The organism is Frischella perrara (genome assembly GCF_000807275.1).
In the GTDB taxonomy this organism is placed as follows: Bacteria; Pseudomonadota; Gammaproteobacteria; order Enterobacterales; family Orbaceae; genus Frischella; species Frischella perrara.
Genome location: NZ_CP009056.1, coordinates 346029 through 576714 on the forward strand (window position 1 = coordinate 346029; position 230686 = coordinate 576714).

Sequence of the window (230686 nt, forward strand, 5' to 3'; positions counted from 1 at the left end):
TAACATAATAAATGATGATTTATCATTAACTTCACTAACAGGTGTTTTAAAAATAATCTGATTTAATTTATAATGATGCTCTATTTTTAGTCCGGCTTTATATAATCTTAAATAAAAAGAGAATTATTATGGAAATCCTGCGTGGCTCACCGGCGTTATCTACCTTCCGTATCAACAAATTACTTACTGTTTGTCATAATAAACATCTTCCTATCGAAAAGATCTATGCTGAGTATATTCATTTTGTTGATTTATCTGCACCATTAACTTGCGATCAACAAGTCACATTAAATCAGTTATTAACTTATGGTCCTCATGCAGAGCAACAGGATCTGACAGAGCAGCTTTATTTAGTTATACCAAGAATTGGTACTATCTCGCCTTGGTCTTCTAAAGCAACGGATATTGCTCATAATTGTGGGTTGGCACAGATTAAGCGTATAGAACGCGGTATTGCTTATTGTTTTGATGGCGAACAATTATCAAAAGAGCAATTAGCCGAGTTTATTTCATTGATACATGATCGCATGATGGAAAGTGTATTAACTAAATTAACTGATGCAGAACAATTATTTACGCCTCAGCAACCAACGCCATATACCACAATCGATATTTTAACGCGTGGTCGTAAAGCTTTAGAAGAAGCTAATGTGCGGTTGGGGCTGGCTTTAGCAACGGACGAAATTGATTACTTATTGGATAGTTTCATACGTTTACAACGCAATCCAAGTGACGTTGAACTTTATATGTTTGCACAAGCTAACTCTGAACATTGTCGTCATAAGATCTTCAATGCTGATTGGATTATTGATGGTCAGCCACAACCAAAATCATTATTTAAAATGATTAAGAATACCTTTGAAAAAACACCAGAGTATGTTTCTTCAGCTTATAAAGATAATGCTGCTGTAATGGATGGTTCAATGGTAGGTCGTTTCTTTGCTGATCATGAAAATAATCAATATTGTTTTCATCAAGAATATGCTGATATTTTAATGAAAGTGGAAACACATAATCATCCTACCGCTATTTCACCTTGGCCGGGTGCTGCAACGGGTAGCGGTGGTGAAATTCGTGATGAAGGTGCGACAGGGCGAGGAGCTAAACCGAAGGCCGGTCTAATGGGTTTTTCCGTCTCTAACTTGCGTATTCCTAATTTTGAACAACCATGGGAAGGCGATTTTGGTAAACCCGACAGAATAGTATCTGCGTTAGAAATCATGATGGATGGTCCATTAGGTGGGGCAGCATTTAACAATGAATTTGGGCGTCCGGCATTGTTGGGTTATTTTCGTACTTATGAAGAAGAAGTGAATAGTCATAATGGTAAAGAGTTACGAGGATATCATAAACCGATAATGTTAGCTGGCGGTATTGGAAATATTCGCAAGGAACATATTCAAAAAGGTGAGTTTCCAGCGGGTTCTAAGTTAGTTGTATTAGGTGGTCCTTCAATGAATATCGGATTAGGAGGCGGTGCAGCATCATCTATGACATCCGGTCAATCTGATGAACACTTAGATTTTGCCTCAGTACAACGAGATAACCCAGAGATGGAAAGGCGATGTCAAGAAGTAATCGATCGCTGTTGGCAATTAGGTAAGGCTAACCCAATACTTTTTATTCATGATGTAGGTGCGGGAGGTTTATCTAATGCTATGCCTGAATTGGTGAGTGATGGCGGTTGTGGCGGTCAATTTGAATTACGAAAAATACTCAATGATGAACCGGGTATGTCACCACTTCAAATTTGGTCTAATGAATCACAAGAACGTTATGTATTAGCTATTGCACCTAAGAGCTTACCATTGTTTGAGGAATTGTGCCTACGTGAACGGGCTCCTTATGCCGTCATCGGTAAGGCAACCGCTAAACAAGCATTAGTTTTACATGATCAATATTTTGATAATGATCCGATCAATTTACCGCTTGATGTATTACTCGGTAAAACACCTAAAATGATAAGGGATGTTAAATCACAAAAAGCCAAGGGTGATGAGTTTGCAGTAAATGAAATAACAATCGCGGATGCGATTAATCGTGTATTACATTTACCGGCAGTAGCAGAAAAGACTTTTTTAATTAGCATCGGTGATCGTACTGTAACAGGCATGGTTTCTCGCGATCAAATGGTGGGCCCTTGGCAGATCCCAGTGGCTGATTGTGCAGTAACTACAGCCAGTTTAGATAGTTATTATGGTGAAGCGATGTCCATGGGTGAACGAGCACCCGTTGCTTTACTGAATTTTGCAGCATCAGCCAGATTAGCAGTAGGGGAAGCCTTAACAAATATTGCAGCTAATTATATTGGTGATATCAAACGTATAAAACTATCAGCAAACTGGATGGCGGCAGCAGGTCATGGCGGTGAAGATGCTGGATTATATGCTGCAGTAAAAGCTATCGGTGAAGAGCTGTGTCCAGCTTTAGGTCTAGCAATTCCGGTTGGAAAAGATTCAATGTCAATGAAAACAACTTGGCTGCAAAATGGTGAACAGCGAGAAATGACAGCGCCATTGTCACTAGTCATTTCTGCTTTTGCACGAGTTGAAGATGTAAGAAAAACGGTAACACCTCAACTAAACACTGAACCTAATCGTTTATTATTCATTGATTTAGGTTGTGGGTATCAAACATTAGGTGCAACTGCGCTATCCCAAGTTTATCGTCATCTAGGAAAAGAGACTGCTGATATACGTGATATTGATGTTCTAGCTAAATTTTATCAAGCGATACAACAGTTAGTCGCAAAAGATTTAATTTCGGCTTACCACGACCGTTCTGATGGTGGGCTCATCATTACATTATTAGAAATGGCATTTGCAGGGCATTGTGGTTTAAATATTGATATCACTCAATTAGGCGATAATCTTTTATCAACTTTATTTACCGAAGAATTAGGCTGTGTTATTCAAGTGGCTGATACAGCAATGACTGAAGTTAATGAGTGTTTAGCCGCATATGGATTATCTGAATATGTTTATGATTTTGGTAGTGCAATAGCCGGGGATGATATTATAATTTCATATAAACAAAATCCTATTTATCAGCAAAGTCGTAATCTATTGAGAACTTATTGGGCTGAAACAACTTGGCAAATGCAACGATTACGTGATAATCCGGAATGTGCTGATGATGAACATTTTGCTAAACAACAAGAGGATGATCCGGGTCTAAATGTCAAATTAACTTTTAATATTCATCAAGATATTGCTGCGCCGTATATAGTCAAAGGTATTAAGCCGAAAATTGCCATTTTACGTGAACAGGGAGTTAATTCTCATGTTGAAATGGCAGCTGCTTTTTATCGTGCTGGGTTTGAAGCATTAGATGTTCATATGAGCGATTTATTATCTAGAAAAATAAAACTGGATAATTTTCAAGCTTTAGTAGCTTGTGGTGGATTTTCATATGGTGATGTTTTAGGTGCAGGCGGAGGATGGGCAAAATCAATTTTATTTAATCCAGCGGTACGTGATGAATTTGAGAATTTCTTTCATCGTCCAGATACATTGTCACTAGGGGTCTGTAATGGCTGTCAAATGATGTCACACCTTAAAAATCTCATACCAGGTGCAGATTTATGGCCACGTTTCGTACGAAATTTATCTGAACGTTTTGAGGCTCGGTTCAGTTTAGTACAGATCCAAACTAGCCCATCACTCTTCTTTACTGATATGGCAGGTTCTCATATGCCAATTGCAGTTGCTCACGGTGAAGGGCGTGTTGAAGTAAAACATGATGATCATTTAACTGCTATTGAACATGCCAATTTGGTTGCGATGAGATTTATAGATAACTTTGCTAAAGTTACTGAAAATTATCCCGCTAATCCAAACGGTTCACCAAATGGTATTACAGCCGTTACTTCACGTGATGGACGTGCAACTATTATGATGCCACATCCTGAACGAGTTTTTAGAACAGTAGCTAATTCATGGCATCCTAATAATTGGGGAGAAGATAGCCCATGGATGAGAATGTTCCGCAATGCTCGAAAACAGTTGGGTTAATTTAGAATAGAGAAACAAATAGAAGGGGGCAAATTGCCCCTAGTTTTAAATTGTCATTAATTTATTTACTAAAAGTAACTTCATGACCATAACTTTGGATTATATTTTGAATACGATCCATTGTTTCACGGGGCGGAGGTTCAACGCCTTCAAGCATATATTTATCACCTAAAGTCGCCCATTTGTATGCCCCCATTTTATGATACGGCAGCATTTCTACTTTCTCGATATTTTTCATACCTTGTATAAATTTACCTAATCGATGGGCTGAATCATCATCATCAGACCATCCTGGTACCACTACATAGCGAATCCAAGTACGTTTATTGATTTTCTGTAAGTATTGAGCAAATTCTAAGACGCGTTTATTTGATACACCGACTAATTTTTGATGAATATCATCATTTAGTTGTTTAAGATCAAGCATGACTAAATCAGTTTGCTCCATAAGAGCATGAGTAGTTTCATCAATATTACGGGCATAGCCATTGGTATCTAAACAAGTACCTATTCCTTGCTCGTGACAAGCTTTAAACCATTCAGTTACAAACTCAGCTTGTAACATCGCTTCGCCACCTGATGCTGTAACACCGCCACCATTTGGAATAATAAAGTGTTTATAGGTGACAATTTCTTTCATAAGTTCGTCAACAGTTACCTCCCGACCTGCTTTTAAATCCCAAGTATCGCGGTTGTGACAATACAAACAACGCATTAAACAACCTTGAAAGAAAACAATAAAACGAATACCAGGACCGTCAACAGTACCAAAGGATTCAAACGAGTGTATACGACCTTTTATGGGTTGTTTGGTTGTCATAATAATATTGTGTTGCTCCATAACGAATCTCTAAAAATTGCTCACATTGCTTTTTATATGTATTTTAACTCACTGAAAATTAGCTTACACCAATTGCATTAATTAAATATGAGTTTCTATTTGTTAATTATAGCGAATTTAGTCAGGCAATATTAGATTATTATGACAAATAAAAAAGAATAACACTTATTGAGTGTTATTCTGTCATCAAATTTGACGATGCAATTATATTGAGTCTTTTTAATTATTATATACAGGCTAGTTTATACAAGAATTGTGACTAGCCATGTAAATAATCATTAATTTAAACAGAAACACCATATTGTGATGCCATTGCTGATAAACCACCAGCAAACCCTTGACCAACAGCTCTGAATTTCCATTCTGAACCATGGCGATAAAGTTCGCCAAAAACCATAGCTGTTTCTGTTGACGCATCTTCAGATAAATCAAAACGAGCAATTTCTACTCCGTTATCATTATCATATACACGTATGAAACTATTAGAAACCATACCAAAATTTTGTTTACGATTTTCAGCATCATAAATGGTAACGCTGAAAATTAACTTTTTAACATTATCAGGGATTTGAGATAAGTTGATTTTAATTTGTTCATCATCGCCATCTCCATCCCCTGTTCTATTATCCCCTTGATGTTCAATAGAACCACATGGGCTTTTAGTATTATTAAAGAAAATGAAATGAGAATCTGATAGTACTTTATCATTTTCGCTTAACATGAATAGAGAAGCATCTAAGTCAAATTCTTTGCCATCAGTAACACGGGCATCCCAGCCCAAACCAACCATTGCTACTGTCATAGTTGGTGCTTCTTTTGTTAACGATACATTGCCACCTTTTACTAGTGATACAGCCATTTTTAATTCCTTCTTATTTTAAGATGCGTTAATACCGTATTGAGCACAAACAGAAGCTAAACCACCGGCATAGCCCTGACCAACCGCACGGAACTTCCACTCACCATTATGTCGATATAGCTCACCAAATAGCATTGCAGTTTCAGTTGAAGCGTCTTCAGTTAAATCATATCGCGCAACCTCGATCTGGGTATCATCATTAACTAATCGAATAAAAGCACCTTCTATTTGACCAAAATTTTGTCTTCTCACTGCTGCATCATGAATAGTAACGACGAAAACGAGCTTAGCGACATTAGCAGGGATTTTATCAAGTTTGATTTTAATTGATTCATCATCACCATCACCTTCCCCTGTTCTATTATCTCCTGTATGTTCAACAGATCCGTCAGCTGAACGTAAATTATTATAAAATATAAAATCTAAATCATTACGAACTTTGCCATTTTCTGCTAAAAGAAAAACTGATGCATCAAGATCATAATCTTGACCATCAGTGGCACGTACGTCCCATCCTAGTCCGATTAGTACATTTTTCATACCCGGATCGGTTTTGCTTAAAGAAACGTTGCCACCTTTAGAAAGAGAAACACCCATATTTAACTCCTTGTTTCATTTATATTAACTTAATTTATTTACTCTTCTGATTTAGAAGGGAATAGCAAACTGGCTATGATGCCGAGTGCTAAAATTGTCAGTACGATAATTAGGCTTGTTGAAGCTGAAATGTTATAACCATGACCCCATAAATGATCAGTTGCATTTAAGAATAATTTTAGCGCAATAAAAAATAAGATCACCATTACTGATTTTTCTAAATGCACTAAATATCGTTTTAAAGCATCTAATACAAAATACATACTACGTAGACCTAAAATTGCGAACATCATTGCACTATATATGATCAATGGTTCACGACTTACGGCAATGACAGCAGGTACAGAGTCAAATGCAAACATCACATCGGAAATTTCAATGACGGCTAAACATAAAAATAAAGGGGTAGCAAAAATGGTTGCTTTTGCACCACTATTAATTACTAAATCTTTATTTTCTGGCTTAGCTAATTCCTCGTTAACTTGTTTTTTATTAATAAAGAAATTATGACCATAGATTTTGGGCCAAACTGGGAAAATTCGTTTAACTAAACGATAAGCTAAATGTTGAGAATAGTCTTCTATTTCTTCATCACTATCATCATTTTTAAGCATCATTACAGCAGTCCAACCAACCACAAAAGCAAAGATTAATTCAACATAAGAACCTAAGCTAAGCAGTCCTGTTCCAATGATAACAAAGATCCCTCTGAATATAATAGCACCAATGATTCCCCAATAAAGAATTCTATGCCAATATTTGCTAGGTATTGAGAACCAAGAGAAAATAGCCATCATTACAAACAGATTATCAATCGATAACACTTTTTCTAATGCATAGCCTGTTATAAATAAACTACCAACTTCTGAACCATAGCTATAGAAAAGATAAACAGCAAATAACAGTGATATGATGACCCAAAATACCGACCATAATATAGCGCTTCTTAAACTAATAACCTTATCTTTTCGATGTGTAAATAGATCGATAAATAAGGCACCTACTAATAAACATACAAATACAATCGTTGTTTGTATTGGAAAACCGAGAAATGTTGTCATTTTCATCCTAATTACATATTTACATTGCTTTTAGCTCTAACACATTGTTTTATTATCATATCTATGTTTAGAACTACCATATTACTAGCATTATTTATACTTTTAATTTTATTATTTTAAAGCAAATTGCAGTGACGCTCTATAAATTATCTTATTTACGCCCCGCTTGCCATCTAAAATTCCAGCGGTAAGCATGAGCTAACTCCCGTTGACCACGAAAATATTTGTTAAGACGTTGTATTTTTATTGCTCCTTTATCGTTTTTTAGCTGCACAATAGCGCATAATCTATTTTTGTTATTACCTTCAGTAAGCTGAGTCTCAATTTCAGGTTGTCCTGGTACTTGAACACTAACGGTAGCATCGATTTGATTCCAATTTGGCACTCCCTCATAAATGAATGTATAAATGAGTACTTCATCAATCTGTTTCCAGTATTTTCCGTTTATATATATCCATTCATCGTTTTTATTAGAACCATTACGATCATCTTCCATTAATTGTACATAGCAAGGAGAATTTAAAGAGCCAAATGTGTTACCTAATGCTTGAATTACATAAATACTTTTATCTTTTAGTCGTACAAATGCAGCTAAATCAAGATCAATTTTTTTATTTATATTTAAAAAACTTGATAAAAATCCCTTTTGTTCTTTATTTGACTTATTCCAATTTAAATTGATACCAATCATTCCATAATTATCTTGTTTGTCTAAACTAACCATAGTTTTATATTTAGACAAAGATATTTTGTTAAGATTGACTTTACTTGAAGGATTGGAATTATTTACTTGATTGGCATTACTTACTTGATTGGTTATAGTCTCTGAGGAATTTTCTTCATCAACAATATTAACGCCAAAATTCTCTGCTAACGGTTTCAACCCACCATTGAATCCTTGAGCAATAAATCTAAATTTCCATTCAGAATTTCGCCGATAAATTTCGCCCATAATTAATGCTTTTTCTGGGCGATCAGTAATATCCACTTCCCCGACGGCTATGACTTGATTATTGGCTATAATTTGAATAGATAAATTAGATAACTGACTAATTGGTTGATACTCATCACAACTAATTGTAAAGGCAACTTTCGTAACATCATTGGCCAGTTTTGATAGGTTTACAATAAATTCATGATTTTTATTGTGGTCTTGTTTCCATGAAATTGAGCCATTTTCATTATTTGGCTGTCCATAAAAAACCATATCAAGATCATCTTTTACCTTATCATTAGCAAATAGTCGAAATGCTGAAGCATCAACCGGTAAACCTGAACTAATTTTTACGATAATATCATTATGGTTAATGATGGTATTTGCACCTAAAGTTAAATTTATCATCTACCAATTACCTTATTAACAATTTGTGCGTACATCTCACGAATTGTTCTACCAATACAAGGAAAACCTTGTGCGGTGAAGTCCCACGAGCCACCATTACGTTTGAGGGTAGCAATAATAATTCCTGTATGTGGACCTTGCTCAGATAATCTATAGTGAGCAAGCTCTTTATTATTTTGATCTAAGACACGGCAAAAAGCATTATCTACATCGTTAAATGTCTGTCCTCTGAAGCTATTAACTGTAAATACTAAATATTCAACTTCGAAAGGTAGCTTTGGTAAGTAAACATAAATAACTTCATCGTCCCCATCTCCTTCACCAGTTATATTATCACCACTGTGAATAACTGACTTACATTTAGATTTAAGATGGCCAAACCAGACCTCATCAATTTTTTTACCGTTTTCATCTAACATGATGCAACTAGCATCTAAATCAATGGAATCATCTTGTGAAGAAAACAAACTACTGAAAAATCCTTTTTTAGTTGAATTATGACGTATAACCGGATCCCAACCGAGACCAAAATGTAATTGATTTAATGCTGAAGATTCTTTTTTAAGCGAAATTGTTTGATTTTTTTTAAGTGATACCATAATTTTACTCCTTTCAAAAATATTATTTATAACAAGTAACTTTTTACGATTAATTTTTATTTAATGAAAATTATTAATTAATCAATACCAAAACATTGAGCTCTTTCAATAATATCGCTTGCCCAGCGATGTTGGGTAGACGGTTCACACATTGAACCATTAATATTAAATACTCCACCTTGCGGAACAGATAAAATCTTTTTGGCTTCTGTATATTCTTGTTCTGTGACCCGATAAATCTGATTAATGATTTCCAATTGCGATGGATGAATGAGTGTTTTTCCAACTAAACCATGCAAAATATCTAAGGCTACTTCCTTTGCTAATAAATCATTATCTGAAAAATGTTCGCATACTGGCGCTGTAAGATAAAATCCATTTTGGGCGAAGATTACAACTAACATTTTAATAAGATAGCCAACAGGTCCATCGTAGAGTGTCATATTTTTATGACGTCGCAATCGTAGTCCATTCATTAAATCATTACCACCAATACGTAATAAAAGGATTCGCTCACGACAAGGGTGAACTGATAATGTATCCGATAGCTGTTGCATTTTAACCATATTATAAACATCTTGTGTTTCTAAAGTTGGCATCATCAATAATTGTGTATTTTGTAAAGTAGACCACCAATCATTTAGGCAAGTTTGATCGAATTTTGGAATAACAAAGCCAGCAACATAGGTTAGGTTTAAATTAGCAATTATCCAATTTGCGATATCGATATTTCTAGGGCGTATAAAAATAAGAGGTACTTGTTCATCTGATGTTTGATTTAGATGATCCGTAATATGTAATATACTTTTTAGCAAATTATCTTTAGCAAAGCCTATATCTTCCAATTTAACAGAATCTTCTAAACAGATAATGACTGATTTTAAGTCTTGATATTTATTATGAATTATAATATCAACAATATTTGGATTATTCGCCGGAATATATAAACTTGAACCAATATTCCAAGGTGATATTTTTTTATTCATCAGAGACCTTCTTTATAATTGTAATTGCACGATAATTCCCTAAATTTTTATTATCTTCTATAATTTTTATGTTCTTGCTTTCGGCCAAATAAATGAGTAGTTTTACATCAGGATCATTACGATCTCGAACTAAAACGTAATCAGGAATCCTTCTTAAAACGGCTCTAGTTGCCTCAGCTATACCAGGCTTAATTCGATTTAAATTAGTAATATTATATTTTTCAGCCAAATGTTGTATAACTTGTTGGCTAATTTGGAATAGCTCATGTTTTTTGTTCGGATTGAAGCTGACATTTGGTAATGTGGTGGCGTCAATTTGGCGTCGATGTTGGTCGACGATATCGGCTAAATATTGACTGCAATCATATTTCTCTAAATGATTGCATTGAATACAACCATGTAAATCGCCATTTAACCAAATTGAACGAGATATCATTCCTGAAACAGGCGCTCCCATAATACCAAATGGAATTAACCAATCATCATCACTTGCAGAAGCCCAAGCACAACCACAAGGATCTGCCAAAACAATCAATTTTGGTTTATCTTGATAACCCGGTCTTAAAGCTAAAGACTGCTGAAGTTGATTGGTAATGGCTCCTTTACCTGTCCAGCCATCCACAAAGACGATGCCTTCTTTACCATGTTTATTTTCAATCCAATCCATCGCAACGGTATCAATACCGCGATCGCGAATAATGCTGACACCATAATGGTAAGTTTGTTTACCAAGATCTTTTAGTGCTCTTTTTAACATTACACCTAATGGTACGCCTGCACGAACTAGGCTTACGAGCACAATTGGTGTTTGAATTTGTTGAGTTAAAAAAATAGCAAGTTGTAATACTTCTTTCGCTAAACGTTGACCTTCTTTCTGTATTGATTTTTCGAATAAATCTAAGTGCCAGCTAGTCGGTTCATCTTCACGACTAATCATTTCCGAGTAGTGTTTCTTTCCTGATTGAATTAATTGTTCTTTTATTTCAACAGGTGTAGTTTCCATTTCAACGCGTTTTAGTAAAAATTGGACATCACTGTAAGTGTATGATCCTGAAAACGGTTCAATATTAATCATTATTATTTTCCAAATATTGTTTGTTTAATTGTATCGCTGAATTGACTTTTTTGTGGAATACAAAACCAAGTACAAAGTTGCATAAAACTAAAGTCTGTTAAGCTGTCACCCATTCCTAGTAATGGAAAAGTACCTCTTTCTGTTTTTAGTTTATTAATCAGCCATGTCGCAGCTTTGCCTTTTTCAATTGGTTTTGGAATCCAAGCGATATTGTTATTGTTGCGGTGAATATAAAATTCACTTGTGTCAAACTTTTGTTGAAGTTCATCATCAAATTGATAAAGCTCGGAAAGCCGATTACTATCACGATGTTTCATGACGAAATAGATAGGTACATCATCATATTCATAATTGATTCTTACCCAAGCATTCAATTTTTGTTTTATCATCATTTGTTCAATATCGTGCTGTAATGAAAGTAACTGGCTTCGAAAAGGATGGATATCATACAAAATTTTTTGTTGCCAAGTAATATCATTTTGCCCTTTAGCATCTAAAATTACTGCACCATGAGTTGTGATTGACCAAGAGTTGAACGGTAATTTAACTCGTTTTATTTCTTGGGTCCCCCGTGCGGTAACGGGGATCACTTCTGCATTTTGTAACATCCAATTGACAAATAAAAACTGCTCATCGCTCATAAAACTACGAGGCGTTAACGAGCGATCGAGCGCAGCTATATGTTTAGGTGAGATGTGTAATTCCTCTTGCATTTTCCGTTTAGTTTGGAATAACGTATCATCTAAATCGGTTAATATAACGGGTTTATTGGATGTCATATCAAGCATAACAAACTACCTCAACGTCAGATGTTATTGCTTTCAATTGTTTTAAGAAACTTTGGTCTATGCTGTGTTCTGCGGTTTCAACACATAATAAGATTTTATCAAACTCTTGATGAGCAATATTATAAATAAAATTAGGTATACCTTGACCATAATTATCAGTAAAAGAAATCGCTGACTTTATAGCAGAACCTATAGCAATAGGGGAACGTGTTGTTGAACCAAATAACACTTTTGCCCCTTGTTTTTCTAAGCGTTCAGCTAATAAAAAAGGTTTCCATAGAAATTCTCCACTACCAATAACTAATATGGATTTATCCGGTTGAACAGCGATTTGCTGCCCCAAATTATCATGACTTTCGTGACTGCCTAATCTTCCCCAATCCTGAGGACCAATTATAACGTTATCACTCTGGTTGGTAATATTGACCTCTGGCATTGTTGGTGGTGAAGCATTTAAATCGGGCTGCCAAGACCAATTACCATTTAACAATGCATAACATTGTACCTCTACGTCAGGATAGCTTATTGGTTCTTGATTCCAATTAACAAGTGTCAAAATAATTATACGTTTTATATTTTTAAAATAATTTGTATTCCACAAGGACTGAATAAGATTTCTAAAAGTGTTTCCTGTTGTCATTTCATCATCAATTAGAATTAGATTTTCAGCCTGATTCAAACTTGTGCGCATTGTTTTATCTTGAGGAAGATAAATTAAATGATCCGTGGCATGGCTATGGTTTTCTTTAAATTCACATAACAATTCAGCATCCATTGCATGACGAGTTGATGTTAATAAAAATGCCTTATCAAACTTACTTTTTGCTTCGTGAAAAACACCAGCGGCTAATCCAACAGCTGTTTCGGCCATACCGATAAAAATTGCTTCGCCATTAATATTATCTGGTAACATTTGACTTAGTTCACGATAACTTTTTCGCATTTTTGCAGGCGATACAGGGATATGTTTACCTAATACTTTACTAACAAATAGAAAAGCTCGTTTTGGATTATTCCTCTCAGCGATATCAAATAATTCATCTGTAGAGAATTTCCCCATTTTATAATTAATAGAAAGGGTTCCTCGTTTTAATGTTTTCTTTTGATTGATCATGACTATATAGTGATTAAGTTGGTTAAATTATTTGGGTATTGAATTACGGAAGATGTTGAAATAACTTCTGCGTATTTAAAATGTTGTTTATATAGAGCTTGAACTTGAGTTTTATTTAACAATTTTAAATGATACATTGCCATTAAACCTGGTAAATTAACACCACTATGCAAAGTATTGCCAATACCACCCGAAGGCCTCATATTAATTTCCAGTAATAATGGTTGACCATCTTTATCATTACGTGTCTGAACATTTACTAAGCCATCAGCTTGCATGGCACTTGCACAACGACAGGCAAGTTCAAAAGCTACACCTTCATTTCTAATTATTTGCTTACTACCATGCTTTTCTCTAGCTATAGCACAAAGTACTTCACCTTTACTTGCGAAAATGTCGACTGAAGATTCGGGGGAGTATAGATATGGCATTAAAACCATTGGTGTAGGTTGTTTTAAGGTGGCATATAATTGTAGAAAAATATCAGGCCTAATACCCCTTTCTTCCGGATTGGACAAGATTCTAAATGGGGATATGTTGTTCTCGAATCGCCAAAATCCCATGCCATAAATACCATAAACAGGTTTAATACATAATTTATCAAAGGGAGGATGAGCAATATTTTTTTGTAATTCTTCAACATTATCAATTAATATTGAAGGAACAACTGGTAATTGCTGCTGTTCCATAAACAGGGCAAAATCCATCTTATTATTTGATAGCTTTAATAAATCTATATTACTTGCACCTGTAATTAATGTTACTCCGGTTGCTTCTATTTCATGACGATGTTGTTCATACCAAAGCGTATTTTTAACAACGTATAACACATCAATTTTATATTGAGTAATAACTTTAGTAATAAAAGATAATCGCTGTGTCTCTTCTGAAGGTTCAATAATAGAAAAATCAGCTGTGGATAAAATTTCTTTTCTATTTTCTCGATGAGAAGCAAAGACTTCGATTTTTACATGATTTTTTTTAGCAAAATCTTTTACTGCTAAAATTATGTCTCGTTGTGATGAGAAGCTCTCCATAAACCAAATTCTATTTATCATTTTATATTTAATTTCCTTATTCATTTCTCTGGTTAAAATTAAGTCAATATTTCAGCAATATTTAATTGAAAGGTAAGTACTTTTGCTCTTTATTTGACCACATAAAACCTGTTTTAACTAACTTCAGCATTGGAATATCACCAATTGTATCGCCATATGCACAACTATCTTCTTTTGAGAGATCGGGATAGTTCTTTAGAATTTGGTGGACTTTTTCTTCGCCATAGCAATTTTTGCCCATCATTGTTGGATAGTTACCGATATAAGGTGTCGATATAAGTTTGACGAAACCATTTTGTTTTACCCATGGTAACAGATACAGATCAATTGATGCGCTTACCAAAATGCACTCGTCACCATTAGCCATGTGCTTCTCTAATAGGGCAATTGCTTGCGGACGCATCATTGTAGGCAAAATTTTCGTAACAAATTGTGAAGCATATTGATCAAGTTCTTGTTTTGAAAATTTCGAAAGATAGACCTGAAGTGCTCTGTTTTTAACTTCATCACGTAATTCTCGATTAAATAAATACCGACATAATAATGGAAGAAGTAAAATAACTTTAAGTAAAGCCATTGGCCAACCAACGGTATAGATAAGAAATGGTATTAATGAATCTTTTGTTGTAAGAGTACCATCAAAATCAAAAAAAACTTTCATAATTTAATAAAAACCCTTTAACATATTTTGTGACGTTTTAGGATAGACTATTCAAATCATAATTAATAGATATGTTAATTCTTTTTAATAATAAATATAATTATTAATTATCCACCAATTGTACAACAACCAATCGACCCCCATCTTCACGGGACAATAAGATTTGGCGATTATCATTAAGTTCGATTTTATCTCCAATCGCTATTTTTGTTTGGTCGGGTAACGAAACTAAATCTTTGATACCTTCATTCACCAACCACCATTGGTTATTATGAAATATAAAATAGCCGACCCGTTTTTTTAAATGGTCACTTAGTCTTTCATTAGGTGCGATCAATCGATTGATATGCCACGGGTAGAGTGATTGCCCACTCCATACCATAAGCCGATGGTCATCAGGTCGATAACTCCCTGCGATACGAGATGAATAAAGATTTAAAATAGGTAATTTACCTTTGTAAGCTGTGCCACAATAGGGGCAAGAAGGCGCTGTTTTACCCGAAAAAACGTACCATTGTTGTTCACACTGTTTATTTTGACATGGTTGAATTAAATCAATCGTTTTAACTAGTGCGGTTTCCCATTCATCAGCAGTAGGGCGTTTTAATGGCTCGTGTAACCCTTCAATAAACGCACGTTCAAATAATTTAGATAAATAAGGACCCATAACGGTATATGGAATTTTAGTTGGATCTGCCCATGGTAATGCAGCAGGTGAGATTTGATTAGTATTGACTCTGTTACTTTTGTCAGAAGGGTGTTCTATAAATAGCGCTTTTTCCCCCATTGTCATTGACTCATCTCGTATCTCATCATTGATATCATGTACTTTTCCACCTCTTAAAGGATGGCGATAAAGTAAGTACATATATATTAATACAGATAATGCGTGCCGATCGGTTGTTATGCTAGGTAATATACGTTTTGGATCATCTTTATTTAGATGCGCTGTTTTTACAACCTCCGGTGCAATAAAATCTGGAGTACCTACCACATCAGGAGGAAATTTGCCCGGTACAACTAATCCATCAATATCTATAATACAAGCATGACCTAATTCAGGATCAATTAATACATTTTTATAGCTTAAATCGCTGTGACATAAACCTGCTGCATGCAATCTTCTTACCGCACGTGATAATTGTAGACAAATTTTTAGATAGGTTAATAATGTTCCTTTTTCACGAGGATCAAGAAATTTATTACGGTTACTAGCACTGGCAAACCATTTACCTTCTTTTTCTCTCCCTTTAATGTTAAGAAAATCATTATTTTTGGAACCATATTTAAAAAAGAAGTGCTTATGATAGGTTGGTATAACTAAACCTAATTGTCCCATATGTTCAACAATATCTGTCGGCCAACAAAATAATTCATGCCAATAGTCTCCACCTTGTTGGTTGAATATATTTTGGTAATAAGATCCCGTAATCATCTCAATGCGTTCACGAGCTTGTTGATTTTGTGGTTTTTGATAAAAAGCTATAACATAGGATTTATCTGATGAAAAATAAACATTTTTCATCGTTCCTGCACCAATTATTTCGTCAACATAATTAACATGTTTACCGCTTTTAGTTACACAATTAATAATTCTAGCCATATTTTTTATTCTAATATCAATTTAATCTGAAAAATTTACCAAATGATAACTAAAGTTCGGTCATCATGATGGCCTGGAGATGGGAATTTCATCCAATCTAATAACGCTTTTGCAGGATTCATTGGTGTTGCTAAGAGCGGATTAAGTTCGTCGATTAATTGTATCCATTTATCTTTATTATTCAGTTGAAAATCAGTTTCAAATTTAGGATCAGAAATTCCATCGGTCATTAATAGGAAATAATTTATTTCTTGCCATTTTCCTATGCGAATTCGGCTATAAAAATCAGCTTCTCGCAAAATAGAATTATCTAAAAAACGTGTTTGTCCTGCAAATTCACCGTTATCTGCGTTTGCTAATAAACGAATATTATCTTTATAACTAAACGCTGCAATAGCGCCATCACCGACGGAAAATGTGGCAGCAAATAAGTCATTATCGATTTTTAAAGTAACGGCAACTAATAACGTCGTTGAATATGATTTGAGAGGGCGATTAGTTTTATCTGCCTCTACTTCTAGTTGTTTAATTGCGAGTAATACAGCATCACGGAACCAAGTTTTAAATTGAGTACCAACAGTTTGGGTCGAAACATGATCCCATTTTTTTACACAACTTAAAAGATCCTGATTAGCACTATCTAATAGTTGATGTTTAAGATATTGTCCAACCGTATTTACCGCTAATTGTGATCCTTTTCTTGAATTTTTAGCACTACCAGCGCCATCAGCAACAATAGTGATATTCCATCCATTAGATAAACTATCAACAAAAAAATCGTCATCTCTAAAGGAACCCACATGAGCATGTGATCGACCACGGCAACTTGCTGCAGCAATTTTCAGTTGATCTGTTTTGATAAACTGATGGGCTAAACTTGGTTTATAATAAATGTCATTTTCATCAGCAGGAATATCTTTCCATAAACTATTAGGATCCGGATTAATGATAATATCTATTTTAGTTGTTTGCGATACATAATCTGCAACTGTCCAGATGATATCAAGACTAAAAGTACCCGATATTTTAGGCGTACCCTCAATAGTATTAGTTTGTTTATTAAAAGTAAGATTTAAATTTTGTTGATTAAATAAAACATTCTCAATAATAATATCAGCATCAGCGTATGGAGAATCAATTTCAATTTTAGCAGAATAATTATTACCTACTTTCATATTTGGTAAATGAAATCGAGGTGAATAGGATATTAGATTTTTTGTATTAGTGATTGGATTTTCAGACGAATCGCTACTCGTATTTTGCCTTTGCAATTCATCTAATTTTGTTAATTGCACATCTATTTCAGGTTTTAACTCCAACCAATGTGTTATAGGGACAATATAAGGTAGAGCGAGTGTAAAATTAGACGGATTATCATTGTTCTGACTACTACTATCCGATTTTAATTGTTGATATGTAGTAGCGATAGTCTTGATTGCCTGATCAATAACAACAGTAATTGAATTGGTTTTAATTAGTTGTTCTACCTGATCTTGTGAAATATCAGAAATAATGGCAGAGATAACTTTTTGATAAATATTATCAGAACTATTCATTATCCTTTCCCTCTTATTACATCAAAATCCTCATTTGGCATATCCATATTAAATTCTAAATATTGATTACACCAAGGGCATGTTACTAAGCCAGTATGGTCAATGCATAAAAGGTTTCCACATGAACACATTGCAAAAGCAGAAGGATTACTGCAATGTGGACACGTAGGTGTTCCAATAAGTTGATTAGTATTAACTAATATGCTTGTTTTTATTTCATCACTCCAATCGAAATATTCGTTGTCAACAGGATAACACCCAGTTAGCTGGTATTTCTGTTGTTGATCTTTACTAAGATTAATCACATTATCAACTAAATTATATTTGATTAAATAAGGGCGAATCGTATTTGAGCATTTGCCGACAAGTACCACACAATTTTCATCATAAGGTTTATAATTCTTGGCATCAGACAAGTTTAATACATTGTTATAATCATTTAATAATGCAATATCTTTATTTATATTTTGACTATGTGAGGAAACGGAAGCGGTAATCCATTTAATGAAATGTGTAAAGCTCTCTTGATGATTATCATTTAATATTATGACTGTTTCTGTTAGTTGATGTAATACGCTTATGTCACTTGAATTACCTAAGCTTACTGCAATAAAATTAACTTTCTGGGCATATTTTTCTCGCCAAATACGTAATTCTTCGCCAACTCTATCAGTAGGATGACCATCTGTTATTAGATAAACGATTGGTTTCCAATCACCTTTACAGTCTGGAGTAGTTTTATGTAATTTGTTATCAATTTGATACCTTAACTCACGTAAAGCTGCCCCTAATGATGTTCCGCCACCAATTGGTAACATTGGCGGGTAAAATGAAATCAAATCAATTAAAGGAACAATTGTTTTAGCTTTACCTGCAAATGCAATAATAGAAATGTAAACTGTTTCAAGCGCATGTGGATCTTTTCTAAGATCCATAACAATATCTTGTAGTCCTTTCTTTAATTTATCCAGATTCCCCCCAATCATTGATTCGGAGCAGTCTAATAGAAAAAAAACGGGTAATCTTCTCATAAAGTTATACTTTTTTATAAAACTAGTTGTATTTCAGGTGGCGGTGGAGGCAGATCATCTGAACTAATATTAATACCTGAACTGGAACTTCCTGATGCAACACTAACCGAAATCCACTTAAAAAAACCGGCAAAAGCATTCGAATCTAAGGTTTCTAGGGCAACAATTTGTGATGAAAGTAATTTTAAATGTTCTGTATCTGCTTTTTTTCCGATCGCACAACAAACTATCGAAGCAATGGCAATATTCTTAATTGCTTTACAGGCCTCCGTGTAAGCAAACATGTCTGATGGTTTTCCATCTGTCATTAAGAAAACCATAGGGCGCCAGTCACCTTTTTGTTCACTATTTGATTTTTTAACATCACGATTTATGCTGTTTATTAGACATTCTAATGATGCACCTGTAAATGTTGCTCCAGAACTCGGTACGGATAAATCTTGAAATTGAAATTGTTCTAAGGCGGTTAATGGGACGATTTCTCGTGCTTCGTTATCAAAGGTAATGATTGATATATAAACACTTTCGAGAGCATAGGGATCTTGTCTAAGTGCGTTGAGCATTGATTGTATCCCAACATTAACTGCATTAATTGATTCGCCACGCATTGAACCAGAAGTGTCAATTACTAGATATACAGGAAGCCTTCTCATTATGAATACCTTTCTATATATGATACAAATGTATCGGATTCACTTGCATTACCAATTGCTTTAAATTGCCAGCCGTTTGCTTCACGATTTAATTCAGCAAAAATCATTGAACGTTTATTAACAAATTCACTACTAGTTGAAAGGTCAAAGCGTACCATTTCAATATTATTGGCATCTACCGCGCGAATAAATGCATTTTGAACATCACCAAAGTGTTGTTTACGTTGAGCTCCATCATATATTTGTACAATAAAGACAATTTTATAATACTGATTGCTTAATGCATTTAGTTTTAAAATAATCTGTTCATCATCACCTTCGCCTTCGCCGGTCCTATTATCACCAGTAAGCCAAACATTTCCTGTTTTATGAATCATATTGTTGAAAAATATAATATCGCCGTTGTCTAACGTCTGTTTACCATTTTCCACCGTTCCTAAGTTGGTAATTTTGCCATTTTTATCACATAAGAATGCGATAACATCTAAATCATAATCTTCGTTATTACCACTAAATAAATTTTTGAAAAATTCAGAAAAAGATAATCGCTTTTCAGCCACATCCCAACCTAAACCAATAGTCACTTGAGAAAGATCAAATTGACTTTTTGATAGACTAACTCCTTGACCTTTTTTTAAACTAACCGACATAATTCCCTCTCAGCTATAAAATTTATATTTTTTTGATTATAAAACGATGTTGACTTCAGGTGGCGGTGGCGGTAAATCATCTAATCCGATAACTTCTTTTCGATTTGATTCCACTTTTTCACTTCCAGTAGAAATACTTGCAGATACCCATTTAAAGAATGATTTAATTGAATTTGAATCGGCAGTTTCTAGTTGCATGACTATTTCTGTGATATTTTTTAATACAGAACTATCAATTGATTGTCCTACAGCACATGCTATAACCATACCTTTCTTCACTTTTTCGAATTTTTTTATCCCTTTTTCCCAATCGTCAGTAGGCATTCCATCTGTCATTATAAAGACAAGAGGTCGCCAATCTCCTTTTGTTTCATAGGTTGTTTTAACAACCTCTTTCTCAATACAATCTGCGGTAAGACTTAATGCTTGACCTAATGATGTTGTACCTGTAGCTACAAGTTCTGGAATTTTGAAGCTTAATAAATCGGTCAATGGTATAATTTGAGTGGCGGAAGTATTAAATGTAATTACTGAAATAAAAGCTGTTTCAAGGGCGTAGGGATCTTGTCTAAGAGTAGTTAATAGAGTTTGTACACCATTTTTAACCGCTTCTATTGCTTCTCCGTGCATGGACCCAGAAGTGTCTAATACAAGATAAACAGGTAGTCTTCTCATCTATTTTTCCTTTAAAAAAGGGGGAATTATTATTATTTATTTAGTACATATTATTATTTTATTAGAACTTTATATTGCTTTTATTTTATCAATATACTACTAAATCAATCATTTATTATTTACCTACTAAAATGAAATAAGATAATTAACATCATTGCTGACCGTTTAAATATAGTGATTTTATCGTAAATTATTTGTTAAGGATTCAAAATCCTAACATATTTTTTTATTCAAAATCTATTAGATTTTTTCATTTATAGCAAAAAAATTAATTATCAAAAGCCTCTAATAACTTTTGTCGTATCTTTCATGAAGTATTTTCGAATAAAATCAGACTAATATTTTGATAAAATTCAATTAAATTAATAATTAAAAGAATACAATATTAAAAATAAAAAAAACGGCGCAACTTAATGTTACGCCGTTTTAAATTGGTCTAAATTATATCAAAGATATTATTTAAACATGTATCTTACATATTTGTAGTGAAAGTACGTGTAATAACGTCTTTTTGTTGCTCTTTAGTTAAAGAGTTAAAGCGTACTGCATATCCAGAAACACGAATAGTTAACTGTGGATATTTTTCTGGATTTTCCATAGCATCTAATAACGTTTCACGATTTAGTACGTTTACATTTAAATGTTGACCGCCTTCAATAGAAGCTTCATGGTGGAAGTAACCATCCATTAAGCCTGCCAAGTTACGTTTACGAACATTATCATCTTTACCTAATGCATTTGGTACAATAGAGAAGGTATAAGAAATACCATCTTTAGCATAAGCAAATGGTAGTTTAGCAACAGATGTTAATGAAGCTACCGCACCTTTTTGGTCACGACCATGCATTGGGTTAGCACCTGGTCCGAATGGCGCACCAGCACGACGTCCATCTGGAGTATTACCAGTTTTCTTACCATATACTACGTTTGAGGTAATAGTTAAGATAGATTGAGTAGGAATTGCATTACGATAAGTTTTAAGTTTCTGGATTTTCTTCATGAAACGTTCAACTAAGTCAACTGCAATATCATCTACACGTGGATCATTATTACCAAATTGTGGGTATTCACCTTCAATTTCAAAGTCAACGGCTAAACCATCTTCATCACGAATAGTTTTCACTTTCGCATATTTAATTGCTGATAATGAGTCTGCAGCAACAGATAGACCCGCAATACCACAAGCCATAGTACGAATAACGTCACGATCATGTAAAGCCATTAATGACGCTTCATAACTGTATTTGTCATGCATATAGTGAATAGCATTTAATGCTGTTACGTATTGTTTTGCTAACCAATTCATGAAATGATCTAAACGAGCAAATACAGTATCAAAGTCTAGATATTCGTCAGTAATTGGCGCTTCTTTTGGACCAACTTGCATTTTTAGTTTTTCATCAACACCGCCATTGATTGCGTATAGAAGTGTTTTAGCAAGGTTAGCACGTGCACCAAAGAATTGCATTTGTTTACCAACGATCATTGGACTTACACAACATGCAATAGCATAATCATCGCTGTTAAAGTCAGGACGCATTAAATCATCATTTTCATATTGTAAAGATGAAGTATCAATAGATACTTTTGATGCGAATTCTTTAAATCCATTCGGTAATTGTTCAGACCAAAGAATAGTCATGTTTGGTTCTGGTGATGGACCCATGGTATATAGAGTGTTTAAGAAACGGAATGAAGTCTTAGTAACTAATGTACGACCGTCAACACCCATACCAGCGATAGATTCAGTTGCCCAAATTGGGTCACCAGAGAATAACTCATCATATTCTGGGGTACGTAAGAAACGAACCATACGTAATTTCATAACGAAATGGTCAACAATTTCTTGTGCTTCTTTTTCAGTAATTAATCCTGCTTCTAAATCACGTTGGAAGTAAATATCAAAGAAAGTCGAAGTACGACCTAATGACATTGCAGCACCATTTTGAGATTTAACAGCAGCAAGGTAACCAAAGTAAGTCCACTGAACCGCTTCTTGTGCAGTTGTTGCTGGACCAGAAATGTCAAAGCCATATTTAGCTGCCATTTCTTTAATTTGACCAAGAGCGCGATGTTGTTCTGCAATTTCTTCACGACGTTGCATAGTCATTGCTAAATCAACACCATTTTCAAAATCTGCTTGTAATGAGTTAAATTGAGCAAATTTATCTTGCATTAAGAAGTCAATACCGTATAGCGCAACACGACGGTAGTCACCGATAATACGACCACGTCCATAAGCATCAGGAAGACCAGTAATTACACCTGATTTACGGCAACGAAGAATATCTGGTGTATAAATGTCGAAAACACCTTGGTTGTGAGTCTTACGATATTCAGTAAAGATTTTTTTGACTAATGGATCAAGTGTTCTATCGTATGCTTTACAAGAATTCTCAACCATTTTAATACCACCAAACGGAATGATAGCTCGTTTTAATGGTTTTTCAGTTTGTAAACCGACGATTTTTTCTAAATCTTTTTCAATATAACCTGCATCGTGAGCAGTAATTGTTGAAATAACACTTGTATCAAAATCAACAGGGGTATGAGTTGAGTTCTCATATTTAATCCCCTCCATTACTTTATCCCACAATTTAGTGGTAGCTTCAGTTGCACCAGCTAAGAAAGACTCGTCACCCTCATAAGGCATATAGTTTTTTTGAATGAAATCACGAACATTGACATTAGTTTGCCAATCTCCATCTTTAAATCCTTTCCAAGCATTTGCTTGTACTTCGTTTAAGTTACTCATATTTTTTCACCTCAGGTTTTCTAAAAACTTATCTACTCTTATATGTGGGTAGATATTATAAAATCAATGGGACTTACGTAGATAGAGTCCCCAGTAAGATAGCGCTACGGCTAATCCGCCTAAAATATTACCTATTGTAACAGGAATTAAGTTGTTAAAGATAAAATGTTCAATAGTTAGACTACTAAAAGCATCTGAAGATAAATTAAGCGATGCCCAAAATTCAGGTGGCGCAAAATTATGAATCACAATTCCCATAGGAATCATAAACATATTGGCGATACTATGTTCAAAACCACTGGCAACGAACATAGCAACAGGTAAGATCATAATTAGCATTTTATCTAATAATGAACGACCAGCATAACTTAGCCATACAGCAAGGCAAACCATTAAATTCGCTAAAAAGCCTAAACAAACTGCTTCGATAAAAGTGTGATGTAATTTATGATCTGCGGTTTGTAATATATTTAGTCCCCAAGCATTACCAACAGCTGTATATTGACCAGAAAACCAAATAACGGTTACAAAGAACATGGCACCAATGAAATTACCAAAATAGACTAACACCCAGTTGCGGAACATTTTGCACCAGCTTATTTTATGGGTCATTTTTGGTAAAATGGTTAATACAGTTGAAGTAAATAAGTCTGCACCACAACAAACAACAAGCATTAAACCTAATGAGAAGCACATTCCACCTACAAACTTAACAAGTCCATATGGTGCATCACCAGCGCCTGTCGTTACGGTAATATAAAATACAAAAGCTAGAGAAATAAACACACCAGCGGTAATAGCTGAAAAGATAGTGGTTAAGGGGTGTTTACTAACTTTATAGTTTCCTATTTCTTCTGCGAGCGCAGTCATCTGTGCGGGAGATAAGGAATCAACAATTTTATTGTCGCTACTCAAACTAACATCCTCAAAAAAACTATGGTTTTATGAGAGGCATAGTATACTCATAATTTGAAGCAGATCACGTTTTTTTTATGTTAAAAAAGCATAAATTGCTAACTATTTATTTTAAAAAGATATTTATGAAATTGTATTCAATGTTTTTATTAACATACTTATCCATATATTATTGAAATATAAACGTAAAATAAGCGTAATAATTCTATTAATTTAGATTTGGTTTTTCTGTGTGAATTGATTTTGCTCATTCTTAGTAAGATTCTAATCTGTACGATCAATTAAAATAGCGTATAATAGTTCTAATTTTTAATTTTATTTTTTAAATAATAAAAATAGGTCATTTATATGTTAGATCCTAATTTACTTCGTAATGAGTTAGATTTGGTTGCTCAAAAATTAGCACGTCGAGGGTTTAAGCTTGATGTTGCTACGATTCGCGATCTTGAAGAAAAACGTAAAGTTTTACAAGTTGAGACTGAAAATTTACAAGCTGAACGTAATGCTCGCTCTAAATCTATTGGTGCAGCTAAAGCTCGAGGTGAAGATATTACAGCCGTTCGTGAAGAAGTGAATAAATTAGGTGATAAGCTAGATTCTGCTAAAAAAGAGTTAGATAGTTTACTTAGTCAAATTAAAGATATTTATTCAACTATACCTAATATCCCAGATGATAATGTACCTGATGGTAAAGATGAGAACGATAATATTGAGATATCTCGTTGGGGAACGCCAAAGCAGTTTGATTTTCCTGTTCAAGATCATGTAGCTCTAGGTGAGAAATTTGGTGGACTTGATTTTGCTGCAGCTGTTAAATTAACGGGTGCTCGTTTTGTTGTGATGAAAGGACAAATAGCTCGATTACATCGTGCTATTGCACAATTTATGCTTGATCTTCATACTCAACAGCATGGTTATAGCGAAATTTATGTTCCTTATCTTGTTAATCATGCAACACTTTATGGTACTGGACAATTACCAAAATTTGGTAAAGATTTATTTCATACTAAACCTTTAGAAGAAGAATCTGAAAGCAGCAACTATGGTCTAATCCCAACAGCTGAAGTACCCGTAACTAACTTAGTACGTGATGAAATTCTGGATGAAGATCTGTTGCCATTAAAAATGACAGCACATACACCATGTTTTCGTTCTGAAGCAGGATCTTACGGTAAAGATACCCGTGGTTTAATTCGTATGCATCAATTTGATAAAGTTGAATTAGTGCAAATTGTAAAACCAGAAGAATCTATGCAAGCTTTAGAAGAATTGACTTCTCATGCTGAAAAAGTATTACAGTTATTAGAACTTCCATATCGTAAAATTGTATTATGTACCGGTGATATGGGCTTCGGTTCACGCAAAACCTATGATTTAGAAGTATGGGTACCTGCACAAAATACTTATCGAGAAATTTCCTCATGTTCTAATATGTGGGATTTCCAAGCGCGTCGTATGCAAGCACGATATCGTTGTAAGGCAGACAATAAAACCTATTTAGTTCATACGCTAAATGGTTCAGGATTGGCAGTAGGTCGTACCTTAGTTGCTATCATGGAAAATTATCAACAGGCAGATGGACGGATTAAAATACCAAGTGTTCTCATTCCTTATATGAATGGATTAGAATATATCGGGTAAATTTTTTACTGTTGGAAGTAATAGCGCTAATTATTAGATTAGCGCTATTTTTTTGTCTACAAATATATAATATTCAATATATTATATTGAAATGTCACAGAAGATATTATTCACGATTGAGAAATTTATGTATAGAGGAATATTATTATCCTTAATTGCTTCTTGTTTATTTGGATTAGTTTATTATTATCCGGTTCTGCTGCGCCCATTATCAGTAGTTGATATCTTTTGTTGGCGATTAATGATGTCATTTCCGGCTATTTTACTTTTAGTCCTAATAGAACGGCAATGGTCTGCTATTACGGAACTATTACAACGAATTCGACAACAACCTCTTTTTTTATTGGCATTGATTTTCTCCGCAATACTAATTGCAATACAAATGTTAATTTTCGTTTGGGCACCATTAGCTGGGAGAGCACTATCCACGTCATTAGGCTATTTCATGTTACCATTAACGATGGTGGTATGTGGGAGAGTTGTTTATAAAGAAAGATTCAGCTTCTTACAAAAGATAGCTGTAGGGTTAGCATTTTCTGGGGTGATTTTAGAAGTTTATTTAACCGGCGCATTTTCTTGGGAAACGATAGTAATATCATTAGGTTATCCAATTTATTTTGTGTTTCGTCGTAAAATGCGAATAGATGGTATCGCGGGTACATTCTCTGATTTCTTTTTTATTGCTCTAGCCTGTTTAATCTATTTTATGATCCAATATCCGACGAGCAAAATCGTCAGTGATATGGCTCATTTCCCAATTTATATTCCGTTGTTAGGAATCATTACGGCTATAGCTTTTGCAGCTTACTTCTCAGCAAGTCGTATGTTGCCATTGGGAATATTTGGTTTGTTAGGTTATGTTGAACCTATTTTGTTAGCTATTGTATCTATTGTATTTTTACATGAAACGATATCACCTAACCATATTATCTCTTATGGGCTTATTTGGTCGGCTGTATGTATGCTAGTAATAGAAGGACTCACTACAACAATACGAAATATCAAGCGTAAAAGGATAAATGCTTAAACTCTACCTTTCTCTTAATTAGAGAAAGGTAGATATAGGTATGAGTGATTTAATATATCAGTTCTTTTGACGTGCGATTAAAGCTGTAGACAAACTGTTTGCCATTTTATGCATGATATTTTCGGTAGTTGGAAAATCAATACAGGCATCCGTTACCGATACACCATATTTCATGTCTTCTTTAGGTAGATCCGAAGATTGATTCCCTTCAAATAAATGGCTCTCAATCATAACACCTATAATTGAATGATTACCATTTTCTATTTGCTCAATAATAGAATCAACGACGATTGGTTGCCGACGATAATCTTTATTAGAGTTACTATGACTACAATCAATCATTAAGTTTGGTTGTAAACCAGATTTCTTCATTTCATCTTCACATTTTGTAACATTTTCCTTATCATAATTTGGTGTTTTACCACCTCTTAGAATAACATGTCCATGTGGGTTACCTTGTGTTTGAAGAACACTGACTTGCCCAAATTGATTGATACCAACAAAGCGATGTGGCATAGACGCAGATTTCATTGCATTAATGGCTACATCTAAGCTACCGTCAGTTCCATTTTTAAATCCAACAGGCATAGATAATCCTGATGCCATTTCACGGTGCGTTTGCGATTCTGTTGTTCGAGCCCCAATTGCTGACCAACTGATTAAATCAGCAATATATTGCGGTGTATTTGGATCAAGTGCTTCAGTTGCAATTGGAAGTCCAATTTCTGTTATATCAAGTAATAATTGGCGAGCTTTTTTTAGACCATGCTCAATATCGAACGAACTATCCATATGAGGGTCATTGATTAATCCTTTCCAGCCAACAGTTGTTCTTGGTTTCTCAAAATAAACACGCATAACAATATAAAGCTGTTGACTTACTTCATCAGATAATTTTTTCAATTTATGTGCATATTCAATAGCTGCTTGAGTATCATGAATTGAACAAGGTCCAACAACGATCAATAATCGAGGATCTTTGCGTTCTAAAATGTTAACAATATGTTGTCTAGATTCAGCTATTTGATTTTCTAACTGTTTGTTAAGTGGCAACAGTTTTTTTATTTCATCAGGCGTAATCAATGGAACCTCATTTTCAATACGAACATTATTTAATGTATCTTTTAACATATAAATGCCTCTAAAATAGATATTTGTTATTATTTTTTTACATCGAGTAAAAAAATATTTACAACATTACAATCAATATATAACCACAAAAGGCATTCTTAGTAAATATTAATTAGTAAAAAAGATAAAACCATTTTAGTGTATAAATATGTTTACAGTTAGTAGTCAAAATCTTACAAAGAATCTTAGTTATCAAATCAAACGAAAGATTAGCAAATAAAAATAAGGTAATAGGCGTTTAGAAATAAACGGAATCTATTATTTTAAGGGTTCCTTAATAACAATTAATTCCCCCTTAAATTGAATATACTATTTATTGAAGATATATTTTAAGTGCAATTAATGCATTTATTGACATAGTTCAATTGATTGTAGGACAATTTCTTGGTTTACATCATCAATTACTTGAACTTGACCAATTTCAAATGGTAAAACTAAACGTAACTTTCCAGATAATACTTTTTTGTCACGTAACATATGAGTAATATAGGACTCGGTTGACATCATTTCTGGTTTAGTGACAGGTAATTTTGCACGTATTAATAATTGTTTAATTCGATTAATATTACTTTCTTTAAAATGTCCAAGTAGTTTTGCCGATTGGGCTGCCATTAGCATACCCACACTAATAGCTTCACCATGAAGCCAATTTCCGTAACCAAGCTCAGCTTCAATAGCATGTCCATAGGTATGACCCAGATTTAAAATAGCACGAAGATCTTGTTCGGTTTCATCTGCTGCAACTATTTTTGCTTTAAGTTCACAGCAGTGGGCGATACAGTAACTCATAGCATTAGGTTCTAGAGCTAATAGATCTTCAATATGCTGTTCAAGCCAATTGAAAAAATCTTGATCCATAATAATGCCATACTTAATTACTTCAGCTAATCCCGCTGATAACTCTCTTTGCGGAAGAGTTTTAAGGCAATTTATATCAATAACAACTGCTTGTGGTTGATAAAAAGCACCAATCATGTTTTTTCCCAACGGATGATTTATTGCCGTTTTACCACCAACCGAAGAATCAACTTGTGACAAAAGTGTCGTTGGGACTTGAATAAAGCGAATACCACGTTGATAACAAGCAGCAGCAAAACCTACTACATCACCAATTACCCCTCCACCAAGAGCAATAAGGACTGAATTTCGAGTGTGATTTTTAGCTAGCAATGATGTTAAAATAGTATTCCATGTTTCAATCGTTTTATATTTTTCACCATCTGGAACAACGACTGTATCAACTTTAACCCCATTTTCCTCCAGCATTTTTTCAACTGCATTTAAATAAAGTGGTGCAATGGTGTCATTGGTTGCGATTAATACTCTTTCACCTGATTTTAAAGGGAATGATTGAAAATTTGTTAGTATATTTTGTCCAATGTATATTGGATAACTACGTTCACTTAAGGCGACTGTTAGCTTTTTTAACATGGTATGTCCTGATATTATTTATTCTGTGATCAATAGTTTAGATTTTGACTATGTTAAACATAAAAAACTAGCAGCGCAACTTAGAATCATTTAAACTTATCGCTTATTTTATTTGTATTACGAGTTAATTATGTCATTGTCTTTTGTGTTAGCTCAGCAAAATTTCTGCGTGGGTGATATTGAAGGAAATACGGCGCGCATTATTAAGTTGATCGAACGCCATCATCAACAAGATTTGTTGATTTTTTCAGAACTTGCTGTATGTGGTTATCCACCTGAAGATTTAATTTTTCGAGATGATTTCCGACAACGCTGCGATCAGGCTTTAGAACAAATCATATCGTCAACAAAAGATTGTGGTGTAATTATTGGTCATCCAAGTTGGCATAAATCAGCAGACAATAGCTTGCTAATTTATAACTCACTATCTTTGATTTACCAGGGACAAATTTTACATACTTATCATAAGCAATGCTTGCCTAATTATGATGTATTTGATGAAAAACGATATTTTACTGCGGGTAATGAAAGCGCAATCGTAACATTTAAAGGTAAAAAATTAGGTTTATTGATATGTGAAGATCTTTGGCAAGATGCCCCAATTGCGCAATTAAATAATAAAGGTGTCGATCTGATTATTAGCATCAATGCTTCACCATACGATTATCAAAAGAATTTAAATAGACAACGTCTCATTCAAAACCATGCAAAACGTTATCATGTACCGATTATTTATGTTAATCAAATTGGTGGTCAAGATGAGTTAATATTTGATGGTAATTCCTTTGTATGTAATGCTCAGGGAGTAATTTGTTATCAGTTAAAATCATTTATTGAACAAGTTGAGGTAATTGATAGTATATCATTACCTTCAAACAATCTAATTAATGAAAGTAATGATTATTTAGCTGATATTTATCAAGCCTTAGTTTTAGCTACACGCGATTATGTTATTAAAAATGGTTTTAATGGCGTATTATTGGGGTTATCCGGTGGGATTGACTCGGCTTTGACTTTAGCCATAGCTGTTGACGCATTAGGCAAAGACAAAGTGCAAGCAGTAATGATGCCATTTCGCTATACAGCGGATATTAGTATTGCTGATGCACAGGAAGAAGCAGATATTTTAGGGGTGGAATTTAATATCATTTCTATTGAACCAATGTTTGATGCTTTTATGACTCAATTATCCCCATTGTTTATTGATACAGTAAGAGATACCACAGAAGAAAATTTACAAGCTCGTTGTCGAGGCGTCATTTTAATGGCTTTATCGAATAAGCGACGTCAGTTAGTATTAACAACAGGCAATAAAAGTGAAATGTCGGTTGGTTATGCAACATTATATGGTGATATGGCAGGTGGTTTTGATGTGTTAAAAGATGTTCCTAAAACACTTGTTTTTGAACTGGCAAAATACCGCAATACACGATCTTATGTTATACCTGAACGAGTAATTACTCGCCCACCATCTGCAGAGCTAGCACCTGATCAAAAAGATGAAGACAGTTTACCGCCATATGAAATTTTAGATGGAATCTTAAAAGGCTATATTGAGCAAGATCTTTCAGTTTCTGAATTAATCGCTAAAGGATATGATGAAGCAGTGATTAGGCGAGTAATAAAACTAGTTGATATTAATGAATATAAACGTCGTCAGGCTGCAGTTGGTCCTAAAATTACTTCACGGAATTTTGGAAAGGGTCGTCGTTACCCAATTACGTCAGGATTTGGCTTTAAAAATTGGTAATGTGAACATTTAATGACTTAAACGGAACAGATTATGAAAAAAATTGAGGCAATTGTTAAACCTTTTAAATTAGATGATATTCGAGAAGCCTTAGCTGATCAAGGCATCACAGGAATGACGGTCACAGAGGTAAAAGGGTTTGGACGTCAAAAAGGACATACTGAACTTTATCGTGGTGCAGAATACATGGTTGATTTCTTGCCTAAGGTTAAAATTGAAATTGTAGTAACAGATGAGATTGTTGAAATGTGTATTGAGACAATTATGAAAACCGCTCAAACAGGCAAAATTGGCGATGGTAAAATCTTTGTTTATGACGTTAAGCAGGTCATTCGTATTCGTACTGGGGAAATGGACGAGGCAGCCATTTAATTAATTTATTGGTTAACTATATCCGGTCGAATAATAGCTAATACTTCTGGTGGAAAATAGCCTTGTAATGAACAAACTAGATAAGTAGCATCAGGTGTCTTCTCCAACAGAAGTAATTTTTCAGCAGTACCTTGTGCTGGCATTGTCTTAATACCGATATTGGTATTTGGATTATTATGCCAAGTTTCAATGCTATCTTCAGAACGATGAATTTTAAGATTAAAGGTATAAAGTGAGTCTTTTTCTATTTCCGTCCAAGATAAAAAATTGAGTTCTGAACGGATTTCTTCTAATGAATTATCAATTACAAATCCCCAAAAATAATAATCACCCCGTTTTCCAAGATTAAGTGAATTATCATAATAACCATTGATTATTAATGAACCATATCGAATAGGTTGAGCAAACTGGACATAATTTGCATTATGCATTTTTCTATTTTTAACCGGAATATAGGCTAGCTGATCAGAAATTTCTTCAATAGGAACATTAGGAATAAGCTCATTTTTATATTTAGAAATATTTGAAAAAAATAAATCATTACATTCAGTCAATGATTTAACTAATGACTGAACGGCTCCTGAATGTTCATTCGGAAAGGCAAAAACCGAATAAATACATAAGCATAGTAAAATAATTGTTTTCATCATTAAATTTATTCTGAGCTTCTCAATAAACGGTATACTAAATGTATAACCTTGAAATATCAATAATAACAATATTGTAATTTTGCGATTTTTTTATTTATAAAGTATAGATTTTATAAAATAGTTATTGATTATTTTTACTATTAACTGTCGCTATTTTGTATTTCATTTGGAATATTGATCGCAAAAAGCATCAATCATTATAACATTTATTTCTATTCATAATTAACTTACGTTAAATTGATTAAACTTGTTACTTAATTAAGTAATTCAAGGAAGTTTATATTTATTTTTTGTAGTTAATAGGATGTAAGATGATAAACAATGATTATAAAAATATAATAATTCGTATTCTAACTGAAATTCTTCAATATGATGAGGAATTGATAACAACTAAAGCGTTGTTTGGTGGTTCAGGAATCTGTTATAAAGATATTATATTTGGGTGGTTTTATAATGATCAATTTTATCTACGTGGCCATCCAGATTATTTAACAATGATGATAGAGTTAAAGATGGAGCCTTTAATTTTAGAAGTAGGTGTTAGAAATAAGTTATTGCAATATTATCAGGTAACCAAAGAATTATGGCAGAATGAAGCTAAATTAATCAAAATTATTCAAATGGTAGTTGAAATTTCTCAACAAGAAAAAATATCAAAACGTCAAATTCGTGAAGCAAGAATTAAAGATCTACCTAATATGACGCTATCACTAGAACGTATTTTATTTAAAGCGGGTGTAATCAATATTGATCTGTTGCGACAATTAGGGCCTTTTAAGGTGTATTATAAATTACAGCAACAAAATAAACATATTTCTAAGAACATATTATTCTCGTTATATTGTGCTTTAGAAGGCGTACATGTGGCAATTCTTACTGAAGAAAAGAGATGCCAATTAATGGAAGAATACAACTCATTTATTAATAAAAAAAACAATGAATAGGTGGTGTACGAGTGATATTTGATTAATAGTAAAACTATATATGGTTTTAAACAGTCTATCATTAGTATGTAACTAAATGATGGACTGTGTTTTACGCTATGTTTAACGATGTGTTGCTTTTAAAAATAAAAACTTCGTAATTATCCAAATAGGAGCAATAATAATTGCTAAAGCCCAACATAATAATATTGAAATAAACTTAATTAATATTAATAATTTTAAACTTACCCAAAATTCAGTTTTATCACGAACAAGATAATCAATAGCTGCTTCATAAGCGTGGCGTGATAATGGGTACAATAGCGTATTAATACTAAAGTTAATGAGTAAAAATGAATTTAATTTGACGCCAGAAAAAGGTAATGAAACGAATATACAAATAACCATAAATATAATAACGCCGAATAAAAAATGTCTTATATATGTATGATTATCCAATCCGAGAATAGTTTTCATTTTGTCTTTCCTTTCGTAATATGAATTTTAATAAATTGGATATAATTTATAGCGTTAGATTTAATATGACAAAATAACCTCCTTATTTATAGAGTAAATTTAAATTTATTTCAATAAATTTAAATACTTCGCCTAAACTTTACCATATATTCAATATATAGCTACTAGCATTTGTTAGTTGGTTATTATATAATGCGCCGTCGATTTCAACCGTCTAATATTCCTGTTCCTTGCTTTCATCGGGCTACGGTTGACCCGGACAGAAAGCTGATTAATCCGTAGGGAGCGATAATGCGTCATTACGAAATTGTTTTTATGGTTCACCCAGATCAAAGTGAACAAGTTCCAGGTATGATTGAACGTTATACTGGTGCGTTGACTGCTGTAGGTGGTACTATTCATCGTTTAGAAGATTGGGGTCGTCGCCAATTGGCTTATCCTATCGAAAAATTGCATAAAGCACACTATGTTCTTATGAATGTAGAAACAACTCAAGAAGCGGTTGATGAGTTAGAAGATAACTTCCGTTTCAACGATGCAGTGATTCGTAGTTTAATTATGCGAACTAAACACGCTGTGACAGAAGCATCTCCAATGCTTAAGGCAAAAGATGATCGTAAAAATTCACAAGAAGAATTTAGCGAAATCAATATGGATGATGTTGATTCAGATGACGTTGAAGGCACTGAAGAATAGTCAATGTCAAATCGTTTGGAGTTGTCCGGTTTTGTGGTAAAGACGCCCATACGAAAATCAAGTCCGAATGGTATTTTCCATTGTCAATTTTATTTAGAACATGTTTCTGAACAAATTGAAGCAGGATTACCTAGAAAATCATGGTGTATAATCCCTGTGATTGTTACAGGACAAGATGAATTAACTCACAGTATTAAAAAAGGTAGTAAAATAATTGTTAGTGGTTTTATTAGCACACATACTAAGTCTAATAATATTAAGCAACTTGTTTTACATGCCAGCGAAATTAAATTAATTGATTAAATTTAGGAGAACCGCCAAATGGCTCGTTATTTCCGTCGTCGTAAATTCTGCCGTTTCACTGCAGAAGACGTTAAAGAGATTGACTATAAAGATATCTCTTTATTAAAAAGTTATATCACTGAAAGTGGTAAAATTGTACCAAGTCGCATTACTGGTACATGTGCAAAATATCAACGTCAACTAGCTCGTGCTATTAAACGCGCTCGTTATTTGGCTTTATTACCTTATACTGACAATCATCAGTAATTAGCAACAGAGGAAAACAGAATGCAAATTATTCTACTCGATAAAGTTGCTAACTTAGGCAGCTTAGGTGATCAAGTAAATGTTAAATCTGGTTACGCTCGTAACTTTTTGATCCCACAAGGCAAAGCAGTTCCTGCTACAAAGAAAAATGTTGAATATTTCGAAGCAAAACGTGCAGAATTTGAAGCGAAACTTTCTGAAGTATTAAAAGCAGCAGAAGAAAGAGCGGCTCAAGTTAATGCATTAGAAAAAGTAACTATCACGACTAAAGCTGGTGATGAAGGTAAGCTATTTGGTTCTATTGGTACTCGTGACATCGCTGATGCGGTTAAAGCACGTGGTGTTAATGTATCGAAAAGTGAAGTTCGTTTGCCAAATGGTGTTTTACGTACTGTGGGTGAATATGAAGTTTCATTCCAATTACACAGCGAAGTATTTGCTAAAATCATTGTTGATATCGTTGCTGAAGCGTAATAAATACTATTTATTGTGATATATTGAAACCCGCATATCGCGGGTTTTTTTATTATTTTGATATAAATCATAGGAGAAAATGATGCAACTTGATTCAATAGAAGCCAAAGCAAGCTATGCCATAGGGTTACAAATTGGTCAACAATTAAAAGATTCAGGTTTAAAAGATTTAGACATTAATGCAATTAAACAGGGTCTTGAAGATGTTTTGACAGAAAAACAACCTATATTACCTTTAAATGAGTTACATGATGCATTACGCCAAATTCATGAACGAGCCATGGCTGAAAAGAAAAAAGAAGCAGAAAAAGCTGCTCAAGCAGGTATTGATTTTCTGAAAGAGAATTTAACAAAAGATGGCGTAAAATCAACTGAATCTGGTTTACAATATAGTATATTGAAAGAAGGGGATGGTAAAATTCCAGCAGCAACGGATACGGTCCGCGTTCATTATACTGGCAAATTGATTGATGGAACTGTATTTGATAGTTCTGTTGAACGAGGTCAACCAGCAGAATTCCCAGTTAATGGTGTAATTCGTGGTTGGGTAGAAGCCCTTCAGTTAATGCCTGTAGGTTCTAAATGGCGATTATATATCCCTCAAGAACTTGCTTATGGTTCTCAAGGTGCTGGTGCATCGATTCCTCCTTTTAGCACTTTAATTTTTGATGTTGAACTACTAGCTATCAACTAATCTGTTAGATTATCGTATGGTTTTATCATACGGTAATCTTGATCTTAAAATTATCAGTTTTATAAATCAAAGCTAATGTGTCCTTGAACAATCACACAATAAAAGGCCTATTGAGTAGATAATTATTAATACTCATAAACTAAGCTCAACTTATTAGTTTCATTTCGTTATAATACTGCTAACTTTCATTGAATAAAAAGAGAACTTATTATGAGTCAAAAGGAAATTCGCATTGCTGTAGCAGGTGCTGGCGGAAGAATGGGTCGTCAGTTAATCCAATCAATTTCACAAATTGATGGTGCTATTTTAGGCGCTGCATTTGAAAGAGAAGGATCATCTTTGTTAGGGACGGATGCAGGTGAGCTAGCCGGAATCAGTCATTTAAATATTAAAGTAACAGATAACCTCATCAATGAAAAAGATAAATTTGATGTTTTTATTGATTTTACCCGTCCTGAAGGGACACTTGAATATCTTGATTTTTGTGTGGCTCATCAGAAAATGATGATAATAGGTACCACAGGTTTTAATGATGTAGGTAAGCAAGCTATTGAAGAAGCAGCAAAACAGATAGCTATCGTATTTGCAGCTAATTTTAGTGTTGGAGTTAATGTTGTACTTAAACTACTCGAAAAAGCAGCCAAAGTTATGGGTGAATATACCGATATCGAAATAGTTGAGGCACATCATCGACATAAAGTTGATGCTCCGTCGGGCACTGCATTGGCAATGGGTAATGCTATTGCTGATACTTTAAATATTGATCTAAATACACATGCTATATATTGCCGTGAAGGTCATACCGGAGAGCGTCCTAAAGGTTCGATAGGATTTGCAACTATTCGAGCCGGTGATATAGTTGGCGAACATACGGCAATGTTTGTTGATATTGGTGAGCGTGTAGAAATTACACATAAAGCTACTAGTCGTATGACATTTGCCAACGGCGCAGTCCGTGCTGCTATTTGGTTATCTAACCAACCAAAAGGTTTATATGATATGCGAGATGTATTAGGTTTGAATGAGTTATAATTGATAAAAGTGTTGTGGTAAATGATGACCGAATTTTCTGATGAATATTGGATGCAGCATGCTCTGCGCTTAGCTAAAAAAGCAGAAGCTCAAGGTGAAGTTCCCGTTGGTGCTGTGATTGTTTTAGATAATAAAATCATTGGCGAAGGTTGGAATCAGCCTATTTTAAACCATAATCCTACTGCTCATGCTGAAATTATTGCCATTGAGCAGGCTGCTCAATATCTGAAAAATTATCGTTTAATTAATACAACACTTTATATCACGTTGGAACCATGCGTTATGTGTGCAGGCGCAATTATCCACAGTCGAATTAAACGGGTGGTTTTTGGTGCCAATGATCTCAAAACTGGAGCTGCAGGTTCGTTTATAGATGTGCTTTGTTGTCCAGGAATGAATCATCGACCAATTGTTGATAGTGGTGTATTAGCGAAAGAATCGGCTCAAATACTTAGCGATTTTTTTAAGCGCCGTCGAGCCGAAATAAAACAGAAAAAGTTATTCCTGAGTAAAATTCATCATGACTGAAGCAAACTTTTCATCGATATGTTTTTGGCGTAGTTCACTTTCTAATAAGTAGCCCACTAAACTCATATAATATTGTTGAATACTATCTACAAAATGGACAGCTTGATAACCACGAGCAAAACCATATTTTAAATTTGTATAATACTCTTCTTCACTTAATAATGGTAAAACCTGTCGTACATCTTGCCAGCTATCGGGATTTTTATTTAATTTGACCGCAAGACTTCGTGCATCCCAGAGATGACCAATTCCCATATTATAAGCTGCTAATGCAAACCAAATTCTTTCTTCAGCAGGAATTGTTGTCGGCATTCGGTCAATAATTTTTTTTACATAAATGCTACCGCCTTTAATACTTTGTTCAGCATCTAAACGGTTTTTAATACCTAATGAATCAGCCGTTGGTTTAGTTAACATCATCATCCCTCTAACACCAGTGGATGATGCAGCCCTAGGATTCCAATGTGATTCTTGATATGACATCGCTGCAATGAGTTTCCAATCCAATTCATTCTCTGCAGCATAAATCTCAAAATACTCTTGGTATTTGGGTAATGTTTTGTTTATTGCTTGAATAAATTTTTGCGTATCAACATAATCGAACTTCTTCATATAGCTAAAATAATGATATTCTAATTTTTGAATAGTACCATTAAGATAAGCTTCTTTAATGAATTCGTTAAACTTATCGCGTAAAGAATGATCTTGTGATTTAGGAAAATACCAATTTTGAGACCAGTTATCATCAACGGTAAATGCAACGGTTAACAATGGATAAATCCGTTGCATAATAGCAACTGTATAATGATTAGCTATGGTGTAATCAATTTTCTTATCAACGACTAATTTTAATAATTCTTCTTGATTTAAAATATCTGATTCATTCCAAACTAAATTATCATATTCTTTAGTTAAATTATTGAGAAGATAACTCTGAGAAGAGTATTTGGGTATGGTTAAATTTCCTTTAATATGATCAAATGAGTAAGGTTTAACAGTTCCTTTTAAATAAACTAATTGCTGGATAATCGGGTGAAAAGGTTCGCTGGCAATAAAATTATCACATTCAGCCGTATAGCCTTTAATTTGAGCCGCAATTAAATCAATTTTTCCTTCATGACTTTTTTCGACGAGCTCTGGCAAAGTATTTGCAAAAATAATTTTTAACTTAAGTCCAAGTTTATCCGAAAATTTTTGTAATAGGGCATAATCAAATCCTCCAACTACATTGGGATTACGATAATCAATATAAAGCGTAGTTAGGTTTCTTAACATCCCAACTCGAAGTTCTTTATTTTCAGTAACTTTTTGTAATATAGTATTTTGCCGTGGTGGATCTTTTGGAATGAATTCTTCTTTAAAAAAAAGAGCAAAAACGATAGCCAAAATAGTTAATGTAATAGTAATAAGACTAATACACCATAAGACAACTCTTCTAATCAAACAGTCATTATCCGGTTAGTTAAAAATCGACATATTATATCATGTTAGTCATTTACCGCCAATTTGCGGCACCTCGATGACTCAAAAAAACAAATTAAAAATTAAATTTATCAATAAATTAAGTGTACTATTTTTTATTAATGAGAAAAATTAAAATATAATCGATAAATTATTAATTATTTATTTTTTATGATGTTAATAATTAAAAGAGTAAGTGTAATTATTATCGTTTATTGGTAGAAATTAAACATTTTGTGCTAAAAAAATGACATAATTATATATTTTATATATTGAACATTTTTAATAAATGTTTTAAATTATGTTTAATATATAAAACGTAGAGAGCAAAAAAAATGAGCTACAATTATCTAAGAACGGCTATTAAGCGCAAGAATTTATCTTTACAAACCGTTGCTAATGCTTGTGATATGACTAAAGGTTATTTAAGTCAATTGATAAATGATAAAGTTAAAATGCCCAGTGCTCAAAAGCTTGAAGCTTTACACCACTTCCTTAAGCTTGAATATCCAATAAAGAACAAAAAAGTTGGTATCATTTTTGGTAAATTCTATCCTTTACATACTGGTCATATTCACCTTATTCAACGAGCAATAAGTCAAGTTGATGAACTATATGTTGTTCTCTGTTCTGATACTAAACGTGATGAAGAATTATTTGAAAATAGTGCGATGTCTCGTCAGCCTACGCTTAATGATCGTTTACGTTGGTTATTACAAACGTTCAAATATCAAAAGAATATTCATATTGAAATTCTAAAAGAAGACGGGATTCCATCTTATCCTAATGGTTGGAGTGAGTGGAGCAATCGAGTTAAGCTCCTTTTTAAGGAAAAAGGTATTAGTCCAGATTGTGTTTTCTCAAGTGAGCCTCAAGATGTACAAATGTATAGAGAATTACTTAATCTTGAAACAATTCTGATCGATCCTGAACGTAATTTTATGAAAGTCAGTGGTACTAAGATCCGTCAAGCTCCTTTACAAAATTGGCAATATATACCTACTGAAGTCAGACCATTTTTTGTCAGGACAGTTGCAATACTTGGTGGGGAATCAAGTGGTAAATCCACTTTAATTAATAAACTCGCAAATGTATTTAATACAACGAGTGCTTGGGAATTTGGTCGTGAATATGTATTTTCTCACCTAGGAGGTGATGAGAGAGCTCTGCAATTTTCCGATTACGACAAAATTGCTTTAGGTCAGGCACAATACATTGATTTTGCGATCAAATATGCAAACAAAGTTGCCTTTATTGATACTGACTTTATAACTACTCAGGCATTTTGTCGTAAATATGAAGGTAAAGAACATCCTTTTGTTCAGGCAATGATAAATAATTATCGATTTGATTTAGTTATTTTACTTGAGAACAATACACCTTGGGTTGCTGATGGTTTGAGAACATTAGGGAGTGCAGCGCAACGTAAGGATTTTCAAAAATTACTGATTAATCTTCTTCAGAAAAATGGGGTAAATTTCGTCACGATAAACTCTGATAATTATGATGAACGTTATTTACAATCCATTGAATTAGTTTCACAACTTATCAATCATTCATAAAAGGAGTAATTATGATTCGGCTAATCTTGTTTATAGGACGTAATAAATTTTATCCTTATATTTGCCTTTTTTTAGTAATGCTAGCTTTTTTATATACTAATCCTTTAGAAACATTTGATAAGCGTTATGCGATTTCGCTTATTGGTGCAATTTGTGGATTATTATGTGTCGTACTACTAGCCAAGCGTAAAAATAGCGGAAACATTGTAGGTATGATGGCTGCATCGGCAGAAAGTACAGCAAACGTGTTAGGTAATAATATTGGTGTAGCATCCCTGTCTGTATTTTATTTTATTTCCCATATATATGGTTTAGTAAATTGGCGCAAGAATCAAAATAACAATAAAGTCGTAAAAGTAAGACAATTGAAAGAAAACCATTTTTTAGCGACATTAGTCTTCTTAATATTAGCTACGTTCTTTAATATTTATCTAACTGAACAACTTAATGTCTCAAATACGAGTTACCAGTTGATAGCAAATTGTTTTATATTTGGTCTTGGCATCATCGCACAACTTTTATTAATGATGCGTTTTTCCTTTAATTGGTATTTATGGATTATTTTGAATGTTTTGACAGTAGCACTGAATATCTATACAAACAATCCAGTTATCGCTACTCAATATCTAATTTATTTGTTTAATGCTATTTATGGCGTATGTGAATGGAAAGTTGATTCGAAACAAACAAAAGATTGACTACTCATTTTTAGAACTTGTCAAAAACAATAGTATGACGTAATAGTAGAGTAAGCTTGGTATACTTAAATTTGTGTATGCAAAGTAATTTATACCGAGCGCCAACCCAATATAATGATCAATGTACCTATTAAAATTGTACAAGCTCCAATCCAATCAAATGCCGATAATTTTACTTGATCAATAAAACGTAACCAAACTAGTGACATAATAATATATATACCACCATATGTGGCATAGATACGGCCACTAGCTTGAGGATGGAGGGTTAGTAGCCATGAGAATATTATTAAACTTACTGCGGCTAAAGCTAAAACCCATGACGGTGCAGTTTTATGATACCAACGATAAACGAAATAACATCCCATTATCTCAGCTAAAGCTGTTATGATGAATAGTATAATGATTTTCAACATGTTTAGATAAAGCTAACTATCTATAATGTATGATATCTTATAAGGATAAAGTCGAAATGTCATGCAATGTTAGTAATAAAAGTAATTCCATTTCCTCAACGATAAAAGAAATGATTGGAAAATAAATAATTAAGTTGTTAGGCTACTGATTCATTCTCATAATAAATTTAAAAACGTTATCAGCAAAAATATTCTTGGTCGACAAGGAGCAACATGAAAATACAACACTTCAGTTTATCTAATATTAACTTCAGTTGTCTACTAATCATCGGAGGTGTTACAAGTATTTTTGAATTACGGGTATTAATATATATCATTATAATGATGTTTTTTTATTCAATTATAATTTCAATTTGGATAGATAATTGGAAAAGACATAATAAAGTAATTATAGAAACGAGTAAAGATCGCTTCATATTTGTTATTAATGGATTGTCGGTAAAGGAGAATATTAGTAGTTTATTTAATTTATTAGCTTATGATGAACGTAGTTTGGAAGTACATTTTAAAAAACTATTTTTCTTAAAATTATTATTTCTTTTATTTTTTACTGGTCTTAGTTTTTATGAATTAAATAATATTCTTATGCAATTTTCTTTCAATGAGCAGAACTATCTTAAATGGTTTAGTTTGATTATTAATTGTATATTTAGTTTATATTTGCTCTATCAATTAATAACTTGTCTAAGAATATTAATTTTTATCAATCAACGACGTTGGGAAATCGTTTATCAAGATCATGGTTTAGAACGTTATTATGGCGCTTATTTTGAGAACACTGAAGGCTCGCAAATAAAGAGTTACACACCTTTTTTAGCTTTAGTTTTTACCTATTAAGTTCTCTATGTATTAATATGATATCGCCGAAATAGGGTGATGAGGACCTCACCCTTTTCTTTGAGAGATATTATTGATTAACATCAACAATAATTCTTCCTCGAATTTGACCTTGCATTAATTGAGTTACGGTCGTGATTACCTCAGTTAACGATATTGTTTTACTCATTAAATCTAACTTTGATTCATCAAGTATTGTGGCTAGACGTTCCCAAGCATCAATGCGATCAGCATAAGGACGCATTACACTATCTATCCCTGCTAATGTGATCCCTCGTAAAATAAAAGGGGCAACACTGCTTGGGAAATCGATACTTTGCGCTAATCCGCAACAAGCAACGGTTCCGCCGTATTGAGTGCTGGCACACACATTTGCAAGGGTATGACCACCAACACAATCAACTGCACCAATCCAACGTTCTTTCATTAATGGTTTACCAGGTTGAGAAAGTTCATTGCGGTCAATTATCTCACTTGCACCTAATTGAGTTAGATATACTGTTTGATCAGTTCTGCCCGTAGAAGCAATAACATGATATCCTAACTGCGCTAAGATTGCGATTGCAAAACTTCCCACCCCGCCATTAGCACCAGTAACAATAATTTTTCCTTTATCCGGGGAAATGCCATGTTTTTCTAAAGCTATAACAGCTAACATAGCTGTATAACCGGCAGTGCCAATTGCCATACATTCTTTGGTCGTTAATTGTTGTGGTAATGGAATAAGCCATTGACTATTTAATCGTGCTAATTGGGCTAATCCACCCCAGTGTTTTTCGCCAACACCCCAACCATTTAATAATACTTTATCGCCAACATGATATTGTGCAGATTGGCTTTCAATCACTGTACCTGCCAAGTCAATGCCTGGAATCATTGGAAAGTGACGAACCACAGGGCTTTTACCTGAAATTGCTAAACCATCCTTATAATTAAGTGATGAATATTCAACTTGGACTGTTACATCACCTTCAGGTAGTTGTGATTGTTCAAGTTGTGTAAGTGCTGAACGATAACCTTTATCATCTTTTTCGATAAGTATTGCATTAAACATAAATCATATCCTTTTAAAAATAGTAGCAATGGCGTGATGTAGATTAATAAGTTGATTTTGGTATTCAAACTGGCTAAATATCATGAAAAACTAGTCTATAGATCGTTATTATTAAACGAATTACCCCATAATCAAATTTGGCAGCTAGTCAAAAAAGTTAGTTTTACAATATAGACTAATCATTTAGATTAATAAAGTGGTGAATATTGTGCTCATTTTAAAGTAAAGGTCTACTTTGAATAAAGTTATTAGCTAGTGTTGATTAATTTGATATCTAAATTAATTTTCTTATTAAATCATAAAGCGATATAACTTCCTTAACGTTATGAGGATGTTATTTTAAGGATTATTTCATTATTGATTGTTTTTATTTAGACCACTAGCTTGATATAAAGCGAATAAACTCACAAAACCTATCACAATTAGGTAATAACTTGGCGCAAGACTACTTTTCGTAAAATCAATTAGAGAAGTACAGATCATAGGTGTAAATCCACCAAAAATAGTAACAGATAAGTTATAGCTTATTGCCATACCCGTGGCTCGGGTTTTTATTGGGAAAATATCTGCCATCATTGATGGAACTGTGGCAAAATATATTGATTTTAATAATGCTAACCAAGCAATTAATGAAATTAAAGAAATTGGGCTTAAAAATTCAATAGTGAGTGAGAATCCAGGATAGATCGTGATGAGTAACAACAGGAGTGAAGTTACCATCATTGGTAAGCGACCAATCTTTTCTGCCCATAATCCTATTAAAGGTGTCACCACTGTTAAAATAATGCCAGCTACTAAAGATGCGGTAAAAGCAGTTGAGCTATCTAATTTTAGTACTTTTGTTGCATAGGTTGGTACGTACTGGAGCATATAGTTGATGGCAGTCGAAATCATCATTAAACCAACAGCAGTAAATAGCAATGATTTTTGTTGAAAAATAATTTCTTTTAATGGTTGTTTAGATTTTTTAGCTTTATTAAAAACGGGTGATTCATCAATATACCGACGAATATAAAGGCCTACCGGTCCAATTAATAAACCAAAAGCAAATGGAATTCGCCAACCCCAATCACTGATTTGTTGTTCGCTTAATGTATGAGTTAATACTAAACCGAATAGCGCTGCTAATAATGTACTGACTCCCTGTGTTGCGAACTGCCAACTTGCGATGAACGCTTTACGTTCAGGAAAATGTTCAATTAGAAAAGCAGTAGAACTGCCAAATTCTCCGCCCGCTGAAAACCCTTGAATGAGCCTTGCTACAATCATTAATATAGGTGCTATTAGACCAATGGTTGCATAGGTTGGCATTATTACAATCATGAAGCAACCAATCATCATTAAAATCATCGACATTAATAGCGATGCTTTGCGTCCATGTTTATCGGCATAATTACCTAAAAATATTGCCCCAAGTGGTCTAATCAAAAATGAAATACCAAAGGAAGCAAATGTCATGATAAGCGATAAAGTTTCGTCGGTATTTGGAAAGAAGGCTTTAGCTATGTTATTAGCGAAGGTAGCATAAACCGCTATATCAAACCACTCAAGAGCATTGCCAATACAAGTAGCAAACAGTGTTTTATAAAGGTTAGGTTTTTGAATCGGCTTTGATTCAATTTGTTTGGACGGCATAAAATAATTCCTTATTTTTCAGCATGATGTTGCTGATGGTATTTATGTTGTTGTAATAGTTTCAGTCCTTGTTCACCTAAACTCCAAAATAAATGAGTCATGATATTTAATCCTTCATATGCAATTGTTTTTAGCATGTGTTCATTTACTGAATGTTGCCCACAAGCTGGATAAGAGTGCGGTATCCAAAGTGTTGGTAATCCTAAAATATCTGCAAATACATCATTTGGTAACGATCCACCTAGATTGGGTAATAAAGTTGGCTTTTTATCAGTCGCTTTTTGAATGTTAGATAAAGCCCAATTTACAAGTGGATCCGTTGGATCAAAGCGAGTAGCAGCAGTGATACCACATATTTCAATTTGTATATTATCAAATCCATGTTGTTTTAAATGTTCTTCAAGATGTTGAATGATATTTTTGATATCCGTTCCCACAACAAAACGTAATTGGCAGATAGTCGATGCATTAGGTGGAATTGCATTAATAGGTTTGGCTGGATTACCCGCTGTAAAGGCTAATACCTCTAAACTATTCCAAGCAAAAAGTCGTTCAGCAGGCGTTAAATCAGGTTCTCCCCAGTTTAAATCGATTTTTGGATCATTTATTTCATTGGTTGGTTCAATATTGCTTAAAATTTCTCGGATAGTTAGGCTAATCGCGGGCGGTTTCAAGCCATTAACCAAAATACTACCTCTCTTATCGACTAAACAGGCAATCGCGTTCGCCAATTGTGTGGCCGGATTAGATAATAATCCACCCCAATTACCGGAATGGTAGCTCTGATCACGGCTGTTAATTGTGAGTTTAAAATTAGCACAGCCACGAGAACCTAGAAATAGAGTCGGTTTGTCAGCACTTAATCGTGGACCATCAGAAGCAATAAATAAATCGGCTTTTAGTTGTTCTTTATATTGTTCCGCAATCATCGCTAAGCCGGGAGACGATATTTCTTCACCCATTTCGAAGAGTACTTTACAGTTAAAGCCTAATTTTTTACCACGAGCTATATAAACTTGTTCTAAAGCCGCAAAATTGATGGTATGTTGACCTTTATTGTCTGCTGTTCCTCGTCCATAATAGCGATCGTTTTCTTCTATAAGTTGCCAAGGTTCTAAGCCTTCACGCCAATTTGCAGTGTCACCAAACACGACATCCCCATGACCATAACAAAGCACGGTTGGTAGTGCAGGGTCTTCACAACGCTCAGCAATTAAAAATGGACAATTTTCAAGAATAGGATTCTCAATCAAAGTAACTTTAAATCCTAGTGATTCAAGTTCTGGTTGGATAATTTGTTTAAGATACAAATCTAAGCTATTAGGTCTTGGTAATTGTTGGCTCTCTGTCTGGTAGTTAATCCTTTGAGCTAATCGTTGTTTAAATTCGCCATTATTAAAAAATAATTGGATATTTTCTAATACGTTATTAAAGTCGATATGTGTTTTTATTTGTATTTTTACTGTTTCAATAAAATGTGATTTGTATATTGATTTTTTATTAACCCAATATAGTACAGTAAGTAGAATAAATACAATATAAAACTACTTGTCAGATATAATTAATATAATTCGTGGTGATTAGATCTTGTATTGAAGATATTCGTATTATCAAATGATAATTTGATGTCTTTTGTAAATAATTTTATCAAAATAATAATTTTCCAATAGGCATAAAATGATTATGATTTAATAAATAATTAGCATAGAATAACAGTAAATCGTCTATTTAAAGTACTGAAAATAACATAAAAATATTAGTATTGAACTATTCTATTTAAATAGAGTGTTATTAAGATTTGTCAAAATTTATAAGTTTAATTATCAAACCTTATTATAAACTTAACGTTTAGATAAGGGATTTTATAAGGATGTTACAATGAAACAGATATATAAAAAATGTCTAATTGTTATTTTTATTGTTATTATTGGCGGAGTTTTAATTTGGTATTTCACCAAAGAAGATGGATATGGTCCTAACTTTACAAGTGGTAATGGACGAATTGAAGGTACTGAAATTAACATTTCTACAAAGTTAGCGGGTCGAATTGAAGAAATTAAAGTTGATGAAGGTGAATTTGTAGAAGCTAACCAACCTCTTGTTATTATGCAAACTGACACCTTAAATGCCCAACTTAATGAAGCAAAAGCACAATTATTGCAAGCAATGGGTAATGAGGTGAATGCAAAAGCACAATTAGGCTTAAATATCAGTGATAAGGCAGCTGCGGAGGCAATTGTTAATCAACGTCAAAGTGATCTTGATTTAGCGATGAAGCATTTAGCACGTACCGAAAAGCTATATAAAACTGGAGCGCTATCTGTACAACAGTTTGATGATGATAGTGCTAAAGTAGATAGTGCGAAAGCGGCATTACAATCTGCTAAAGCTCAAGTAGATGCTGCGCAAGCCTCTGTAGAATCAGCACAAGCTAATATTCAAAGTGCAGCAGCAGCGATCAAAGTTGCAGAAGCTAATATTACTCAAATACAAGCTGATATTAATGATAGTACATTAATTGCCCCGGTTAGTGGACGTATTCAATATAAAATTGCGCAACCCGGTGAAGTATTAAGTGCAGGAGGAAGAGTCCTGAATTTAGTTAATCTTTCAGATGTCTATTTGACTTTCTTTTTACCAGAAACCGTAGCCGGCAAAGTCGGTATTGGTGATGAAGTCAGAATTGTTTTAGACGTATTACCTAATAAATCAATTCCTGCTTATGTTTCTTTTGTTTCAAGTGTAGCGCAATTCACACCAAAAACAGTAGAAACAAAAGATGAACGTCAAAAATTAATGTTCCGTGTTAGAGCACAGATTAGACCTGAATTACTTAAGTGTTTTATTAATAAAGTGAAAACAGGTTTACCAGGTGTAGCTTGGGTAAGATTAGATCCTAATGCTTCATGGCCACTAGAATTATCAGATTTAGCAGCTTGTCCAAACCAATAATGGGGGGACAATTATGTCTGAGCCAAAACAAAATTTAGCTAATTCATCAGCTAAAACAGATAGTGAAGATTTTGTCGTTAGGGTTGAGAATACAACCCTACAGTATAAGAATGTATATGCATTAAATAACATAACCTTAAATTTTCCACCACGTTGTATGATAGGGTTAATTGGTCCAGACGGGGTGGGTAAATCAAGTTTATTATCTCTCATTGCTGGTGCACATGTTATCCAACAAGGTAATGTTTATGTGCTTGACGGTAATATGGCAGATAAAGCGCATCGTAATTCAGTATGTACACGTATTGCTTATATGCCACAAGGGTTAGGTAAAAACCTTTATCCTACTTTATCTGTCGAAGAGAATTTACAATTTTTTGCACGACTATTTGGTCATGATGCTCAAGAACGACGACGTCGTATCGATGAACTAACACAAAGTACCGGACTTTACCCATTCTTATCTCGTCCTGCCGGTCGTTTGTCTGGTGGGATGAAGCAAAAAGTCAGTCTATGTTCTGCTTTGATCCATGATCCAGATCTTCTTATTCTTGATGAACCAACAACCGGTGTTGATCCCCTTTCACGAGCTCAATTTTGGGAACTGATTAACAAAATCCGTAAGCAACGACCGCAAATGAGTGTAATTGTGGCCACTGCTTATATGGATGAAGCACAAAATTTTGATTGGTTAGTGGCAATGTATGCTGGAAAAATTCTTGAAACCGGTTCTCCACAACAATTATTGAGTAAGACCGGTAAAAATAATTTGGATGATGCATTCATTCAATTAATGCCAGAAAATGCTAAGCAAGGGTATCAAACGGTCGAAATTCCCCCTTTAGAAGTGGGTGAAAAGGCCGAAATAGCCATTGAAGCTAAAGGATTAACAAAACAATTTGGTAATTTCGTTGCCGTTGATCACGTCAATTTTTCTATTCAGCAAGGAGAAATTTTCGGCTTTTTAGGTTCAAATGGTTGTGGAAAATCAACAACCATGAAAATGTTAACGGGGTTACTTCCAATATCGTCAGGCGAAGCATGGTTATTTGGTAAACCTGTTGATGCCAATGATATTAATGTAAGACGACATCTAGGCTATATGTCACAGGCATTCTCTTTATATAGTGAATTGACGGTTGACCAGAATTTAGTTTTACATGCACGATTATTTGGTATTAAAGAAGAGCTAATTCCCAAACGAGTAGAAGAACTAGTTAAACGTTTTGGGTTAGAAGAACATCGACAGAGTTTGCCTGATAGTTTACCACTTGGGGTTAAACAGCGATTGTCATTATCAGTAGCGGTGGTTCATAATCCGGAAATCCTAATTTTAGATGAACCTACTTCAGGTGTTGACCCAATAGCACGTGATGATTTTTGGCGTTTAATTATTGAGCTTTCAAGAAAAGATAAAGTTACTGTTTTCATTACCACGCATTTTATGAATGAAGCTGCGCGTTGTGATCGCATATCACTGATGCATGCAGGTAAAGTATTGGCGAGTGATACACCAGACAATATTATTGCTTCTAAACAGGCCTCTACACTTGAACAAGCGTTTATTCGTTATCTAGTTGAGGCTGGCGCAGATGATTCTGCTAAGCAAGTCGAAATTCAAAATGCTAATGATAAGCAAGCTGAACAACCTCAATCAAATGAAGACAATCATGATAAAAAATCAAAGATATCAGGATTTAGTCTAACTCGTATGATCGGTTGTTTATGGCGTGAAGCATTAGAATTATCCCGCGATCCATTACGTGCGGTTTTAGCTTTACTTGGTTCAGCAATTTTAATGCTAGTTATGGGGTATGGGATTACTTTAGATGTTGAAGATTTGCATTTTGCTGTACTTGACCGTGATCAAAGTGGGTTAAGTCAAAATTATGTTTTGAATTTATCCGGTTCCAAGCGCTATTTTAAAGAAGAAAAACCGTTACGCGATTACAATGACATGGATCAACGTATGCGAAGTGGAAAAATTTCTCTTGCGATAGAAATCCCACCTAATTTTGGGCGTGATATTCAACGTGGTGATCCTGTCAACATTGCAGTTTGGATTGATGGTGCGATGCCATTACGAGCTGATACGATTAAAGGTTACGTTCAAGGTATGCATCTGGCATGGCTTAATGAGCAATCGCAAGAAAAATTAGGTCAAAAGATGGCTAGTTTTGCAAGCGTTGAAACTCGTTATCGATATAACCCAGATGTTAAGAGCTTACCATCAATGGTGCCCGCAGTTATTCCGATTTTGTTGTTAATGATTCCAGCAATGTTAGCGGCTTTATCTGTTGTGCGTGAAAAAGAGATGGGGTCAATTATTAATTTATATGTAACACCCGTGACCCGTACTGAGTTCTTAATTGGTAAACAAATACCATATATTATATTATCAATGTCGAGCTTTTTTATTTTATTGTTTATGGCATTAACAATATTTAATGTGCCAATTAAAGGTAGTGTGCTTACACTTTGTATTTCTGCATTAGCCTATTGTGTTATAGCTACCGGTATAGGGTTACTCGCTTCAACCGTCACTAGAAGCCAAATCGCAGTAATATTTCTAACATGTGTGGGTACAATGTTACCAGCGATCCAATTCTCAGGTTTACTAACGCCTGTTTCTTCTTTAGAAGGTGTTGGTCGTTATATTGGTGAAGTATTTCCTACTGCTCATCTATTGGTTATTTCTCGGGGAGTATTTAATAAAGCACTACAATTTGCTGATTTACATACGTCGATATTCTCATTATTGATCACTATCCCAATTATTTTAGGGATGAGTATTCTTCTACTTAAAAAACAGGAAGGGTAACGAGTATGCAGAGCTTTATTAATATTTTTAGATTAGGTGTTAAGGAGTTATGGGGATTATTACGTGATCCAATCATGTTAATTCTTATCGCGTATTGTTTTACTATTGATATTTATTCAGCCGCTACAGCAACTTCTGATTCCCTAAATCGTGCGACAATAGCAGTTGTAGATGAAGATGATTCACAACTTTCCCAGCAAATTATTTCTGCATTTTATCCCCCGATGTTTATAAAACCAGCCAAGGTCTATTCAATGGATGAAGTAGATGCAGGAATGGATACGGGTAACTATACTTTTTCACTTAATATTCCGCCAAATTTTCAAAGAGATGTGCTTAACAACATGCGTCCAGAAATTCAGCTAAATGTTGATGCCACCCGTATGGGACAAGCATTTGTTGGGAATGGCTACATTACGCAAATGATTAATGATGAGGTTAATCAATTTGTTAATCGTTATCGAGCAAATACTTCATTACCAGTTAATATTCAAGTAAGAGCAATGTTTAACCCAAATCTAACTCGTTCTTGGTTTGGTTCAGTAATGGAAATAATAAATATTGTGACGACTTTATCAATTATTTTAACGGGTGCGGCATTAATGCGTGAACGTGAGCATGGTACGATTGATCATTTATTATCAATGCCAGTGACACCATTTGAGATCATGATGTCCAAAATCTGGTCAATGGGATTAGTCGTACTGGTATCAACTTGGGGAGCATTACTATTAGTTGTACAACTGTGGTTGGGCGTACCTATTGCCGGTTCAGTGACGTTATTCCTAATTGGTGCAGCGTTACATTTATTTGTAACTACTTCTTTAGGTATTTTGCTTGCAACAATCGCGCGTTCAACCGCACAGTTTGCGATGTTATTGATTCTCATATTACTGCCTTTACAAATGTTATCCGGTGGATCGACACCGCGTGAAAGTATGCCAGAAATTGTGCAACAAATTATGATGTTCGCACCAACTACCCATTTTGTTGAATTAGGACAAGCGATTTTGTATCGTGGTGCTGGATTGAATGTGGTATGGGTTCCTTATGTTTGGCTTTTGGGAATTGGTGTTGTCTTCTTTACTTTTTCATTAATGAGATTCAGAAAATCAATTGCGAGTATGGGATCATAAGCAATGTTATGAAGCCATGATATATCTTATTATTTGTTACATATAGATAGTAAGATGTTATATTCTTGATTGTATGACTTTATAGGGTTATAGCTATTATGGTTATAACCCTAAATAGTTCTTAAAATAAAATTAATCTAATTAATAATATTAAAACGATTTTGTCGATAACGATTTAATCGTCTTAGTCATCAATTTTGATATTCACAAATATTGCGAAATTAACAGTTAGAATACTAAAAATAATTTCGACTGTATCTAAACAAACTTTACAATCAGTAACCAAATATTAATCACATTAAAATAATTCAATACCAAATTCCTCTTATATGATTTGTTTTACAAATAGCCGATGGAAGCAAATGATTTTTTATTAATAGCTACTATAGTCTAGCGATTCAATTTATCCCTTTGTTTACAGGGAATAATAGAAACTAATTAAAGGATTTTTGATTAAAGAGATGTGGCTTTTTATTGTTAATATACTGTGCGTATAGTAAAGATTACTGACCTGTAACATATTAATACCATCCATACAGATTGTGTGGGATGGTATTAATGGTAGAAATAATTTAACAATGCTATTAATTAACTTCAACAGCTTTTTCTTCGGTTATGACTTCATCTTTTAGTGGCACAATTAATGTATCAACATGAGTATTATTAATTAATTGGCGAGCTGACGACATGAGCTTACTCCAGAAATCTTGATGATGTCCACAAACAACAAGATCTGCACCAAACTCACGAATAGCTTCGATAAGTACTTGACCAAATTCACCACTTCCAGAAAGAGTATGAGTTATTGGATATCCAGCGTTACTCGCGAGTTTATTCAGAATAATATGGGCATCTTCAGTTATGCGATCTTTCATATCATTCATATTGATATCAACAAGACCAGTATATAGATCAGAGTAATTGATACCAACGTGAATTAATGAGATCTGCGCATTGTAAGGTCTTGCCATTGATACTGCTTTTTCCACCAAAATATCACTTTCAGGTGAAAGATCAACTGCCACTAAAATATGCTTATAAGCCATAACTCATTCCTCTTTTTAACTTGCTAAAAATTAAAAATAACTTTATCTATTACTTTTACTACTAAATTAACATTTGAGCAAGCCAAAAAATTACAGCTGACAGTATAATTGATATAGGTAAAGTGAGTATCCATGTAAGTGCAATGCTCTTCATCGTTTTACTTTGAACACCTCCACCATCAACAATCATTGTACCTGCCACAGAAGAAGATAGTACCTGAGTCGTTGATACTGGCATACCTGTGAAACTTGCTATTCCAATTGAGAATGCTGTGGTCACTTGTGCACAAACTCCTTGCGCATAAGTCATGCCTTTTTTACCAATTTTCTCGCCTATGGTAATTGCGACACGACGCCAACCTATCATTGTTCCCACTGCAAGGGCAGACGCTACAGCGATAATAATCCAAATAGGTGCATACTCGACAGTAACCAGTAGATCATTTTTTAATGCAGTCAAGTAAGCTCTATCCTGTTTAGAAATGTCTGTTTGTTTAGCAATATGATTCACAGTATCTGATAAACAAATTAAAATACGTCTGGTTTGCGCACGTTGTTCAACACTTAATGTTTCATAATCGGAAAGATTATTAAATAAAGATTTGGCAATATTGAGCGTAGTGAATGAATTTGAATAGTCACAATGGTATTGGGTTAAATCAGTAACATTGCTATCGCTATTTAAAGTTGTTTGTTTACCAATCACTACATTAAGATCATGTTGGTGAGCGATAAAGTATTCTTCAATATTGTGAATAGCATTACGAGTATTGGCAATATCGTAAGTTGAGGCATTCATATTAACAATAAAACCAGCCGGAGCTATACCTATTAAGACGAGCATTAATAAGCCAATCCCTTTTTGACCATCATTCGCCCCATGAGAGAAACTTACCCCAGCAGCCGAAATGATAAGCATAATACGTATCCAAAATGGTGGTTTTTTCTTACCATATAGCTTTTCGCGTTGTTCAGGCGTCATAAAAATACGTTCTCTTTTTTTGCCACTTTTCTTTTTAACCCACATTTTTCTTAGCGCAAAAATCATTAAACCTGCAAGTAATAATCCTATTATTGGGGAGATAATCAATGAAAGTAAGATAGATATCATTTTAGGAATATTAAGCGCTTCAATAACAGAGGTATTTGTAAGAAATGCATTAGCAAGAGCTACTCCAATAATTGAACCAATCAATGTATGAGAGCTTGAAGCCGGAATTCCTAAATACCAAGTCCCTAAGTTCCAAATAATTGCTGCAAACAAGATGGAAAATACCATTGCTAAGCCATGATAAGAACTGACATTGAGCAGGAGATCAGTGGGTAATAAATGTACGATGGCATAAGCAACACTTAATCCACCGAGTAAAACGCCAAAAAAATTAAAAATACTAGCCATCAATACTGCGAGTCTTTCTTTTAGCGCTTTAGTATAGATAACAGTAGCCACTGCATTGGCGGTGTCATGAAACCCATTAATTGCTTCATAAAATAAAACAAACAATAGGGCAATTGCTAATAGCATAAGTGTCGAAATATCTAAATCAGAAAATAGATGGAACATATCGGCTCTTCATTTAGTAAAATTAAACGGCGTTATTATCCTAAAGAATATTAAATGAGCAAAGCAATTTTTATTAATTTATAAATAAATCATTGAAAAGGTAGTTATATAAGCAAAAAATGTGCATGAAATATCAAATTATGTAAAATTAAAGATTAAACATTAGAATAAAATCCGATAGTTGTTTTATTTTATGTTCCCTATTTTTGCAAGAAGCAATACTAATAATCCAATATAGAAAATCATCATTGCTTTAAAACTTGACACAAAAATTGATTTAAATTATTCAATCTTAATCTCGGCGTTTAGCATAATGAGCAGCAAGTAAAGCACAGACCATTAATTGTATTTGGTGAAAAATCATCAAGGGTAAAACCATTATTCCCGTCACTGAGATAGGAAAAATGATACTGGCCATAGGAATACCACTGGCAAGACTCTTCTTAGAGCCACAAAATACAATGGTAATCTCATCTTGTTTATTAAAACCGAGTAGTCTGGCACTATAGGTTGTAATCAACAATACAATAGTTAGTAGTAATAAGGAAAAGAAAATAATGGTTATAAATGAGATTAAATCAATTTGTTGCCATATTCCATTAATAACAGCACTGCTGAACGCGACATAAACGACCAGTAAAATTGATAGCCGATCAGTTTGATTGATTACTTTACGATATTTGTCGATCCATTTGCCAATTAATGGTCTAGATAAATGACCAATCACAAAAGGTAACATCAGTTTTATCATAATTGAATAAATAGCATCACTAATATCTAATGCTCCATTAGATTGCGTATGCATAAAAATTCCAATTAATATAGGCGTAACAAATACACCTAATAATGTCGAGGCTGATGCGCTACAGATTGCTGCGGCAATGTTACCTCTAGCAATAGAGGTAAAAGCTATTGCTGATTGTACTGTGGCGGGTAAAGTGCATAAATAGATAAAACCCAAATACAGATCATTAGATAACAAAGTTGGGACAAAAATTTGTAATGTGCTCCCAAGTATTGGAAAAACGATAAATGTGGTAACAAATATAACTAAATGAAGTTTCCAATTCTTAATGCCATCTATAATTGCATTAAAAGATAATTTAGCACCATGCATGAAGAAAAGTAGGGCAATTGCGATTGTAGTTAGGGTTTCAAAAAAGCGTTTGGTGTCACCTTCACAAGGCAAAATTGTCGCAGTGATAACAACGATAATAAGTGTGAGTAGAAAAGGGTCGATTTTTAATAATTTAATTATATTCATTGATATTGGTTGGGCAATAATCAGGAAAGTAAAAGGTGTAATTAGTATATACCAGTTGTATTATAAATTGTATATATGCTTGATATTGCATAAATAAACAATATTTAGAGGATAAAAAAAACCGCTACCTAAATGATTAGATAGCGGAATGATATGAGAAGATAAAATTGATAGATATTTATTCGTCTAAGAAGCTACGTAATACATCAGAACGACTAGGATGACGTAATTTACGTAATGCCTTTGCCTCAATCTGACGAATACGTTCTCGAGTTACATCGAATTGTTTACCCACTTCTTCCAGTGTATGGTCAGTATTCATATCAATACCAAAGCGCATTCTTAACACTTTTGCTTCTCGTGGCGTTAAACCTTCTAATATATCACGAGTAGCTGCGCGTAAACTTTCTGATGTAGCTGCATCAAGTGGTTGCTCCATTGCTGTATCTTCAATAAAATCACCAAGATGTGAATCTTCATCATCACCAACTGGCGTTTCCATAGAGATCGGCTCTTTAGCAATTTTTAACACCTTACGAATCTTATCCTCAGGCATTTGCATTTTTTCTGACAACTCTTCCGGTGTTGGTTCACGTCCAATCTCTTGTAAAATTTGACGTGAAATACGATTGAGTTTATTGATTGTTTCAATCATATGTACAGGAATACGAATTGTCCTTGCCTGATCAGCAATTGAACGCGTAATTGCCTGACGAATCCACCAAGTTGCATAAGTCGAGAATTTGTACCCACGACGATATTCAAATTTATCAACAGCCTTCATCAAACCGATGTTACCTTCCTGTATAAGGTCTAGGAATTGTAAACCACGGTTAGTGTATTTTTTTGCAATTGAGATAACGAGACGTAAATTTGCTTCAACCATCTCTTTCTTAGCACGTCTAGCTTTTGCTTCACCAATCGACATTCGACGATTGATATCTTTTATTTGTTCAATAGATAGATCGGTTTCAATTTCGATTTTTTGTAGCTGTTCTGTTTCCTTAGCAATCTGGCTTTCAAACTCTTTGAGTTTTTCACCATATGCATGTTTGGATTTGGTCGCTTTTTCAAACCAACTCATATTATTTTCGTTTCCGATGAAATAACTCATGAATTGTTTTTTAGGCATTTTGCATTGTTCAATGCAAATTTTCATAATCAAATGTTCATGAGATCTCACGCGATCCATCATTTGACGCATATTATTAACCAGAATTTCAAACTGCTTACCGACTAGGCGGAATTGCTTAAAGATTTCTGATAAATTTTCAATCTCCTGACGAGCTTTTTTGTTTGCACGACCATACTTTTTAATCGCTTCTGACGTTATTTCATGTTGCGTCTTAAGTGCTAAGAATTTTTCGCGAGCAACTTCAGGATCGATCGATGAATCATCATCTGTAGATTCTGTTTCTTCGTCGTCATCCACTTCATCATCAAGATCAATATCTGCATCATGACTAACTAAATCTTCTGGTAAATCATCCATACCTTCTTGAGCATTTGGATCGACAAAGCCAGTAATTAAATCTGATAAACGAACTGTTCCTTGCTCAACTAAATTATATTGTTCAAGAAGATAAGTAATTGCTTCAGGATATTCTGAAACAGAAGTTTGCACTTGGTTGATACCATCTTCTATACGTTTAGCAATATCAATTTCGCCTTCACGTGTTAACAGCTCTACCGCCCCCATTTCACGCATATACATGCGCACAGGATCAGTTGTTCGCCCAATTTCTGATTCAACATTAGATAATACTAAAGCTGTGGCTGCTTCAACGGCTTCTTCATCGGGAACATTATCTGATAATAGCATTTCATCAGAATCAGGTGCTTCTTCAAGAACCTGAATCCCCATATCATTGATCATTTGAATAATATCTTCGATCTGATCTGAATCGATAATTTCTTCAGGTAAATGATCATTCAGATCCGCGTAGGTTAAATAGCCAAGCTCTTTACCTCGTATGATCAGATGTTTGAGTTGTGATTGAGAGTTTTGCTCCATATCAAGATATCCACATTTTGTTGTTTAGTGATAGGGTAAAAATTATTACCCAGACTAAGTATTTTCCAGATATCACATATAGCATTGAATTGAGCACTATAAATATAGTGAGGGCAAATCATTCAGGTTGCCTAGAATATAATCAATGTTATTAAAGTGATAATCAACGAAAATATTGCATCAAGTTATTACTTAAAAAAAATCAATAGGCTATAATTAAAAAATCATAATGTTATAGTTTACCCAAAATTCAATTTTGATATTGGGTATCTTTCATCGTATTCAGCAATTAAGCTGCTGTTTTATATATATTTAGTCTTTTTTTGATAAAACAAGTATTAATGTTGCTAATTCTTTTTTTTCTGCTTCGGTTAGTTTAAATACTCTATCTTTTGCGATTAATTCGTCTCTTTTTTGGCACAATATATTATCATACAACTCTTTTAAAGTATGAGAAAAAATCATGTTTAATTCTTCATCTGGGTATTTATGTTCCCAAGTTGATAATATCGTTAATTGTTTATAAACAGGCGTATCTGCATATTTAGCCAAAATTTGCGCTGTATTGATATTTGTATAATGGTGGCAAAGATCCAATAATTCAAGGAACAATTCAATACCTGCTAATTTTACATTTCTTAATGCGTTAACATCGCTGACTAATTTTGCAAGTTCAGGATTTTGAACTAATAATCCGATCAAAATTCGCATGGTTGTTAATTTCATCTGAATAACAGGTGACTTATTCACTGTCATTTCAGCTTTGTTGGTATCAGTATGTTGTTCTAGTAATTTGTCAATTTGACTGACATCAAGAAAGCCAAGATAGTCTCCTAACTGTTGTTTAAGATTGAGACTAAATGATTGTGCTTTGATTTGAGCAATGAGAGGAAGCGCTAGCGAACTCAATTTTGCTCGACCCTCAGATGTTTTAAGATCGACTTGTTTTATTAATTCCTCAAATAGAAACTTTGATAAAGCCATGCCCTGAGTTATGCGAAGTTCGAATCCCGTTTTTCCTTCTTTGCGAATTAACGTATCGGGATCTTCTCCTTCAGGTAGAAAAACAAATTTAATTTGTTTACCATCAAGTAACGTTGGTAATAATACAATTAAAGCTCGCCATGCTGCACGACGCCCAGCCTCATCACCGTCAAAGCAAAAGATGACGTTATCTGTTGCTCTAAATAATAATTTAATATGTTCTTCAGTAGTCGCAGTCCCTAATGCTGCAACTGCATAATTAATACCAAATTGGGCAACGGAAACAACATCCATATATCCTTCCACAACTAAGAGTTGTTGAGGATTACGGTTTATTTGGAGTGCTTCATAAAGGCCGTATAGTTGATAACCTTTATGAAATATTGAGGTTTCTGGGGAATTTATATATTTTGCATTTTCTTTGCTATTAATTGTTCGACCGCCAAATGCGATGATATTACCTTGTCGATCACGAATTGGAAACATGATGCGATTACGAAATCTATCGTATTGTCGACCATTATCATTGGTTACTTGCATGCCAGCTTGATCATATAATTTACGTTCTTGATCATTTTTTAAAATTTCATTCGATGTTTTGTTCCAATCATCAGGAGCGTAACCAATCCTGTAATGCTCAATAACTTGTGCATCTAAGCCACGTTGTTGAAGATAATCTTTAGCTTTTTGTGCAGAAGATTCATTGAGTTGTATTTGATAGAAATTTGCTAAGCGTTCCATCAATTGATAAAGGTCACGTCGGGTATTTTGACCACTTATTTGTGTTTTATTGCTGTGTTGATTGGGTGATTTATCTACGTAGGGAACTGTAATGCCTTGTAAAGTCGCTAATTCTTCAATGGCCTCTGGAAATGAGAGACGATCGTATTGCATAATAAAATCAATGGTATAGCCACCGGCACCACAACCAAAACAATAATAAATTTGTTTTTTTTCGCTTACCGAGAAGGAGGGAGTCTTTTCATTATGAAACGGACAATTTCCCCAATAATCTTTTCCTTTTTTTTTGATTTTAATCCGAGCACTAATTACATCAACGATGTTAGTACGCGCAACAAGATCAACAATAAAGTCCTGAGGAATATGTTTCATAATTTGGGCGACCCACTAAAGACAACAAACCGTACATTATGTACGGTCTGTTATTATTGGATACTATATAAGATAGTAATTCGTTATACAGAAAGACAATTAGTGTAAACGAATACGACGTGCGTTTTCTCTTTCTAGTTTTTTAGCATGACGTTTAACAGCAGCAGCTTTAGCGCGTTTACGGATAGTTGTTGGTTTTTCATAAAACTCACGGTTACGTACTTCAGCTAAAATTCCTGCTTTTTCACAAGAACGTTTAAAACGACGTAATGCTACATCAAAAGGTTCATTCTCACGTACTTTAATTACTGGCATGTGCCTCTCACCTCAAAATTAATTGAATTTACCAGCCATGACCAAATAAATAGGCTAGTGTTAAAAAATTAGTGCTGAATTGTACTGCTAATAAACACTAGTTGTAAAGTCTTTTATAGGATTTAATTTTAACCAAAGCGTATTTTAACTCATTAATAGTCATTGTCTATTTAAAGATTAAAAATTATGGCTAATAAATTTGTAAAAAATACTCCTAATGATTGGTAATTGAATCATAAACTGACATTTTCACATTACAAAAAAACCGAAATTTTATTATGATAAATATTTGATTATCCGTAGTAGGAATAAGATAATGTGATCACTTAAGTTTCAATCTTAATCCATAAAGATATTAATAAAGTGTTAGGAGTGTATGATATGTCACCGCAGATTGCTGGGCATTTTCCAGAGCGCCGTTTGCGTCGATTACGTGCTCATGATTTTAGTCGCCGCTTAGTTGCTGAAAATCATTTAACCGTCAATGATCTCATTTATCCTGTATTTGTTGTTGAGGGTAAAAATATTTCACAACCTGTATCTTCTATGCCTGGTGTGTGTCGTATGAGTATAGATGTACTGCTAAAAGAAGCGGAACAAGTCGCAAAGCTAGGTATTCCGGTGTTATCTCTTTTTCCAGTAATTGAAAATGATAAAAAAACGTTATTAGCCCAAGAAGCCTTTAACCCAGAAGGATTAGTTCCTAGAACGATTAGAGCATTAAAACAAGCGTTTCCTGAATTAGGTATTCTTACTGATGTCGCGTTAGATCCTTATACGATACATGGTCAAGATGGTATTATTGATTCACAAGGGTATGTGCAAAATGATGTTACTGTTGAAGCACTAATAAAACAAGCGATAACTCAAGCAGAAGCGGGAGCGGATATCATTGCTCCAAGCGATATGATGGATGGTCGAATTGGTTCTATTCGTAAAAAATTAGAACAAGAGAATTTTGTAAATACGCAAATAATGGCTTATTCAGCTAAATATGCTTCAAATTTTTACGGTCCTTTCCGTGATGCAGTTGGTTCTGCGAATAACATAAAAAAAGGCAATAAAAAATCATATCAATTAGATCCTGCAAATAGTGATGAGGCTTTACATGAAGTATATCAAGATCTATTAGAAGGGGCGGATATGGTCATGGTTAAACCGGGAATGCCATACTTGGATTTAGTTCGTCGTGTTAAAGATACCTTTGCGGTACCTACCTTTGCTTATCAAGTTTCTGGTGAATATGCTATGTTAAATGCGGCGATACAAAATGGCTGGCTGCAAGAGTCTGTGATTATGGAATCATTACTTTGTTTTAAACGCGCAGGTGCCGATGGTATTTTAACTTACTTCGCTAAGTCGATAGCACAACAATTACGAGCAAGTTAAATAGGAACTTATTGTATCTTTGATCATATATTAAAAATACAATAAGTTAATAAAATTAACTTTGTATATTAAGTTGCTATATCAGCAAAATTAGCGTTGATAATATTTGCTAAATCGTTAGGTGCAATTTCAATCTCCAAACCACGACGACCACCAGATATAAAAATACGATCAAATTGAAGAGCACCTTGATCAATTACTGTAGTTAATAATTTTTTTTGACCTAATGGACTAATCCCACCGACTAAATACCCCGTTACTTTTTGGGCCAATTGTGGATTGGCTAAGTCTACTTTCTTCGCACCTAATATTTTAGCTGCTTTCTTTAAGTCTAAATGATCACTTACAGCAATAACACAAACCGCTAACTCTTTATTACTTCCGTTCAGACTGACTACTAATGTTTTAAATACTTGTTGTGGAACAATATTTAATGTTGGATCAAGTTTGGCTACTGCTTCCTTGCCAAATTGCGTTTCATTTACATCATGTTGATATTGATGTAATTCAAATGCTACTTTCAACTTTTTTAGTAAATTAATGGCTGGAGTCATTAGTTGAAACCTGTTTTGTTAATGAATAAAGTCGATATAGATAACAAAAAAGAGCAAAAACCAATAAATTATTGGCTATAGATTCAATGAATTGAAAAATAAAATTATTTCTAAATAAATTAAAGACCATTGATAAAGCAAGGGTTCCGACTAGCCAAGAAATAAACCCCAATAAAACCATAGGTGTTTGCTGTTTAAGATAATTGAGCGTTGTAATTAATGATTGAGTAAAGGATTCGGGCAAATTAGGTGTAGTAATAATAGCGAGGAAAACAATATAAGTCAGCATAAAAAATACTATACTGACTATTAATATAATCTGCGCTAAAAATGGAATTAAAGAAATTATAATTGAAATAACGATAAAATAAGGTATTGCACAGAGACTAATTAATAGAATTTGTGGAGTTAGACGCAGAGTCCTTGTAAAGAAATTACTCCAAGAAAATTGATTAATGGAAATAATGCCAATTAATGAACAGATACAAGACAAGATGATTAAGCTATTAATAAACATAATGAAAATGCACTTCATAGCATAGCTCGATATTGTTGCTACAAACTGTTTTTTCTCCATTTCGGAAAGTTGCATTAATTTTTGCATAATAATATCAAAAGAAGGATTGTCACCTTGTTGTATATTAATCCGATCCATGAGCGATTTTATTTGGTCATGTATTTCAGTTGATGGATAAAAAAAGCTAGTGAATAATTGTGTCAACACCGATACTCCAACAATAACTAAGATAATAGTCATAAAATGATTTTTTATAAAGTTGTATGTATCAGTCATTAATGAAGTGAATGTCGGCAAAATAAACCTCTCAATATTACCTGTTAGATTGATAATCAGTTAATTATTTAGCATGTTATATAAAACAGCATCACAGAAAAAACTTAAAGTTGGTAAGATTATTAATCTTTGATCTGAATTAGTGAGTTATATACAAAATAGATTAAATCGTAAACTATAACTCAATGAATATGTCAATATTCAAACTTATTAACAAGTGTGTGGTGCTATTTCTAGCACCACTTTCAATTATGCCTGTAATAATGAGATATCGGCAACTTTTAAGAATAAATTTTGTAATTTTGTTAATAATGCTAGACGATTAAGCTTAATTTGCTCATTATCTGTCATTACCATTACTGACGCAAAAAAGTTATCAATTGATTCTTTTAAAGAAGCAAGTTCAACTAATGCCTCTTGGTAACGACCTTGATTAAAATAAGGCTCTAGTTTGTCTGTAAGAATCGTAACCTGTTTAGCTAATTCACCTTCTGCTCCAACTTCTAATAACGCTGTATTTACTTTTTCAGGAATTACCATCTCAGTTTTAGATAAGATGTTTGATACACGTTTATTTGCTTCAGCAAGTGATAATGCTGCCGGTAGAGTTCTAAAATGGCTTACCGCTTTTACTCGCGCGTCAAAATCAGCGGGTTGAGTTGGATTGCGAGCTAAAACAGATTGAATAATATCAATTGCAAAACCTTGCTCTTGATACCAAGCACGGAAACGACCTTGCATAAAATTGACAATATCGTCTACTACATTTTGATTGGTTAATTTGTCGCCATATAATGAGACAGCTTGTTGTGTTAATTCGACTAAATCAAGAGGAAGTGATTTTTCGACAATAATACGTAGTATACCAATTGCAGCGCGACGTAAAGCAAATGGATCTTTATCACCTTTTGGATGTTGACCAATGCCAAATATACCTGCTAATGTATCTAATTTTTCAGCAATTGATACAGCGCTAGCAACTAAAGAACTTGGTAATTCATCACCCGCAAAACGTGGTTTATATTGTTCTTCTATAGCGGTAGCAACTTCACTACTTTCACCATCTTTAATCGCTAAATAACGACCAATTATGCCTTGAGTTTCTGGAAATTCGAAAACAGTGTTTGTGACCAAATCGCACTTGGCTAATTTTCCTGCCCGTTTTGCATATTCAACATTGGCATGAATTTGGTGTGCAATAAAACCAGCTAGTGCTTCAAGACGTATTGCTTTATCTTTAACTGTTCCCAGTTGCTGTTGGAATAATACTGTTTCAAGCCTTGGTAAACGCTGTTCAAGCGTTTGCTTCAAATCAGTCTGATAGAAAAATTCCGCATCAGCTAAACGCGGACGAACAACTTTTTCATTTCCCGATATTACCACTTGTGGATCTTTTGATTCGATGTTAGCAACAAAAATAAAGTTAGGTAATAGTTGGTTCTTCTTATCATAAACAGGAAAATATTTTTGATCGCCTTTCATGGTATATACCAATGCTTCGGCAGGAACATCAAGGAATTTTTCTTCAAATTTCGCAGTTAATACAACCGGCCATTCAACTAATGAAGTAACTTCTTCTAGTAGACTGTCAGTTAAATCGGCTGTTCCGTTAAGTTTTGCAGCAGCTTGTTCTGCTTGTTGTTTAATGATGTTTTTACGTTGATTATAATCAGCTATAACCTTACCGCGTTCTTCTAAGATCTTCGGATATTGATCTGCATTGTCAATAACAATTTCAGATTCTCCCATAAAACGGTGACCACGAATAATACGGTTAGATTGAATATCTAAAATTGAACCCGGTACAAGTTCATCGCCGTACAACATCGTAACCGTATGACTTGGGCGTATAAATTCAACTTGTTTAGCAGCCCAACGCATAGGTTTAGGAATAGGTAATTTAGTTAAAGCCATTTTTACCATATCACATAACAGATTGGTAACAGGTTGACCGGGTTGGTTTTGAGTATATGCTAACCATTCACCTTTTTCTGTTGTAACACGCTCAGCCTGTTCAACACTAATGCCACAACCACGAGCCCAGCCTATAGCTGCTTTGGTTGGGTTACCATCTGAATCGAATGCTGCACTGACGGCGGGTCCACGTTTAAATATCTGACTATCTGGTTGAGTATCATCAAGATTTAAAACTTTCAATGCTAAGCGACGTGGGGAAGCGTACCAAAGGACTTCGCCATGCGATAATTTAGCATTATCTAATTGTTCAATAAAATTTGCCGCAAAACTTTCAGCTAAAGTGCGGAGTGACTTTGGTGGTAACTCTTCAGTTCCAATTTCAACTAAAAATGTCTTTTGCATAATTTGTCTCCTTACTTCGCCTAAGATTGCGCTGATTGATTGTCTTTATTACACATAGGAAATCCTAAAGCTTCGCGCGATGCGTAATAGGCTTCAGCTACCATTTTAGTGAGCGTTCGGATTCTTAAAATATAACGTTGACGTTCTGTTACTGAAATCGCTTTACGGGCATCAAGTAAGTTAAAGCAGTGCGCTGCTTTTAAAATGCGTTCATAAGCAGGTAGAGGTAATGGTTTTTCAAGCTCTAATAAATGACGTGCTTCTTGTTCATGCTGATCAAAGCAATAGAATAAGAAGTCAGTATTAGCATATTCAAAATTATAGGTAGATTGTTCAACTTCATTTTGATGGAATACATCACCGTAAGTGGTTTTGCCAAAGACCCCGTCACTCCAAACTAAATCATAAACACTATCTACACCTTGAATATACATAGCTAAACGTTCAAGTCCATAGGTGATTTCTCCTGTGACAGGTTTACATTCCAAACCGCCGACTTGTTGGAAATAAGTAAATTGAGTCACTTCCATACCATTTAACCAAACTTCCCAACCCAGTCCCCACGCGCCAAGCGTTGGATTTTCCCAGTTGTCTTCAACAAAACGGATATCGTTTATCGTGGGATCAAGGCCAAGTTCTTTTAATGAACCTAAGTACAATTCTTGAATATTTTCCGGAGATGGCTTTAAAATAACCTGAAATTGATAGTAATGTTGTAACCGATTAGGATTTTCACCATATCGACCATCTGTTGGGCGGCGTGATGGTTGAACATAAGCAGCATTGATTGGCTCAGGTCCAAGTGCACGAAGGCAAGTCATTGGATGAGAGGTTCCCGCACCAACTTCCATATCTAATGGTTGAATAATCGTACAACCTTGATTAGCCCAATAATCCTGTAAAGTTAGGATTAATCCTTGAAAGGTTTTGACATTAAACTTTTGCATGATATTGTCTTTTTGAATTATAAACGTTCAGATTAAATAATCTGGTATTTTATACTGTTTATTATTCATTGTGGAAGTGCTAATCTTAATTGATTGTAATTATAATGAAAAAAAGCAAAATGAAAGGGAGTATACATCTTTGAAACAGAATCATAATCGTTGTGCTTGGGTGGGTAATGATCCTTTATACATTAAATATCATGATCAAGAATGGGGTCAACCGCAATATAATAGCTTAAAATTATTTGAGAAAATATGTTTAGAAGGTCAGCAGGCCGGATTATCATGGATTACCGTTCTAAAAAAACGCGATGAATATCGACGTTGTTTCTTTAACTTTGATCCCCAAAAAATTGTTAATTTGACTGATCAAGATGTCGAAAAAATGCTACACAATACAGGCTTAATTCGTCATCGCTTAAAACTAACTGCTATTATCAAGAATGCCCAAGCTTATATAAATATGCAAAAAAAGGGTGAAGATTTTGCTGAATTTATCTGGTCATTTGTCGATGGCAAACCAATAGTTAATTTTTATCACACCTTACAAGAAGTACCAACTAGTACTGATATTTCAAAGCAGATGTCAAAAGCGCTAAGAAAAAGAGGATTTACTTTTGTTGGTGAAACAATTTGCTATGCCTTTATGCAATCAATGGGTTTGGTTAATGATCATCTATTAGATTGTTATTGTCGAACAACTATCAATAGCGAAAAATCATGAAAATTGGAGAATTAGCTAAATTAGCAAAATGTTCCACTGAAACGATTCGATTTTATGAAAAGCGAGGATTATTAACTCGACCTGATCGCAGCGAGAATAATTATCGCCATTATACTAAACAACATCTTAACCGATTGTTATTTATCTGTAACTGTCGTATTCTTGAGATGAGCCATGACGAAATCCAGATTTTAATCGCTATTATGGATAATCCTGATAATCAAGGTGGTCACGATAATGCTCATAACTTATTAGCCAATCACTTACATCATATTGATGAGCGAATTGAAGAACTGACTAAATTAAGAAAACAGTTAATTAAATTACAACAAAATTGTCACTCTGCAGATCAATCGTGTGGAATTTTGCAAGAAATTACGGATATGCCAATCACCAATAAAATCATAAAAAGTCATGTATAGCCATAAATTAGTGTAGTAGCGTTCTGAATAATTTAGTATTTATTAAATACGATAGGGTTAGCTAGCTTGAAGAAATAATAATGATGCATTAATTTATCCTATCGTTTACGAAACAAATAATAGACCTGTTTGGCGATCAACATCCGCATTCCCTGAATCAAAATTGCAAGCCATTATTGCATTCATTGAGTGATGAAATTAACAAATCATAACGGATGTTATATGTTACTAACGGGTATTTGATAACATCCGATATTTTAATTATGATCTAATGACTCAATCTATTTTGTTGTTTCTTGCCAACCTTGTTTAGCTAATGGGATGAATCCCACCATTACGCCAAGAATGGCAACAAATGAAATATAAATACCGGCCCCTAAATATGCATTTTCACCTAGTACATGCGCAGGATTAAGTAAATATAATGTCAAAGTAGGGGTGATTGCACTAAATATCGCATATGCTAAATTATAAGAGAAGGATAATCCTGAATATCGGATTTTTGGCGGAAATGCTCGCGTACCAACAATCGGTAAAGTAGCAATAGCCCCGGTAAATAGCCCAAATATTGCACAATGTATATAAAGCAAATCAATACTGATATCTTTACTTAATGTTGCATAGAAGTAGAGACTTACAATCGCTAATCCACCCCATGCTATAAGCATATTAAATGTTGTTCCTATTTTGTCTTCTAACCAACCAAATAAGATACATCCTAGAGTGAGAGTTAGAGCAACAATACAACCGGCTATTCGGCAATCAATTGAGGGTAATTCGTATAAACCACCAAGAATTCTACCTGGTGTTATAAGCACACCAACCATAATAGTCGTTGAAAGTGACCAAGTTAGTATTGCGACAAGTAGACAAGCAAATTTATGATTTTTGATTACGGTTATAACTGGAATGTTTTTTTCTAACGCTTTGCGTGAAGCTAATTCTCTAAAAATTGGTGTTTCTGATAGAAAACGACGTAAATAAACCGAAATAATGCCAAAAATACCACCAATGATAAATGGTATACGCCAAGCATAATCTAGAATATCTGTTTTAGTAAAGAACTTATCAATAATGATAGTAATCAAGAACCCTAATAAAATTCCACCTGTAATGCCGGAAGTCAAGGTACCGACAGCAAAACCATACCGTTTTTTGGGTGTATGTTCGGCAATAAATACCCATGCACCGGGCATCTCACCACCAATAGCTGCACCTTGTAACATACGCATGACTAATAATAAGATAGGTGCTAGCATGCCAATAGTTTCATAGGTAGGTAGAATACCAATTATAAATGTTGGTAATGCCATTAAAGCGACACTTAATGTGAACATTCGTTTGCGACCGACTTTATCGCCAAAGTGAGCCATAATAATACCACCGACAGGTCTAACGAGATAACCGGCAGCAAAAATTCCCCAAGCAAATAGTTGTCTAGTGAAGTCACTTAATGAATTTGGGAAAAACAAGGGCGCTACTATCTGATCAACATATAATGCATAGATAACAAAATCATAAAATTCAAGGGTACCACCTAGTGATGAAAGTGATAGTGTTTTAATATCATTTTTAGTTAAATGACGTGAGCATGATTGCTCTTCAGTTATGATTTCAGATTTACTCATGAAAAATACCTTGTAAATATTATTAAGCTGATTTATTTGTTCAGTATGTTAATAGCCTATCTGAATGGAATTTAATCAAGTTTTCTACTAAAAAGTCTTTGTTTTATTTGCAAAGATAAGTGAGAAAATATGGAAAATATTCAGTAAATAAATCGATAAGGTATTCAATTATGCCATAAATATCATCTGTTACCAGATAAATTGCGTGTATTTGACCTATAATAAAATTGATATTACTGATTTTTATATAAACTATATTAATGGTATGATCTTATTATTTTATAGATTTTAAGAATTGTTAGTAATGAATTTAGATACAATTGTGGCGCAGGCTACGCCTCCAGGGCGTGGAGGCGTTGGTATTATAAGAATATCAGGAAATCAGGTCAAAGAGGTTGCACAGGCCGTATTAGGTAAATTACCTAAACCTCGTTATGCAGAATATTTACCGTTTTTAGATGAAAATGGTCAGGTTATTGATCAAGGTATCGCTTTATTTTTTCCAAATCCGCATTCTTTTACCGGTGAGGATGTTTTAGAGTTGCAAGGTCATGGTGGCCCCATCATTCTAGATTTATTAATCAAACGCATATTATCGATACCTGCTACTCGGATTGCTAGACCGGGTGAATTTTCTGAACGTGCGTTTTTAAACGATAAAGTTGATCTTGCTCAGGCGGAAGCGATTGCGGATTTAATTGATGCCAGTTCTGAACAAGCTGCTAAATCTGCAATGTCTTCCTTACAAGGAGTATTTTCTAATAAGATTAATGAACTAGTGAATTTACTTATTAATCTGCGAATTTTTGTTGAAGCGGCGATTGATTTTCCCGAAGAAGAAATTGACTTTTTATCAGACGGTAAAATTGAGACACAATTAAAGGATGTGATTAAACAACTTAATGATGTCAGAAGCGAGGCAAAACAAGGCTCTTTATTGCGCGAAGGTATGAAGGTTGTTATTGCCGGACGTCCAAATGCTGGGAAATCGAGTTTACTTAATGCGCTGTCAGGACGTGATTCGGCGATTGTAACAGATATCGCAGGAACAACTCGCGATGTATTACGTGAACATATTCATATAGATGGTATGCCACTACATATTATTGACACCGCCGGACTTCGTGATGCTTATGATGAAGTCGAGCGTATAGGTATTGAAAGGGCTTGGGTGGAAATAGAACAAGCTGATCGTGTTTTATTAATGGTTGATGGTACAACGACCACAGAAATTAACCCAGAAAAATTATGGCCGGAATTCATGCAAAGATTACCAAGCCATATTCCGGTTACGGTCATTCGTAATAAAGCAGATTTAACAGGCGAAACATTAGGTTACAGTGATGTTAGTCAATACTCACTTATTCGGCTTTCGGCTAGAACTGGTAATGGGGTAGATCTTCTTCGGGACCATCTGAAGCAAACCATGGGGTTTTCAGCAACCGCTGAAGGCGGATTTTTAGCTCGACGACGCCATTTACAAGCTTTAGAACAGGCTGCAAAGCATCTTGATAATGGATTAGAACAATTGATTACCTATCATGCTGGTGAACTTTTAGCAGAAGAACTTCGTTTAGCACAAGAGTCTTTGAGTGAAATTACTGGTTCTTTCACATCTGATGATTTATTAGGTAAGATTTTTGGGTCATTTTGTATTGGTAAGTAATGACACATTATAGAAAACTTGCCAAAATAGATCCTTTATCCTATCGGATTGGTATTCAATAGGTTAGGTGTTAATATAAACAATGTACTATTTTGGTTATCTTTATTTGCAGGAAGAGTTATGTCGGCAGAAATAGCGCTTGAGTTAGTTGAGCTCAGAAAGACTTATAAAAACGGTGTTGAAGCATTAAAGGGGATTAATTTACAAGTTAAGGCGGGTGATTTTTATGCTTTACTGGGGCCTAATGGCGCAGGTAAATCAACCACAATAGGAATAATCAGTTCTTTAGTTACTAAGACATCGGGTCAGGTTAAAATTTTTGGATATGATTTAGATAATGATGTTGTAAATGCCAAACGTCAACTCGGTTTAGTGCCTCAAGAATTTAATTTTAATCCTTTTGAAACAGTTCTTCAGATTGTGGCTAATCAGGGGGGTTATTATGGACTACCTCGAAAAGTAGCAATGCAAAGAGCTGAAAAATATCTTAAAGTATTGGATTTATGGGAAAAAAGAAATAGCCGAGCACGGGCATTGTCGGGAGGCATGAAACGAAGATTAATGATCGCAAGGGCTTTAGTTCACGAACCAAAATTATTGATTCTAGATGAACCTACTGCTGGGGTGGACATTGAACTTCGTCGTTCTATGTGGGATTTCTTACGTGAAATTAATCAACAAGGCATTACTATTATTCTAACCACTCATTATTTGGAAGAGGCTGAAATGCTATGCCGTAATATTGGTATTATTCAGCATGGGACATTAATAGCCAATACTTCCATGAAACAGTTACTGGCAAATTCTAAATCAGAAACCCTTATTTTAGATTACTACCCTAGTGATGTTCAGCCGAATTTACCAGATTATCAATTTAAAATTAATGAACCTGGCTCCTTTGAAGTAGTCATAAATAAAGAACAAGGTTTAAATCAGCTTTTCAGTGCTTTATCACAACAAGGTATTAATGTCATTAGTATGCATAATAAAGCTAATCGTTTAGAAGAATTGTTTATTGATTTGGTTAGTCAACCTCAAGGTGGTGCTCATGTTTAATCTGTATTGGATTGCTTTAAAAAGTATCTGGCGTAAGGAAATAACGCGTTTTTTACGTATATGGGTTCAGACATTAATTCCACCTGTAGTAACAATGTCGCTTTATTTTATAATTTTTGGGAATTTAATCGGTTCTCGTGTTGGACAAATGGGTGGCTTTAGTTACATGCAATTCATTGTACCGGGATTGATTATGATGTCAGTCATTACGAATTCCTATACGAATGTCTGTTCATCTTTTTTTAGTGCAAAATTTCAACATAATATTGAAGAATTATTAGTTGCACCTGTACCTACGCATATTATTATTTGGGGTTATGTCGGGGGTGGTGTTGCACGAGGTATTTGTACGGGGGCTTTAGTTACCCTTATTTCAATGTTGTTTGTCAGATTTGATGTTCATTCATGGCTGTTTGTGATTTTAACTTTGCTATTAACATCGATCCTATTTTCATTAGCTGGATTATTAAATGCGGTATTTGCTAAGTCATTTGATGATATAAGTATTATTCCAACTTTTGTATTAACGCCATTAACGTATTTAGGCGGTGTCTTTTATTCATTAACGTTGTTACCTGAATTTTGGCAGTGGGTATCTAAATTAAATCCAATTGTTTATATGATTAATGGTTTCCGATATGGTTTTTTAGGCATATCCGATGTATCTTTGACCGTGACATTTTCCATGTTATTACTATTTGTCATCGTGTTATATGTTTTTACATGGAAAATTATCGAATCAGGAAGAGGTTTACGTAACTAATCTATAAAGCATAAATATTTAATTAATGCGATTAAATAAAACAATTAGACTAAAGGCATGTCTGATAAGCATGCCTAGGCTTTAAAAGCGTGTAAACGATTCATTGCAGCTTCCATTCCTTGATTAACTAGGACTTCTGTACAGCGTACCGATTCATCAATTACTTGATCGATTAGATTTTGTTCTGGTTTGGACGGTTTATTTAGTACAAAGCCGACAACTTTACTTTTATCACCGGGATGACCAATGCCAATTCTCAAGCGATAAAAATTAGGGTTATTTCCTAGTTTATTGATGATATCTTTCAACCCATTATGCCCACCATGACCTCCACCTAATTTAAATTTAGCATTACCTGGATTAAGGTCTAGTTCATCATGAGCAACTAAAATTTCTTCCGGTTTTATTTGATAGAACGTAGCCATAGCCTGTACAGCTTTACCACTAAGATTCATATAGGTTGTTGGAATAAGTAAACGGATATCTTGATTATTCACATTAATTCTTGCGGTATAACCAAAAAATTTAGTTTCATTTTTTAATGATTGATTATAACGTTGTGCTAATTGTTCAATAAACCAAGCGCCGGCATTATGGCGGGTTGAAGCGTATTCACTGCCTGGATTGGCGAGCCCTACAATAAGTTTGATAGTAGACATAATTTAGATAAAGTTGTTTAAAACCAATATAAAACTGGTTTTAAACAAAAAATTAATCATTAATAGTGGAACATCGCAGAGATAGATTCTTCATTGCTGATTCTTCTGATTGCTTCTGCAAGCATTCCTGACAAGGTAAGTTGACGAACATTTTTAAGTGCTTTTACTTCAGGCGTTAATGGAATCGTATCACAAACCACAATTTCATCAATTTTTGAATTTTTAATGTTCTCAACAGCTTTACCAGAAAAAATAGGATGTGTTGCATAAGCAAATACCCGCTTAGCACCGCGTGCTTTAAGTGCTTCCGCTGCTTTACAAAGAGTACCCGCTGTATCAATCATATCATCAACTAAAATGCAGTCACGATCAGAAACATCACCAATGATATTCATCACTTCAGCTTCATTAGCTCGTTGACGACGTTTATCAATAATTGCCATATCGGTATCATTAAGGAGCTTAGCAATCGCGCGAGCGCGCACAACACCACCAATATCTGGAGAAACTACAATTGGACGTTCAAAGCTTTGTTGTAACATGTCTTCAAGAATAACCGGGCTACCAAAAACATTGTCGACAGGAACATCAAAAAATCCTTGAATTTGTTCAGCGTGAAGATCTACAGTTAGAACCCTGTCAACCCCCACTGTTGATAAAAAGTCTGCTACTACTTTTGCCGTAATTGGAACTCGAGCGGATCGAACACGACGATCTTGTCGAGCATAACCAAAATAAGGAATAACCGCAGTAATTCGACCCGCTGATGCGCGTCTCATTGCATCGATCATTACCAGTAGTTCCATTAAATTATCATTGGTTGGAGCACATGTAGATTGAATGATAAAAACATCTTCACCGCGGACATTTTCATTGATTTGAACATTCACCTCACCATCACTAAAACGACCCACTACGATATCGCCAAGCGATGTATAAAGACGATTTGCTATATGTTTTGCTAGTTCAGGAGTTGCATTCCCAGCAAAAAGCTTCATGTCAGGCACGAGTAAACCTCAAGCTTGTATAATGATTACTATTTGTAATCGGTTAAATCGGGAGCTTAATTATATAATTATTTAGGGATAATGCTCAACCACATTGTCGAAGTTTATCATAATGTTATGATTTATTTAAATAAATTTAATAATATCATAAAGATGATTAAATGATATTTTAAATAGATTTATAACCAATCAGCATTTCACGTTTTTTACCATAGCCTTTTATCTTCGTTGTTTGAAAACCAGCGCTAATTAAATTTCTTCTAACTTGACTAGCTGCGGTAAAAGTTGAAAATGTGCCTTCTGCTGCTGTTAATTGATAAAGTTGTGAAAATAAGTCTGCAGTCCACATATCAGGATTTTTATCAGGTGAAAATCCATCAAAAAACCACGCATCTACTTGCGTGTTATGCTGGGTTAAAAAATGGCTGTAGTTAGTGATATCGTTAAATAAAATATTTAATTTAATATCGTCAAATGATGCAGAATTCATAGACCAACTCTGTTGGAGTTGTTTTGCTAGTTTAGCTAAGTTCGCATCTTTAATGATTTGCTGATGGATTTGTTCAACTTCTTGAAGTGATAATGGATATTTCTCAATACTATAAAAATGCAATTCTTTTAGAGGATGGTGTGGATTATTTTGTTTAAAATTTAAAAATTGTTGCCAAAGAACTAATAAATTTAATCCGGAACCAAAGCCGGTTTCTGCAACAACAAATATTGTTTTTTGGCAGTCATAAAAGCGCTGATTTAAATGGTTTCCGTCAATAAATACATATTGGCATTCAGCAATGGCATCATTATTGTTAAAATAAATGTCATCGAAGTGAATGGAAACAGGTGTATTGTTGTTATTCCAAACAATATTTTGATATTTCATAATAAATACTAATTCATTTTGATATGCAAGTTATTTAGCATAATAGGATAATTGAATTTCGTGCATCTTCAAGAGTGATGAGTATATAATATCGGATAAAGATTGAAGAGGTATAATATGATTTTTCTGTTTAGGCTTATCGTTGTTGTTATTTTAGGAATATTAGTTTGTATTGTCGGGACAATATTTTGTTTATTTAACCCAAGAAATCCGAATAATGTTGCACGTTTTGCTCATATTTTTAGTTCAATATTAACACCATTATTTGGTATAAAGGTTATCACTCGAGAATCTGAGACAGTGAAAGATTTGGGTAGTGTGGTTTACATCGCTAATCATCAAAATAATTTTGATATTCTTGTCGGTGGTGATGTGTTTCAGAAGAGAACCGTTACAGTTGGTAAAAAGAGCCTTGCTTGGATTCCTTTTTTTGGACAATTATATTACCTAACAGGTAATATCTTAATTGATCGTGATAATAAATCTAAAGCGCGTAACACGTTATCGCAAGTTATTAATGAAATGGATAAAAAAGGGATTTCCATTTGGATGTTTCCAGAAGGTACGCGTAGCCGTGGTCGAGGCTTATTGCCTTTTAAAACTGGTGCGTTTAGAACTGCGATAGCCGCGGGGGTTCCAATTGTACCCATTTGTATTTCTAATACGAATAATATTAAATTAAATCGTTGGAATAATGGCTTTGTTGTTGTCGAAATGCTAGAGCCTATTGAAACTAAAGACTTAACGAAAGAAGATGTTAAAATTGTGATAGATCAATGTTATCAATTGATGTCACAAAAAATTGCGCAATTAGATGATGAAGCGCAATGTTTAAATCATCAAAAATCATAGAAGAATATGGAAATGACCACCGTTAAAGATCGTAATTTTGATGATATAACTCATAAATTTGCTAAGAATATTTATGGTACGACTAAAGGTAAAATTCGTGAAGCAGTTGTTTGGCAAGACATACAATCTATATTGTCGCGATATCCAGACAAACAAAAATTGACCATTTTAGATGCTGGTGGCGGGCAAGGGCAAATCGCTTGTAAGCTTGCTAAGTTAGGGCATGATGTGACTCTTTGCGATATTTCTGCACAAATGCTGGCAATCGCTAAATCTCATGCTGAATCTGAAAATGTTTCTTTGCATTATATAAATAGAGCAATTCAGGATTTATCCGAAGATTCAGCTCAATGCTATGATATAGTACTTTGTCATGCTGTTCTCGAATGGGTAGAGGATGGTAAAGGATTACTAATTGCATTGAAAAAACTCATTAAACCGAACGGTTATTTATCATTAATGTTTTATAATTTACATGGATTATTATTTAGGACTGTGACGTTAGGTAATTTCGGTTACGTTCAGACAGGTTTAAATAAACGCAAAAAAAAGACACTTTCACCCGACTACCCAAGAAACCCAGATGAGGTTTATCAATGGTTAATGGCGTTAGATTTAGACATTCTTCAAAAAACAGGTGTCAGAGTCTTTCATGATTATATGTTAGATAAAGCAAAACAACAAAACCGTTTTGAGGAGCTTTTGGCATTAGAAAAGCAATTTTGTCGGCAAGAACCCTATTTACAATTAGCTCGATATATTCATATTCTAGCTCAGTAAAGCTAACTAATCTAAAAAGAGTTAAAGTGTCAATGAAATATGCAAATCTTGCATTAATCTATAAAATATTAACAAATTTTTTAAAAAGGTAATCAATTATGATCATAGTAACAGGTGGCGCAGGATTTATCGGTAGTAATATTGTCAAAGGACTCAATGCTATTGGTCGAACCGATATTTTAGTTGTTGATGATTTAACGGATGGGACAAAATTTGCAAATTTAGCCGATTTAGATATTGCTGATTATATGGATAAAGATGAATTTATTAGTTTAATAGTCAGTGATGAAGATCTAGATATTGAAGTAATATTCCACGAAGGCGCCTGTTCATCAACCACTGAATGGGATGGTAAATTTATGATGGAGAATAACTATAGTTATTCAAAAGATTTACTTCATTATTGTTTAGATAGACGTATTCCATTTTTATATGCATCATCTGCAGCAACTTATGGTGGTTGTAGTGAAAACTTTATTGAGGATCGACAATTCGAAAAACCTTTAAACGTTTATGGTTATTCCAAATTTTTATTCGATCAATATGTGAGAACAATATTACCAAAAGCGAAGTCTCAAGTTTGTGGTTTCCGTTATTTCAACGTCTATGGACCACGCGAACAGCACAAAGGCAGTATGGCAAGTGTTGCATTCCATTTAAATAGCCAACTTATTAAGGGGGAAAAACCAAAATTATTTGAAGGAAGCGATAACTTCCAACGTGATTTTATCTATGTTGATGATGTCGTTGCCGTCAATATTTGGTTCTGGGAAAATAACCAATCAGGTATTTTTAACTGTGGTACAGGTCATGCTGAATCTTTCCAAGCGGTTGCAGATGCTGTGTTAGCTTATCATCAAGGCGGAACAATTGAATATATTGCTTTTCCAGAACATCTTAAAGGACGTTATCAAACCTTTACACAAGCTGATTTAACCAAATTCCGAGCTACAGGATGCCCAATTAAATTCAAGAATGTGGCACAAGGTACCGCAGAATATATGGCATGGCTAAATAATCAGTAAAATATCTTTTAATTATAAAATTCTGTTGAGTCGATTGATGAAAACATTAATTATTGGACCTTCGTGGGTAGGTGATATGATGATGTCACAGAGCTTATACCGTACCTTAAAGCTCAATTATCCCAAAATAGAAATAGATGTTATGGCACCAGCATGGTGCCGTTCTTTATTAAATAAAATGCCAGAAGTTAATCAGATTATACCTATGCCAATTGGTCATGGTAAATTGGCATTGAAAGAAAGATATCAGTTAGGTAAATCTTTGCGTAATAGTCATTATGAACATGCAATTGTATTACCAAATTCATTAAAATCAGCATTGATACCTTTTTTTGCGCATATTCCAAAACGAACGGGGTGGAAAGGGGAGATGCGTTATGGCCTACTTAATGATCTTAGAGTGTTAAATAAACAATCTTTTCCTTTAATGGTAGAGCGTTACATTGCTCTAGCATATCCTAAAAATGAAATTAACAGTTCCAATGATCTCCCTAAACCCCTTCTGTATCCTAAATTAATAGTCCAATCGCAAGATAAAGTTACTACTTTGGCGGATTTTAATTTGTCTGATAAAGCACCACTTATTGGTTTTTGTCCTGGTGCCGAATTTGGTCCAGCTAAACGTTGGCCTGATTATCATTATGCTTCATTAGCTGATATGCTAGCTCAACAAGGTGCTAACATTATTATTTTTGGTTCTGAAAAAGATCATCAAGTTGGTGATGCCATCATGAAAAAAATGGCTTATTCATCATCCTGTATTAATTTAGCTGGAAAAACTTCTTTAGAACAAGCCGTCAATTTGATAGCTGCTTGTAAAGCGATTGTAACTAATGATTCTGGTTTAATGCATATTGCGGCAGCGTTAGATAGACCGTTAATTGCCCTATATGGACCAAGTAGTCCTGAATTTACTCCACCTTTATCTGATAAGGCTACAATCATTCGATTAATTACCGGATACCATAAAATTCGCAAAGGTAACGCGGATGAAGGATATCATCAGAGTTTAATCGATATTCAGCCATCACAAGTATTTGAATCTTTGATGCAATTATTAACACGATTTAATGACCAACCTGAGCATCAGGAAAAATAAATGACAAAACGAATATTAATTGTTAAAACATCGTCTATGGGTGATGTTTTACATACTTTACCTGCCTTAACTGACGCGGCTAATCATATACCGAATATTCAATTTGATTGGGTTGTTGAGGAAAATTTTGCTCAAATTCCAAGTTGGCATTTTGCTGTAAATAAAGTGATACCGGTAGCAATTCGTCGTTGGCGTAAATCATGGTTTTCTAAAAATATTAGGCAAGAAAGACATGTTTTCTACCACCAACTGCAACAAAATAATTATGATATTGTTATTGATGCGCAAGGATTAATCAAAAGTGCCTTTTTAGTCACTCGTAAAGCACGAGGTATTAAACACGGTTTAGATAGTAAAAGTGCACGAGAACCCATTGCAAGTTGGTTTTATGATGTAAAACACCGAATACCTAAAGATATGCATGCTGTTGAACGTATAAGACAACTTTTTTCTCAAAGTTTGGGTTACAAATTGAATAATGAAAAAGGTGATTACGCAATAGCAAAGCATTTTCTCTCTCAATTACCAGTAGATAATCAAAAATATCTTGTATTTTTACATTCGACAACTCGTGATGATAAACATTGGACTGAAGATCAATGGCGTAGTTTAATTACCCTAGTTTCTCAAAATGGGTATATAATAAAGTTACCTTGGGGAAATGAGTCTGAATATCAACGTTCAATACGATTGGCAAAAGGATTTCCTAACGTAGAAGTCTTACCCAAATTGACATTAGCTGAAGTCGCCAATGTTCTGGCTGGCGCTAAAGCTGTTATCTCTGTTGATACTGGTTTGAGCCATTTAACTGCTGCATTAGATAGACCAAATATTACTTTATATGGTCCTACCGACCCTAAATTAATTGGTGGTTATGGCATGAATCAGTGTAGTTATATTTCTCCAGAACAGAAGATGAGTACTATTCTAGCTAAAGATGTCTATATTAAACTTAAGCCATTAATTTAATAAACTGGAGTAACTAGATGATATTAGTCATAAAAAATCCCGATAACCTAAAAAGATTATCGGGCAAGAACTACAGTAGGAATACAACTCGGGTATAGATTAGCAAAATCGATTTAGCTAATCAAGTAAAATTGAAAATATTTTTATATTATTTAATAAATTAATTGTAAAATCGATCAAAAAGTGCTCATTCCCTCCAAAATAGTTACCTCACTTAAGTAATTAGTCAGTTATTTAAAAATAGAATAAGAATTGTATGTAAAATGTATTGTAATTTTTGTGGTATAAATATTTTTAATTTGAAAATTAAGAAGATTTATTAAAAACAGATTGTAGATTATTTTTTGAGCTATTATATCGAATGTTTTAACTAAACTAAAATTATAAGTTGTTAATTTTTATTAAACTTTCTTAAATAATTGAATTTTTCTAGAAAAAAATCATGGGTTTCTAGTGCTATTCATTTGCATCAATCATCATTATGAAAAAATAATTTCCAGTATAAAGTCATAAACTTATTGATAAGTAAATACTTTTTTATTATTACTAAATATTGACCAGATCTAATATGTAAGTAAATTTGTGACCGATTAAAAACATATCAATAGAAGGTTATGAATTATCTATTTTTGATTATTTTTTAATGTAATTAAATATAAAACATTGATTTACAAATATATTTTTATTGTGCTCAAAATTAGAATAAACTGATATTAACTATGTAAATAGTTACAATGTATTTAATAAGTTTTTGATTACTTTAGAAAAATAAGCTGAATATTATTAAATACTAGATGAACGGTATTATGGCTGGGGTACAAGGATTCGAACCTTGGAATGGCGGAATCAGAATCCGCTGCCTTACCGCTTGGCTATACCCCATAAGTAGTCTCAATGGTGCGGGTAGTGAGATTTGAACTCGCACACCTTATCGGAACTAGAACCTGAATCTAGCGCGTCTACCAATTTCGCCATACCCGCAACGCATGCTATTATGATACGAAATTTAGCCTTGTGCAACTGACTAATTCACAGAATTTTAATGATAAAAGAAAATGGTTTTTGGTAAGATTTAAGCGTTTTTAGTTGAAAAAATATTAGTAAAAGTAAGTAAAAGAGTTGTGATATTGAAAAAGAATAACTATATGTTAGTAATATGGCTGGGGTACCAGGATTCGAACCTGGGAGTGGCGGGATCAAAACCCGCTGCCTTACCGCTTGGCTATACCCCAATAGGGAAGATAAAAACAATGTTCTTGATAAGGTATACTTCTATAATTTGCGCTATCTGAAACAACTTTAAAATATCCACCAATTCCACTATTCCATATTGCTAATGAAGCCCATTTATTTAATTGGCAATAACAATATTAATCTTCCAACCTTAATTTTATTTAACGCAAGCATAGCTATAACTTACAAATAAAAAGGTATTGGTTTAGAAGATGATAAAATGGCTGGGGTACTAGGATTCGAACCTAGGAGTGGCGAGATCAAAACCCGCTGCCTTACCGCTTGGCTATACCCCAATAGGGAGATTGAGTTTAAATGGTGCGGGTGAAGGGACTTGAACCCCCACGCCTCGCGGCGCCAGAACCTAAATCTGGTGCGTCTACCAATTTCGCCACACCCGCATTTAATTCAATCTTAATGGTGGCTACGACGGGATTCGAACCTGTGACCCCATCATTATGAGTGATGTGCTCTAACCAACTGAGCTACGTAGCCATTTCATTCGCGACGTCGTAAGCAACACGACGAGGCGCATTATGCTTGTCTTAAGCCAAATCGTCAATAGTTTTTTTGCGAATAATTGTAATTTTCAGTTTAATTGTTTGAGTTATGAACAAATAGTGCATTTTTTAGTTGGATAAGGCCTTAATTCTACGCCGATTTAATTCGATTTGAATATCTTTTCCAACAAATCCTTCAGCAATAATTTCCTTTATAGAAACGGATTTAGCAATCTGGTAAGCCTTTTCAAGTATAATTTTGGGCTGATAAAGCTGCCTATCATTATGATTGATTACTTTTGCATCAGCACAACAAACAATAAGTAACTGTTGTAAATGATGAGGATTTCGCCAGACATCAATATTGTTCAATAATGTTACAATCTCTGTCGCAGATAAGTTACCGATATTATGAATAAGTTCACAGTATCGACAAGCAAGATTAGCTATTTTTTGATATTTATTGGGAATCTTACAGCGCTGACATAACTGTTCTAATTGTATTAAATGTGGATGTTCACTTTTAACAGCATTATTTATAGTTTCTACATGACAACACAGCGTAGCAAAACGGATTTCATTTTCATTTGTCATTTCGGATACATATTTAAGTGCTGACAAAGTAAATTGTCCTAAATTTTGCTGATGAATATTCGGAATGGAAAATAATATATCTATTTCAGGATATAAAATTGCCAAGGCTCCAATTTCCCTTAATACCGAGAAGAAAATCTGAGGATCTTTAGTGTTTAAGGCTTTTTCTGTCTCTTTCCATACCCGTTCTGGCGTTAAGGTTTGTATTTCACCATCTATAACCATTTTCTGCATTAAATTTAGGGTTTCCGTAGCAATGGTAAAACCTAAATGGTGGAATCTTGCAGCAAAGCGTGCCACGCGCAAAACACGTAAAGGATCTTCAGTAAATGCAGCAGATACATGGCGTAATATTCGTTGATTAATATCACGGACGCCATGAAAAGGATCAATTAATTGTTGATTCTCATCCATGGCAATAGCATTAATTGTCAGATCGCGTCTTTCTAAATCCTGCTGTAATGTAATATTCTCATTAAAGTCACAAATAAAACCTGTATAACCTAGACCTGATTTTCTTTCAGTACGTGCAAGGGCATACTCTTCTTTAGTTTTGGGATGTAGAAAAACTGGGAAATCTTTACCTACTTGCACATAGCCTTCTTGTAAAAGATCGTGTGGCTTTGCACCAACAACAACCCAATCTCGATCAGTAACAGGCTGTTTGAGTAATATATCTCTAACCGCCCCACCAACAAGATATTTTTTCATTATATCTACCTTTAATTTAACCAACGATCTTTTTTGCGGCGTCGTGGAAAGATAAACGGTAATAACAAACCTAATAAGAGTCCCGCTCCGGCAACCATACCTCCTCTTGTGAACCACTTTAACATAAGGTTTTGACCATTTTCATCTATTTCCTTATTTAATGTTTCTATTTGGAGGTTTTTTTGATTCAGATCTTGTTCTAATTCGTTTTTTGAAGATTCTAATTGACTAATTTTACTTTGAGCGGTCTTAAGTTGTTCATTATAATCATTAATTAGTGTTTGTTTTTCTTGATCTAGATTAATGATTTTTTCGTTTAAGGTGTTGATTTGTTCTTCAAGTAAAGGCAATCTTTCTTTAGCGCTTGGTGTGTTTGTTAATAGTTCGGACTCTATCCAAGCAAGGCGATTTTTCTCATCTCTTATTTTTGTGAAACTACCATCATCACTTTTATCAATTATTGTCACTTTATCGCCCGATTTTAATGAACCAATTAAACCATAATTTGTGCTAGGACCTCTTCTTAAATAGACCGATATATTATCAGTAATATATTTATCGTCAGCAAATACTGGAAAAGAGAAAGGGATAACCGATATTGCTATAACTAAGATTATTTTTCTGCTCATAATTTTTCTATAATTTTATGGTTAGTGATAGTACAAATTATAACATAAATATTTTTTACATGTTCTTTTGCGTAAATATGTATATAAACAAATAGTTATTTAATTTTTGCTTAGAAAAAGAAAGTTGCCTTAACATAAAAAGCAGATTTAATATTTAAAAGTTAGGTTTGGCGGTAAGTTTGATTATGGTGATTTAATCAATATAATTTCTCTTTATGAAAATTATAAAATTGCGATAAGCAACATGGTTATGATTTCGTTCTATTCTCAATAAGATATTAATTTGTTATCTTAGTGCATCAATCTAAAAAATGAAAAATTATGTCTTCTTTAAATAATAAAAATTCACAAACTACATTTAGCCATATTAATTCCATGGGTGAGGCAAATATGGTTGATGTCTCTGAAAAGAAAATCTCTACTCGAGAAGCTGTTGCGCAAGCAATTGTTAAAATGCATGAAAGCACACTGGCAATGATTTTAGAAGGCAAACATCATAAAGGCGATGTATTTGCTACAGCAAGAATTGCCGGTATTCAAGCTGCTAAACGAACTTGGGAGCTTATACCTTTATGCCATCCATTATTACTTAGTAAAATAGAAGTTGATATTCAAGCTGATATTGACCATTCACAAGTGATTATACGTTCATTATGTAAATTAAAAGGGCAAACAGGCGTTGAAATGGAAGCTTTAGTTGCCGCATCCACAGCTGCTTTAACCATTTATGATATGTGTAAAGCGGTACAAAAGGATATGATTATTTCTGAAGTTAGATTGATCTCAAAAACGGGTGGAAAATCGGGAGATTTTAAATGTCATGAAGACTAAAATTTTATTTTTTGGACAGACGCGCGAGTTAATTGGTTTATCCGATATAGAATGGGAACATTTACCCTGCACAGTAGCTGAATTACGTGAGCAACTAAGTCATCAAGGTGATAATTGGCATTATGCTTTAACTGAAAAAAGTTGTCTTTGTGCAGTAAATAAGATATTGGTAAATGATCTTCATATTGTTGAAAATGGAGATGAAGTTGCTTTCTTTCCTCCCGTAACAGGTGGGTAAAGATATGAAACACAATCGAGTAATAGTTAACGCGAATCAGATCAATGTAAATGAGCATTATAATTGGTTATTACAATCACCAGAAGATGGTGCTGTTGTGACTTTCACCGGTAAGGTTAGGTCAGAAGGGCAAGAAGTGATATCACTATTTCTAGAGCACTATCAAGGAATGACGGAAAAGGCAATTAATGAGATAATTTGTGAAGCACGTCAACGATGGTCAATTAGACGTGTAGCCGTTGTTCATCGAGTTGGTAATATTTTGGCTAATGAACAAATCGTATTTATTGGAGTTAGCAGTTCACATAGGCAGGCAGCTTTTAATACTACAGAGTTTATTATGGATAAATTGAAAAATGATGTCCCTTTATGGAAGAAGGAGAGAACCAAGAACCAAGAAGAATGGGTTGAGGCAAAAAAAACTGATTGTGATAGCTTGAAAAAATGGTATTAGGCTATAATGTATATATAATGACGACTATTGATGTGATATTTAATGCACAAATTTTAAGAGAGGGTATGATAATATGAATAATTATTTTGGTAATGGCTCTATTATTGAACAAGCCGGTGCGCGTGTTCAAACGTATATGAGTCACGTTTATGGATGGATGACAGTAGGGCTTGTTTTATCAGGATTAGTTGCTTGGTATGCTTCGATAAGTCCTCAAGTTAGTCAATTATTATTTAACGATACTCCTCAAGGAAAATCAATAAGTGGTTTCTCGTGGTTTTTATTCATTGCTGAAATAGGATTAGTCTTTGTTTTATCTGGAATGATCAATCGTTTATCTGGAAGCATGGCAACGACATTATTTATGATATTTTCTGTAGTTAATGGTTTATCACTAACGCCTATTTTCTTAGCATATACACATTCATCTATCGCCAGTGTTTTCTTTATTACGGCAGGTATGTTTGCTGCATTATCTTTTTATGGCTATAGCACGAAACGAGATCTTACCGCTGTTGGTCGTTTCTTGTTTATGGGATTAATCGGTATTGTTATTGCCAGTATTGTAAATATCTTTATGAAAAGTGAACCTCTAATGTGGGCTATGACTTATATTGGTGTGTTTATCTTTGCTGGCTTGACAGCTTACGATACTCAAAAATTAAAAAATATCGGTATGAATATCTCTTCTGATGATAGTAATGTCTTCAGACGTTTTGTTATTTTGGGTGCTTTAACACTTTATCTTGATTTCATTAACTTATTTATTATGTTATTAAGAATTTTAGGCGATCGCCGATAGTTATTTATAAATAAAAAAGGGTCTAAGAGACCCTTTTTTATTTTAACGTTTATAATAAGATAACAACTCTAAAAATTAGTTGCCCAACGCTTTATCGGCTTGACTATTTTGAATTAATTCAATTTTATACCCATCAGGATCTTCGACAAATGCGATAATGGTTTTTCCACCTTTGACGGGACCTGCTTCGCGAGTTACTTTTCCACCAGCCATTTTTATACGTTGACAGGTTTCCGCGACATCATCCACACCAATCGCAATATGACCAAATGCATTACCATGATCATATTCTTTTGTCCCCCAGTTATAAGTTAATTCAATCACTGAAGCCGTACTTTCATCATCATAGCCAACAAAAGCTAATGAGTACTGATATTCAGGATTTTCACTCGTTCTTAAAAGCTTCATACCCATTATCTTAGTATAAAAATCAATAGATCGTTGTAAATCGCCGACGCGAATCATCGTATGTAAAACACGCATAGCTTAAATATCCTTATATAATTATTTTTAATTAATTCGAGGTGAGGCACTAATTTGTTTACCATTAGTAACGATACGAACTTGTTGACCAACATAGAATTGATTCGCAGTGCCTTTTTGTATAATAACAATTGTTGTGCCATTTTCACGTAAGATTTCCAATTCTACGGCGTTAGCCTGACTAGCCAAATCTTGAACTTCATTACCTAAAAGTGCACCACCAATTGCACCACCAGCAATGGCAAGTTTATTACCTGTTCCACCACCAATCGTATTACCTAAAAATCCACCTAAAATTGCACCGCCTACTGAACCAATTACATTAGTTGTTGAACCATTAGAGGCATTAGTCTGAATTTTCACCGGACGAACCGATAAAACTTTACCATAATCCACTTGTTGTACTTGTTTTGCTTGATCGGCTGTATAAACATCTCCTGAATAGATATCACTATTTTGACAAGCCGTTAAAGCCAAAACTAAACAAGCGATTGTTGTTAATTTCTTCATAAATCTATACCTCATTGATTTAAATTAACTTTATTTTATCATTTTAAAGTTAACTATTTGAAACTATTAATAATATTAACAAAACCTTACAACTAGTATTGTTATTTCTATATCGATTCTTTAGTGTTATTAGTAAAAAATAGATTGATATAAAACCGTGTAGCTTTAGTTCATTATTGCTATTTTAATACAATTCTAACGAAAGGTTGTACAATTAATGTTAAAAAGCTAAATGATTTGGGAAAGAAGTTGTTGTTATGTGCTAAAAATGAAATAGTGATGCAAATATAAGCAAATACAGTAATATTGTCACATAGATAATAATGTAATTTTTATAATCTGTTGATTTGATGTTACAATTAAAACTATTATTAGTTAATTTGGTGATTTGAAAGAGATGAGTCTATTATCAAAATATAGCTTTTTTATTTTTATGATATTCTTGATGTTAGGATGTGAAAAATCAATTAAAGAACAAAACACATCATCTACCAATCATGTTGAAATGGCTAATATTGATGATTGTGATGATGACGATGTTCCGACCAATTTACATAACAATCTTGAACCAATTGCTGTTAAGGGATGCAAAATTTATTAACCCTATTACTTTTTATTAAATTCTTCTTATAGATAGGAACGACAAAAGGAATATTATTATATGAAGACCATTGAAATTGATGATGAACTTTATCAATATATCGCTAGCCAAACCTTGCATATTGGTGAAAGTGCTTCCAGCATATTACGACGTTTGTTAGCTATTAGATCAAAAGATGATACGAATCAGCGATCTAGCACAAATCATCAGAAAAATGATTCATCCTCCTTACTGACATTAGTAAAAAGTGATAATTTTTTAGCTGAAAAGAAACTCGTTAATCGTTTTTTAACAATTCTTTCGACGTTATATTTATGTGACAAAAGTATGTTTTCAGTGGCTGCAGCTTCATTACATGGTAGTAAAAGACGTTATTTAGCTAAAGATGAAGAAACACTGCTTAAATCAGGTAAAAATACTAAACCTAAGTCGATACCTAATACACCATATATGGTAGTAACTAATAGTAATACAGCTCGAAAAATATTTATTATAGAATCACTCATGAAAAATATGGATATTTCGGCTGAAATTATCAATCAAGTAAAAACACAATTTGTATTAAAATAATTTAGGTAAGATTGGTATTAAACCGATTACCTTTAATTTAATCAAAAATCCTTTTTTGGTTTTTACATAATGTATGGTAAATAATAACATGAATCATAACAGAGCAGGACAACAAGCAGAAAAAATTGATTTAATTGATATTGATAATCTCTTAAATCATTATTATCAAATACAACCAGATACTAATGAACCAAGTCAATTAGTTATCTTTGGTACTTCCGGGCACAGAGGCAGTGCAACCAAAGCGACGTTTAATGAATATCATATTTTGGCGATTGCGCAAGCAATTGCAGATTATCGAAAATCTCATCAAATTACCGGTCCTTGTTTTATTGGTAAGGATACACATGCTCTATCTGATCCCGCTTTAAAAACAGTTCTAGAAGTATTTGCAGCTAATCAGATTGAAAGTGTTATAGCGCAGGATTGGGGGTATACGCCAACACCCGTTATTTCTCATGCAATAATTGTTTATAATCAAAATAAAGTTGAACGTTTAGCCGATGGTGTTGTTATTACTCCTTCCCATAATCCACCAGAGGATGGCGGAATCAAATATAATTCGATTAATGGTGGTCCTGCTGATACTGCTGTAACAGCCATTATTGAAGCGAGAGCCAATACTTTATTAAAAAATAATTTAAATGAAGTTAAACGCTTATCATTATCTGATGCTTTAAATTCGGGTTACATCCATTTTAAGCGGTATGAAAATGACTATATCGACGATTTAGCTAATATCATTGATTTTGATATTATTCGCAATGCACAATTAAATATAGGCATCGATCCATTAGGTGGGGCAGGAATAACATACTGGTCGCAAATTGCTGAACAATATGAATTAAATCTTAATATTGTTAATCAAAAAATTGATCCAACATTCGGTTTTATGCATTTAGATTATGATGGTGTTATTCGCATGGATTGTTCCAGCGCTTATGCCATGACAGGTCTATTAAAATTGAAAGATAAATTCGATTTAGCTTTTGGTAATGATACCGATTTTGACCGTCATGGAATTGTTACACCGAATGGGTTAATGAAACCCAATGCTTATTTAGCCGTTTGTGTTAACTATTTATTTAATCATCGTCCTCAATGGGGTAATCAAGTCGTTGTGGGTAAAACGCTTGTTACCAGTTCAATGCTTGATCGTGTTACACGCACTCTGCATAAAAATCTGTCAGAATTTCCAGTAGGTTTTAAATGGTATACCGATGGTTTGTTCAATGGTCAGCTAGGTTTTGCTGGTGAGGAAAGTGCCGGCGCTTCATTTTTGCGTAAAAATGGGAATGTTTGGACTACAGATAAAGATGGTATTATTTTATGTCTTTTAGCAGCAGAAATGACAGCTAAGTTAGGCAAAAACCCACAAAATCAATATGATGAATTAGAACAAAAACTAGGACGCTCTTACTATGGACGAATTCAGGCTCCTGCAAATTATGTAGAAAAAGCAAAATTGTCTAAGCTTGATGCCAGCCAATTAAAAACCGATATATTAGCGGGTGAAAAAATTCTTCAATCTCTAACCACTGCGCCAGCAAATAATGCTTCAATTGGCGGATTAAAAGTTGTAACAGAGAATGGTTGGTTTGCAGCTCGCCCATCAGGAACTGAAGATGCGTATAAAATTTATGCTGAAAGTTTCATCAGTCAACAACATTTAGCTAATATTCAAGATGAAGCACAACAATTAGTCTCTGATGCAATCAAGTAATTATACATAGATAATATTATCAATAAATCAGATTAACCAACTGGTTTATTGATATACTATTAATTCTAATGTTCATTATATCCAAACTGGATACTTATCATTAATTTCTATTAATCCCATTATTTATTGAACATTATTAATAATTTTAACTAGAAATAATGATATGAAATATTTGGCTATTTCTAAATGGCTTCATAATGTTTCTGCTCAGAAAAATAATAACAATTTACTTTTTTCGGAATTATATACATTGACTAGAATATGTCACTTATTAATTATTTTAATGAATCTGATTTTCGGTTTTTCTAATGCAAACTCTTTAACAAACCAGCAAATAAATCTATTGCTAGAAAATGATGATGTGCAGATGTTTACACCACATTCTAAAGTAAAAAAAGTCACTTTATCGATTGAACAAAGTTCTGATCATCAAGGTAAAACAATTGCTGAATATAGTGAAGCAGGATTATTAATAAATTATTATCAAGTAGTGGTAGCAAAGGCAGAAAATTCTAAATTAATTAATCCTAGAGATACGATGATCACAACATTAATTAATGTGGACGAGGGTAAGTGGCAACGAAAACAAACATTGGGTAAACTTGAGATTGATAATAGCATCTATACACTGAAAAATGATCATATTACGATGACTTCATCACCTTCAGATTTGTATCACAAGCAAAGAAAATTAAAACAAAATATTTTTCTATCAAATCAGCAAACAGGAACATTAGTTCATTTTAGTTATTTATCTCCACCAGAAAATGAACAATTAAATATAGATTATCGATTTAATCAAAATCAATTATTAAGTGATTATCGTTTTTTTGTCATTGATGAAAATGGCGATAAAACACAAGTTAAATTGTATTTTCAATATGATAAACAGTTGAGATTAATACATTGCAATGAGGAAGATGATTATCAACCTCATAATCAGGCACCAGAGAAATACTTAAGTTATATTAATTATTATGATTTTGATCCATTAGGTAACTGGCAGACTAAAGTTGAAAACGTACATTCTCAAACAGTCATTTATAGACGGATGATTGAATACTGGTAATGTTATTTTTCATTGCCATCAATTATGCGCTATTTAATGATTAATCTGTATTTAAACGTTATTTGATTTACTTATTGTTTTATTAAATATTTTTTATTGATAACTAGATTCAATACTATTTTTCAACTTTATCTAAAAATCTAAAATTTGTTCTAGCATTCAAAATGTTTCACATTATCTTCTAAATATTTCAAATTAAAAAACATTATTAATCAAATAGTTAAATTTATTAATAGAAGATTCCTTTATGAAAAAGGATTAAACTAAGTATTAATAAATTCTTGAGGAGGAATGTTAATTGAAAAAATCGATCCTAATTATTTGTTCAGCTTTATTTGTTTTTACCTCTTACAATGCTATGGCTAATAAGGAGCATATTATGAAACCAATGATGAATCAAACTCACAGTGCTATGAATGATGAATACATGAAAGCGATGGATAAGATGCATAAACCAATGATGGAAGGTATAACTGCACAAGATCCTGACGTCGCATTTGTTAAAGGAATGATTCCACATCATCAAGGCGCTATTGATATGGCTAAAATTGAACTTAAGTATGGTAAAGATGCAAAAACTAGAGCGTTAGCTGAAGAGATTATTAAATCTCAGGAAAAAGAAGTTGCTTTGTTAAAAAAATGGCTTGAAAATCATAAAGCGAAATAATTTAAAGTATTAATTGTATATTGGGATTTTGAAAATTGATGAATAAATCCCAATTTAGCCCCTCATTTAACCTATCTTGCAAGCTTAATATTAATAAATCATAAATAGAGTGTATTATACCGATTTATTTTTTTGTTAAAGATAATAAACATAATTTAAATTGCTAACTTATTTTATAATTTAAATATTTCATTGTTTTACTACTGAAAAATAGCAATATTACAATGACTAACTTATTAAATAGTGGACAAAAAATAAGTTTGTTAGGTATTATATTTGAACTTTTCGTTTAATATATCTTACAACAATATGGAAAAAGTTCTTTCTGATACAATTTCAACACGTAAATTATTACTTATTGCTGGTACGGGTTGGTTATTTGATGCAATGGATGTAGGTTTGCTATCGTTCATTCTAGCCGCATTAAAGATCGACTGGTCATTATTACCTAGTGAATTAGGATTGATAAGTAGTGTTAACTCCATTGGTATGGCAGTAGGTGCGTTTGTTTTCGGTTTATATGCTGACAAAAAAGGAAGGAAATCAGCTTTTATCATTACCTTACTTTTATTTAGTATTGCTAGTGGATTGAGTGCTTTTGCTTGGGGGCTTGGTAGTTTACTGGTGTTACGTTTTTTTATCGGTATGGGACTAGGTGGTGAATTACCTGTAGCTTCAACATTAGTGAGTGAAAGTGTTGCACCTAATGTACGTGGCAGAATTGTTGTTTTATTAGAAAGTTTTTGGGCTGTAGGTTGGATTTTTGCTGCACTTATCGCTTATTTTTTAATTCCTATTTCATTTATTGGGTGGCGAGGGGCATTAATCATTTGTGCCTTACCTGCGCTCTATACATTATATTTACGTTATTCTATTCCTGATTCAATTAAGTATTCTGAACTAACGGAAGTGGAAAAAAATGAATCAATGTATTCCAAGTTAGCTACGCTATGGCAAAAGCCATATCGTAAAAGCACAATAATGTTGTGGATAGTTTGGTTTTGTGTAGTATTTTCTTATTATGGCATGTTTTTATGGTTACCAAGCGTCATGATGCTAAAGGGATTTGATTTGGTTCAAAGTTTTGGTTATATCCTAATTATGACATTAGCACAATTGCCAGGTTATTTTTCTGTTGCATGGTTAATTGAACGTGTCGGACGGAAATGGGTGTTAGCAATTTATTTATTAGGTACACTTGTCAGTGCATGTTTATTCGGTTTGTCTGAAACAGCAAACAGTCTTTTATTATTTGGTGCATTATTGTCATTCTTTAATTTAGGCGCATGGGGGGCAATGTATGCCTATACTCCTGAACAATACATCAGTAATATTCGGGCTACCGGTGTTGGTTTAGCTGCTGCAATCGGACGTTTAGGGGGGATCTTTGGTCCTTTATTAGTCGGCTATTTAGTTGCTGCAAATATAGATATTGCAGTAATTTTTATGATTTTTGCAATAGCTATCTTTATCGCCATTTTAGCAATCTTGTTCTTGGGTAAAGAGACCAAGCAGCAACCGATAGTTTGATAAACTTATCAGATATTGTGTATTGCTTGAAGAATCATAATAAAGGTCATCGTTTTGATGACCTTAGATCATTAGGAGATTTATTCCATTTTTGTTTAGCTTTATGCCGATATATAATTCAATACATAATAAGCATTTTTTGATAATTATGGAAAAAATTAATAGATGCTTATTAATTCACATAATTAACAGTAATAATCTAAAAATTTACTTAAATAGCAATAATTAATCCTTACGAATTTATTTGTCATATTAGAAAACAAAAATTAAAATAGTGAATCCGAATATAAAAGTTGAATAAATATTTCTCATTGATAAAACTACATTATCAATTGAGCGTAAATATTGTGTCATTGAGGATAGTATGTCAATTGCGACAATTGAAGTTAGTTTATCGGCCTTATTACATAACGTTGCTTATTTTAAGAATATTTGTCCAACTAGCCAAATTATGGCCATTGTTAAGGCTAACGCCTATTCTCATGGTAAAAAGAAAATTGCTACCGTCCTTGATGGATATGTGGATTACTTTGGTGTTGCACGATTGGAAGAGGGGATTGAACTGAGAAATATCGGTATTAAATCGCCAATTTTGCTTCTAGAAGGTTTCTTTTTGCGTGATGATCTCAGTTTATTGCAGCAATATGCTTTAGATACAGTAATCCATTGTCGAGAACAAATTGATGCATTGGCTCAGTTACCTAAATCAACGCAAATATCTTGTTGGTTTAAGCTTGATACGGGTATGCATCGCTTAGGATTTTGTACCGATCAGGCACAAGACTATTTTAAAAAACTGGTTCAATGTCAATCAGTGAAACGACCAATTAATCTTATCAGTCATTTTAGTTGTGCAGATGATTTAAATTCTGATTATACACAAAAGCAGCTAGCACTATTTGATGCGTTTATTCAGTCAATTAATGATGTTAATTTATTGGGAAAACAGACTATTGCGGCTTCAGGTGGTATTTTAGCTTGGCCTGCATCTCATCGCGATATCATTCGTCCCGGTATTGCTCTATATGGGGTATCGCCATTTGATTATACTCAGCAGGGTAAGGCAACGGGTCGTCAACTTGGTTTGAAACCTGTTATGACTTTTAAATCTGAAATTATAACCATTCGTGAGCATAAAAAAAATGAACCAGTGGGTTATGGGTTAATCTGGCAAAGTGAAAAGGATACAAAATTAGGTGTTGTGGCAATGGGCTATGGCGATGGTTATCCGCGAGATATTTTACCGGGAACATCTGTATGGTTAAATGGTCGTTTAGTACCGATAGTTGGTCGAGTTGCGATGGATATGATCTTAATTGATTTAGGTAATGATTATCCTGATCAGCCGGGTGATGAGGTGATCTTTTGGGGTAACGATACTTTACCCGTTGAGAAGATTGCTGCCCATTCAGGGATGAGTGCCTATGAACTACTCACTCGTCTTACTGAACGCGCCACCTTACATTATGTTGATTAATATTATGTTGATTAATTTAGATTAGTATCGAATATGAAATTGAAAACCTTTACACATTGTATAGTTATAACGGTTATTACTTTATTTATAGCTACCATGATGGGAGGATGGTATGTGTACCATTTCTTCCAACAACCGATTCAATTCAATTCGGACAATAATTTATTTACCCTTAAACGGGGGGCGTCCATAACTCAATTAGCCATTCAACTACAAGAACAATCCTTAGTGAAGGATTCCTATTTATTACCTTATATAATTAAGATTCACCCTTCTCTAGGAAATATTAAATCAGGCACCTATCAATTGACTCCTAAAATGACCCTAGAACAGTTCCTTAAGTTACTTAATAGTGGTAAGGAAGTGCAATTTAAAGTGAAATTAGTTGAAGGTAAAACCGCTAAAGACTGGTTAGCAAGTTTACAAAATTCGAAATATGTTGATCATCAATTAATTGGTCTTTCTGATGCTGAAATAGCTAAAAAACTAGATCTTGATATGCCACTAGAAGGATGGTTATATCCAGATACCTATAATTATACTGCGGGTTCATCCGATTTAGCGATAGTGAAACGGGCTTATCAAAAAATGCAAACAGTATTACAGACTACTTGGGAAGAACGAGATGATAATTTACCCTATAAAAACGCTTATGAATTATTAATCATGGCTTCTATTATTGAAAAAGAAACAGGGGTAGATTCGGAGCGTAGTAAGGTTGCGTCGGTATTCATAAATCGATTAAACAATCGTATGATGTTGCAAACTGATCCGACCGTTATTTATGGTATGGGCGATAATTATAATGGTCGAATATTAACCAAAGATCTCCGTGATAAGACCAATCTCTATAATACTTATGTTATAGTAGGTTTACCTCCGACTCCGATTGCTATGCCAAGTAAAGCATCACTTGAAGCTGCGGCACATCCAGCACAAACAGAATATTTTTACTTTGTCGCTGATGGTGATGGTGGTCATACATTTTCAACTACTTATGCTAATCACAAAAAAGCTGTAGATTTGTACTGGAAGAAAATGCGCAACAGCACCAGTACACATTAATTTTATTACTAATACATTTTGATTGACCTTTAAAATAGTTGATCTGTTAATCAGACTAACGTTCTTTTAACATGGATTAAATAGAGATTTGTTTAATTATTAATCAATAAAAATTATTTCCTATTAATTTGACACACTGAATATAAATCTAGAAAAACACAATATATAGTGTATAATTCGACGAATAAATCAATATATAGTTTTTAAGGGTGAATTATGCCAGTTGTAATTAAACGAGACGGATGTCAGACAGCTTTTAATGAAAATCGAATTCGCGATGCCATTCTGAAAGCTGCTGTCGCGGCTAATGTTAATGATCCAGATTATTGTTCATCGGTTGCTAAAGTCATTACTAATCAAATGACCGATAGAGAATTTGTCGACATTAATGACATTCAAGACTTAGTCGAAAATCAATTAATGATTGGTCCATATAAGAAATTAGCCCGAACTTATATTGAATATCGTCATGACCGTGACCGAATTCGCGAAGAGCGAAGCCGTTTGAATCAAGACATCAAAGGATTAATTGAGCAAAGTAACGTTGCTATACTTAATGAAAACGCTAATAAAGATAGTAAAGTCATACCAACTCAACGCGATCTTTTAGCTGGTATCGTTGCACGCCATTATGCTAAACAATATCTATTGCCAAAAGATATCTCTCAAGCGCATGATCGTGGTGAAATTCATTATCATGATCTTGATTATGCTCCATTTTTCCCAATGTTTAACTGTATGTTAATTGACCTTGACGGGATGTTAACTAATGGTTTTAAAATGGGTAATGCTGAGATTGAGCCACCAAGATCCATTGCAACGGCGACAGCGGTAACAGCACAAATTATTGCACAAGTAGCGAGCCATATTTATGGTGGTACCACAATTAACCGTATTGATGAAGTATTAGCTAAATTTGTCACTATTAGTTTTGAAAAACATAAACAAGTTGCACAAGAATGGAATATTCCTGATGCGACAGCTTATGCAGAAAGTCGTACACGTAAAGAGTGTTATGATGCTTTCCAATCATTAGAGTATGAAGTCAACACCTTACATACCGCTAATGGTCAAACACCATTTGTTACATTTGGCTTTGGTTTAGGCACCAGTTGGGAATCACGCTTGATTCAAGAGTCAATATTAAAAGTGAGAATTCGAGGTTTAGGTAAGAACCATAAAACAGCAGTATTTCCTAAATTAGTTTTCGCAATTAAAGATGGTATTAATCATAAACCCGGTGATGAAAATTATGATATTAAACAGCTAGCGTTAGAGTGTGCTTCTAAACGGATGTATCCCGATATTTTAAATTACGATAAAGTCGTTGAGGTGACCGGATCATTTAAAACACCAATGGGTTGTCGGAGTTTCTTAGGGGTTTATGAAGAAGATGGTAAACAAATTCATGATGGACGTAATAATTTAGGTGTTATCAGTTTAAATTTACCACGTATTGCTATCGAAGCTAACCACGATGAAGCACGTTTCTGGAAGCTATTAGATAAACGCTTAGAATTATGTAAAAAAGCTTTACTTACTCGTATTGCGCGCTTAGAAGATGTGAAAGCACGTGTTGCTCCTATTTTATACATGGAAGGTGCTTGTGGTGTCAGATTAAAAGAAGATGATTCTGTTGCTGAAATTTTTAAAAATGGTCGAGCTTCAATTTCACTTGGTTATATTGGTGTACACGAAACTATTCATGCTTTATTTGGCGATACTACTCATCCTTTTGACAGTGAACAGCTACGTGAAAAAGGGATAGAAATTGTAACTAAATTACGTGAGGCAGTTGAAGCATGGAAAAAAGAAACGGGATATGGTTTTAGCTTATACAGTACGCCAAGTGAAAACCTATGTGATAGATTCTGTCGATTAGATGCAGCTGAATTTGGTATGATTCCTGGCGTGACAGACAAAGGCTACTATACAAATAGTTTCCATTTAGATGTTCAGAAAAAGGTTAATCCATATGAAAAAATAGATTTTGAAAAACCTTACCCTGAGCTAGCAAGTGGTGGTTTTATTTGTTATGGTGAATATCCAAACATGATTCATAATATTAAAGCTCTTGAAGACGTATGGGATTATAGCTATAGTCGCGTACCTTATTATGGGACTAATACACCAATTGATGAATGTTATGAATGTGGTTATACGGGTGAATTTTCATGTACCAGTAAAGGCTTTGTATGCCCAAGTTGTGGTAATCATGATTCAGCTAAGGTATCAGTAACTCGCCGTGTATGCGGTTACTTAGGTAGTCCCGATGCTAGACCATTTAATGAAGGTAAACAGGAAGAAGTAAAACGCCGTGTTAAACACCTTAATAATGGTCAAATAGGCTAATATCATTAGGTTTCAGTATTTAAATTATGAATTATCATCGTTACTATTCCGTTGATGTGGTTAATGGTCCTGGAACACGTTGCTCTCTGTTTGTGGCAGGTTGCGTACATCAATGCCGGGGCTGTTATAACAAAAGTACTTGGTCATTGAATTCTGGGATTCCCTTTACCCAAGAAGTTGAAGACCAAATCATCGCGGATTTACAAGATGTTAATATTAAACGGCAAGGATTGTCACTCTCGGGTGGCGATCCACTTCATCCACAAAATGTACCTACTATCCTTAAACTGGTAAAACGTGTAAAAACTGAATGTGCGAATAAGGATATTTGGTTGTGGACAGGATATAAACGCGATCAGTTGACACCACAGCAAAATCAAGTTCTTGACTATATAGATGTATTGGTTGATGGTAAGTTTGTACAGGATTTAGCTGATCCGAATCTCATCTGGCGAGGGAGTAGTAATCAAGTGATACACTACCTTCATCGTAAATCATAGAAAATAATTTTTGTTGTGGTTGTTTATTAGTATTGTTGTCAATTAAGTTGGGTTTTCGTTCATATTCAGTAGACTCGACATCGCTTCACGATAATGGATTTCAAGATTTTCACGACTATTTGAACTAATTTTCAAATCAGTGATACGACCATTCTCAATTTCATATACCCAACCGTGAATACAAACTTTCTGTCCTCGTTGCCAAGCTGATTGGACAATTGTTGAATGACCTAAATTGTATACTTGCTCAATAACATTGAGTTCACATAAAATATCCATTCGTTTTTCAGCTGGGAAATCACCTAGTAAAGAACTGTAACGAAACCAGATATCGCGTATATGCAGTAACCAATTATTAATCAATCCCATATCAGAGTTTTCAACCGCAGCACGAATACCACCACAATCAAGATGCCCACATACGATAATTTCCTCAACTTGTAGAACATCAACGGCATATTGCACAACAGAGAGACAATTAAGATCGGTATGGATAACTAAATTCGCCACATTTCTATGAACAAATAGTTCACCCGGTTCAACTTCAATTAATTTTTCCGCCGGAACACGACTGTCAGAGCATCCGATCCAAAGGAATTTTGGTTTCTGGCTGACTGTTAGTCGTTTAAAAAAATCAGGATCTTCCTCAGCCATTCGTTGTGACCAAAGGTGATTGTGTGCTATCAGGTCATCAGCATCTTTCATAATCATTCTCTTGCTTGTTATAAACGTGTAGTTTACTAATTGAACGGTTAAATATCAAATTGAATGTTTTGATAGTCTTTAAAAGAATAATTTAGAAAGAGAGTAATTAATTATGTGTTGACCTTGTAGTCACTTTAAGGTTTATAGTATAAGGGAAACTAAAATCCATCATAATTTATTGAAAAACAATGAATTTTAATTAAAGGGGTAATCTATGGTTCACCATTCTAAAGATTCGAACAGCCCTCATGATCATGAACACCATACTCAACATCACCATGAGACAAATGAAAAGTGTTGTAATCATGCGATTAATGATTCCTTTATTTCCAATGAGCAAGCAACAATCCCAAATAGTAGTAAAAATCAAGCAGTATATCGTATTCTTAATATGGATTGTCCGACTGAAGAAGCATTAATTCGTAAAAAATTAGCGAATATTTCAGGCATTGAATCGCTTGATTTTGATCTTATTCATCGTATCTTGATTGTCCATCATCAATCAGCATCTTTAGAAGATATTGAAGCTGCTTTAAATTCAATCGATATGTCTCCAGAAGCTATTATACAGCAAGATAATTATGACCTTGATGCATTAGCGCCAAAAATTAATTGGCTAAAATTAGGGGTAGCAGGCGCTTTGGCATTAATTGCTGAAATCGCTGATTTTGCAAGCTACCCAAACTGGTGTATTTTTATTTTAGCCATTATTGCCATTATTTTAGGTGGTTTTACAACTTATAAAAAAGGTTGGATTGCACTTAAAAACTTTAATTTAAATATGAATGCATTAATGTCATTTGCCGTAACGGGTGCCATGCTCATCGGACAGTGGCCAGAAGCAGCTATGGTTATGGTGCTATTTACTTTAGCTGAGGCAATTGAAGCAAAATCGATGGATCGTGCCCGGCAAGCAATTAAGCAATTATTAACATTAACACCCGAGCGCGCAACTGTACAACAAAGTGATGGGGAATGGTTAGATTTAGAGAGTAAATTGGTGCCTATCGATAGCATTGTACGCGTTAAACCGGGTGAGAAAATAGCATTAGATGGCATTATCACCGTTGGACATTCTACGGTTAATCAAGCGTCAATTACCGGTGAAAGTTTACCTGTTGAAAAGAACGTAGGTGATCAAGTTTATGCGGGAACGCTTAATGAAGCGGGATCATTTGAGTTTAGAGTCACCGCAATTGCAACTCAAACAACTTTAGCCAGAATTATTAAAGCAGTTGAGTCAGCCCAAGGCAGTAAAGCACAAACTCAACGCTTTGTTGATAATTTTGCAAAAATCTATACACCAATAGTCTTTATGATAGCTTTAGCAATTGGCGTTATTCCACCTCTTTTCTTTAATGGTATTTGGTTAGATTGGGTTTATAAGGCGTTGGTTTTATTAGTAATCGCATGCCCTTGTGCGCTTGTAATCTCCACGCCTGTTACCATTGTTAGTGGTTTAGCTGCAGCGACTCGCTACGGTATTTTGATTAAAGGTGGAATGTATTTAGAACAAGGTCGTAAATTGGTTATATTAGCACTTGATAAAACCGGGACATTAACTTATGGAAAACCGAAACAAACCGATTTTATTACTTGCAGTACCTTACCTGAACATGAAATTAGACAAATAGCCGTAAGTTTGTCTGCTCGCTCTGATCATCCTGTGTCAAAAGCACTAACTAAGGCTGCAGAACACGCTAAAATAACTTTACTTGACGTGAGTGATTTTAGCGCTGTGCCTGGAAAAGGAATAAAGGGATTAATAAATAATCAACAGTGGTACTTGGGTAATCATCGATTGGTTCAAGATTTAGGTTATGATAATCAGGAACTGAAGAAGAAAATAACAACTTTGGAAGAACAAGCTAAAACAGTCGTATTGCTAATAAACGAGCAAGGTGTACATGGTTTATTTGCTGTTGCTGATACTATAAAAGAAACTAGCATTGAAGCAATTCAAGAGCTTAAAAAAATGTCGATCAAACCGATGATATTAACTGGAGACAACTCTCGCTCATCGAATATCATTGCTAGCCAGCTTGGCATTACCGAGGTGAAAAGTAACTTATTACCCGAAGATAAATTAAATATCATTACGACATTGCTACCATTAGGCGTTATCGGTATGGTTGGGGATGGGATTAATGATGCTCCAGCACTCACCAAAGCTAATATCGGTTTTGCGATGGGAGTAATAGGATCAGCAACAGCAATAGAAACAGCTGATGTAGCACTTATGGATGACGACTTACGCAAAATTCCACAATTTATTCGTTTATCAAAAGCAACCTATGCAATATTGATACAAAATATCGTATTTGCCTTATTGGTAAAAATGGTATTTTTCATTCTCACATTTATGGGGGAAACCAATATGTGGATGGCGGTATTTGCGGATATCGGAACGAGTTTACTGGTTGTAATCAATGGGCTAAGGTTGTTAAAAAAACGAATTTTGTAATGCAAAATAACAACAGCTAATTCAGAATAATGGCATGTTAGCAAATATAACATGAAAGAGTTGGTAAGTTATTTTGTCATAGCTATTTTATTTACTTTAATAAAGGAGACATTTATGAAACTCATCGTTGATAATATGAGCTGTCAACATTGTGTTAAGACGATTACTAATGCAATTAAGAATATTGATTCTAATGCGCAAGTAACCGTTGATTTAGCTAAAAAAGAAGTCACCATTAATGGTGGCACTATTTCTCAAGAAGAGGCGATTAAAGCCATTGATGAAGCAGGTTATCAGTTTGTAAGTATTGGTTATTAATTAATAGATTTATGCTGATTAATACAAATCAGCATAAATCTTAAAACGCTTTTTTTTTTATATAATTTAATAGAACTAATTAGTTAAAAGTCGATATATCTTTTTCACATAATATTTCTTTAATAGTTGTCAGTATATTTTCCTGTTCTATCATAGTTTGCCAATCATCAGATTGAAAGGCGTACACAACTTTTCCTTTACCGAAATTATCTTCGTAAAGGTAGGCTTCATAAGCTAAAAACTCAGGAAGTTTACAGCTAATAACATAAGTATTTATTTGCGAACTGACTAATATATTATCTTCGCCTAATTCAAATGGCTCTAATTCATTAAATAGTATGCTAACTTGTCTTAAGTCGGGATTATTATTATAAAGAGATTCACTGCCTTTGATTATGTAAATATCAGTAGTATTATTTTTGCCAATAAATTCTAGTTTTTCGTAAGTAAGAGGGGGTGTTATTTTAAGTGTTGCATGTGAAGTAGAGCTCAATAAATACAGCATTATAACAACACTTGATATAATTATTTTCATATTACTTTAACCCATTTTATTTTTAATATCTAAGCTAAGTATTGATAATTTACGACGCAATTAGTGTATAGCATGATTAAAGGTCGAGCAAATTATATTGCAATTCGCCCCAAAGCTGTTTTTGAGTTCTAAATAATAACTAAAAAATAAATCTAAAAATTAATTACTCACCTTCCCATTCAATTTCAAAGCGTTTTACGAATTCAATCAAAAAATGATGGCGTTGTTCGGCCAGTCTTTTCCCTTCAGGCGTATTTATTTTATCTTTTAATAATAATAGTTTTTCATAAAAATGATTAATAATAGTATTTGATTGGCGATAGTCAGCTTTGGATTTTAATATTCGCGGTTTAATGTTTGGATCGTACATAGAATCATGTTTGTTACCACCATAATAAAATGCACGTCCGATACCAATAGCGCCCATTGCATCAAGTCGATCAGCGTCTTGGACTATTTGTCCCTCGCGACTAAGGGCACGTTGTTTAGTTAGATTTTTGCTAAATGACATATTATCAATAATCGAAAATATCGCGAGCTGCTCATCTTGAGTAATAGGTTGTTGTGCCATAAAGGCGAGTAAATCATTTCGTGCAGATTGATAATTTTCAATTACTTTATCATCAATTACATCATGTAAATAAGCACTAATAATAACAATAAATAGATTGGTTTGTGGTTCAAAGGATTGTATATGTTTGGCTAGTTTAACGACCCGTTCAATATGGGCTATATCATGTCCAGTCGTGTCGTTGGCAAGTTTTATGCAGACATAATCGTAAATGTTAGTAATAATTTGTTGCTGTTGTTCGGTTAACATAGAAGAAAGATTTATACAGTGATTTTATCGGATAAACATAATAGAATAAAACCAATTTAATTCAATATGATTTAGGAGTAGATAATGAAAGATCGTTTAAAATGGATTGATGATTTTGGATTTATAGGTGAAACTGCAAGTGGACACGCTTTAATCATGGATGGCGGGCTAGAACACGGTGGTCGTAATCGTGGCGCTCGCCCAATGGAGCTTTTATTACATGGCGCTGCGGGTTGTATGTCATATGATATTATTGCTATTTTGAAAAATTCCAAAGAAGATATTCGTGATTTATGGATTGATATTGATAAAACTCAAGCAGAGTCATCTCCTAAAGTCTATACCGCGATTAATTTTCATATTGTGATAACGGGTAAAAGTATCAAAAATGAATCAGTAGAACGTGCCATAAAATTAGCTTCTGAGAAATATTGCAGTGCTTCAATTATGTTAGGTAAAACAGCAAAAATGAGTTATACCTATGAAATCAGAGAACAAAACTAATTCTGTTATGTTAGATTAATTTGTTATATGTAAATGACAAGTCGATCTTAGTCGACTTGTCGATTATTATATAAAATACCGGTTTCCTGTTTTAATCGTTAAGTGAGAATAAACATGCCAAAACTAACGAAGAGTATGAAATTTCGGGATTTAGTGATTCTTGGACTTTTATTTATCGGTCCCACTGCTCCAGTTGGTTTGTTTGGTGTATTAGATGCGCTTAGTGATGGCGCTGTGGCGTTAGTTTATCTTATTTCAACCTTGTTAATGGCATTCACTGCCTTTTCTTATGCCAGAATGGCGAATCAATTACCTCACTCTGGGTCTGTTTATGCCTATTGTTCAGCGGGTATTCATCCAAATGCGGGATTTTTAGTTGGGTGGTTGTTATTACTTGATTACCTTTTTATTCCTGCTGTCGCTTATCTATTTAGTGGTATCTCACTTAATGCCATTATTCCCGATATTCCAGTATGGTTTTGGACTTGTTTAGCTGTGTTCGTTACCACTATATTAAATTTAATTGGTTTTAAAAAATCTGCATTCATTACCTTAATGATACTAATTATTGAGATTATTGTATTATTTGCAGTAATTGTAGGTGGTATTTGGGTTTTGTGTACACAAGGTACTCAGCGAGACTTATTACATCCTTTTATGGGGGGAGATCTATTCAGTTGGAGTAACGTTTTTAGTGCAGTGTCTATAGCTGTATTATCATACCTTGGCTTTGATGCTATTGCTACTTTTGCTGAAGAAAATGGTGGTCATCGTAACTTAGTAGGTAAAGCTATCATTGGTTGCTTAATTTTGGCTGGCATTTTATTTGTCATCCAAACTTATGTCGGTGCACTACTCAGTCCTTATACCCCAGAATATTTGCGAGCTCATCCCGATTTACAAGGGAAGGCTTACTATACTATGGTTAATTCAGAAATTGCTAATTGGTTAGGATGGTCCTTAAGTATGACGAAGGCAGTTGGTGCTGCATTTGCAGCGATGGTTGGGCAAGCAGCTGCAAGTCGATTATTATTTAGTATGGGACGAGACAAACGATTACCTTCTTTTCTAGCTAAAGTAGGGCAACATAATGGCGTACCCACCATTGCAATTTTATTTACCGCGGCATTTAATTTATGCCTTGCCACCTTAGCAGCAAATCATTCTAAAGGTTTAGCCACTTTAGTTTCATTTGTTGATATTGGGGCATTGTGTGCGTTTATTATGTTACATGTTTCTGTGATTGGTTACTTTAGATTTAAGCAGAAAAGGCAAGGAAAATTAGCATTAATTTCTGATGTGCTAATTCCTATGGTTGGTATTTTAGTTCTACTACCGGTATTAATACATATTGATAACGATGCGAAAATAGTTGGGATAATTTGGTTAGCTTTGGGGAGTTTGGTTCTATTTTTTAATCGTGGTCGTGCTGATTTAGCTTGGCTTAAATAGTATAAACATTTATACCATGTAATTATGATTTTCCATTCTTGGCTATTAGGTAATGTAAGATTTTGTATTATTCTTACTTGATAGATTCATTTAAAAGCGAATAGCTTTTCAACTTAGAACCTTGATTAAGGTTTCAAATCTTTTGTTTTTTTCTTTGTTGCAACTCATTTTTTTCAAATCATTATGCAATATTAAATTATGATTCAAAAATTCATACTAATTAATCAATTAGTTAGTGAATATTGGTGACAAAGGTAATGATATTTATTATACTGTTTATATATACAGTTTTTAATTAATATTTATGAAAGATTCTACCTTAAAGAAGCTAGAAATTTTAGCTGAATCCGCTAAATATGATGTGTCTTGTGCATCAAGTGGTACATCACGGAAGAATATGAAAAATGGTATAGGCAGTGCCCATGGATGGGGAATTTGCCACAGTTTTACAGGGGATGGTCGATGTGTTGCATTACTCAAGATCATGCTTACAAATTTCTGTTTATATGATTGCGCTTATTGTATAAATCGTCAGAGTAATGATATCCCACGCGCTGCTTTTTCTCCCAAAGAGTTAGTTGAACTAACGATCGAGTTTTATCGGCGTAATTATATTGAAGGATTATTTTTAAGTTCAGGAATTATTAAAAATCCAGATCATACGATGGAAAAAATGTTACGCGTCATTAAAGATTTGCGTACCATACATCGTTTTAATGGTTATATCCATATGAAAACGATACCGGGAGCTAGTAGTGAGCTAGTTTATCAAGCAGGGTTATATGCTGATCGTTTAAGCGTTAATTTAGAAATCCCGACGGAAGCCAATCTTAAACGATTGGCGCCTGATAAAGATCATCAGAGTATTTATCTACCAATGGGACATATTCAGCAACATCTATTACAAAATAAAGAGGAGCGTAAGAAGTTTCGTCATGCACCAAAATTTGCAGCAGCAGGACAAAGTACTCAAATTATCGTCGGTGCTACAGATGAATCAGATAAACAGATCTTGCAGTTGACCTCTAAACTCTATAAACGACCGAGTATGAAACGAGTTTATTATTCTGGTTTTGTTCCTGTTAATAGTTATGATAAACGTCTACCAGTTGTACATGATGTTCCGCGTCAACGTGAAAATAGACTATATCAGGCAGATTGGTTACTTAGGTTTTATCACTTTGATGTTAATGAAATCGTGAATGATCAATATCAGCAATTGGATTTAAACATGGATCCAAAATTAGCATGGGCAATTCGTAATCCACAGTATTTTCCAGTGGATATTAATCGCGCTAGTTATGAAACAATTCTTAGAGTGCCGGGGATTGGTATCAAATCTGCCAAACTGATTGTATCAGCCCGTCGACACGGACGGCTCAATCTTGAAGCACTTAGACGTATCGGTGTTGTTTTGAAACGTGCCCATTTTTTTATTGTTTGTGCGGGTATGAAGAGCTTTAAAATGCAAGAAGCATCGGCTGACTATATTCGTATATCGTTGCAAGAACCAGCAAAAAGTATTGAATCATTTCAACCACAGCAATTATCAATGCTGTTATAGGTGTAAGATGTTAATTTTTCGATATGATGATACATTTGAGGGGCTATTAACCGCCGTATTTGATGCTTTCTCATTAAAAAAGTGGCCTGATCAGGTTATGAGTATGAAAGATGTCGTACCTTTATTTACTCGAGAAGAATATACTGTTTTTACTGATGATAAAAAGGCGGAACGTGTCAGTATTGCTATGAAAAAACGATTACCGACTATCGCCTTAAATCAATTAACTTATGTTTGGTATTCCGAGCTAGCAGAACGAGGACAATTAATCTTTCGCTATTTAGTTAAAGTTTTTCAAACAAAACATGATATTTCGACCAATTTTGCTGATCCAGATGTGTTATTAGTAAAACAGATAGCTAAAAAAGTATCACGTGAACGTCATTACATGATGATGTTTGTACGTTTTAATACTATTCAAAATCAGGGGGAAAAGGTCTATTTTGCAACGGTAGATCCACGCTATAATGTCTTACCCTTTGTAGTCGATTTTTTTAAAGATCGCTTTGCGGATCAAAAATGGGCTATTTTTGATACTAAACGGCAATTCGGTTATTACTTTGATTTGGAACAGCTTGAGATCATAACATTGGATAGTCAGCAAGATCTTTTAATTGACGATGCGATTAATGAACAATACTTATCCGAGGATGAAAAACAATTTCAAAAATTATGGTTCCGTTATTGTCAAGCATTAACGATTAAAGAACGATTAAATCCGAAATTACAAAGACAATTTATGCCAAAACGATTTTGGAAACACTTACCCGAAACTTGGCATAATAAGTTGAATCATTGATTGCTTGGTGAATAGCTGCTTATTAAATCACAACTATATAAAGCAGTTAAGCATTAATGTATTTAGTGCGTTGTGGCAACCAACTGTCGATTAATTTAATAGCAGCATCAGGATGATGCTGTAAAATAAATTGTGAGACTTGTTGAACATGACTAATTATCATTTGATCACGAATTAGATCAACAACTTTAAAGTCAGCTAAGCCGACTTGACGCGTGCCAAGAATATCACCACCACCACGAATTTCTAAATCTTTTTGGGCAATGACAAAGCCATCATTACTATCACGCATAACTTGTAAACGTTGTTTCGTTACTTGACTTAATGGAGCCTGATACATCAATACACAGTGTGAAGCTGCTTGACCACGTCCGACGCGTCCACGTAGCTGATGAAGTTGAGATAGCCCTAGCCGCTCTGCATTTTCAATTATCATGAGACTGGCATTAGGTACATCAACCCCTACTTCAATAACCGTAGTCGCAACTAATAATTGAATTTCGCCTTGCTTAAAATCCTGCATTATTTGTTGTTTTTGTTGTGGCTTCATCTTACCATGTACTAGACCAACCGCGACATTAGGTAGTAATTCTTGCAATTCCACATAGGTGACTTCGGCAGCTTGAGCGGCTAACACTTCTGATTCTTCAACTAAAGTACATACCCAATAAACTTGTTTACCTGTCAAACATACTTGTTTAATTCGATCTATAATTTCATTACGACGAGTATTTGGCAAAACAATCGTTGTAACCGGTGTTCTTCCTGGCGGTAATTCATCAATTACAGAAACATCTAAATCAGCATAAATTGTCATAGTGAGAGTTCGCGGAATGGGCGTTGCTGTCATAATTAATTGATGTGGATAGTAATTGTCTTTGATCCCTTTTTGCCATAATGTTAGTCGCTGATCTACGCCAAATCGGTGTTGCTCATCAATGATAACCAAACCAAGATCGGCGAATTTAACATGCTCAACAAAAACAGCATGGGTGCCAATTAAAATATGAGTTTTGCCAGCCTCAAGTTCAGCATAACAATTGCGTTTTTGTTTTGCAGTTAATTTACCCGTTAAGAGATCGACGCTTAACCCCAATGCATCAAACCATTGTTTAAAATTTAGGTAATGTTGTTCAGCTAATATTTCTGTGGGAGCCATTAAAACAACCTGCTTATTATTTTCAATTGCATTGAGGGCAGCTAAGGCTGCAACTAAGGTTTTGCCACTACCTACATCACCTTGCACTAAGCGCATCATTGGTTTTGCTTGCGCCATATCATTCCAAATTTCTTTTACTACTCTTGTTTGTGCATTAGTAGGTGAAAAAGGAAGAGCTTGCAAAAAAGGTGTAATATATTGATTTTTTACTACTATTTCTACCGCTTGATGATTTTGATTACGTGATTTTATTAACTGCATGCTCAGTTGGTAGGCTAATAGTTCTTCGAAAATAAGTCGTTGCTTAGCTGGATGATTACTATTTTCTAATTGTGCGATATCTATATTTAATGGCGGTTCATGTAGTGTAATTAATGCTTGTTCAATACTAGGAAAACCATTAAGAAACTTTTCAGGAATAATCTCTGGTGTAGGATTACGTTTTAAAAGTGTTAAACTACTGTGAATGAATTTTCGTATAATATTTTGAGTCAATCCATAAGTTGCCCCATAAATAGGGGTAAACTTTTCTGTCTCAAGGGTATCAAATTCCTGTGGTGTTGCTTTAATTTGAATTTGTGGATGAATAATTTCTAAGCTTAGTTTTCCTTTTTTTATTTCTCCGTAGGCTTTTACCCATTTACCAATAGCAAGATTTTGTTGCATGGTTGGATAGAAATTTATAAAGCGTAAATTAATAGAGCCACTATTGTCTTGAATAGTACATACTAACATTCGTCGCTTACTAAATATGATTTCAGATTTGATAATTTTGCCCTGAACAGTAGTATGTTCTCCAATAGTAAGATTTGAAATCGGACTAAATGACGAGCGATCTTCATAACGAAGTGGCAAATGTAATAATAGGTCTCTTATAGTATAGATCCCTAAATTATTGAACTTTTTTTCTAGCGCTTCACCCAAACCGGGTAAATGGCTTATTGATAAGTGTTGAAGTAACCGTTTACTAATGGTCATATCTAATTAATATTACGAACAACGCTAACAACATCCTGTTGAAGACTGATTTTCCTCATAATTTCATTTAGTTGCGTAAGATTTTTGACTTCAATATGAAGAATAATCGTATATATGCGTGAGTCTTTTTCTTCTGTATTTAGCCATTTCACATTTGAAGATTCTGCTTTAATTGTTGAAATAATATATTCAAGAGCATTAGCAGTATTATCTACAATATCAATTAGAATTTCAGCTACAAATAATTGATTGATCGATGGCGACCATTCTAAGGCAATATACTTATCAGGATGATTTTGATAGCCAGTAATGTTTCGACATGACTCATGATGAACAGTTAACCCTTTTTCTGGATTGACATATCCTATAATTGGATCGACGGGGATTGGGTGGCAGCATTTAGCAAATGTGACTAATAAACCTTCAGCGCCTGTAATGGCCAATTTCTTGGTTGACTTAGTTTCATCAATAATTTCACTATGGTCGATGCCTTTGGCCACTAGCTGACTCATGATATTACCTAAGCCTATTTCCGCTAATAAATCATCAAAGGAATTCAGTTTGGCAAAACTAACAATACGATCGATAACATAAGGTGGTACATTTTCAATGCCACCTTTGTCCGCCAAAGCGTAACCGAGTAAACGTTTACCTAAAGCGATAGCATCATCACGTTTTAGGTTTTTTAACACCTGTTTGATGCGTGAACGTGCTTTTGAGCTGACAACGAAATTTAACCAACCCGCATTTGGTCTACCGCTGCTAGATGTGAGAATTTCTACAGTTTGTCCATTAGATAAAGGTTGTGATAATGGGTAAGGTTTTCGATCGACCAATGCCCCAATGCATTGGTTACCAATATCAGTATGCACGGCATAGGCTAAATCTACTGGTGTTGCACCTTCGGGTAATTCTACGATCCGACCTTTAGGTGTAAATACATAGATTTCTCTTGGAAAGAGATCGGATTTTACATTTTCAATAAATTCAAACGAATTGCCCGCACTTTGTTGTAACTCTAACAATGTTTGCAGCCAACGTTGTGCTTTAATTTGTGCTGTAGTATTTTCTAAATTATTTCGTTTATTATAGACCCAATGGGCAGCGACCCCCATTTCGGCAATTTGATCCATATCAGTCGTGCGGATTTGAATTTCAACCGGCGTTCCGTGTGGACCAATCAATGATGAATGAAGTGATTGGTATCCATTTGCTTTAGGTATGGCAATATAATCTTTAAAACGGTTATGACGAGGTTTATAAAGATTATGGATAATCCCTAGTACACGATAGCAATTATCAATATTATCAACAATAATGCGAAATTTATAGATGTCCATGATTGAGTGAAAACGTTGTTCTCTATGTTGCAATTTTTGATAGATTGCATAGATGTTTTTTTCAATTCCTTCAACACTGGCTTTAATTTTCGCTTTGGCTAATCGGTCCTGAATTTCTAATAAGATGCGCTGAATAAGTTCTTTTCGCGTCTGTCTTGCAGAATCAACCACTTTATTCAGAACATTCGCTCTATTTGGATGCATAGCAGAAAAGCTTAATACTTCCAATTCAGTTTTGATGTGATGGATGCCTAAACGATGGGCAAGAGGGGCATAAATTTCAAGTGTTTCTTTAGCGATACGTCTTCGCTTATCAGGTCTTAAAGAATCCAATGTTTGCATATTATGCGTTCGATCGGCTAATTTGATCAGAATTACACGGACATCTTCCACCATTGCCATAACCATTTTACGAAAATTTTCGGCTTGAGCTTCCTGACGGTTACGAAATTTTAATTTATCAAGTTTAGATACACCTTCAACTAATAAAGCAACATGATCACCGAATTTATTGACGACATCTTGATAGGTGACAGGTGTATCCTCTATGGTATCATGAAGTAATGCAGCAATAATGGTTTCACGGTCAAGACGCATTTTAGCCAAAATACTCGCAACGGCAACCGGATGAATAATATAAGGTTCGCCACTTGCTCTATATTGACCGTCATGGGCACCATAAGCAAAAAGATAAGCCTCCCGGATCTCTTTAATTTGTTTTGCCGGAAGGTATTGTTTTACTAAATGTTCTAATGGTGAAAAATATTGTATATTAGCCGACATTCTTATGATGCCTTCGTATTAGTTATTCGAAAGTTGTATCATCTTCAAAAAGAATTGTATCGTTAAGAATAGAACGAGCTTCAGTGTTTTTTTCCTGACGAACTTGATAATCAGAGGCATCAAGAATATTCTTATTCACTAACCCTTCTTCGATTTCACGTAAAGCGATAACAGTTTCTTTATCGTGTTCTTCAGGAACTAAAGCTGATTTACCTTCGGCTTGTAATTGATGTGCGCGTCTTGCAGCAATTAAAACAAGATCAAAACGATTACCAATTTTATCAACAGCATCCTGAACCGTTACACGTGCCATGTTCACCTCTATATTGTAGAATATGTTAAAGATATTATTAACTTAATCTTTAATTTTACTTAATTTTAGTGCAGATTGCTATGGTTATTTAATTGTTATTCGCATAATATCCAAAAGGTTCGAATATTACACGTAAAATTATAACGCAAGCAATTGATTTATAATATTTTTATTATCACTAATCTGTTTCTTTGTGTTTAAACTCTCGGCAATAATAATTGCTGATAATTGTTGAACGGAAGTATTAAAATCATCATTTATGATGATGTAATCGTATTCATTATAATGTGACATTTCAGAACGTGCTTTTTGCATACGTTTTTCGATCACATCATGAGAATCTTGGCCACGTTTAAATAATCTTTTTTCCAATTCAGTGATTGATGGAGGAAGAATAAAAATGCTTTTAGCATCAGGCATAATCTCTCGAACTTGCCTTGCACCTTGCCAATCAATATCAAGAAAAACATTAATTCCTTGTGTAAGACTTTCATTGATTGTTGTTTTTGATGTACCGTAATAATTTCCAAATACTGTGGCATATTCAACAAAAGCATTTTGCTTGATTAAATCTTCAAACTGATGTTTTTCAACAAAGTGATAATGTTCACCATCGTTTTCTCCTGGTCTAGGTGCTCGCGTCGTATGGGAAACGGATACAATGGCCGGATGTAGGTTAGATTGTGTTAAATAGGCTTTGATTAAACTGGATTTACCTGCTCCACTAGGAGCTGAGATAATAAAAAGTGTTCCTGTATACATTATATTCTTAAGATCAATAATTTTGCTCACTATTATTCATAAAATTTGATAAAAAGAAAATGGAGTAGTGTAAAAAATAATCATTCAATATTCTAATATTATAACTTTTTATAATAATACAAACCTTCTGAAGTTATTTATTTTGCTAAGCTTTATTGTGAGTGAATGATTGGTTTAGTTATTATTTGCGATAATCTACCACCTGCAATGTTATATAACTTTATGATATCATTAAATATATTGTTATCCCATTCAATTTCAGCTATGACCACAATTAAAGATATCGCTAAAATGGCGGGTGTTTCCCATGGTACTGTTTCTAATGTGTTAAACGGTCGTGGGAATGTTAGCGTTAAAAAAATTAAACTGGTTGAAGAGGCCGCACAAAAGTTAGGGTACCAATTGAATGTGCAAGCTAAAATCTTGAAAGAAGGGGTTGCTAATTCAGTTTCTATTATTTTACCCAATATTATAATTGAGCAGTTTAGCCATCTTTATAATAAATTATTTTTTTCCCTAAATGAATTAGGATATGAAACAACGATTTATCTTACTTATGATTCAGCGGAACTTGAATTACAGTTTATTCAGAAAATAGCCACCAAAAGAGATTCCGCTATTATAGTTGTTTCTTGTTTAGAAAATGCTAATGCCTATTACCAGAATTTATCCATAGCACCTGAAAAAATCATTTTTGTCTATAATCGTCCTAAATTTGCTGAGAAATTTGTTTCACTTGATTATAAAAATGCCGGTGAAACTATTGCTAAGACTATTATGGATAAGCATTTTATTAATATTGGTTTATTGCTTGATCATAAGAAATATACCTATACACAAACATTCAAGAAAGGCTTATTAAACACCTTCAAACATGCAGATTACGATATAAATTTAAATATTGAATTTACATCTAACTCTATAGGCTATAGTAAAGCTTATAATTTCTTTAGTAATCATGATGTTAAATATGATGCGATTATAACGACGGGAATTGAAAAAGCTGATTATATTATCAATGCCAGTTATTTCGGCTCACAGCAATCTTGCCCCCCTATATATACATTAGGTAACACCAGTTGTATGTACCGAGATAACATTCACCAATATCAAATGCATTATAGTTTATTAAGTCAATGTATAATTGATTTGATTGAAGGTAAAAAAACGAAGTTGCCAATTAATACTAATTATCGGCAATTATTCGATACACATAGTGACATAAGTGTTGAAAAACAAGCTATTAACGTTTTAATGTTATCTAGTCCAATTACTGAAACTGTAAAAAAATTATTACCGCATTGTTATAAAATGACAGGTATTACTGTCAATTTGATAACTAAGTCCATTGATGAGATCCATGAAATACTACATAATTTAGCAGATCACCCTGAGATTGATGTTAGTTGGGTTGATGTTGCTTGTTTCCCGTGGTTTGCTCGTTCTAGATTTAAACCATTAACGGAACTTAAGCTGAATCTTGACCAAAGCTTATCACAATATTCAACCTATATTATAGAGCGTTTTAGCTACTTCAATAATGTTCCATATGCATTGCCTTTTGACCCTAGTATACAAATGCTGTTTTATCGCAAAGATATTTTTAATGATTCATTGGTCAAAAGATGTTATTTCGAGCGATATCGCCAACCATTAGTGGTTCCAACAGATTTTCGAGAATTTAATCAACTGACTGAATTCTTTAATCAATATTTCAATCCTGATTCGCCAATTAAATTTGGTAGTTGCATTACATTAGGTAAACCTGAACTTTTAGCATCTGAGTTTCTTTTAAGATATTATGCCAACGGTGGTAGGTTAGTACAGGGCACAACTATTGAATTAGATAAAATGATTGCGAGCATAACATTACATGAATTTGAACAATTCCTTTATGTAGCCGAAAACTTAAATTCTGATTGGTGGGGCGAGTCTGTCAAACAATTTGAAGATGGTAATATTGCCATGTTGATTGTTTATATGAATTTATTTAGTTGTGTTCTTAACCCTGAAATATTACATCTTACTGGTTATGCAGCAGTACCTGGTGATAAACCATTGTTAGGGGGAGGGTCTTTATGTATGTCAAAATATAGTGACAAAGATAATGCGGTTTCAGCCTTTTTTGATTGGTTATTTTCCCCGGTAATTAATGAACAAATGGCTTGGCTTAATGGCTCAACAGTGACAGACAGTATCTCTATGGGTCAGCAGCTTATGAATAATTACCCTTGGCTTAAATTGAATAAGGCAAATTATTTTAGCGGTGTAAGAGAAAATGTAATGGATAAAGAATTTTATCTCGATTTACCAAGAATTGAAAAAATTATTGGCCATCATCTTTTATTATGGACAAAACAGCAATACAGCAGTGATCAAACTATAGATAATTTGAATCTTGAATTGTTATTAAAGACGAAACAGTTATTAAATTAGTCACTGAAATAAAATAATCTTAAGAAATATTATTGATAAGTTACTAATTTTGGAAGTATATAAAAAAATTGCTAATAATCAATTAATTATTAGCAATTTAAGTCACATTCCCTGTAATTAAAAGTGTTATTATTGTTTTGATATTATTTTATTATAGTTGTTATTTTATTATTATCGTTGTATTCCCTTTTCTTGTTATTATATTTTTGTTGTTATTTTCTATTATTATTATTCTCTTTTGTTATTAGCACATCTTTATCATTAAAAAAAATCCAAAAGCCAATGGCAACGATTGCAGCAACGACTGCAGGATAAATCCAAAATTCTTGCCATTGAGCTGCAGCTTCCGGCATCGTTTTCTCGGTGACAATTTTGTTATTAATAAAGCCACAAACGGAAGCAGCCATAAATAAACCAATTCCATTAGAGACGATAAATCGTAATCCTTGAGCTTGAGCTTTAATTTCAGGGTTGGCCTTTTTATCAATATAGATGTCACCAGCAGTAAAAAAGAAATCCCAGCACAGACCTTGTAACAATAAAGCACCAACAATAAAAAACATATAACTTTCTGAAATAGCTGCTTGAGATAGTAGCAAACTGCGAATAATCCAACTGATAGCGCCTAATAAAATTACTTTTTTAAACCCTAATTTGCGAAGAATAAATGCTAAGAAGATCATAAATATAACTTCTGTAGCTGTTGCAATTTGCATCATTGATGCAGGGTCAATCTTTAAAACAGGGAAGTAGACAGGGATATAAGCGCTATAAGCTGTTTTAGAAATCATCAATACAAAAGTTGAGAACATAAATATTGAAAAATATTTATCTTTAAATAATGATAAAGCATCTAGGCACAAAATTTCACGCATTGAAATTTTTTTATTTTTCGTGGCAGGTGGTGTATTAGGTAATGTAAAACAATAGATGCCATAAATAATTGAGGCGAAAGCAGCTAGTACAAATGTATCTGTTGTTTGGGCTATACTTAACACTTTATCGCCCATTAGGAAACCAACTGTCATAAAACCAATTGTGCCAAATACACGTACGATAGGAAACCATTTTACGCCGTCAATGTGCCTAAAACTTACACTATTTGCTAATGCTGTAGTTGGGTAAAATAATAATCCCACTATAAAGACGACAATTAAAAAAGCAATTTCATTATGATTATGAATATATAACGGAAGCAGGAATAATACTCCAGCATTTAATAGGTGGAGTGTACCCATTACTTTTTGAGATGAAAAAAATCTATCTGCAACCATGCCTATAAATAAAGGCGAAATAATTGTTGCTATACCTAAGACTGAATAAGTTGTTCCCACAATATCTTTTAAATCATAGGCTGAAAGTACCGCACCAATCACCATATTCCATGCACCTTGCACGAAATATTGGAGAAACATCATGATTAATAAGCGTGGTAATTTAAACATATATGATTATTCCCTTCTAGATTACTTTGGTTAAACCATCAAAGGCAACTTCAATCTTATATGGCTTAAATATTTCAACTAAATCATCATGCATAAAACCACAGCTATGAGAATGGTGAGATGTTAATAATGCTGTATTCTCATGAAATATATCATCTTTAATCATTCTTTTTTGTGCTGACAATACGGTTTCAATACTCATATGGTTATTTGTTTTCTCATTATCTCTATAGCCATAAGTACATTCAAAAATAGCCAAATCAATTTTTTTGCCACTATTTTTTAACCACTGCCATGTTAATTCAGGAAAATAACCGGAATCATGACCATATAACATTGTCTTTCCAGATTTTTCAATTAAATAGATATAGCAAAATTCCCACTTAGCATGATTTGCAAGTAATGGCGTAACTTCGTATCCACTTGATGTTGTAATAGTTTGGAATGGAATAGCAACATTAAATACGAAACGTTCACTGCTATAATCTTGTAAAACATTTAAACAGCCATTAATGGCTCTATCATTACCGTATATATGTAGTGGGTGAGTAATATTAAAACCGAAATTAATCATTCGGCTGTATAAATCACCTACATTAAAATGATCAGGATGAGTATGCGTAAAGAGTATGTCTTTAATTTTAGTCATATCTATATTTTCACGCATAATTTGATAACTAAATTCCGGCGCTATATCAATTTGCATCAAATCGTCGATAATTACCGAACTGCGGGTTCTAATATCCTTTCCTTTTTGGATTCTAACTTTTTCACAAATGTCACATTTACAAAAAGGATTTGGAATACCTTCTGATGCTGCTGTTCCAAGAAATTGGACTCTCATACTTAATCTTAGTGCCTAATTTAATTTGATTAACTATTTGTTATTCTATACTATTTTTTTTTATATTGGAACGTTTCAATTTAAAAAAAGTTAATTTTATTAGCGGTAAAATTATGATGATTTTTTTCGATTTGGATGGTAAGGAAAAAGTTATAGACAAAAATTAATTTGCTAGATCAAAAACACATTTTGAATGATGTAGGCTCATTTTTATAAATTATAAAAATATATAATATTTATAATTTATAATTCAGTAAAAAAATTAAACGAAAATATCTAATCATTATTAGGTAATTAATAAATATTTTCGTTATTTGAATATGATAAGCTTTAAATTGATGACTTAAATTAGACTTCTTTCCATAAGATCATATTTTCTGATGAGATATCACTATTGTTATAGTTGTTATTATAGTTATTAAGTGGCATTGATTCTTTATCAAAGGCAAGATCTCCACCATCTATAATTTCTCCACCTTTTTGAATTCCTTTAAAATCAAACAGGTTGTTATCACAAAGATGAGAAAGCGTGATATTCTGTGTTGCTCTAAACATTGTTTCAATACGTCCAGGGAACTTCTTATCCCACTCATTTAGCATGTCTTTAATCACTTTACGCTGTAAATTAGGCTGCGAGCCACATAAATTACATGGAATGATTGGAAATTGTTTAAATTCAGCATATTTAGCTATATCTTTTTCTTTACAATATGCTAATGGACGGATAACAATGTGTTCACCCGTATCATTCATGAGTTTAGGTGGCATCGCTTTCATTTTTCCACCATAGAACATATTAAGAAATAAAGTCTCTAATATATCATCACGATGATGACCAAGTGCAATTTTTGTTGCGCCTATCTCTGTTGCGGTACGATATAAAATACCACGTCTTAAACGCGAGCAAAGTGAACAGGTTGTTTTACCTTCAGGAATTTTTTCTTTTACAATACCATAAGTGTTTTCAGCCACAATTTTATACTCAATACCTAATGAAGAAAGATATTGTGGTAGAACATGTTCGGGAAAACCGGGTTGTTTTTGGTCAAGATTAACTGCTACAAGGTCAAACTCTATAGGTGCACTGATTTTGAGGTTAATAAGAATATCAAGTAGAGTGTAACTATCTTTCCCACCCGATAAACAAACCATTATACGATCACCGTTTTCAATCATATTAAAATCGGCAATAGCTTCACCTACTTGGCGTCTTAAGCGTTTGTGTAATTTATTTTGATTGTAAATATTCATTCAAGATTTGATCCAGCTACCTCTGATATTAATCTGCACGACTCATAAAACGACGTTCAGCAACGTGTATTTTAATTTTTTCACCGTTATTAATGTATTCAGGTACTTGTACAGTTAAACCGGTAGTCAGTTTTGCAGGTTTAGTTCGAGCACTCGCAGATGCACCTTTAATACCAGGATTAGTTTCTATAATTTCAAGTTCAACAGTTTGTGGTAATTCAAGCGCAATAATTTGTCCATCGACAGTTAGTACCTGAATTCCTGGAATACCACCTTCTGGGATGAAAAGTAGTTCATCTTCAATTTGATCTTGTTTGAAAGAATAGGGAGTGAAATCCTCATCATCCATAAACACGTATTCATCACCATCAACATAAGAAAAGGTAACTGGTCGACGGTTTAATTCTATCGTTTCTAAAATATCATCGCCTTTAAAGCGTTCTTCTACTTTCAGACCTGTTTTAACATCAGAAAAACGCATTTTATATAATGTACTTGCACCTCGTGCACTTGGACTTTGTACTTCAATATCTTTTACTAATAATAATTTACCATTATAGGTAATTGCATCGCCTCGTTTGACTTCATTTGCTTTTGCCATGTTTAATATTCCTGTAATGTTATAACAATAAACATCAAAATAAGCCTGCTATTTTAACGCTAACTTGCTATGATAACCAATCATTTTGTTTAAAAGGATTACAAGTGGACGACCGTCTATTCACATGTCGGGAGAATTGTGGTGCATGTTGTATTGCGCCATCAATTTCTAGCCAAATACCAAATATGCCAAACGGTAAGCCTGCCGGAGTTGCTTGTTGTCATTTAGATAGCCAATATCGTTGTAAATTATTTGGTCAGCCATCACGTCCGTTAGTATGCTGTCGTTTAAAAGCAAATCAAGAAATGTGTGGCAATAATCGTCAAGAAGCTTTAGATTATTTAACACAGTTAGAGCAAATTACTTGTTAATGAGTATTGGTTATGTTTAACAAAAGGTTTTAATTATTAGAAATATTTATCTCCTCCTAACAAATTTTTGTTAAACTCTGCTAAATTTTTTTAATAATTTGATTTTTTATGCAAAATAAACTTAAACGTGATTTAAAAGCACGACATTTAACGATGATTGCCATTGGCGGTTCAATTGGTACCGGGTTATTCGTAGCATCAGGTGCTACAATTGCGCAAGCAGGTCCGGCAGGTTCCTTACTTTCTTATGCCATAATTGGTGTAATGGTCTATTTCTTAATGACAAGTTTAGGTGAGCTGGCTGCATATCTACCTGTTTCAGGTACTTTTGCAACTTATGGTTCGAAATATGTTGATGAGTCATTTGGTTTCGCAATTGGTTGGAATTATTGGTATAACTGGGCTATCACTGTTGCAGTAGATCTTGTTGCTGCTCAATTGGTTATTTCTTATTGGTTTGACTTTGGCGCCTATAGTTGGTTGTGGAGTTTACTGTTTTTAGTGATCATCTTTTTCCTAAATGTGATTTCGGTAAAAGGATTTGGTGAAGCTGAATTTTGGTTTTCATTAATTAAAGTTATAACAGTAGTGGTGTTTATTGCGGTCGGTTTACTGATGATCGTGGGCATTTTACATGGTGGTTCTGATACTGCAATTGGTTGGCACAACTGGAATATTGGCGACGCTCCTTTTGTTGGTGGCTTCTCGTCTATGATTGGTGTTGCGATGATTGTTGGTTTCTCATTTCAAGGAACGGAATTGATAGGTATAGCAGCAGGTGAATCAAAAGATCCTGAAAAGAACATTCCGAAGTCAATGCGGCAGGTTTTTTGGCGTATTTTGTTATTCTATATATTCGCTATTTTTGTTATCAGCTTAATTATTCCTTATACAGATCCGCGTCTATTACGTAATGATGAAGCAGATATTAGTGTGAGTCCATTTACGCTGGTGTTTGAACATGCAGGATTATTATCAGCAGCTGCAATAATGAATGCGGTAGTTTTAACTTCGGTACTATCAGCAGGTAATTCAGGATTATATGCATCTACTCGGATGCTTTATGCGTTAGCTAAAGAAGGCAAAGCACCTAAGATTTTTGGTCGGCTATCTAAAAGTGGAATTCCGACAATGTCGTTAATTGCCACTACAATTGTCGCAATGCTATGCTTTTTAACATCAATGTTTAAAGATCAGCAAGTCTATTTATGGCTACTTAATTTATCGGGCATGACTGGATTTATTGCATGGTTAGGGATTGCTATTAGTCACTATCGCTTTAGAAAGGGGTATATTAAACAGGGTTATGATGTAAATAAATTGCCATATCGTTCTAGTTTCTTTCCTTTTGGTCCGATATTTGCTTTCATACTTTGTTTACTCATTACTTTAGGGCAAAACTATGAAGCATTCTTACAAGATAACATTGACTGGTATGGTGTTTTAGCCACTTATATTGGTTTACCACTGTTTTTCTTTATTATGATTATTTATAAATTTATTAAAAAGACTAAATGGGTTAAATATCAGGATATGGATTTCTCTCGTATTGATGAAAACTAATATAAATATTGTTAATTTTATTTAGCCACCTAAGCCGGAAATTTTCCGGCTTCTTTATTCTTATCAACAAATTCAATCACTAATAGCCTATACCATTTTCCGTTGAATAATAAATGTGAATTAATACTACTCAATAAATCAAGATTATAGATTTTAGGTAAATCAACTAAAAGAAAATGATGACAAGATGGAATTTATCTGAGTTTAATCTAAATGTTAACCGATACCCTTACCAATATAATTAAATAAAATAGGCTTAAATGAAAAATAATGTAAAAAGAGTATCTATTACTAAGTAAACAAAAACCCATATCGCGCATAATGCGCGATACATCAGATAAAAATGATATTATAAAAATTATTATTAGATTAGCGACTACGAAAGATAATGCGTGCTTTTGATAAGTCGTAAGGGGTCATTTCTACAGTAACTTTATCACCTGTTAAAATACGAATGTAGTTTTTACGCATCTTACCAGAAATATGTGCCGTTACTACATGACCATTTTCTAACTCTACACGAAACATAGTATTGGGTAATGTTTCTAGTATAGTACCTTGCATTTCAATGTTATCTTCTTTTGCCATTGGGTCCTCGAAATATTAATTTTTACTAAAAATGCTAAATATTAACAGATAAATAATCGCAATCGTGCATTATCCGGTTAAATGTGCTTTAGCCGGCAAAATGATGCCGAAAAAACTGCCAGAAGTAAAGTAATTTCTATTATTTTTCATTAATTAAGCATTATACAGATGATGATTTTGAATATATTGCCAGACTTTAGGGGGTAAAAATGCCTGACAGTCTTGTCTATGCTGGATACGTTGTTTTATTTCCGTCGCGGAGATGTTTTTAAGTGGTGTATGAGCAACGTAAATAAAACCATTAGGATTTTGGTGAAGATCATCGACGCTTTCGGTTTGATGCGCTTTCAGCCATTGCTTTAATTGTGGATCATTAATCTGTTGAGAATATCCGGGACGTTGGCAAACTAATAAGTGGCAATAATCCAATAATTTTTGCCAATTATACCAGCTAGGTAAATTTAATAATGAATCTTGACCGATAATAAACGCGAGGTTTTTTTCATTACCATGCTCCTGACGCCAAGATTGTAAGGTTTCAATGGTAAAAGAAGGTCGTTCCGATTTTGCTTGTGTAATTTCCCGACAATCAATTGAGAAAAGAGGGTAATCACTAATAGCCAAACGTAGCATATCCAAGCGTTGTTCGGTTGTGGCGACCGGTTGCGGTTTGTGTGGCGGAATATAGTTTGGTAATAAACTGACATGGGTTAAATTAACTTCTTTAGCTAGGGCGATTACCGGCAATAAATGACCATAATGAATTGGATCAAATGTTCCACCGAATAATGCAGTTAACTCAATAGACATTCGGTACACCTAAAACTGCAAACACAATGATGTTAAATTTTCCCAAATCGGTGCTTCGTAATCAGACTTGAGTGCTATTTCTAGCTCGGTTAATGTATTTAAATTTTTATAAAGCTGTTCTAAAGAAGTTTTATTTAAATAAGGCGTAATAATATTTCGTCGATTCTGCCAAACTTTATAGTTATCATAGGCTACTTTTAAATTGGATTTAGCTGCATCTTTTTTTAGATTAATGAGTTGAATTAATTCTCGTTGAATTGTTCTTAACAAGATGAGAGGGACGGTGTCGTTGGTTTTTAATTGTTGCAAAATATGTACAACACGCTTAGCTTTACTCATTAACATCGCATCTATTAAATGAAATGGTGTAAATATGGCACAATCTTCTAGATTACTTTCTAATTGATTATAGCTAATTTTACCGTCGGGATAGAGTAACTTAAGTTGTTCTATCATTTGTGAAAGTGCTAATAAATTTCCTTCATAAAAGTAACACAGTAGCTCAATACCTTGTTTCTCAATGGTAAGATCATGGTTTTGCAATTGTTGATTTATCCAATTTGGTAGTTGATTAATATCGGGGGTATTACAGCTAATAATCAACAAATGATCAGATAATGTTTTAACCCAATGAGCACTTTCTTGGGATTTTGTCATTTGGGGTAGACAAATTAACAAACTAACGTCAGGTGATATTGATTTGCTCAATTCATCCAATTTTTTTGCTGTGCTAGCATTAAGTGAATGATCACTAAATTGAAGAATGATTAATGTTAAGTTTGAAAATAGACTCATTGATCGACTATTTTCGTAAATACTATCCCAATTAGTTTGATTATCAATTATAAAAACAGTCTGTTCACTAAAACCACGCAAGCGAAGTGTTTCAGTTATTTTCGTTTGCGCGATGTCTTGTAAATAGGGATCATTTCCAACAGTCAGAAAATAACGCCATGAATTATCTTGCTCAAGTTTTGTATTGAGCTGGTTAGCATAGATTTTTATCATTACGTATTGTGTTTATTTTCAATGGTGTTAATTGATTTCAATTTACTGATTAACTGTTTTGCAGCTTGAGTATACATTTCTCGCTCAATTAATTTTTGCTCAGTAGTTTTTGCCAAGGCTGTAGCTGGGTTATCAAAGAAAGTACGGAATACTTTTGTCGTAATTGGGTAAATATCTCTGCCGGCCATGATGACTTGTGCATTGACAGTTAAAATTAATTGGTATTCAGCTGATTTACCATTTTGATAAATAGAAATAGTTTCTTTGCCAATATTTGAATTGATGATACGTAATGAAGGATATTGATGAGCACTATCTTCTTGTACTAATAATACTTTATTTTTATTAAGTAAATCTTTAACAGTGCGTGATAATTCACTATAAGGATTTTCACTATAAAACGTCATAGTTTCAAATTGCTTTGGAATTTCAGTTTCATGTTGTAAATGAAACCCACATCCGGTGAGCAAAATCATTGTCAAAGTGACTAAACTGAACAATTTCTTCATTTAGGTTTATCCAATTGTAAGGGGTAATAATCATTACCCCAATTTATTAAAAACTTATTAGTCAGTTTTTAGCCGACAACAAGATTAAGAAGTTTGCCTGGAACATAGATAACTTTTCGTATCGTCATATTATCTAAATGTTTTTGAACATTTGCTTCAGACTTAGCAACATTTGTTACAAATTCTTCAGTAGCATCAGCAGGAACAGTTAGTTTTGCACGAACTTTTCCATTTATTTGAACAACAATCAGCTTCTCATCTTCAATCATTGCCGATTCATCAGCAACTGGCCAACTTGCATAATCAATGTTACTGTCATGACCCAAGGCCTTCCACATAACAAAACAAGCATGAGGCATCATTGGGTAAAGTAAACGTACAATTGCATTCAATGCTTCGTCCATCAAAGCTCGATCTTGTTCGGTTTCTTGTGGTGCTTTTTGTAAGCGATTCATGAACTCCATGACGGCAGCAATAGCGGTATTAAAGGTTTGACGACGACCAATATCATCCGTAACTTTAGCAATCGTTTTATGTAATTCACGACGAAAAGTCTTCTGATCATTAGTTAATTGTTCGACGATTAATGGCTTAACAGCCCCTTTTTCTGTATGTTCATAGACTTGTCGCCATACGCGTTTTATAAAGCGATTTGCACCTTCAACGCCAGATTCTTGCCATTCAAGCGTCATTTCCGCAGGAGATGCAAACATCATAAAGAGGCGAACAGTATCAGCACCATATTTATCAACCATTTCTTGTGGATCGATGCCATTATTTTTTGACTTAGACATCTTGGTCATACCAGCATGAACTAATTCACGACCGTCTTTGTCATAAGCTTTAGCAATACGGCCTTTTTCATCACGTTCAACCGTGACTTCTGTCGGAGAAATCCAGATACGTTCTCCACTTTCTGCGGTGTAATAGAAAGCATCAGCTAATACCATACCTTGACAAAGTAATCTTTTTGCCGGTTCATCAGAACTAACCAAACCAAAATCACGCATTAATTTATGGAAGAAACGGAAATAAAGTAAATGCATAATGGCATGTTCAATTCCACCAACATACTGATCAACTGGCAACCAATAATTTGCTGCGTTTTCATCTAGCATACCTTCGTTGTAATGTGGGCAAGTATAACGAGCATAATACCAAGATGATTCCATAAATGTATCAAAGGTATCTGTTTCACGTAATGCAGGTTGGCCATTAATCGTTGTTTTTGCCCATTGTGGATCAGCCTTAATAGGGCTAGTAATACCATTCATTTCCACATTTTCAGGTAAGATTACAGGTAGTTGATCTTCTGGTGTTGGAATAGTTGTTCCATCTTCTAAAGTCACCATTGGGATTGGTGCACCCCAATAACGTTGACGAGACACGCCCCAATCACGTAAGCGATAATTTACTTTACGTTCACCTAAACCTTGACCGATCAGTTTATCGGCAATCGCATTGAAGGCTTGTTCAAAATTCAATCCATCAAATTCATTAGAATTAAATAATTGACCATATTCCGTATAGGCTTGTTGACTTACATCTGGTGCTTCACCCACTTCATTTAATATGACAGCTTTAATTGGTAGCTGATATTTAGAAGCAAACTCATAATCGCGTTGGTCATGTGCCGGTACTGCCATAACGGCACCTGTACCGTATTCCATTAATACAAAGTTAGCAATCCAAACAGGCACTTTTTCATTGGTTAATGGATGAATCGCATAAAAACCTGTAGCGATACCTTTTTTCTCCATAGTCGCCATGTCTGCTTCAGCTGTTTTGGTATTCTTACATTCAGCAATAAAGGCAGCAATATCGGCATTATTTTGTCCTGCCAATTGGGCTAATGGATGTTCAGCTGCAACAGAAATGAAACTGACTCCCATTAAGGTGTCTGGTCGAGTTGTATAGATGCGTAATTTATCTTGATAGTTTTCAACCGCAAATTCTATTTCTAAACCTTGCGAGCGACCAATCCAGTTTTTCTGCATTGTTTTTACTTGCTCAGGCCAACTTTCTAAACTATCCAAGTCTTTTAGCAGTTCGTCAGCATAGGCAGTAATTTTAATAAACCATTGTGGAATTTCTTTTCGTTCAACAGGAGTATTACAACGCCAACAGCAACCTTCAACAACTTGCTCATTAGCTAAAACAGTTTGATCCGTTGGACACCAGTTAACGGCTGAGGTTTTTTTATAAACTAATCCTTTTTGATAGAGTTTTGTAAAAAACCATTGCTCCCATTTATAATATTCTGGTTTACACGTTGTTACTTCTCTATCCCAATCATAACCGAAACCAAGTAGTTTCAATTGTTTTTTCATATAAGCGATATTTTCATATGTCCATTTCGCTGGCGCAGTATTATTTTTTACAGCAGCCCCTTCTGCGGGTAATCCAAAAGCATCCCAACCAATTGGTTGCAGTACATTTTTACCTTGCATACGTTGATAACGTGAAATGGTATCACCAATAGTATAATTACGAACGTGACCTAAATGTAAGCGACCAGACGGATAAGGTAACATGGATAAGCAATAATATTTTTCTTTGCTTGGATCTTCAGTGACATGAAAAGTGTTATTTTCTTGCCAATATTGTTGTACTTGCGCTTCGATTTTTTCTGGGCAATATTGTTCGGATAAATGGATTTCTTTCATATTATTTGACATAGTCTGCTTAAGTCCTATTAACGATTTTTATTTTGTATTTCTCATACAATCGTCTAAAAAAATGATCTACTAATTGTATTGGTTATTGGCATAAATTGAAATATCTTATCGTGATTTTGTCTTAATTTTATTATGAAAACTGCTAATTTTATTTGAATGCCAAATCACTTTTTGTGTGCTTGTAATCTTATAACTTATATTGTGTTATTTTTAAACGTAACATTAAGATTATTTTCAATATAATTATTTTCTATTTTAACGCCAATTGCATAATTATACTAATTCTAACTGCTCTTTTAATCGTTTGAGATATCGTCGGCTAACAGGAACAGATACATCGTTATTGAGTATAATTTCTGTATAATTTGCTTGAACGAAGCGAATCTCTTTAAGTTTTTGAATGTTGATAAGATATTGTCGATGGCAATAAACAAGTCGTGTTCGTTCTTCTAATGTTTTTAATGTTAATTCAGTTAAATATTCAATGTTGTCTTGATTGATAACATATACGCCACTAGCACGGCAATTAACATAATAGACATCGTTTGGATCGATTAAATAAATTCGATTATGTCCAACACATGGAATATATTTTAAATAATGCTGATTTTTTATTTGAATTTGATCCTTTCTATTTGTTTCGGTTAATAATCGTTGAATGGTTTTATTTAATCGATTTGGTTCAATGGGTTTAAGCAGATAATCATAAGCTTGTTCTTCAAATGCTTGAATAGCATATTCTTCATAAGCAGTTAAAAACACAATGTGGGGCATTTGATGTGGTGAAATCATACTAAGCATTTCAATACCGCTTATTTTTGGCATTTGAATATCTAAAAACACAACATCAGGGGATAGACTATGAATCGTTTTGATCGCATCAAAGGCATTACTACACTCAGCAATGATATTAATACACTCAAAGTCGTTGAGTAAACACCGTAAATTATCGCGAGCTAAAGGTTCATCATCCACGATTAAAACATTTATCATGTATTATTTTCCTTATTTAAAGGTAGGCATAATGTTACTCTGGTATAAATCTCAGATTTGCACTCAATGGTTAACCCATATTGCTTTCCATAGCGTATTTTAATTCTTTCATCTACAAGCCTTATTCCTAAGCCATTATTATCTTTATGGTTTTCTTGATAATTACCTGCATTATCTTCTACTTCAAGAATTAAAATATCTAATTGTTGATAGGCTCGAATTGTAATTGTACCATCGCCTATTATTTGTGCTATACCATGTTTTATGCCATTTTCAACAATGGGTTGCAAAGAAAAAGCTGGTAAAAAGGCATGTTCTAAGCTTTTTGGTATCAGAATTTGAATGGATAACTTGTCAATATACCGCATTTTTTCTATAGCAAGGTAAGCGGTAACATGATCAAGTTCATCTTTTAATGTGACGATCTCTTCTGGGCGTTTTAAATTTTTTCTAAAAAAAGTTGATAGATTTTGGACTAGCCGTAAAGCTTGTTCTTTATCGCGTCGAATAATAGCCTGTAATGTATTAAGTGAATTAAATAAAAAATGTGGGTTGACTTGAGCATGAAGTAATTTTATTCGAGTTTGGGAAAGTAATTGTTGGTATTGCTCATTTTGCCCTGTTAAAATTTGGGCTGATAATAAATTGGCAATTCCTTCTCCTAACGTCCGATTAATTGAGCTAAACAAGGTATTTTTGGCTTCATAAATTTTTATGGTTCCAACAACTTTTTTATTTTCTCCCCGAAGTGGTATTACAAGGGTTGAGCCTAAACGGCAATGCCGATTAATTGAACATTGATAGGCTTTATGAGTACCATCCAGATATTTCACTTCGTTATCTTCGATTGATTGTAATGTCGCCGTTGAAACAATAGGGGTTCCTGGAACATGATGGTCACTACCCAAACCGATGAATGCAAGAATCTTCTCACGGTCGGTTATTGAAACTGCTCCGACACCTAATTCTTGATAGATTATATGTGCCACTTTGGTGCTATTTTCTTGATTAAATTTATCACGTAATAGACCTTCAGTCCGTGCAGCAATTCTCAATGCCTTTGCTGAAAATGTGGAAGTATATTTATCAAATATTATTTTACGATCCAATAATATCTGCATAAACATGGCTGCACCAATACTATTGGCAACTATCATTGGTGCTGCAATGTGTTGTACAGTTTGTACAACAATATCCAATGGTTTAGAAAAAAGTAAAATTAATGCCATTTCAAGGGATTCGGTCACAATAGCTAATATGGCAATGACAAATGGATTATAAATTAAATCAACGCGTCCCTTTTTCATAACTACATAATGGAGCATACCACTAATTAATCCGGTTATAATCGTTGACACCATACAGATTTCAGCAGTAATCCCCCCTAATGTATAACGATGAACCCCTCCTGTTATACCAACTAGCAGTCCTACAGAAGGACCACCTAATACGCCACTTAAAATAGCCCCAATAGCTCGTGTATTGGCTAATGTATCTTCAATACGAAAACTGAAATAAGTTCCCATGATACAAAAAAATGAAAAAATGACGTAACAAATCAATTTATGCGGTAGATTAACCGTAACTTGTGTGACGGGTATTAAAATGGGAGTTTTACTTAGCATATAAGCTATCACTAAATAAACGCACATTTGTTGTAAAAGTTGCAAAATCAAATTAAATTCAATCATTTTTCTCTTTTATTGTAAGAATTATCAATTGGCAGTTATAGTCAACTTACGTTAAACTATTCAATTAAATTAAATCAATTGTAGTTTAAAATAGTAACATGAATCAAAAATTCGTAAATAATGATCAGCCTAATATTATGACGTCTCAAATTATGGAGGATGGTAGACCAAAACGACAAATACGTAGTTTTGTATTAAGGCAAGGTAGATTAACAAAAGGGCAAGAACAAGCATTAGCAAAATTATGGCCTACGTGTGGTATTGATTACAATAATCAACAGCAATTAGATTTTCATCAGCTTTTTAATAATGATAACGCTACTGTACTAGAAATTGGTTTCGGGATGGGGGCTTCATTTGTTGAGATGGCGAGTAAGCAACCAAATGAAAATTATTTAGGGATTGAAGTACATCGCCCTGGTGTTGGGGCGTGTTTAATGGCAATTGATCAGCAACATTTAAAAAATGTTAGAGTCATGTGTCATGATGCAGTAGAAGTACTTGAAAATATGATACCTCATGCATCTCTTAGTAAAGTACAAATCTTTTTTCCTGATCCATGGCATAAAGCAAAACATAATAAACGCAGAATTATTCAACCTGAATTTATACAATTATTAGGTAGCAAGTTAAAAATGGGCGGAATGATACATTTAGCGACAGATTGGCAAAATTATGCCGAACATATGTTGGAAGTTTTAACTCATGCACCTGGCTTTCAAAACCTTTCTTTAGATAATGGATATGTAGCAAGACCAGAATATCGACCTATGACAAAATTTGAAAAAAGAGGTTTAAATTTAGGTCATGGCGTGTGGGATTTACAATTTTGTCGGGTAGAATGACCAGAAATATTTCGCCAAAATTGCTATAACTGTGTTAGATTAAGCAACATTTCATAAAAAATATATTTTTAATCAAAATACCAACAAAATTAAAAAATAATATCAACATGATGTCGATTACTAAATCGCATCATGTTAATTATAAGTAGGAGATGAAATGGCTTTTCTTAAACGCAATCTTTTTATATTTTTTGTAGCTCTTATGCTATCAGCATGTACAGCACCTAAAAACTATAAAGTTATATCAGGGGCTGTTCATAATACTGGTTCTGACTCCATGTTCCCGGTAACCGCCACTATTTTATATACTGAAGATCAAGCTATGCTAATTGATACTCAGTTTACAAATAAAGAAGCACAACAAATCGTTGAGGAAATTAAAAAAAGCGGTAAACCGTTAACTTTAATTTATATTAGTCATGGCGATCCTGATTTCTATTTTGGTTTAGATACTGTTTTAAATGCTTATCCTAATGCTCATGTTATCGCAACAAGTGCAACGGTTGAAAAGATCAGACGCGAAGGTATTGGGAAATTAAAATATTGGCGTAAATACATCGGTGATCAAGCGCCAAAACGCATTGTTATTCCAACTGCACTGACAAGCAATACGTTTGATTTTGGTCAAGATTCATTTATTGTAAAAGGCGACGATCCAAATCGAACTTATTTATGGATGCCAAAACAAAGAATGATTATTGGCGGTTCTTTATTGTCAAATAACATGTTCATCTGGACGGCAGATGCTCGAACATCTGAGCAACGAATGCTTTGGGATAAAACAGTTTTAGAAATGCGTAATCTATCACCAAGAATTACTATACCTGGACATTACTTAGGTAATGATCCTGTAGCAAATGAATCTATTGAATTTACACATCAATATATTAATACCTATGATGAGGTATTAAAAAGCAACCATTCAATTTATGATATTGTTCGTAAGATGAAAGAACATTATCCCCAACTTGGCGGTGATCTTAATCTAGAAGTTAGTACAACAATAATTTTAAATAACGCTAATTTCTAATAAAAATAGCTACTGATGAATCTGACATGAAAAAGATGAATTTATTTCATCTTTTTCATGCTGTGCTTTATTTTGAAAAAGGATAGTTAACATAATAAATATCACATAAAATAAAGGTTCACAGGGATTATTTTGCATACAGTAGGTAGATACATTATGAATGAGTATCAATTAGAGCAAATACTTGTCATTAGTCGACATGGTATTAGAACAGCATTACCCGAAACTTTACGTTTATTAGAGACTGTCACTCCTAAAGCATGGCCACAATGGGATAGCGCTCCAGGTTACTTGACCAATCGGGGAGGTATTTTGGAGAATTATTTTGGTGCTTATTTTAAAAAATGGATGCAGCAACAAAATTTTGAAGTCTCTCCTGATGAAGTTTTTGTCTATGCTAATAGCATTCAGCGAACGGTTGCAACAGCTCAATATTTTACATTAGGTGCATTTCCCGGATTAGATGTTCCAATTAATCATAAATATCCTATTCAACGAATGGATCCTATTTTTGACCCTGTTGTACGTGATGATTCCGAAATCTTTAAGCAGAGCGTGATTAAAGATATTCAACATTACACCCACTCCCAGTTTTTAATTGAACAGTTAAATCTACAACTTAAACCAGCTTACGAATTATTGTCAGATATCCTCGATTATCGACAGTCACAATATTATCAAAAAGTACAATGTGAATTGGCAGACTTACCTAGTTCATTTAATTTAATTGTAAATGAAGAACCAATTATTAGAGGTTCATTAGCTGTCGGAACTGCAATAGCTGATGCATTACTATTGCAGTATTATTCTGGTTTTACAAAGCAAGATAATGCTTGGGGACTGATAGCTACCGAAGAGCAACGGGCAATGATTGCGAATATTAAAAACCAATATATAAATTTGTTATTTAAATCACCACTATTAGCAAAACATATTGCCAAGCCATTAGTTGAATTCGTTAATCAAATGTTTCAGCAACAACATAAATTAGTCATACTTGTTGGGCATGATTGCAATATTGCTGCTATTACAGGTGCTTTAGGTTTTAAAGATTATCAATTACCGCATCAAATTGAGGAAACGCCAATTGGTGGTAAGTTAGTTATTCAACGCTGGCGTAATAAGCACGATCAACAACATTATTTTAAAGTTGAATATATGTATCAAACTATAGAACAATTACATTTGGCCAGTGAGTTGACACTTAATAATCCTCCAATGCACCATCCACTTGAGATCGATGGTTTAAATAAAAATGAACAAGGTTTCTATTTTTGGAGTGATTTAAAAAAACGGATATCGAATATTTGACAGAATTGACAATTAATTTATAGTAATTACATAAAATTTACATTTTAATTAAATTTATTTTAATCATTTCTTCAGGACAACTGAGGAAAATGATTTTTATAGCCTACAAAACAACTATTTTTTTACAATTAGAAAGAGAAGAAATTAACATGTCTATATTTTTCATTGCAGTCTTAATTTTGGTTATATTAGCGTTAATTACTGTTTATAAAGCAATTACAATTGTTCCTCAAGGTTATGAGTATACAATCGAACGTTTTGGCAAATATACGCATACTTTAGAACCAGGTTTAAATATTATTATTCCTTTCATGGATATGGTGGGGCATAAAATAAATATGATGGAACAAGTTTTAGATATTCCATCCCAAGAAGTAATCTCTAAAGATAACGCAAATGTTCAAATTGATGCTGTTTGTTTTATACAAGTGCAAGATGCAGCAAGAGCCGCCTATCAAGTCAATCAGCTAGAAAGAGCCGTTATAAATTTAATGATGACGAATATTCGTACTGTATTAGGTTCAATGGAATTGGATGAAATGCTATCTCAACGTGATCATATTAATAGCCGTTTATTAAGTATAGTAGATGAAGCTACCAATCCTTGGGGAGTGAAAGTTACCCGTATTGAAATTCGTGATGTGCGCCCACCAACAGAATTAATTGCCGCAATGAATGCACAAATGAAAGCAGAACGTAATAAACGTGCTGAAGTATTGGAAGCTGAAGGGGTAAGGCAGGCAGCTATTTTACGTTCAGAAGGGGAAAAACAGTCTGAAATTCTTAAAGCGGAAGGTGAAAGACAAGCGGCATTCTTACAAGCTGAAGCCCGTGAACGTGCAGCGGAAGCGGAAGCAAAAGCAACCAAAATGGTATCTGAAGCGATTGCATCAGGTAATATTAATGCCCTTAATTACTTTGTAGCACAAAAATATACTGAGGCATTACAACAAATTGGTTCAGCTAAAAATAGTAAAGTTGTGATGATGCCATTAGACGCAAGTAATTTAATGGGAAGTATAGGTGGTATCGCTGAATTATTAAATAACGCAAAGAAATAATCATTTAAAAACTGAGAATAAAAATGACCTATAACGTTGTATCAACTATATATAATAGTCCGCATTGGTTTTTCTTAATCTTAAGTGGGATATTGCTCATTGTCGAATTATTAGGAACTAGTGGTTATTCATTATGGAGTGGAGTTTCAGCTTTTTTTGTCGCCATTATCGCTTGGATAATACCATTATCATGGACTTTCCTCTGGATTATATTTGCAATATTAACAATGGTAACGGCTTATGTATGGTTTTTGTGGTTAAAACATAAAAATATGAATCAATCGAAAAAAAGGGCTTTAAATCAACCTAAAAGTGATTTGATTGGTATTAAAACCGTGGTTGTCGAAGCTATTACTAATGGTAATGGTAGAGTAAAAATCAACGATGGCACATGGATGGCAACAAGCGATCAGAATTTAGCTGTCGGTGAAAGAGTGGTAGTAGTTGATGTTGACGGACTTATTCTAAAGGTCAACAAAATACAATGATGAAATGTCATATTTGTTATATGCCAAAAAATTCTATTTAGTTGGGTTTTGGTTGTTTATTTTGAATGATTAAAAATTTATAGAGGAAATAAAATGAGCAATTTAAGGAAATTTAAGCGGAAATTAATATTAGGAGCAGGTTTACTTGCCATGCTGGCAAGCAGCAATATTTATGCCGCCGGTACACTTGTTTATTGTGCAGAAGCTTCGCCTGAAAATTTCAATCCCCAATTGGTGACGAGTGGAATTTCATTAGATGCTAGTGCTGTACCCGTCTTCAATCGTTTAGTTGATTTTAAACTCGGTACTACAGAAATCATACCATCTATTGCTAAATCTTGGGAAATTGATGATTCTAAAACTGCTTATACGTTCCATTTACGTGATGATGTTAAATGGCAAAGTAATAAAAACTTCAAACCTACACGTAATTTAAATGCTGATGATGTCATTTTTAGTTTTATGCGTCAAAAGGATGCTAATCATCCTTATCACAATGTATCTGGTGGTCAATATGAATATTTCACCAGTATGGGCATGGATTCTTTAATCACAAGTATTGAAAAGGTAGATGATCATACGGTTGTTTTCCATCTTGCCCATCAAGAAGCGCCATTTTTAGCAGATATGGCAATGTCATTTGCTTCTATTTTGTCTGCGGAATATGCTGATGCTATGATGAAAGCGGGTACACCAGAAAAATTCGATTCAAATCCAATAGGTACAGGTCCATTCACGTTAGTACAATATCAGAAAGATTCACGTATATTATTTAAAGCAAATCCAGATTATTTTGGTGAAAAAGCGAAGCTCGATCGCTTAGTATTTACCATTACGCCAGATGCTGCTGTGCGTTATGCAAAATTACAAAAAGGCGAATGTCATGTAATGCCTTATCCTAATATTGCTGATGTCCCTCAAATGAAACAAGATAAAAATATCGTTGTAGATGAAATGGCTGGTTTAAATATTGGTTTCCTTGCTTATAATATGGATAAACCGCCTTTAAATGATATAAAAGTCCGTAAAGCGCTTACTTTAGCTATTAATAAACAAGCCATTATTGATGCAATATATCAGGGTGCGGCGGAACCTGCTAAGAATTTCATTCCACCAACTATGTGGGGTTATAATAATGACGTGCAAGATTATCCTTATGATCCAGAACAAGCAAAGCAACTTTTAAAAGAAGCCGGTCAAGAAAATGGTTTTACTATTAATCTTTGGGCAATGCCAGTACAACGACCTTACAATCCTAATGCACGCCGAATGGCAGAGATGGTTCAAGCTGATTGGGCAAAAATTGGCGTAACTGCTAAAATCGTTAGCTATGAATGGGGTGAGTATTTAACCCGTGTACGTAATGGTGAACATGATGCATTATTTATGGGGTGGAATGGCGATAATGGCGATCCTGATAATTTCTTCTCAGTTCAATTGAGTTGTGATGCAGTTAAGGGTGGCTCAAATTACGCACACTGGTGTTATAAACCGTTTGATGATCTAATACAACAAGGTCGAGTTGAATCTGATAAGGAAAAACGTACAGAACTGTATAAACAAGCTCAAGTGATTATGCATGAGCAAGTTCCATTATTTTTAATTGCGCATTCAATGGTTTATATACCAGTACGTAAAGAAGTAAAGGGATACATAATGGATCCATTATCCCTACATAATTTCAATCAAGTAAGTATTGAAAAATAATGTTGTTTGGTTATCAACTTTTTTATAAGTCCTGTTCCACTAACAGGACTTTTTATATTGTGTCTTTTTTAATGTTAAGTTATTTACCAAAATAATAAAAATTATATTTTTTTGTTGAAAATATTAATCAACAAAATCGAAAATTAGAAATATTAAAATAATTATTTTCTTACTTTTATATGATTGTAACTGAATTTATTCGAATTATGTTGAATAGATGATATATGATTGTGAGTATAGACAAATAATCAGAATTAACTATACTTTAGTGCCTAATTTTTATAAGAGTAATTAAATGGTTGAAGCAGTTATTTTCGAATCTAAATATTAATAACGCTCTCAAGGAAGTGAAATTAAAACACCGCACATTATTTAATTGAATAATTAAATAAAGCACTCTTAATATTTTCGTGAATATATTGCCTAACTATATAACATAACAAATCATAATATAATAAGCAAAGAGCAAAATCATGTTCCAATTCATTCTAAAACGACTTGGTATGATAATACCGACTTTCTTAGGTATTACTATTTTAACCTTCGTTTTCGTGCACCTCATCCCCGGTGATCCAGTATTAATATTTGCTGGAGAACGAGGCGTATCTCCTGAAAGGCATGCTGAATTAATGGCACAGCTTGGTCTGAATAAACCCCTTTATCAACAATATTTTGATTATCTCATTGGTATCTTCAAAGGCGATTTAGGCGTTTCATTTAAAAGCCACGTACCGGTTTGGGACGAGTTTGTTCCACGCTTCAAAGCTACTTTTGAGCTTGGAATGTCGGCGATGTTATTTGCTGTTGTTTTTGGCGTGCCTATTGGCGTACTTGCAGCAGTGAAAAGGGGGTCAATATTTGACCATACAGCAATTAGTTTATCGTTAACTGGTTATTCCATGCCAATCTTTTGGTGGGGAATGATGCTAATCATGTTGGTATCTGTACATTTCAATTTAACACCAGTTTCAGGAAGAGTCAGTGATATGCTATTTTTAGATGATAGTAATCCTCTGACTGGCTTTATGCTAATTGATACGTTGATTTGGGGAGAAGAAGGCGATTTTATTGACGCTGTACAACACCTGATTTTACCATCCATGGTCTTAGGCACTATACCACTGGCAGTTATTGTTCGTATGACACGTTCATCAATGTTAGAAGTACTTAGTGAAGATTATATTCGAACTGCCCGAGCTAAAGGTCTCAGCCGTTGGCGAATTGTGTTAGTGCATGCTTTACGTAATGCGATGATTCCCGTCATTACCATAATTGGTTTACAGGTTGGTTCAATGCTTGCTGGTGCTATTTTAACTGAAACAGTCTTTTCATGGCCGGGTATTGGTCGTTGGCTTATTGAATCATTACAACGGCGTGATTATCCCGTTGTACAAGGTGGCGTTTTAATCGTCGCGACTTTAATCATTTTGGTTAATTTAGTCATTGATATGTTATATGGCATTATCAATCCTCGAATTCGTCACAAATAATAAGAGTATTTTGCCCATGAATGAAAAAAATTTATCAGAAACGATCATTGAGCAAGATGCAACAAATTACGCACCTAAGCCAATGACACCATTACAAGAATTTTGGTTTTATTTCAAAAAAAATAAAGGTGCAGTTGTTGGATTAATCTACATTTTACTTGTCGTATTTCTAGCAATTTTTGCCGATTTTGTTGCCCCACATTTACCTTCTGAACAATTTAGAGATTCCTTACTCGCCCCTCCAGTTTGGATGGAAGGAGGAAGTTGGCAGTTTATATTGGGTACGGATGATGTTGGACGCGATATTTTATCACGCTTAATATATGGTGCTCGTTTATCTCTTTTAATCGGTTGTTTAGTCGTAATTCTGTCACTTATCTTAGGGATTACCTTAGGGCTTATCGCTGGGTATATTGGTGGAATTGTCGATACAATGATTATGCGTATTGTTGATATTATGTTGGCATTACCAAGTCTCATTTTAGCATTGGTTATGGTTGCGATTCTTGGACCATCTATTGCCAATGCAGCTTTTGCTTTAGCATTTATCGCCTTACCTCATTATGTGCGTTTGACTCGTGCTGCAATGTTATCTGAAGTTAATAAAGATTATGTTGTTGCTTCGAAAGTTGCAGGTGCTGGAGCTTTTCGTCAAATGTTTATTAATATCCTTCCAAACTGCTTATCACCTTTGATTGTTCAGGCTTCCCTTGGTTTTTCCAATGCAATTTTAGATATGGCAGCATTAGGTTTTCTGGGAATGGGTGCTCAACCACCGACACCAGAATGGGGAACAATGCTATCTGATGTTTTACAATTTGTACAATCGGCTTGGTGGGTTGTTACATTCCCTGGACTAGTCATATTAATGACAGTGCTGGCATTTAATTTAATGGGTGATGGTTTGCGTGATGCGCTTGATCCTAAGTTGAAACAGTAAGGGAGTGAATTATGGCATTATTAGAAGTTAATGAGTTAGCTGTTCAATTTGGCGATTTTAAAGCTGTGGATCGAATTAGCTATCAAGTAGAACAAGGTGAAGTAGTCGGAATCGTAGGTGAATCTGGTTCTGGCAAATCTGTTAGTTCATTAGCCATAATGGGACTAATTGATTTTCCTGGAAAAGTAACTGCGAAAGCCTTACATTTTGATGGACAAGACTTGAAAACAATTTCGGAAAAAGCCAGACGTAAAATTGTTGGTGCTGATGTGGCGATGATTTTTCAGGACCCGATGACCAGTCTGAATCCATGTTTTACAGTAGGTTATCAAATTATGGAGGCGCTAAAAATCCATCAAGGTGGGAGTAAAAAACAGCGCCGCGATCGTGCAATTGAATTGCTTAACTGTGTCGGTATTCCAGATCCTGAAAATCGTTTAAATGTTTATCCACACCAACTTTCAGGCGGAATGAGTCAACGTGTAATGATTGCAATAGCAATAGCTTGTAATCCTAAGTTATTAATTGCAGATGAACCTACCACAGCCTTAGATGTTACTATTCAAGGTCAAATTATCGAGTTACTATTGGATCTGCAGAAAAAAGACAATATGGCATTAGTATTGATTACTCATGATTTAGCGTTAGTTGCAGAGTCAGCAAATAAGATTATTGTAATGTACGCTGGACAAATTGTAGAGATCGGTGATGCCAATATAATATTTAAAACACCATTGCATCCATATACACAGGCTTTACTCAATTCATTACCTGAATTTACAAAAGACAAACAACGTCTTGCCTCATTATCTGGTGTAGTTCCTGGTAAATATGATCGACCACTAGGTTGCTTATTAAATCCTCGCTGCCCTTACGCTGATGAGAAGTGTAGAACAAGTGAGCCAGCATTACATGCTTTTGGCAAAAACCGACAAGTGAAATGTCATTATCCTTTATCTATAGAAGGACATCCAAACTATGAATAATTCTACAACCAATCCATTGCTATTAGAGGCAAAAAATCTTAAACAGTACTATAACGTCAAAAGCGGTGTATTTAAACGTCAAACAAAACACGTTAAAGCTGTTGATGGTGTTTCTTTTACCCTTGAGAAAGGAAAAACATTGGCCGTTGTGGGTGAATCGGGATGTGGCAAATCGTCGCTAGCCAGAATGCTAACAATGATTGAACGACCAACTGCTGGGGAACTGTATTTTAAAGGGAATAATTTATTAGAATCTGATCCTAAAATGGATAAATTGCGCCGTCAAAAAATCCAAATTGTTTTTCAAAACCCTTATGCATCATTAAACCCGCGAAAAAAAATTGGTACGATTCTTGAAGAACCGTTATTGATTAATACTGATTTATCTAAAAGTGATAGGAAAGCTAAAGTATTAGCAATGATGAGTAAAGTAGGTTTGAAAGAGGAATTTTATAATCGATATCCGCACATGTTTTCAGGCGGACAGCGACAACGTATAGCTATTGCCCGAGGATTAATGCTTGATCCTGAAATTGTTGTAGCAGACGAACCTGTCTCAGCTTTAGATGTCTCTGTTCGTGCTCAAGTTCTAAATTTGATGATGGATTTACAAGAAGAATTAGGATTATCATATGTGTTTATTTCTCACGATTTATCAGTAGTTGAGCATATTGCAGATGATGTTATGGTAATGTATTTGGGACGGTGCGTGGAACAAGGTGATAAAAATAGCATATACGATAATCCACAGCATCCTTATACTCAGGCTCTTTTATCTGCGACACCACGATTAAATCCTGATTTAAGAAGAGAACGAATAAAATTGACTGGGGAATTACCAAGCCCATTAAATCCGCCGACAGGGTGTGCATTTAATGCTCGTTGTCGATTAGCATTTGAGCATTGTACTCAACATCAACCGCAATTAGTTGATTATTGTCAACATAAAGTATCATGTTTTTATGTTGAAAAACAGGCTAGGCATGCTGAATAATAATGTGTAGTTATAAAATGTTAGATATAAATTTATATAATTACTAATTGTAATAAGGCAATAATTCAAATGTAATGTGTTAGAAAATTCATTAATATGTTTTATTGTCTTTTATAAATATAAATCAATCATTTATTAAGACTTTTTCGTTAGTATTTTTTAATTATTTCCTACTAATAAAAGCACTTTATCTCTTTTTGATAAGTCAATTATTGCACTCCTTTAGCATTTTGAATGCAGAATAAAATAGATTCCTAAGATTTAAAGTTTTACACTTTTGTCGTTTTTACTTATATACTAGTTTGGTGAAAGGTATGATATCTATAATAACACTTTATTAAAAGGTCAGTAGAAATGGTAAAAATTATAAATTCTGAACATGCTCCAGCGGCAATTGGTCCTTATGTACAAGCTGTTGATCTAAATCAACTTGTTTTCGTTTCTGGGCAAATTCCAATTGATGTAAAAACAGGTCTAATGCCACAAGATGTTAGCGAACAAGCAAAACAAAGCTTAGCAAATATAAAAGCAATCTTAGAGGCTGCTGATTTAACACCGGCTAATATTGTTAAAACTACGGTATTTCTAGCTGATTTGAATGATTTTGCTGCTGTGAATGCCGTATACGAGCAGTTTTTTATTGATAACCATGCGACATTTCCCGCACGTTCATGTGTACAAGTTGCACGAATTCCCAAAGATGCCAAAGTAGAAATAGAAGTGATTGCTTCAAGAAACAAATGAAAAACGTTTTCGAGGAAATAAATATTAAATAACATTTATCGATTTAAAATTGATTGATGAATGTAAATATTCTTAATATTTTCAATTACTTATTGCGTTTTATTAAGATAATAAATATTATTATTTAATACTTGGTTTCGTATATAAATATAATGGAGTTACCATATGATTAGATCTATTTTAAGAGTATCTTTAATTACTTTATCTTTCTTTATTGTCGGTATGGCAAATGCTGAACTAACGGAAAATAAAGATTATGTAGTTTTAAAAAACCCGCCAACATATGAGAATATTCCTCAAGGCAAAGTTGAAGTAATTGAATTCTTTTCATATGGCTGTTCTTATTGTTATAAATTGGAACCAGAACTTCTAGCTTGGTTAACAGAGCAATCACCTAATGTTACTTTCAAACGTATTGCTATACCTAGAAAAGGTAAATGGTTTGCTTATGCACGACTTTATTATGCTCTAGGTTTAATTTCTTCTAAGGAACAAGCTAGAATCACACCATTAATTTACAATGCCATCCATGAACAAAAACTAAATCTTGAAGATGATAATGAGTTATTAGATTGGGCTGCTAGCGAAAATGTTGATCGTGAGCAACTCGCAAAATATTATCAATCTGTTGATGTGGACAAATCTATTGCTCAAGCATTTGAATTAGCTAAATCTTATGAGTTGCAATATGTGCCAACCATTATTGTAAATAATAAATATCAATTACAGTTAGATAGTTCAAATAATTATGCTGGAACAAAGGAAAAGTTAGCTGAATTAGTTAAATTAGCTGAAACAAATTAGTCTTTTGTTTGTTATCTAAAATTAAAGATAATTATGCGTGATAATAAAGAGTATTTTAACAAATAAAATGATGGATATTGATTGGCAAAAGGCTTGATGTAATAATTTTGATGTTAATTAATACTATAATTTAAAAATAAGGCTTTATTATGTTTGAAAGTGTTGAACCATATGCAGGGGATCCAATATTATCTTTAGTTGTTGATTTTAATAACGATAAAAGAGATGGTAAAGTTAATCTAAGTATTGGCTATTACTATGATGAGAAGGGTATAGTGCCACAATTAACTTGTGTTAAACATGCAATTGATGCACTGTATCAATCAAGAAATTCAGCAGCATTATATTTACCAATGAGTGGATTGGCTAAATATTGTCAATCTATTCAACACTTATTATTTGGTGAAGATAATCCAATTATTAATTCCGGTCGAGTGGTAACGATCCAAACATTAGGCGGATCGGGTGCATTAAAAGTGGGGGCTGATTTTCTATATCGTTATTATCCTAATTCACAAGTATGGGTGAGTAATCCTACTTGGGATAATCATAAAGCGATTTTCGGTAGAGCGGGTTTTAAAGTTAATTCATACCCTTATTTCGATAGCCAAACTGGTGGTGTAGACTTTAATGCAATGCTCGAAACTTTAAGTAAACTACCAGCAAAGAGCATTATTTTACTCCATCCTTGTTGTCATAATCCTACTGGTGCTGATTTAACAAATGAGCAGTGGGATCAAGTTATTTCTGTACTTAAACAGCAAGATTTAATTCCTTTTATGGATATCGCTTATCAAGGTTTAGCTAATGGTATTGATGAGGATGCTTATGCAATTCGAGCTTTAGCTTCATCGGGTTTATGTGGTTTAATTAGCAATTCCTTTTCTAAGGTCTTCTCCTTATATGGTGAACGGGTCGGTGGCTTATCAGTAATCTGTGATGATCAGCAAATAGCAAGTCGCGTTCTCGGTCAATTACAGGCAACAGTACGTTGTATATATTCTAGCCCTCCTAATACCGGTGCACAAATTGTTTCACATGTATTAAATAATCCGCAATTAAAAGCATTATGGATTAGTGAAGTTAATGCTATGCGTGATCGTATTAAACAAATGCGGATGAGTATGGTACATACTTTAAAACAAGCAGTGCCCAATCGGAATTTTGATTATTTGTTACTACAACAGGGGATGTTTAGTTATACAGGTTTAAGTGAATCACAAGTTGAAAAATTAAAAAACGATCACGCTATTTATTTAATTAGCAGTGGTCGTATGTGTGTTGCTGGATTAAATGATCGTAATGTTGTCAGTGTCGCCAAGGCGTTAGCCAAGGTTGTTTAAATTAAGGAGAAATCTAATGCGTAAATTAGTATTAATATGTTCAAGCCTCTTATTAATTCTTGCTGTTTCAGGTTGTCATACGGTAAATGGTGTTGGCGAAGATATCCAATCTGGTGGAGAAGCATTATCTCACGCATCAGGGCAGTAAATTGATTTGATTAAAGGAGAAGGGGGGTTAACGTTATACAAATAATTATAGTTAACATTACCCTATTATATAATATGAAAAATAATTTCTTTTTTTTGAGTTTGTTGGCAGTTTTATTGACAGGATGTCAGGTACTTAATTTTAAGACAGAGCCAGCTACTATACCTGATTGCCAATATAACAAGTTATCAGGTACTGAATTTCAATTCGATAAATTAGCAGAAAATCAAATAAACAAAGGTTTTAATCATGTTTATGTGGCGCAAAGTCGAGCCAGTGCAACGCTTTCAGCTAAATATCAAAATATGCATGGTAAACTAACGGGAAAAGTATTTGAGGTTAATTATCGTAAGATTAATAGATGGGGACGCCAAGCATCGATCTATGATCTTTTTTATGATAATAATGATAATGAGGATATCTATTTAACACCACAACAAAAGGAAAAGCGAGATAAAGAAGCAAAATATGTTTTTTATCAAGCAATCTTAACGAATTGCCAAGTCGTTTATGTATCTGTTAATTCATTAGCTGATACTAAATTTAATCCACAATTAGTAAACGATAAAGGGCTGACACTAATAAATTACTAAAACGCATTTAATATGAATAATAAAAAAACGTTAGAAGGGATTAAAGGATGGCTCATTATACCTGCAATCGAAATAATCATTTCGATTCCGAGCCTTTGTTTTTATATCTTGACCATGATAATTTCGGCAAATAAATTAGGTATCTTGAGCGATCTGTTTTCATCTAGAACCTCATTTTATAGCATTTATACGCTTATTTTTTCTATTTCACAAATTTTATGTATGGGTATATTAACGTTTTTTTATTTCTATTTGGCTTACTTATTTTTTAGTAAAGATTACAGAACACCCAAATGGTATATTGTGGTTCAATTATTCGACATAATCATATCAATTATATTTTATATTCTTTTTGTATTTGGGTTATCATTATTTAGTTATAGCAATGAATCTGAAATAATTATCTCACTGGTGTGTAGTGTGATTTGGATAGTTTATTTTTTAACTTCCGTTAGAGTGAAGAATACCTTTATTAATAATAAACCTGACTATGTGAATATAGTTGAAAAAATAATAGAGTAGTCTGATTTCTTTTTATTTTATTAATAGGAATAATTATGTTTAGCAATTTTAAACCGTCTGTGACGGGAAAAGTTAGAAGAGCCGTAATCCCCGTGGCTGGGTTAGGAACTCGAATGTTACCTGCTACAAAGGCTATTCCTAAAGAAATGCTCCCTGTTGTGGATAAACCATTAATACAATATGTTGTTAAGGAGTGTATTTCAGCAGGTATAACCGAAATTATTTTTGTAACTCATTCTTCTAAGAATTCAATTGAAAATCATTTTGATACCAGTTTTGAGTTAGAAGCAATGCTTGAAGCTAGGGTAAAGCGCCAATTGTTATCTGAAGTGCAATCAATTTTACCTAAACATGTCACCATTTCAAGTGTAAGACAAGGATTAGCTAAAGGTTTAGGTCATGCTATTTTATGTGCCTATCCGTTAGTCGGTAATGAACCATTTGCAGTGGTATTACCTGATGTCATTATTGATGAATATGAATGTGATCTTAATCAAGATAATTTAGCGGCTATGATCAAAAATTATCATGAAACCCAAAGCAGCCAAATTATGGTAGAACCGGTACCAGAAGAAATGGTTTCATCGTATGGTATTGTAGATAGCCATGGTCAAGCAATTTTGGCTGGTGAGACAGCGCAAATGTATGGAGTAGTTGAAAAACCGTCTAGATCTGAGGCACCATCCAACCAGTCAATCGTTGGGCGGTATGTATTGTCAGAAAAGATTTGGCCATTATTGGCTAAAACGCCACCTGGTGCAGGCGATGAAATTCAATTAACAGATGCTATTGCCATGTTACTTGAAGATGAAATCGTTAATGCTTACTGTATCAAAGGCGTTAGCCATGATTGTGGAAATAAATTGGGATACATACAAACTTTTGTTAGATATGCTATGCGTCACCAATCATTAGGTAAAGATGTTACAAATTGGTTAAAAACCCTTAATTTGTAGTTTGGCTATTTATTAATGAGATAAGAAATAACCGACATATGTCGGTTATTATAATTAGGTTGGTTAATGTATTAACATTTTAAACGATCTGGCCAATCGTTTTGAGTTAACGATAGAAATTCTTTAACTATTTTTGGTGAACCCGCAACAATGTTGCCGGAAACCATATAATTACTACCACCATTAAAATCAGTAATAATACCACCAGCTTCACGTAAAATTAACTCGCCGGCTGCAATATCCCAAGGTTTTAAACCAATTTCAAAAAAAGCATCAAAACGACCACAAGCAATATAACTTAAATCTAAGGCTGCAGAGCCATTACGACGAAAATCATTACATTTAGTGAAAATTTTCTCAAGTACATTAAAGTAACAATCGCTGTACTGTTTCATTTTGTGAGGGAAGGCGATAGCAATGACGCTACCTTGTAAATCTTTAACATTTGAGTTAGTACGGATTCGATAGCCATTAAGTTGTGCACCTTGACCACGTGAAGCGGTAAACAATTCGTTGCCCATTGGATTATAAACGACCGCCGCTTCAGTGCGACCTTTAATACGAACGGCAATAGAAACTGAACAATGAGGAATACCTTTAATTAGATTGGTGGTGCCATCAATTGGATCGATAATCCATTGTGTATCCGAATCTTGACCTTTGATTATCCCACTTTCTTCACTAATAATAGTATGGTCAGGATATGCTTTTTTAATTGTTTCAATAATGAGTGATTCAGCTGCACGATCAACATTGGTGACAAAGTCGTTTTCAGCTTTGGCATCAACCTTAATAGAAGATGGATTTTCATAAGATTTAATGATTACATTACCCGCCTTACGGGCAGCGCGAATTGCGATATTTAGCATCGGATGCATAACGATTATTCCAATTGGTGTTAAAGAACGAAAAACGATTTTCCCAGATCATGGGAATAATTAGTCGCATAGTATAACAGTATTTTAGGCTTTTTCTAGTTTATGTTAGAATGCCAAGCAAATTATTCTTAAATTTCCAGAAAATGCTATCACTAACAAATATCAAAATTGTATTAATTGAAACTTCACATACCGGTAATATGGGGTCAGCAGCAAGAGCAATGAAAACTATGGGATTAAGTCAATTGTGCTTAGTCAACCCAATTATAAAACCGGATTCACAATCTATTTCACTAGCAGCTGGGGCCAGTGATATTATAAAAAATGCTCAAATTGTCAGTTCTATGCAAGAGGCAATTGCTGATTGTGAATTGGTGATTGGGACCAGTGCACGATCTCGACATCTTCAATGGCCTCATCTTGAAGCTTATGAAAGTGGTGATAAAATCATCAATGAAGTACAACAAGGGCATAAAGTTGCCTTAGTTTTTGGTCGAGAAAGAGTCGGATTAACTAACGATGAACTACAAAAATGCCATTATCATGTTTCAATTCCAGCCAATCCTGATTATAGTTCATTGAATCTGGCTATGTCTGTGCAAGTACTATGCTATGAGATTCGGCGAGCAATGTTACTTCGCATTGATCATCCTAAACAACCTATAGAAGAAAATGCTTACCCAAAAGATATTGATTTAGAACGTTTTTATCAACATTTAGAACAATGCTTAATTAAAACGGGCTTTATTAATATTCATCACCCTGGACAAATCATGAGTCGTTTACGACGTTTATTTACTCGAGCTAGAATTGAACAGCAAGAATTGAATATATTGCGGGGTATTCTTACTTCCATTGATAAACAACAGTAGAACTGATCTTTTTCACTATGATATTTTTTACTGTGATATTTTAGTTTGTTAAAGATACTTAAGCGGTCATATCAATTATTCATCAAATAATTTAATAATTGGTATAACCGTTAAGTGGTACAGAATTTTACATTTTAAACACAAGATAAACTAAACGCTTTTCTTTCGCCATGTTGTGCCATTTGCACTATCTTCAAGAATGATGTTCATCGCATTTAGCGCATCACGTGCTTGATCGGCAAGCGCCCAATTTTTTTCAGCTCTAGCTTGGTTACGTTGTTGAATTAATGCTTCAATTTTAGCAACATCTAAATTATCTTGGTTGTCAGATTGTAAAAAATGTAGCGGGTTTTGTTCAAGTAATCCAAGAATTTTTGCTAAATAACGTAATTCCGCTGCTAATTGATTAGCTGAAACTAAATCACTCTCTGCTTTTGCTTTATTGATTTCGCGAGCGATATCAAATAATACCGAATAAGCCTCAGGTGTATTAAAATCATCATTCATGGCAAGGCGAAAACGTTGTTGATAGTCACCATTTGATGGAATATATTCAATTTGGCTATCCGTATCACGCAGTGCAGTATATAAACGTTCAAGTGCAATACGAGCTTGCTTTAAATTCTCTTCACTATAGTTAAGTTGACTGCGATAGTGACCTGAAAGTAAGAAATAACGAACGGTTTCCGGGTCATAATGTTTAAGTACATCACGGATAGTAAAGAAATTACCTAGTGACTTTGACATTTTTTCTTGGTCAATCATCACCATACCAGAGTGCATCCAGTAATTAACATATTGACCATGATGAGCACAAGTCGATTGAGCAATTTCATTTTCGTGATGTGGGAACATGAGATCAGATCCTCCACCATGAATATCAAAATGCTCCCCTAACTCATAACAATTCATTGCAGAACATTCAATATGCCAACCTGGTCGACCTTTACCCCAAGGCGAATCCCAACTTGGTTCATTTGGTTTAGACATTTTCCATAATACAAAATCCATCGGATTACGTTTTACATCAACGACCTCAACCCTTGCTCCAGCTTGTAGCTGTTCTAAATTTTGTCGGGATAAAATTCCGTAATTTGGATCACTATCAACAGCAAACATCACATCACCATTATCAGCAATATAAGCATGTTCATTTGCTAGTAATTTTTCCACCAAGGCAATGATTTGTGGTATATGATGAGTAGCACGAGGTTCAATATCTGGTCTTTGAATATTTAGCGCATCAAAATCAGCGTACATTTCTTGTAACATACGTTCAGTGAGTTGATCACACGTTTCGCCATTTTCTAAAGCACGCTTAATTATTTTATCATCAACATCAGTGATATTACGCACGTAAGTTAAATCATAACCTAAAAAACGTAAATAACGGGTGATAACATCAAAAGCGACAAAGGTTCTACCATGTCCAATATGACATAAATCGTAAATAGTTACTCCGCAAACATATATACCGACTTTGTTAGCGTGAATGGGTTGAAATTGTTCTTTTTCTCGAGTAAGGGTGTTAAAGATCTTTAACATGAATTTTCCAAATTGATGTTTGTAAACTATTCAACAATATAACAAACTTAATCCTATGCTCCAAGAGACAGGATAAATTAAATTAGACTTACAGTTAATTTAATCAAAAAGGAAAATTAAAAACCCAGCATGAAGCTGGGTACGTAACAACTATTGTTTGATTAAACGGTAAATATAAATCAGTAAAATGGCACCTAATACCGAAATAATTAAACTCGGGAAATTAAAACCGGATACCGAACCCCAACCAAGAAAAGTACTGATATAACCACCAATTAATGCACCGGCAATACCCAGTAGTATCGTTTTAACAATACCTACTGTACCAATCGGCATGAAGAATTTTGCTAACCAACCAGCAATAAGACCCAAAATAATCCAGCTTAAAATACCCATGATTGACTTCCTATATTAATGACATTGACAAAAATCTAAGTTACAACATTGTTTTAAAATGAAATTCTAAAACAAATTTAAAAACATAAAGCTGTTAACGAGATAACTGATTGTTGAATCTTTTTTAGACTCGTTATTGATCAATGCATCAGAAATGAAAGCTCGCTTACCGATATTAAAAAATTAATTAAATTACTATGGTTGTAAGCTATTTTATAAAATTATTGTTAAAAATCCAATAGTTAGCATGATTTTGTGTAATAGATAACGGCAATTAATGATAATTAACACCATTAATATAATGACTTGAATAAAAATATTGAGTTAGATGTGAATTATGGGATTGAATATTGGGTGAATTTAATATTCACCCAAATAATTTATTCAAATAATGATTGATGTAAGACTTTAACAATAGATTCGGAATCGCTACTTTTAACCAAAAAACAAATATTATGTGTACTGGCGCCAAAACAAGATAAACGAATAGTATATTCTTCTAAAGAAGCAAAAACTTTTTTAGCCATCCCTTTAAAGGTGGTTAAATTATTACCAATAATGGCGACTAAATCTAGATCTTCCTGTATGTCTACACAACATAAAGTAGATAATTCATCAAGTAATGGTTTTGTCAGTAAGCTATTTCCATCGGTACTGGTACCGGTTGTATCAATTGTTAGAGCAACACTAACCTCTGAGGTGGTAACTAAATCAACAGAGATATTGTGTTTAGCTAGAATAGCAAATACATTGGCTAAAAAACCCTGAGCATGCAACATATTTAGGCTGTTAAGGGTCAATAATGTCTGTCTTCGACGTAGGGCTACTGCTCTAAATAATGGTAATTCAGAACGAATACTGTTGGTATTATATACAATAGTTCCACCTTTATCTGGAGCTTTACTTGAGCCAACAAAGACAGGAATATTACTGCGAACAGCAGGGACTAAGGTTGCAGGGTGAAGTACTTTAGCTCCAAAAGTTGCCATTTCAGTTGCTTCAGCAAAGGTAATTTCATCAATTTTTTTAGCATTTTGTACAATACGTGGATCGGTTGTATAAATACCGGCAACATCTGTCCAAATATCGATTTGGGTTGCATTTAAGGCTTCACCTAGTAGTGCGGCTGTATAATCGCTGCCCCCTCGTCCTAAAGTCGTGGTTTTCCCTGAACTTTCACTGCCAATGAAACCTTGTGTAACAATAATGTTCTCTATATTTAATGATTTTATATGTGCACAACATAATTGTTTAATTTCTTCAATTTTTGGTGTGGCTTTACCAAATTTATTATCGGTTCGCATCACTTTGCGAACATCAAACCAGATTGCATGTTTATCTAATTGCTTTAAGACTTCAACAAATAAACGTGAAGACATTAATTCACCGTAACTAACTAATTCATCGGTTAATGCAGGTGAGGTTGCCAAGCTAGCTGCTTCAGATAATGATGAAATATTGCTAATTGCTTGATCAATTACTTCGCGCAAAATAGGATTTTCTGGTAACTGTTCTAAAATGTTATATTGAATAGCTTGAATTTTAGCAATGTGCTGTTTGCGAATTTCGGAGTCACGACCTTCAGCTAAAGCAACTAATAGATTGGTAATGCCGGCAGAGGCAGACAAAACGACAACTTTCACATTTGGATTATTGGCTACAATTTTAGCGCTATTATACATTGCTTGATAATCAGCAACGCTAGTACCACCAAATTTAGCAATAATACATTGTTGAATCTGATTGCTCATTTTTTTCCTCGTTATTATTCTGTAAATAGATTTCATAAAAGATGACTTATCTAGCATTCTACAGTTTTTATCCAATTAAAATAGTCACAATTAAAAAATATTATGTTGGATAGAGTTTTAAAAATTAACGTGATATCTAAAATCACTTTTAAAAAATGATAATTTTATGATGATGAATTGATATAGTAGAGCACCAGCCCTACTATATAATCTGTTAGTTTCAAAGCATAGTTTGATGGAGTTTGTTGTAGACGGATAATAATTGTTGATGAGCAGTAAATTCTGTTAAATTATTATCTACTGCGAATAATCCATAAAATCGTTTATTACCAATAACATATTGCCACATATCATTAACGACAGTCGTGCCATACATTTTATTAAAAGCTGATTGATAATCAGCAAAATAGTCTTTATCTCTAGATAGGGCAAAATTAACCAGTGTTTGTAAGCAGCGATAAGCATGATTACGTTCTTTAGAGAAAACAGAACTATTCATTTCAATTGTCCAGTCAATCCAATCTTTGGCTTGATCAAGATCTTGACCAGCTAGCGCCAACATTGCTTTTAATTCGCCGATACGTAGAGTAAACCATGCATTATCTTTACCGGTAGCTAAGCCAAGTAATTCACGAACTCTGGCAAAATCATCTAAGCCATCATCATCAAGTTGGTCAATTAAGGCTAAATACTGATCTGGATTAAGTTGGCTATTGGGGAGTGATAAAATGGTATCACGCCAATTGATCGCCATGTTATTATTAGCAATGATCAGATCTTCTGGCGGATAAATTTCAGACATACCCACTGCCAAAATTCGACAAGCATAAACATTCAAATGTTGATAATCCATTATTAGAACTTCAACGTCATGTTTTTGCATAATAGTCATAAGATTATTAAATTCTTGTTCAGTTGTTCCCGAAAAACACCATTCAACAAATTCATAATCAGCGTGTTGATTAAATAAATCCCATGAAATTAAACCACTAGAGTCAATGAAATGGGTTTCAAGATTACTTAGATCTGCAACATCATCGTTATCAAAGGAAGGAGGTGAAAATACGTTGAGATCATTTAAACTTCGGCCTTGTAATAATTCTGTTACCGTTCTTTCCAGCGCCACACCAAAATTAGGATGTGCCCCAAAAGAAGCATAACAAGTTCCATTCTCTGGATTAAACAAGACGACGCAAATTACTGGAAATTGACCACCTAATGATGCATCAAAACAGAAAATAGGGAAGCCTTCTTGCTCTAAAGATATAATTGATTTTAAAGTATTAGGATAGCGATTTAGTATCTCCTCAGGAATCAAAGGTAAACTAATAGCTTCACTAATAATACGATTTTTAACGTAACGCTCGAAAATTTCAGACAAGCCTTGTACACGAGCTTCATTTCGTGTATTACCCGCTGACATACCATTAGAAGCATATAAGTTTGCAATTAAATTAACAGGTACATAAACGGTTGATTGATTAGACTGCTGAATAAAAGGTAATGCACAAATACCACGTTGTGAATGACTCGATTGGAGATCAACTAAATCACTGGCCGATAATTCGTTATCTGGATCATAAAATGTCAATAATTCCGGCGTTAATAAACCTACAGGAATACTATTATCATTAGGGATTGCAAACCATTTCTCAGTAGGATAGTGGATAAAATCACTTTCGGCTATGTTTTTACCAAGATAAAAATCCGAAAAGAAATAATTGGTTGATAAACGTTCAAAATATTCACCTAAAGCCGACGCTAATGCAGCTTTCTTACTAGCACCTTTCCCATTTGCAAAACATAATGGACAATGAGTATTTTGAATATGTACAGACCATACATTTGGCACCGGATTTAGCCAAGATGCTTCTTTAATTTCTAAATCATAATTAGCTAAATGTTGTTGAAAATGTTGGATTGAATCTTCTAGAGCGGCATCTTTGCCGGGAATATAAGTTTTCATGTAAAATCTCAGTCTGTTTTTTTTCTTAAAAAGCGATTGATTTATTGAGTAATTTATTTTTTAATGACTTTGCTAATTATCGCAGATAAACGTAATAATCACTAAATTTTTTTATAAAGGAAATAAAATGAAAGATATTTTTGATTTAAAAGGGCTTACTATTAAAGACCTTTTATTTTTTAATAAAATGCTTACCCCAAAATTATTACCTCTTTTTTATTGGCTAGCATTATTATGCGTATCAATCTCTGGTCTTTTTATTATTCTGGGTAGTTTGTCATTAATAGGTATAAGTTTCTTTATGGCAATGTCAGGGATTATATCTGGCATTATAACAATTGTTATGGGTGCGATATCCATTCGTATTGGCTGTGAACTAATAAGTGTATTATTTAATATAAACCGTAATATTGAAAAAGTAGCGAATAGTCAGCAAAATGCTGTAAATGCTGATGATGTAATTGAAGAAAAATAATCTCGGATTGAGTCAATTAATTATTATTGGAGTCATTTTATTGGGAGATTAACTCCCAATTTTATACTTAACAATATTTGAACTTAATAATATTTAAATATAGTTTCTTTATTAATTCAGGCTTATCCGTTATTAAGCTCACTTAGCGGCCATCTTGGTCTAACAGTGATGCTTAGGTCAGCCGATTGTTTTGCTTTTAAATGTACCATACCAGCGTAAGCAATCATTGCGCCATTATCGGTACAAAATTCAAGACGAGGGTAATAAACCTGACCACCAATTTTATCCATCATCTTCGTAAGTTGCTGACGCAATGTTATGTTGGCACTTACCCCCCCAGCAATAACCAAACGTTTATAGCCAGTTTGTTGTAAAGCTCGTTTGGATTTAATGACCAAAGTATCAACTAACGCATCTTCAAAAGCACGGGCAATGTCTGCTTTCGTTTGTTCATCTAATGGCTGATGTTGCTGGATGGTATTTGCTGCATAAGTTTTCAAACCTGAGAAACTGAAATCTAATCCGGGTCTATCTGTCATTGGACGAGGGAAATGAAAGCGGTGAGAGTCACCGGATTGAGCTAATTTCGATAATTTGGCTCCTCCCGGATAGTCTAAACCAAGTAATTTTGCCGTTTTATCAAAAGCCTCACCGGCAGCATCATCAATTGATTCACCTAATAATTCATAATGTCCAAGTTGACTAACTTTAATTAATTGTGTGTGTCCACCCGAAACCAATAGTGCAATAAATGGGAAGGCAGGGGGATTATCCTCTAACATTGGAGCTAGCAAATGTCCTTCCATATGATGTACTTCAATTGCTGGAATATTCCATGCATAAGCAAGGGAACGACCGATTGAAGCACCAACCAACAAAGCGCCTATTAAACCAGGACCTGCAGTATAAGCTATCCCATCTATATCTGATGCGGATAATCCCGACTCATCTAATGCGGCTTTAATCAAGGGTATGGTTTTGCGAATATGATCACGGGATGCAAGCTCTGGTACCACGCCACCATAATCGGCATGTAAATCAACTTGTGAATAAAGTTGATTAGCTAATAATCCTTGTTCTTCATCATAAATTGCAACACCTGTTTCATCACAAGAGGTTTCAATAGCCAAAATTTTCATTAATTATACTCATCAATTTTGTTAGTTGCTTCGCTCCATAATTCCTCTTCAACTATATCCTCAGAGGCAATACGGTGAGACTCATTTGCCCATTCACCAAGATCAATGAGCTGACATCGTTTACTACAAAATGGTCGATAAGGGTGGCTATCATTCCATTCGATCGATTTTTGACAAGTAGGGCATTTAACAAAGGTTTTTTCTGAATTCATATTAAATAAAGTCTTTTCTATACTATCAGGTATTTTAGCATAAAATGAGTTCAATACTTAGCTTAACAACAAGCAAGCTCAAACTCAAATTCAGCTGATTCTTCTTGTTCGTCATTATCCAATGTGGGTTCCAGTGGTAAAAAGCGTATAGCAAAACGATTGTTATTACCGGAAACTTGTGGATAAAGCCTTTTATCAAAAGGTACTTTAATTCTTAGGAGACTAATATCATCCTGACTATTTTGATAAAAACGGTTAGTGCATAGCAAGGTTTTAAAATGGCTAGATTGACGGATCAATTGCATACATAAGGACATTGCTTGAAATAGAGTTGAAAAACTATCTAACCATTGATTAATTTGGTTTTCACGAAAGGATTGAGGGTGTTGTAACCATAAATGGAAAAAAGGTAAATCAAAGCTACAGCATCCACCAGGAATTGTTAAACGTTTGCGAATTGCTGTAATAAAACGATCATCTTTTAAATCATAACCCATTTTAGGATCGAGACTTAATTGTTGAATTAAAACATTTAATTTACTTAATAAATCATCAAGTAACGGTGTGTCGACCCCCGGTACATTCAACCAAATAGATAGCTTTTGTTTTTGTTCTTCAATACTTTTAATTAAATCAGCTCGAATATCGTTACGTTCGATAATTTCCAATATTTCATTTAATAAATGAAAAAAATATAACGCATTATTAGCGTCAAAATTTTTATTATACATCAATTGTTTAATCAAAAATTCCAAGCGTAACCAAATACGTATTTTTTCATTGAGTGGATGTTCAAAAATCACCATAGTTTTGGCATTACCCATATACATGTATGTTCAATTACAAAGTTGTTTTATGCGATAAATTGAGATATTGTTCGTGTAATAAAAAAACTTGTCGAGTGAGGTCAACGGTTTGATGACTATTGATAATGATATCATCAGCATAACGACGTCTATCTTCATCTGTTAATTGAGATAATATCATATTTTTAGCTAAATTTTTATCTATATTATCGCGTTTTTGTAGTCTTTTTAACTGAATATCCGGTGCTGTTTCTACAATTAGTGTCCGATTAGCGTAGACATTCCATTGATTTTCGATTAATAAAGGAACCACCCATATTACATAAGGTGAATGCTGTTGTTTAATTAGCTTTTGTGTTTCAGATAAAATGATTGGATGCAAATAGTTATTTAACCATGCTCTTTCTGCTGGTTGATTGAATATAACTGTTCTTAATTTATTCCGATCAAGTTCGTGTGAAGGTAAAACGATTTGTTGACCAAAGTGAGCAATAATATCATTATAGGCAACGGTATCAGGTTGTACTACCTGTCTAGCAATAATATCTGTATCAATAATCGGTACCCCTAATTGGGCAAAAAGGTTAGCAACGGTTGTTTTGCCACTTGCTATTCCACCCGTTAAGGCAACAATATAAGGCATATTAATTGGGATAATTTCGTTATATTTCACGTAGCTTAACATATTGATAGGTATCTGCAACATTTAGTAAGATTAAAGATAATCATAGTTTGTTATTTTTAAAAACAAAAGATAAAAGGAAATCAAGATGTTATGGAAATATTGACTTGAAATCTATGAATAACACCTATTCCTTCTTCTTGGTGAGATATAAATCAAATGAAATATCATAGACCTATTTTATTGTTTTTTAGGAAAGTAATAAGCAATAGGCTGCAATAATTAGACACGGTCCAAATGGAATAACTTTGGATTGGTTGACGGTATGAGTTTTAAATTTGGTTAAGTATGGATGTTTATGGATAGCAAATAAAATTAAACCGATCATACACGCAATTATGAGTAATATTGGTAAATAATGATAATTAACCCACGTCCCCAAAGCTGCAAGTAATTTTATATCACCTCCGCCTAAACCAATTCGTTTAGTTATGAGGTAATAGATTAAAGAAGGAACTCCAAGGAGGAGCATTCCCAATACCATACCTATCCACGCATCATATAATACAATTTGGTTTATTCCGAAAGTAGAACTTATTAAACCAAGAATCAATATCAAATAATTGAAACAATTAGGTAGTATTAAATATCGGTAATCGATAATAATGAGAATAATAAAAATCATGGTAAGTAAAATTAACATGATTGACCATAAGTTAATACTATAATAAGTAATGATAAATATATTGATGATTGCAAATAGCATTTCCATAGCAGGATAATGGATAGCAATAGATGTCTGACAGAAACGACATTTACCGCCCTGAATTAGCCATGATATGACGGGTATTAAGGAAAATCCTGTTAAATTATGTTTGCATTGAGGACAATAAGATCGCTTAAAAATAATAGTCACTAAAAATTGATAAGTAGTTTGGCTTGGTGAATAACGACTGATTATTAAATTAACAAAACTACCTAAACATAAGCCAATTCCTCCCGTAATTAAGATTAGTATTATATTCATTAATGAATAACACTCCCTAATTGGAAAATCGGCAGGTACATTGCTATCACTAAACTTCCTATAATCAGTGCCATAATAGAAATCATAAATGGTTCAATTTTACTAGTTAAATTATCGGTTAACTGATCATTATGTGATTCATAATAATTGGCTAATCGTTGCAACATGATTTCAAGTGTTCCTGATTCCTCACCAACACGAATAAGTTGGAAGCAAATTTTCGGAAAAATTGTAATTTCATCAATTGCAAGACTAAATGATTTACCTTGTTTTATAGCGATATTAATTTTTGCAAGAGCATATTGAAATAATTGGTGATAAGTCGTTTTTTGAGCAGTTGCAATACTTGCAATGAGTGGAATACCCGACTGTTGGGTTATTAACAGTGTTTGAAAAATTAGTGTTAAATTTGCGCTGATAAGCAATTGTCCTAAAACAGGCAGTTTTAAAAGTAGTTGCAAAATTATTTGACCATAACGCTTTTTTAGATATTTTTGATAAATAACACTAGAGATAAAAATTATACATAAAAGAACCAGATATTTTTCTTGTAAAAAGTTAGAAAAGGTAATTACAGCTTGGGTAAATGGTGGCAATTGAGCATCAAAATTCTGATAGACATCAATAAAATTAGGTAGGACAACTAATAACATAATTAGGCAGACTATTATTGTCACCAATAATAAAAAAATCGGGTAACGTAGTGCTTTTTTGATTTTTTGTCTGAGTTGGTGATTTTTTTCAAGTAATTCAGCTAGGCGAGCAAAACTATTTTCTAGCTGACCTGTTATTTCCCCTGTAGCAATGATTTCTTGATAGAGAGGAGAAAAAATATCAGGATAACGGCTAAGTGCTTGAGTAATCGTTTTACCCAGTATTAGCTGTTGTTTAATCTCGTTAAGTAACCATTGCCATTGTAAAATAGGGTGATCATTAGCAATAAGTGTCAATGTTTCGATAATAGGTAAACCCGCTTTTAACATCGTAGCTAGTTGTTTAGTAACAACTATTAATTGTTGGATAGAAAAGCTTCTTTTGCTAATATAATTTTTTGCAGTTAGTTTAAAAAATAGTTTTTGTTGTAATAGTAATACTTGGCGTGCTTGATAAAACGATTTTGCTACCAATATATGTTGCTTCCCTGATATATCTTGCCATAAATATATTCGCTTCATAGTGATAACCATTAGTAATTATTTTCACCTAATACCCGCTGTACTTCAGCCAAAGACGTTATACCTTTTTTAACCAGATTTAAGGCGGAGATGGATAGAGTGATAATCTGTTGTTGAATTATCAATTGTTGTATTTGATTTAATGAAAATTGATCACTGGCGAGTAATAAAGAACTGATTTCCGGTGTAATTATTAGAAATTCATAAATACCAATTCGCTCATAATAACCACCCAGGCAGTGTTCACAGCCTTTTGCAATATATTGAGAATATTGATTTGTTTGACCATCTTCTTCTATGATTAGTGGATCTGTGGCAATAATTTTACAATGTGGACAGAGTTTTCTTATCAAACGTTGAGCAATAACGAGTTTTAAACATGCTGCAATTAAATAGGTCTTAATTCCCATTTGACTTAATCTTACAAGTGTTTCTGCTGTGGAATTAGTATGAAGCGTAGATAACACTAAATGACCAGTTTGTGCAGCTTGAATGGCAATTTCTGCCGTGATTTGATCTCGTATTTCACCAATCATAATGATATCGGGATCTTGTCGTAATAATGCACGTAACACAGAAGTAAAATCTAAGCCAGCTTTAATATTAACTTGTGTTTGATTAATACCAAGTAGTGGTATTTCAATCGGATCTTCAACACTACACACATTTCGTTGGGAACTCTCTACGTAATTTAATCCACTATATAATGTTATTGTTTTACCACTTCCAGTTGGACCAGTGACCAAAATTAAGCCTTGAGGACTGTCTAATAACGTTTTGTAATCATTAAGTTGTTGTTGATCTAGCCCAATTTGATCAAGCGATAAACCATGCTGGGAATTATCCATTATTCTTAATACTATTTTTTCGCCGTATAAAATGGGTAACGTTGATATTCGCATTGTGAGATTACCAATAGCTAATTGACCATCTTGTGGTAAACGTTGTTCAGCAATATTTAAATTAGCCATGATCTTTATCCTTACAGTAACTTGTTTAGCTAATGTTACTGATAATGTTCTAATCATTTGCAGAACGCCATCAACACGAATTCGAATACGATAGAGTGCTTGGTACGGCTCAAAATGAATATCTGATGCTCTCTTTGCTATTGCATCTTGAATGATTTGATTGGTAATTTGAATTACCTCGTTTTCAGCATATTGAGTAGTATGATTCATTTTTAAAACCTAAATACGTCGTTACATGCCTGAATTAATGTTTTATTTTCCTCACTACTTTGACAGTTTTTAGACCAACTGACATCGCCGCTTTTGTTATTAATAGTAGGTGTCAATGTGACTGTTAGATCGGAAAGTGTATTGCGACCTTTCATAGTGATGATTCCTGAATTAACCTTTATTGATGCTACATAGTTAGTTGTTTTAGTTTCAGCAATACCTTCGCTACCACTATTACAGGAAGTGAGTTTACCTTGAGAAAATGAACAAATTTCGACTGCGGTTTTATAACTGCTGATCGCTTGCAACATATCTGTCATGGCAGCTTTCTGAACATATCCTTGATAGGTGGGCATACCAATTGCGGCTAAAATGGCAATAACAGCTATAGCGATCATCAGTTCAATTAAAGTGAAACCTGATGTGGTTAAATGGAACTTGAATTTTTTGTAATGCATAAGTTGCCTTAAAATTTACCAATTTAATGTTATAACGGCAGTTTATGCATTTTTATAATCCCTCTAAAATAGGTAATAACGATTCACGTTACTCACAAGCAAATCGTTAACCATTATTTCAACACATGTTATAATTTTGCGATAATATCAGCAAATTACTAAACCAAAATTAGGTTATAAATGTTGACCACAATACAAAAAGGTTGCTTAGATGGGGCAAGGTTTATTGCATCACCTTATTTTAATGAGCGACCAATCGGCGAAATGATAACACTATTAGTGATCCACAATATTAGTTTACCGCCAAAACAGTATGGCGGACCTTATGTTGAACAATTATTTACTGGAAATCTGAATCCCAAAGAACATGTTTACTTTTCGACAATTTATCATCTTGAGGTTTCCAGTCATTTATTTATTCGACGGGATGGTGAGGTGGTACAGTTTGTATCATTTGATAAGCGTGCTTGGCATGCAGGTCAGTCTTGTTTTGAGGGGAAGGCTAATTGTAACGATTATTCAATTGGAATCGAATTAGAGGGATGTGATTTTGAGCCTTTTAATGAAATTCAATATCAGCAATTAGCTAAAATTACGCAATGTCTAAAACACTATTATCCGATCCAAGCTATTGTTGGACATAGTGATATTGCACCAATTCGTAAAACTGATCCGGGTCCTTATTTTGATTGGGATTATTACCATAATTTAGTAAAATAATCATTAAGTTATCGAATAAAAATGCAATGATTTTTTCGATTTTATGTGAGCAAAAATGAACAATTTTAACCAACAATTTAGTCAATTACTTAATGACATTGAACAAGAAATGCAACGTATAGGTTTATGGCAGGTTGTACCCCCTAAACCTGATGCCTTTTTAAGTGAGCAACCTTTTGCTATTGATACCATGCATTCATATCAATGGTTACAATGGATATTTTTACCAAGGATGCGTGCCATTATTGATGCTAATGGCGATATTCCTCGTAATTTTTCTCTGCATCCTTATTTTGAAGAATGTTTAAAAGAAGATATGCAGGTAATTATTTTTCTTCAACTTATCAAAAAGCTTGATGAGTTGGTTAAAGCCTAATAAAGACTAGGCTGTCAATAATAAATAACGGTATTAATAGACTAATCGACCAGCGCATATATCCAAAAAAGCTAGGCATATTGATATTAGACTGATTAGCTATACTTTTTACCATGATATTAGGTGCATTACCTATATAGGTCAATGCACCCATGAATACTGATCCCATTGATATTGCTAGTAAAGTGGTAGGAAAATTTGACATTAATATGTTGGCATCACCTGATGCAAGGTTGAAAAATACTAAATAGGTGGGTGCATTATCTAAGAATCCGGATAAAAGTCCACTTAACCAAAAATACATATTATTAATAGGTTCACCACTACTATTTGTCACTACAGATATCATGTCTGATAATTCCCCTTCATTACCCGCCTTTAAAATTGCGATAACAGGAGTGATTGTGATAAATATACCAATAAATAATTTAGCTACTTCAATCATAGGATGCCAATGAAATTGATTACGGATACGTAATGATTTAGTAGTTATGCTAAGTGATAAGATTATTAATATTATTAACGATAAATCGCGAATAAGGTTTGATAAACTGATAGTTGTATATAAGAATTCAATGCTTATGTTAGTTTCCCATATAGCTGTCATCAAAACGGTTAGAATAACAAGAATAAGTAAAATGAAATTGTATTTACCTTCAATGTTTAGAACTAAGGATTCAGTATTATTGTTTAGGTAGGGCTGCGGCTCTTTTCGATAGTAGTAGCGGTCAATAATATAAAAGGATGTCAGTAATAATGTTGTATTGAGCAATACCGGTAACCCCATCTGTTGCAATGTCCAGATAAAATCCACGCCTTTTAAAAAACCGATGAATAGCGGAGGATCACCTAATGGAGTAAGTCCCCCTCCAATATTAGCAACTAAAAAAATAAAGAAAATAATAATATGTACACGGTGTTGACGCTGTTCATTAGCACGGATAAGTGGTCGAATCATTAACATGGCGGAACCGGTAGTTCCCATTATGGAAGCGAGTAATATACCAATTAAAAGCAATAGCGTATTATTTATAGGAGTACCCTTAATATTACTATCAATTAGGATGCCACCTGATATTGTGAAAAGTGCCAGCAGTAAGATCATAAATGGAATATATTCAGTTAAGATAGCATGGCAGACAAGTTGCATCGTTGACGATAAACCAAATTGCCAATTGAATAGTCCGATAAATACTAGTGTCCATCCGAAAATGATTTTACCGTAGTGGTGGTGCCAAAGCGATTTAAAAAGTATTGGCATTAATGCAATTGATAATAAAATTGCGCCGAAAGGAATAATCCAATTTAATGAAAGTCTAGAACCATCTAAACCATCTGCGTAAGCTATAGGCGACAACAAGCAAAGATAACAAATTAAGACTGAGGATTTTAACGACATATTAAATTCTCGATACTAAGTAGCATAATTAATTCAGTTATCTTTTATAAAGAACTGAATATATATTTAAGAGTGAGTGACAGAAGTCGATATGCTTTCATTTTATCAAATTAGCAAATGAATGAGCATAAATTTTAATTTGATAAGGAACGTTAGATTTGATTGATGACTTGGTTTAGTTAATGCTGATAAATTAACTATTATTTTTGATTTATCAGCACATTATTAAAGCATCATGAGATGCGTTCTTGATTACTTATTATTATCTTATTGCGGGATGTAATCTTTTAAACTTTCTGATGCTCGTCGGGATTCAGATTTATGTTGGAGCTTATTGAGTTGTTTTTCTAATTTAGCTATAAGCTCATTAACTGCTGTATACATATCGTCATGTTTGGCTGAGGCAACTAATGAAGACCCCTTAGTTGCAATGGTTGCATCAACTAAAAATCCATCAGGTTCTTTTGATAGTATGAAATGAGGGTTAATTAACAGCGCTCTCCATTTTTCGAGTTTTGTCATTTTATCTTCAATGTAACTTCTGATCGCTGGTGTAATATCCATTTGTTTACTGGTGATACTTATAGTCATACTTTATCTCCCTATTATTATTAAAACAAATAACATTTACATATTATTAATTTATGACTAACATGGCAAATTATTTAAAAAAGGTCAATCTTTCTTTTGTAATAATTTGATTACAATCTAAAAAAATTAAATCTGACAATTTGCTGCTAATTTATTTATCCTCATAATTCATTTTTTATAACAGCAATTATGGATCTAATATTAATTAATCCTCGGCATAACCGGATTTCGGTATCATGGTTTGATCTAAATAAGCACGACCATTTATCATTGTTAATCTATCATCGCAAAACCATTTTATCACTAATGGATAAATTTGATGTTCCTGAGCCAATACTCGTTCAACAATATCTTGCTCTTCATCATTATCGAAAATAGGGACTTTAGCTTGTAAAATGATCGGTCCACCATCTAACTCATCCGTAACAAAGTGAACTGTTGTGCCATGTTCTTTGTCCCCAGCTTCCATTGCTCTACGATGCGTATTTAAACCGGGATATTTGGGTAATAAAGAGGGATGAATATTTAACATTTTACCTGAATAATGCTGAACAAAATGCGGGGTTAGAATACGCATATATCCAGCCAATACAATTAAATCTGGTTGATACTGTTCGATCTGCAATTGAAGTTGATGATCAAATGCTTCACGTGTTGCAAACTCTTTATGATTGATAACATGGCTAGGGATATTGGCTTGTTTGGCTCGCATTAGGCTATAGACATCGGGTTTATTACTGATTACAGCAACAATCTTTCCATTGATTAAGTTATTTTGACAAGCATTAATAATTGCTTGAAGATTCGAACCATTACCAGAAACCAATACTATAATTCTTTTCTTCATTTTGTATAATCCAAAAAAAAGGGCGTTAATTTGCCCTTTGTTTGTGTTGTTATTTTATTACGACGCGTTCTACTGAATTCGATGACTTAATTTCACCTAATAGCCAAGCTTTTTCACCACAGGCGTTCAAGAATTTGATAGCAGGCTCAACAAAGGACTTAGGTAATACAATAATTAAACCGACACCACAATTGAAAGTACGATACATTTCATGGCTATCGATGCTACCGACTTGTTGAAGCCAATGAAATATACTCGGCCACTGCCAACTTTCACCATTAATAATCGCCTGAGTATTATCAGGTAAGACACGAGGAATATTCTCCCAAAAACCTCCCCCAGTAATATGAGCTATAGCGTGAACAGGAATCTGAGAAATTAATTTAAGGACTGATTGCACATAAATTTTAGTTGGGGTTAATAGATGATCCGCTAATGGAACACCATCTAACAGTTCTTTGTTAGGATCAACTCCGGCAACTTCAATAATTTTTCGTACTAAAGAATAACCATTGGAATGTGGACCACTTGAAGCTAATGCAATGATCGCATCGCCGTTTTGCACTTTTGAACCATCAATAATTTCTGATTTTTCTACTACGCCAACGCAGAAGCCAGCAATGTCATAATCATTATTATGATACATCCCCGGCATTTCTGCTGTTTCTCCACCGACTAAAGCACATCCAGCTTGTTGACAACCTTCAGCAATACCAGTCACAACTTCCGTTGCAACATCAACATCTAATTTTCCTGTTGCGTAATAATCTAAGAAAAATAGAGGTTCAGCACCTTGGACAATTAAATCATTGACGCACATTGCAACGAGATCAATACCAATAGTCTCATGACGATTTAAATCCATTGCAAGACGTAATTTAGTCCCCACACCATCGGTACCTGAAACTAATATAGGCTGTCTATATTTTTCTGGTATAGAACACAATGCGCCAAATCCACCCAATCCCCCCATTACTTCCGGGCGGGTAGTTCGTTTAACCACTGGTTTAATCCGATTTACTAACTCATTACCGGCATCAATATCAACGCCTGCATCTTTATAACTTAGCGAAGTTTTATGTGACACAATGAATTTCCTTTCAAGCTATTATTGAAAATTGTTCTTATTTTAACAATGTTATGATTAATAGGCGATAAAATATTTAACTGATTAAAATCTGATTCCAATTTACTATTACTATCTCAAGTATGATTTAGTGTATTGATAACTTGCAAAAATGCTTATTGTTTTATAAACGAAGTACTGATTGATAATATTGCTATTTCAGTAAATCTACGTATAATTAGGGACCATTCATGAGCAGGTATTTTTATTTGTTGTGAATTTTGTGGAAGTCACTGAATTAGAGATCGGGGCTTCTTTTATTTTATTATTTTTATATTGAGGTTTAGTTATGTCTCTAACTGCTGCAGATAAAGCAAAAATCGTTGCTGATTTTGGTCGTGGTACTAACGACACAGGTTCTACTGAAGTACAAGTTGCTCTTTTAACTGCTCGTATTAATGATTTACAAGGTCACTTCTCTGAGCATAAAAAAGATCATCATAGTCGTCGTGGTCTATTACGCATGGTTTCTAGCCGTCGTAAATTACTTGATTACTTAAAACGTACTGATGTTGAACGTTATAATCAGTTAATTCAAAGATTAGGTTTACGTCGCTAATTTTTAAAAAATCAATTTAGAAAACCACTCTTAGAGAGTGGTTTTTTTTATGTCTTAAACTTCAATAATAATGTTTAAAACTAGCAGGTTTTCTTTTTAAATAATTCGTATAGTTTTTATGAAATCTTATTCAAAAAAGTTTGTAAAAAATAAGGAGAGTTTTTAAAAAAAGTTGTTTAAAAATAAAAATGTTCAGCCGAATGACTGAACATTAGAAACAGATCTTTGTTAACAAAGATCTGTTTGATTTGCTATAGTTAATTTAACAGTGATTTCGCCTGTGCTAAGACATTCTCAACGGTGAAACCAAACTCCTTAAAGAGTAATTCAGCCGGAGCAGATTCACCAAATGATGTCATACCAATGACTTTACCTGTAAGCCCGACGTATTTATACCAATAGTCAGCAATTCCTGCCTCTATAGCTATGCGTTTTGTGACAGAGCTCGGTAATACAGTTTCTTTATAAGAGGCGTCTTGCTTATCGAAGGCATCTGTAGCAGGCATAGAAACTACTCTGACTAATTTTCCTTCTCGGGTTAATGTTTCATATGCTTCAACAGCAAGTTCAACTTCCGAACCTGTGGCAATTAAGATCAGTTCTGGTGTACCATCACAATCTTTGAGAATATAACCACCACGATAGATATTTGCTAATTGCTCTGGAGTACGATCTTGTTGTTTTAGATTTTGTCTTGAGAATATTAAAGCAGTTGGTCCGTCTTCTCTTTCGATTGCATATTGCCAAGCAACAGCCGACTCAACCTGATCACAAGGTCGCCATGTACTCATATTTGGAGTTAACCGCAAGCTCGCCATTTGTTCCACTGGTTGGTGAGTTGGTCCGTCTTCACCTAGACCAATTGAGTCATGCGTGTAAACAAAGATTGAACGAATTTTCATTAATGCTGCCATTCGAAGTGCATTACGGGCATATTCCATAAACATTAAGAATGTTGCACCGTAAGGAACAAATCCACCATGTAAAGCGATACCATTCATGATAGCAGACATACCGAATTCACGTACACCATAATGAATATAGTTACCATCAGGATTTGCCAGAATTTCCTTAGAACCTGACCACATGGTTAAGTTACTCGGTGCAAGGTCAGCACTACCACCTAAAAAGTCTGGTAAAATTTTACCAAAAGCTTCAATAGCATTTTGTGATGCTTTGCGTGTCGCAATGGTCGCTGGATTAGCTTGCAGGTGTTCTACAAATGCTTTTGCATCTTGCTGCCAATTTTGTGGTAATTGGTTCGTTGTACGGCGTTTAAATTCTTTAGCTAATTCAGGATGAGCTTTTTCATATGCAGCAAAACGTTGATTCCACTGCTCTTCAAGTTTTTGACCTTTTGGCTTAGCATCCCAAGCAGTGTAATATTGTTCAGGGATTTCAAAAGGTGCATATTGCCAACCAATATTTTTGCGCGTTGCTTCAATTTCAGCATCACCTAATGGTGAACCATGACAATCATGACTGCCTGCTTTATTTGGAGAACCAAAACCAATGACAGTTTTGCACATTAATAAAGATGGTTTATCAGTTACAGCTTGTGCTTGTTCAATCGCCAGCTTAATGGCTTGAGCATCATGGCCATCAATATCCCGAATAACATGCCAACCATACGCTTCAAAACGTTTAGCTGTATCATCTGTAAACCAACCTTCAATATGACCATCAATGGATATGCCATTTTCGTCATATAATGCTATGAGTTTACCTAATTTAAGGGTACCAGCAAGTGAACATGCTTCATGAGAAACGCCTTCCATTAAGCAACCGTCACCTACAAATGTATAGGTATAGTGATCGACTATTTCATGCCCAGGACGATTAAATTGCGCAGCTAAAGTTCTCTCAGCTATAGCCATGCCTACAGCATTAGTGATCCCTTGTCCTAATGGACCTGTAGTCGTTTCAACACCAGGAGTATAACCATATTCAGGGTGACCAGGTGTTTTAGAATGCAATTGACGGAAGTTTTTAATATCATCTATCGACACATCATAGCCACTTAAATGTAATAAGCTATAAATCAACATTGAACCATGACCATTGGATAATATAAAACGGTCACGATCAACCCATTGTGGGTTGCTTGGATTATGTTTTAGAAATCCACGCCAAAGTACTTCTGCAATATCAGCCATTCCCATAGGTGCACCAGGATGTCCTGACTTGGCTTTTTGTACGCCATCCATACTCAGCGCGCGGATAGCATTTGCCAGCTCGCGATGAGATAATGTTGTTGTATTCATATTCTATTATCCCCAATAAAATTCATTTAATAAAAAGGTTCATTGCTTAATAATTAATTTACATTACTTTAAGTTGTTTAATTAAAGTAGTTTTATCAACATTTCTTCAAGTTTACCTTGGTCGATAGCAAAAGCACGAATTCCTTCTGCCAATTTTTCAACAGCCATTGGATCAGAATTATGTTGCCATCTAAATTCAGCTTCAGTCATAGCAGCAGGTCTATCAGCTTGCTCTTGTTGAGGATTTAATTTACGTTCAACTGGATCAGTAGAGTTTTGCATTTCAGTCAACAAATTCGGTGATATCGTTAAACGATCACAACCTGCTAGTGCTAAAATTTGTTCAACCTTACGGAAACTAGCCCCCATAACAATAGTTTTATAATTATGCTGTTTATAGTAGTTATAAATATTACGAACAGATACAACACCTGGATCTGTATCAGCATCATAATTTTGAATTGGTTGCTTAGCTTGGTACCAATCGTAAATTCGTCCAACAAATGGTGAAATCAAGAACACATTTGCTTCGGCACAAGCACGGGCTTGGGCAAACGAGAAGAGTAAGGTTAAATTACAATTAATACCTTCTTTTTCAAGTTGTTCTGCTGCACGAATGCCTTCCCAAGTTGAAGCTAATTTAATTAAGATTCGTGATCTATTAATGCCTTTTTGTTCATAAAGATGAATCAATTTCCGAGCTTTTTCTATACATTTATCTTTATCGAAAGAAAGTCGGGCATCGACTTCAGTTGAAATGCGACCTGGTATATATTTTAAAATTTCTACACCGATATTGACTGCAACTTCATCACTGGCATTGATCAATTGCTCATGTCTAGAACCGCCAAGTTGTTTTGCTGTGTTAATAGCCGATTCAATTAAATGTTTGTATTGTGGTAATTGGGCTGCTTTTAACACTAAAGATGGATTAGTTGTAGCATCTTCTGGTGAAAATTGTTTAATAGAATCGATATCGCCAGTATCAGCAACTACAACTGTAAACTTTTTGAATTCTTCTAATTGACTCATATGCCTGTCCTCAAATAAATGTATGTTTTAACATTATAAGCGAGCTTATTATAGTGAAGTTAATGTCTGAAAGACACAATAATTATTGTTCCAAATGTTATTTTTTGATGGATAAAAATTGCGTATTATGTTGATGTAAAACGGCAATTTTTCAATGAATTAATATTAATGGTTAATATCTCATTAAAATTATCATGTTCGATAGAATATCTAAATACCAACAATTATATTTATAATGATTTTTACACTATAATTACTTAAATTAATATGAATTAGATAGTATTTTAAACCGCATAACATTTGTTTTTTGTTGCATTACTTTACATTATTTTCAAAATGAATAACGTTGTGTTTATCACATTATGAACAAACATATCACTTTTTAACGCTTATATTTATTTTCTTGATTTATTCATTCTATCTTAATTACAATATAAAAGATTAATAATTTGTATTGTTTATTTTATAAATATCAATTTTTATAAAAAAAATTAAGGTTAAATATTGCAGATGTTAATTAAGAAATTAAATAATAACAGTATATTTCTTAATTACTCTTGAATCTTATTTGAATAAATAGAACATCCATTAATAAGATTGGTGATTTTCATATTGGTATTAATTGGGCAATAATCAAATAAAAATTCAATTTAGAAAAATATAAGTAGTAGGAAGGATTTCATGACAAAGGATGAGTTTAATCATTATGGTGTTTCTATATCATTAAAATCAAATAACTCTAAGCTGGCAAGGATAGACCGATATAATAAGAGTTTATTTAGGTTAATCACACTATCTTCATTATTAATATATATAATTTGTTCCGTCTTATTTTTTAAACCAGGGCATGCATCTTTATCATTATCTACAAGGGAAACAGTTGTTGGTAGTGCTCCTTATTTAACTTTAGATAATGGTAAAACAAAAATAACCGATACAATCGATTTAGTGAGTTTCAGTTTTAAAGACGATAAAGATATTACTTATACCTTTAAAAAATCAACAAATACAACAACAGCTGAAAAACCATTTCCTTTGCCATATAGTTCCATAAAAACCTTTGCTGATTTAGATTTCCCGATATTAAATGACTTACTTATTACCCCAAAAGATAGCTATGTTGTTCAATTCAATGATCCTCTCTTTAATGATTATTTTCGTGATGATGATGGCGACGAAATAATAACTAAAACTGGTTCTTTATCATTGAGGTTTTATAAACGTTTTTCTGACCCGTTCAAAAGTAGCGATAAACTAAGTCCATGCGTTGACTTTTATAAAATTGTGATTCAAGCAACTGGTTATCAAGTTGATACTCAATATGGGATTCCGAGGAGAGGGGATGAAGGACATACAGATTATACCACTTTTTATGTTCGAAGCGAACCATCAGAACCTTTTGCGTGTTGGGCAACACCTAATTTAAATGGTTATCTTTCGGAGGAGATGAAAGGTCCATCAAGTCAGTGGGCTGATGATAAAGGCTTTTTATTACAAGATGTTAATGAACCTGCTAAAAATTTTCCAACAGTAGGGGCTCATGGTCTATTTTTTGATTTAACTATCGCAGGCGCATTGTCAAAAGATGTCAGTTATACGAAACAACCTAGTGATTCAAATATTAGTCTAGATTTAAGTTTAAAAGAAAATAAGAAAGAGAGTAGTTTTAATAAATTAAATGTTAAATTAGTTGGTCCGAAGGATGGTGTTTCTAAAACTAGTGCTTCTGTTAAACCAACTACGTTTATTATTTATGCAGGTACAGAAAAAAAAGTACCTATATATAGTTTCACTATTTCAAAATGGTTTATTTTAAAACCAGGTCTTGGAGAAGGTTATGAATCATCTGAAGCTTACTGTAATAATATTGGTTATCAAATTGCAAGTGTTTCAGATTTAACTAACGCTAATAATAATTTTTATCCTCGTTGGGACAAAGGTTTACCGGGTCAAGGGAATAAGTATCAGAGAAGAATTGGTGGGGGGCTATTGGCAGAATGGGGAGAAATATTACAGAATTATTATCAAAATATTCCTATCATCATTAAAACCGAGTTTTATGTTTTTTGGGCACGTGAGAAAGCAAATAACAATGATTATTATGATGTTAATGATGTGGGACATGGACATATTGGAGCTAATGTGAACACTATAAAAACCCATAGGGCTATATGTGTTTCACCATAAAAAGATATAAAAATTTTAAGATTTGATTTGTAAAAAATACCCTGTTAATTTTAACAGGGTAAAATAATGTGAAATTATTTTTTAGCGCGCTCAAAAGATTCAAGAATCTCTTTACGAGCAACTTCAGCGTTATCCCAACCATCAACTTTAACCCATTTACCAGACTCAAGATCTTTGTAATGTTCAAAGAAATGTTTGATTTGCGCTTTTAATAATTCAGGTAAATCAGTAACATCTTTAATATGATCATATTCTTTAGATAGCTTACTATGGGGTACAGCGATTAATTTTGCATCTTGACCTGCTTCATCTGTCATTTTTAATACGCCCACAGGACGACAACGAATCACAGAACCCGGTTGTAGTGGATAAGGAGTTGGTACAAGTACATCAACCGGATCACCATCCAGAGATAAAGTGTGATTGATATAACCATAATTGCAAGGGTAGAACATTGCCGAAGACATAAAACGATCAACAAATACCGCACCACTATCTTTATCAACTTCGTATTTTATTGGATCAGCATTAGCTGGAATTTCTATTACTACATAAATATCATCAGGTAGTGATTTACCTGCTGGTACATTTAAAAGTCCCATTTTATTATCCTTAAATTGTAAGCTTTGATTTGCATGATAAAAGGCTAACTATTATATACTGATTCTGGGTAACTTTGTACTTTTTGATTAACTAAAGCATAGATGAAAAATGAACATAGCTGAAAAGAATTAGATTTATTGCAGTCCTATGAAACATAGATAAGTAATCAACTTTCGTTACAGTATAATGCTAATTAATAAGAAAGCTATATAGTGCGCATTTTTATTCACGTGACTAATGCATAATAGTAAAGTATAAAGGGTAAGTAGCGGCTTACTTTAATTAATTCTACACCCACCAATTGATAGGTGTAGTTTATGTAAATTAGAGCTCTTTTTTAAGCGCTGATAATGCTCTACGTATAAACGCAAAACATATCATAATGAATATCATCAAACCAATAAATTGCTCAACTATAATGCTATTTGTTCCAAAGATAGCTTGCATATATTCATTCAGAGCTAAAGGAGAATTATTATTACTGCTTGAAGAACTGATCACAATAATTACAGCTAAAATAACACCGACTAGTGTTTCGCCAACAATAAGCCCAGAAGCGATCAGTGCGCCTTTTTGCTCTGCTTTACGTTGATGTTCAATATTGCTGCTGAGTTTATTTGCACGACGACTCACGAACCATGATATCAAGGCACCAATAAAAATTGGTGTAATGATTAATGGTGGTAAATAAATACCCATACCAACCGCTAGAGCAGGTAAACGAAATTTAGAATTCGTTTTTGCTAAGCATAAATCAATAACGATAATCACTGCACCAATAGCTAGACCTATTAAAATCATGGACCATTCCATTTGATTTGAAAAAATTCCTTTTGCAATTGTCGCAACTAAGGTCGCTTGTGGAGCCGGTAAAATCTGTTTAGGATCCATATTAGCTCTTGGCGTTGCGCCACTAAAGCCATAAGCGTGATAAAGGATATCTAATACAGGTGCAATTACAATAGCACCAATAACTACTCCCAATAATAATGCTATTTGTTGACGCCAAGGTGTGGCTTTGACTAAATAACCTGTTTTTAAATCTTGTAAATTATCGTTTGATATTGTTGCCACAGCCAATACTGCGCTAGTTGTGAATAATGCTAAAGCAGTAATAAAGTGTTCGCCTTCGGCTGTTGATAACATACCATTTATTTTTCCTAAACCTAAAAACAGTAACGCAATAACAGTAATTGCAATGATACTAATTCCAGAAATAGGGCTTGCAGATGAACCGACTAAACCAGCCATATAGCCACAAGCTGCAGCGATTAGAAAACCCATGAAAAATGCAAATAATACTGAACAAACTACCAATGTCCATCCAATACCTGAAGACAACCCACTATCAGCAATAAAAGAATGAAAGGTAATAAATAAAATTACTAGCATACTTGCCATTATAATTAAGATTGTTTTAGGCGACAGATCTTGTTCTGTACGATCAATATTATTGAATGACTTTTCGGACTTGAGCGTTGTAAGCGTGTTTTTTAGCCCTTGATAAACAGGTTTAATTAATGTTAAAAGTGTCCAAATAGCAGCAATTGAAATAGTACCGGCACCTATAAATCGTAAGTCTTTAGACCATAATCCCATGGCAACATCAGCTAATGACGCATTAGATGGATAATCGGTTAAAGAACTTAAAATTGGAATTGCGAAACCCCATGAAATAATATTGCCGATTAAAATTGCAATACCCGACATAATACCAACTAAGTATCCAGCACTTAATAGTGCTAAAGAAAACCCTAGTGGTATTTGAAATATTGATTTTCCATGACTAAACCAATAAGCCGTACCATCGGCGACAACTTTAAATCCGTTAGTTAATAAACTAACAACTGCTGCAATACTACCACCAAAAATGATATCTTTTAGTCCTTCATTGTCGGCTCTGGTTGTGGCATTATTTTCAGCATCGCTACCGGCTTTTAATATTTCAGCCGCAGCTACACCTTCAGGAAAAGGTAAATTACTCTTCACGACCATGACTTGACGGAGTGGAATTGTAAATAACACTCCAAGCATGCCACCAGAAGCACAAATAGCAAAAGTAAGCCAGAAAGGAAAACTCTGCCAGTAACCTACCATTAATAATGCAGGTAGAATAAAGATCATTGAAGATAAGGTACCCGCAGCTGATGCCTGAGTTTGTACCATATTATTTTCAAGGATTGAAGAACCTGGAAAAAAGCGTAAAACCGCCATTGATATTACTGCCGCCGGAATTGCAGAAGAGATGGTTAGACCTACTTTCAATCCTAAGTAAATATTTGATGCAGTAAAAATGACAGTAATAAAAGCCCCTAAGATCATTCCTCTTAGAGTGAGTTCACGTACGTTGTGCATATGTTTATATCAATATCAATAAGTTAAGTGATCCAGTATACTATAAATTTCGCAAGTAGAAAAATGCTGATAATTCGAGGATTTATGTTGAGTGTAAAAAATAATCATTTATTATGATTATTATTCATTAATTTATTGTAGAAAATATTCACCTTTGAATTGTTATTAAATGTTGCACTTAAAAATTAAGCTTAAGTTAATTTGTACCATTAAAATAATTAAAAGAGATAAGGATTTATACTTATCATTAGGTTAAACTCGCATTTTTACTGACTGTCAGTATAATAACGCTAATAATTTAATTTAATGAGAGATGAAATTGCAAGCTATTGATAAACTAATCGCGATACTCAAGCAATTACGTGATCCTATTACTGGTTGTGATTGGGATAAAGTGCAAACTTTTGATTCAATTACATCTTGTACTTTAGAAGAAACTTATGAAGTGCTAGATACGATTAAGCAAAAAAACTACCCAGAACTTCAAAAGGAATTAGGCGATTTATTATTTCAAATCGTTTTTTATGCTGAATTAGCCGATGAGCAAAAGTTATTCAATTTTGATGATGTTTGCCAAGCAATTTGCGATAAATTGATTCAACGTCATCCTCATATTTTTAGTGAAAATAAACGTAAAGTTGCTTGGGAAACCTTAAAACAACAAGAACGTAATCAAAAAAAACAATTTTCTATACTTGATGATATCCCACTATCCATGCCAGCGTTAATGCGCGCAGAAAAAGTGCAAAAACGATGTGCATCAGTTGGGTTCGATTGGAATACCTTGCCACCAGTTGTGGATAAAGTTAAAGAAGAATTGGAAGAGGTTTTTGTTGAACTTAATCGTGAAAATCCAATTAAAAAAAATATTGAAGAAGAAATAGGAGATTTACTTTTTGCCACCGTAAATTTAGCTCGTCATTTAGGATTACATTCTGAATTTATCTTACAGCAAGCTATACACAAGTTTACCCAACGATTTAATTATATTGAGACCTATTTTAATAATAAGAATCAAGCATTAAGTGATATTACACTTGAAGAAATGGAATCGGTATGGCAACAAGCCAAACAACATGAAAAACAGAAGTTAAAGTAAGAGGTGTAGTATGTCATTAGACAATAATGAACTTTATCAAGAAATTCAAGCTTGGGCACAAAATGCTATTTTTAACAGTCCGACCTGGAGCATTAATCAACTTGATTATACGGAAAAAAGCATTAGCGTTGTCGAAGTTATCTTAAGTGAGTTGGCGGATAAAAATCTATTGTTATCCGAAGAACAAGTTACGATGATAACACAAGAATATGGATGTTATTTGTTACTGACCGCATATAAATTATATGGTGGTGAGTTTTTTTGGAATAACGATGCTGAACAACCGATGCTTATAGTCGGAGAACCTAAAGCTACAATTGTTCTGATGACTTGGCAAAAAGTTCATGGTCGCTTAATGGGAGACGAAGCAGATCACATTGCTTACTTTATGGAGCAATATGGTAAGCAAGCAAAGTGCCCAGAAGAGGGTAAGCAATTAATTTATATTTAATAATTAATTATGTCGTGATGCTTATTGCAGCGCAGTGATCCCATCATAGTTTTGTTTAACATTTTTATTTTTTGAGTGTAAAGTAATTTTTAACAATTTGTTGTAATAAAACTATGAAAGATCAACTAATGTTAGTTGTTGACTAACCAGTAACAATGATAACTTTAAAGAGTTGGCAAAGTAAGTTACTCTTAGCCGGAAATGAAACGGGTAAGTTTGCAAAATATATTCATTAGTTTTGTAAATCGCTTCAAACTTATAATAAGGCAATAAAGATTTTGTACAAATCAATTTTATTTAGGTATGATCGCGCTAATAGACTTGGATAAAAATAAGGCAATATTAATGTACTTATGCGAAGTTGATATATGCGGTTTCAAGGGGATAAAACAGTTAACTTTATCATTAAATAAAGATGCCAATGTCTTAATTGGAGAAAATCAATGGGGGCGTTCTAGTTTAATTAGCGCACTTATGTTGATATCGTTAGATAATTTTTATTACCAATTTACAGCTAATGATTTTTTTAATGATGATCATTATCAGCCGAATACGGCAACGATTCGTTACAAATTTGCTGAAATGAATCCTCAAGAATTAGATAGTCAGTCATACCATTCATTAAATTGTGTCGCTTACCAATCTGTTGAATTCAAAAAATTAATTACTTACCAAATTAAAGCTACCAAAGAACAAGATAAAATAGTAACCGAGCATCAGTTTCTTGATAATAATGGTAAAGAAATAAAAAATGTAGATCATTATAGCTTAATTAAACAATTAATCAGTTTAAACCCATGTATGCGGTTAAAGAATCCTGTTGATAGCTCCAACTTACCGGTTACTAATCAACCTCTTTCAGATTATTATATTCAACAATTATCAGCGAAACTAAGTGAACATGCTAAACAGTTCTCGAACGAAGATTTAATTAAAAGTTTAACTACTGCAAAAGCACTATTTGAATATTATTTGGCAGATAGCTCAACTCGGTTTCGCTACCGTAATAGTAATATAAAAACAATTCCTAATTCTCAAGATTGGGATTCTTTAGAAAGGTTAAATAATATTTTAGATGAGTTAGATGATAATTATATTCGAACCATGTTAATGGGAATTTTTGGTTCAATATTTATTGCACATAATGCAAATCAAATTCATCCTAACGCCATTCCTATTTTGGTTATGGAAGAACCCGAAAGTCAATTACATCCTATTATATTATCCGTCGGTTTTCGATTGTTAAAAAACTTCCCTGCGCAAAAGTTTATTACTACTAATTCCAGTGATTTGTTATCTTTATTTGCTTTGAAAAATATTTATCATTTAATTCGTAAGCCTTCTGGAATTATGGCTATGAATATTGGTGAAAAAGGATTGAGTCGGGATGATAACCGTAAAATTATGTTTCATATTTTATATCGGCGAGCTTCGGCTATGTTTGCACGTTGTTGGTTATTAGTTGAAGGAGAAACAGAAGTTTGGTTATTACGTGAATTAGCAGAGCTTAGTGGTTTTCATCTTAATGCAGAAGGGATTCAATTGATTGAATTTGCACAATGTGGATTAAAACCTTTAATTCGTTATGCTAATAAAATGGGTATTCATTGGTACGTTTTAACCGATGGTGATACAGCAGGTAAAAAATATGCTAATACTGTGCGTTCATTATGTCCTGAAGGAACAAGTGCAGATCAATTCTTAACAGTCTTACCTTCACGTGATATTGAAAACTTTATGTTTGAACATGGTTTTAGTCATGTTTATAAAAAGATAGCTTTTAATACAACAGATTATATTGATATTCCTGTTAATCGTATTGTTCATAAAGCAATAAAGAAGACCTCTAAGCCTGATTTAGCAATTGCGATTTGTGATGATGTAAGAATAAGAGGTTCTCAAACTATTCCTAAATTACTTAAACAAACTTTTAGTAAGGTTATGCAATTGACTAAGCAATTTTATTAAGATGAGTCATTAAAAAAGGAATTATTTGATTGTGGCAAAAGTTCGGTTCTGTTATACTACGCTCCCGTCTTGTTGATAATACTGCAATGTTAATTTCGAATGATTTTCGCACGGTTAACCGCTAGTATTTATTCTTATTTTTAAATAAAGGTACTATTTTTATGGTCACAAATTATATCTTTGTTACGGGCGGTGTAGTTTCTTCCCTTGGTAAAGGCATTGCTGCAGCATCTTTAGCTGCTATTCTTGAAGCGCGTGGTTTAAAGGTGACCATGCTTAAACTTGATCCCTATATTAATGTCGATCCGGGCACTATGAGCCCAATACAACATGGGGAAGTTTTTGTTACAGACGATGGCGCGGAAACTGATTTAGATTTAGGTCATTATGAACGTTTTATTCGTACAAAAATGACTCGTAAAAATAACTTTACCACAGGTCGTATTTATTCCGACGTTTTACGTAAAGAACGTCGTGGTGATTATCTAGGCGCGACAATTCAAGTTATACCTCATATTACTAATGCCATAAAAGAACGCGTTATTGAAGGGGCAAATGGTTTTGATGTTGCCATTGTAGAGATTGGTGGAACTGTCGGTGATATTGAATCATTACCTTTTTTAGAAGCGATCCGCCAACTTGCTGTTGATGTAGGTCGTGAGCATACTCTATTTATGCATTTAACTTTAGTTCCTTATTTACCTTCTTCAGGTGAAGTAAAAACTAAACCAACTCAACATTCGGTTAAAGAATTACTATCAATAGGTATCCAGCCTGATATCCTTATTTGTCGCTCTGATAGAGCTGTACCTGCCAATGAAAGAGCAAAAATCGCACTATTTTGTAACGTACCTGAAAAAGCGGTTATTTCATTAAAAGATGTCGATTCCATTTATAAAATCCCAGCCTTATTGAAATCACAAGGGTTAGATAGTTATGTTTGTAACCGTTTTCATCTAGAGTGTCCGGAAGCTGACTTATCTGAATGGGAACAAGTAATTTATGAAGAAGCTAATCCAGTAGGTGAAGTAACTATAGGAATGGTTGGTAAATATACTGAATTACCGGATGCTTATAAATCAGTTAATGAAGCACTTAAACACGGTGGATTAAAAAATCGTTTAACCGTTCATATTCGTTACATTGATTCCGAAGATTTAGAAACAAAAGGTGTTGATATATTAAAAGACCTTGATGGTATTCTTATCCCAGGTGGTTTCGGATATCGTGGTGTCGAAGGCAAAATTATCGCTGCTCAATATGCTCGTGAAAATAAAATTCCTTATTTAGGTATTTGTTTAGGTATGCAAGTGGCATTAATTGAATTTGCTCGCAATGTTGCGGGTATAAAAGATGCCAACTCAACCGAATTTGTAAAAGATTGTGAGAATCCAGTTGTTGCATTGATCACTGAGTGGAGTGATGAATCAGGTGAAGTTGTACAACGAAATGAAAATAGCGACTTAGGTGGCACAATGCGATTAGGCGCACAAATTTGTCATTTGGAGCCCGATTCTTTAATTCATAAAATGTATAATAAAAATTCAATTATTGAACGTCATCGTCATCGTTATGAAGTGAATAATAATCTACTTGATGAAATTGTTAAAGCTGGTTTAAAAGTAACAGGGCTGTCTACGGATAGAAAACTCGTAGAAATTATTGAAAATCCTGATCATCCATGGTTTGTTGCCTGTCAATTCCATCCGGAATTTACTTCAACACCAAGAGATGGGCATCCATTATTTAGTAGTTTTATTCGTGCTGCTAAAGAGCATCAACAGCACTAAAGTTTTAATTAAAATTTATTATTAATATGTCATAAGAGGAAAAAATAAAATGGCAAAAATCGTTAAAGTTCATGCTCGTGAAGTGATTGATTCTCGTGGAAATCCAACAGTAGAAGCTGAAGTTCATTTAGAAGGTGGTTTTGTTGGACTTGCTATTGTTCCATCAGGCGCTTCAACTGGATCTCGTGAAGCATTAGAACTTCGTGATGGCGATAAATCTCGCTTTTTAGGGAAAGGTGTATTAAAAGCGGTAGCTAATGTTAATGGTCCTATTGCTAGTGCATTAGTAGGTAAAGATGCATTAGATCAAGCAGGCGTTGACCAAATTATGTTAGATTTAGATGGTACTGATTTTAAATCAAACTTAGGTGCTAATGCGATCTTATCTGTATCTTTAGCGAATGCTAAAGCAGCAGCGGCTGCTAAAGGTGTACCTCTATTTGCTCATATTGCAGATTTAAACGGTACTCCGGGTCAATATTCTATGCCACTTCCAATGATGAACATCATCAATGGTGGTGAACATGCTGATAATAATATTGATCTTCAAGAATTTATGATTCAACCAGTTGGCGCTAAAACTGTACGTGAAGCTGTACGTATGGGTTCAGAAGTATTCCATAACTTAGCTAAAGTATTACACGCTAAAGGTATGAATACTGCTGTTGGTGATGAAGGTGGTTTTGCGCCTAACTTAGATTCAAATGCTGAAGCATTAGCTTGCATCAAAGAAGCAGTTGAAAAAGCGGGTTATGTATTAGGTAAAGATATCACTTTAGCTATGGACTGCGCAGCGTCTGAATTTTATAACAAAGAAACTGGTAAATATGTATTAAAAGGTGAAGGTAATAAAGAGTTTACTGCTCAAGAATTTACTCACTATCTAGAAGGTTTAACTGAACAATATCCTATCGTTTCAATTGAAGATGGCTTAGATGAAAGCGATTGGGAAGGTTGGGCATACCAAACTAAAGCATTAGGTCACAAAATCCAATTAGTGGGTGATGATCTATTTGTTACTAATACTAAAATCTTCAAACAAGGTATTGAAAAAGGTATTGCTAACTCTATCTTAGTTAAAGTTAACCAAATCGGTACATTAACTGAATCTATCGCTGCTGTTAAAATGGCGAAAGATGCTGGTTATACCGCTGTAATTTCACATCGTAGTGGTGAATCAGAAGATTCAACTATTGCAGACTTAGCAGTAGGTTTAGCAGCAGGTCAAATCAAAACTGGTTCAATGAGCCGTTCTGATCGTGTCGCTAAATACAACCAATTAATCCGTATTGAAGAAGCGCTTGGCGAAAAAGCACCTTTCCACGGTTTAAAAGAAGTAAAAGGTCAAGGTAAATAATTTTATTTACTTTGTGACTAAATTAAAACCCATTGAAATATCAATGGGTTTTTTATTTGAATATTGTGGATATATTGTTGTCATGTATTAACTTACAACTGCCAGCGTAACCATGTGAATAAGATATTACCTGTATTTCGTTTTACCCCCGGCACATAAGCACTTTGTATTGAAAGCCGATCATATTCCAAAGAAACCAATGGTAGTGGGGCAGGAAAAGGTATCCAATTATAATCACGTCGCGCTGTAATTCCGATTGTATATCCTATCCCAATACGAAGCTTTTCACTGTTTCCTGGTCGCCAATAGGTTTGATAAGCATAACCACCGATAGGCTCTATTACGTTATGAGAATCTTGAAATTCCATAATATATAGTGCATGCCAGTCACCGTCTTCATCAAAACGATAAACACCTGCACCAATTCCCCATGGGCGTTCGTTATATTTATCTATTCTATCTTTATCATAAGTAGCACGATTGTGCCATGTATTGGCTGGAATATATAATTCATACTGATTACTATTCCATGTATCAGATAAGGTTTGTTTGACATAATGCCAAAAGCCAGATTGCTCGTCATTAGCTAAGACATTAAATGAGAATAAAATGAAACAAATAGCTATACATTTTTTCAACATAACATAATCTTCTAGTGAGTTTTGAGTTACTTGGTATTATTTTAAAATGATTCTATTTTATGTAAAAGTTATTTTGAAAATGTTTTAATTTTCAACAACTTTATCAAATATTTAGATTAAATAGATAGTTTAATTCTATAAGATTAATCATTTGATTTATCATTTTTAAATACTATATAAAAATGATATTGTTTTCAATTGTGATCTCGGTATAGTGAATGCCTCTATTTGCTAAGCGAATGTAATAAATTAATATTAGATAGGAATTAAATACCGAACAGTTATATAGGTTAGAAATGAATTATTCAACAAAACAGATTGCATTATTATCTGATGAGATTGATTTGCAAAGTATCAAGTATCCATCTGCTCAATTAGCGGTACGCGCTTTATTGAAAGAGATCTGCTTATCGCCTAAACCGGGGTTAGTGGATATGTTAAATAATGGTGCTCATCGTGATATGGATTTTAGTACTTTTATTGCTAGTATCAAGGCTATATCTCCTTGGTTTGATGAGTTTTATCACTATGGGTATACTTTGAAACTAAATAATCAGTCTGATTTTTTGGTTGGTATTCGTCCAATTGGTTTAGCATGTGAAAAAGCTATGTATTTGGCCACTCATAATGTAAATACCCATAAAGGGGGGATTTTCGCTTTTGGTTTACTGCTTGGTGTGATCGGGTATTTAGAACAGCGCCAAGAAACTACCAATGTCACGACAATTTGTTCTACTTTAATGAGTTTTTGCCATGGTATTGTTAAGAAGGAGCTACAATTATCTAATTCAAACCAAACCGTAGGAGAGAAATTATTTAAACATTATCAATTATCCGGTGCGCGTGGTGAAGCGGAATCAGGTTATGCCACGGTAAGACAAATATCTTTGCCAATTTATAATAAAATGCAACAAGCTGGCTATGATGAGGAGACTAGTTTGCTGCAAGTAATGTTACATCTGCTTGCATATAATCAAGATACTAATTTAGTCTCAAGAGGGGGACTTGCCGGTCTCCATTTCGTTCAAAATTCTGCAAAACAACTCATTGAACGAGGAGGAGCGACTGATTTAATTGGCCGAAGTCATTTAGAAAAGTTGGATAAACAATTAATTAAACGTAATTTAAGCCCCGGCGGTTCGGCAGATTTAATTGCGATAACTTGGTTTCTTGCCCAATATCAAAACTAAATCATCTGACGGAATTATTTATCTAACCTTCGATACAATCTTTCAGGACGACCAATCTTACCATGGTTGATTTCTACGTTTAGTAACTTAGTTTGAACGCAATATTCCAGATAGCGACGAGCTGTTGTTTTACTAATTTGCGTTTTTCTAACTAAATCATCCACAGTTTGTGGTTTGTCTGTTTGCATAAAAACATCTTTTACCTTTTGTAAAGTAATTTCTTCAATGCCTTTGGATGGTCGATTACTATCAATGAAATCTTTAGTTTGTAAATTAAAAAGTTCATCAACTCGTCGTTGATTGACATGTTGTTGAATACTTTGTCGGTATAGGAATAATTGAAAACGCTCAATAGAGTGTTTTAGGCGTTGATAAGATACCGGTTTAATTAGATAATCAAATGCCCCATAGCGAATTGCTTTACTACATGTTTCAATATCACTTGCAGCAGTTATAAAAATTACATAACAATTTAATTGATTATTCACAATATATTCAAATAGTTCAATTCCTTGGCCATCGGGTAGATAATTATCCAATAGAATTAATTTGGGTTTAAGCTTTTCAACCATCATTTTTGCATCATTAAGTGTCGAAGCAATTCCTAATGCTTTTACTTTTGGATCTCGTTGAATAAATTCGGCAGTTAATTCAGCTAAAATGGGTTCATCTTCAACAATAAGCACTTCTAACATATTTTCGTGGGTTTTATTCATACTATATCTCTCTGTATTTCGTCTAATTTAGGTATAAAAACCGAGAAAATCGTTCCATAAGGTTGGTTATTATCAAACGTGATATAACCATTGGCTTTTTGGGTGTATGTAGCAACTAAATGTAAGCCTATACCATGCTCTTTCGGATTCTGTGAAGTAACACCAGGTCGAAAAATTGAATCACGGATTTTTTCATCAATACCACATCCTTGATCACTTACTTCAAGTACAATTTCATCTGTGGCATCACTAAGGTATAGTAGTACATTCTTATTACCTAATGGATTTTTAAGGCTAGCATTAAATGCGTTATCTAATAGATTACCTAAAATTGACATAAATTCTATTTCAGTAATGGTTTTTGGTAACGCGGATAATTGACAAGCAGGGTCAAAACTTAGTTGTAATCCTAGTTCGTGGGATTTGGATAATTTGCCAATTAATAAGCCACACACTGCTGGGATTTTAAAATGCTGTGTTATAAAATCTAGACTTTTTTGATTATCGATAGAATGTATGGTGATAAATTCTTGTGCTTCTCGGTAGCGTTCCATGTAAATTAAGCCTGATAGCGTCGCCATCCAATTAAGATGTTCATGGCGCAGAGCGCGTAAGTTATCAACATATTGTTTTATTTGAGTCAATTGCGCACTTAATATATTGACTTCATTGAAGTTACGAAATGTAATAACCCACCCTTGAATTTTATCGTCCACAATAACTCTGATTCGGTTTGCAATAACTAAACAATCGTTAAAGTGACAGATCTGATCATGCGAATCTTCTGTTTTATTATTGCTGTTATAAATAAAATCTGTTGATTTTATAAACTCACATAGATTATGATTAACTAATTCTTTGTTATTATTTGTTATTTTTAACATTTTCCTTGCAGATTGATTAATGTTAATAATGTTATAATTAAGATCAATGGCTATGATGCCTTCAAAAATTGATTCCATTATCGATTTTTGGCTCTTTACTAATAAGGCTATACTTCTTGGTTCTAAATTGAACATTTGTTTTTTGATCAGTTTGGTAAAACAAAATGAAAAAACGAATAAAATAACAAATAATATTGAACAAAAAATAGCAAATGGCACAAGTTTTTCTTTATGCAATTGAGAGATGTTATCAACCATATATCCAACGGAAACAATACCTACTACTTGGTTATTAGCATTAATGATAGGTGCTTTACCTCTTAATGAAATACCCAATGATCCTTTACGGATGGTAATAATACTATTACCTTTTAGGACTTCTTGATTATCTCCGCCCAGCATGGGTACATATAATGGGCTATTAGCAGTATGGAAAAGCCGCTTTGCTCTATTATCACCAATAACAATGTAACTAGCATCACTTTGTTTAAAAACATCTGTTACTAATTCAGCAATTTTATCCGTATCTTTATCCTGAACATATTTGATAAGGCTAGGAATAACTGCCAGTTCACGGGCTTGTAGTTGTGCTCTTTGACCTAGGTTATTATATAAATCCGTTTCTGTGGAATTCCAAATATAACCCTGCAAAAGAGCTAATAAAATCGTTAATAATAGTAACAAGCATAAGAAGAGCTTGGTGGTAAATGAAAATTGACCAAAATTAGACATATTATCAACAATTTATAAAAAAAATTACGATGATAAAAGTCTAACATAGTATTATGTATTTTAAATCAATTTAAACCATAAAAACCACAATTTTTCTTTGATATTCATCACAGTTCTTGAATTATTATTTTGTCAATATACGCGCCAATTAATTCTAAATTGAAATCGAAAATCTTGGAGATATTAAAGTATGAACGATATTGGTTCGACAAAGAAAATTGAGGAAAAGCAGAGTTTTTGGCCATATGGCTGGTGGAAATTGATGGACGATTATAAAATCGGTGTGATTCCATTACCATTATTTATTATTGCAGGTCTTCTTATCTTAACTGAAGTATTAGTGACGGGTAAATTACCTAGCGAAATCGTTGTTATGGTTGTAACTTGCGCATTTTTCGGTTTTTTATGCGGTGAAATTGGTAAACGCTTACCAATCGTAGGAAAAATGGGTGCAGCTGCCATTTGTGCAACCTTCATTCCATCAGCATTAGTATATTACGGGATCCTTCCAACACCTGTTGTTGAAGCTACAACAAAGTTCTATAAAGATACTCATATTCTTTATTTATACATTTGCTGTATTATCGTTGGTAGTATTATGAATATGGACAAGAAAACACTTATTGAAGGTTTCTTAAAAATATTCGGTCCTATGGTTTGCGGTGAAATTGTTGGTATGCTTGTTGGTGTGGGCGTTGGTTATTTACTTGGTTTAACACCATTTGAAACTTTCTTCTTCCTTGTATTACCAATTATGGCGGGTGGTGTTGGTGAGGGTGCAATTCCACTTTCAATCGGCTATGCTTCAATTTTAGGTATGGAACAAGGTGAGGCACTAGGTCGTGTATTACCAATCGTAATGTTAGGCGGTTTAACTGGTATCATCTGTGGTGGTATTCTTAATCGCATCGGTAAAGCTTATCCTCACTTAACAGGTAATGGTCGATTACTACCAGCATCGGAAGATGATGATATTATGAATAAGAAAGCAGCTAAATCAGAATTAGCGATTGATGTAACAACTTTTGCATCAGGTGTATTATTAGCGGCTATCCTTTATATGGTTGGTATGATTGGTCATAAACTAACGGGTATTCCAGCTCCAGTAGGAATGCTATTTGCTGCTGTTTTTGTTAAGTTAGTATCAGGTGTTTCACCTAAAGTATTAAGTGGTTCACAAGTTGTCTATAAATTCTTCCAGACTTCGGTTACTTATCCAATTCTGTTTGCGGTAGGTGTGGCAATTACTCCTTGGGAAAGAATTGTTGAAGCTTTCACTATCACAAATATTATTGTTATTGTTTGTACGGTAGTTAGCTTAGTAACAACCGGTTTCTTTGTTGCGAAAAAACTTGGTATGTATCCAGTAGATGCTGCGGTTATTTCATGTTGTCAAAGTGGTCAAGGTGGTACAGGAGATGTAGCGATTTTAACTGCTGCAGAACGTATGGAACTTATGCCGTTTGCTCAAATTGCTACCCGTATCGGGGGAGCGATCAATGTATCAGTATCATTACTTATACTTGGCAATTTCTTAGTATAGTTTTAATTTTAAAGAGCAACCTTAGTTTTACTAAGGTTGTTTGCATTTATTTATAGTAGTAATTATTACAAACAGCTTTTAAGGAGTACTCATGAAGCTTGTCAGTTATCTTGTCTCAGGGAGAGCAAGTTTTGGTCTTCTCACTCAACATGGTATAGTCGATTTAGGTAAAAAATTAGGCGATAAATATACCGATTTAAAATCGCTACTAGCCGATGAAAAAGGGTTAGCTATTGCAAAAACCTATCTTAATGACCCAAGCGATATTGATGAAAAAGATATTACTTATCTACCGGTTATTCCTAATCCAAATAAGATTTTGTGTGTAGGTATGAATTATGCTGAAAAACGTGCAGAGTTTAATGAAACGAGTTCCGCACCAACTCTTTTTGTCCGTTTCCCAGATTCACAAACAGGTCACAAAACCAATATTATTAAACCCGCAATTACTAATGAATTAGATTATGAAGGTGAATTAGCCATTGTTATTGGTAAATCCGGATTTAGAATCAAACAGGAAGATGCATTATCATACGTTGCAGGTTATAGCTGTTATATGGATGGTTCTATTCGTGATTGGCAATATACTTGGTTTACCGCTGGTAAAAATTGGCCAAGCACAGGGGCGTTTGGTCCATGCTTAACTACAACTGATGAGATCCCCGATCCTAAAGCATTAACTTTAGTTACCTATTTAAATGGTCAAGAAATGCAACGCGATTCGGTAAATAATTTGGTTCATACTGTACCCGAATTAATTTCTTACATTAGTACATTCACCCATTTATCACCAGGCGATGTAATTTTAACCGGTTCACCTGGAGGAGTAGGTAAAAAACGTAACCCGCCAATCTTTATGAAAGATGGTGATAAGATTGAAGTTGAAATTACGGGGATTGGTCGTTTAACCAATTATGTGGTAGCAGAAAAATAGGTGGTATTATGTATAGTTTAGTCGATTTTTCAGTTGTAGATATATCGAAATCATTAGCAGAACGTGAACAGATAAAACAATTGTTAAGTTTGTCGGAGCTAGACTTAGACCCGCAAGTTAATATTTTCATTGTTGCAAAGATGAACAATAAAATCGTAGCTTGTGCAGGTATTGATAATAATATCATTAAATGTGTAGCAATTAATCCGGATTATCGTGGTAATCAACTCAATTTAACATTATTAGATAACACCATTAAATATGCTAATGAACAGGGGCATTTTCACCTCTTTTTATACACAAAACCAGAAAATATCGACTTTTTTAAAGGGTGTGGCTTTTATCCAATAGTAGAGCTTAATAACTTAATTGTATTAATGGAAAACACACCCGTTGGAATTAAAAACTATTGTAAACATTTAGCTGAATTACGCAAAGATGGATCCAAAATTGGTAGCGTGGTGATGAATGCCAACCCCTTTACTAAAGGACATCAACATCTTTTACAATATGCCGCAAGCCAATGTGATTGGTTACATGTCTTCGTGGTAAACGAAAATGTATCATTATTTCCGTTTGATGTGCGCTTACAATTAGTGAAAGAAGGGGCGAAGGACATAAAGAATGTTACTGTGCATGCAAGTTCATCATATATTATTTCAAGAGCGACATTTCCTACCTATTTTTTGAAAGATGATGAAAAAATTGATTACGCTTATATGGGAATCGATTTATTAATTTTCCGCAATTATATTGCCCCTGCACTGAATATTACTTATCGTTTTGTGGGTACAGAGCCTTATAGCCAAGTTACAAATGCATATAACACATCTATGCGTTATTGGTTGCAGGATAAAGATGTGAGTCCTTATCCTGTAATTACATTGGTTGAAATTCAGCGAATTATGGAAGGGGAAGATATTATATCTGCTTCTTTAGTAAGAAAACTGCTCGCTAATGAACAGTATGATCAGGTAAAACGGTTAGTCCCATCAACGACTTGGAATTATCTAGAAGCAAATTTAGATTCAGTCAAAAATTTAATTCGTTCAAAAGGTAACTAAATGAAAATCAAAAAAGAAGCGATGGCTGGTACTCTCGAATCAAGTGATTTGTTAGTAAAAGTCAGTCCTAACACAGGAATTGAAATTGTTATTAATAGTGATGTTAATAAGCAATTTGGTGATCAAATACGTGCCGTGGTAGATCAAACCTTAAACAGTCTTAATGTGACTGACGGTCTAATTATTATTGATGATAAAGGTGCTTTGGATTGTGCCATCAAAGCAAGAGTACAATGTGCAGTATTGCGTGGCGCTGAAGAAGAGAGCTTAGATTGGAGTAAATTGCTATGAAAAAAATACGTCGAAGTATGTTATTTCTTCCGGGTGCAAACGCGGCGATGTTATCCACTTCGTTTGTTTACAAACCTGATTCAATCATGTTTGACCTAGAAGACGCCGTTTCCATTAAAGAGAAAGATTCAGCTCGCTTATTAGTCGCACAAACTTTACGCTTGCCAATTTATAAAGAGCAAGGTATTGAAACTGTAGTAAGAATCAATGCGCTTGATACTCCATTTGGTTTAAAAGATTTAGAAGCAGTGGTTAGAGCTGGTGTTGATGTGGTTCGTCTACCTATGACTAATAGTGCAGAAGACATCCACGAATTGGAAGCGCATGTTGAAAGAATTGAAAAAGAATGTGGTCGCGAAGTTGGTAGCACAAAATTAATGGCTGCTATTGAATCCGCCCAAGGTGTGGTAAATGCCATTTCTATTGCTAAGTCTTCTCCACGTTTAATTGGTATTGCATTGGCTGCATTTGACTACCTTGTTGATATGCAAACCGAACGTGGCGACGGTACTGAATTATTTTATGCTCGTTGTGCAGTATTACATGCCGCTCGTGTGGCTAAGATTGATGCTTTTGACGTGGTATATTCCAATGTTAATGATGATGAAGGTTTCTTAAAAGAAGTTAATCTTATTAAGAAATTAGGTTATAACGGGAAATCACTAATTAATCCTAGACAAATCGATCTATTACATAACGCATATGCACCAACTGCTGCAGAAGTTGAACATGCTCAAAAAGTGGTTGAAGCTGCAGAAGAGGGAGAAAGAAAAGGCCTTGGCGTTATTTCTCTTAACGGCAAAATGATTGATGCACCAATTATTGCTCGTGCTAGAAAAGTTATCGAGTTAGCAAAATATTCTGGTGTACGTAAAGAAATTTGATAGGACTGAAAAATGACTACTTCCATAGACAAAAAAATTGATGATCTGCTTAAACAGCATCCTGATCTTAAGAATATTACACCATTTGTTGATGCCAATTTTACGACTCCGTATTTGAAAGACGAGTCTAAATATACACGTAAATTATGTGATTCTATTGAACAAGCGATTCAAAAATGTGAATTACGTGATGGTATGACCATTTCTTTCCATCATGCTTTTCGTGAAGGTGATAAAGTTATCAATAGTGTTGTCGAGACAATCAGCAAACTAGGTATTAAAAATTTAACCCTAGCATCAAGCTCATTATTGAGCTGTAACTCAGCGTTGATTCCACATATTGAATCTGGTGTGATTACTAAAATTTACACCTCTGGTTTACGCGGTAAACTAGCTGATGCAATTTCTCATGGTTTAATGGAAAATCCAGTTCATATCCATTCGCATGGTGGACGTGTAAAACTTATCCAGAGTGGCGAGATTAACATTGATATCGCCTTTTTAGCAGTATCGACAGCTGACGAACAAGGTAATGCTAATGGTGTATCTGGTAAATCACAATGTGGTGCACTAGGTTATGCGATGGTGGATGCTCAATTTGCTAAAAAAGTCGTTTTATTAACTGAAGATATCGTAGGCTACCCTAATCATCCAGCCAGTATTCGCCAAGATCAAGTTGATTACGTGGTTAAAGTTGATGAAGTCGGTGATCCAACGAAAATTAGTGTGGGTGCAGCTCGAATTACCAGCAATCCACGCGAATTGATGATTGCACGTTATGCTGCTGATGTTATTGAGCATTCAGGTTATTTTAAAGATGGATTTTCAATCCAAACGGGTTCTGGGGCTTCTTCAACTGCCGCTACACGTTTCTTAGAAAACCGTATGCGCGCTAAAAATATCACTGCATCATTTGCATTAGGTGGTATTACAGCAAGTATCGTTGATTTACATGAAAAAGGATTAGTTAAGCGTCTTTTAGATACTCAAAGTTTTGATGGGACAGCGGGTCAATCATTAGGTAAAAATAAGGATCATATTGAAGTATCTACCAATGTTTATGCTAACCCGGCTTCAAAAGGGGCAAGCGTTGATGAACTAGATATTGTCATTTTAAGTGCTTTAGAAATTGACCTTAATTATAATGTCAATGTATTGACGGGTTCTGATGGTGTAATGCGTGGCGCTTCCGGTGGTCACTGTGATACTGCTGCGGGAGCGAACTTAACTATTATCGTTGCTCCTCTAATTCGTAGTCGTATTCCAACTGTGATTAAAAAGGTGACAACATTAGTTACCCCAGGCGAGAGTGTGGATGTGTTAGTAACTGATCACGGTATTGCCGTTAATCCTAAACGTCCAGAAATAGCAGAGCGATTAAAAGCTGCTAATTTACCTGTGATGAGTATTGAAGAACTTTATCAGCGCGCAGTTTCCTTAACAGGTGAACCAAAACCAATCGAATTTAAAGATAAAATTGTTGGTGTTGTTCATTATCGTGATGGTTCTGTTATTGATGTCGTTCGCGAAGTAAAAGATTAATTTTTCAATAAGATAGCACCGAATTTTATATTTATATGTGATATAGTATATATACGGTGTTATCTTTTATTTGAGAAAAAAAATATGTTGATTAATTTTAATGATGGATTGCCTGTCAGCTTAGAACAGGTTTTGCTAGCCAAAGAACAACGTGTTCAAAATCAGCAAGTTGCTATAACACGATACCAATCCCCAATCATTTCATTAACGTTGGTCATTCCGGGACCGGTTAAAAAAAGCCCTGCAGCTAAATTTCTTTTCGATCAAGCAATAAATACACTTCATCACGCTTTAGACCAAAATAATTTTTCGATTTATTATGAACAACATATCGAAGCTGTTACTGGATTTGAGGCAATTATTGCCGTTAATTGCACAGCCAGTAAGTTAAAGCAACTTTGTATTGAAATTGAACATAATCATCCACTCGGTCGGTTATGGGATATTGATATTATCGATCCCGTTACTCAAATGAGCATACCGCGTACTGGATTTGAACAAAAACCAAGAAAATGTCTTATTTGTGGTGATAACGCTAAGGCATGTGGACGAGGACGAAGGCATTCGGTTGCAGAAATCTTTGAAGAAATGAAAAAAATCATAACTAATTATACTGCCAAACAAATTTAATAAAATCATTTAAAACTAAATATTTTTATCACACATTTTTTGTAAGCGTAATGCTCTTCATTAGACTAATTTTTATATCTGTTATTCAGCATATAAAAATTAGTTTCTTTTTTATAATCAATGAGTAATCTTATTACTAATCCAGAATTATTTATAGAAATATACTTGAAAAATAATTATCAGCACATATTTTATAATCAAGCAAGGGTTTAAATATCAAATAGATTTAAACCAATTTATTGCAAGGGAGATAATTAATATGAGGTTAGATAAACTCACAAACAAGTTTCAACAAGCTTTATCTGATGCACAATCACTCGCATTAGGTAAAGATAATCAATACATAGAACCGATCCATGTATTATCTGCAATGCTCAATCAAGAAGGCAGCAGTATAAAACCTTTGTTAGCTTCGGCAGGAGCAAACGTTGCTACTTTACAACAAGATTTAACTCAAGCTATTGAACGATTACCACAAGTACAAGGTGTGGGTGGCGAAATCATTCCATCACAAGAATTTATTCGCGTGTTAAACCTATGTGACAAATTGGCACAAAAAAGCGGTGACAGCTATATTTCATCAGAACTCTTTATATTAGCTGCTTTAGAAGAGAAAGGTACTTTAGGTGATATCCTTAAAAAAGCGGGTATTACGAAAGATAAATTTAGCCAAGTAGTAAGTCAAGTAAGAGGAAATGATAGCGTGAATGACCCTAATGCAGAAGATCAACGCGGTGCGTTGAAAAAATACACTATTGATTTAACCGAACGTGCAGAACAAGGTAAGCTCGATCCTGTCATTGGACGGGATGAAGAAATTCGCCGTACTATACAGGTTTTGCAACGTCGTACTAAAAATAATCCTGTATTAATCGGAGAGCCCGGCGTAGGTAAAACGGCTATTGTTGAAGGTTTAGCTCAGCGTATTGTTAATCGAGAAGTTCCAGAAGGATTACGTAATAAACGTGTGCTTTCTTTAGATATGGGAGCACTCATTGCGGGAGCAAAATACCGTGGTGAATTTGAAGAACGTCTTAAAGCAGTTCTTAAAGACTTAGCCAAAGAAGAAGGTCGCATCATATTATTCATTGATGAAATTCATACTATGGTGGGTGCAGGCAAAAGTGATGGAGCGATGGATGCAGGTAATATGTTGAAACCTGCATTAGCACGTGGTGAATTACATTGCGTTGGCGCAACTACACTTGATGAATATCGACAATATATTGAAAAGGATCCTGCTTTAGAGCGTCGTTTCCAAAAAGTCTACGTAGCAGAGCCAACAGTGGAAGATACGATTGCTATTTTACGTGGTTTAAAAGAGCGATATGAATTACACCATCACGTACAAATAACTGATCCAGCAATTGTTGCAGCAGCAACATTGTCGCATCGATACATCTCAGATCGTATGTTACCTGATAAGGCCATTGATTTGATAGATGAAGCGGCTTCAAGTATCAGAATGCAAATGGACTCAAAACCTGAATCACTGGATCGATTGGAAAGGCGCATTATTCAACTCAAACTTGAGCAACAAGCACTTAAGAAAGAGTCTGATGATGCAAGTAAAAAACGACTTGAGATGTTAAATGATGAACTCGCTGAGAAAGAAAAGGATTATGCTTCACTTGAAGAAGAGTGGAAATCTGAGAAGGCTGCACTTTCGGGCACGCAGACTATCAAAGCTGAATTGGAAAAAGCACGTACTGAGATAGAACAAGCTCGCCGTGCCGGTGATTTGAATAAAATGTCCGAATTACAATACGGTAAAATTCCAGATCTTGAAAAGAAACTTGCTTCAGCAACGCAATTAGAAGGTAAAACAATGAAATTATTGCGTAACAAAGTAACGGACAATGAAATTGCTGAAGTATTATCTAAAGCTACCGGTATACCAGTTTCTAGAATGCTAGAAAGTGAAAAAGATAAATTATTGCATATGGAAGATGCGTTACATAAACGTGTAATTGGTCAAGACGAAGCTGTAGTAGCTGTCGCCAACGCAATTCGCCGTAGTCGTGCAGGGCTTTCTGACCCGAATAAACCTATTGGATCATTCCTATTTTTAGGTCCAACGGGTGTGGGGAAAACAGAACTTTGTAAATCATTAGCGAACTTTATGTTTGACAGTGAAGATGCAATGGTGCGAATTGATATGTCTGAATTCATGGAGAAGCATTCTGTTGCGCGTTTAATTGGTGCGCCTCCAGGTTATGTTGGTTATGAAGAAGGCGGTTATTTAACCGAAGCAGTGAGACGTCGACCTTATTCTGTTATTTTACTTGATGAAGTTGAAAAAGCGCATCCAGATGTATTTAACATCTTATTACAAGTACTGGATGATGGTCGTCTAACTGATGGACAAGGGCGTACAGTTGATTTTCGTAATACAGTCATAATTATGACTTCGAACTTAGGATCTGACTTAATCCAAGGTCAAGTTAAGCTTAGTTATGATGAAATGAAAGCCTTAGTTATGACCGTTGTAACTAAACATTTTAGACCAGAATTTATCAATCGTATTGATGAAACAGTGGTATTCCATCCACTAGGTCAAGAAAATATTAAAGCGATTGCTAGAATTCAATTAGCACATGTTGAAAAACGTTTAGAAGAACGTGGTTATCAAATGGATATTTCTGATGCGGCACTTGAACATCTTGCTAAAGTCGGTTTTGATCCGATTTATGGTGCAAGGCCGTTAAAACGTGCGATTCAACAAGAAATCGAGAATCCACTAGCACAACAGATATTATCAGGTAAATTGGTGCCGGGTAAAATTGTTCATCTTGATTTAGTCGATGACAACATTGAAGCCAAACAATAAATTTGAATTTCTCAACCGACCTTAATGGTCGGTTTTTTTATATTTGAAATTTGATTAATTTTAAGAATGATTTGGACTAATAAAGTCAAGATAATGTCATTTAAATTAAACAACATTTTTATTTTTAAGTTATCAGTTAATTGAAAACGATTATTACATTAAATGATATGCTTATTTTTATGCATTCGCTAATGTAATTTGAAGGTCAGCAGAAGTAATACAATCATATTTTTAAAGGACTCGCTTAGCATTTGAGTGTAAGTTAGACCTTAAATAACCTTACAATAATTAATGATATAATACTCACAAACTAGTATTATAACTATAATTACTTTATACTAAATTGTATAGGTGTGTAAATTGATTAAAAAGTTCTTTTAAAGGGGAATTAGAAATCTTTAAATTTCTGTTCATCGGTTAATGATTATTCTTTTAAATACCCGAGTATTGATTAAATGATCATAATATTACGAAGTTTTAAAGAATAGTGTATTAGTAGTTTACCAAATTCGTCAGAATGTTTAGGGGCATTTATAAGTCAGTTTATTGATATTAAAAAATGATCATTTAATTTGAGCATATTTATATTTCTTTATGATTATTTTCAATTTTTTAGTCGCATTTGGTAAAATTACATATATAATTAGCTCTTCATTGGGCGTGTAGAATTTAACTATTAGGTATATTTTGAAAACGTCAGATACTCCAATTCAGCCATTACTTAAGAGAAAATTTACGTTTAAGCTATTTATTATAGAAACATTACTATTTCTCACTATTTTTGGTGCCATTTATTTAATGTTAGCTTTAATTTCTTTTTCACCAGCTGATCCGGGATGGTCACAAACTGCTTGGCAGGAGCCTATTCATAATTGGGGTGGAGAAGTTGGCGCTTATTTATCGGATTTTCTACGACAGTTTTTTGGTTATGTAGCTTATGCAATACCGATTTTAATCATTATCTTATCTTTTCAAATTAGGGTAAATATTCGGATTGAGAAGCCTATAAATTACTTTAGCCTATCTTTCAGAACGATTGGTGTTATGGCCTTTATTTTCTGTACAGCAGGTTATTTTGCTTTAAATATTCCAGATATGGAACAACTACAAGCGGGTGGAATTATAGGTGATATTGTTGCAGAGGAGATACTAGCGTTAACAGATCATCTTACAGCAACATTGCTGTTATTGTTTATTAGTCTTGCAAGTATTACTTTATTAACGGATCTGTCTTGGTTATATATTCTTGAAAAGGTTGGGGCGTTGGTTGTCTTTTTTGCAATGCCATTAATGACTTCAATTACACATATCTTTAAGGGATTAATAAGCAAAGTTATTCGAAAGAAAGATACTCAAACTCCTCCAATATCAAAAAGTTCAAATAAAGTGAGGATGCAAAATAGGATTCCAGTTGCAGAATATCAACCTGCAATTCGTGAAATGCATAATGAAACGGCTTCTATCGCAGCCGGTTTTGTATCAAGAAATGAAATAGCAACTAAATTAAGCTTTGATAGGGAAGGAATGGCACCAGATGTTACCATACCTGAAGTTGCTAACGATGAACTATATACTATTTCGATTGATGAAAATGCTCCCCCTCCTCAAAGGTCGGTAGCTGAAGATAATACTCAATTTCGTGAATTCTCAATCAATCCGGACTATTACGCTCCGATTACGACTTTTCCCAAAGGAAATAGTGATAATTCACAAACCGTATCTAAATCTTCTAATATTCAATCTTCACAAGATATTAAACCCTCTCAAGAGGAAGTTATCCATGAAATACAGCATATTTCAACTTTAGAAGAGAATATTGAACCTAACCCATCAATTCCAGTGGAGACAAGTACAACGCTGCTATCAATGGATGAAGTTCCTGTTAATCCAAATCCAAATACTATTAGAGAAAATGTGCATGATAGTTTGATTCATCCATTATTACAGAAAAATACGCAGCCGCTTGTTAAACCAACAACACCATTACCTTCACTTGATTTACTAACGGCGCCTCCGACTAAGCAAATTGAAGTTGACCATAATGCACTGAAGAAAACAGCAGCATTATTGGAAAAAAGTCTAGCTGATTATCGTGTAAAAGCTCGTGTTGTCGGGTATCTACCCGGTCCTGTTATTACTCGTTTTGAAATTGAATTAGCACCAGGTGTAAAAGCTTCTAGGATTTCGACACTCGATCGTGATTTAGCCCGTTCTTTGTCAATGCCTTCGGTACGTGTAGTTGAAGTTATTCCCGGTAAACCCTATGTAGGAATAGAGTTACCAAATAAACATCGTCAAACGGTATATTTTCGAGAAGTTTTAGACAGTGCACAATTTAAAGATGCACAATCACCTTTAACCGTTGTATTAGGTAAGGATATTTCCGGGCAATCAGTTGTCGCTGATTTAACTAAAATGCCTCATTTATTAGTAGCGGGAACAACTGGCTCAGGTAAGTCTGTTGGTGTTAATGCGATGATCTTAAGTATCTTGTACAAATCTCAGCCAGAGGATGCCAAATTTATTATGATTGATCCGAAAATGTTAGAGTTATCGGTTTATCAAGGTATTCCTCATTTATTGACTGATGTTGTAACCGACATGAAAGATGCTGCCAATGCACTTAACTGGTGTGTCAATGAAATGGAAAAACGATATCGCCTTATGTCGGCATTAGGTGTTCGTAATATTGCGGGTTATAACGATAAAATTAAACAAGCTGAAGAGATGGGGCGACCTATCCCAGATCCACTTTGGAAACCAACTGACAGTATGGATATTGATATGCCTACGCTGGAAAAACTGCCTTATATAGTAGTCATCGTGGATGAGTTTGCAGATTTAATCATGGCCGTTGGTAAAAAAGTTGAAGAATTGATTGCCCGATTAGCCCAAAAAGCGCGCGCTGCAGGCATTCATTTAGTATTGGCTACTCAGCGTCCTTCAGTTGACGTAATTACTGGTTTAATTAAAGCGAATATTCCAACGCGTATAGCCTTTACTGTTTCGAGTAAAATTGATTCGCGCACTATTCTTGACCAAATGGGGGCAGAATCTCTACTTGGCATGGGTGATATGTTGTATCTAGCTCCGAATAGTTCAATACCAATTCGTGTACATGGTGCATTTGTTCGTGATGAAGAAGTTCACAGTGTTGTACTTGATTGGAAAGCGCGAGATATTCCGACGCAGTATATTGATAGTATAACCTCGGGTAGTGATGATGGAGAGGGTAATAGTTTTGATAATGGCGATGAAGAACTCGATCCGCTTTTTGATCAAGTTGTAGATTTTGTTATTGATAAACGCCGAGCGTCAATTTCTAGTGTACAACGACAATTCCGGATCGGATATAATCGAGCAGCAAGAATTGTTGAGCAAATGGAAATGCAGGGAATTGTCAGCCCTCCAAGTCACAATGGTAATCGTGAAGTCTTAGCTCAACCTTCAAATTTTGATTGAATGAATATCAGATAAAATTTTCAAGATAAGGGATATCTCTACAATACAGATATCCCCGCTGTTGTTAGTTATAATTTTTCCCTTTAACCTGTCTTTTTATACAGATATTATTTATTATAATTTGCTGCCAAAACAAGCAATATGATTTATGATAGTTTCCACAATAATAAACAAATAAGGTAAATCGTATGAAAAAGATCCTAGTACTATTGAGTTTATTGATTTCATGCGCAGCTTGGGCTAATGCTAAAGATGTTTTACAAGAACGATTAGCTAAAGCTGATAGTTTTTATGCTCGTTTTGAACAAACAGTTAATACGACCGATCACCAATTGATTCAAGAAAAAGAAGGTGTATTTTGGCTTAAGCGACCCAATTTATTTTACTGGACTAGTTATGAACCAGGTAGTACAACATTTATTTCTGATGGCATTGATATCTGGATGCATACTAAACAGCTCAAGGTTATGCCATTAGAACAGGCGGTTGAAAATCGTTTATTTGATAATCATTTACTATTATTAATTACTGATCCAAGGAGTCATGTTTGGCAAGATTATCAGGTAAAACGTGAACAAAATCATTTTACTTTACAGCCACTTGATAAGAGTCAGCAATCTTATAAGATTAGCGTATTACCAACAGGTATGATTACTGATTTTACGATTATTGAAAAAAATGGTCAGCAAAGTATATATGAATTATATTATCAAGCACTAGGAGGATTAGATAATCGAAATTTTCATATCAGCGTTTTTGTTGATGGGGAATCGTATGATATTCCGGTTAAATATATTGATAGTATTACCTTGAGTGGTGATGAAGAAATCGATCCGGATTTTAATTAGGTTGTAGATTTTGTTATTGATAAACGCCGAGCGTCAATTTCCAGTGTAAAATGACAATTCCGGATCGGATATAATCAAGCAGCAAGAATTGTTGAGCAAATGGAAATGCAGGGAATTGTCAGTCCTCTAAGTCACAATGGTAATCGTCAAGTCTTAGCGCAACCTTCAAATTTTGATTGAATGAATATCAGATAAAATTTTTCAAGATATCGGGGATATCTCTACAATACAGACATCCCCATTGTTGTTAATTATAATTTTTCACCTTAACCTGTTTTTTTATACAGATATTTTAATTATAATTTGCTGTCAAAATTAGCAATTTGATTTATGATAGTCTCCACGATAATAAACAAATTAGGTAAATAGTGTGAAAAAGATCCTTGTACTATTGAGTTTATTGATTTCATGCTCAGCTTGGGCTGATGCTAAAGATGTTTTACAAGAACGATTAGCTAAAGTTGATGGTTTTTACGCTCAATTTAAACAAACAGTCAATACTGCCGATCACCAATTGATTCAAGAAGGTAAAGGTGAACTTTGGGTTAAGCGCCCCAATTTATTTAATTGGCAAATTAATGAACCAGATAATACATCAATCATTTCAGATGGCATTGATATCTGGATTTATACCCCCGCGGTTGAACAGCTCACAGTTATGTCATTAGCACAGGCGGTTGATAATCGATTACTTTTATTAATAACTGATCCAAAGAGTCATGTTTGGCAAGATTATCAGGTAAAACGTGAACAAAATCATTTTACTTTACAGCCACTTGATAAGAGTCAGCAATCTTATAAGATTAGCGTATTACCAACAGGTATGATTGCTGATTTTACGATTATTGAAGAGGATGGTCAGCAAAGTATATATGAACTATCTCACCAAAAACAGGGTGGAATAGGTAACCAACATTTTCATTTCACTGCACCAGAGGGTGTAACATTAGATGATCAGCGTAATTAACTTGAGGTAAAACATATATAGTTTTTCTCAAGAAGACATATATCATGAATAGGTAGTTCGTTTTATGACAAGTTTCTCACTTGATTTTACAGATGATTCCTATAAACCCTTAGCTGCGCGGATGCGACCGCGTACTTTATCGGAATATATCGGTCAATCACATTTAATGGCAAAGGGTAAGCCATTACCTAATGCGATTGCCGCTGGGCATTTACATTCAATGATTCTTTGGGGACCTCCGGGCACCGGCAAAACAACATTAGCCGAAATAATTGCGCATCATGCTAATGCTAAAGTTGAACGTCTTTCCGCGGTCACATCCGGTATAAAAGATATTAGAGAAGCTGTGGAGCGAGCGAAGAGAAATCAACAAATAGGATTTCGTACTATTTTATTTGTGGATGAAGTACACCGTTTTAATAAAAGTCAACAAGATGCATTTTTGCCATTTGTTGAAGATGGTACGGTGACTTTTATTGGTGCTACGACAGAAAACCCCTCGTTTGAATTAAACTCAGCACTACTTTCACGTGCAAGAGTTTATTTACTTAAATCATTAACCGTTGAAGATATTGAAAAAATATTACAGCAGGCAATGGATGATAAGGAGAGAGGGTATGGCAATCAAAATTATGTGTTAAGTGATGAAACGAAACGACAAATTGCTGAATTTGTTGCTGGTGATGCTAGGCGTGCATTAAATACCTTAGAATTATTGGTTGATATGTCCGGTGAAAATCATATTCTTACGCCCGACTTGCTTAAAGAAGTAATCGGAGAACGCAGTGCTCGTTTTGATAATCAGGGGGATCGCTATTACGATTTAATTTCTGCGGTACATAAGTCGATTCGAGGTTCAGCACCTGATGCGGCATTATATTGGTATGCACGAATTATCAGCGCAGGGGGTGACCCTCTATATGTCGCTCGTCGTTTATTAGCCATTGCTTCGGAGGATGTGGGGAATGCTGATCCACGTGCTATGCAAGTTGCATTAGCTGCTTGGGACTGTTTTACACGAGTCGGACCTGCGGAAGGTGAAAGAGCAATAGCTCAAGCCATTATATATTTAGCCTGTGCGCCTAAAAGTAATGCTGTTTATCGTGCTTTTAAACAAGCAATGAAAGATGCACAGAATTTACCGGATTACGATGTACCCGAGCATTTACGTAACGCTCCAACCAAATTAATGAAAAAATTGGGTTATGGCGAGGAATATCGATATGCACATGATGAGATCAATGCTTATGCGGCCGGTGAGAATTACTTTCCGCCTGAAATGGCAGATACCGTGTATTATCAACCCACTGTTCGGGGCGCTGAACGACAATATCGTGAGAAATTAGCATGGTTAGCCGATTTAGATGCAAAAAGTGATCGTAAACGTTATAAAAAATAATTATTATCAAAATGATAAGTTATTTTGTTACATTATTAAGCACAATTGTAATTAGCTTAATAATGCCTATTGTTTTATTCGTTCTACATAATCGAGTTAATCATTCTAATCCCCTATTTTATTGGGATTAACCATTGCACTTCCGCTAAAAAAGAGTATAATTTCGGGGCTTTTATTTCTGTTTTGCCAATAAATTAATTCGCATTTCAGTAATAGGTTTAGCAAGAAACAATTTAAATTAAAGAGGAAGTTATGGTAACTATTCGTTTAGCTCGTGGCGGTTCTAAGAAACGTCCATTTTATCAAGTCGTTGTGACTGATAGCCGTAACCCACGTGATGGTCGTTTTATTGAGCGCGTAGGTTTCTTCAATCCAGTTGCTCAAGGTAACGCAGAGAAACTACGTTTAGATCTTGATCGCGTAAATCACTGGGTAGGTTTAGGTGCTACTATGTCTGATCGTGTGCAAACACTAGTCAAACAAGCACAAAAAGCTGCTTAATCCTAACGAATAACAGCTTAGGTAATATGTAAATGAATACTGAAAATTTAATCATTGTTGGCAAACTCGGTTCAAGTTATGGCATTCGTGGTTGGCTAAGGGTATTTTCATTTACTGAAGATCCAGATAGTCTTTTTGATTACAAACCTTGGTATATTCTAAGAGCTGGAAAATGGCAAGAAGTTGAAGTTGAAAGCTTCAAACCACATAACCAAGATACTATCGTCAAACTGAAAGGTATTGATGACCGAGATGAAGCCAACTTGTTAACAAATTATGAAATTTATGTTAACGCTCAAGATTTACCTGATTTAGATGAAGGTGATTTTTACTGGAAGGATTTAATCGGTTGTAAAGTGGTAACTATTAATGGTTATGATTTAGGTCAGGTTACTGATTTAATGGAAACTGGTTCAAATGATGTATTAGTGGTTAAAGCTAATCTGAAAGATGCATTTGGAGCAAAAGAACGATTGATCCCGTTTGTTGAAGAACAATTTATTAAATACGTTGATTTATCAGCTAAACAGATCACTGTAGATTGGGATCCTGCTTTTTAATTTTAGTTGTGAATAACAGTAACTTAAAATTAAGCATCATTATGGTATTGAGGGCAAAAGATGAAAATTGGCGTGATTAGCCTGTTTCCTGAAATGTTCCAAGCAATAACTTGTTATGGTGTGACAGGTAGAGCCGTAAAAAACAATCTACTCGAAGTTATGTATTGGAATCCGCGTGATTTTGCTTATGACAAGCATAAGACGGTTGACGATCGACCGTACGGTGGTGGTCCTGGCATGTTAATGATGGTGCAACCATTACGTGATGCAATTCATGCAGCAAAAGCACAATTGGGTAACGATAGTAAAGTAATTTATCTGTCTCCACAAGGACGTAAACTCGAGCAAGCTGGGGTTTATGAGCTATCCAAGCAAAATAAGATGATTCTTATTTGTGGTCGATACGAAGGCATAGATGAACGGATAATCCAAACCGAAATTGACGAAGAATGGTCTATCGGTGATTATGTGTTAAGTGGCGGAGAGTTACCCGCAATGGTCATGATTGATGCAATTGCCAGATTTATTCCTGGTGTTTTACATCATGAATCCTCAGCAGAGGAAGATTCATTTGCTAACGGGTTACTTGATTGTCCACACTATACCCGTCCAGAAGTGTTAGACGAAATGGCGGTGCCAGATGTATTAATGTCAGGTCACCATGAAGAAATTCGTCGTTGGCGATTAAAACAATCACTAGGACGAACTTGGCTTAGAAGAGAAGATCTTCTATTAAATCTAGCTCTGACTGATGAAGAGCAATGTTTGCTAGCTGAATTCAAAGCTGAATTTAAGCAGCAACAGCGCGATTAAGATTTCAGTGAATCTAGGGAAGAGAATTGATATGAAAAACGCTATTATTCAGCAATTAGAACAAGAACAAATGAAAAAAGACATTCCTGCTTTTCGTCCGGGTGACACCGTTGAAGTAAAAGTATGGGTTGTTGAAGGTAACAAAAAACGTCTTCAGGCTTACGAAGGTGTTGTTATCGCTATTCGTAACCGTGGTTTACATTCTGCATTCACTGTGCGTAAAATTTCTAACAATGAAGGTGTAGAACGTGTATTCCAAACTCACTCACCAATTGTTGACTCAATTACTGTGAAACGTCGTGGTCAAGTGCGTCAAGCTAAACTTTACTACTTACGTGAACTTCGTGGTAAAGCAGCACGTATTAAAGAGCGTCTTGCTTAATTACTTCGGTAATGCAGTATTTAACCAGCCACACTTGTGGCTGGTTAGAGCAAAAAATCTAATTTTATCATCTTCATTCTTATCAATAATTACAACCATATTTAACTTTAACTGATAGGTTAAATCTTTTCTCATTGTTGGCATTCAAATTTGAATTTTTACTAAACTAAGTTTTGTCACCAGTACGTACAAACTTGTTACAAAATGCAAACATTAATCCTACTGTAATAATTTCATATTCGATAATAATAATTATCACAATTAAAAGTATGTAAAATAAAAATTCTGGAGTTTGTCATGAGTAAATCTAACGATCAAACAACAAACCACTTACCAAGTGATGAACAATTGTTGGCTGATGAAGCGCAATATTGTTCATATGGTGATACTGTGCATTATGCTACCCCTGCTAAAATCTTTACCGGATGTGATGGTAGTTATATGTATGATCGTCATGGTACCTCTTATCTTGATTTACAAATGTGGTATTCTGCATGTAACTTTGGTTATGCAAACAAACGTTTAGATGAAGTATTGAAAAAACAAATCGATACTTTACCACAATGTGCAAGTCAATATCTTCACCCTACCAAAATTGAATTGGCTAAAATTATTGCCCAAGATATGGAACGTAAATTTGGACATAAAGGTCGTGTTCACTTTAATGTTGGTGGCTCACAATGTATTGAAGATTCATTAAAGCTAATACGTAATGCTTCTAATGGTAAAAGCCTCATGTTTGCTTTTGAAGGTGGATACCATGGACGTACTTTAGGTGCCTCTTCTATTACATCAAGTTATCGTTATCGTCGTCGCTATGGTCATTTTGGTGAACGAGCGATGTTTATTCCTTTCCCATATCCGTTCCGTCGTCCGAAAGGAATGACTCCCGAAGAATATGGTGAACACTGTGTTGCACAATTTGCGCGTTTATTTGAAACAGAATATAACGGTGTATGGGATCCTAAAGCAAACCAATCTGAATATGCCGCATTTTACGTAGAACCATTACAAGGTACAGGTGGTTATGTTGTTCCACCACGTAATTTCTTCAAAGGCTTGAAGAAAGTACTTGATCAATACGGTATTTTAATGGTTGTTGATGAAATTCAAATGGGCTTCTATCGTACCGGTAAGTTATGGTCAATTGAGCATTTTGGAGTAACGCCGGATGTTGTTGTTTTTGCTAAAGCATTAACTAATGGTTTAAATCCTTTAGGTGGTATGTGGGCTCGTGAAGAGTTAATTAATCCACAAGTATTCCCTGTTGGTTCTACACATTCAACGTTTGCATCAAATCCATTAGGTACGGCATTAGGTCTTGAAGTTATGAAAATGACGCAAGAAACTGATTATGAAACCATGGTTATGGAAAAAGGTGCTTACTTCTTAGACGGCTTACGTGAACTTGAGAAGAAACATAAAGAAATCGGTGAAGTTGATGGATTAGGCTTAGCTTTACGTGCAGAAATCTGTACTGAAGATGGCTTTACACCAAATAAACCATTATTGGATAAGATGTTCGACATCGGCTTATTAGGTGATTTAGACTATAAAGGTCAGAAAATGGGTCTTATACTTGATGTGGGTGGCTATTATAAAAACGTTATTACGTTTGCTCCTTCACTTCATATTAGTAAGGGTGAAATTGATCAAGCGATTGAATTACTAGATCAACTTATCACACGTGCTAAAAAAGCATAATCATTTCTTACACTTAAAATAGGGCGCTTTTTGCGCCCATTGATAATATTAAAATATGAAATACCTAAATCAGTTAGAACCAAATTCTTTAATTTCCCATTTTTTACAGCATCCTCCTTATGATTTTAATGCTTGGCTAACTTGCGAACAGGTACCACTATTTGATGCAACATTTGATTTACTTACCACAGCAGAAGATGATTTTAAGGCTAAATTAGATAAAATCCCGGGTAAAAAATGGTGGCATAAATTAATTAAAATTAAAACGTTATTTGTGGGTACGACGGTATCTGAATATGCATTATTTAATGCAGAAATTACGCCAGATAAGTTTGTTGAATCCTTGAAACAACAATATGCTAGCAAATATCCCTTAATTGTAGTTAAAGATATTCCATATGAATCACCTTTACAGTCAGATTTTGCTAATCAGTATGATCAGCAAATGATAACGGCTCTTAAACAGCAGGGTTTTATAGAGCTTGAAGGTCAAGCCTTAGCTTGGGTAGCTATTGATTTTGTTGATATCGATGATTATATGTCTCGTCTTTCTTATAAGCGACGTAAGAATTTTCGACGTAAACTAAAAAGTCGGCAAAATATCACTATTGATGTGGTTCATTGCGGTGATGACTGTTTTTTTGATGAAGAGACTTTAAAACAATATTATCAATTATATCTAAACGTTTTTGCGCAAAGTGAAATTCACTTTGATAAATTATCAGAAGACTTTTTCAAAGCCTTATTGCAAGATAAAACATCGAATAGTGTTATTGTTACTTATCGTCATGATGGTAAACTGATTGGCTATAATATCTGCTTTATTGAAAATAATGCGTTAGTTGATAAGTATATAGGTTTTGATTATCCAGCGGCTAGGGAATTTAATCTTTACTATATTAGCTGGTTCTATAATTTAGAATATGCTTTGCAACATGGTTTAAAACGCTATATTGCAGGTTGGACGGATCCAAAAGTAAAAGCTGATTTAGGCGCTACATTTACGTTTACTAAACAACTAGTTTATATTCGTAATCCATTATTAAGGGCAATATTAAAACGTTTATCCTCTCATTTTGAAAGTGATCGACAGCATCTTACAAATAAATGATAACGATATATGATAAGGTTTTTGAAAGGAGCTTAGTTTATGTATAACCCCGTCATTTTGAATTTTGATGACAGTGTTGGCAAAATAGAGCCAAGTTTGCAAATTAATTTAACGAATTATCAAGAGACAATCCGTTTTGGTTGTTCTTTTGCCCGTTATAATCAACTAGCAGCTAAGCTTAATGCACAATTACCCAAACAGATCGGAACCGTTTTAATGGGAAGTGGTGATTATCATCATATGAGCTTAATGCTTATTGAGCGTTTAAAATCGCAGCTTAAACCTAAACAGCAAATTCAAGTCGTTATCTTTGATAATCATCCAGATAATATGCGTTATTTATTTGGCATCCACTGTGGATCTTGGGTGAGTTATGCAGCTAAGCTCCCTTTTGTAAGTCATGTTCATGTTATTGGTATAACTTCACCAGATATTGGCGTGTTTCATGCATGGGAAAATCGTTTATCACCACTAATCAAAAATAAACTCACTTACTGGTGTATGGATGTAAATGTAGGTTGGGCTAAATTATTAGGCATACAAAATGCATTTCTAAAGTTTGAATCGCCAAACGATTTAATTAAATCATTTATAGCTGAACAATATCAAGATAATAGTCCAGTTTATCTTTCAATCGATAAAGATGTATTGAGTGAAGAAGTTGTTAAAACAAATTGGGACCAAGGTAAACTTAAACCGTATCATTTGTTTGATGTTATTTCAGCATTGAATGAACGTATTATTGGCAGTGATATTTGTGGCGAAATATCTAGTTTTAAATATGCTAGCCGTTTAAAGCAATTTTTAAGCCAATTAGATGATCAACCAATTATCCCGGAATCATTATTAAAAACATATCAATCACAACAACATGAATTAAATCTAGAATTGCTTTCCTGCCTTTCTCATACTAACCGATAACGCAATTTGCGTTTATCGGTTTTCTTATTGTTTTTGAAAAGTTATCAATTTGTAATTATTTAACTTGTTTTTCTATCGTATCAAAAATAATTTTAAATTGTTCATCCGTCAGCCATAAACTATTAGTTATGGTTAACATCGTTTGAGCAAAATTCAGCGCATTAGGCATTGATTCTTGCGGAATAATCGTTTTTAAATATTCATAATGAGGCAAATCATGGATAAATAATCGACTTACTCCAAATGGTGATACCCATAACTCATTTAGTATATTGTCACGTATTTTTTGTGAAGGTAGTTGAATCATGATGAAAGGCCAGACTGATTTTCTATTTTTTACTGAACTCGTCACAACATTGATGTTTGGTAATTGTTTCAAAAGTGCGATTCGATGCATCGCTTGTTTTTGTGTTTGTTCAAAAAAATCAGGTAAACGATCGGCGGCATGTACTGCTACATTTTGTCTTAATTGACTGACATGATGAAGCGGAATTGAAAAATCAAAATCATCACCAACAGCTTCAACTAATTTGGCTCGATTAATTAACCGTCTACGTGATTGACCATAAACAAAATGTAAACCAAAGGGATTATATAAAGCCGTATAACCAACTAGTTCGGCTATTCGTTTAATTTCAAAAAATGGTCGTTTAGGAATAATTTGCTCTTGTGTTTGACGCAATTGATTATTTAAAGCAAGATCATTACTTGTAAATAACCCCCCTTCAAACATAGTTAACCCTTTGCCTGCTGCCAAACTAAAAAAAACGATATCACCGTATTCACCAACATCCGCCCCTAAGGCTTGTGCGGCATCTTCAACTACCGTAATTTGATAAGGCTTTGCTAACATTTTAACGCGCTCTATATCAGCGACTTGTCCACCCAGATGGGTAGGTAAAGCGGCTAATACCTCTTTATCTAACAAATCAGGTAGTTGTTCGAAATCAAAATCGAAACTATTAATCGCTAAATCACATAATCTTATTTTCAGACCACAGTGATGAATAGCTAAAGCAACTAAAGGACAGGTATAAGCGGGAATGATAACCCAAGGTTTATTTGGGTAGCGATGCTTGAGGGTAGTTAAACTAATAATCAGTGCAGCAGTTCCAGAGCAAGTTAATTGCAATGGTGGCAATGACAATTGTTGACTAATTTTAGTTGTTAATGATGTTTTAGTTGGTAACCAGTCTCGCCAGCGAACCGGCAGACCAGCAGTTGGGGGATTTTCATAAAACAACGTATTGTCCTCACTGATTATTGTACATTAATCATGTTTCGGGATTAGGTTGAAGTTTGTGTTCAGCTAAGGCTAGAAAAACAATCCCAATGATAATAAAGGCGGCACCTAATAATCTTAATAATGTAATTTGTTCGTTAAATATCCAGTAAGAAGCTAACATAACTGTTACTACTTCAAGATGTGATGCTGCAAATGCTGGACCTATCGGCGCTTTTTTCAGTAACAGCATCCACGTAAAAAAAGCACCAATATAACCAAATACAGCAGTATAAACCCAAGGATTAGTAAACACGCGTATAATCCAATCAAAACTCATTTCTAAAGGTTCAGCATGTTGGGCTGTCAACTTAAAACTACATTGCCCGAGAGTATCAAATAGCAATAGAAATAAAAAACCAATTAAATAAAATTTACGCATTATGATAATCCTACTAATATGACACCACCGGTGATAAATAACATACCGGCAATGCGATATAAAGTGAATGCTTCCTTAAAAATAATCCGCCCAACAACCATAATCGCTATGATATTGATCGAGCCTAATAAAATACCTTGAGAGAGTGGTACTAATGTTAAAAACGCTAGCCACAATAAAAATTCAGCGACATAAGAACCGATACCAATCCATAACCAATAATTACGAAAGAGATCAATCCAATAATACCAACCACTACGATTTTGTGGGGCAGTTGCCGAATACTTAAAAGCTATTTGCCCTAAGGTATCTAAGGTTATATTTGCAATCCATAAAACAATAACTAATGGGGTGATCACTGTCGTTTTACTCCTCGTCCGAGTTTCCATTGTTAGTATTTTGCTTGACGATTTGATCAAAAAAAGCGATGGATTCTTTGATCACATGACGACGTTGACGATCGATAGTTATCATATGATAGCTCTCACTTAAAGCAACGAATTTAGTTGGAGCATTTACCGTTTTTTCGACTAAACGTGCATTTGTATTAATATTGGCAATATCATCATTTTCAGAATGCATAATCAAGCATGGAGAAACAACTTCAGACAATTGACTCTTTACTTTTTTGGCTAATAATTGCATTTCGGCTAAGGCTGGGAACGGGTTGCCCGCTAAACCAGCAGCAGCACTATCACCACTAAACATACTTTCGACAATGGTTGCCCGAATACGCTCATCTTTAAGACCATAAGGCGGTTGTTCTATAAATGAACGTTTTTGAAATAGATGGAGTTTCTTTAGTAATGGTAAAATTGGAAAGAATGTCTTAGAAAACCAAGGCATACTCCAACCATCATAATAGAATGTTGCACCATAAACACCTACGCCTTTGATTTTATCAGGATAGTCGGCTGCCAATTTTAGGGATAATAGCGCCCCCATGGAAAGCCCACCGACAAACAAACAACCCTTTGCTTTACTAGCTAAAAAGGTGAGTGCCTCTTCTACGCTTTTATACCAATCTTGCCAAGTTGTACGGCATAAATCAGCCTCATCACCACAATGACCAGCTAATTGCATACAATATACACTATAACCGGCTTTATTTAGCCCCTTTGCTAGAATTCGCATTTCAGTTGGCGTGCCGGTTAAACCGTGTATAAGTAATATTCCATTTTCGTTACCGGGTAGAAAAAAAGAGTTATCAGTAATCATATAAAAAATTAATCCGTTAATGTTATTGCGATAGATTGATCCATGGTATTTTGAAGAATTTTAGGTAAGAACTTAAGGACATCATCAAAACCATGAATCGCATGATAAGCAATATTGTTATCCTGACAATAATTGATCAACTTGCTTTTAGCAAAGACTACATCGACTTTATTTGATACACAAAAGTCAGAAGCGCCATCACCAACATAAAGGATCGAATTAGTTTGTGATTGATGCTGTTTTACTAAAGCACACTTACAGTTACCACTACCTTTAACACAAGTTTTATTAGCATAAGGGAAGGTTAGTCGCCAACCATTATTGAAATCATGCAGTAAATGATTAGCGTAAATTGGAATATCTTTAATACCATATTTTTTTAAAATATACTCAATTGCGTAATCTAAACCATCACTCACAATTTTCACTGCTATTTTTTGACGGTGAGTATAATTTAGAAGATCAATAAAATAAGGATCGATAGTGATGGTATCAAGAACTTCGTTAAGTTGTGGTAAGCTTGCTCGCATTAAGGCTATTTGCTTACTCATACACTCTTTAGAACTAATTTTTCCGGCTAACCAGAGTTCTTCAAGTTCTTCGCAGCCTTCCATACCAAAATGTTGCAGCAGGGTATCGGTGACATCCAAATCACTAATTGTGCCATCAAAATCTGATAAGATGATTGGTTGTGACGGAGTTTGCCAACCACTAAGAAAACAGGCATTTAAAGGTTCAGAAAAATGGTTGGCATTTTTAGTAATTGTTGAGAATGTATTCATTGTTGTACCACAATTCATTGTCAATAATCGATATCGTAATAGCTAATAGTAGATTTGAAGATTAAGATGAGATGGAAAAAACCACTTCATATTACATAATAAAATTATAAAAAATTCTTACTATTTAATATGTAGTTATTTTGTATCGTTTTTGTAACAATCAGTAAAATGATGCAAAAACGGTATTTACTTAGAAAAAAAAAGTTGATTTCGTTATAATATTATCAATTTATAAATAAATCAAATCAGTATGGTGATTTATGAACGGTAGTATATTGATCATCGAAGATGATGAACGTCTTGCTAATCTTATTGTCAGTTATTTATCGAAGCACCAGTATGATGTAGCATGGTATCCACGAGGTGATAGTGCTGAACAAGAGATCGCGCGTTTAAATCCCGATATTATTATTTTAGATGTAATGTTACCGGGTAAATCAGGATTCGATATTTGTCGTGATATTCAAGCATGGTATACAGGTTATGTGTTAATCATGACGGCTAGTGAAGATAATCTTGATGAAATTATTGGTTTAGAATTAGGAGCGGATGACTATCTAGCTAAACCCGTTGAGCCTCGATTATTATTAGCTAGAATTCGTGCTTTATTACGTCGTCGACAAACTGATAATGGTTTAAACCATAAGCAAGCAAATGAATCAACACCACCAAAAAATAATTTACATTATGGTCCACTAGTCATTAATTTTGATCGACATTTTGTAAGTCTAAATCAAAAAGAAATTAGTCTAACTACGGCTGAATTTGAATTATTGAGTTTGTTAGTACGTAATGCCGGAACGATTTTATCACGTGACGATATATATAGTCAGGTACGCGGCATTGAGTTTGATGGTCTTGATCGCTCTATGGATGCCAGAATATCACGTTTACGACGTAAGCTATCGGGTGATGATGAAAGCAATAGTCAGCAATACATCAAAACAATTCGCGGTAAAGGTTACTTATTTAATTATGACGAGGGTTACGTTGTTTAAAACATCACAATATAAAGAGCGCATTTATCTATTATTTGTCAAACGATCTTTATTTTATTTGATTATTTTATTAATCATTCAATCATTAATCGCATATGGTTCTATTCTATTATTTGATATATTACCAGAATCGTTAACTGGTATGCCTAAAGAGCATGTTATTCAACGACAATTACAAACGGGGGCAGCCAATTTAATACGCTTACAAATAGCTGAACATCCGGAACGATCGGCACAGGAAACACTTAATCAATTACAACCTCTTTTTGGTTACCAATTAATGCTAACACCAAATACTCACAATTTAAGTGATACCGTTGAAGAGTCGTTAATTCATCATGGAATTGGTTTTGATGACGAGGATAGCTATATTTATGCCACGTTAGATGACAACAATTTACTCAAACTTGGTCCAATGGCATCGTCAGATATTTTAGATGCAAACTTAATGTCATTTTGGATTTATCTTATTTTATGGTCAATTATAAGTTCAATAATCTTTTTTATTATATTTTATTTAGCATTTTCGCATTATTGGCGTGATACCGTTAATATTCGTCATACTGCTGAAGCCTTAACAGAGGGTAATTTAAAGGCACGAGTAAAACCGGCACAAACATGGTTATTTAAACCTCTAACAATTGTATTAAATCGAATGGCAGCACAAATTGAGCATTTGGTGACTACCAATCAAACTATGAGTCATGCTATGGCTCATGAACTACGCACACCATTAAGTCGTGTACGTTTTGAACTAAGTATGATGGAAGAGGCACAAACGATTGATGAGGTTATTCCTTATATTGATGGAATTAAACAAGATGTCGATGAATTAGAGGCATTGATCAATATCAGCCTGAATTTCTTTAAATTACAGCAGAATAAAATTGTTCCAAATTTGACTACTGTTAATTTGCCAATATGGGTGAATAAACTATGTGATTCACTAATGATGCTAAAACCAGATAATTTTAGTTTTCTCCATCGTTGTGATTATATTGAATGTCAAATTGATACTCGTTTAACCGATATCATTATCAAAAATTTAATCATGAACGCCTTTAAATATGCTAATAGTCAAGCTGAATTAACAATTTATCAAAAGGATAAAAAACTATTTATTGAAGTTGACGATGATGGTGCAGGGATTAACCCAGTTGAGCGACATAAAGTATTTATTCCTTTCTCGCGTCTCGATACTAGTCGAACGCGTTCAACGGGTGGTTATGGATTAGGACTGGCTTATGTTAAATTAATTGCCGAAGCACATAACGGTAGTGTATTTATTACCACGAGCGAATTAGGTGGTGCTAAATTTGTCGTCATTTTAAATCATGATTTAGGTGAGTAATTAACTAATAAAATAGTACATTTTTAAATTGAAACCAAAACGGATGAAGAATTCACAGTCATTTTGCAAACAATGGCTGTGAATAGTCGCATGGTCAATATAGTATTTAAATTTGGGATGTAATTTGACTTGCACAAGCATGAGCACTACTCCAAGCCCATTGGAAATTATAGCCACCTAACCATCCAGTCACATCAACAACTTCTCCAATAAAGTAAAGATTAGGTACGGTATTCACTTCCATCGTTTTAGATGATAGGCTGTGGGTATCAACTCCTCCCAATGTTACTTCAGCAGTCCGGTAACCTTCGATACCATTGGGGATAAATTGCCAGTTGGTTAACTGTTCAATCACTACTTGTTGTTGCTTATGGTTCAATTGTTTTAATGGTAGATCTTCAATCTTAGCTAAACGTATCAAACAATCGACCAAGCGTTTTGGTAATAATTTAGCTAAGATAGTTTTTAATTGTTGATTCGCTGCTTGCTGCCGTTGTTGGGTAAAAAATGATAATAAATCAATATCAGGTAATAGATTAATCTTGATCATGTCACCCATTTGCCAATAGTTAGACAATTGGAGTGCTGCTGGTCCAGATAACCCCCGATGTGTAAACAGAATATTACCTCGAAATGATTTACGACTTACCGCAATTTCAACATCGACGGCAACTCCTGCCAAAGTAGATACATGTTCAAGTAACTCAGGTTGCAAAGTAAAAGGTACTAAACCTGCTCTTACCGGCACAACAGGAACGGAAAATTTTTGGGCAATCTGATATCCAATAGGGGTGGTGCTTAATTTCGGCATTGATAACCCACCGGTTGCAATAATGAGCTTATCAGCAGCAATCGTGCCATGATCGGTATCTAGGACAAATCCCGAAGTGGTTGAATTGACATCTCGTAATTCAGTTTGCATCTTAAATTTGACTTGCCCCTTGTTACATTCACTTAATAGCATGTCCACAATTTGTTTTGCACTTTCATCACAAAATAATTGACCTAATTCCTTCTCATGATAAGCAATACCATAACGCTGAACTAAATCAATGAAATCCCATTGATTAAAGCGTTTTAATGCTGATTTACAGAAATGAGGATTTTGTGAAATATAGTGTTGGGGTTCAATATTTAAATTGGTGAAATTACAAAAACCACCTCCCGACATCAAAATTTTACGACCTGGTTTTTTTCCGTTATCAATTATAGTGACATCAAAGCCTTGTTTACCAAGTAAGCCAGCGCAAAAAAGTCCAGATGCTCCGGCTCCAATAATTACTATTTTCGGTGACACAAAATTAGACATTGTACAACTCGTTAAATCTTGACTGCTCGATAAAGCATTTGTGGATGCTGGATAAAATGCTGAGCTTTAATAATCTCTAACTCTAAACTATTTTGCTGTTTAGTTATATCTAATACATCATTGGCAATATTGGCAGCTAATTCAAATGCAGCCAGTTCAGACTTACCATTTACTAAATGAGCAGTAAATGTAGAACAGATTAGATCACCCACACCAATAGGACGACGGGTAAAATCGTATAAAGGACGAGTAAGGTGATAAGTAGCTTGCTCATTAGCTAAAATCATTTCAAACTTACTGTTGTCTTTACCCGCATGAAGTAAATTTTTTACAATAATATTAACGGTATTTTGTTGTTTTAGGCTATTTACTGCATTAAGAACATCATCAAAATTTTGTAATGTCTTTTGCGATAAAAGTTGCAATTCCAATAAATTAGGGGTGATATAATCAGCCAATTTAACCGCTTTTTGACTGAAAAAATCAATGAGATCACGAGGAATTGAACTTCCCTTGTTTATATCACCACCCATAACGGGATCACAGACATAAATAGCGTTGGGATTATATTGTTTAATTTTTTTGACTGCTTGATAAATTTCTTCACCTTGTTTAGCACAACCAATATAGCCTGAGATGATTGCATCTATTGATGCCAATACACCGATTTGTTCTAAGCTATTAATAATACGAGAGATCTGTTTATCCCCTAAAATGATACCATCATAGTGAGGATAAATTGTACTACTTGATAATTGAACAGTATGAACAGGCATTACCTCAATACCTAGTAATTGCATAGGAAACGTGGCAACTTTATTGCCAGCATAACCGTAAACTACATTAGATTGAATCGATAAAATGCGTTTCATAAATCGCTTTTTATTCCTCATAATGTTTAAATTTGTTAAGTAAATAAATACAGGTAATCGAAATTAGCGCTAGTCCACAATAAAATAATGCTAATGGATACCATGTTGTCTTAAATTCTAGAATTAAGTATCCCCCTACCAACGGTATTAAACTACCAAAAATGGCAGCGCAACCTTGGTAACTGATAGAAAGGGCAGTGTAACGAATTCGAACTGGAAAAACTCGACTTAGGTAACCAGCTATTACACCATAAAAGCCACTATAACAAATGACTAGAATCGATATACCAATAATAAAACTAGTTTTGTTTGCCTGATTAACAATCGGGAATAGAATAAATAACGATAACATTGCTAAAGTCGCTGAAAGTATTAGAAAATGTGCGGCTTTCATACGTTCAGAAAAATAAGTAATAAACGGTTGCGATATAAAGTGCACAATAGCAACCCAAAATAAGGCATCTAAAATCACAGGTTTATCGACTTGAAGGGCTATCGTTGTATACCCAATCATTATAGTGTTGGAAAAAATACCACTAAACGATAAGATATTTGCCCCAATTGCTAAAATTATCAATGGTAGCGCTTGTTTTGTTACCTGAATTAACGGTGCGGACTCTTTTTGTTTAATGATAGCTTGTTGTTTTTCGGATTCAACAAATACTGGTGATTCAGTTAACGTTACTCTTGCTATAACGCCGATGATCAAAAGCACGAAACTAATTAAAAACGGAATACGCCAATATTGTTCTTCAAAAAGTAAAGATTTTGGTAATCGCAAAATATAAGAAAAGACTAGTAATGCCAGTACATTTCCTGCAGGGCTACCCCATTGAGCAAAAGAGGAGAAGAAATTTTTGAACCCTTTAGGTGCATGTTCACCTGCTAATAGCACCGCACCGCCCCACTCACCGCCAACAGCGATGCCTTGTAAGATCCGTAGCAACATAAGTAGAATTGGCGCTATTACGCCAACAGAGGCAAAAGTTGGTAATAACCCAACAGAGGTCGTGGCGATTCCCATTAGCATCAAAGTGATTATTAATGATTTTTTTCTACCTAATCGATCCCCGATATGTCCAAAAATAATAGCGCCCAATGGACGTGCTAAAAAACCTATAGCAAAGGAAGCAAAAGAACCTAAGATTGCTATAAATTCGTTATCCGCAGGGAAAAATAGCTCGTTAAAAATTAATACTGAAGCTAGTGCATAAATATAAAAGTCGTACCATTCGATAGTTGTGCCTATAAACGCGGCAAAAGCAACTTTTTTTGCTGAAGAATGAGCCATATTTCCTCGCTTAATTAAATTGATTATGTGATTTTTAGCGAAAATAACAAAGTTTAGATTATTACCTAGTTATTATAAACAAGCAAGTTAAGACTCATGATTATCAAAAAGAATTGGTAAGTATCTCCTTTGATTGATAAAGATTTTCTTAACAAAGGGGGATTGATTTGGATTAAAATCGATTTATTAATGATCAAGTTAATAAGATAATTTGTTTTATTTTGCATGACTTTGCACACAAAATTTTGCATTATCTTTGTGATAAATGACCTTTGAAAAGTCGAACGGTTCCCCTGAATTGGTGTAGAAAATTTCCTGCATAAATAGTGCTGTTGTCCCTGCCGGTAATTGTAAGTAACAACCGGTCAATTCATCTATAGCAATCAATTCTAGATATTTATCTGAAAACCCGATATTAATTTGATATACGTGATCGATATATTCAAATATAGAATTTTCAGCTATTTCTCTATTTAAATAAGGTATTAGTTTTTTAAGATAATAGGATTGCTCTAAAGCATAAATCTTACCGTCAAGATAGCGTAATCGTTTAACATAATAGACTTCGTCATCTGCTTGACAGTTTAAATTAGTTTGAACTTCGTCATTAGGAAAAATGACATCTAGGGTTAGGACTTGTACACCTCCAGCTAAGTTACCTAAATCCTCGGTAAAACCGTTACTTGTGACAAGATTAAGGTAACCCTTTTTTTTACGCTGTCGTACAAATATACCGCTTCCCTGTACTTGATAGATAACACTTTTACGCTCTAAACGATCAAGTGCTTTAATAATGGTTGTTCTACTAACTTGATACTGATTAATTAACTCTTCAATATTAGCTAACTGACTACCTTTAGGTAAATCTTGTTGACATATTGAATGGTATATTTTTTCGGCTATCACTTGGTATTTCAACATTAATATTCACATCAACTTATATAAAAAATAAATAAACGATTAGTTATAGTGCATATTAATGATATCGTCACTATATGAAAACTTAAATAGTAAAAAATGATGATCTTGATCACAAACAATAATATTGTTAATTAACAATTATTTTGGTTGCGTTTAGTATTTACACTTTCAAATTCAAGAGGCATAACTATGACAGGAAAAACGAGAGATTACCCTAAACTTGCTGCAGATATATTGCAGGAATTAGGCGGTGAGAAAAATATTGTGAAGGTATCACGTTGTGCGACACGATTGAGATTAGTTGTTAAAGATAATCCACCAAATGCTAAAGAAAATATTTCGAAACTAGCAGGCGTAATTACTGTAGTTGATAAAGGTGGGCAAATACAGGTCGTCATTGGTACTAATGTTGGTAAAGTCTATGATGCATTTTTACAATTAGTCAATCCACAAACCATTGCAACTGCCGAGGACAATAATAATATTTTAAATAAAATTATCGCCACTATGTCAGCAGTTTTTGCTCCTTTTGTTTATATACTTGCGGCATCCGGGATATTACAGGGCTGTTTGATCATTATTAAATTATTTTGGCCTTCATTCGAACAACTTGGTGTTTGTAAAGTATTAAGTTTAATTTCTTGGGCGCCATTTATTTTCCTCCCTATTTTTATAGCGATCACAGCATCACAGCATTTTCGTTGCAATATTTACATTGCTGTAGCTTGTTGTGCGGCGTTGCTTTCCCCTGAATTGGCTAAAATGGCTGAACTAATTAAGGATGGAAAATTGGTGGTTAATTTCCTTGGATTTAATTTACCAGAAACAACCTATGCATCATCGGTATTACCGCCACTATTTTTAGTTTGGTTACTATCATATTTTGAACGATTTTTAGATAAGTTTTTAAATAATGTTATAAAACCGATCTTTATGCCTTTTCTTTGCTTAATTATAATGGTTCCTTTGACTTTGATTGTAGTCGGTCCATTAACAGCTAATGCGGCTCACTATATTGCTTATGGTTATAATAATTTAGTCGATTTATCACCTTCGGTGGCTGGTTCGGTGATTGGTGGTGTATGGCAAATATTGGTGATATTTGGTGTTCACTGGGGAATCATTCCGGTCATTTTAGCCAACTTTGAACAACATGGCTTTGATTCATTCCAAGCTTATCAAATGATAGCGGTTATTGGTCAAGTGGGTGCGGCCTTTGGTTTCTATATAAAAAGTAAGAACAAAGAAATGAAAGGAATTGCATTATCAGCAGGCATTACTGGTATATTTGGTATTACTGAACCTGCGATCTATGGGGTCAACTTACGTTTTAAAAAACCATTTATTTGTGGTTGTTTGTCATCGGCTATAGGTTGTTTTGTTGCTGGATTCTTCATGCCTTATTATTATGCTTATGCAGGATTACCGGGTATATTAACAATCGTTAATACAATAAATCCAGATCATCTAGATTCCATTATTGGCGCATCTATTGGTAGTTCAATTGCGTTATTCCTTCCAGTTATTTTAATTCAATTTTTTGGTACTGGTGAACCTAAAGTTGAAGAAAAAGTGCAAGATGATACACCAAAAATATTACTTGATAGTGTTAAAATTGCTAGCCCTATGACAGGAAAAGTGTTACCACTTGATCAAGTTCCAGATCCAGTATTTGCCAGTAAAACCATGGGGGATGGGATAGCTATTGAACCAATTGATAACCATGTTTACGCACCATGCGATGGTGAAATTAAAGCGTTGTTTGATTCATCAAAACACGCTATTGGTTTACTATCTGATCAAGGCATTGAAATGTTAATTCATGTAGGAATTGATACTGTTAATTTGACAGATAATCAATTTACTTATCATGTAACGATGGGACAAAAAGTAAAACAAGGTGATTTATTAAGCAGTTTTGATATTGAAGCAATAAAACAAGCCGGTTATTCATTAATTACACCAGTTATAATCACTAATACTGATGAATATCAGCAAATCATACCAACATCAAAAACTGATATTACACCACAAGATATTCTATTGACCGTTAAGCAATAATAAGGATCAAAAATGACAATCAAAAATTTTTTATGGGGCGGAGCATTAGCAGCGCATCAATTCGAGGGTGGTTGGAATAAGGGTGGTAAAGGACCAAGTGTCGTTGATGTGATGACTGCTGGTGCTCATGGGGTAGCGCGTCAGATTACTCAAGATATTGAACCCGATAAATTTTATCCAAATCATACCGCAATTGATTTTTATCATAACTATAAAGAAGATATTAAATTATTTGCCGAACTTGGGCTTAAATGTTTGAGAACCTCCATAGCTTGGACACGAATTTTCCCTAAAGGGGATGAGTTAGAACCTAATGAAGAGGGACTAAAATTTTATGATAATGTCTTTGATGAATTAATTGCTAATGGAATCGAACCAGTTATCACTTTGTCACATTTCGAAATTCCATTACATCTTGCTCGTGAATATGGTGGTTTTCGTAATCGTAAAACGGTTGATTTCTTTGAACGTTTTGCTAAAACATGTTTTGAACGTTACAAGCATAAAGTAAAATATTGGATGACATTTAATGAAATCAATAACCAAATGGATACTAATAATCCGATTTTCTTCTGGACTAACTCCGGAGTACAAGTAAAATCTGGTGAAAATCCAAAGGAAGTACTTTATCAAGTAGCTCATTATGAATTGCTAGCTAGTGCTAAAGCAGTCATTGCTGGTAAAAAAATTAATCCAGATTTTCAAATTGGTTGCATGATTTCACACGTTCCAATTTATCCTTATTCATGCAATCCTGATGATATGATGGCTGCAGAAATTGCTATGCACCAGCGTTTCTTCTTCCCAGATGTGCATGTACGTGGTTATTACCCAAGTTATGCTTTAAAAGAGTTTGAACGTGAAGGATATAAGCTTGATATTACACAGGAAGACCTAGCAATCTTGAAACAAGGTACGGTTGATTACATCGGGTTTAGTTATTACATGTCAACAGTTGTTAAAGCCGAGGTCAATGAAAAACATGATCTTGAAAACATAGTTAATGGCGCTTTACCAAATGCGGTTGACAATCCTTATATTAAAAGCAGTGATTGGGGTTGGCCGATCGATCCAGAGGGGCTGCGTTATACACTGAATCGTCTTTATGAACGCTATCAATTGCCATTATTTATTGTTGAAAATGGTTTTGGTGCAATCGATCAGCTAGAACACGATCTACAAATACATGATCAACCTCGCATTGAATATCTTGCAGCGCATATTAAAGCAATGTTAACAGCGATTGATTACGATGGTGTAGATATTATTGGGTATACAGCATGGGGTATTATTGACGTAGTTTCTTTCACAACCGGTGAAATGAAAAAACGTTATGGGGTTATCTATGTTGATCGCGATAATGAAGGTAACGGTACCATGAAAAGGTATAAAAAAGACTCATTCAAATGGTATCAAGAAGTTATTAAAAGTAATGGTGAAAGCTTAAAGTCATAAATAAATTACTATGATTTGAAATATAAAAGGGTATTGAATTTCTTCAATACCCTTTTATTGTATAGCTCAACATTAACAACTTTGTTAAGCAGCTACAAAATATAAAATATGAAATAAATTATTTTTAAATGATTTATTACACAATCCCTCTTTTCATCAATAAACTTGTAACGAAACCGTATCGTTTTAACTTTTCAGCTTCTTTTTTTCTTGATAAGTATAGGTTAAACTGTTAACCGAAATAGTGTCTTTTGATTGAAGTCATTTATTATGCTTGACTACTCAAAGCACTGATACTCATTAAAGTTATAATAATCAATATAATAACGATGATATAGGGGATATAAAATGAATATAAAACCCATTAAATTTTCTTGGATTATTATTGTTTTTCTGATGTCATTTTGTATTACCGCTTATGGCACAAAACTATCTCCACCAAAATCGAATTATGATGAAAATCCTTTAGAATTGGCAGTAATGAATAAAAATATTGATGAGGTAAAAAAATTATTAGCTGAAGGTGCCAATATAGAAGGTGGCCGAAATGATGGTTATCCGTTAATAATAGCCATTGATAGCGGTCAATATGATATGGTTAAATTTTTAATTGAACATGGCGCGCGTGTTAATGGTTCAATTAATAGCTTTTCACCTTTACATTATGCTGTTAACGCTTATCATCTCAGTTCAACGCAAATTATGAGAATTACCAAATTATTACTCGTAAATGGTGCGAATGTTAATCATATTTATAATGGGCTTAGTGGTATGAACCAGATGTCTAATCTAGATTATGCATGTTATTCTAGTATATCAAAACGTCTTTGCCCATCTAAAAATCCATCACCTGCGGATGGTACTCCCCCTATCTTCTGGGCAATGGGAAATCCAGATGTGGTAAAATTACTTATTGATAACGGTGCAGAATTTCCTCCAGCAGAATTTCCTCAAAAAAAACTAAGGAGTTTTTCACTTTGGTATGTAGCCTATCGCTACCATAACCCTCAATCAATGAAATTATTACTCGATCACCATATTCCAATCGATCGCGGAGAGCCCATATTATTTGAATTAATTATAGGACGAAATAAGATTAAATATAAAGACTTAAAACAGATTATTGATTATTTGCTTATTGCGGGTTATGACATAAATGAAGTAAGTGACAGCGATAATACTTTACTATCAACACTAATTCGGGATTTATCTGAGGATGATTTAAAAATTGTTAAATTATTACTTGATAAAGGTGCCAATCCGAGTGTATTTATCAAGAAAGAAGGTAATATCGCTCATTTATATGCGTCTCGTTATTATGATAGTACAAAAAATAATCCTAGTTTAGGTATCACTTTTTTCCAACTTCTAATTGACCATCAACTTGACATTAATACTTTGACAAAATTTAGTCTTCAAACACCATTAGATCTGCTTTTTTCTAAAGTAAAGAACAAAGCAGAATTTGAGCAGTTACCATTAGTTGTTTATTTAAGACAACGAGGTGCAAAATTTAGTAGTGAGCTTAACTAATAATATTTATAGATAATAATGATTGAAGGGGTGAATATAGTCTAAACATTGAAAATATTACACTCCAATTAGATAATCGTATAACCGGTGGTTTTTCATTCTAAAGCCATAATAATCAATACAATAACGATGATACAGGGGATATAAAATGAATATAAAACCCATTAAATTTTCTTGGATTATTATTGTTTTGCTGATGTCATTTTGTATTACCGCTTATGGCACAAAACGATCTCCACTAAAATCGAATTATGATGAAAACCCTTTAGAGCGGGCAGTAATGAATAAAAATATTGATGAGGTAAAAAAATTATTAGCTGAAGGTGCCAATATAGAAGGTGGTCGAAATGATGGTTATCCGTTAATAATAGCCATTGATAGCGGTCAATATGATATGGTTAAATTTTTAATTGAACATGGCGCGCGTATTAATGGTTCAATTAATAGCTTTTCACCTTTACATTATGCTGTTAATGCTTATCATCTCAGTTCAACGCAAATTGTGAGAATTACCAAATTATTACTCGTAAATGGTGCGAATGTTAATCATATTTATAATGGGCGTAGTGATATGAACCAGATGTCTAATCTAGATTATGCATGTTATTCTAGTATATCAAAACGTCTTTGTCCGACTGATAATCCGTCACTTATGCATGGTACTCCCCCTATCTTCTGGGCAATGGGAAATCCAGATGTGGTAAAATTACTTATTGATAACGGTGCAGAATTTCCCCCAGCAGAATTTCCTCAAAAAAAACTAAGAGGTTTATCACTTTGGTATGTAGCCTATCTCTATCATAACCCTCAATCAATGAAATTATTACTCGATCACCATATTCCGATCGAACCCAGAGAGCCCATATTATTTGAATTAATTATAAGACGAAATAAGATTAAATATGAAGACTTAAAACAGATTATTGATTATTTGCTTATTGCGGGTTATGACATAAATGAAGTGAGTAACATCAATAGTACTTTACTATCAACACTAATTCAGGATTTATCTGAGGATGATTTAAAAATTGTTAAATTATTACTTGATAAAGGTGCTAATCCGAGTTTAATTATCAAGAAAGAAGGTAATATCGCTCATTTATATGCGTCTCGTTATTATGATAGTACAAAAAATAATCTTAGCTTAGATATCGCTTTTTTCCAACTTCTTATTGACCATCAACTTGATATTAATACTTTGACAAAATTTAGTCTTCAAACACCATTAGATCTGCTTTTTTCTAGGGTAAAGAATAAAGCAGAATTTGAGCAGTTACCATTAGTTGTTTATTTAAGACAACGAGGTGCAAAATTTAGTTGTGAGCTTAACTAATCATATTTATAGATAATAAAGGCATAGCGCTATTAAATCTATTCTAAATACATACATTTTATTGCATCACTTGAAATTGAAGGATTTAGTTAATGTTATAAATTAACAGAAGTTGCCTACTAGTATTACTATGATTTGAAATATAAAGAGTATTGAATTTTTTCAATACTCTTTTATTGTATAGCTCAGCATTAACAATGTTGTAAAGCAATTACAAAATATAAAACATACAAAATGTGTAATAAATTATTTTTAAATGATTTATTACACAATCCCTCTTTTCATCAATAAACTTGTGATGAAACCGTATCGTTTTAACTTTTCAGCTTCTTTTTTTCTTAATAAGCATAGGTTAAACTGTTAACCGAAACAGGGTATTTTGATTGAAGTCATTTAATATGCTCGACTACTCAAAGCACTGATGCTCATTAAAGTTATAATAATCAATATAATAATTATGATATAGGGGATATAAAATGAATATTAAACCCATTAAATTTTCTTGGATTATTATTGTTTTGCTGATGTCATTTTGTATTACCGTTTATGGCACAGAGCTATCTCTACCAAAATCAAATTACGATGAAAATCCTTTAGAATTGGCAGTAATGAATAAAAATATTGATGAGGTAAAAAAATTATTAGCTGAAGGTGCCAATATAGAAGGTGGTCGAAATGATGGTTATCCGTTAATAATAGCCATTGATAGCGGTCAATATGATATGGTTAAATTTTTAATTGAACATGGCGCGCGTGTTAATGGTTCAATTAATAGCTTTTCACCTTTACATTATGCTGTTAACGCTTATCATCTCAGTTCAACGCAAATTATGAGAATTACCAAATTATTACTCGTAAATGGTGCGAATGTTAATCATATTTATAATGGGCTTAGTGGTATGAACCAGATGTCTAATCTAGATTATGCATGTTATTCTGGTATATCAAAACGTCTTTGCCCATCTAAAAATCCATCACCTGCGGATGGTACTCCCCCTATCTTCTGGGCTATGGGGAATCCAGATGTGGTAAAATTACTTATTGATAATGGTGCAGAATTTCCCCAAAGAAAACCAAGGGGTTTTTCACTTTGGTATGTAGCCTATCTCTATCATAACCCTCAATCAATGAAATTATTACTCGATCACCATATTCCAATCAATCGTAGAGAGCCCATATTATTTGAATTAATTATAGGACAAGATGATATTAAATATGAAGTATTAAAACAGATTATTGATTATTTGGTTATTGCAGGTTATGACATAAATGAAGAGGGTGACAGCGATGGTACTTTACTAACCATACTAATTCGGGATTTATCTGAGAATAATTTAAAAATTGTTAAATTATTACTTGATAAAGGTGCTAATCCGAGTGTATTTATCAAGGAAGAAGGTAATATCGCTCATTTATATGCGTCTCGTTATTATGATAGTACAAAAAATAATCCTAGTTTAGATATCGCTTTTTTCCAACTTCTGATTGACCATCAACTTGACATTAATGCTTTGACAAAATTTAGTCTTCAAACACCATTAGATCTGCTTTTTTCTAAAGTAAAGAACAAAGCAGAATTTGAGCAGTTACCATTAGTTGTTTATTTAAGACAACGAGGTGCAAAATTTAGTAGTGAGCTTAACTAATACTATTTATAGATAATAATAAAGATATAGCGCTTGATTAAAGAGGGTGAATATAGTCTAAATATTGAAAATATCACACTCCAATTAGGTAATCCTACAATCAGTGGGTTTTCATTCATCACTTTCTGAAAGTGATGATGATATTAATAAAAATAAACGGTCAAGCTTTGAATTGGATGACATTATTGAATCTATTTTAAATACATACAATTCATTGTACCCCTAAAAAGTGAAGGATTTAGTTAATGTCATAAAATTAACAGAAGTTGCTTATTAATACTTAAGATAATGCTTATACCTAAAATATAATATTAGGTTGTAAGAAAAACGTTCTGGTCTCGCAGTTTGAACTAAAAATTATTTTTCAATATTTAAGCGAATTCTAAGGCAAATGATATCTATAAACTAGATAATATTGGCAAATATAAGCCAAATCAAATTGAAGTAGGGGAAGACAAATATTGATTAGCTAGGTTTCAAAGCCCTACTTCGTTAAAATCAACCTAACTTACTGAAATAAAATAATAATTTTTACAATAAAATCAATTATAAAGAGTATCTATAAATTTTATGTATTCCTTTATAGTGGCATTCCATGCTTTGTTTCTTGATTTTGGGGGTAATAACCTTAACTTATTTACAAAAAATAACATAATAAAAGTTCATCATTAGACTTAACTTATTGTAATAATAAAGAAAAATACAATTTTCAGTCGTCGTCCATAAAAATTAATTTTAATCCTAGACAAATATAAAAAACTGTGAAACTCTAAAAATGACTCCTGCCTTTAGCGTATTTTTATAAAGGTAGTCTGTTGATTTTAATGTGTTTTTCAATGGATATAGGTAATTATAACTCAATACCAATTTCATTGATGGCATAGCAAAATAGCAAATAAGAAATAAACGAATTTTCTTATGAGTATATGGATTTTAAATATTAATAAACAAGGATAGATATTATGTCAAAAATTAGTAACCCTATAAATGCTTGGCTAAATACACAAGATTCTCAATTCACACCAACAGGAAAATCAGTCCTTATTCCGTTAGAGTTGAAAGTATTAAAAGATTGGACTGAAGCAACCATTGATTTTAGTTTTACCTCTCCTGATAGAAACCTCACGGCTTCATCCATCAAAATCAGCCCGATAGTGCTAAAAAATCACAAAGCACAACAGATAACCAAAACAGATGTGAATCTAACTGTTAGTGAGGATGGTTTTTATGATATTGAGGCAAAAATCACTGTAACATTAGATTCGAAAACGGGAGAAAATAAATTACTGACGACTTTAAGATTTGGTGTTTTCTCATTTCAAGGTAAGTACATTTATGATTTTTCTTCGCAAGCTGCACTTGATAAATATGCTGAAATTGAGGCACTAAGTAAACCAAATAAAGAAGTTAAGACGCTTATTAATTTAGCAGAAACAAATAAAATAACATCAAGTGATAATAAGCTTACTATGGAACAAATGGGTGAAATATCACGTCATATTTTTGCAGAAAAGCAAAAAATCGAAGCCTTATATAATAACCAATACCCGTCGCTATTAAGACAAAGTCTACCAACTAAACCGAGTTTAAGAAGAGGCCAAAAAGTTACCCTTATTGTTCGATGGTCAATTAATAGTGAAAATACCGATTTTTTACCGTTAGATAAAGCTGCTATAGAAGTAAAAGGTAGTGATGGTTCACGATTCAAGGGTGTTTTAAATGAGGGTAAGTTTACTTTCACTGTTCCAAAAGATAATTTCACTTTTACTGCTACAGTATTTGCAGAGTATTCTGATAAATTTACTGTATATAGGCAGATCGAAATTATAGATCAGAATGGCAAAAAATCTTCAAAAGTTATTCCTATAACAACGAATTTTAGTGATCAGTTAAATTATGATATTACTGATGGTACAGCACCTTTCTGGTCTGTATTTTCTGCCGTAATGGATTTAACCGATATAGCTAAAAAACGTCTAAAATTTGAAAGAGAAAAAAATAAGAAGGTATATGTTGATGTCAAAAAAGATTCGACCTATTACCAACTACTAAATGGGGAAATTTATATAGGTAATGATGATTTTTATGATTGGGATGTCATTGCACATGAATTTGGACATGCTATTGCTAATGAATCTAACTCTATTAAATTTATTGCTGGGGGGCCTCATACTGGAGACAATCAGTATGATTATCCCGATAATAAGAAAACGTTAAATAACAAAAAAAATTCATTGGGATTAGCATTTAATGAAGGTTATGGCACTTGGGTAGGTGTAAGATTATTAAAAGAGTCTAATTATATTAATAAGATGCCTTATGTTGGTGATGATTTTTACATTGATAGAGCACAAAATGGCTCCGTTATGATAAATATTGATTTAACTGAACATGAGACAACGCATTACGTTTATGGAGAAGATACAGAATTAGCGATTACAGCATTACTATGGCAGCTTAGTGATCAGAATAAGAATCCATATATCAGAGCACTTTGTAGTCGTAATACAGACTATATTTCTTATTCTTTAGGCGATATTTTTAATAAAATCTTTAAAGGACGACAATTAGAATCAATTAGTGATTTTTACCAAGGAATGTTTATCGATTATGTCGGCGTTCAGAGCAATTTTCTTAGGACCGCGGTATCGGGTACGAAAATAAAAGAAAAGATCCTTCAAAGAATACATGATTTAGCTATGCCTTTTGCGGAATTTGGTATTGGTATTAATATTGATGATACCAAATCAAATGAATTCAAAAAATTATGCTGGTCGCAATTAAAATCGGGGTTGTTACCGGGTCATGATCATTTTGATATCTATTTTTTTAATGATGACCAAGAAGTTGTATAGAAGATCCTAGATAAACAAGTAGGCAACAGTAATGATGTGGTACAACAAAATGGAATAACCTATACATATTCATTGCAGGAAAAGGATATTACTCAAATAGAAGCCTTTTTATCGTCTAGAAAAAAAAAGACGCAAATACTGTATGTTTTGATTGCAGCCACAGCTACCGGCAAAACCGCAAAAGATGGAAAGATCCCTACGGGACCTTATTTTAGTAATTTAGCTAGATTCCCGTATTCTAAACCAAGGAAAACGGTCATAGCTGTGGATAGTTCAGGTAGTAATCTAGATACTGATCCAAATAATCTACGTATTGCTGTTGCTCATAACTTACTTATGAGTCAAGCTAATAGAAATGATCTCATTTTAAATGGCAAGATCAATAATGAAAGAATGGTACAAACCGCTGCAATTGATTTTGATTCTGATGTTAAGCTCTTGTCTGATTTTACATGGCCATATGGTTTATATTACCGTAAGATCTTTAAAAAAATTGATTCAAATGGAGGAACGGATATTGCAAAAGCTATTTATGTGAGTATTAATTTATTAAAAGAACATGATGGTAATAATCAACCTATTTCAAAACCAGTTAATGAAAAAAATTCATTATTTATACTTACTGATATGGATAATAATGCTGGTCAGCAACCTGTTATAGAAGCTATAGAGAAGGCTGCTAAAGAAGATATTAAAATTCATTTAGGTCACTTAAAACCATTTTTTATTCGTTCAGCAGTTTCTAAAATCAATAATGATATTAGTATAAATAGCAGACAACAAGTAGCGTTTGATGATGTTATTAAATCTATGCTCAAAACAAAAGGTAGTTATGCAATTGTAGAGGATGCAGATTCCCAACAAGCTTGGATGGAATTGGCTGACTACTTAGATCATAATGAGCTTACGAATGTAAAAGAAATCGCCTTACCTTTCAATGTTTGTTTTTATAGTATCGCCAAAGCTGAAAAAAATACCCTAACTTATTTAATTACACCTAAAAAGTCAGGTGTAATTACGATAACAGTTGATAGTAAAGGTAGTTTCACTCCTAATTTAACGATAAACGGGGTTGGTCAACAAAAGGATTTAGGGCAAGATTGTTATGAAATCAAATTAAGAGCGAAAGCCAGAAAAACTTATGCGGTTGAGTTGAATAAGCCATTAAATTCACAAGGGTTATATAGCATTATTGCAAAGCTAACTAAATAGGGCAATAAACTGA

The 230686-nt window shown here is 34.0% G+C and carries 207 protein-coding genes, 6 tRNA genes and 2 pseudogenes; 111 read left to right on the plus strand and 104 right to left on the minus strand.

What is annotated here, in order from left to right; genetic code table 11:
- The first annotated feature begins 125 nt into the window (after window positions 1-125).
- Window positions 126-4013: a phosphoribosylformylglycinamidine synthase gene (gene purL / locus FPB0191_RS01635; RefSeq protein ID WP_039103525.1), complete on the plus strand. Its 3888-nt coding sequence runs from the start codon at window positions 126-128 to the stop codon at window positions 4011-4013.
- Window positions 4014-4074: 61 nt separating this feature from the next.
- On the opposite strand, the gene pflA is transcribed toward purL, so the two are convergent.
- The 20 genes from pflA to focA all read right to left on the minus strand — a co-directional run bounded on the left by pflA (window position 4075) and on the right by focA (window position 24832).
- Entirely contained in the window at window positions 4075-4854 is a 780-nt protein-coding gene (pflA, locus tag FPB0191_RS01640) for a pyruvate formate lyase 1-activating protein (RefSeq protein WP_219997393.1), read from the minus strand.
- Window positions 4855-5137: 283 nt separating this feature from the next.
- Window positions 5138-5713, minus strand: coding sequence for a TerD family protein (locus tag FPB0191_RS01645; RefSeq protein ID WP_039103527.1), 576 nt, complete (start codon window positions 5711-5713; stop codon window positions 5138-5140).
- A gap of 18 nt (window positions 5714-5731) precedes the next feature.
- Complete coding sequence (locus FPB0191_RS01650) at window positions 5732-6310, minus strand: TerD family protein (protein ID WP_039103529.1); 579 nt, start codon at window positions 6308-6310, stop codon at window positions 5732-5734.
- A gap of 38 nt (window positions 6311-6348) precedes the next feature.
- A complete protein-coding gene (locus tag FPB0191_RS01655; RefSeq protein WP_039103530.1) occupies window positions 6349-7371 on the minus strand; it encodes a TerC/Alx family metal homeostasis membrane protein in 1023 nt (340 codons plus the stop codon).
- Between the two features lie 151 nt (window positions 7372-7522).
- Entirely contained in the window at window positions 7523-8710 is a 1188-nt protein-coding gene (locus FPB0191_RS01660) for a TerD family protein (protein ID WP_039106445.1), read from the minus strand.
- Window positions 8710-9312 (minus strand): TerD family protein, encoded by a 603-nt coding sequence (locus FPB0191_RS01665; RefSeq protein ID WP_039103532.1) that lies wholly within the window; start codon window positions 9310-9312, stop codon window positions 8710-8712. The genes FPB0191_RS01660 and FPB0191_RS01665 overlap by 1 nt, the downstream gene beginning before the upstream one ends.
- Window positions 9313-9389: 77 nt before the next feature.
- The gene (locus tag FPB0191_RS01670) at window positions 9390-10298 is read right to left on the minus strand and encodes an HpcH/HpaI aldolase/citrate lyase family protein (protein WP_052236683.1); all 909 of its coding nucleotides are present in this window, start codon (window positions 10296-10298) and stop codon (window positions 9390-9392) included.
- Window positions 10291-11373, minus strand: a complete 1083-nt coding sequence (locus FPB0191_RS01675) for a cysteine protease StiP family protein (protein WP_039103534.1) — start codon at window positions 11371-11373, stop codon at window positions 10291-10293. The genes FPB0191_RS01670 and FPB0191_RS01675 overlap by 8 nt, the downstream gene beginning before the upstream one ends.
- A 2-nt stretch (window positions 11374-11375) precedes the next feature.
- Complete coding sequence (locus tag FPB0191_RS01680; protein ID WP_039106449.1) at window positions 11376-12152, minus strand: HAD family hydrolase; 777 nt, start codon at window positions 12150-12152, stop codon at window positions 11376-11378.
- Window position 12153: 1 nt separating this feature from the next.
- Entirely contained in the window at window positions 12154-13275 is a 1122-nt protein-coding gene (locus FPB0191_RS01685) for a phosphoribosyltransferase domain-containing protein (RefSeq protein WP_039103536.1), read from the minus strand.
- Window positions 13276-13277: 2 nt separating this feature from the next.
- On the minus strand, window positions 13278-14333 hold the full coding sequence (locus tag FPB0191_RS01690; protein WP_039103537.1) for an ATP-grasp domain-containing protein: 1056 nt from the start codon (window positions 14331-14333) through the stop codon (window positions 13278-13280).
- A gap of 61 nt (window positions 14334-14394) precedes the next feature.
- Window positions 14395-14994 carry an HAD family hydrolase gene (locus tag FPB0191_RS01695; RefSeq protein WP_052236684.1) on the minus strand — a complete coding sequence of 200 codons (600 nt, stop codon included), beginning with the start codon at window positions 14992-14994 and terminating at the stop codon, window positions 14395-14397.
- Between the two features lie 103 nt (window positions 14995-15097).
- Entirely contained in the window at window positions 15098-16597 is a 1500-nt protein-coding gene (locus tag FPB0191_RS01700) for a helix-hairpin-helix domain-containing protein (RefSeq protein WP_039103538.1), read from the minus strand.
- Between the two features lie 35 nt (window positions 16598-16632).
- Window positions 16633-18153, minus strand: coding sequence for a PP2C family serine/threonine-protein phosphatase (locus FPB0191_RS01705; RefSeq protein ID WP_052236685.1), 1521 nt, complete (start codon window positions 18151-18153; stop codon window positions 16633-16635).
- Window positions 18153-19184 carry a TerY-C metal binding domain-containing protein gene (locus tag FPB0191_RS01710; protein WP_039103539.1) on the minus strand — a complete coding sequence of 344 codons (1032 nt, stop codon included), beginning with the start codon at window positions 19182-19184 and terminating at the stop codon, window positions 18153-18155. Before FPB0191_RS01710 ends, FPB0191_RS01705 begins: the two co-directional genes overlap by 1 nt.
- Before the next feature lie 14 nt (window positions 19185-19198).
- Complete coding sequence (locus FPB0191_RS01715; protein ID WP_039103541.1) at window positions 19199-19837, minus strand: vWA domain-containing protein; 639 nt, start codon at window positions 19835-19837, stop codon at window positions 19199-19201.
- Complete coding sequence (locus FPB0191_RS01720) at window positions 19837-20487, minus strand: TerD family protein (RefSeq protein ID WP_039103543.1); 651 nt, start codon at window positions 20485-20487, stop codon at window positions 19837-19839. The genes FPB0191_RS01715 and FPB0191_RS01720 overlap by 1 nt, the downstream gene beginning before the upstream one ends.
- A gap of 36 nt (window positions 20488-20523) precedes the next feature.
- A complete protein-coding gene (locus FPB0191_RS01725) occupies window positions 20524-21162 on the minus strand; it encodes a vWA domain-containing protein (RefSeq protein ID WP_039103545.1) in 639 nt (212 codons plus the stop codon).
- Window positions 21163-21634: 472 nt separating this feature from the next.
- Window positions 21635-23917, minus strand: a complete 2283-nt coding sequence (gene pflB / locus FPB0191_RS01730) for a formate C-acetyltransferase (RefSeq protein ID WP_039103546.1) — start codon at window positions 23915-23917, stop codon at window positions 21635-21637.
- A 63-nt stretch (window positions 23918-23980) separates the two neighbouring features.
- Window positions 23981-24832, minus strand: coding sequence for a formate transporter FocA (gene focA / locus FPB0191_RS01735; RefSeq protein WP_039103548.1), 852 nt, complete (start codon window positions 24830-24832; stop codon window positions 23981-23983).
- Window positions 24833-25180: 348 nt separating this feature from the next.
- Between focA and serS the strand changes: the two genes are divergently transcribed.
- Together serS and rarD are read left to right on the plus strand one after the other, a co-directional pair.
- On the plus strand, window positions 25181-26473 hold the full coding sequence (serS, locus tag FPB0191_RS01740; protein ID WP_039103550.1) for a serine--tRNA ligase: 1293 nt from the start codon (window positions 25181-25183) through the stop codon (window positions 26471-26473).
- A gap of 127 nt (window positions 26474-26600) precedes the next feature.
- A complete protein-coding gene (gene rarD / locus FPB0191_RS01745; RefSeq protein WP_039103552.1) occupies window positions 26601-27500 on the plus strand; it encodes an EamA family transporter RarD in 900 nt (299 codons plus the stop codon).
- Between the two features lie 57 nt (window positions 27501-27557).
- Here rarD and FPB0191_RS01750 read toward each other — a convergent pair whose 3' ends face one another.
- Together FPB0191_RS01750 and aroB are read right to left on the minus strand one after the other, a co-directional pair.
- Window positions 27558-28631, minus strand: coding sequence for a 3-deoxy-7-phosphoheptulonate synthase (locus FPB0191_RS01750; RefSeq protein WP_039103554.1), 1074 nt, complete (start codon window positions 28629-28631; stop codon window positions 27558-27560).
- Window positions 28632-28979: 348 nt separating this feature from the next.
- Entirely contained in the window at window positions 28980-30062 is a 1083-nt protein-coding gene (gene aroB, locus FPB0191_RS01755; RefSeq protein WP_039103556.1) for a 3-dehydroquinate synthase, read from the minus strand.
- Window positions 30063-30192: 130 nt separating this feature from the next.
- Here aroB and FPB0191_RS01760 point away from each other — a divergent pair, with 130 nt between their 5' ends.
- Both FPB0191_RS01760 and glnB read left to right on the plus strand, forming a co-directional pair.
- Window positions 30193-31812, plus strand: coding sequence for an NAD+ synthase (locus FPB0191_RS01760; RefSeq protein WP_039103559.1), 1620 nt, complete (start codon window positions 30193-30195; stop codon window positions 31810-31812).
- A gap of 33 nt (window positions 31813-31845) precedes the next feature.
- Window positions 31846-32184, plus strand: a complete 339-nt coding sequence (gene glnB, locus FPB0191_RS01765; protein ID WP_039103561.1) for a nitrogen regulatory protein P-II — start codon at window positions 31846-31848, stop codon at window positions 32182-32184.
- Between the two features lie 5 nt (window positions 32185-32189).
- Here glnB and FPB0191_RS01770 read toward each other — a convergent pair whose 3' ends face one another.
- A complete protein-coding gene (locus FPB0191_RS01770; protein ID WP_146202368.1) occupies window positions 32190-32834 on the minus strand; it encodes a hypothetical protein in 645 nt (214 codons plus the stop codon).
- A gap of 311 nt (window positions 32835-33145) precedes the next feature.
- On the opposite strand from FPB0191_RS01770, the gene FPB0191_RS01775 reads away from it, so the two are divergent.
- Entirely contained in the window at window positions 33146-33778 is a 633-nt protein-coding gene (locus FPB0191_RS01775) for a TfoX/Sxy family DNA transformation protein (RefSeq protein WP_039103565.1), read from the plus strand.
- Window positions 33779-33880: 102 nt separating this feature from the next.
- Here FPB0191_RS01775 and FPB0191_RS01780 read toward each other — a convergent pair whose 3' ends face one another.
- Window positions 33881-34234, minus strand: a complete 354-nt coding sequence (locus FPB0191_RS01780) for a hypothetical protein (protein ID WP_039103566.1) — start codon at window positions 34232-34234, stop codon at window positions 33881-33883.
- A 291-nt stretch (window positions 34235-34525) separates the two neighbouring features.
- On the opposite strand from FPB0191_RS01780, the gene rpsF reads away from it, so the two are divergent.
- From rpsF to tadA, 7 genes are all read left to right on the plus strand, one after another.
- A complete protein-coding gene (gene rpsF, locus FPB0191_RS01785) occupies window positions 34526-34930 on the plus strand; it encodes a 30S ribosomal protein S6 (RefSeq protein ID WP_039103568.1) in 405 nt (134 codons plus the stop codon).
- Window positions 34931-34933: 3 nt separating this feature from the next.
- Complete coding sequence (gene priB / locus FPB0191_RS01790; protein ID WP_039103570.1) at window positions 34934-35233, plus strand: primosomal replication protein N; 300 nt, start codon at window positions 34934-34936, stop codon at window positions 35231-35233.
- 18 nt (window positions 35234-35251) lie between these two features.
- A complete protein-coding gene (gene rpsR / locus FPB0191_RS01795; protein WP_039103572.1) occupies window positions 35252-35479 on the plus strand; it encodes a 30S ribosomal protein S18 in 228 nt (75 codons plus the stop codon).
- A gap of 21 nt (window positions 35480-35500) precedes the next feature.
- On the plus strand, window positions 35501-35953 hold the full coding sequence (gene rplI / locus FPB0191_RS01800; RefSeq protein ID WP_039103574.1) for a 50S ribosomal protein L9: 453 nt from the start codon (window positions 35501-35503) through the stop codon (window positions 35951-35953).
- A 79-nt stretch (window positions 35954-36032) separates the two neighbouring features.
- Window positions 36033-36647, plus strand: coding sequence for a BamJ family beta-barrel-assembly machinery protein (locus FPB0191_RS01805; RefSeq protein WP_039103576.1), 615 nt, complete (start codon window positions 36033-36035; stop codon window positions 36645-36647).
- A 210-nt stretch (window positions 36648-36857) separates the two neighbouring features.
- The gene (dapB, locus tag FPB0191_RS01810; protein WP_039103577.1) at window positions 36858-37679 is read left to right on the plus strand and encodes a 4-hydroxy-tetrahydrodipicolinate reductase; all 822 of its coding nucleotides are present in this window, start codon (window positions 36858-36860) and stop codon (window positions 37677-37679) included.
- Window positions 37680-37703: 24 nt separating this feature from the next.
- A complete protein-coding gene (gene tadA, locus FPB0191_RS01815) occupies window positions 37704-38207 on the plus strand; it encodes a tRNA adenosine(34) deaminase TadA (RefSeq protein WP_039103579.1) in 504 nt (167 codons plus the stop codon).
- Here tadA and mltF read toward each other — a convergent pair.
- The gene (mltF, locus tag FPB0191_RS01820; RefSeq protein WP_082018209.1) at window positions 38178-39650 is read right to left on the minus strand and encodes a membrane-bound lytic murein transglycosylase MltF; all 1473 of its coding nucleotides are present in this window, start codon (window positions 39648-39650) and stop codon (window positions 38178-38180) included. The genes tadA and mltF overlap by 30 nt on opposite strands.
- A gap of 353 nt (window positions 39651-40003) precedes the next feature.
- Here mltF and nadR point away from each other — a divergent pair, with 353 nt between their 5' ends.
- Both nadR and pnuC read left to right on the plus strand, forming a co-directional pair.
- Window positions 40004-41230, plus strand: coding sequence for a multifunctional transcriptional regulator/nicotinamide-nucleotide adenylyltransferase/ribosylnicotinamide kinase NadR (gene nadR / locus FPB0191_RS01825; protein WP_039103580.1), 1227 nt, complete (start codon window positions 40004-40006; stop codon window positions 41228-41230).
- Window positions 41231-41241: 11 nt separating this feature from the next.
- On the plus strand, window positions 41242-41928 hold the full coding sequence (gene pnuC / locus FPB0191_RS01830; protein ID WP_039103582.1) for a nicotinamide riboside transporter PnuC: 687 nt from the start codon (window positions 41242-41244) through the stop codon (window positions 41926-41928).
- A gap of 89 nt (window positions 41929-42017) precedes the next feature.
- Here pnuC and FPB0191_RS01835 read toward each other — a convergent pair whose 3' ends face one another.
- Complete coding sequence (locus FPB0191_RS01835) at window positions 42018-42344, minus strand: YnfA family protein (RefSeq protein ID WP_039103587.1); 327 nt, start codon at window positions 42342-42344, stop codon at window positions 42018-42020.
- Between the two features lie 213 nt (window positions 42345-42557).
- Here FPB0191_RS01835 and FPB0191_RS01840 point away from each other — a divergent pair, with 213 nt between their 5' ends.
- Window positions 42558-43181: a hypothetical protein gene (locus FPB0191_RS01840; RefSeq protein WP_039103589.1), complete on the plus strand. Its 624-nt coding sequence runs from the start codon at window positions 42558-42560 to the stop codon at window positions 43179-43181.
- A gap of 70 nt (window positions 43182-43251) precedes the next feature.
- Here FPB0191_RS01840 and acuI read toward each other — a convergent pair whose 3' ends face one another.
- The 3 genes from acuI to FPB0191_RS01855 form a co-directional block, all read right to left on the minus strand.
- On the minus strand, window positions 43252-44235 hold the full coding sequence (gene acuI / locus FPB0191_RS01845; protein WP_039103591.1) for an acrylyl-CoA reductase (NADPH): 984 nt from the start codon (window positions 44233-44235) through the stop codon (window positions 43252-43254).
- A gap of 354 nt (window positions 44236-44589) precedes the next feature.
- Window positions 44590-45870 (minus strand): MFS transporter, encoded by a 1281-nt coding sequence (locus tag FPB0191_RS01850; RefSeq protein WP_039103593.1) that lies wholly within the window; start codon window positions 45868-45870, stop codon window positions 44590-44592.
- A gap of 11 nt (window positions 45871-45881) precedes the next feature.
- Window positions 45882-47309 (minus strand): M20 family metallopeptidase, encoded by a 1428-nt coding sequence (locus FPB0191_RS01855; protein ID WP_052236687.1) that lies wholly within the window; start codon window positions 47307-47309, stop codon window positions 45882-45884.
- A 439-nt stretch (window positions 47310-47748) separates the two neighbouring features.
- On the opposite strand from FPB0191_RS01855, the gene FPB0191_RS01860 reads away from it, so the two are divergent.
- Genes FPB0191_RS01860 through FPB0191_RS01870 form a run of 3 tightly spaced genes read left to right on the plus strand, consistent with a single transcriptional unit; the run spans window position 47749 to window position 52779 of the window.
- Window positions 47749-48822 (plus strand): HlyD family secretion protein, encoded by a 1074-nt coding sequence (locus FPB0191_RS01860; protein WP_039103595.1) that lies wholly within the window; start codon window positions 47749-47751, stop codon window positions 48820-48822.
- Window positions 48823-48835: 13 nt separating this feature from the next.
- On the plus strand, window positions 48836-51643 hold the full coding sequence (gene rbbA / locus FPB0191_RS01865) for a ribosome-associated ATPase/putative transporter RbbA (protein ID WP_039103597.1): 2808 nt from the start codon (window positions 48836-48838) through the stop codon (window positions 51641-51643).
- 5 nt (window positions 51644-51648) lie between these two features.
- Window positions 51649-52779: an ABC transporter permease gene (locus tag FPB0191_RS01870; RefSeq protein WP_039103598.1), complete on the plus strand. Its 1131-nt coding sequence runs from the start codon at window positions 51649-51651 to the stop codon at window positions 52777-52779.
- A 584-nt stretch (window positions 52780-53363) separates the two neighbouring features.
- Here the strand turns inward: FPB0191_RS01870 and uspA are convergent.
- The 6 genes from uspA to rpsU all read right to left on the minus strand — a co-directional run bounded on the left by uspA (window position 53364) and on the right by rpsU (window position 61079).
- Complete coding sequence (uspA, locus tag FPB0191_RS01875) at window positions 53364-53825, minus strand: universal stress protein UspA (protein ID WP_039103599.1); 462 nt, start codon at window positions 53823-53825, stop codon at window positions 53364-53366.
- A 61-nt stretch (window positions 53826-53886) separates the two neighbouring features.
- The gene (pitA, locus tag FPB0191_RS01880; RefSeq protein ID WP_039103602.1) at window positions 53887-55389 is read right to left on the minus strand and encodes an inorganic phosphate transporter PitA; all 1503 of its coding nucleotides are present in this window, start codon (window positions 55387-55389) and stop codon (window positions 53887-53889) included.
- Between the two features lie 292 nt (window positions 55390-55681).
- Window positions 55682-56653 (minus strand): bile acid:sodium symporter family protein, encoded by a 972-nt coding sequence (locus FPB0191_RS01885; protein WP_039103604.1) that lies wholly within the window; start codon window positions 56651-56653, stop codon window positions 55682-55684.
- Window positions 56654-56831: 178 nt separating this feature from the next.
- Complete coding sequence (rpoD, locus tag FPB0191_RS01890; RefSeq protein ID WP_039103606.1) at window positions 56832-58667, minus strand: RNA polymerase sigma factor RpoD; 1836 nt, start codon at window positions 58665-58667, stop codon at window positions 56832-56834.
- Window positions 58668-58979: 312 nt separating this feature from the next.
- A complete protein-coding gene (gene dnaG / locus FPB0191_RS01895; protein WP_110021806.1) occupies window positions 58980-60767 on the minus strand; it encodes a DNA primase in 1788 nt (595 codons plus the stop codon).
- Between the two features lie 96 nt (window positions 60768-60863).
- A complete protein-coding gene (gene rpsU, locus FPB0191_RS01900) occupies window positions 60864-61079 on the minus strand; it encodes a 30S ribosomal protein S21 (protein WP_039103609.1) in 216 nt (71 codons plus the stop codon).
- Window positions 61080-61460: 381 nt separating this feature from the next.
- Between rpsU and hemB the strand changes: the two genes are divergently transcribed.
- A complete protein-coding gene (gene hemB, locus FPB0191_RS01905) occupies window positions 61461-62468 on the plus strand; it encodes a porphobilinogen synthase (RefSeq protein WP_039103610.1) in 1008 nt (335 codons plus the stop codon).
- Between the two features lie 68 nt (window positions 62469-62536).
- On the opposite strand, the gene ybaK is transcribed toward hemB, so the two are convergent.
- The 4 genes from ybaK to glyQ all read right to left on the minus strand — a co-directional run bounded on the left by ybaK (window position 62537) and on the right by glyQ (window position 67081).
- Window positions 62537-63022 carry a Cys-tRNA(Pro) deacylase gene (ybaK, locus tag FPB0191_RS01910; RefSeq protein ID WP_039103611.1) on the minus strand — a complete coding sequence of 162 codons (486 nt, stop codon included), beginning with the start codon at window positions 63020-63022 and terminating at the stop codon, window positions 62537-62539.
- Entirely contained in the window at window positions 63006-63836 is an 831-nt protein-coding gene (locus FPB0191_RS01915) for a YciC family protein (RefSeq protein ID WP_146202369.1), read from the minus strand. Before FPB0191_RS01915 ends, ybaK begins: the two co-directional genes overlap by 17 nt.
- Before the next feature lie 228 nt (window positions 63837-64064).
- Window positions 64065-66137 (minus strand): glycine--tRNA ligase subunit beta, encoded by a 2073-nt coding sequence (gene glyS, locus FPB0191_RS01920; protein WP_039103614.1) that lies wholly within the window; start codon window positions 66135-66137, stop codon window positions 64065-64067.
- A 17-nt stretch (window positions 66138-66154) separates the two neighbouring features.
- The gene (glyQ, locus tag FPB0191_RS01925) at window positions 66155-67081 is read right to left on the minus strand and encodes a glycine--tRNA ligase subunit alpha (protein WP_039103615.1); all 927 of its coding nucleotides are present in this window, start codon (window positions 67079-67081) and stop codon (window positions 66155-66157) included.
- A 139-nt stretch (window positions 67082-67220) separates the two neighbouring features.
- Between glyQ and FPB0191_RS01930 the strand changes: the two genes are divergently transcribed.
- Together FPB0191_RS01930 and FPB0191_RS01935 are read left to right on the plus strand one after the other, a co-directional pair.
- The gene (locus FPB0191_RS01930; protein ID WP_039103617.1) at window positions 67221-67805 is read left to right on the plus strand and encodes a DNA-3-methyladenine glycosylase I; all 585 of its coding nucleotides are present in this window, start codon (window positions 67221-67223) and stop codon (window positions 67803-67805) included.
- Complete coding sequence (locus tag FPB0191_RS01935; protein ID WP_039103619.1) at window positions 67802-68227, plus strand: MerR family transcriptional regulator; 426 nt, start codon at window positions 67802-67804, stop codon at window positions 68225-68227. Before FPB0191_RS01930 ends, FPB0191_RS01935 begins: the two co-directional genes overlap by 4 nt.
- Before the next feature lie 281 nt (window positions 68228-68508).
- On the opposite strand, the gene FPB0191_RS01940 is transcribed toward FPB0191_RS01935, so the two are convergent.
- Window positions 68509-69855, minus strand: coding sequence for an MFS transporter (locus tag FPB0191_RS01940; RefSeq protein ID WP_052236688.1), 1347 nt, complete (start codon window positions 69853-69855; stop codon window positions 68509-68511).
- A 304-nt stretch (window positions 69856-70159) separates the two neighbouring features.
- Between FPB0191_RS01940 and mnmE the strand changes: the two genes are divergently transcribed.
- The 3 genes from mnmE (at window position 70160) to FPB0191_RS01955 (ending at window position 73340) form a co-directional block, all read left to right on the plus strand.
- A complete protein-coding gene (gene mnmE / locus FPB0191_RS01945) occupies window positions 70160-71521 on the plus strand; it encodes a tRNA uridine-5-carboxymethylaminomethyl(34) synthesis GTPase MnmE (protein ID WP_039103620.1) in 1362 nt (453 codons plus the stop codon).
- Between the two features lie 120 nt (window positions 71522-71641).
- The gene (locus FPB0191_RS01950; protein WP_039103621.1) at window positions 71642-72577 is read left to right on the plus strand and encodes an ABC transporter ATP-binding protein; all 936 of its coding nucleotides are present in this window, start codon (window positions 71642-71644) and stop codon (window positions 72575-72577) included.
- Entirely contained in the window at window positions 72570-73340 is a 771-nt protein-coding gene (locus FPB0191_RS01955; RefSeq protein ID WP_039103622.1) for an ABC transporter permease, read from the plus strand. Before FPB0191_RS01950 ends, FPB0191_RS01955 begins: the two co-directional genes overlap by 8 nt.
- Before the next feature lie 74 nt (window positions 73341-73414).
- Here FPB0191_RS01955 and pth read toward each other — a convergent pair whose 3' ends face one another.
- The 3 genes from pth to mnmC2 form a co-directional block, all read right to left on the minus strand.
- On the minus strand, window positions 73415-73999 hold the full coding sequence (pth, locus tag FPB0191_RS01960) for an aminoacyl-tRNA hydrolase (RefSeq protein ID WP_039103624.1): 585 nt from the start codon (window positions 73997-73999) through the stop codon (window positions 73415-73417).
- Window positions 74000-74058: 59 nt separating this feature from the next.
- Window positions 74059-75006 (minus strand): ribose-phosphate pyrophosphokinase, encoded by a 948-nt coding sequence (locus FPB0191_RS01965; RefSeq protein WP_039103626.1) that lies wholly within the window; start codon window positions 75004-75006, stop codon window positions 74059-74061.
- Window positions 75007-75175: 169 nt separating this feature from the next.
- Entirely contained in the window at window positions 75176-75886 is a 711-nt protein-coding gene (gene mnmC2 / locus FPB0191_RS01970) for a tRNA (5-methylaminomethyl-2-thiouridine)(34)-methyltransferase MnmC2 (RefSeq protein ID WP_052236689.1), read from the minus strand.
- Window positions 75887-76003: 117 nt separating this feature from the next.
- On the opposite strand from mnmC2, the gene FPB0191_RS01975 reads away from it, so the two are divergent.
- The 5 genes from FPB0191_RS01975 (at window position 76004) to rfaC (ending at window position 80611) form a co-directional block, all read left to right on the plus strand.
- A complete protein-coding gene (locus FPB0191_RS01975) occupies window positions 76004-76738 on the plus strand; it encodes a 1-acylglycerol-3-phosphate O-acyltransferase (RefSeq protein ID WP_039103628.1) in 735 nt (244 codons plus the stop codon).
- A 12-nt stretch (window positions 76739-76750) separates the two neighbouring features.
- Window positions 76751-77518 carry a tRNA uridine 5-oxyacetic acid(34) methyltransferase CmoM gene (gene cmoM, locus FPB0191_RS01980; protein WP_170110838.1) on the plus strand — a complete coding sequence of 256 codons (768 nt, stop codon included), beginning with the start codon at window positions 76751-76753 and terminating at the stop codon, window positions 77516-77518.
- A 98-nt stretch (window positions 77519-77616) separates the two neighbouring features.
- Window positions 77617-78543, plus strand: coding sequence for an ADP-glyceromanno-heptose 6-epimerase (gene rfaD / locus FPB0191_RS01985; RefSeq protein ID WP_039103631.1), 927 nt, complete (start codon window positions 77617-77619; stop codon window positions 78541-78543).
- A gap of 37 nt (window positions 78544-78580) precedes the next feature.
- Window positions 78581-79642: an ADP-heptose--LPS heptosyltransferase RfaF gene (rfaF, locus tag FPB0191_RS01990; protein ID WP_039103632.1), complete on the plus strand. Its 1062-nt coding sequence runs from the start codon at window positions 78581-78583 to the stop codon at window positions 79640-79642.
- Window positions 79643-80611 (plus strand): lipopolysaccharide heptosyltransferase RfaC, encoded by a 969-nt coding sequence (rfaC, locus tag FPB0191_RS01995; protein ID WP_039103633.1) that lies wholly within the window; start codon window positions 79643-79645, stop codon window positions 80609-80611.
- A gap of 807 nt (window positions 80612-81418) precedes the next feature.
- Here the strand turns inward: rfaC and FPB0191_RS02000 are convergent.
- From FPB0191_RS02000 to FPB0191_RS02035, 8 genes are all read right to left on the minus strand, one after another.
- Window positions 81419-81493, minus strand: a tRNA-Gln gene (locus FPB0191_RS02000).
- Window positions 81494-81506: 13 nt separating this feature from the next.
- Window positions 81507-81592, minus strand: a tRNA-Leu gene (locus tag FPB0191_RS02005).
- A 176-nt stretch (window positions 81593-81768) separates the two neighbouring features.
- Window positions 81769-81843, minus strand: a tRNA-Gln gene (locus FPB0191_RS02010).
- Window positions 81844-82065: 222 nt separating this feature from the next.
- Window positions 82066-82140, minus strand: a tRNA-Gln gene (locus tag FPB0191_RS02015).
- A gap of 20 nt (window positions 82141-82160) precedes the next feature.
- A tRNA-Leu gene (locus tag FPB0191_RS02020) sits at window positions 82161-82245 on the minus strand.
- Window positions 82246-82262: 17 nt separating this feature from the next.
- Window positions 82263-82339, minus strand: a tRNA-Met gene (locus FPB0191_RS02025).
- 134 nt (window positions 82340-82473) lie between these two features.
- Complete coding sequence (locus FPB0191_RS02030) at window positions 82474-83649, minus strand: multifunctional CCA addition/repair protein (protein ID WP_039103635.1); 1176 nt, start codon at window positions 83647-83649, stop codon at window positions 82474-82476.
- An 11-nt stretch (window positions 83650-83660) separates the two neighbouring features.
- Window positions 83661-84278 carry a TIGR04211 family SH3 domain-containing protein gene (locus tag FPB0191_RS02035; RefSeq protein WP_052236690.1) on the minus strand — a complete coding sequence of 206 codons (618 nt, stop codon included), beginning with the start codon at window positions 84276-84278 and terminating at the stop codon, window positions 83661-83663.
- 321 nt (window positions 84279-84599) lie between these two features.
- Here FPB0191_RS02035 and moaC point away from each other — a divergent pair, with 321 nt between their 5' ends.
- The 4 genes from moaC (at window position 84600) to FPB0191_RS02055 (ending at window position 86603) form a co-directional block, all read left to right on the plus strand.
- A complete protein-coding gene (gene moaC, locus FPB0191_RS02040; protein WP_052236691.1) occupies window positions 84600-85109 on the plus strand; it encodes a cyclic pyranopterin monophosphate synthase MoaC in 510 nt (169 codons plus the stop codon).
- Window positions 85099-85347 carry a MoaD/ThiS family protein gene (locus FPB0191_RS02045; RefSeq protein WP_039103636.1) on the plus strand — a complete coding sequence of 83 codons (249 nt, stop codon included), beginning with the start codon at window positions 85099-85101 and terminating at the stop codon, window positions 85345-85347. Before moaC ends, FPB0191_RS02045 begins: the two co-directional genes overlap by 11 nt.
- Window positions 85348-85351: 4 nt before the next feature.
- A complete protein-coding gene (gene moaE, locus FPB0191_RS02050) occupies window positions 85352-85801 on the plus strand; it encodes a molybdopterin synthase catalytic subunit MoaE (protein WP_039106474.1) in 450 nt (149 codons plus the stop codon).
- 73 nt (window positions 85802-85874) lie between these two features.
- On the plus strand, window positions 85875-86603 hold the full coding sequence (locus FPB0191_RS02055; protein ID WP_039103638.1) for a Bax inhibitor-1/YccA family protein: 729 nt from the start codon (window positions 85875-85877) through the stop codon (window positions 86601-86603).
- Window positions 86604-86678: 75 nt separating this feature from the next.
- Here FPB0191_RS02055 and gloA read toward each other — a convergent pair whose 3' ends face one another.
- Both gloA and FPB0191_RS02065 read right to left on the minus strand, forming a co-directional pair.
- Window positions 86679-87086 (minus strand): lactoylglutathione lyase, encoded by a 408-nt coding sequence (gene gloA, locus FPB0191_RS02060; protein ID WP_039103640.1) that lies wholly within the window; start codon window positions 87084-87086, stop codon window positions 86679-86681.
- Window positions 87087-87113: 27 nt separating this feature from the next.
- Entirely contained in the window at window positions 87114-87596 is a 483-nt protein-coding gene (locus FPB0191_RS02065) for an outer membrane lipoprotein (RefSeq protein WP_039103642.1), read from the minus strand.
- A gap of 445 nt (window positions 87597-88041) precedes the next feature.
- Here FPB0191_RS02065 and FPB0191_RS12080 point away from each other — a divergent pair, with 445 nt between their 5' ends.
- From FPB0191_RS12080 to nrdG, 10 genes are all read left to right on the plus strand, one after another.
- Window positions 88042-88197 carry a hypothetical protein gene (locus FPB0191_RS12080; protein ID WP_162485144.1) on the plus strand — a complete coding sequence of 52 codons (156 nt, stop codon included), beginning with the start codon at window positions 88042-88044 and terminating at the stop codon, window positions 88195-88197.
- A gap of 60 nt (window positions 88198-88257) precedes the next feature.
- Entirely contained in the window at window positions 88258-88767 is a 510-nt protein-coding gene (locus FPB0191_RS02070) for a hypothetical protein (RefSeq protein WP_039103646.1), read from the plus strand.
- An 88-nt stretch (window positions 88768-88855) separates the two neighbouring features.
- Window positions 88856-90490 carry a phosphoglucomutase (alpha-D-glucose-1,6-bisphosphate-dependent) gene (gene pgm / locus FPB0191_RS02075; RefSeq protein WP_039103647.1) on the plus strand — a complete coding sequence of 545 codons (1635 nt, stop codon included), beginning with the start codon at window positions 88856-88858 and terminating at the stop codon, window positions 90488-90490.
- A 163-nt stretch (window positions 90491-90653) separates the two neighbouring features.
- Window positions 90654-91559 (plus strand): hypothetical protein, encoded by a 906-nt coding sequence (locus FPB0191_RS02080; RefSeq protein WP_039103648.1) that lies wholly within the window; start codon window positions 90654-90656, stop codon window positions 91557-91559.
- A 298-nt stretch (window positions 91560-91857) separates the two neighbouring features.
- Complete coding sequence (copM, locus tag FPB0191_RS02085; RefSeq protein ID WP_039103650.1) at window positions 91858-92226, plus strand: CopM family metallochaperone; 369 nt, start codon at window positions 91858-91860, stop codon at window positions 92224-92226.
- A 309-nt stretch (window positions 92227-92535) separates the two neighbouring features.
- The gene (locus FPB0191_RS02090; protein ID WP_039103651.1) at window positions 92536-93756 is read left to right on the plus strand and encodes an MFS transporter; all 1221 of its coding nucleotides are present in this window, start codon (window positions 92536-92538) and stop codon (window positions 93754-93756) included.
- 364 nt (window positions 93757-94120) lie between these two features.
- The gene (gene alr / locus FPB0191_RS02095) at window positions 94121-95233 is read left to right on the plus strand and encodes an alanine racemase (protein WP_039103653.1); all 1113 of its coding nucleotides are present in this window, start codon (window positions 94121-94123) and stop codon (window positions 95231-95233) included.
- Between the two features lie 33 nt (window positions 95234-95266).
- Entirely contained in the window at window positions 95267-96298 is a 1032-nt protein-coding gene (gene mltG, locus FPB0191_RS02100; protein ID WP_039103654.1) for an endolytic transglycosylase MltG, read from the plus strand.
- Window positions 96299-96511: 213 nt separating this feature from the next.
- Window positions 96512-98650: an anaerobic ribonucleoside-triphosphate reductase gene (gene nrdD / locus FPB0191_RS02105; protein WP_039103655.1), complete on the plus strand. Its 2139-nt coding sequence runs from the start codon at window positions 96512-96514 to the stop codon at window positions 98648-98650.
- A gap of 26 nt (window positions 98651-98676) precedes the next feature.
- The gene (gene nrdG, locus FPB0191_RS02110; protein WP_039103657.1) at window positions 98677-99150 is read left to right on the plus strand and encodes an anaerobic ribonucleoside-triphosphate reductase-activating protein; all 474 of its coding nucleotides are present in this window, start codon (window positions 98677-98679) and stop codon (window positions 99148-99150) included.
- 42 nt (window positions 99151-99192) lie between these two features.
- Here the strand turns inward: nrdG and can are convergent, their stop codons facing one another.
- Complete coding sequence (gene can, locus FPB0191_RS02115) at window positions 99193-99855, minus strand: carbonate dehydratase (protein ID WP_039106476.1); 663 nt, start codon at window positions 99853-99855, stop codon at window positions 99193-99195.
- Window positions 99856-100069: 214 nt separating this feature from the next.
- On the opposite strand from can, the gene FPB0191_RS02120 reads away from it, so the two are divergent.
- Both FPB0191_RS02120 and FPB0191_RS02125 read left to right on the plus strand, forming a co-directional pair.
- A complete protein-coding gene (locus FPB0191_RS02120; RefSeq protein WP_039103658.1) occupies window positions 100070-102319 on the plus strand; it encodes a heavy metal translocating P-type ATPase in 2250 nt (749 codons plus the stop codon).
- A 114-nt stretch (window positions 102320-102433) separates the two neighbouring features.
- A complete protein-coding gene (locus tag FPB0191_RS02125; protein WP_039103660.1) occupies window positions 102434-102637 on the plus strand; it encodes a heavy-metal-associated domain-containing protein in 204 nt (67 codons plus the stop codon).
- Window positions 102638-102716: 79 nt separating this feature from the next.
- On the opposite strand, the gene FPB0191_RS02130 is transcribed toward FPB0191_RS02125, so the two are convergent.
- Window positions 102717-103172: a surface-adhesin E family protein gene (locus FPB0191_RS02130; RefSeq protein WP_039103662.1), complete on the minus strand. Its 456-nt coding sequence runs from the start codon at window positions 103170-103172 to the stop codon at window positions 102717-102719.
- A gap of 163 nt (window positions 103173-103335) precedes the next feature.
- The gene (locus FPB0191_RS02135; protein ID WP_039103665.1) at window positions 103336-103992 is read right to left on the minus strand and encodes an HD domain-containing protein; all 657 of its coding nucleotides are present in this window, start codon (window positions 103990-103992) and stop codon (window positions 103336-103338) included.
- An 84-nt stretch (window positions 103993-104076) separates the two neighbouring features.
- Here FPB0191_RS02135 and FPB0191_RS02140 point away from each other — a divergent pair, with 84 nt between their 5' ends.
- The 4 genes from FPB0191_RS02140 (at window position 104077) to FPB0191_RS02155 (ending at window position 108311) form a co-directional block, all read left to right on the plus strand.
- The gene (locus FPB0191_RS02140) at window positions 104077-104496 is read left to right on the plus strand and encodes an OsmC family protein (protein ID WP_039103667.1); all 420 of its coding nucleotides are present in this window, start codon (window positions 104077-104079) and stop codon (window positions 104494-104496) included.
- 114 nt (window positions 104497-104610) lie between these two features.
- Window positions 104611-105948 (plus strand): APC family permease, encoded by a 1338-nt coding sequence (locus tag FPB0191_RS02145; protein WP_052236692.1) that lies wholly within the window; start codon window positions 104611-104613, stop codon window positions 105946-105948.
- Window positions 105949-106252: 304 nt separating this feature from the next.
- Entirely contained in the window at window positions 106253-107512 is a 1260-nt protein-coding gene (locus FPB0191_RS02150) for a putative DNA modification/repair radical SAM protein (protein WP_039103670.1), read from the plus strand.
- Window positions 107513-107519: 7 nt separating this feature from the next.
- Window positions 107520-108311 (plus strand): TIGR03915 family putative DNA repair protein, encoded by a 792-nt coding sequence (locus FPB0191_RS02155; RefSeq protein WP_039103671.1) that lies wholly within the window; start codon window positions 107520-107522, stop codon window positions 108309-108311.
- 46 nt (window positions 108312-108357) lie between these two features.
- Here the strand turns inward: FPB0191_RS02155 and recG are convergent, their stop codons facing one another.
- The 4 genes from recG to gmk form a co-directional block, all read right to left on the minus strand.
- Window positions 108358-110442 (minus strand): ATP-dependent DNA helicase RecG, encoded by a 2085-nt coding sequence (gene recG, locus FPB0191_RS02160; protein WP_110021811.1) that lies wholly within the window; start codon window positions 110440-110442, stop codon window positions 108358-108360.
- Between the two features lie 8 nt (window positions 110443-110450).
- The gene (spoT, locus tag FPB0191_RS02165; RefSeq protein ID WP_039106478.1) at window positions 110451-112559 is read right to left on the minus strand and encodes a bifunctional GTP diphosphokinase/guanosine-3',5'-bis pyrophosphate 3'-pyrophosphohydrolase; all 2109 of its coding nucleotides are present in this window, start codon (window positions 112557-112559) and stop codon (window positions 110451-110453) included.
- A gap of 34 nt (window positions 112560-112593) precedes the next feature.
- Window positions 112594-112884 (minus strand): DNA-directed RNA polymerase subunit omega, encoded by a 291-nt coding sequence (gene rpoZ, locus FPB0191_RS02170; protein ID WP_052236694.1) that lies wholly within the window; start codon window positions 112882-112884, stop codon window positions 112594-112596.
- A gap of 138 nt (window positions 112885-113022) precedes the next feature.
- Entirely contained in the window at window positions 113023-113646 is a 624-nt protein-coding gene (gene gmk / locus FPB0191_RS02175) for a guanylate kinase (protein WP_039103673.1), read from the minus strand.
- 165 nt (window positions 113647-113811) lie between these two features.
- On the opposite strand from gmk, the gene FPB0191_RS02180 reads away from it, so the two are divergent.
- Window positions 113812-116082, plus strand: a complete 2271-nt coding sequence (locus tag FPB0191_RS02180) for an extracellular solute-binding protein (RefSeq protein ID WP_052236695.1) — start codon at window positions 113812-113814, stop codon at window positions 116080-116082.
- 212 nt (window positions 116083-116294) lie between these two features.
- Here FPB0191_RS02180 and FPB0191_RS02185 read toward each other — a convergent pair whose 3' ends face one another.
- From FPB0191_RS02185 to yeiP, 4 genes are all read right to left on the minus strand, one after another.
- Window positions 116295-117527: an MFS transporter gene (locus tag FPB0191_RS02185; protein ID WP_039103674.1), complete on the minus strand. Its 1233-nt coding sequence runs from the start codon at window positions 117525-117527 to the stop codon at window positions 116295-116297.
- Window positions 117528-117543: 16 nt separating this feature from the next.
- Window positions 117544-118371: an MBL fold metallo-hydrolase gene (locus FPB0191_RS02190; RefSeq protein ID WP_039103675.1), complete on the minus strand. Its 828-nt coding sequence runs from the start codon at window positions 118369-118371 to the stop codon at window positions 117544-117546.
- A gap of 348 nt (window positions 118372-118719) precedes the next feature.
- Window positions 118720-119622 (minus strand): tRNA 2-thiocytidine(32) synthetase TtcA, encoded by a 903-nt coding sequence (gene ttcA, locus FPB0191_RS02195; RefSeq protein WP_039103677.1) that lies wholly within the window; start codon window positions 119620-119622, stop codon window positions 118720-118722.
- Window positions 119623-119650: 28 nt separating this feature from the next.
- Complete coding sequence (gene yeiP, locus FPB0191_RS02200) at window positions 119651-120223, minus strand: elongation factor P-like protein YeiP (protein WP_039103678.1); 573 nt, start codon at window positions 120221-120223, stop codon at window positions 119651-119653.
- A 104-nt stretch (window positions 120224-120327) separates the two neighbouring features.
- Between yeiP and FPB0191_RS02205 the strand changes: the two genes are divergently transcribed.
- Window positions 120328-120594, plus strand: a complete 267-nt coding sequence (locus FPB0191_RS02205; protein ID WP_039103679.1) for a hypothetical protein — start codon at window positions 120328-120330, stop codon at window positions 120592-120594.
- A gap of 108 nt (window positions 120595-120702) precedes the next feature.
- On the plus strand, window positions 120703-122157 hold the full coding sequence (locus FPB0191_RS02210) for an amino acid permease (protein ID WP_039103680.1): 1455 nt from the start codon (window positions 120703-120705) through the stop codon (window positions 122155-122157).
- Window positions 122158-122526: 369 nt separating this feature from the next.
- On the opposite strand, the gene infA is transcribed toward FPB0191_RS02210, so the two are convergent.
- The 7 genes from infA to FPB0191_RS02245 all read right to left on the minus strand — a co-directional run bounded on the left by infA (window position 122527) and on the right by FPB0191_RS02245 (window position 130434).
- Complete coding sequence (gene infA / locus FPB0191_RS02215) at window positions 122527-122745, minus strand: translation initiation factor IF-1 (protein ID WP_024495300.1); 219 nt, start codon at window positions 122743-122745, stop codon at window positions 122527-122529.
- 153 nt (window positions 122746-122898) lie between these two features.
- On the minus strand, window positions 122899-123555 hold the full coding sequence (gene nadD / locus FPB0191_RS02220; RefSeq protein WP_039103685.1) for a nicotinate-nucleotide adenylyltransferase: 657 nt from the start codon (window positions 123553-123555) through the stop codon (window positions 122899-122901).
- A gap of 9 nt (window positions 123556-123564) precedes the next feature.
- The gene (gene holA / locus FPB0191_RS02225) at window positions 123565-124563 is read right to left on the minus strand and encodes a DNA polymerase III subunit delta (RefSeq protein ID WP_039103686.1); all 999 of its coding nucleotides are present in this window, start codon (window positions 124561-124563) and stop codon (window positions 123565-123567) included.
- Entirely contained in the window at window positions 124563-125072 is a 510-nt protein-coding gene (gene lptE, locus FPB0191_RS02230) for an LPS assembly lipoprotein LptE (protein ID WP_052236696.1), read from the minus strand. Before lptE ends, holA begins: the two co-directional genes overlap by 1 nt.
- 68 nt (window positions 125073-125140) lie before the next feature.
- Complete coding sequence (leuS, locus tag FPB0191_RS02235) at window positions 125141-127738, minus strand: leucine--tRNA ligase (protein ID WP_039106486.1); 2598 nt, start codon at window positions 127736-127738, stop codon at window positions 125141-125143.
- A 285-nt stretch (window positions 127739-128023) separates the two neighbouring features.
- Window positions 128024-128743: a two-component system response regulator BtsR gene (gene btsR, locus FPB0191_RS02240; RefSeq protein ID WP_039103687.1), complete on the minus strand. Its 720-nt coding sequence runs from the start codon at window positions 128741-128743 to the stop codon at window positions 128024-128026.
- Window positions 128740-130434 carry a sensor histidine kinase gene (locus FPB0191_RS02245; protein WP_039103690.1) on the minus strand — a complete coding sequence of 565 codons (1695 nt, stop codon included), beginning with the start codon at window positions 130432-130434 and terminating at the stop codon, window positions 128740-128742. Before FPB0191_RS02245 ends, btsR begins: the two co-directional genes overlap by 4 nt.
- 98 nt (window positions 130435-130532) lie before the next feature.
- Here FPB0191_RS02245 and trmB point away from each other — a divergent pair, with 98 nt between their 5' ends.
- The 17 genes from trmB (at window position 130533) to galU (ending at window position 146396) form a co-directional block, all read left to right on the plus strand.
- Window positions 130533-131279: a tRNA (guanosine(46)-N7)-methyltransferase TrmB gene (gene trmB / locus FPB0191_RS02250; protein WP_052236697.1), complete on the plus strand. Its 747-nt coding sequence runs from the start codon at window positions 130533-130535 to the stop codon at window positions 131277-131279.
- 157 nt (window positions 131280-131436) lie between these two features.
- A complete protein-coding gene (locus FPB0191_RS02255) occupies window positions 131437-132309 on the plus strand; it encodes an MBL fold metallo-hydrolase (RefSeq protein WP_052236698.1) in 873 nt (290 codons plus the stop codon).
- Between the two features lie 156 nt (window positions 132310-132465).
- Window positions 132466-133620 carry a histidine-type phosphatase gene (locus tag FPB0191_RS02260; RefSeq protein WP_052236699.1) on the plus strand — a complete coding sequence of 385 codons (1155 nt, stop codon included), beginning with the start codon at window positions 132466-132468 and terminating at the stop codon, window positions 133618-133620.
- Window positions 133621-133769: 149 nt separating this feature from the next.
- The gene (locus tag FPB0191_RS02265; RefSeq protein WP_039106493.1) at window positions 133770-134681 is read left to right on the plus strand and encodes an SPFH domain-containing protein; all 912 of its coding nucleotides are present in this window, start codon (window positions 133770-133772) and stop codon (window positions 134679-134681) included.
- Window positions 134682-134704: 23 nt separating this feature from the next.
- Window positions 134705-135169, plus strand: coding sequence for an NfeD family protein (locus FPB0191_RS02270; RefSeq protein ID WP_039103694.1), 465 nt, complete (start codon window positions 134705-134707; stop codon window positions 135167-135169).
- 93 nt (window positions 135170-135262) lie between these two features.
- The gene (locus FPB0191_RS02275; RefSeq protein WP_039103696.1) at window positions 135263-136876 is read left to right on the plus strand and encodes an ABC transporter substrate-binding protein; all 1614 of its coding nucleotides are present in this window, start codon (window positions 135263-135265) and stop codon (window positions 136874-136876) included.
- Between the two features lie 473 nt (window positions 136877-137349).
- Window positions 137350-138366, plus strand: a complete 1017-nt coding sequence (gene dppB / locus FPB0191_RS02280; RefSeq protein WP_039103699.1) for a dipeptide ABC transporter permease DppB — start codon at window positions 137350-137352, stop codon at window positions 138364-138366.
- Window positions 138367-138382: 16 nt separating this feature from the next.
- Window positions 138383-139306 (plus strand): dipeptide ABC transporter permease DppC, encoded by a 924-nt coding sequence (dppC, locus tag FPB0191_RS02285; RefSeq protein ID WP_039103701.1) that lies wholly within the window; start codon window positions 138383-138385, stop codon window positions 139304-139306.
- Between the two features lie 11 nt (window positions 139307-139317).
- Window positions 139318-140292, plus strand: a complete 975-nt coding sequence (gene dppD / locus FPB0191_RS02290; RefSeq protein WP_039103703.1) for a dipeptide ABC transporter ATP-binding protein — start codon at window positions 139318-139320, stop codon at window positions 140290-140292.
- Window positions 140285-141286 carry a peptide ABC transporter ATP-binding protein gene (locus FPB0191_RS02295; RefSeq protein ID WP_039103706.1) on the plus strand — a complete coding sequence of 334 codons (1002 nt, stop codon included), beginning with the start codon at window positions 140285-140287 and terminating at the stop codon, window positions 141284-141286. Before dppD ends, FPB0191_RS02295 begins: the two co-directional genes overlap by 8 nt.
- A 354-nt stretch (window positions 141287-141640) precedes the next feature.
- Entirely contained in the window at window positions 141641-142030 is a 390-nt protein-coding gene (locus FPB0191_RS02300) for a RidA family protein (protein ID WP_039103709.1), read from the plus strand.
- A gap of 165 nt (window positions 142031-142195) precedes the next feature.
- The gene (locus tag FPB0191_RS02305) at window positions 142196-142834 is read left to right on the plus strand and encodes a thiol:disulfide interchange protein DsbA/DsbL (RefSeq protein ID WP_039103712.1); all 639 of its coding nucleotides are present in this window, start codon (window positions 142196-142198) and stop codon (window positions 142832-142834) included.
- 149 nt (window positions 142835-142983) lie between these two features.
- Window positions 142984-144177, plus strand: coding sequence for an amino acid aminotransferase (locus tag FPB0191_RS02310; protein WP_039103714.1), 1194 nt, complete (start codon window positions 142984-142986; stop codon window positions 144175-144177).
- 16 nt (window positions 144178-144193) lie between these two features.
- Entirely contained in the window at window positions 144194-144325 is a 132-nt protein-coding gene (locus FPB0191_RS11850) for an entericidin A/B family lipoprotein (protein WP_082018210.1), read from the plus strand.
- A gap of 74 nt (window positions 144326-144399) precedes the next feature.
- Window positions 144400-144918, plus strand: coding sequence for a hypothetical protein (locus FPB0191_RS02315; protein WP_162485145.1), 519 nt, complete (start codon window positions 144400-144402; stop codon window positions 144916-144918).
- Between the two features lie 12 nt (window positions 144919-144930).
- Window positions 144931-145440: a DUF2569 family protein gene (locus FPB0191_RS12490; RefSeq protein ID WP_082018211.1), complete on the plus strand. Its 510-nt coding sequence runs from the start codon at window positions 144931-144933 to the stop codon at window positions 145438-145440.
- Window positions 145441-145475: 35 nt separating this feature from the next.
- The gene (gene galU / locus FPB0191_RS02320; protein WP_039103718.1) at window positions 145476-146396 is read left to right on the plus strand and encodes a UTP--glucose-1-phosphate uridylyltransferase GalU; all 921 of its coding nucleotides are present in this window, start codon (window positions 145476-145478) and stop codon (window positions 146394-146396) included.
- A 71-nt stretch (window positions 146397-146467) separates the two neighbouring features.
- Here the strand turns inward: galU and suhB are convergent, their stop codons facing one another.
- On the minus strand, window positions 146468-147274 hold the full coding sequence (gene suhB, locus FPB0191_RS02325; protein WP_039103720.1) for an inositol-1-monophosphatase: 807 nt from the start codon (window positions 147272-147274) through the stop codon (window positions 146468-146470).
- 110 nt (window positions 147275-147384) lie between these two features.
- Between suhB and trmJ the strand changes: the two genes are divergently transcribed.
- Entirely contained in the window at window positions 147385-148146 is a 762-nt protein-coding gene (gene trmJ / locus FPB0191_RS02330) for a tRNA (cytosine(32)/uridine(32)-2'-O)-methyltransferase TrmJ (protein ID WP_211305607.1), read from the plus strand.
- 150 nt (window positions 148147-148296) lie between these two features.
- On the opposite strand, the gene cysS is transcribed toward trmJ, so the two are convergent.
- The 4 genes from cysS to ycaO form a co-directional block, all read right to left on the minus strand.
- Entirely contained in the window at window positions 148297-149691 is a 1395-nt protein-coding gene (gene cysS / locus FPB0191_RS02335; protein WP_039103722.1) for a cysteine--tRNA ligase, read from the minus strand.
- 150 nt (window positions 149692-149841) lie between these two features.
- Complete coding sequence (locus tag FPB0191_RS02340) at window positions 149842-150087, minus strand: GlsB/YeaQ/YmgE family stress response membrane protein (protein ID WP_039103725.1); 246 nt, start codon at window positions 150085-150087, stop codon at window positions 149842-149844.
- A 380-nt stretch (window positions 150088-150467) separates the two neighbouring features.
- Window positions 150468-151838 (minus strand): lysine-sensitive aspartokinase 3, encoded by a 1371-nt coding sequence (gene lysC, locus FPB0191_RS02345; protein WP_039103726.1) that lies wholly within the window; start codon window positions 151836-151838, stop codon window positions 150468-150470.
- 220 nt (window positions 151839-152058) lie between these two features.
- Window positions 152059-153804 carry a 30S ribosomal protein S12 methylthiotransferase accessory factor YcaO gene (gene ycaO / locus FPB0191_RS02350; protein ID WP_039103728.1) on the minus strand — a complete coding sequence of 582 codons (1746 nt, stop codon included), beginning with the start codon at window positions 153802-153804 and terminating at the stop codon, window positions 152059-152061.
- 127 nt (window positions 153805-153931) lie between these two features.
- On the opposite strand from ycaO, the gene FPB0191_RS02355 reads away from it, so the two are divergent.
- Window positions 153932-154279, plus strand: a complete 348-nt coding sequence (locus tag FPB0191_RS02355; protein ID WP_052236700.1) for a DUF4282 domain-containing protein — start codon at window positions 153932-153934, stop codon at window positions 154277-154279.
- A gap of 122 nt (window positions 154280-154401) precedes the next feature.
- On the opposite strand, the gene tsaD is transcribed toward FPB0191_RS02355, so the two are convergent.
- From tsaD to ppdD, 8 genes are all read right to left on the minus strand, one after another.
- Window positions 154402-155418 (minus strand): tRNA (adenosine(37)-N6)-threonylcarbamoyltransferase complex transferase subunit TsaD, encoded by a 1017-nt coding sequence (gene tsaD, locus FPB0191_RS02360; RefSeq protein ID WP_039103730.1) that lies wholly within the window; start codon window positions 155416-155418, stop codon window positions 154402-154404.
- A complete protein-coding gene (gene yacG / locus FPB0191_RS02365; RefSeq protein ID WP_039103731.1) occupies window positions 155418-155630 on the minus strand; it encodes a DNA gyrase inhibitor YacG in 213 nt (70 codons plus the stop codon). Before yacG ends, tsaD begins: the two co-directional genes overlap by 1 nt.
- A gap of 62 nt (window positions 155631-155692) precedes the next feature.
- Complete coding sequence (locus FPB0191_RS02370; RefSeq protein ID WP_162485146.1) at window positions 155693-156436, minus strand: cell division protein ZapD; 744 nt, start codon at window positions 156434-156436, stop codon at window positions 155693-155695.
- A gap of 34 nt (window positions 156437-156470) precedes the next feature.
- A complete protein-coding gene (gene coaE, locus FPB0191_RS02375; RefSeq protein ID WP_039103732.1) occupies window positions 156471-157079 on the minus strand; it encodes a dephospho-CoA kinase in 609 nt (202 codons plus the stop codon).
- A gap of 229 nt (window positions 157080-157308) precedes the next feature.
- Window positions 157309-158085 carry a prepilin peptidase gene (locus tag FPB0191_RS02380; protein WP_039103734.1) on the minus strand — a complete coding sequence of 259 codons (777 nt, stop codon included), beginning with the start codon at window positions 158083-158085 and terminating at the stop codon, window positions 157309-157311.
- A complete protein-coding gene (locus FPB0191_RS02385) occupies window positions 158085-159260 on the minus strand; it encodes a type II secretion system F family protein (protein ID WP_162485147.1) in 1176 nt (391 codons plus the stop codon). The genes FPB0191_RS02380 and FPB0191_RS02385 overlap by 1 nt, the downstream gene beginning before the upstream one ends.
- An 11-nt stretch (window positions 159261-159271) precedes the next feature.
- Window positions 159272-160441 (minus strand): ATPase, T2SS/T4P/T4SS family, encoded by a 1170-nt coding sequence (locus FPB0191_RS02390; RefSeq protein ID WP_052236703.1) that lies wholly within the window; start codon window positions 160439-160441, stop codon window positions 159272-159274.
- A 2-nt stretch (window positions 160442-160443) separates the two neighbouring features.
- The gene (gene ppdD / locus FPB0191_RS02395) at window positions 160444-160899 is read right to left on the minus strand and encodes a prepilin peptidase-dependent pilin (protein WP_052236704.1); all 456 of its coding nucleotides are present in this window, start codon (window positions 160897-160899) and stop codon (window positions 160444-160446) included.
- Between the two features lie 180 nt (window positions 160900-161079).
- On the opposite strand from ppdD, the gene ampD reads away from it, so the two are divergent.
- Complete coding sequence (gene ampD / locus FPB0191_RS02400; protein WP_039103736.1) at window positions 161080-161619, plus strand: 1,6-anhydro-N-acetylmuramyl-L-alanine amidase AmpD; 540 nt, start codon at window positions 161080-161082, stop codon at window positions 161617-161619.
- A 55-nt stretch (window positions 161620-161674) separates the two neighbouring features.
- On the plus strand, window positions 161675-161995 hold the full coding sequence (locus FPB0191_RS02405; RefSeq protein WP_039103737.1) for a YqcC family protein: 321 nt from the start codon (window positions 161675-161677) through the stop codon (window positions 161993-161995).
- Here the strand turns inward: FPB0191_RS02405 and FPB0191_RS02410 are convergent.
- From FPB0191_RS02410 to purM, 4 genes are all read right to left on the minus strand, one after another.
- Complete coding sequence (locus FPB0191_RS02410) at window positions 161985-163394, minus strand: sodium:proton antiporter (RefSeq protein ID WP_039103740.1); 1410 nt, start codon at window positions 163392-163394, stop codon at window positions 161985-161987. The two genes, FPB0191_RS02405 and FPB0191_RS02410, sit on opposite strands and share 11 nt — an antisense overlap.
- A 267-nt stretch (window positions 163395-163661) precedes the next feature.
- Window positions 163662-163985 (minus strand): ribosome-associated translation inhibitor RaiA, encoded by a 324-nt coding sequence (raiA, locus tag FPB0191_RS02415; protein ID WP_039103742.1) that lies wholly within the window; start codon window positions 163983-163985, stop codon window positions 163662-163664.
- A 205-nt stretch (window positions 163986-164190) separates the two neighbouring features.
- Window positions 164191-164832, minus strand: a complete 642-nt coding sequence (purN, locus tag FPB0191_RS02420) for a phosphoribosylglycinamide formyltransferase (protein WP_039103744.1) — start codon at window positions 164830-164832, stop codon at window positions 164191-164193.
- A gap of 49 nt (window positions 164833-164881) precedes the next feature.
- Entirely contained in the window at window positions 164882-165919 is a 1038-nt protein-coding gene (purM, locus tag FPB0191_RS02425) for a phosphoribosylformylglycinamidine cyclo-ligase (protein WP_039103745.1), read from the minus strand.
- Between the two features lie 328 nt (window positions 165920-166247).
- Here purM and rpsO point away from each other — a divergent pair, with 328 nt between their 5' ends.
- Entirely contained in the window at window positions 166248-166517 is a 270-nt protein-coding gene (rpsO, locus tag FPB0191_RS02430) for a 30S ribosomal protein S15 (protein ID WP_039103748.1), read from the plus strand.
- 257 nt (window positions 166518-166774) lie between these two features.
- Here the strand turns inward: rpsO and tkt are convergent, their stop codons facing one another.
- Together tkt and tal are read right to left on the minus strand one after the other, a co-directional pair.
- Entirely contained in the window at window positions 166775-168781 is a 2007-nt protein-coding gene (gene tkt / locus FPB0191_RS02435) for a transketolase (RefSeq protein ID WP_039103749.1), read from the minus strand.
- Window positions 168782-168862: 81 nt separating this feature from the next.
- A complete protein-coding gene (tal, locus tag FPB0191_RS02440; RefSeq protein WP_039103751.1) occupies window positions 168863-169813 on the minus strand; it encodes a transaldolase in 951 nt (316 codons plus the stop codon).
- 681 nt (window positions 169814-170494) lie between these two features.
- Here tal and FPB0191_RS02445 point away from each other — a divergent pair.
- On the plus strand, window positions 170495-172000 hold the full coding sequence (locus tag FPB0191_RS02445) for a hypothetical protein (RefSeq protein WP_039103753.1): 1506 nt from the start codon (window positions 170495-170497) through the stop codon (window positions 171998-172000).
- Window positions 172001-172074: 74 nt separating this feature from the next.
- On the opposite strand, the gene ppa is transcribed toward FPB0191_RS02445, so the two are convergent.
- Both ppa and FPB0191_RS02455 read right to left on the minus strand, forming a co-directional pair.
- Entirely contained in the window at window positions 172075-172602 is a 528-nt protein-coding gene (ppa, locus tag FPB0191_RS02450; protein ID WP_039103755.1) for an inorganic diphosphatase, read from the minus strand.
- Window positions 172603-172927: 325 nt separating this feature from the next.
- Complete coding sequence (locus FPB0191_RS02455; RefSeq protein ID WP_039103757.1) at window positions 172928-174958, minus strand: OPT family oligopeptide transporter; 2031 nt, start codon at window positions 174956-174958, stop codon at window positions 172928-172930.
- A gap of 313 nt (window positions 174959-175271) precedes the next feature.
- On the opposite strand from FPB0191_RS02455, the gene mazG reads away from it, so the two are divergent.
- From mazG to eno, 5 genes are all read left to right on the plus strand, one after another.
- Window positions 175272-176057 carry a nucleoside triphosphate pyrophosphohydrolase gene (mazG, locus tag FPB0191_RS02460; RefSeq protein WP_039103760.1) on the plus strand — a complete coding sequence of 262 codons (786 nt, stop codon included), beginning with the start codon at window positions 175272-175274 and terminating at the stop codon, window positions 176055-176057.
- Between the two features lie 10 nt (window positions 176058-176067).
- Window positions 176068-176508 (plus strand): hypothetical protein, encoded by a 441-nt coding sequence (locus tag FPB0191_RS02465; protein ID WP_039103762.1) that lies wholly within the window; start codon window positions 176068-176070, stop codon window positions 176506-176508.
- Between the two features lie 345 nt (window positions 176509-176853).
- Entirely contained in the window at window positions 176854-178476 is a 1623-nt protein-coding gene (locus FPB0191_RS02470; protein WP_039103764.1) for a DUF2813 domain-containing protein, read from the plus strand.
- Between the two features lie 161 nt (window positions 178477-178637).
- Window positions 178638-180266 carry a glutamine hydrolyzing CTP synthase gene (pyrG, locus tag FPB0191_RS02475; protein WP_039103766.1) on the plus strand — a complete coding sequence of 543 codons (1629 nt, stop codon included), beginning with the start codon at window positions 178638-178640 and terminating at the stop codon, window positions 180264-180266.
- A 49-nt stretch (window positions 180267-180315) separates the two neighbouring features.
- Window positions 180316-181623, plus strand: coding sequence for a phosphopyruvate hydratase (gene eno, locus FPB0191_RS02480; RefSeq protein ID WP_039103767.1), 1308 nt, complete (start codon window positions 180316-180318; stop codon window positions 181621-181623).
- 92 nt (window positions 181624-181715) lie between these two features.
- Here eno and pagP read toward each other — a convergent pair whose 3' ends face one another.
- Window positions 181716-182264 carry a lipid IV(A) palmitoyltransferase PagP gene (pagP, locus tag FPB0191_RS02485; protein ID WP_039103769.1) on the minus strand — a complete coding sequence of 183 codons (549 nt, stop codon included), beginning with the start codon at window positions 182262-182264 and terminating at the stop codon, window positions 181716-181718.
- A gap of 296 nt (window positions 182265-182560) precedes the next feature.
- On the opposite strand from pagP, the gene citG reads away from it, so the two are divergent.
- Entirely contained in the window at window positions 182561-183454 is an 894-nt protein-coding gene (citG, locus tag FPB0191_RS02490) for a triphosphoribosyl-dephospho-CoA synthase CitG (protein WP_052236705.1), read from the plus strand.
- Between the two features lie 14 nt (window positions 183455-183468).
- Here citG and FPB0191_RS02495 read toward each other — a convergent pair whose 3' ends face one another.
- Window positions 183469-184170, minus strand: a complete 702-nt coding sequence (locus FPB0191_RS02495; protein WP_202965369.1) for a response regulator — start codon at window positions 184168-184170, stop codon at window positions 183469-183471.
- Window positions 184167-185786, minus strand: coding sequence for an ATP-binding protein (locus tag FPB0191_RS02500; RefSeq protein WP_039103771.1), 1620 nt, complete (start codon window positions 185784-185786; stop codon window positions 184167-184169). Before FPB0191_RS02500 ends, FPB0191_RS02495 begins: the two co-directional genes overlap by 4 nt.
- Before the next feature lie 190 nt (window positions 185787-185976).
- Here FPB0191_RS02500 and FPB0191_RS02505 point away from each other — a divergent pair, with 190 nt between their 5' ends.
- The 20 genes and pseudogenes from FPB0191_RS02505 (at window position 185977) to FPB0191_RS02595 (ending at window position 208172) form a co-directional block, all read left to right on the plus strand.
- Window positions 185977-187329 (plus strand): 2-hydroxycarboxylate transporter family protein, encoded by a 1353-nt coding sequence (locus tag FPB0191_RS02505; protein ID WP_052236706.1) that lies wholly within the window; start codon window positions 185977-185979, stop codon window positions 187327-187329.
- Between the two features lie 91 nt (window positions 187330-187420).
- A complete protein-coding gene (locus tag FPB0191_RS02510) occupies window positions 187421-188263 on the plus strand; it encodes a fumarylacetoacetate hydrolase family protein (protein ID WP_039103773.1) in 843 nt (280 codons plus the stop codon).
- An 8-nt stretch (window positions 188264-188271) separates the two neighbouring features.
- Window positions 188272-189327 (plus strand): [citrate (pro-3S)-lyase] ligase, encoded by a 1056-nt coding sequence (gene citC / locus FPB0191_RS02515; RefSeq protein ID WP_052236707.1) that lies wholly within the window; start codon window positions 188272-188274, stop codon window positions 189325-189327.
- The gene (gene citD / locus FPB0191_RS02520; RefSeq protein ID WP_039103775.1) at window positions 189328-189618 is read left to right on the plus strand and encodes a citrate lyase acyl carrier protein; all 291 of its coding nucleotides are present in this window, start codon (window positions 189328-189330) and stop codon (window positions 189616-189618) included.
- On the plus strand, window positions 189615-190502 hold the full coding sequence (gene citE / locus FPB0191_RS02525) for a citrate (pro-3S)-lyase subunit beta (RefSeq protein ID WP_039103783.1): 888 nt from the start codon (window positions 189615-189617) through the stop codon (window positions 190500-190502). Before citD ends, citE begins: the two co-directional genes overlap by 4 nt.
- A 12-nt stretch (window positions 190503-190514) precedes the next feature.
- Window positions 190515-192044 carry a citrate lyase subunit alpha gene (gene citF, locus FPB0191_RS02530; RefSeq protein ID WP_052236708.1) on the plus strand — a complete coding sequence of 510 codons (1530 nt, stop codon included), beginning with the start codon at window positions 190515-190517 and terminating at the stop codon, window positions 192042-192044.
- Between the two features lie 84 nt (window positions 192045-192128).
- On the plus strand, window positions 192129-192674 hold the full coding sequence (gene citX / locus FPB0191_RS02535) for a citrate lyase holo-[acyl-carrier protein] synthase (protein WP_039103786.1): 546 nt from the start codon (window positions 192129-192131) through the stop codon (window positions 192672-192674).
- Window positions 192675-192933: 259 nt separating this feature from the next.
- Window positions 192934-195504 (plus strand): ATP-dependent chaperone ClpB, encoded by a 2571-nt coding sequence (gene clpB / locus FPB0191_RS02540; RefSeq protein WP_039103788.1) that lies wholly within the window; start codon window positions 192934-192936, stop codon window positions 195502-195504.
- A gap of 687 nt (window positions 195505-196191) precedes the next feature.
- Entirely contained in the window at window positions 196192-198966 is a 2775-nt protein-coding gene (locus tag FPB0191_RS12495; RefSeq protein ID WP_202965370.1) for a DNA translocase FtsK, read from the plus strand.
- 188 nt (window positions 198967-199154) lie between these two features.
- Window positions 199155-199700 (plus strand): annotated as a pseudogene (lolA, locus tag FPB0191_RS12270) (outer membrane lipoprotein periplasmic chaperone LolA); the annotation flags it as partial.
- 66 nt (window positions 199701-199766) lie between these two features.
- A pseudogene (locus FPB0191_RS12500) lies at window positions 199767-199994 on the plus strand (DNA translocase FtsK); the annotation flags it as partial.
- 190 nt (window positions 199995-200184) lie between these two features.
- Window positions 200185-200781, plus strand: coding sequence for an outer membrane lipoprotein periplasmic chaperone LolA (gene lolA / locus FPB0191_RS02555; RefSeq protein WP_039103789.1), 597 nt, complete (start codon window positions 200185-200187; stop codon window positions 200779-200781).
- 64 nt (window positions 200782-200845) lie between these two features.
- Window positions 200846-202180: a replication-associated recombination protein A gene (locus FPB0191_RS02560; RefSeq protein WP_039103791.1), complete on the plus strand. Its 1335-nt coding sequence runs from the start codon at window positions 200846-200848 to the stop codon at window positions 202178-202180.
- Window positions 202181-202432: 252 nt separating this feature from the next.
- Window positions 202433-202681, plus strand: a complete 249-nt coding sequence (gene rpsP, locus FPB0191_RS02565; protein ID WP_039103793.1) for a 30S ribosomal protein S16 — start codon at window positions 202433-202435, stop codon at window positions 202679-202681.
- A 32-nt stretch (window positions 202682-202713) separates the two neighbouring features.
- Entirely contained in the window at window positions 202714-203241 is a 528-nt protein-coding gene (rimM, locus tag FPB0191_RS02570) for a ribosome maturation factor RimM (RefSeq protein ID WP_039103796.1), read from the plus strand.
- Window positions 203242-203301: 60 nt separating this feature from the next.
- Window positions 203302-204054, plus strand: a complete 753-nt coding sequence (gene trmD / locus FPB0191_RS02575; RefSeq protein ID WP_039103798.1) for a tRNA (guanosine(37)-N1)-methyltransferase TrmD — start codon at window positions 203302-203304, stop codon at window positions 204052-204054.
- 31 nt (window positions 204055-204085) lie between these two features.
- Entirely contained in the window at window positions 204086-204436 is a 351-nt protein-coding gene (gene rplS / locus FPB0191_RS02580) for a 50S ribosomal protein L19 (RefSeq protein WP_039103800.1), read from the plus strand.
- A 297-nt stretch (window positions 204437-204733) separates the two neighbouring features.
- Entirely contained in the window at window positions 204734-206140 is a 1407-nt protein-coding gene (locus FPB0191_RS02585; RefSeq protein ID WP_039103803.1) for an aspartate aminotransferase family protein, read from the plus strand.
- 55 nt (window positions 206141-206195) lie between these two features.
- The gene (locus FPB0191_RS02590; protein ID WP_039103805.1) at window positions 206196-207251 is read left to right on the plus strand and encodes a GNAT family N-acetyltransferase; all 1056 of its coding nucleotides are present in this window, start codon (window positions 206196-206198) and stop codon (window positions 207249-207251) included.
- A gap of 39 nt (window positions 207252-207290) precedes the next feature.
- Window positions 207291-208172, plus strand: a complete 882-nt coding sequence (locus FPB0191_RS02595; protein WP_039103807.1) for an arginase family protein — start codon at window positions 207291-207293, stop codon at window positions 208170-208172.
- Window positions 208173-208227: 55 nt separating this feature from the next.
- Here the strand turns inward: FPB0191_RS02595 and FPB0191_RS02600 are convergent, their stop codons facing one another.
- From FPB0191_RS02600 to FPB0191_RS02620, 5 genes are read right to left on the minus strand one after another with little or no spacing between them, the layout of a single operon-like run.
- Complete coding sequence (locus FPB0191_RS02600) at window positions 208228-209415, minus strand: DegT/DnrJ/EryC1/StrS family aminotransferase (RefSeq protein WP_039103809.1); 1188 nt, start codon at window positions 209413-209415, stop codon at window positions 208228-208230.
- Between the two features lie 31 nt (window positions 209416-209446).
- Window positions 209447-209836 carry a DMT family transporter gene (locus tag FPB0191_RS02605; protein WP_039103811.1) on the minus strand — a complete coding sequence of 130 codons (390 nt, stop codon included), beginning with the start codon at window positions 209834-209836 and terminating at the stop codon, window positions 209447-209449.
- Window positions 209836-210192, minus strand: coding sequence for a DMT family transporter (locus FPB0191_RS02610; protein WP_419185256.1), 357 nt, complete (start codon window positions 210190-210192; stop codon window positions 209836-209838). The genes FPB0191_RS02605 and FPB0191_RS02610 overlap by 1 nt, the downstream gene beginning before the upstream one ends.
- A gap of 10 nt (window positions 210193-210202) precedes the next feature.
- Window positions 210203-211054: an alpha/beta hydrolase gene (locus tag FPB0191_RS02615; RefSeq protein WP_039103813.1), complete on the minus strand. Its 852-nt coding sequence runs from the start codon at window positions 211052-211054 to the stop codon at window positions 210203-210205.
- Window positions 211055-211062: 8 nt separating this feature from the next.
- Window positions 211063-211836: an MtnX-like HAD-IB family phosphatase gene (locus FPB0191_RS02620; protein WP_082018214.1), complete on the minus strand. Its 774-nt coding sequence runs from the start codon at window positions 211834-211836 to the stop codon at window positions 211063-211065.
- Between the two features lie 260 nt (window positions 211837-212096).
- Here FPB0191_RS02620 and FPB0191_RS02625 point away from each other — a divergent pair, with 260 nt between their 5' ends.
- Together FPB0191_RS02625 and FPB0191_RS02630 are read left to right on the plus strand one after the other, a co-directional pair.
- Window positions 212097-212834: a response regulator gene (locus tag FPB0191_RS02625; RefSeq protein WP_039103814.1), complete on the plus strand. Its 738-nt coding sequence runs from the start codon at window positions 212097-212099 to the stop codon at window positions 212832-212834.
- Window positions 212827-214185, plus strand: coding sequence for an ATP-binding protein (locus FPB0191_RS02630; RefSeq protein ID WP_052236710.1), 1359 nt, complete (start codon window positions 212827-212829; stop codon window positions 214183-214185). The genes FPB0191_RS02625 and FPB0191_RS02630 overlap by 8 nt, the downstream gene beginning before the upstream one ends.
- A 106-nt stretch (window positions 214186-214291) precedes the next feature.
- Here FPB0191_RS02630 and FPB0191_RS02635 read toward each other — a convergent pair whose 3' ends face one another.
- From FPB0191_RS02635 to FPB0191_RS02650, 4 genes are all read right to left on the minus strand, one after another.
- Window positions 214292-215494 (minus strand): BaiN/RdsA family NAD(P)/FAD-dependent oxidoreductase, encoded by a 1203-nt coding sequence (locus tag FPB0191_RS02635; RefSeq protein ID WP_039103815.1) that lies wholly within the window; start codon window positions 215492-215494, stop codon window positions 214292-214294.
- 11 nt (window positions 215495-215505) lie between these two features.
- Window positions 215506-216366 (minus strand): pyridoxal kinase PdxY, encoded by an 861-nt coding sequence (pdxY, locus tag FPB0191_RS02640; protein ID WP_039103816.1) that lies wholly within the window; start codon window positions 216364-216366, stop codon window positions 215506-215508.
- Between the two features lie 10 nt (window positions 216367-216376).
- Complete coding sequence (locus FPB0191_RS02645; protein ID WP_039103817.1) at window positions 216377-217657, minus strand: MFS transporter; 1281 nt, start codon at window positions 217655-217657, stop codon at window positions 216377-216379.
- 216 nt (window positions 217658-217873) lie between these two features.
- Window positions 217874-218578, minus strand: a complete 705-nt coding sequence (locus tag FPB0191_RS02650; protein ID WP_039103819.1) for a GntR family transcriptional regulator — start codon at window positions 218576-218578, stop codon at window positions 217874-217876.
- 189 nt (window positions 218579-218767) lie between these two features.
- Here FPB0191_RS02650 and FPB0191_RS02655 point away from each other — a divergent pair, with 189 nt between their 5' ends.
- The 7 genes from FPB0191_RS02655 to FPB0191_RS02685 all read left to right on the plus strand — a co-directional run bounded on the left by FPB0191_RS02655 (window position 218768) and on the right by FPB0191_RS02685 (window position 230673).
- A complete protein-coding gene (locus tag FPB0191_RS02655) occupies window positions 218768-220639 on the plus strand; it encodes a beta-glucoside-specific PTS transporter subunit IIABC (RefSeq protein ID WP_039103821.1) in 1872 nt (623 codons plus the stop codon).
- 12 nt (window positions 220640-220651) lie between these two features.
- Window positions 220652-222094, plus strand: a complete 1443-nt coding sequence (locus FPB0191_RS02660) for a 6-phospho-beta-glucosidase (protein ID WP_039103822.1) — start codon at window positions 220652-220654, stop codon at window positions 222092-222094.
- Between the two features lie 348 nt (window positions 222095-222442).
- A complete protein-coding gene (locus FPB0191_RS02665; RefSeq protein ID WP_039103825.1) occupies window positions 222443-223627 on the plus strand; it encodes an ankyrin repeat domain-containing protein in 1185 nt (394 codons plus the stop codon).
- 148 nt (window positions 223628-223775) lie between these two features.
- Window positions 223776-224960: an ankyrin repeat domain-containing protein gene (locus FPB0191_RS02670; protein WP_039103827.1), complete on the plus strand. Its 1185-nt coding sequence runs from the start codon at window positions 223776-223778 to the stop codon at window positions 224958-224960.
- Window positions 224961-225436: 476 nt separating this feature from the next.
- Window positions 225437-226606 carry an ankyrin repeat domain-containing protein gene (locus FPB0191_RS02675; protein WP_039103830.1) on the plus strand — a complete coding sequence of 390 codons (1170 nt, stop codon included), beginning with the start codon at window positions 225437-225439 and terminating at the stop codon, window positions 226604-226606.
- Between the two features lie 962 nt (window positions 226607-227568).
- On the plus strand, window positions 227569-229461 hold the full coding sequence (locus FPB0191_RS02680) for a hypothetical protein (RefSeq protein WP_039103832.1): 1893 nt from the start codon (window positions 227569-227571) through the stop codon (window positions 229459-229461).
- Between the two features lie 36 nt (window positions 229462-229497).
- On the plus strand, window positions 229498-230673 hold the full coding sequence (locus tag FPB0191_RS02685; protein WP_039103833.1) for a vWA domain-containing protein: 1176 nt from the start codon (window positions 229498-229500) through the stop codon (window positions 230671-230673).
- The last annotated feature ends 13 nt before the right edge of the window (window positions 230674-230686 follow it).

Bases quoted from the DNA above. Each gene is read 5' to 3' on its own strand.
- pflA (WP_219997393.1), bottom strand. From the start codon at position 4,854: ATGGAGCAACACAATATTATTATGACAACCAAACAACCCATAAAAGGT.
- FPB0191_RS01645 (WP_039103527.1), bottom strand. From the start codon at position 5,713: ATGGCTGTATCACTAGTAAAAGGTGGCAATGTATCGTTAACAAAAGAA.
- FPB0191_RS01650 (WP_039103529.1), bottom strand. From the start codon at position 6,310: ATGGGTGTTTCTCTTTCTAAAGGTGGCAACGTTTCTTTAAGCAAAACC.
- FPB0191_RS01655 (WP_039103530.1), bottom strand. From the start codon at position 7,371: ATGACAACATTTCTCGGTTTTCCAATACAAACAACGATTGTATTTGTA.
- FPB0191_RS01665 (WP_039103532.1), bottom strand. From the start codon at position 9,312: ATGGTATCACTTAAAAAAAATCAAACAATTTCGCTTAAAAAAGAATCT.
- FPB0191_RS01670 (WP_052236683.1), bottom strand. From the start codon at position 10,298: ATGAATAAAAAAATATCACCTTGGAATATTGGTTCAAGTTTATATATT.
- FPB0191_RS01675 (WP_039103534.1), bottom strand. From the start codon at position 11,373: ATGATTAATATTGAACCGTTTTCAGGATCATACACTTACAGTGATGTC.
- FPB0191_RS01680 (WP_039106449.1), bottom strand. From the start codon at position 12,152: ATGACATCCAATAAACCCGTTATATTAACCGATTTAGATGATACGTTA.
- FPB0191_RS01685 (WP_039103536.1), bottom strand. From the start codon at position 13,275: ATGATCAATCAAAAGAAAACATTAAAACGAGGAACCCTTTCTATTAAT.
- FPB0191_RS01690 (WP_039103537.1), bottom strand. From the start codon at position 14,333: ATGATAAATAGAATTTGGTTTATGGAGAGCTTCTCATCACAACGAGAC.
- FPB0191_RS01695 (WP_052236684.1), bottom strand. From the start codon at position 14,994: ATGAAAGTTTTTTTTGATTTTGATGGTACTCTTACAACAAAAGATTCA.
- FPB0191_RS01700 (WP_039103538.1), bottom strand. From the start codon at position 16,597: ATGGCTAGAATTATTAATTGTGTAACTAAAAGCGGTAAACATGTTAAT.
- FPB0191_RS01705 (WP_052236685.1), bottom strand. From the start codon at position 18,153: ATGAATAGTTCTGATAATATTTATCAAAAAGTTATCTCTGCCATTATT.
- FPB0191_RS01710 (WP_039103539.1), bottom strand. From the start codon at position 19,184: ATGAGAAGATTACCCGTTTTTTTTCTATTAGACTGCTCCGAATCAATG.
- FPB0191_RS01715 (WP_039103541.1), bottom strand. From the start codon at position 19,837: ATGAGAAGGCTTCCTGTATATCTAGTAATTGACACTTCTGGTTCAATG.
- FPB0191_RS01720 (WP_039103543.1), bottom strand. From the start codon at position 20,487: ATGTCGGTTAGTTTAAAAAAAGGTCAAGGAGTTAGTCTATCAAAAAGT.
- FPB0191_RS01725 (WP_039103545.1), bottom strand. From the start codon at position 21,162: ATGAGAAGACTACCTGTTTATCTTGTATTAGACACTTCTGGGTCCATG.
- pflB (WP_039103546.1), bottom strand. From the start codon at position 23,917: ATGAGTAACTTAAACGAAGTACAAGCAAATGCTTGGAAAGGATTTAAA.
- serS (WP_039103550.1), top strand. From the start codon at position 25,181: ATGTTAGATCCTAATTTACTTCGTAATGAGTTAGATTTGGTTGCTCAA.
- rarD (WP_039103552.1), top strand. From the start codon at position 26,601: ATGTATAGAGGAATATTATTATCCTTAATTGCTTCTTGTTTATTTGGA.
- FPB0191_RS01750 (WP_039103554.1), bottom strand. From the start codon at position 28,631: ATGTTAAAAGATACATTAAATAATGTTCGTATTGAAAATGAGGTTCCA.
- aroB (WP_039103556.1), bottom strand. From the start codon at position 30,062: ATGTTAAAAAAGCTAACAGTCGCCTTAAGTGAACGTAGTTATCCAATA.
- FPB0191_RS01760 (WP_039103559.1), top strand. From the start codon at position 30,193: ATGTCATTGTCTTTTGTGTTAGCTCAGCAAAATTTCTGCGTGGGTGAT.
- glnB (WP_039103561.1), top strand. From the start codon at position 31,846: ATGAAAAAAATTGAGGCAATTGTTAAACCTTTTAAATTAGATGATATT.
- FPB0191_RS01770 (WP_146202368.1), bottom strand. From the start codon at position 32,834: ATGATGAAAACAATTATTTTACTATGCTTATGTATTTATTCGGTTTTT.
- FPB0191_RS01775 (WP_039103565.1), top strand. From the start codon at position 33,146: ATGATAAACAATGATTATAAAAATATAATAATTCGTATTCTAACTGAA.
- FPB0191_RS01780 (WP_039103566.1), bottom strand. From the start codon at position 34,234: ATGAAAACTATTCTCGGATTGGATAATCATACATATATAAGACATTTT.
- rpsF (WP_039103568.1), top strand. From the start codon at position 34,526: ATGCGTCATTACGAAATTGTTTTTATGGTTCACCCAGATCAAAGTGAA.
- priB (WP_039103570.1), top strand. From the start codon at position 34,934: ATGTCAAATCGTTTGGAGTTGTCCGGTTTTGTGGTAAAGACGCCCATA.
- rpsR (WP_039103572.1), top strand. From the start codon at position 35,252: ATGGCTCGTTATTTCCGTCGTCGTAAATTCTGCCGTTTCACTGCAGAA.
- rplI (WP_039103574.1), top strand. From the start codon at position 35,501: ATGCAAATTATTCTACTCGATAAAGTTGCTAACTTAGGCAGCTTAGGT.
- FPB0191_RS01805 (WP_039103576.1), top strand. From the start codon at position 36,033: ATGATGCAACTTGATTCAATAGAAGCCAAAGCAAGCTATGCCATAGGG.
- dapB (WP_039103577.1), top strand. From the start codon at position 36,858: ATGAGTCAAAAGGAAATTCGCATTGCTGTAGCAGGTGCTGGCGGAAGA.
- tadA (WP_039103579.1), top strand. From the start codon at position 37,704: ATGACCGAATTTTCTGATGAATATTGGATGCAGCATGCTCTGCGCTTA.
- nadR (WP_039103580.1), top strand. From the start codon at position 40,004: ATGAGCTACAATTATCTAAGAACGGCTATTAAGCGCAAGAATTTATCT.
- pnuC (WP_039103582.1), top strand. From the start codon at position 41,242: ATGATTCGGCTAATCTTGTTTATAGGACGTAATAAATTTTATCCTTAT.
- FPB0191_RS01835 (WP_039103587.1), bottom strand. From the start codon at position 42,344: ATGTTGAAAATCATTATACTATTCATCATAACAGCTTTAGCTGAGATA.
- FPB0191_RS01840 (WP_039103589.1), top strand. From the start codon at position 42,558: ATGAAAATACAACACTTCAGTTTATCTAATATTAACTTCAGTTGTCTA.
- acuI (WP_039103591.1), bottom strand. From the start codon at position 44,235: ATGTTTAATGCAATACTTATCGAAAAAGATGATAAAGGTTATCGTTCA.
- FPB0191_RS01850 (WP_039103593.1), bottom strand. From the start codon at position 45,870: ATGCCGTCCAAACAAATTGAATCAAAGCCGATTCAAAAACCTAACCTT.
- FPB0191_RS01860 (WP_039103595.1), top strand. From the start codon at position 47,749: ATGAAACAGATATATAAAAAATGTCTAATTGTTATTTTTATTGTTATT.
- rbbA (WP_039103597.1), top strand. From the start codon at position 48,836: ATGTCTGAGCCAAAACAAAATTTAGCTAATTCATCAGCTAAAACAGAT.
- FPB0191_RS01870 (WP_039103598.1), top strand. From the start codon at position 51,649: ATGCAGAGCTTTATTAATATTTTTAGATTAGGTGTTAAGGAGTTATGG.
- uspA (WP_039103599.1), bottom strand. From the start codon at position 53,825: ATGGCTTATAAGCATATTTTAGTGGCAGTTGATCTTTCACCTGAAAGT.
- pitA (WP_039103602.1), bottom strand. From the start codon at position 55,389: ATGTTCCATCTATTTTCTGATTTAGATATTTCGACACTTATGCTATTA.
- FPB0191_RS01885 (WP_039103604.1), bottom strand. From the start codon at position 56,653: ATGAATATAATTAAATTATTAAAAATCGACCCTTTTCTACTCACACTT.
- rpoD (WP_039103606.1), bottom strand. From the start codon at position 58,667: ATGGAGCAAAACTCTCAATCACAACTCAAACATCTGATCATACGAGGT.
- rpsU (WP_039103609.1), bottom strand. From the start codon at position 61,079: ATGCCAGTAATTAAAGTACGTGAGAATGAACCTTTTGATGTAGCATTA.
- hemB (WP_039103610.1), top strand. From the start codon at position 61,461: ATGTCACCGCAGATTGCTGGGCATTTTCCAGAGCGCCGTTTGCGTCGA.
- ybaK (WP_039103611.1), bottom strand. From the start codon at position 63,022: ATGACTCCAGCCATTAATTTACTAAAAAAGTTGAAAGTAGCATTTGAA.
- glyQ (WP_039103615.1), bottom strand. From the start codon at position 67,081: ATGCAAAAGTTTAATGTCAAAACCTTTCAAGGATTAATCCTAACTTTA.
- FPB0191_RS01935 (WP_039103619.1), top strand. From the start codon at position 67,802: ATGAAAATTGGAGAATTAGCTAAATTAGCAAAATGTTCCACTGAAACG.
- FPB0191_RS01940 (WP_052236688.1), bottom strand. From the start codon at position 69,855: ATGAGTAAATCTGAAATCATAACTGAAGAGCAATCATGCTCACGTCAT.
- mnmE (WP_039103620.1), top strand. From the start codon at position 70,160: ATGAATTTAGATACAATTGTGGCGCAGGCTACGCCTCCAGGGCGTGGA.
- FPB0191_RS01950 (WP_039103621.1), top strand. From the start codon at position 71,642: ATGTCGGCAGAAATAGCGCTTGAGTTAGTTGAGCTCAGAAAGACTTAT.
- FPB0191_RS01955 (WP_039103622.1), top strand. From the start codon at position 72,570: ATGTTTAATCTGTATTGGATTGCTTTAAAAAGTATCTGGCGTAAGGAA.
- pth (WP_039103624.1), bottom strand. From the start codon at position 73,999: ATGTCTACTATCAAACTTATTGTAGGGCTCGCCAATCCAGGCAGTGAA.
- mnmC2 (WP_052236689.1), bottom strand. From the start codon at position 75,886: ATGAAATATCAAAATATTGTTTGGAATAACAACAATACACCTGTTTCC.
- FPB0191_RS01975 (WP_039103628.1), top strand. From the start codon at position 76,004: ATGATTTTTCTGTTTAGGCTTATCGTTGTTGTTATTTTAGGAATATTA.
- cmoM (WP_170110838.1), top strand. From the start codon at position 76,751: ATGACCACCGTTAAAGATCGTAATTTTGATGATATAACTCATAAATTT.
- rfaD (WP_039103631.1), top strand. From the start codon at position 77,617: ATGATCATAGTAACAGGTGGCGCAGGATTTATCGGTAGTAATATTGTC.
- rfaF (WP_039103632.1), top strand. From the start codon at position 78,581: ATGAAAACATTAATTATTGGACCTTCGTGGGTAGGTGATATGATGATG.
- rfaC (WP_039103633.1), top strand. From the start codon at position 79,643: ATGACAAAACGAATATTAATTGTTAAAACATCGTCTATGGGTGATGTT.
- FPB0191_RS02030 (WP_039103635.1), bottom strand. From the start codon at position 83,649: ATGAAAAAATATCTTGTTGGTGGGGCGGTTAGAGATATATTACTCAAA.
- FPB0191_RS02035 (WP_052236690.1), bottom strand. From the start codon at position 84,278: ATGAGCAGAAAAATAATCTTAGTTATAGCAATATCGGTTATCCCTTTC.
- moaC (WP_052236691.1), top strand. From the start codon at position 84,600: ATGTCTTCTTTAAATAATAAAAATTCACAAACTACATTTAGCCATATT.
- FPB0191_RS02045 (WP_039103636.1), top strand. From the start codon at position 85,099: ATGAAGACTAAAATTTTATTTTTTGGACAGACGCGCGAGTTAATTGGT.
- moaE (WP_039106474.1), top strand. From the start codon at position 85,352: ATGAAACACAATCGAGTAATAGTTAACGCGAATCAGATCAATGTAAAT.
- FPB0191_RS02055 (WP_039103638.1), top strand. From the start codon at position 85,875: ATGAATAATTATTTTGGTAATGGCTCTATTATTGAACAAGCCGGTGCG.
- gloA (WP_039103640.1), bottom strand. From the start codon at position 87,086: ATGCGTGTTTTACATACGATGATTCGCGTCGGCGATTTACAACGATCT.
- FPB0191_RS02065 (WP_039103642.1), bottom strand. From the start codon at position 87,596: ATGAAGAAATTAACAACAATCGCTTGTTTAGTTTTGGCTTTAACGGCT.
- FPB0191_RS12080 (WP_162485144.1), top strand. From the start codon at position 88,042: ATGTTAGGATGTGAAAAATCAATTAAAGAACAAAACACATCATCTACC.
- FPB0191_RS02070 (WP_039103646.1), top strand. From the start codon at position 88,258: ATGAAGACCATTGAAATTGATGATGAACTTTATCAATATATCGCTAGC.
- pgm (WP_039103647.1), top strand. From the start codon at position 88,856: ATGAATCATAACAGAGCAGGACAACAAGCAGAAAAAATTGATTTAATT.
- FPB0191_RS02080 (WP_039103648.1), top strand. From the start codon at position 90,654: ATGAAATATTTGGCTATTTCTAAATGGCTTCATAATGTTTCTGCTCAG.
- FPB0191_RS02090 (WP_039103651.1), top strand. From the start codon at position 92,536: ATGGAAAAAGTTCTTTCTGATACAATTTCAACACGTAAATTATTACTT.
- alr (WP_039103653.1), top strand. From the start codon at position 94,121: ATGTCAATTGCGACAATTGAAGTTAGTTTATCGGCCTTATTACATAAC.
- mltG (WP_039103654.1), top strand. From the start codon at position 95,267: ATGAAATTGAAAACCTTTACACATTGTATAGTTATAACGGTTATTACT.
- nrdG (WP_039103657.1), top strand. From the start codon at position 98,677: ATGAATTATCATCGTTACTATTCCGTTGATGTGGTTAATGGTCCTGGA.
- can (WP_039106476.1), bottom strand. From the start codon at position 99,855: ATGAAAGATGCTGATGACCTGATAGCACACAATCACCTTTGGTCACAA.
- FPB0191_RS02120 (WP_039103658.1), top strand. From the start codon at position 100,070: ATGGTTCACCATTCTAAAGATTCGAACAGCCCTCATGATCATGAACAC.
- FPB0191_RS02125 (WP_039103660.1), top strand. From the start codon at position 102,434: ATGAAACTCATCGTTGATAATATGAGCTGTCAACATTGTGTTAAGACG.
- FPB0191_RS02130 (WP_039103662.1), bottom strand. From the start codon at position 103,172: ATGAAAATAATTATATCAAGTGTTGTTATAATGCTGTATTTATTGAGC.
- FPB0191_RS02135 (WP_039103665.1), bottom strand. From the start codon at position 103,992: ATGTTAACCGAACAACAGCAACAAATTATTACTAACATTTACGATTAT.
- FPB0191_RS02140 (WP_039103667.1), top strand. From the start codon at position 104,077: ATGAAAGATCGTTTAAAATGGATTGATGATTTTGGATTTATAGGTGAA.
- FPB0191_RS02145 (WP_052236692.1), top strand. From the start codon at position 104,611: ATGCCAAAACTAACGAAGAGTATGAAATTTCGGGATTTAGTGATTCTT.
- FPB0191_RS02150 (WP_039103670.1), top strand. From the start codon at position 106,253: ATGAAAGATTCTACCTTAAAGAAGCTAGAAATTTTAGCTGAATCCGCT.
- FPB0191_RS02155 (WP_039103671.1), top strand. From the start codon at position 107,520: ATGTTAATTTTTCGATATGATGATACATTTGAGGGGCTATTAACCGCC.
- rpoZ (WP_052236694.1), bottom strand. From the start codon at position 112,884: ATGGCACGTGTAACGGTTCAGGATGCTGTTGATAAAATTGGTAATCGT.
- gmk (WP_039103673.1), bottom strand. From the start codon at position 113,646: ATGTATACAGGAACACTTTTTATTATCTCAGCTCCTAGTGGAGCAGGT.
- FPB0191_RS02180 (WP_052236695.1), top strand. From the start codon at position 113,812: ATGATTGGTTTAGTTATTATTTGCGATAATCTACCACCTGCAATGTTA.
- FPB0191_RS02185 (WP_039103674.1), bottom strand. From the start codon at position 117,527: ATGTTTAAATTACCACGCTTATTAATCATGATGTTTCTCCAATATTTC.
- FPB0191_RS02190 (WP_039103675.1), bottom strand. From the start codon at position 118,371: ATGAGAGTCCAATTTCTTGGAACAGCAGCATCAGAAGGTATTCCAAAT.
- ttcA (WP_039103677.1), bottom strand. From the start codon at position 119,622: ATGAATATTTACAATCAAAATAAATTACACAAACGCTTAAGACGCCAA.
- yeiP (WP_039103678.1), bottom strand. From the start codon at position 120,223: ATGGCAAAAGCAAATGAAGTCAAACGAGGCGATGCAATTACCTATAAT.
- FPB0191_RS02210 (WP_039103680.1), top strand. From the start codon at position 120,703: ATGCAAAATAAACTTAAACGTGATTTAAAAGCACGACATTTAACGATG.
- infA (WP_024495300.1), bottom strand. From the start codon at position 122,745: ATGGCAAAAGAAGATAACATTGAAATGCAAGGTACTATACTAGAAACA.
- nadD (WP_039103685.1), bottom strand. From the start codon at position 123,555: ATGTCTATTGAGTTAACTGCATTATTCGGTGGAACATTTGATCCAATT.
- holA (WP_039103686.1), bottom strand. From the start codon at position 124,563: ATGATAAAAATCTATGCTAACCAGCTCAATACAAAACTTGAGCAAGAT.
- lptE (WP_052236696.1), bottom strand. From the start codon at position 125,072: ATGAAGAAATTGTTCAGTTTAGTCACTTTGACAATGATTTTGCTCACC.
- leuS (WP_039106486.1), bottom strand. From the start codon at position 127,738: ATGAAAGAAATCCATTTATCCGAACAATATTGCCCAGAAAAAATCGAA.
- btsR (WP_039103687.1), bottom strand. From the start codon at position 128,743: ATGATAAATGTTTTAATCGTGGATGATGAACCTTTAGCTCGCGATAAT.
- FPB0191_RS02245 (WP_039103690.1), bottom strand. From the start codon at position 130,434: ATGATTGAATTTAATTTGATTTTGCAACTTTTACAACAAATGTGCGTT.
- trmB (WP_052236697.1), top strand. From the start codon at position 130,533: ATGAATCAAAAATTCGTAAATAATGATCAGCCTAATATTATGACGTCT.
- FPB0191_RS02255 (WP_052236698.1), top strand. From the start codon at position 131,437: ATGGCTTTTCTTAAACGCAATCTTTTTATATTTTTTGTAGCTCTTATG.
- FPB0191_RS02260 (WP_052236699.1), top strand. From the start codon at position 132,466: ATGAATGAGTATCAATTAGAGCAAATACTTGTCATTAGTCGACATGGT.
- FPB0191_RS02265 (WP_039106493.1), top strand. From the start codon at position 133,770: ATGTCTATATTTTTCATTGCAGTCTTAATTTTGGTTATATTAGCGTTA.
- FPB0191_RS02270 (WP_039103694.1), top strand. From the start codon at position 134,705: ATGACCTATAACGTTGTATCAACTATATATAATAGTCCGCATTGGTTT.
- FPB0191_RS02275 (WP_039103696.1), top strand. From the start codon at position 135,263: ATGAGCAATTTAAGGAAATTTAAGCGGAAATTAATATTAGGAGCAGGT.
- dppB (WP_039103699.1), top strand. From the start codon at position 137,350: ATGTTCCAATTCATTCTAAAACGACTTGGTATGATAATACCGACTTTC.
- dppC (WP_039103701.1), top strand. From the start codon at position 138,383: ATGAATGAAAAAAATTTATCAGAAACGATCATTGAGCAAGATGCAACA.
- dppD (WP_039103703.1), top strand. From the start codon at position 139,318: ATGGCATTATTAGAAGTTAATGAGTTAGCTGTTCAATTTGGCGATTTT.
- FPB0191_RS02295 (WP_039103706.1), top strand. From the start codon at position 140,285: ATGAATAATTCTACAACCAATCCATTGCTATTAGAGGCAAAAAATCTT.
- FPB0191_RS02300 (WP_039103709.1), top strand. From the start codon at position 141,641: ATGGTAAAAATTATAAATTCTGAACATGCTCCAGCGGCAATTGGTCCT.
- FPB0191_RS02305 (WP_039103712.1), top strand. From the start codon at position 142,196: ATGATTAGATCTATTTTAAGAGTATCTTTAATTACTTTATCTTTCTTT.
- FPB0191_RS02310 (WP_039103714.1), top strand. From the start codon at position 142,984: ATGTTTGAAAGTGTTGAACCATATGCAGGGGATCCAATATTATCTTTA.
- FPB0191_RS11850 (WP_082018210.1), top strand. From the start codon at position 144,194: ATGCGTAAATTAGTATTAATATGTTCAAGCCTCTTATTAATTCTTGCT.
- FPB0191_RS02315 (WP_162485145.1), top strand. From the start codon at position 144,400: ATGAAAAATAATTTCTTTTTTTTGAGTTTGTTGGCAGTTTTATTGACA.
- FPB0191_RS12490 (WP_082018211.1), top strand. From the start codon at position 144,931: ATGAATAATAAAAAAACGTTAGAAGGGATTAAAGGATGGCTCATTATA.
- galU (WP_039103718.1), top strand. From the start codon at position 145,476: ATGTTTAGCAATTTTAAACCGTCTGTGACGGGAAAAGTTAGAAGAGCC.
- suhB (WP_039103720.1), bottom strand. From the start codon at position 147,274: ATGCATCCGATGCTAAATATCGCAATTCGCGCTGCCCGTAAGGCGGGT.
- trmJ (WP_211305607.1), top strand. From the start codon at position 147,385: ATGCCAAGCAAATTATTCTTAAATTTCCAGAAAATGCTATCACTAACA.
- cysS (WP_039103722.1), bottom strand. From the start codon at position 149,691: ATGTTAAAGATCTTTAACACCCTTACTCGAGAAAAAGAACAATTTCAA.
- FPB0191_RS02340 (WP_039103725.1), bottom strand. From the start codon at position 150,087: ATGGGTATTTTAAGCTGGATTATTTTGGGTCTTATTGCTGGTTGGTTA.
- lysC (WP_039103726.1), bottom strand. From the start codon at position 151,838: ATGAGCAATCAGATTCAACAATGTATTATTGCTAAATTTGGTGGTACT.
- ycaO (WP_039103728.1), bottom strand. From the start codon at position 153,804: ATGAAAACTTATATTCCCGGCAAAGATGCCGCTCTAGAAGATTCAATC.
- FPB0191_RS02355 (WP_052236700.1), top strand. From the start codon at position 153,932: ATGAAAGATATTTTTGATTTAAAAGGGCTTACTATTAAAGACCTTTTA.
- tsaD (WP_039103730.1), bottom strand. From the start codon at position 155,418: ATGAAAATTTTGGCTATTGAAACCTCTTGTGATGAAACAGGTGTTGCA.
- yacG (WP_039103731.1), bottom strand. From the start codon at position 155,630: ATGAATTCAGAAAAAACCTTTGTTAAATGCCCTACTTGTCAAAAATCG.
- FPB0191_RS02370 (WP_162485146.1), bottom strand. From the start codon at position 156,436: ATGGTGATTTTTGAACATCCACTCAATGAAAAAATACGTATTTGGTTA.
- coaE (WP_039103732.1), bottom strand. From the start codon at position 157,079: ATGCCTTATATTGTTGCCTTAACGGGTGGAATAGCAAGTGGCAAAACA.
- FPB0191_RS02380 (WP_039103734.1), bottom strand. From the start codon at position 158,085: ATGAATATAATACTAATCTTAATTACGGGAGGAATTGGCTTATGTTTA.
- FPB0191_RS02385 (WP_162485147.1), bottom strand. From the start codon at position 159,260: ATGAAGCGAATATATTTATGGCAAGATATATCAGGGAAGCAACATATA.
- FPB0191_RS02390 (WP_052236703.1), bottom strand. From the start codon at position 160,441: ATGAATCATACTACTCAATATGCTGAAAACGAGGTAATTCAAATTACC.
- ppdD (WP_052236704.1), bottom strand. From the start codon at position 160,899: ATGCATTACAAAAAATTCAAGTTCCATTTAACCACATCAGGTTTCACT.
- ampD (WP_039103736.1), top strand. From the start codon at position 161,080: ATGTTGACCACAATACAAAAAGGTTGCTTAGATGGGGCAAGGTTTATT.
- FPB0191_RS02405 (WP_039103737.1), top strand. From the start codon at position 161,675: ATGAACAATTTTAACCAACAATTTAGTCAATTACTTAATGACATTGAA.
- FPB0191_RS02410 (WP_039103740.1), bottom strand. From the start codon at position 163,394: ATGTCGTTAAAATCCTCAGTCTTAATTTGTTATCTTTGCTTGTTGTCG.
- raiA (WP_039103742.1), bottom strand. From the start codon at position 163,985: ATGACTATAAGTATCACCAGTAAACAAATGGATATTACACCAGCGATC.
- purN (WP_039103744.1), bottom strand. From the start codon at position 164,832: ATGAAGAAAAGAATTATAGTATTGGTTTCTGGTAATGGTTCGAATCTT.
- rpsO (WP_039103748.1), top strand. From the start codon at position 166,248: ATGTCTCTAACTGCTGCAGATAAAGCAAAAATCGTTGCTGATTTTGGT.
- tkt (WP_039103749.1), bottom strand. From the start codon at position 168,781: ATGAATACAACAACATTATCTCATCGCGAGCTGGCAAATGCTATCCGC.
- tal (WP_039103751.1), bottom strand. From the start codon at position 169,813: ATGAGTCAATTAGAAGAATTCAAAAAGTTTACAGTTGTAGTTGCTGAT.
- FPB0191_RS02445 (WP_039103753.1), top strand. From the start codon at position 170,495: ATGACAAAGGATGAGTTTAATCATTATGGTGTTTCTATATCATTAAAA.
- ppa (WP_039103755.1), bottom strand. From the start codon at position 172,602: ATGGGACTTTTAAATGTACCAGCAGGTAAATCACTACCTGATGATATT.
- FPB0191_RS02455 (WP_039103757.1), bottom strand. From the start codon at position 174,958: ATGCACAACGTACGTGAACTCACTCTAAGAGGAATGATCTTAGGGGCT.
- mazG (WP_039103760.1), top strand. From the start codon at position 175,272: ATGAAATTGCAAGCTATTGATAAACTAATCGCGATACTCAAGCAATTA.
- FPB0191_RS02465 (WP_039103762.1), top strand. From the start codon at position 176,068: ATGTCATTAGACAATAATGAACTTTATCAAGAAATTCAAGCTTGGGCA.
- FPB0191_RS02470 (WP_039103764.1), top strand. From the start codon at position 176,854: ATGTACTTATGCGAAGTTGATATATGCGGTTTCAAGGGGATAAAACAG.
- pyrG (WP_039103766.1), top strand. From the start codon at position 178,638: ATGGTCACAAATTATATCTTTGTTACGGGCGGTGTAGTTTCTTCCCTT.
- eno (WP_039103767.1), top strand. From the start codon at position 180,316: ATGGCAAAAATCGTTAAAGTTCATGCTCGTGAAGTGATTGATTCTCGT.
- pagP (WP_039103769.1), bottom strand. From the start codon at position 182,264: ATGTTGAAAAAATGTATAGCTATTTGTTTCATTTTATTCTCATTTAAT.
- citG (WP_052236705.1), top strand. From the start codon at position 182,561: ATGAATTATTCAACAAAACAGATTGCATTATTATCTGATGAGATTGAT.
- FPB0191_RS02495 (WP_202965369.1), bottom strand. From the start codon at position 184,170: ATGAATAAAACCCACGAAAATATGTTAGAAGTGCTTATTGTTGAAGAT.
- FPB0191_RS02500 (WP_039103771.1), bottom strand. From the start codon at position 185,786: ATGTCTAATTTTGGTCAATTTTCATTTACCACCAAGCTCTTCTTATGC.
- FPB0191_RS02505 (WP_052236706.1), top strand. From the start codon at position 185,977: ATGAACGATATTGGTTCGACAAAGAAAATTGAGGAAAAGCAGAGTTTT.
- FPB0191_RS02510 (WP_039103773.1), top strand. From the start codon at position 187,421: ATGAAGCTTGTCAGTTATCTTGTCTCAGGGAGAGCAAGTTTTGGTCTT.
- citC (WP_052236707.1), top strand. From the start codon at position 188,272: ATGTATAGTTTAGTCGATTTTTCAGTTGTAGATATATCGAAATCATTA.
- citD (WP_039103775.1), top strand. From the start codon at position 189,328: ATGAAAATCAAAAAAGAAGCGATGGCTGGTACTCTCGAATCAAGTGAT.
- citE (WP_039103783.1), top strand. From the start codon at position 189,615: ATGAAAAAAATACGTCGAAGTATGTTATTTCTTCCGGGTGCAAACGCG.
- citF (WP_052236708.1), top strand. From the start codon at position 190,515: ATGACTACTTCCATAGACAAAAAAATTGATGATCTGCTTAAACAGCAT.
- citX (WP_039103786.1), top strand. From the start codon at position 192,129: ATGTTGATTAATTTTAATGATGGATTGCCTGTCAGCTTAGAACAGGTT.
- clpB (WP_039103788.1), top strand. From the start codon at position 192,934: ATGAGGTTAGATAAACTCACAAACAAGTTTCAACAAGCTTTATCTGAT.
- FPB0191_RS02560 (WP_039103791.1), top strand. From the start codon at position 200,846: ATGACAAGTTTCTCACTTGATTTTACAGATGATTCCTATAAACCCTTA.
- rpsP (WP_039103793.1), top strand. From the start codon at position 202,433: ATGGTAACTATTCGTTTAGCTCGTGGCGGTTCTAAGAAACGTCCATTT.
- rimM (WP_039103796.1), top strand. From the start codon at position 202,714: ATGAATACTGAAAATTTAATCATTGTTGGCAAACTCGGTTCAAGTTAT.
- trmD (WP_039103798.1), top strand. From the start codon at position 203,302: ATGAAAATTGGCGTGATTAGCCTGTTTCCTGAAATGTTCCAAGCAATA.
- rplS (WP_039103800.1), top strand. From the start codon at position 204,086: ATGAAAAACGCTATTATTCAGCAATTAGAACAAGAACAAATGAAAAAA.
- FPB0191_RS02585 (WP_039103803.1), top strand. From the start codon at position 204,734: ATGAGTAAATCTAACGATCAAACAACAAACCACTTACCAAGTGATGAA.
- FPB0191_RS02590 (WP_039103805.1), top strand. From the start codon at position 206,196: ATGAAATACCTAAATCAGTTAGAACCAAATTCTTTAATTTCCCATTTT.
- FPB0191_RS02595 (WP_039103807.1), top strand. From the start codon at position 207,291: ATGTATAACCCCGTCATTTTGAATTTTGATGACAGTGTTGGCAAAATA.
- FPB0191_RS02605 (WP_039103811.1), bottom strand. From the start codon at position 209,836: ATGCGTAAATTTTATTTAATTGGTTTTTTATTTCTATTGCTATTTGAT.
- FPB0191_RS02615 (WP_039103813.1), bottom strand. From the start codon at position 211,054: ATGATTACTGATAACTCTTTTTTTCTACCCGGTAACGAAAATGGAATA.
- FPB0191_RS02620 (WP_082018214.1), bottom strand. From the start codon at position 211,836: ATGAATACATTCTCAACAATTACTAAAAATGCCAACCATTTTTCTGAA.
- FPB0191_RS02625 (WP_039103814.1), top strand. From the start codon at position 212,097: ATGAACGGTAGTATATTGATCATCGAAGATGATGAACGTCTTGCTAAT.
- FPB0191_RS02635 (WP_039103815.1), bottom strand. From the start codon at position 215,494: ATGTCTAATTTTGTGTCACCGAAAATAGTAATTATTGGAGCCGGAGCA.
- pdxY (WP_039103816.1), bottom strand. From the start codon at position 216,366: ATGAAACGCATTTTATCGATTCAATCTAATGTAGTTTACGGTTATGCT.
- FPB0191_RS02645 (WP_039103817.1), bottom strand. From the start codon at position 217,657: ATGGCTCATTCTTCAGCAAAAAAAGTTGCTTTTGCCGCGTTTATAGGC.
- FPB0191_RS02650 (WP_039103819.1), bottom strand. From the start codon at position 218,578: ATGTTGAAATACCAAGTGATAGCCGAAAAAATATACCATTCAATATGT.
- FPB0191_RS02655 (WP_039103821.1), top strand. From the start codon at position 218,768: ATGACAGGAAAAACGAGAGATTACCCTAAACTTGCTGCAGATATATTG.
- FPB0191_RS02660 (WP_039103822.1), top strand. From the start codon at position 220,652: ATGACAATCAAAAATTTTTTATGGGGCGGAGCATTAGCAGCGCATCAA.
- FPB0191_RS02665 (WP_039103825.1), top strand. From the start codon at position 222,443: ATGAATATAAAACCCATTAAATTTTCTTGGATTATTATTGTTTTTCTG.
- FPB0191_RS02670 (WP_039103827.1), top strand. From the start codon at position 223,776: ATGAATATAAAACCCATTAAATTTTCTTGGATTATTATTGTTTTGCTG.
- FPB0191_RS02675 (WP_039103830.1), top strand. From the start codon at position 225,437: ATGAATATTAAACCCATTAAATTTTCTTGGATTATTATTGTTTTGCTG.
- FPB0191_RS02680 (WP_039103832.1), top strand. From the start codon at position 227,569: ATGTCAAAAATTAGTAACCCTATAAATGCTTGGCTAAATACACAAGAT.